Source organism: Shewanella psychropiezotolerans, from assembly GCF_007197555.1.
Lineage (GTDB): Bacteria > Pseudomonadota > Gammaproteobacteria > Enterobacterales > Shewanellaceae > Shewanella > Shewanella psychropiezotolerans.
Genome location: NZ_CP041614.1, coordinates 4952789 through 5183474, shown reverse-complemented (window position 1 = coordinate 5183474; position 230686 = coordinate 4952789). Strand labels below are relative to the sequence as shown.

General features: G+C 44.0%; 203 protein-coding genes, 12 pseudogenes and 1 riboswitch (1 of these 216 only partly in view). Of the genes and pseudogenes, 146 read left to right on the top strand and 69 right to left on the bottom strand.

The window, feature by feature from the left end; genetic code table 11:
- Positions 1-670, bottom strand: the 5' portion of a protein-coding gene (gene pepA, locus FM037_RS22710) for a leucyl aminopeptidase (RefSeq protein ID WP_144047877.1). Its footprint begins 839 nt before the window's first position; 670 of the gene's 1509 nt are visible here — the first part of the coding sequence; its start codon is at positions 668-670; its stop codon lies beyond the left edge, outside the window.
- Positions 671-892: 222 nt separating this feature from the next.
- Between pepA and lptF the strand changes: the two genes are divergently transcribed.
- From lptF to FM037_RS22680, 6 genes and pseudogenes are all read left to right on the top strand, one after another.
- On the top strand, positions 893-2005 hold the full coding sequence (gene lptF / locus FM037_RS22705; RefSeq protein ID WP_144047876.1) for an LPS export ABC transporter permease LptF: 1113 nt from the start codon (positions 893-895) through the stop codon (positions 2003-2005).
- On the top strand, positions 2002-3060 hold the full coding sequence (gene lptG, locus FM037_RS22700; protein WP_144047875.1) for an LPS export ABC transporter permease LptG: 1059 nt from the start codon (positions 2002-2004) through the stop codon (positions 3058-3060). Before lptF ends, lptG begins: the two co-directional genes overlap by 4 nt.
- A 443-nt stretch (positions 3061-3503) precedes the next feature.
- Positions 3504-3842, top strand: a complete 339-nt coding sequence (locus FM037_RS22695) for a P-II family nitrogen regulator (protein WP_041419646.1) — start codon at positions 3504-3506, stop codon at positions 3840-3842.
- A 12-nt stretch (positions 3843-3854) separates the two neighbouring features.
- A pseudogene (locus FM037_RS22690) lies at positions 3855-5104 on the top strand (ammonium transporter).
- 124 nt (positions 5105-5228) lie between these two features.
- On the top strand, positions 5229-5585 hold the full coding sequence (locus tag FM037_RS22685) for a hypothetical protein (protein WP_144047874.1): 357 nt from the start codon (positions 5229-5231) through the stop codon (positions 5583-5585).
- Positions 5586-5698: 113 nt separating this feature from the next.
- Positions 5699-6858, top strand: a pseudogene (locus tag FM037_RS22680) (tetratricopeptide repeat protein).
- 78 nt (positions 6859-6936) lie between these two features.
- Here FM037_RS22680 and FM037_RS22675 read toward each other — a convergent pair.
- Both FM037_RS22675 and FM037_RS22670 read right to left on the bottom strand, forming a co-directional pair.
- Positions 6937-8229: a DUF4785 domain-containing protein gene (locus FM037_RS22675; RefSeq protein WP_144047873.1), complete on the bottom strand. Its 1293-nt coding sequence runs from the start codon at positions 8227-8229 to the stop codon at positions 6937-6939.
- A 9-nt stretch (positions 8230-8238) separates the two neighbouring features.
- On the bottom strand, positions 8239-9111 hold the full coding sequence (locus tag FM037_RS22670; RefSeq protein WP_144047872.1) for a lipase family protein: 873 nt from the start codon (positions 9109-9111) through the stop codon (positions 8239-8241).
- A 627-nt stretch (positions 9112-9738) separates the two neighbouring features.
- Here FM037_RS22670 and aroG point away from each other — a divergent pair.
- A pseudogene (aroG, locus tag FM037_RS22665) lies at positions 9739-10793 on the top strand (3-deoxy-7-phosphoheptulonate synthase AroG).
- Positions 10794-10955: 162 nt separating this feature from the next.
- Here aroG and FM037_RS22660 read toward each other — a convergent pair.
- Positions 10956-11132, bottom strand: a complete 177-nt coding sequence (locus tag FM037_RS22660; protein ID WP_144047871.1) for a hypothetical protein — start codon at positions 11130-11132, stop codon at positions 10956-10958.
- 416 nt (positions 11133-11548) lie between these two features.
- Between FM037_RS22660 and FM037_RS22655 the strand changes: the two genes are divergently transcribed.
- Both FM037_RS22655 and FM037_RS22650 read left to right on the top strand, forming a co-directional pair.
- Entirely contained in the window at positions 11549-13318 is a 1770-nt protein-coding gene (locus FM037_RS22655) for an ABCB family ABC transporter ATP-binding protein/permease (RefSeq protein WP_144047870.1), read from the top strand.
- A 166-nt stretch (positions 13319-13484) separates the two neighbouring features.
- Complete coding sequence (locus tag FM037_RS22650; protein WP_144047869.1) at positions 13485-13748, top strand: hypothetical protein; 264 nt, start codon at positions 13485-13487, stop codon at positions 13746-13748.
- 51 nt (positions 13749-13799) lie between these two features.
- On the opposite strand, the gene FM037_RS22645 is transcribed toward FM037_RS22650, so the two are convergent.
- Together FM037_RS22645 and FM037_RS22640 are read right to left on the bottom strand one after the other, a co-directional pair.
- The gene (locus FM037_RS22645) at positions 13800-14003 is read right to left on the bottom strand and encodes a hypothetical protein (RefSeq protein ID WP_144047868.1); all 204 of its coding nucleotides are present in this window, start codon (positions 14001-14003) and stop codon (positions 13800-13802) included.
- A gap of 172 nt (positions 14004-14175) precedes the next feature.
- Positions 14176-14706: a SixA phosphatase family protein gene (locus tag FM037_RS22640; protein WP_144047867.1), complete on the bottom strand. Its 531-nt coding sequence runs from the start codon at positions 14704-14706 to the stop codon at positions 14176-14178.
- A 137-nt stretch (positions 14707-14843) separates the two neighbouring features.
- Between FM037_RS22640 and FM037_RS22635 the strand changes: the two genes are divergently transcribed.
- The 9 genes from FM037_RS22635 (at position 14844) to FM037_RS22595 (ending at position 24178) form a co-directional block, all read left to right on the top strand.
- Entirely contained in the window at positions 14844-15431 is a 588-nt protein-coding gene (locus tag FM037_RS22635) for a DUF5610 domain-containing protein (protein ID WP_144047866.1), read from the top strand.
- 129 nt (positions 15432-15560) lie between these two features.
- Positions 15561-16310 carry a ferredoxin--NADP reductase gene (locus tag FM037_RS22630; protein ID WP_144047865.1) on the top strand — a complete coding sequence of 250 codons (750 nt, stop codon included), beginning with the start codon at positions 15561-15563 and terminating at the stop codon, positions 16308-16310.
- Positions 16311-16359: 49 nt separating this feature from the next.
- Positions 16360-16956 (top strand): glutathione S-transferase, encoded by a 597-nt coding sequence (locus FM037_RS22625; protein ID WP_144047864.1) that lies wholly within the window; start codon positions 16360-16362, stop codon positions 16954-16956.
- A gap of 270 nt (positions 16957-17226) precedes the next feature.
- Entirely contained in the window at positions 17227-18234 is a 1008-nt protein-coding gene (locus tag FM037_RS22620) for an extracellular solute-binding protein (RefSeq protein WP_144047863.1), read from the top strand.
- A 497-nt stretch (positions 18235-18731) separates the two neighbouring features.
- Positions 18732-20363, top strand: coding sequence for an ABC transporter permease (locus tag FM037_RS22615; RefSeq protein WP_144047862.1), 1632 nt, complete (start codon positions 18732-18734; stop codon positions 20361-20363).
- A 42-nt stretch (positions 20364-20405) separates the two neighbouring features.
- Complete coding sequence (locus FM037_RS22610; protein ID WP_144047861.1) at positions 20406-21434, top strand: ABC transporter ATP-binding protein; 1029 nt, start codon at positions 20406-20408, stop codon at positions 21432-21434.
- 134 nt (positions 21435-21568) lie between these two features.
- Positions 21569-22507 (top strand): Dyp-type peroxidase, encoded by a 939-nt coding sequence (locus FM037_RS22605; RefSeq protein ID WP_144047860.1) that lies wholly within the window; start codon positions 21569-21571, stop codon positions 22505-22507.
- Between the two features lie 205 nt (positions 22508-22712).
- The gene (locus tag FM037_RS22600; protein ID WP_144047859.1) at positions 22713-23411 is read left to right on the top strand and encodes a glutathione S-transferase family protein; all 699 of its coding nucleotides are present in this window, start codon (positions 22713-22715) and stop codon (positions 23409-23411) included.
- Positions 23412-23518: 107 nt separating this feature from the next.
- On the top strand, positions 23519-24178 hold the full coding sequence (locus FM037_RS22595; RefSeq protein ID WP_144047858.1) for a glutathione S-transferase family protein: 660 nt from the start codon (positions 23519-23521) through the stop codon (positions 24176-24178).
- A gap of 94 nt (positions 24179-24272) precedes the next feature.
- Here the strand turns inward: FM037_RS22595 and FM037_RS22590 are convergent, their stop codons facing one another.
- Positions 24273-25601: an aspartate aminotransferase family protein gene (locus FM037_RS22590; RefSeq protein ID WP_144047857.1), complete on the bottom strand. Its 1329-nt coding sequence runs from the start codon at positions 25599-25601 to the stop codon at positions 24273-24275.
- A gap of 285 nt (positions 25602-25886) precedes the next feature.
- On the opposite strand from FM037_RS22590, the gene FM037_RS22585 reads away from it, so the two are divergent.
- On the top strand, positions 25887-26912 hold the full coding sequence (locus FM037_RS22585; protein ID WP_407695611.1) for a phospholipase A: 1026 nt from the start codon (positions 25887-25889) through the stop codon (positions 26910-26912).
- Positions 26913-27064: 152 nt separating this feature from the next.
- Positions 27065-27313, top strand: a complete 249-nt coding sequence (locus FM037_RS22580; RefSeq protein WP_144047855.1) for a hypothetical protein — start codon at positions 27065-27067, stop codon at positions 27311-27313.
- 102 nt (positions 27314-27415) lie between these two features.
- Here FM037_RS22580 and yghU read toward each other — a convergent pair whose 3' ends face one another.
- Together yghU and FM037_RS22570 are read right to left on the bottom strand one after the other, a co-directional pair.
- The gene (gene yghU / locus FM037_RS22575) at positions 27416-28273 is read right to left on the bottom strand and encodes a glutathione-dependent disulfide-bond oxidoreductase (RefSeq protein ID WP_144047854.1); all 858 of its coding nucleotides are present in this window, start codon (positions 28271-28273) and stop codon (positions 27416-27418) included.
- Positions 28274-28481: 208 nt separating this feature from the next.
- Positions 28482-30554, bottom strand: coding sequence for a M13 family metallopeptidase (locus FM037_RS22570; RefSeq protein ID WP_144047853.1), 2073 nt, complete (start codon positions 30552-30554; stop codon positions 28482-28484).
- A 321-nt stretch (positions 30555-30875) separates the two neighbouring features.
- On the opposite strand from FM037_RS22570, the gene FM037_RS22565 reads away from it, so the two are divergent.
- The 6 genes from FM037_RS22565 to FM037_RS22545 all read left to right on the top strand — a co-directional run bounded on the left by FM037_RS22565 (position 30876) and on the right by FM037_RS22545 (position 35823).
- The gene (locus FM037_RS22565) at positions 30876-31166 is read left to right on the top strand and encodes a putative quinol monooxygenase (RefSeq protein ID WP_144047852.1); all 291 of its coding nucleotides are present in this window, start codon (positions 30876-30878) and stop codon (positions 31164-31166) included.
- Between the two features lie 78 nt (positions 31167-31244).
- Entirely contained in the window at positions 31245-31901 is a 657-nt protein-coding gene (locus FM037_RS22560) for an NAD(P)H-dependent oxidoreductase (protein WP_144047851.1), read from the top strand.
- A 904-nt stretch (positions 31902-32805) separates the two neighbouring features.
- Positions 32806-32976: a hypothetical protein gene (locus FM037_RS28655; protein WP_185976887.1), complete on the top strand. Its 171-nt coding sequence runs from the start codon at positions 32806-32808 to the stop codon at positions 32974-32976.
- Between the two features lie 111 nt (positions 32977-33087).
- Positions 33088-33717: a LysE family translocator gene (locus FM037_RS22555; RefSeq protein ID WP_144047850.1), complete on the top strand. Its 630-nt coding sequence runs from the start codon at positions 33088-33090 to the stop codon at positions 33715-33717.
- Between the two features lie 496 nt (positions 33718-34213).
- Positions 34214-34717 (top strand): VF530 family protein, encoded by a 504-nt coding sequence (locus FM037_RS22550; protein ID WP_144047849.1) that lies wholly within the window; start codon positions 34214-34216, stop codon positions 34715-34717.
- 419 nt (positions 34718-35136) lie between these two features.
- Positions 35137-35823, top strand: a complete 687-nt coding sequence (locus FM037_RS22545; RefSeq protein WP_185976886.1) for an energy-coupling factor ABC transporter permease — start codon at positions 35137-35139, stop codon at positions 35821-35823.
- 48 nt (positions 35824-35871) lie between these two features.
- On the opposite strand, the gene FM037_RS22540 is transcribed toward FM037_RS22545, so the two are convergent.
- Positions 35872-36420: an acyloxyacyl hydrolase gene (locus FM037_RS22540; RefSeq protein ID WP_144047848.1), complete on the bottom strand. Its 549-nt coding sequence runs from the start codon at positions 36418-36420 to the stop codon at positions 35872-35874.
- A gap of 225 nt (positions 36421-36645) precedes the next feature.
- On the bottom strand, positions 36646-37305 hold the full coding sequence (locus tag FM037_RS22535) for a glutathione S-transferase family protein (protein WP_144047847.1): 660 nt from the start codon (positions 37303-37305) through the stop codon (positions 36646-36648).
- Positions 37306-37482: 177 nt separating this feature from the next.
- On the opposite strand from FM037_RS22535, the gene FM037_RS22530 reads away from it, so the two are divergent.
- From FM037_RS22530 to FM037_RS22495, 8 genes are all read left to right on the top strand, one after another.
- Positions 37483-38040 (top strand): hypothetical protein, encoded by a 558-nt coding sequence (locus FM037_RS22530; protein ID WP_144047846.1) that lies wholly within the window; start codon positions 37483-37485, stop codon positions 38038-38040.
- 328 nt (positions 38041-38368) lie between these two features.
- On the top strand, positions 38369-39985 hold the full coding sequence (locus FM037_RS22525) for an HD domain-containing phosphohydrolase (protein ID WP_144047845.1): 1617 nt from the start codon (positions 38369-38371) through the stop codon (positions 39983-39985).
- Positions 39986-40001: 16 nt separating this feature from the next.
- A complete protein-coding gene (locus tag FM037_RS22520; RefSeq protein ID WP_144047844.1) occupies positions 40002-41870 on the top strand; it encodes an adenylate/guanylate cyclase domain-containing protein in 1869 nt (622 codons plus the stop codon).
- Complete coding sequence (locus FM037_RS22515; protein ID WP_144047843.1) at positions 41870-42493, top strand: hypothetical protein; 624 nt, start codon at positions 41870-41872, stop codon at positions 42491-42493. The genes FM037_RS22520 and FM037_RS22515 overlap by 1 nt, the downstream gene beginning before the upstream one ends.
- Complete coding sequence (locus tag FM037_RS22510; protein WP_144047842.1) at positions 42490-43359, top strand: M48 family metalloprotease; 870 nt, start codon at positions 42490-42492, stop codon at positions 43357-43359. The genes FM037_RS22515 and FM037_RS22510 overlap by 4 nt, the downstream gene beginning before the upstream one ends.
- A gap of 250 nt (positions 43360-43609) precedes the next feature.
- The gene (locus FM037_RS22505; protein WP_144047841.1) at positions 43610-45094 is read left to right on the top strand and encodes a carbon starvation CstA family protein; all 1485 of its coding nucleotides are present in this window, start codon (positions 43610-43612) and stop codon (positions 45092-45094) included.
- Positions 45095-45260: 166 nt separating this feature from the next.
- Positions 45261-46274: a DUF2817 domain-containing protein gene (locus FM037_RS22500; RefSeq protein ID WP_144047840.1), complete on the top strand. Its 1014-nt coding sequence runs from the start codon at positions 45261-45263 to the stop codon at positions 46272-46274.
- Positions 46275-46322: 48 nt separating this feature from the next.
- Complete coding sequence (locus FM037_RS22495; protein WP_144047839.1) at positions 46323-47144, top strand: alpha/beta fold hydrolase; 822 nt, start codon at positions 46323-46325, stop codon at positions 47142-47144.
- A gap of 652 nt (positions 47145-47796) precedes the next feature.
- Here FM037_RS22495 and FM037_RS22475 read toward each other — a convergent pair.
- On the bottom strand, positions 47797-48075 hold the full coding sequence (locus FM037_RS22475) for a peptidylprolyl isomerase (protein ID WP_144047836.1): 279 nt from the start codon (positions 48073-48075) through the stop codon (positions 47797-47799).
- Positions 48076-48404: 329 nt separating this feature from the next.
- Between FM037_RS22475 and FM037_RS22470 the strand changes: the two genes are divergently transcribed.
- The 8 genes and pseudogenes from FM037_RS22470 to FM037_RS22435 all read left to right on the top strand — a co-directional run bounded on the left by FM037_RS22470 (position 48405) and on the right by FM037_RS22435 (position 58697).
- Positions 48405-48941 carry a sigma-70 family RNA polymerase sigma factor gene (locus FM037_RS22470; protein ID WP_144047835.1) on the top strand — a complete coding sequence of 179 codons (537 nt, stop codon included), beginning with the start codon at positions 48405-48407 and terminating at the stop codon, positions 48939-48941.
- 644 nt (positions 48942-49585) lie between these two features.
- Entirely contained in the window at positions 49586-49912 is a 327-nt protein-coding gene (locus FM037_RS22465; RefSeq protein WP_144049088.1) for an ArsR/SmtB family transcription factor, read from the top strand.
- Between the two features lie 305 nt (positions 49913-50217).
- Complete coding sequence (locus FM037_RS22460) at positions 50218-51351, top strand: permease (protein ID WP_144047834.1); 1134 nt, start codon at positions 50218-50220, stop codon at positions 51349-51351.
- A gap of 420 nt (positions 51352-51771) precedes the next feature.
- Positions 51772-55110 (top strand): nSTAND1 domain-containing NTPase, encoded by a 3339-nt coding sequence (locus tag FM037_RS22455; RefSeq protein ID WP_144047833.1) that lies wholly within the window; start codon positions 51772-51774, stop codon positions 55108-55110.
- On the top strand, positions 55107-55472 hold the full coding sequence (locus FM037_RS22450) for a DP-EP family protein (RefSeq protein WP_144047832.1): 366 nt from the start codon (positions 55107-55109) through the stop codon (positions 55470-55472). Before FM037_RS22455 ends, FM037_RS22450 begins: the two co-directional genes overlap by 4 nt.
- Before the next feature lie 382 nt (positions 55473-55854).
- Positions 55855-55953: pseudogene (locus FM037_RS22445) on the top strand (transposase); the annotation flags it as partial.
- A 132-nt stretch (positions 55954-56085) separates the two neighbouring features.
- Positions 56086-57053: pseudogene (locus FM037_RS22440) on the top strand (transposase).
- 402 nt (positions 57054-57455) lie between these two features.
- Positions 57456-58697, top strand: coding sequence for a sensor domain-containing diguanylate cyclase (locus FM037_RS22435; protein WP_144047831.1), 1242 nt, complete (start codon positions 57456-57458; stop codon positions 58695-58697).
- A 212-nt stretch (positions 58698-58909) separates the two neighbouring features.
- Here FM037_RS22435 and pyrC read toward each other — a convergent pair whose 3' ends face one another.
- The 3 genes from pyrC to FM037_RS22420 form a co-directional block, all read right to left on the bottom strand.
- A complete protein-coding gene (pyrC, locus tag FM037_RS22430; protein ID WP_144047830.1) occupies positions 58910-59944 on the bottom strand; it encodes a dihydroorotase in 1035 nt (344 codons plus the stop codon).
- Between the two features lie 174 nt (positions 59945-60118).
- Positions 60119-61699 (bottom strand): arylsulfatase, encoded by a 1581-nt coding sequence (locus tag FM037_RS22425; protein WP_144047829.1) that lies wholly within the window; start codon positions 61697-61699, stop codon positions 60119-60121.
- Between the two features lie 25 nt (positions 61700-61724).
- Positions 61725-63464 carry an N-acyl-D-amino-acid deacylase family protein gene (locus FM037_RS22420; RefSeq protein WP_144047828.1) on the bottom strand — a complete coding sequence of 580 codons (1740 nt, stop codon included), beginning with the start codon at positions 63462-63464 and terminating at the stop codon, positions 61725-61727.
- 163 nt (positions 63465-63627) lie between these two features.
- On the opposite strand from FM037_RS22420, the gene FM037_RS22415 reads away from it, so the two are divergent.
- Positions 63628-64641: an AraC family transcriptional regulator gene (locus tag FM037_RS22415; RefSeq protein WP_144047827.1), complete on the top strand. Its 1014-nt coding sequence runs from the start codon at positions 63628-63630 to the stop codon at positions 64639-64641.
- A 17-nt stretch (positions 64642-64658) separates the two neighbouring features.
- Here FM037_RS22415 and FM037_RS28650 read toward each other — a convergent pair whose 3' ends face one another.
- Positions 64659-64832 (bottom strand): hypothetical protein, encoded by a 174-nt coding sequence (locus FM037_RS28650; RefSeq protein WP_185976885.1) that lies wholly within the window; start codon positions 64830-64832, stop codon positions 64659-64661.
- Positions 64833-65040: 208 nt separating this feature from the next.
- Between FM037_RS28650 and FM037_RS22410 the strand changes: the two genes are divergently transcribed.
- The 24 genes from FM037_RS22410 (at position 65041) to FM037_RS22305 (ending at position 95746) form a co-directional block, all read left to right on the top strand.
- Positions 65041-65835 carry a CLCA_X family protein gene (locus FM037_RS22410; protein ID WP_144047826.1) on the top strand — a complete coding sequence of 265 codons (795 nt, stop codon included), beginning with the start codon at positions 65041-65043 and terminating at the stop codon, positions 65833-65835.
- 528 nt (positions 65836-66363) lie between these two features.
- Positions 66364-66948: a DUF4255 domain-containing protein gene (locus FM037_RS22405; RefSeq protein WP_144047825.1), complete on the top strand. Its 585-nt coding sequence runs from the start codon at positions 66364-66366 to the stop codon at positions 66946-66948.
- Positions 66949-66959: 11 nt separating this feature from the next.
- Positions 66960-67829: a hypothetical protein gene (locus FM037_RS22400; protein ID WP_144047824.1), complete on the top strand. Its 870-nt coding sequence runs from the start codon at positions 66960-66962 to the stop codon at positions 67827-67829.
- A gap of 17 nt (positions 67830-67846) precedes the next feature.
- Complete coding sequence (locus tag FM037_RS22395; protein WP_229380986.1) at positions 67847-68938, top strand: phage tail sheath family protein; 1092 nt, start codon at positions 67847-67849, stop codon at positions 68936-68938.
- Entirely contained in the window at positions 68935-69399 is a 465-nt protein-coding gene (locus FM037_RS29750; protein WP_229380985.1) for a phage tail sheath C-terminal domain-containing protein, read from the top strand. Before FM037_RS22395 ends, FM037_RS29750 begins: the two co-directional genes overlap by 4 nt.
- A gap of 48 nt (positions 69400-69447) precedes the next feature.
- Positions 69448-69921, top strand: a complete 474-nt coding sequence (locus tag FM037_RS22390) for a phage tail protein (protein ID WP_144047823.1) — start codon at positions 69448-69450, stop codon at positions 69919-69921.
- 78 nt (positions 69922-69999) lie between these two features.
- Positions 70000-70473 (top strand): phage tail protein, encoded by a 474-nt coding sequence (locus FM037_RS22385; protein ID WP_144047822.1) that lies wholly within the window; start codon positions 70000-70002, stop codon positions 70471-70473.
- Between the two features lie 3 nt (positions 70474-70476).
- Positions 70477-70647: a DUF5908 family protein gene (locus FM037_RS28645; protein WP_185976884.1), complete on the top strand. Its 171-nt coding sequence runs from the start codon at positions 70477-70479 to the stop codon at positions 70645-70647.
- 8 nt (positions 70648-70655) lie between these two features.
- Positions 70656-71297 carry a CIS tube protein gene (locus FM037_RS22380; protein WP_144047821.1) on the top strand — a complete coding sequence of 214 codons (642 nt, stop codon included), beginning with the start codon at positions 70656-70658 and terminating at the stop codon, positions 71295-71297.
- A gap of 24 nt (positions 71298-71321) precedes the next feature.
- Positions 71322-73112: a type VI secretion system tip protein VgrG gene (gene vgrG, locus FM037_RS22375; protein ID WP_144047820.1), complete on the top strand. Its 1791-nt coding sequence runs from the start codon at positions 71322-71324 to the stop codon at positions 73110-73112.
- Positions 73113-73122: 10 nt separating this feature from the next.
- Positions 73123-73422 carry a PAAR domain-containing protein gene (locus tag FM037_RS22370; RefSeq protein ID WP_077754478.1) on the top strand — a complete coding sequence of 100 codons (300 nt, stop codon included), beginning with the start codon at positions 73123-73125 and terminating at the stop codon, positions 73420-73422.
- Between the two features lie 16 nt (positions 73423-73438).
- Entirely contained in the window at positions 73439-73858 is a 420-nt protein-coding gene (locus tag FM037_RS22365; RefSeq protein ID WP_221937440.1) for a GPW/gp25 family protein, read from the top strand.
- Between the two features lie 17 nt (positions 73859-73875).
- Positions 73876-77985 (top strand): baseplate J/gp47 family protein, encoded by a 4110-nt coding sequence (locus FM037_RS22360; protein WP_144047819.1) that lies wholly within the window; start codon positions 73876-73878, stop codon positions 77983-77985.
- Positions 77978-78853 (top strand): hypothetical protein, encoded by an 876-nt coding sequence (locus FM037_RS22355; RefSeq protein WP_144047818.1) that lies wholly within the window; start codon positions 77978-77980, stop codon positions 78851-78853. Before FM037_RS22360 ends, FM037_RS22355 begins: the two co-directional genes overlap by 8 nt.
- Positions 78843-81350, top strand: a complete 2508-nt coding sequence (locus FM037_RS22350) for a hypothetical protein (RefSeq protein WP_144047817.1) — start codon at positions 78843-78845, stop codon at positions 81348-81350. The genes FM037_RS22355 and FM037_RS22350 overlap by 11 nt, the downstream gene beginning before the upstream one ends.
- A gap of 4 nt (positions 81351-81354) precedes the next feature.
- Positions 81355-86277 carry a contractile injection system tape measure protein gene (locus FM037_RS22345; protein ID WP_144047816.1) on the top strand — a complete coding sequence of 1641 codons (4923 nt, stop codon included), beginning with the start codon at positions 81355-81357 and terminating at the stop codon, positions 86275-86277.
- 65 nt (positions 86278-86342) lie between these two features.
- Positions 86343-87746 (top strand): ATP-binding protein, encoded by a 1404-nt coding sequence (locus tag FM037_RS22340; RefSeq protein ID WP_144047815.1) that lies wholly within the window; start codon positions 86343-86345, stop codon positions 87744-87746.
- Positions 87746-90394 carry a glycoside hydrolase family 18 protein gene (locus FM037_RS22335; RefSeq protein WP_144047814.1) on the top strand — a complete coding sequence of 883 codons (2649 nt, stop codon included), beginning with the start codon at positions 87746-87748 and terminating at the stop codon, positions 90392-90394. The genes FM037_RS22340 and FM037_RS22335 overlap by 1 nt, the downstream gene beginning before the upstream one ends.
- Positions 90395-90488: 94 nt before the next feature.
- Positions 90489-91076 (top strand): eCIS core domain-containing protein, encoded by a 588-nt coding sequence (locus FM037_RS22330; protein ID WP_229380984.1) that lies wholly within the window; start codon positions 90489-90491, stop codon positions 91074-91076.
- 163 nt (positions 91077-91239) lie between these two features.
- A complete protein-coding gene (locus FM037_RS28890) occupies positions 91240-93051 on the top strand; it encodes an eCIS core domain-containing protein (protein ID WP_221937439.1) in 1812 nt (603 codons plus the stop codon).
- A 273-nt stretch (positions 93052-93324) separates the two neighbouring features.
- Positions 93325-93627 (top strand): hypothetical protein, encoded by a 303-nt coding sequence (locus FM037_RS22320; protein WP_144047813.1) that lies wholly within the window; start codon positions 93325-93327, stop codon positions 93625-93627.
- Between the two features lie 293 nt (positions 93628-93920).
- Complete coding sequence (locus FM037_RS22315; protein WP_144047812.1) at positions 93921-94313, top strand: hypothetical protein; 393 nt, start codon at positions 93921-93923, stop codon at positions 94311-94313.
- Positions 94314-94712: 399 nt separating this feature from the next.
- Positions 94713-95321, top strand: a complete 609-nt coding sequence (locus FM037_RS22310; protein ID WP_144047811.1) for a hypothetical protein — start codon at positions 94713-94715, stop codon at positions 95319-95321.
- Entirely contained in the window at positions 95321-95746 is a 426-nt protein-coding gene (locus FM037_RS22305) for a hypothetical protein (protein WP_185976883.1), read from the top strand. The genes FM037_RS22310 and FM037_RS22305 overlap by 1 nt, the downstream gene beginning before the upstream one ends.
- 385 nt (positions 95747-96131) lie before the next feature.
- Here the strand turns inward: FM037_RS22305 and FM037_RS22300 are convergent, their stop codons facing one another.
- Together FM037_RS22300 and FM037_RS22295 are read right to left on the bottom strand one after the other, a co-directional pair.
- Positions 96132-98309 (bottom strand): cation:dicarboxylate symporter family transporter, encoded by a 2178-nt coding sequence (locus tag FM037_RS22300; RefSeq protein WP_152829577.1) that lies wholly within the window; start codon positions 98307-98309, stop codon positions 96132-96134.
- Positions 98310-98452: 143 nt separating this feature from the next.
- A complete protein-coding gene (locus tag FM037_RS22295; RefSeq protein ID WP_144047808.1) occupies positions 98453-99355 on the bottom strand; it encodes a LysR family transcriptional regulator in 903 nt (300 codons plus the stop codon).
- A 180-nt stretch (positions 99356-99535) separates the two neighbouring features.
- Here FM037_RS22295 and FM037_RS22290 point away from each other — a divergent pair, with 180 nt between their 5' ends.
- Entirely contained in the window at positions 99536-100816 is a 1281-nt protein-coding gene (locus FM037_RS22290) for a multidrug effflux MFS transporter (RefSeq protein ID WP_144047807.1), read from the top strand.
- A gap of 144 nt (positions 100817-100960) precedes the next feature.
- Positions 100961-101497, top strand: coding sequence for an NADPH-dependent FMN reductase (locus FM037_RS22285; RefSeq protein WP_144047806.1), 537 nt, complete (start codon positions 100961-100963; stop codon positions 101495-101497).
- A 47-nt stretch (positions 101498-101544) separates the two neighbouring features.
- Here FM037_RS22285 and FM037_RS22280 read toward each other — a convergent pair whose 3' ends face one another.
- The 9 genes from FM037_RS22280 to FM037_RS22240 all read right to left on the bottom strand — a co-directional run bounded on the left by FM037_RS22280 (position 101545) and on the right by FM037_RS22240 (position 111825).
- Entirely contained in the window at positions 101545-101919 is a 375-nt protein-coding gene (locus tag FM037_RS22280) for a cupin domain-containing protein (protein ID WP_144047805.1), read from the bottom strand.
- A gap of 111 nt (positions 101920-102030) precedes the next feature.
- Positions 102031-103641, bottom strand: coding sequence for an autoinducer-2 kinase (lsrK, locus tag FM037_RS22275; protein WP_144047804.1), 1611 nt, complete (start codon positions 103639-103641; stop codon positions 102031-102033).
- A gap of 102 nt (positions 103642-103743) precedes the next feature.
- Positions 103744-105495 carry a bifunctional aldolase/short-chain dehydrogenase gene (locus FM037_RS22270; RefSeq protein WP_144047803.1) on the bottom strand — a complete coding sequence of 584 codons (1752 nt, stop codon included), beginning with the start codon at positions 105493-105495 and terminating at the stop codon, positions 103744-103746.
- Positions 105496-105605: 110 nt separating this feature from the next.
- Complete coding sequence (locus FM037_RS22265; protein ID WP_229380983.1) at positions 105606-107036, bottom strand: GGDEF domain-containing protein; 1431 nt, start codon at positions 107034-107036, stop codon at positions 105606-105608.
- 397 nt (positions 107037-107433) lie between these two features.
- Positions 107434-107712, bottom strand: a complete 279-nt coding sequence (locus FM037_RS22260; protein WP_144047801.1) for a hypothetical protein — start codon at positions 107710-107712, stop codon at positions 107434-107436.
- 165 nt (positions 107713-107877) lie between these two features.
- Positions 107878-108132, bottom strand: coding sequence for a hypothetical protein (locus FM037_RS22255; RefSeq protein WP_144047800.1), 255 nt, complete (start codon positions 108130-108132; stop codon positions 107878-107880).
- A gap of 183 nt (positions 108133-108315) precedes the next feature.
- Entirely contained in the window at positions 108316-109140 is an 825-nt protein-coding gene (locus tag FM037_RS22250; protein WP_144047799.1) for an SAM-dependent methyltransferase, read from the bottom strand.
- A gap of 177 nt (positions 109141-109317) precedes the next feature.
- Positions 109318-109836: a GNAT family N-acetyltransferase gene (locus FM037_RS22245; protein ID WP_144047798.1), complete on the bottom strand. Its 519-nt coding sequence runs from the start codon at positions 109834-109836 to the stop codon at positions 109318-109320.
- 54 nt (positions 109837-109890) lie between these two features.
- Positions 109891-111825: a pepsin/retropepsin-like aspartic protease family protein gene (locus tag FM037_RS22240; protein WP_144047797.1), complete on the bottom strand. Its 1935-nt coding sequence runs from the start codon at positions 111823-111825 to the stop codon at positions 109891-109893.
- 279 nt (positions 111826-112104) lie between these two features.
- Between FM037_RS22240 and FM037_RS22235 the strand changes: the two genes are divergently transcribed.
- Positions 112105-113493, top strand: coding sequence for a metal-dependent hydrolase family protein (locus tag FM037_RS22235; RefSeq protein ID WP_144047796.1), 1389 nt, complete (start codon positions 112105-112107; stop codon positions 113491-113493).
- Between the two features lie 46 nt (positions 113494-113539).
- On the opposite strand, the gene azu is transcribed toward FM037_RS22235, so the two are convergent.
- Positions 113540-113953, bottom strand: coding sequence for an azurin (azu, locus tag FM037_RS22230; protein WP_407695674.1), 414 nt, complete (start codon positions 113951-113953; stop codon positions 113540-113542).
- Positions 113954-114566: 613 nt separating this feature from the next.
- Here azu and FM037_RS22225 point away from each other — a divergent pair.
- Positions 114567-114914, top strand: coding sequence for a DUF805 domain-containing protein (locus FM037_RS22225; protein WP_144047794.1), 348 nt, complete (start codon positions 114567-114569; stop codon positions 114912-114914).
- Positions 114915-115137: 223 nt separating this feature from the next.
- Here FM037_RS22225 and FM037_RS22220 read toward each other — a convergent pair whose 3' ends face one another.
- The gene (locus tag FM037_RS22220; RefSeq protein WP_144047793.1) at positions 115138-116406 is read right to left on the bottom strand and encodes a M56 family metallopeptidase; all 1269 of its coding nucleotides are present in this window, start codon (positions 116404-116406) and stop codon (positions 115138-115140) included.
- Complete coding sequence (locus tag FM037_RS22215) at positions 116399-116854, bottom strand: BlaI/MecI/CopY family transcriptional regulator (protein ID WP_144047792.1); 456 nt, start codon at positions 116852-116854, stop codon at positions 116399-116401. Before FM037_RS22215 ends, FM037_RS22220 begins: the two co-directional genes overlap by 8 nt.
- Positions 116855-117312: 458 nt before the next feature.
- Positions 117313-117530, top strand: a riboswitch (cobalamin riboswitch).
- Positions 117531-117642: 112 nt separating this feature from the next.
- On the opposite strand from FM037_RS22215, the gene FM037_RS22210 reads away from it, so the two are divergent.
- Positions 117643-119655, top strand: coding sequence for a TonB-dependent receptor (locus FM037_RS22210; protein WP_144047791.1), 2013 nt, complete (start codon positions 117643-117645; stop codon positions 119653-119655).
- Between the two features lie 204 nt (positions 119656-119859).
- Here FM037_RS22210 and plsY read toward each other — a convergent pair whose 3' ends face one another.
- Complete coding sequence (gene plsY / locus FM037_RS22205) at positions 119860-120474, bottom strand: glycerol-3-phosphate 1-O-acyltransferase PlsY (RefSeq protein WP_144047790.1); 615 nt, start codon at positions 120472-120474, stop codon at positions 119860-119862.
- A gap of 283 nt (positions 120475-120757) precedes the next feature.
- Here plsY and folB point away from each other — a divergent pair, with 283 nt between their 5' ends.
- From folB to FM037_RS22180, 5 genes are all read left to right on the top strand, one after another.
- Positions 120758-121111 (top strand): dihydroneopterin aldolase, encoded by a 354-nt coding sequence (gene folB, locus FM037_RS22200; RefSeq protein ID WP_144047789.1) that lies wholly within the window; start codon positions 120758-120760, stop codon positions 121109-121111.
- Complete coding sequence (folK, locus tag FM037_RS22195; RefSeq protein WP_144047788.1) at positions 121112-121642, top strand: 2-amino-4-hydroxy-6-hydroxymethyldihydropteridine diphosphokinase; 531 nt, start codon at positions 121112-121114, stop codon at positions 121640-121642.
- A 71-nt stretch (positions 121643-121713) separates the two neighbouring features.
- Entirely contained in the window at positions 121714-122514 is an 801-nt protein-coding gene (locus tag FM037_RS22190; RefSeq protein ID WP_144047787.1) for an undecaprenyl-diphosphate phosphatase, read from the top strand.
- A 62-nt stretch (positions 122515-122576) separates the two neighbouring features.
- Complete coding sequence (locus FM037_RS22185) at positions 122577-123515, top strand: putative RNA methyltransferase (protein ID WP_144047786.1); 939 nt, start codon at positions 122577-122579, stop codon at positions 123513-123515.
- A gap of 204 nt (positions 123516-123719) precedes the next feature.
- Positions 123720-124622 carry a L,D-transpeptidase family protein gene (locus FM037_RS22180; RefSeq protein ID WP_144047785.1) on the top strand — a complete coding sequence of 301 codons (903 nt, stop codon included), beginning with the start codon at positions 123720-123722 and terminating at the stop codon, positions 124620-124622.
- 280 nt (positions 124623-124902) lie between these two features.
- Here FM037_RS22180 and FM037_RS22175 read toward each other — a convergent pair whose 3' ends face one another.
- A complete protein-coding gene (locus FM037_RS22175) occupies positions 124903-125169 on the bottom strand; it encodes an Lpp/OprI family alanine-zipper lipoprotein (protein WP_112352032.1) in 267 nt (88 codons plus the stop codon).
- Positions 125170-125389: 220 nt separating this feature from the next.
- A complete protein-coding gene (locus FM037_RS22170) occupies positions 125390-126631 on the bottom strand; it encodes a multifunctional CCA addition/repair protein (RefSeq protein ID WP_144047784.1) in 1242 nt (413 codons plus the stop codon).
- Between the two features lie 210 nt (positions 126632-126841).
- Here FM037_RS22170 and FM037_RS22165 point away from each other — a divergent pair, with 210 nt between their 5' ends.
- Positions 126842-128470, top strand: a complete 1629-nt coding sequence (locus tag FM037_RS22165) for an ExeA family protein (RefSeq protein ID WP_144047783.1) — start codon at positions 126842-126844, stop codon at positions 128468-128470.
- Complete coding sequence (locus FM037_RS22160) at positions 128470-129450, top strand: general secretion pathway protein GspB (RefSeq protein WP_144047782.1); 981 nt, start codon at positions 128470-128472, stop codon at positions 129448-129450. The genes FM037_RS22165 and FM037_RS22160 overlap by 1 nt, the downstream gene beginning before the upstream one ends.
- Before the next feature lie 99 nt (positions 129451-129549).
- Here FM037_RS22160 and nhaD read toward each other — a convergent pair whose 3' ends face one another.
- Complete coding sequence (gene nhaD / locus FM037_RS22155; RefSeq protein ID WP_144047781.1) at positions 129550-130797, bottom strand: sodium:proton antiporter NhaD; 1248 nt, start codon at positions 130795-130797, stop codon at positions 129550-129552.
- 555 nt (positions 130798-131352) lie between these two features.
- Here nhaD and FM037_RS22150 point away from each other — a divergent pair.
- A complete protein-coding gene (locus FM037_RS22150) occupies positions 131353-131553 on the top strand; it encodes a hypothetical protein (protein WP_144047780.1) in 201 nt (66 codons plus the stop codon).
- 211 nt (positions 131554-131764) lie between these two features.
- Here FM037_RS22150 and hemL read toward each other — a convergent pair whose 3' ends face one another.
- From hemL to FM037_RS22115, 7 genes and pseudogenes are all read right to left on the bottom strand, one after another.
- Positions 131765-133051: a glutamate-1-semialdehyde 2,1-aminomutase gene (hemL, locus tag FM037_RS22145; protein ID WP_144047779.1), complete on the bottom strand. Its 1287-nt coding sequence runs from the start codon at positions 133049-133051 to the stop codon at positions 131765-131767.
- 98 nt (positions 133052-133149) lie between these two features.
- Positions 133150-133311, bottom strand: a pseudogene (locus FM037_RS30485) (aspartate carbamoyltransferase); the annotation flags it as partial.
- A 410-nt stretch (positions 133312-133721) separates the two neighbouring features.
- Positions 133722-134129, bottom strand: coding sequence for a c-type cytochrome (locus FM037_RS22135; protein ID WP_144047778.1), 408 nt, complete (start codon positions 134127-134129; stop codon positions 133722-133724).
- A 4-nt stretch (positions 134130-134133) separates the two neighbouring features.
- Positions 134134-134511 (bottom strand): cytochrome C, encoded by a 378-nt coding sequence (locus tag FM037_RS22130; RefSeq protein ID WP_144047777.1) that lies wholly within the window; start codon positions 134509-134511, stop codon positions 134134-134136.
- Positions 134511-135737, bottom strand: a complete 1227-nt coding sequence (locus tag FM037_RS22125; RefSeq protein WP_144047776.1) for a sulfite oxidase — start codon at positions 135735-135737, stop codon at positions 134511-134513. Before FM037_RS22125 ends, FM037_RS22130 begins: the two co-directional genes overlap by 1 nt.
- A gap of 2 nt (positions 135738-135739) precedes the next feature.
- Positions 135740-136078, bottom strand: a complete 339-nt coding sequence (locus FM037_RS28885) for a c-type cytochrome (protein ID WP_221937437.1) — start codon at positions 136076-136078, stop codon at positions 135740-135742.
- 299 nt (positions 136079-136377) lie between these two features.
- Positions 136378-137034, bottom strand: coding sequence for a DedA family protein (locus FM037_RS22115; protein ID WP_144047775.1), 657 nt, complete (start codon positions 137032-137034; stop codon positions 136378-136380).
- Between the two features lie 188 nt (positions 137035-137222).
- Between FM037_RS22115 and FM037_RS22110 the strand changes: the two genes are divergently transcribed.
- Complete coding sequence (locus tag FM037_RS22110) at positions 137223-137960, top strand: TerC family protein (protein WP_144047774.1); 738 nt, start codon at positions 137223-137225, stop codon at positions 137958-137960.
- A gap of 119 nt (positions 137961-138079) precedes the next feature.
- Here the strand turns inward: FM037_RS22110 and FM037_RS22105 are convergent, their stop codons facing one another.
- Positions 138080-138829 (bottom strand): substrate-binding periplasmic protein, encoded by a 750-nt coding sequence (locus tag FM037_RS22105; protein WP_152829675.1) that lies wholly within the window; start codon positions 138827-138829, stop codon positions 138080-138082.
- A gap of 292 nt (positions 138830-139121) precedes the next feature.
- Positions 139122-140830: pseudogene (locus FM037_RS22100) on the bottom strand (chloride channel protein).
- A gap of 99 nt (positions 140831-140929) precedes the next feature.
- Here FM037_RS22100 and FM037_RS22095 point away from each other — a divergent pair.
- Both FM037_RS22095 and erpA read left to right on the top strand, forming a co-directional pair.
- A complete protein-coding gene (locus FM037_RS22095; protein ID WP_144047772.1) occupies positions 140930-141691 on the top strand; it encodes a DUF6776 family protein in 762 nt (253 codons plus the stop codon).
- Between the two features lie 115 nt (positions 141692-141806).
- Positions 141807-142178: an iron-sulfur cluster insertion protein ErpA gene (gene erpA / locus FM037_RS22090; protein ID WP_144047771.1), complete on the top strand. Its 372-nt coding sequence runs from the start codon at positions 141807-141809 to the stop codon at positions 142176-142178.
- Between the two features lie 120 nt (positions 142179-142298).
- Here the strand turns inward: erpA and FM037_RS22085 are convergent, their stop codons facing one another.
- The 6 genes and pseudogenes from FM037_RS22085 to FM037_RS22060 form a co-directional block, all read right to left on the bottom strand.
- The gene (locus tag FM037_RS22085) at positions 142299-142757 is read right to left on the bottom strand and encodes a hypothetical protein (RefSeq protein ID WP_407695673.1); all 459 of its coding nucleotides are present in this window, start codon (positions 142755-142757) and stop codon (positions 142299-142301) included.
- A gap of 97 nt (positions 142758-142854) precedes the next feature.
- Positions 142855-143226: a DUF2750 domain-containing protein gene (locus FM037_RS22080; RefSeq protein ID WP_144047770.1), complete on the bottom strand. Its 372-nt coding sequence runs from the start codon at positions 143224-143226 to the stop codon at positions 142855-142857.
- A 172-nt stretch (positions 143227-143398) separates the two neighbouring features.
- The gene (aqpZ, locus tag FM037_RS22075) at positions 143399-144097 is read right to left on the bottom strand and encodes an aquaporin Z (protein WP_144047769.1); all 699 of its coding nucleotides are present in this window, start codon (positions 144095-144097) and stop codon (positions 143399-143401) included.
- 361 nt (positions 144098-144458) lie between these two features.
- Positions 144459-144982 (bottom strand): annotated as a pseudogene (locus FM037_RS22070) (alpha/beta hydrolase family protein); the annotation flags it as partial.
- Entirely contained in the window at positions 144969-146090 is a 1122-nt protein-coding gene (locus FM037_RS22065) for an anhydro-N-acetylmuramic acid kinase (RefSeq protein ID WP_144047768.1), read from the bottom strand. The gene FM037_RS22065 and the pseudogene FM037_RS22070, both read right to left, overlap by 14 nt.
- 87 nt (positions 146091-146177) lie before the next feature.
- The gene (locus FM037_RS22060; RefSeq protein WP_144047767.1) at positions 146178-147608 is read right to left on the bottom strand and encodes a peptidoglycan DD-metalloendopeptidase family protein; all 1431 of its coding nucleotides are present in this window, start codon (positions 147606-147608) and stop codon (positions 146178-146180) included.
- 136 nt (positions 147609-147744) lie between these two features.
- Here FM037_RS22060 and tyrS point away from each other — a divergent pair, with 136 nt between their 5' ends.
- Complete coding sequence (gene tyrS, locus FM037_RS22055; RefSeq protein ID WP_144047766.1) at positions 147745-148941, top strand: tyrosine--tRNA ligase; 1197 nt, start codon at positions 147745-147747, stop codon at positions 148939-148941.
- A 106-nt stretch (positions 148942-149047) separates the two neighbouring features.
- Here tyrS and FM037_RS22050 read toward each other — a convergent pair whose 3' ends face one another.
- From FM037_RS22050 to FM037_RS22040, 3 genes are all read right to left on the bottom strand, one after another.
- Positions 149048-150904, bottom strand: coding sequence for a pre-peptidase C-terminal domain-containing protein (locus tag FM037_RS22050; protein WP_144047765.1), 1857 nt, complete (start codon positions 150902-150904; stop codon positions 149048-149050).
- Complete coding sequence (locus FM037_RS22045) at positions 150901-151152, bottom strand: hypothetical protein (RefSeq protein ID WP_144047764.1); 252 nt, start codon at positions 151150-151152, stop codon at positions 150901-150903. Before FM037_RS22045 ends, FM037_RS22050 begins: the two co-directional genes overlap by 4 nt.
- Positions 151153-151460: 308 nt before the next feature.
- Entirely contained in the window at positions 151461-153095 is a 1635-nt protein-coding gene (locus FM037_RS22040) for a peptide MFS transporter (RefSeq protein WP_144047763.1), read from the bottom strand.
- A 604-nt stretch (positions 153096-153699) separates the two neighbouring features.
- Between FM037_RS22040 and sctI the strand changes: the two genes are divergently transcribed.
- From sctI to FM037_RS21880, 34 genes are all read left to right on the top strand, one after another.
- Complete coding sequence (sctI, locus tag FM037_RS22035) at positions 153700-153948, top strand: type III secretion system inner rod subunit SctI (RefSeq protein ID WP_077752805.1); 249 nt, start codon at positions 153700-153702, stop codon at positions 153946-153948.
- Positions 153948-154493 (top strand): type III secretion protein, encoded by a 546-nt coding sequence (locus FM037_RS22030; RefSeq protein ID WP_077752804.1) that lies wholly within the window; start codon positions 153948-153950, stop codon positions 154491-154493. Before sctI ends, FM037_RS22030 begins: the two co-directional genes overlap by 1 nt.
- The gene (locus tag FM037_RS22025) at positions 154480-154971 is read left to right on the top strand and encodes a regulator (RefSeq protein WP_077752803.1); all 492 of its coding nucleotides are present in this window, start codon (positions 154480-154482) and stop codon (positions 154969-154971) included. The genes FM037_RS22030 and FM037_RS22025 overlap by 14 nt, the downstream gene beginning before the upstream one ends.
- A gap of 30 nt (positions 154972-155001) precedes the next feature.
- Complete coding sequence (locus FM037_RS22020; RefSeq protein ID WP_077752802.1) at positions 155002-155487, top strand: tetratricopeptide repeat protein; 486 nt, start codon at positions 155002-155004, stop codon at positions 155485-155487.
- 90 nt (positions 155488-155577) lie between these two features.
- On the top strand, positions 155578-156648 hold the full coding sequence (locus FM037_RS22015) for a hypothetical protein (protein ID WP_229380982.1): 1071 nt from the start codon (positions 155578-155580) through the stop codon (positions 156646-156648).
- Between the two features lie 142 nt (positions 156649-156790).
- On the top strand, positions 156791-157963 hold the full coding sequence (locus FM037_RS22010; RefSeq protein WP_185976882.1) for a hypothetical protein: 1173 nt from the start codon (positions 156791-156793) through the stop codon (positions 157961-157963).
- A 154-nt stretch (positions 157964-158117) separates the two neighbouring features.
- Positions 158118-159155 carry a VspD gene (locus FM037_RS22005; RefSeq protein ID WP_322619495.1) on the top strand — a complete coding sequence of 346 codons (1038 nt, stop codon included), beginning with the start codon at positions 158118-158120 and terminating at the stop codon, positions 159153-159155.
- Positions 159156-159169: 14 nt separating this feature from the next.
- Complete coding sequence (locus FM037_RS22000; RefSeq protein WP_077752799.1) at positions 159170-159976, top strand: type III secretion system protein; 807 nt, start codon at positions 159170-159172, stop codon at positions 159974-159976.
- 93 nt (positions 159977-160069) lie between these two features.
- On the top strand, positions 160070-160570 hold the full coding sequence (locus tag FM037_RS21995; protein WP_229380981.1) for a hypothetical protein: 501 nt from the start codon (positions 160070-160072) through the stop codon (positions 160568-160570).
- The gene (locus tag FM037_RS21990) at positions 160557-160976 is read left to right on the top strand and encodes a hypothetical protein (RefSeq protein WP_144047761.1); all 420 of its coding nucleotides are present in this window, start codon (positions 160557-160559) and stop codon (positions 160974-160976) included. The genes FM037_RS21995 and FM037_RS21990 overlap by 14 nt, the downstream gene beginning before the upstream one ends.
- Before the next feature lie 7 nt (positions 160977-160983).
- Complete coding sequence (locus tag FM037_RS21985; RefSeq protein ID WP_144047760.1) at positions 160984-161553, top strand: hypothetical protein; 570 nt, start codon at positions 160984-160986, stop codon at positions 161551-161553.
- Positions 161554-161853 carry a hypothetical protein gene (locus FM037_RS21980; RefSeq protein ID WP_144047759.1) on the top strand — a complete coding sequence of 100 codons (300 nt, stop codon included), beginning with the start codon at positions 161554-161556 and terminating at the stop codon, positions 161851-161853.
- Position 161854: 1 nt separating this feature from the next.
- Positions 161855-162478 (top strand): hypothetical protein, encoded by a 624-nt coding sequence (locus FM037_RS29745; protein ID WP_229380980.1) that lies wholly within the window; start codon positions 161855-161857, stop codon positions 162476-162478.
- 41 nt (positions 162479-162519) lie between these two features.
- Positions 162520-163509 (top strand): hypothetical protein, encoded by a 990-nt coding sequence (locus FM037_RS29740; protein ID WP_229380979.1) that lies wholly within the window; start codon positions 162520-162522, stop codon positions 163507-163509.
- Complete coding sequence (locus tag FM037_RS29735) at positions 163506-164060, top strand: hypothetical protein (RefSeq protein ID WP_229380978.1); 555 nt, start codon at positions 163506-163508, stop codon at positions 164058-164060. Before FM037_RS29740 ends, FM037_RS29735 begins: the two co-directional genes overlap by 4 nt.
- Positions 164061-164194: 134 nt before the next feature.
- Positions 164195-164791: a hypothetical protein gene (locus tag FM037_RS21970; RefSeq protein ID WP_077755663.1), complete on the top strand. Its 597-nt coding sequence runs from the start codon at positions 164195-164197 to the stop codon at positions 164789-164791.
- Between the two features lie 118 nt (positions 164792-164909).
- Positions 164910-166670, top strand: coding sequence for an FHIPEP family type III secretion protein (locus tag FM037_RS21965; protein WP_324617092.1), 1761 nt, complete (start codon positions 164910-164912; stop codon positions 166668-166670).
- Positions 166671-166674: 4 nt separating this feature from the next.
- Positions 166675-167721 carry an EscU/YscU/HrcU family type III secretion system export apparatus switch protein gene (locus tag FM037_RS21960; RefSeq protein WP_077752792.1) on the top strand — a complete coding sequence of 349 codons (1047 nt, stop codon included), beginning with the start codon at positions 166675-166677 and terminating at the stop codon, positions 167719-167721.
- Positions 167705-168463, top strand: a complete 759-nt coding sequence (locus tag FM037_RS21955; protein ID WP_227992737.1) for an OmpA family protein — start codon at positions 167705-167707, stop codon at positions 168461-168463. Before FM037_RS21960 ends, FM037_RS21955 begins: the two co-directional genes overlap by 17 nt.
- Positions 168453-168848: a hypothetical protein gene (locus tag FM037_RS21950; RefSeq protein WP_227992735.1), complete on the top strand. Its 396-nt coding sequence runs from the start codon at positions 168453-168455 to the stop codon at positions 168846-168848. The genes FM037_RS21955 and FM037_RS21950 overlap by 11 nt, the downstream gene beginning before the upstream one ends.
- Positions 168835-169839, top strand: a complete 1005-nt coding sequence (locus FM037_RS21945; RefSeq protein ID WP_144047758.1) for a hypothetical protein — start codon at positions 168835-168837, stop codon at positions 169837-169839. Before FM037_RS21950 ends, FM037_RS21945 begins: the two co-directional genes overlap by 14 nt.
- Positions 169840-169853: 14 nt before the next feature.
- A complete protein-coding gene (locus FM037_RS21940) occupies positions 169854-170501 on the top strand; it encodes a hypothetical protein (RefSeq protein WP_144047757.1) in 648 nt (215 codons plus the stop codon).
- A 3-nt stretch (positions 170502-170504) separates the two neighbouring features.
- Entirely contained in the window at positions 170505-170717 is a 213-nt protein-coding gene (locus FM037_RS21935) for a FliM/FliN family flagellar motor switch protein (protein ID WP_077752789.1), read from the top strand.
- A gap of 294 nt (positions 170718-171011) precedes the next feature.
- Complete coding sequence (locus tag FM037_RS21930; protein WP_077752788.1) at positions 171012-171542, top strand: winged helix-turn-helix domain-containing protein; 531 nt, start codon at positions 171012-171014, stop codon at positions 171540-171542.
- 668 nt (positions 171543-172210) lie between these two features.
- Positions 172211-172486 (top strand): hypothetical protein, encoded by a 276-nt coding sequence (locus tag FM037_RS21925; protein ID WP_077752787.1) that lies wholly within the window; start codon positions 172211-172213, stop codon positions 172484-172486.
- 60 nt (positions 172487-172546) lie between these two features.
- A complete protein-coding gene (locus FM037_RS21920) occupies positions 172547-173242 on the top strand; it encodes an EscR/YscR/HrcR family type III secretion system export apparatus protein (RefSeq protein ID WP_077752786.1) in 696 nt (231 codons plus the stop codon).
- Position 173243: 1 nt separating this feature from the next.
- Positions 173244-173927, top strand: a complete 684-nt coding sequence (locus FM037_RS21915) for a type III secretion system apparatus protein VscT2 (protein WP_077752785.1) — start codon at positions 173244-173246, stop codon at positions 173925-173927.
- On the top strand, positions 173920-174210 hold the full coding sequence (locus FM037_RS21910; protein WP_077752784.1) for a hypothetical protein: 291 nt from the start codon (positions 173920-173922) through the stop codon (positions 174208-174210). Before FM037_RS21915 ends, FM037_RS21910 begins: the two co-directional genes overlap by 8 nt.
- Positions 174200-175666 carry a secretin N-terminal domain-containing protein gene (locus FM037_RS21905; RefSeq protein ID WP_144047756.1) on the top strand — a complete coding sequence of 489 codons (1467 nt, stop codon included), beginning with the start codon at positions 174200-174202 and terminating at the stop codon, positions 175664-175666. The genes FM037_RS21910 and FM037_RS21905 overlap by 11 nt, the downstream gene beginning before the upstream one ends.
- 2 nt (positions 175667-175668) lie before the next feature.
- Positions 175669-176931, top strand: a complete 1263-nt coding sequence (vscN2, locus tag FM037_RS21900) for a type III secretion system ATPase VscN2 (RefSeq protein WP_144047755.1) — start codon at positions 175669-175671, stop codon at positions 176929-176931.
- On the top strand, positions 176885-177283 hold the full coding sequence (locus FM037_RS21895; RefSeq protein WP_179948398.1) for a hypothetical protein: 399 nt from the start codon (positions 176885-176887) through the stop codon (positions 177281-177283). The genes vscN2 and FM037_RS21895 overlap by 47 nt, the downstream gene beginning before the upstream one ends.
- Complete coding sequence (locus FM037_RS21890; RefSeq protein WP_144047754.1) at positions 177273-178976, top strand: hypothetical protein; 1704 nt, start codon at positions 177273-177275, stop codon at positions 178974-178976. The genes FM037_RS21895 and FM037_RS21890 overlap by 11 nt, the downstream gene beginning before the upstream one ends.
- On the top strand, positions 178963-179196 hold the full coding sequence (locus FM037_RS21885; protein ID WP_077752778.1) for a flagellar biosynthetic protein FliQ: 234 nt from the start codon (positions 178963-178965) through the stop codon (positions 179194-179196). The genes FM037_RS21890 and FM037_RS21885 overlap by 14 nt, the downstream gene beginning before the upstream one ends.
- Before the next feature lie 49 nt (positions 179197-179245).
- The gene (locus FM037_RS21880; RefSeq protein ID WP_077752777.1) at positions 179246-179620 is read left to right on the top strand and encodes a hypothetical protein; all 375 of its coding nucleotides are present in this window, start codon (positions 179246-179248) and stop codon (positions 179618-179620) included.
- A gap of 574 nt (positions 179621-180194) precedes the next feature.
- Here FM037_RS21880 and FM037_RS21875 read toward each other — a convergent pair.
- From FM037_RS21875 to FM037_RS21860, 4 genes are all read right to left on the bottom strand, one after another.
- Entirely contained in the window at positions 180195-180848 is a 654-nt protein-coding gene (locus FM037_RS21875; protein WP_144047753.1) for a hypothetical protein, read from the bottom strand.
- Between the two features lie 32 nt (positions 180849-180880).
- Complete coding sequence (locus FM037_RS21870; protein WP_144047752.1) at positions 180881-181696, bottom strand: hypothetical protein; 816 nt, start codon at positions 181694-181696, stop codon at positions 180881-180883.
- Between the two features lie 1420 nt (positions 181697-183116).
- On the bottom strand, positions 183117-183605 hold the full coding sequence (locus tag FM037_RS21865; protein WP_144047751.1) for a hypothetical protein: 489 nt from the start codon (positions 183603-183605) through the stop codon (positions 183117-183119).
- Positions 183602-184336, bottom strand: a complete 735-nt coding sequence (locus FM037_RS21860; protein WP_185976881.1) for a winged helix-turn-helix domain-containing protein — start codon at positions 184334-184336, stop codon at positions 183602-183604. The genes FM037_RS21865 and FM037_RS21860 overlap by 4 nt, the downstream gene beginning before the upstream one ends.
- A gap of 1515 nt (positions 184337-185851) precedes the next feature.
- On the opposite strand from FM037_RS21860, the gene FM037_RS21855 reads away from it, so the two are divergent.
- From FM037_RS21855 to FM037_RS21825, 6 genes and pseudogenes are all read left to right on the top strand, one after another.
- Positions 185852-186775: a hypothetical protein gene (locus tag FM037_RS21855; RefSeq protein WP_144047749.1), complete on the top strand. Its 924-nt coding sequence runs from the start codon at positions 185852-185854 to the stop codon at positions 186773-186775.
- A 71-nt stretch (positions 186776-186846) separates the two neighbouring features.
- On the top strand, positions 186847-188001 hold the full coding sequence (locus FM037_RS21850; protein ID WP_077752772.1) for a hypothetical protein: 1155 nt from the start codon (positions 186847-186849) through the stop codon (positions 187999-188001).
- Between the two features lie 21 nt (positions 188002-188022).
- Positions 188023-188760 carry a hypothetical protein gene (locus tag FM037_RS21845; protein ID WP_144047748.1) on the top strand — a complete coding sequence of 246 codons (738 nt, stop codon included), beginning with the start codon at positions 188023-188025 and terminating at the stop codon, positions 188758-188760.
- Positions 188761-188789: 29 nt separating this feature from the next.
- Entirely contained in the window at positions 188790-189206 is a 417-nt protein-coding gene (locus FM037_RS21840; RefSeq protein ID WP_185976880.1) for a m7GpppX diphosphatase, read from the top strand.
- Between the two features lie 1443 nt (positions 189207-190649).
- A pseudogene (locus FM037_RS21830) lies at positions 190650-191201 on the top strand (isochorismatase family protein).
- Between the two features lie 164 nt (positions 191202-191365).
- Positions 191366-191656 (top strand): antibiotic biosynthesis monooxygenase family protein, encoded by a 291-nt coding sequence (locus FM037_RS21825; protein WP_221937436.1) that lies wholly within the window; start codon positions 191366-191368, stop codon positions 191654-191656.
- A 363-nt stretch (positions 191657-192019) separates the two neighbouring features.
- Here FM037_RS21825 and FM037_RS21820 read toward each other — a convergent pair whose 3' ends face one another.
- Positions 192020-193522, bottom strand: coding sequence for a hypothetical protein (locus tag FM037_RS21820; RefSeq protein WP_144047746.1), 1503 nt, complete (start codon positions 193520-193522; stop codon positions 192020-192022).
- 1737 nt (positions 193523-195259) lie between these two features.
- Here FM037_RS21820 and FM037_RS21815 point away from each other — a divergent pair.
- A complete protein-coding gene (locus tag FM037_RS21815) occupies positions 195260-195673 on the top strand; it encodes a hypothetical protein (RefSeq protein ID WP_077752769.1) in 414 nt (137 codons plus the stop codon).
- Between the two features lie 361 nt (positions 195674-196034).
- Here FM037_RS21815 and FM037_RS29725 read toward each other — a convergent pair.
- The 8 genes and pseudogenes from FM037_RS29725 to gltB all read right to left on the bottom strand — a co-directional run.
- Positions 196035-196226: pseudogene (locus FM037_RS29725) on the bottom strand (IS5/IS1182 family transposase); the annotation flags it as partial.
- 356 nt (positions 196227-196582) lie between these two features.
- Positions 196583-197065 carry a nuclear transport factor 2 family protein gene (locus tag FM037_RS21805; protein ID WP_144047745.1) on the bottom strand — a complete coding sequence of 161 codons (483 nt, stop codon included), beginning with the start codon at positions 197063-197065 and terminating at the stop codon, positions 196583-196585.
- 2 nt (positions 197066-197067) lie between these two features.
- Positions 197068-197697, bottom strand: coding sequence for a trimeric intracellular cation channel family protein (locus FM037_RS21800; RefSeq protein ID WP_144047744.1), 630 nt, complete (start codon positions 197695-197697; stop codon positions 197068-197070).
- Positions 197694-198071, bottom strand: a complete 378-nt coding sequence (locus FM037_RS21795) for a DUF2721 domain-containing protein (protein WP_144049080.1) — start codon at positions 198069-198071, stop codon at positions 197694-197696. Before FM037_RS21795 ends, FM037_RS21800 begins: the two co-directional genes overlap by 4 nt.
- A gap of 96 nt (positions 198072-198167) precedes the next feature.
- Entirely contained in the window at positions 198168-199151 is a 984-nt protein-coding gene (locus FM037_RS21790; protein WP_144047743.1) for a cobalamin biosynthesis protein CobD/CbiB, read from the bottom strand.
- 67 nt (positions 199152-199218) lie between these two features.
- On the bottom strand, positions 199219-199911 hold the full coding sequence (mtnN, locus tag FM037_RS21785) for a 5'-methylthioadenosine/S-adenosylhomocysteine nucleosidase (protein ID WP_144047742.1): 693 nt from the start codon (positions 199909-199911) through the stop codon (positions 199219-199221).
- A 249-nt stretch (positions 199912-200160) separates the two neighbouring features.
- A complete protein-coding gene (locus FM037_RS21780) occupies positions 200161-201567 on the bottom strand; it encodes an FAD-dependent oxidoreductase (protein ID WP_144047741.1) in 1407 nt (468 codons plus the stop codon).
- A gap of 91 nt (positions 201568-201658) precedes the next feature.
- Positions 201659-206105: pseudogene (gltB, locus tag FM037_RS21775) on the bottom strand (glutamate synthase large subunit).
- A gap of 528 nt (positions 206106-206633) precedes the next feature.
- On the opposite strand from gltB, the gene FM037_RS21770 reads away from it, so the two are divergent.
- Together FM037_RS21770 and FM037_RS21765 are read left to right on the top strand one after the other, a co-directional pair.
- The gene (locus FM037_RS21770; RefSeq protein WP_144047740.1) at positions 206634-207560 is read left to right on the top strand and encodes a TIGR01212 family radical SAM protein; all 927 of its coding nucleotides are present in this window, start codon (positions 206634-206636) and stop codon (positions 207558-207560) included.
- A 173-nt stretch (positions 207561-207733) separates the two neighbouring features.
- Positions 207734-208099, top strand: coding sequence for an Hpt domain-containing protein (locus tag FM037_RS21765; RefSeq protein WP_005502146.1), 366 nt, complete (start codon positions 207734-207736; stop codon positions 208097-208099).
- 141 nt (positions 208100-208240) lie between these two features.
- Here the strand turns inward: FM037_RS21765 and FM037_RS21760 are convergent, their stop codons facing one another.
- Positions 208241-208540 carry a GGDEF domain-containing protein gene (locus tag FM037_RS21760; RefSeq protein WP_267874900.1) on the bottom strand — a complete coding sequence of 100 codons (300 nt, stop codon included), beginning with the start codon at positions 208538-208540 and terminating at the stop codon, positions 208241-208243.
- A gap of 141 nt (positions 208541-208681) precedes the next feature.
- Between FM037_RS21760 and oxyR the strand changes: the two genes are divergently transcribed.
- Positions 208682-209593, top strand: a complete 912-nt coding sequence (gene oxyR, locus FM037_RS21755) for a hydrogen peroxide-inducible genes transcriptional activator OxyR (protein ID WP_144047738.1) — start codon at positions 208682-208684, stop codon at positions 209591-209593.
- Positions 209594-209644: 51 nt separating this feature from the next.
- Here the strand turns inward: oxyR and FM037_RS21750 are convergent, their stop codons facing one another.
- Positions 209645-210724 (bottom strand): adenylate/guanylate cyclase domain-containing protein, encoded by a 1080-nt coding sequence (locus FM037_RS21750; RefSeq protein ID WP_144047737.1) that lies wholly within the window; start codon positions 210722-210724, stop codon positions 209645-209647.
- Positions 210725-210846: 122 nt separating this feature from the next.
- Positions 210847-211521, bottom strand: a complete 675-nt coding sequence (gene mutH, locus FM037_RS21745) for a DNA mismatch repair endonuclease MutH (protein WP_144047736.1) — start codon at positions 211519-211521, stop codon at positions 210847-210849.
- 702 nt (positions 211522-212223) lie between these two features.
- Here mutH and rppH point away from each other — a divergent pair.
- From rppH to FM037_RS21700, 9 genes are all read left to right on the top strand, one after another.
- Positions 212224-212760, top strand: coding sequence for an RNA pyrophosphohydrolase (gene rppH, locus FM037_RS21740; protein ID WP_144047735.1), 537 nt, complete (start codon positions 212224-212226; stop codon positions 212758-212760).
- 76 nt (positions 212761-212836) lie between these two features.
- Complete coding sequence (gene ptsP, locus FM037_RS21735; RefSeq protein WP_144047734.1) at positions 212837-215062, top strand: phosphoenolpyruvate--protein phosphotransferase; 2226 nt, start codon at positions 212837-212839, stop codon at positions 215060-215062.
- On the top strand, positions 215062-215865 hold the full coding sequence (locus FM037_RS21730) for a sulfite exporter TauE/SafE family protein (RefSeq protein WP_144047733.1): 804 nt from the start codon (positions 215062-215064) through the stop codon (positions 215863-215865). Before ptsP ends, FM037_RS21730 begins: the two co-directional genes overlap by 1 nt.
- Before the next feature lie 108 nt (positions 215866-215973).
- Positions 215974-216825, top strand: coding sequence for a thymidylate synthase (locus FM037_RS21725; RefSeq protein WP_144047732.1), 852 nt, complete (start codon positions 215974-215976; stop codon positions 216823-216825).
- A gap of 324 nt (positions 216826-217149) precedes the next feature.
- Positions 217150-218331, top strand: coding sequence for a Na+/H+ antiporter NhaA (gene nhaA / locus FM037_RS21720; protein ID WP_144047731.1), 1182 nt, complete (start codon positions 217150-217152; stop codon positions 218329-218331).
- A 28-nt stretch (positions 218332-218359) separates the two neighbouring features.
- Complete coding sequence (locus FM037_RS21715) at positions 218360-218743, top strand: hypothetical protein (RefSeq protein ID WP_144047730.1); 384 nt, start codon at positions 218360-218362, stop codon at positions 218741-218743.
- 52 nt (positions 218744-218795) lie between these two features.
- Positions 218796-219707, top strand: a complete 912-nt coding sequence (nhaR, locus tag FM037_RS21710; RefSeq protein WP_144047729.1) for a transcriptional activator NhaR — start codon at positions 218796-218798, stop codon at positions 219705-219707.
- Between the two features lie 173 nt (positions 219708-219880).
- Positions 219881-220120, top strand: coding sequence for an FAD assembly factor SdhE (locus tag FM037_RS21705; RefSeq protein ID WP_144049078.1), 240 nt, complete (start codon positions 219881-219883; stop codon positions 220118-220120).
- On the top strand, positions 220101-220568 hold the full coding sequence (locus FM037_RS21700; protein WP_229380975.1) for a protein YgfX: 468 nt from the start codon (positions 220101-220103) through the stop codon (positions 220566-220568). Before FM037_RS21705 ends, FM037_RS21700 begins: the two co-directional genes overlap by 20 nt.
- On the opposite strand, the gene nadB is transcribed toward FM037_RS21700, so the two are convergent.
- On the bottom strand, positions 220565-222178 hold the full coding sequence (nadB, locus tag FM037_RS21695; protein WP_144047728.1) for an L-aspartate oxidase: 1614 nt from the start codon (positions 222176-222178) through the stop codon (positions 220565-220567). The two genes, FM037_RS21700 and nadB, sit on opposite strands and share 4 nt — an antisense overlap.
- A gap of 200 nt (positions 222179-222378) precedes the next feature.
- On the opposite strand from nadB, the gene rpoE reads away from it, so the two are divergent.
- The 9 genes and pseudogenes from rpoE to recO all read left to right on the top strand — a co-directional run bounded on the left by rpoE (position 222379) and on the right by recO (position 230659).
- Entirely contained in the window at positions 222379-222957 is a 579-nt protein-coding gene (gene rpoE / locus FM037_RS21690; protein WP_144047727.1) for an RNA polymerase sigma factor RpoE, read from the top strand.
- 50 nt (positions 222958-223007) lie between these two features.
- The gene (locus FM037_RS21685) at positions 223008-223619 is read left to right on the top strand and encodes a sigma-E factor negative regulatory protein (RefSeq protein WP_144047726.1); all 612 of its coding nucleotides are present in this window, start codon (positions 223008-223010) and stop codon (positions 223617-223619) included.
- A 31-nt stretch (positions 223620-223650) separates the two neighbouring features.
- Positions 223651-224582: pseudogene (locus FM037_RS21680) on the top strand (MucB/RseB C-terminal domain-containing protein).
- 52 nt (positions 224583-224634) lie between these two features.
- Complete coding sequence (locus FM037_RS21675) at positions 224635-225090, top strand: SoxR reducing system RseC family protein (protein WP_144047725.1); 456 nt, start codon at positions 224635-224637, stop codon at positions 225088-225090.
- A 166-nt stretch (positions 225091-225256) separates the two neighbouring features.
- Positions 225257-227047 carry a translation elongation factor 4 gene (lepA, locus tag FM037_RS21670; protein WP_144047724.1) on the top strand — a complete coding sequence of 597 codons (1791 nt, stop codon included), beginning with the start codon at positions 225257-225259 and terminating at the stop codon, positions 227045-227047.
- A gap of 156 nt (positions 227048-227203) precedes the next feature.
- Positions 227204-228121: a signal peptidase I gene (gene lepB, locus FM037_RS21665; protein WP_144047723.1), complete on the top strand. Its 918-nt coding sequence runs from the start codon at positions 227204-227206 to the stop codon at positions 228119-228121.
- Between the two features lies 1 nt (position 228122).
- Positions 228123-228800 (top strand): ribonuclease III, encoded by a 678-nt coding sequence (gene rnc, locus FM037_RS21660; protein ID WP_144047722.1) that lies wholly within the window; start codon positions 228123-228125, stop codon positions 228798-228800.
- Positions 228797-229804 carry a GTPase Era gene (era, locus tag FM037_RS21655; protein ID WP_144047721.1) on the top strand — a complete coding sequence of 336 codons (1008 nt, stop codon included), beginning with the start codon at positions 228797-228799 and terminating at the stop codon, positions 229802-229804. Before rnc ends, era begins: the two co-directional genes overlap by 4 nt.
- Positions 229805-229966: 162 nt before the next feature.
- Entirely contained in the window at positions 229967-230659 is a 693-nt protein-coding gene (gene recO / locus FM037_RS21650; protein WP_144047720.1) for a DNA repair protein RecO, read from the top strand.
- Positions 230660-230686 lie beyond the last annotated feature (27 nt).

Genomic DNA, 230686 nt, shown 5'->3' with positions numbered 1-230686 from the left:
CACCTAAGGTGGTCACAGTTAGCTCTTCACAGACTTCACCCATTTGGCGAGCTTGTGATGCTAGATAGGCTGGATTACAGATGTTAGGCGGCATGTTGGCAACATCACGACAAAGATGCATACCGGCTGACACGGCCATACCGTGTTCGATTGCGCGCTCACCCACGGCCAGTTCACGGCGTGTAGGTACATTGAAGACTAGCTTACGTAGCGGACGGCGAGTCTCACCCTTATTGGTCTTCAATACATCGAAGTTGTATAGGCTGTTCTGTGTAGTTTCAACGGCTTCACGAACTTTCCAGTAAGTATCACGGCCCTTCACGTGCAGTTCAGTTAGGAAGCAAACGGCTTCCATTGAACCAGTTTCGTTAAGCGTAGTGATGGTTTTGTTGATGATCTGCTTGTATTGACGCTCATCGAGCTCGCGTTCTTTACCACAGCCAACCAAAAGCACACGTTCACTGAGAACATTAGGCACATGATGTAAAAGAAGCATCTGCCCTGGCTTGCCTTCGAGATCCCCACGACGAAGTAAGTTGCTAATGTAGCCCTCACTAATTTTATCAAGCTGCTCAGCAATACCCGATAGGCGCCTTGGTTCATATACGCCAACCACTATACAGGCTGAACGCTGTTTTTCCGGACTACCGCTCTTAACGCTAAACTCCATGAGCTCTCCTAGATTCTTAAAGACAAATTTTATTATTTATTAGATAATGTCTGCTTGTGCCCCAAAACGGGCCTAAATTTGGTACATCAAAGTTTATTTTTTTAGGTGTTTTCATACCATATTTAGTTAATGGCTGGTTACAAAACTACCAAAAGTAGACAGTCTACATGAAAGTTAACCTGATACCAGCATAATTATAAGTTTAGGGACCGGATCCAGCCTGTGATTGTATTTAGATATTTGATTAGAGAAGTTTTCAAGGCACAAATAGCCGTTCTTACAGTACTTTTAGCTATTTTTATAAGCCAACATTTTGTTCGTGTACTCGCAGATGCATCTGACGGAGAATTTCCTGCTTCGTTAGTCATGACATTATTGGGTCTTAATTTACCTTATCTGGCAGTTTTGGTGATACCGCTGAGTTTATTTCTCGGTATTTTAATGGCTCATGGCCGAATGTATGCCGACAGTGAAATGGTTATTCTTCACGGCGTGGGAGTGAGTGAGTGGTACATCACTCGAGTGACCCTGTTGTTGGCCGTAGGCAATATGATTTTTACCGGTATGCTGTCGATTTATGTGACACCTTGGGCCGAAGAGAAGCAGAATCAGGTACTCGAGCATGCTCAGTCAGAAGCGGGGCTGGCAGCCATCACTCAGGGACGTTTTCAAACCAGTCCCAATGGCAGAGCCGTGCTTTTTGTCGAACGAATTGGTCGCAATAACGAGCTGAAAAAGGTGTTCGTAGCACAACTACCAGACCCAGATGATGAATCAGGTATCAGTAATATCGTCGTTGCCGAAGGTGGTAAGGTCATCGAGGATGAGACTGGTGGTCAGCGCTTGCAACTGAGTGACGGTGTGCAATACCAAGCGACGCCTAAGCAAGTGGATTTTCAGATCATCGAGTTCGGCAGCTACCAGATGCAGATCAAGGAGCAACCGGTCGATGAACGCCGTCGTAAGCTCTCCGCCATGCCTATTAAAGAGCTGATGGATATAGAGGGACCCGCGGCAACGGCTGAATTTCATTGGCGTCTGGCCATTCCTTTAGCTATCCCCTTAATGACCCTTATTGCCGTGCCTATGGCCAGGGTTAATGTGCGTCAGGGCAAGTTCGCCAAGATGTTCCCGGCAATTCTACTCTATCTGGGGTATTTTGGTCTGATGATTGCTGGGCGTAAAGCGCTGGAAGACGGCGTGATACCTGAGTATCTGGGGATGTGGTGGATACATGCATCCGCCCTCTTCATGGGGATACTGCTCTTAGGCAAAGAGCGTCCTTCCGGTGTTAAACTGAGCGGGATATTTAAGCGCAAGAGGGTCAGTGCGTGAAAATATTAGATTTATATATCGCCAGAACTTTAGTCAGCAGCTCGGCCCTGTGTCTGCTTATTCTCACCGGTCTGTCTGGCATTATAAAATGGGTGGATCAACTTCGTGTCGTAGGTCGTGGTAGCTATACCATGCTAGATGCAGGCATCTATGTGCTGTTTCTTATTCCTCGTGATATCGAGATGTTCTTCCCTATGGCGGTATTACTCGGTGCTTTGATCGGTATGGGTATGCTGGCGTCGGGGTCGGAACTCGTGGTGATGCAGTCTTCTGGCTTGTCTCGCTTTCAAATCACCCTGTCGGCAATGAAGACTGCCGTGCCACTCATGCTGATGATTATGGTGCTCGGTGAGTGGGGAGCGCCGGCGGCGGAAAGGCGCGCTAATGAACTGCAAGCATTCAAGGTATCCGGTGGCAGTCTGATCAAATCGAGTCGTGGGATCTGGGCAAAAGATGGTGATCTGTTCGTCAATATCGGCGAAGTGGAAAATATTAACAGCCTGCGCAATATTACCTTGTATGAGTTTGATAGCACCTTGACCTTAGTGAAGACAATACATGCCGAGCGCGGCGTATACTCAAATGATCACTGGCGTCTTATCGATGTCAGGCAAACAGATTTGACCAAGGACAAGGTGACACTGACCGACCTGACCCTGTATCGCTGGGATTCGACACTGACACCAGATAAGTTGAGTGTCGTCTCGGTCAAGCCCGAATCACTCTCTATTCAAGGTTTGATGGGCTACTTGGACTATCTTAAGTTGAACAATCAAGATTCTGGCCGTTATGAGTTGGCGTTGTGGCGTAAAGTTATGCAGCCCGTCACCGTTGCTGTGATGATGTTGGTGGCGCTCTCATTCGTGTTTGGTCCCTTGAGAACCGTGACCATGGGCGCTCGGGTGTTGTTGGGGGTTATTGCCGGTTTTACCTTCTATATCAGCAGTGAAATCTTCGGACCTCTGACTCTGGTCTATGGCTTGCCTGCCTTCCTCGGCGCCGTGATGCCGGCAGTGATATTCAGTAGCGTAGCGATTTATTTTATTAGAAAATAAATACCAGAATAGTCTTAAGCTATAAGTTGTTAGCCATAAGAGATGGCCCCCTAAAAACATGACACCTTATGTAAACGGTAAGGTGTCATTAAAAAAAACTGCGTAAAACCTCTATTTCAAAATCCACATTCTAAAATCAAAAACTCCCCTATGACATCCGTATCTTAGTCAGCTAATCAGCTAATTCTCTATTGCTCTATTGCCTTTGGGGCTCATTCAATTTAACTCCCGTTACAGGTTGGCTATAGCCATGACAAGCCCAAGTATTTGCGTGCGCTATATTTGTGCGAGGTCCGAATATTCGCACTCGTTTGGTGCATTTGTATTCGATGGTATTTGCCTGGATTTTATTAACTCATTAAAAGTTAATGGTTTGTTGACTTGGCCTGATGATTGAATAGTTAAAACTAGAAATAAATAACCAAAATACCTTGGAGGTCAGAATGAAACTGGTCAGCGCTATCATTAAACCGTTCAAATTGGACGATGTCCGCGAAGCAATTGCTGGTGTGGGTATAGAGGGGATGACAGTTACTGAAGTTAAAGGTTTCGGTCGTCAAAAAGGGCATACCGAGCTGTATCGAGGCGCCGAGTATCAGGTGGACTTCCTCCCTAAGGTTAAATTAGACATTGCGACCAAGGCCGAGAATCTTGAGTTGTTAATTGAATCGATTACCAATGCTGCCCGTACCGGCAAGATTGGAGATGGCAAAATTTTTGTCACCGACCTAGAACAGGTTATCCGTATCCGTACGGGCGAGACCGATAGCGAAGCATTATAAGGGAGAAGCGTGATGGAAGATTTAGCCAAATTAGGGGTGACAGTTTCTGAATTAAGGTTCGCTCTGGATACCTTTTATTTCTTGATTTCTGGTGCGTTAGTCATGTGGATGGCGGCCGGTTTTGCCATGCTGGAGGCCGGACTCGTACGCTCCAAAAACACCACAGAAATTCTCACCAAGAATGTGTGTCTGTATTCGATTGCCTGCGTGATGTATCTGATCGTGGGATATAACATCATGTATGTCGATAACGGTGAAGGTGGCTGGTTACCTTCTATCGGTACATTTATTGGCAGTCAAGCCGATGATGCAGATCATGCACTCGAGTCTGATTTCTTCTTTCAGGTGGTGTTTGTCGCTACCGCTATGTCCATCGTTTCCGGTGCGGTTGCCGAGCGCATGAAACTATGGGCTTTCTTAGCTTTCTCTGTCGTAATGACAGCCTTTATTTATCCAGTTGAGGGTTATTGGACCTGGGGCGGTGGCTTCCTGTCTGAGGCTGGATTTGTCGATTTCGCCGGCAGTGGTATCGTTCATATGGCTGGTGCGGCTGCAGCGATTGCCGGCGTTCTTTTGTTGGGTGCCCGTAAGGGGAAATATGGGCCAAATGGCCAAATCAACCCAATCCCGGGGTCAAACTTACCTATGGCGACTCTGGGTATGTTTATACTGTGGATGGGATGGTTTGGCTTTAACGGTGGCTCACAGTTACTGTTATCCGATACAGAAAACGCAACCGCGGTGGCTAAAATTTTCCTTAATACCAATTCTGCGGCGGCATTTGGCGCAGTGTCGGCACTCGTCGTCTGTAAGATGGTGTGGGGAAAGGCAGATCTGACCATGATACTCAATGGCGCATTAGCTGGACTCGTGGCTATTACTGCCGATCCCTTATCACCTTCAATTTCCTTTGCGGCCGTGATAGGCCTGATTGCCGGTGGTCTGGTCATTTTCTCCATTGTGGCGTTAGACAGGCTTAAGATTGATGATCCCGTGGGTGCTATTTCGGTTCACGGTGTGGCGGGTTTCTTCGGTCTGATGTTCGTGCCGCTGTCTAACGCCGATGCGACTGTCTTAGGTCAACTCTATGGGGCTGGCGTTATCTTTGCCTGGGTATTCTCAGCCTCTTTTGTAGTCTGGTATGTGCTTAAGTTGACCATGGGATCCGTGTTACCGAAGAGGACGAGTATAAGGGGATGGATGCAGCAGATTGTGGCATAGATGCCTACCCTGAGTTCGTGTCAGTCAAGAGTGCTCGTTAAAATAGGCAAGAGCTTATACTTGTAAGGCGCAGCTATTCACCAATCAAACAGGGCATTATGCCCTGTTTTTTTGTATCATGAAGAGAAGACCTATGTGCTTTAAACATGAACGGGGCAGCCAGAGATGAGATTTTTCAAGACGCTTGGTAAGACGAGTTTAGCTTTCTTCACCTTAGGCGTACTATGCTTGTCGGCGCTAAGCTATGCCGGACAAGTCGTGGTCCGCAAGTCCAGCGAGCCATTTGATGCCTTTGCCGTGAGAGATCAGGTTTTACGGGATCATCAATGGCAAGAAGCCCTCAGAATGCAGCAACAGATCCAGATCTTACAAGCCCTTCCCACAGGATGTATCTTACTGGCTAGACCCTACGCCTATTATTCCTGCCATGGCTTATTTTATCGGCCTTATCAGTATCAGAATCGGGATGTCTATATTCAGGTGGATGCGGTTGGCGATCAGGCTGACCCTGTTATCAAGTGATCTTGCTGCTAAAACAACGGACTTGTTAACTTTTTGTAACTTTTATTTTCTGCGTGTTTTTTCATCATGACGTAAGCTACACCAAGGATATCGAAACTTAAGGCTTGAGACCTATGGTGAAAATCCCGTCCGCAATTATTGTACTACTGCTCCTCCAGGCCTGCACTGCTAGCCCTGAGCCGAAACACATCAGTAATATCAGCCAATATTTCTATGATGAACACTTCGATATGGTCACTGGATTACCCCCGCCGAAAGCCTGTTACGCCTTCCCGACTCGGCGAAGAGTGAGGTGTACAGGCAATTTAGGCGGGCCACAACATTAAGTAATAACGACATCTTGCCCCATGAGTGGTTAGCCAATTATATCGATGCCGAAAATGGTGGGTTCGAGTATCGAGACTATAGGACGCGAACTGCGGCACAAACCTATGGCGATCGCGCCGGAAATTGCATGTCTCTGGTGTTACTCACGGCGGCATTAGCCGATGTTGTCGGAGTGGATGTAGAGTTCCAGGACATTGAAGTGCCACCAGTGTGGGACAAACAGGGCAATTTTTATCTGATCAACGGCCATGTTAATTTACGTTTAATCCCCAGAACCCGCTCTGATAGGATATTTGTGTCAAAAAGGGCGATACAGATAGATTTTCTGCCTGAGAGAGCGGTGAGGGCGTATAACAAGATAAGAGTGGATAAGCAGACCGTGCTTGCTATGTTTTATAATAATGTTGCGGCCGAGTCGTTGGTGCTTGGTGATTATGACAGAGCCTATGGCCTGTTAAAGTTAGGCCTGCAACAGCAAGGCGATTATGTCCCAGCCTTGAACACCTTAGCGGTACTTTATCGTTATAAAGGCTTAGAACAGCAAGCGGAAATCTTGTACAAACTGGCATTAAGTATCAGTGATCACAATATGAATGCCTTATATAATTATGCCATCTTATTGGGTTCCCAAGACAGGTTAGATGAGTGGGCAAAAATTCATAAAGTCCTCGAGTTAGATCGAATAGCCAATCCTTATTATTACTATGATATGGCGCAGCAAGCGTATTTCGAGAGAGAATATCAAGATGCATTACTCTGGTATAAGAGGGCGGTAGATAAGGCAGATTATCGTCACGAATTTTACTTTGGTCTGTCCCGGGCTTATTGGGCCACAGGGGATGAACGTCTGGCGAAGAAGAATATGGAGAAAGCCTTGAGCCTTACTCGAGATGAGAATAATAAGGTCAGGTATCAAGCTAAGTTACACGCGATGAGAAGCCACTAATGTCGGCGTCTATAAACAGAGAAAGCACTCTTTTGAGTGCTTTCTCTGTTTATAGAGCGAATGTGTTACCCACAGTCATTATTGTTCGAGTATCAGGGCCTCTTGCTGATAACTCAACCTGGCCATCTGTCCCTGATCTTTAAGCTCCAAGCCCATTAATTTGAAGGGAGTGCTCAACCCGGACTCCTGGATTAATAGCGGATCTAATTTCAGTAGCATTGCTGAATTATCTAAGGTAAGCCAGTTTGCCGACTCGGTTTTTAAAATCGTTTTATCTTGGCCTGAGGCATCGCTTCCTGTCAGGTAACCAGACAGGGCGAAGCGACCCTCCTCGGCGATATCTAAGCTAAAGGAGATGCTAATGGGGACACCTTCTCGCCAGCGAGTGTTCACTTGTTGCTGGATCTTGGCCGAAGGCACGAATTGTTTGAAGGCTGTTTTCACGGTTCTGATGACCTCGATGCCGTTAACAAGAGTCTGTGTGTCAATTTGAATCTCACTCAACCCTCGATTACTGCTCGGCATGGCTAAGGTGTCGGGTAGTTGTGCCTGCCACTGGCCATTATTAGACACAAGCTTGAGAGTCTGATAACTACCATCTGAGTGCTTTAAGCTCGCCGTGGGCTTGAGTGAGTGATCGCTATTAGTCAGTGAAACATTAAAATCCAGGCTCCGGGCTTGACTCGATACCCTGAATTTACTGGTGAGCATGAGTTGATAGGGTGAGTGTTTCTCTTTCACATTCACCAGATAACTGGACTTAGGGGCTAAGTGTTCAGATACCTTAAGTTGATATTTTCCTGGCTTAGCGCTGGAAGACATGGTCAGGGCGCTGGAATCATCTGTGAGACCGGCTGTTGCTAAGGCTTGGGGATCCGCCAGAGAATGAATATTGGATGAAGACTTACTGGCACCCGGTTTGTTATTCAGATTAATCAGTTGGATCCTATCGGGAGAGATGGCCTGGCTATGCATCAAGGAGCCTGAACTCGTGTCCGCTCTGGGTGAGATGCGAATAACGCTGGAGGCTTGACTGATGGATAGACTCACGCCACGATTTAACTCGGCGCCTGTGACTGTGGTCCAATATTCATCACTGCTGCTTGAATGTGAACTAGGTGGTGGGCTTATGCTCAATGTCTTAGATGGCACACTGATAAAGCTTAAGGATTCTCTGCTGCTGTTAATCGGTGGCAGTTGAGGCTCTGTGACGTCTGTGACACTAAAGTCTCCCTGTTGAGGCAAGGACAATGATGTCTGTGTGAAGCTCTGAGTTTGAGTATCGGGAGCCGATGTAGCGGTTTCATCCTGACAGGCTGTCAGAAGGGGCGTTATCGATAATGTCACCAGCATAAATGGGAAAATTTTCATGTTTGACTCCTATATATGGTTGCGGATCAAGCTGTCGAGATTGAAACAAGCTCGTCTGCTTTGTTGGTGACTCAAGGGTTCTCTTCCTGCCGTTTTTTGTTTATCGGTAAACCAAACAGTGCCGGCAGCACTCTGAGAACTGCACTCTAAGAATCCGTCGGAGCAATCATCTAACCAGTTCTGTGTGGTTTCGAGCGCGACTTGATATTGGTAGCCTGCACAGTAGCTGTCACCGTCCCAGATCGCCGAATCTACATCCGAGCCCACCACGACTTCAAATGGCTTCCCCAGACTCGGACGATTCTGAGTCCCGTTAAGCCAGGTGCTGTTGTAGTAGCTCATCCAACTGACTTGTTGTTGCTTGACCGCGTCACTGCCATAACCTAATAGCCAGCCTAAGGTTGTTTCAAAGACACTGCCTTGATTCACCGCATCTGCTAATGGAGTGCCGCCACTAGAGGGAGCCAGGGCTATGACTCGGCTGGTGGCATTGATAATGTCTATGTAGCGGCCATCCCAGGTGGGATTAGATAATATCCATCTGACAATATTGCCACCATTGGAATGGGTGACCATGAGTAGATCATCGATATTCTTATTCTGAATAAATGTGTGCAGCTGGTTCGCCAAACAACCGGCGGCGGCTTCATCCCACATGTATTGATCGAAATTACAGTTGATTACTTGATAGTTAGCGGGTTCGGGCATACCTTGTCTGACGGAGTCGATAAACTCCCGGGACCAATAATCATTTGCGGCATCGGTTTGATCACCAGTGCCATGGATAAACACTATGCCGCTGGCGCCATAGCTGAATGGACTGAATATTAATGGGCTGGATATAAACAGGCCCAAGAGTATTAGCTTGTAATAGTTTTTCATTGGGTTATCTCTTTTTAGTATGTTACTCAGGTATGAGGTCTTATGTCCGACCTCTTTGGTTAACCTAGTGGCTGATAATTGAACAATCAAGCAGAAGTGGCAGTACATTAGTACCAGTTAATATGACTGCTAAGGTATTTTGTTTTAAACGTTTTCTGGACGTTAGCTATTAAACAGCTTGGCTAGGTATATTTAACTGATAGGTGTTTGAAATTATTTCAATGAATAGCGAAATGGGTCTTAGCCGTAGTTATTGCCAAATTTGTCCAGATTGAGTAAACCTAAGGTTGAATTAGCCAGCTAATCTGATTTTCTAATTCAACACATTTCAACCTATAGCTTAGTTTTCACTAAGTTAGCTCAGAGATATGTTTGTTTGCCCTTGAATGATTCTTAAATACAATAAAAATCATGGGTTTATTTTAATTAACTCATTGTTTATGCCGGGTATCCTCTTCTTTAATTGAAATCGCGATCATTTTTTATCTTTATATAACAATCGGTTGGTTATTATTTCTTGTTCATGGCTATATCTTGTTGCATTACGGGACAATACTGGATAAATTGAACTTAGTAGCGCAATTGAGAGAAGTCTGTTTTAACGATAGCCGGAGTGAGTTTATTACCATGTATTACAAAAATGATGACGTTCGAATTAACAAGATCAAAGAATTACTGCCACCAATCGCAATATTTGAGCGATTTCCGGCGACTGAGAATGCATCGGCTACCGTTTTTAACGCACGCGAAAACATCCATCAGATCTTGAAGAAAAATGATGACCGTCTATTGGTTGTCATTGGTCCATGTTCAATCCATGATCCTCAAGCTGCGCTAGAGTATGGTGAGCGTTTAGTAAAGTTGCGTGAGCAATACAAAGATCAGTTAGAGATTGTTATGCGAGTCTATTTCGAAAAGCCCCGCACCACAGTGGGTTGGAAGGGACTGATTAACGATCCATATATGGACAATAGCTTCAGGCTAAACGATGGGCTGAGAACCGCGCGTAAATTATTGCTGGATCTCAACGATCTTGGCATACCTACGGCGGGTGAGTTTCTCGATATGATCACCCCCAATATGTTGCCGATCTTATGTGTTGGGGAGCGATTGGCGCGAGAACCACAGAGTCGCAAGTACATCGTGAATTGGCTTCGGGTCTGTCCTCTCCGGTAGGTTTTAAGAATGGTACCGATGGCACTATTAAGGTTGCCATTGACGCCATAGGTGCTGCGAGTGCGCCTCATCACTTCTTATCTGTGACTAAGTTCGGTCACTCGGCTATCGTCGAGACCAAAGGTAATTCGGACTGCCATATCATCCTACGGGGTGGTAAGGAACCAAATTACAGCAAGGAGCATGTGAGTACCATCAGTGGGCAACTTGAGAAGGCCGGGTTAGACATTAATATCATGATCGATTTCAGCCATGCCAATAGCTCCAAGCAGTTTAAGCGCCAAATGCTGGTAGGAGATGATGTGGCTGCTCAAGTCTCTAAAGGTAATCATGGGATATTTGGTGTCATGATCGAGAGTAACCTCATCGAAGGCCGTCAAGATTATATTGAAGGCCAACCTCTGTGTTATGGCCAGAGTATTACCGATGCCTGCATCGGCTGGGATGATACTGAGTCAATTTTAGAGACACTTAATCAGAGCATTATTGCCCGTCGCTCGGCTTGATCGCTTATTGTAACTAGAGATTAAGATAGAGACAAAAAAGGAGACCTAGGTCTCCTTTTTTGTCCATGGAAGTATTTATCCGTGATCGCAGGGATAGCGAAAGAGGGGATTTGTGTGTTCAGTAGGAAGTGAAAAATTTCATCTTAACCTAGAATGAATGGATTAACCTTGGTTATGATTGACCAGATATTCATTGGCTTTCGCTAAGCTTCCGAATGAAGCGATAAGATTATTTTGGCCTTTCTGTTGAATGTCTGAGTCTCCGGATTGGGTCATCATCCATATCCAGGTCTGGATGAGTGGCAACGGCGGATATTGAACTTTAGGTGAATCCAGCATGTTTGCTTCCTTTAAAATCGCGTATAAGGGCTGGTCGTTTCCCTTACTTGGTCTGCGTTAAAAAAGAGTATCAAATTATTTTATTGTATTTAACAATAAACGCTACGTTTTAACGATTTTGCAAAAATAATTGCTTTAAGTAGTTCCTTTGTACTATTGGAAATGACGATTTGTAAGCCTAAAGTGCCACTTGGTGGTGACGAGGTGTCTACCGATTAAAGGTTTAGTTGGCTGAATAACTCAGAAAATAGACGTTACACTAGGGAAGCACAGGTGATGTTTATATTTAAAAGTGAACAAACCCTAGCGGCTTATGCTTTAAACTATCATTTGTATGGTTAAACATAGGGTCTTTACTGGTCGGCGACTAGTCTTTGCCTCCTGGGATGCTCAACTTGTATTAGGATTGATAATAAATGCGACCCTCTCTTTATTTCGATGGACCCATAGATAAATTGAATATCCATGTGTTGAAGCTGATTTGGCCCTACCTGTTAGAGTTTAAACAAAGGGTGATTCTGGCCTTATTATGTTTGATTATCGCAAAAGTCGCCAGCGTCTCTCTCCCCTTCATATTAAAGTCTCTGGTGGACGGCTTAAGTGCTGCATCACCCGAGCAATTGCTTAGTGTGCCTATTGCCTTGGTCGTTGCCTATGGCGGACTCAGGTTACTTAATACCTTGATTTCAGAGGTCAGAGATACCTTGTTTGGCCGTGTGACCGAGCGGGCCATCAGAAGGCTGGGACTCAATGTTTTCGAACATCTCCACCGTCTCGACTTAGAATTTCATCTGGAGCGAAGAACCGGAGGTTTGTCCCGGGATATAGAAAGAGGTACCAGCGGCATCAACTTTCTGATGCGCTTTATGGTGTTTAATATCGTGCCTACGATATTAGAAATAGCCTTAGTCGTCGGCATCTTTTTTTATAATTATGGTATCGCCTTTGCGGCAATCACCTTAGGTTCTGTCTTGGCTTATGGACTGTTTTCTGTACTTGCAACTGAATGGCGTACCGAGTACGTGCGAGAAGCCGCTAAGGCGGATTCACACTCTAATACCCGTGCCATCGATAGCCTGCTGAATTATGAAACGGTTAAGTATTTTAATAATGAAGCCTATGAGGCGAGACGTTACGATGAAGCGTTAGAAGAGTGGGAGCATGCAAAACGGAAAAACCGTCTGTCACTGTTTGCCCTCAATGTGGGTCAAGCGCTGATTATTTCGGTGGCAATGACTATGATGTTGGCACTCGCCGCCTATAATGTGGTGCAAGGCGTGATGACCATAGGTGATTTCGTGTTGGTTAATGCCTTTATGATGCAACTTTTCATCCCGCTCAATTTCTTAGGGTTCGTGTATCGGGAAATTCGCGGCGCCTTAGCCAATATTGAGAGGATGTTCGGCCTGTTGAAACGGGTTCCTCTGATTCAGGATAAAGAAGGTGCCAAAGAGGTCTGTCTGGGAGCTGGAGAGTTGAAGTTCGAGTCTGTTAGCTTCAGCTATAATACTCGTCAAATTCTGAAAGATGTAAATTTTACCATTTTGCCCGGACAGAAAGTCGCTATCGTAGGGGATAGTGGGGCGGGTAAGTCTACTATCGTTAAACTGCTTTTTCGTTTCTATGATGTTGAAAAAGGCTGTATTAGCTTAGATGGCGTCAATATCAATAACTTGACTCAAGATGCACTTCGTCAGGCTATCGCCATAGTCCCACAAGATACAGTGTTGTTTAATGACTCTTTGCTAGAAAATATTCGCTACGGACGTCCCGATGCCAGCGATGAGGAGATTCAGCAGGTCATTAACATGGCGCATCTGTCTCATTTCATTGAGACCTTGCCCGAAGGCTGGAATACCCCAGTGGGAGAGAGGGGCTTGAAGTTATCAGGCGGGGAGAAACAGAGGGTCGCTATCGCCAGGGCTATTTTAAAGGGCTCGCCTCTTTTGGTGTTTGATGAAGCGACGTCTTCATTAGATAGCCAATCGGAACAGGCCATATTAAATGCACTGAAAGAGGTGGCTAAAGGGCATACCAGCTTAGTTATTGCCCATAGACTCTCTACCGTTGTCGATGCGGATCAAATCTTGGTGTTGAGCCAAGGACAATTTGTCGAAACGGGTAACCATGAGTCACTTTTAGCCAATGATGGTTTATATGCTAAGTTATGGAACATTCAAAACTGATGTTATACCTAGTGAATATAAATCTACAGACTGACGGAACAATGCTGTAGAATATTCAATATTAGTTAATATAAATGCATATGATTGGTTAATAGTTCAGCATTAGTTCAGGTTCAGTTTGTATAATTACCCTATAAACTGGAAAAAATACGGTGAGATGATAACTATGAAGAATATTCCTTTACAGGTAAACATTGAAGGTCAAGACAGTTTCGTTGATACCGATTGGTTAGCGATAATGGCGACGCTTAAGAAGCGTGGCCTGGAACAAGATGAGTTGTTGAGTCTCTACCTTGAGCTGACATCAGGAATGAGAGTCACGACTCGTGGTCTTAGTCTTGCTAAATTGAATCCTAGTATGGAGGTTCATGGCTTGATTAGAGAGACTAAATTTTCTGCCAATGATTATGCGGGAATGATGGTGGGCTAACTTACTCGATGCTTTTTATTGTCGATTCAGATAATTGGAGAGCGTGCCAGTTTAACCCGCTTTCCAGCCATCACAAGCAATATGAGGCAAGTTTTGGTTAGCTTTAGTTAATGGATCAAATAGACTCAGACTGATAATCTCTCCCTGACGAAAACATACAGACTCCCCTTCGATTACGGTCAGACGATCACAGTTATTGCAGTTCAGAGCACGTTTCTTGGTCGATGGTTTTTGGCTCTCATATTCTGAGTTCAACTTAGCTCTCCCTGTGGTTTTCTGTTGTCGGTCATTCTAGAAAGCAGAGATTCTGCAGTAAGAATCGATAAATATCCAGTGTAGATTATTATATTCATCGCGAAATAGAGCAATTATACTTATAGCTAACCCTCTATCGTTTTCTTCCCACTGAGTCCCTCTGATTTCGACGCTATTCTAGCCGTGTAAACTCAACTTCTCCTGAACTGTATATCTTAAGCTCATAGATATTCGAGTATTGATTCTCATCTAAGTCATCAATTTTGGGCCCGCCTAAAGCTGAAATTATCATAGGTATGGTGTTAGAGTGTCCGGCAATGAGCACATCGCCAGCTTGTGCCTCGATGGTGTTAACCGTCGCGATTATATGGGCCTCTAGTCCGGATTTCACATCAATCACTTTGATTGGAATACCTAAGGATTCACTTATGGGGAGTAAGGTTTCCTGAGTCCGTTTGAAGGGTGAGGCGAGTAATTGACTAAATCGGTAGTGTTTCAGTTTATTGACTAGTCGCTCAGCTCTTATTTTTCCAGCCTGGCTAAGGCTTGGGTCTTTATCTTCGCCGGCCGATTTTTCCGCATGCCTGATTAGCACTAAGGTTTTACGCACTTCTAATCGGTCTTGGTTATGGACCTCTGTGGCATTGGCGCTAAGGGATAGTGTCAGGCTGAGGGCCAAAATTACGTATATTAATCTCATCATGATGTTATTTATTGAAGGTTTGCAGTTACATTAGCGAAATGTATAACAATAAAACAGCAATAGGATGGATTAATGCTAAAGCTGGTCGGAAAATAGCCGATAATGGTTAGGTAGAGATATCATCTTGAGAGGCAGTTATGGAAATCAACACCCATGGGACAGAAGTGTCGCGAGTCGCCCGCGATAAATCTGACTCGACAGATAATCACGGTAAAAATGTATCAGATATTGCGCGTAAAGAAACGGCTTTTGCAACCAGTAAACACTTGATGAATACGGCGATTATTTCGGCGCAGCAAGAGGTGAATCTTAGTTCCAGTGATGAGCCTATGATATTACTGTATCGCGCGGCAATAGAAGCCATAAATGAAGAGCTAGCTCCTACCATGGGGGAAAATGCTCTGCAAACTGCCTACGCTAATGGTATCGATACTTCACCTGAAGCTACGGCAGAAAGAATCGTGAGTTTTGCGACTCAGTTCTTCAGCCTACATCAGGGACAAAATGCTAATATGGGATTCGATGAGCAGCTTGACTCTTTTATGGAGATCATTGGTGGCGCCATCGATAAGGGATTTGGTGAGGCCAGGGAGATCTTAAAGGGGCTGCAAGTGCTCGAAGGTGATATCGCCGATGGCGTAGATCAGACCTATTCATTAGTGCAAGAAGGGCTGCAGGAATTCAGAGACAGTTTTAACCAGCTTGATGAAACTGAAGACGCTTAAGCGATAATGTGTGAGCCCGGTCGTTTAACCCGATGATTCAATAGATCGCGATATTATCTTTAATTCATTAGATAAGCGTTAAGCTTTATGCTAAAGATCAATTAGTTGAATTTGTAGCTGGAGCTATGCATGTGGATTGAAGGTGAAGTCGTCGGACGCGTCGATTGGAATGATAAACTGTTTTCATTGAAGATAAGAGCCGATGTTCAGCCTTTTATCGCCGGTCAATTTATCAAACTTAGTCAGGTTATGGGTGATAAACGTGTGGGCAGGGCCTACTCAATTGTTAACTCGCCAGGCGGTGACATCATAGAGGTATTGGCTGTTTCGGTCGAAGACGGCCAACTTTCTCCTAATCTGCAGCAACTCAAGGTGGGTGATAAACTCGATGTCTCACCTAAAGCCTCTGGTTTTATGACCTTAGAGGAGATCCCCAACACCTCTTTTGAAGGCAAGCAGTTGTGGTTATTAGCAACGGGTACGGCTGTAGGCCCCTTTATCTCTATGCTGGAAACGGATGAGCCTTGGAATAGGTTTGAAACTGTGGTCTTAGTTTATGGAGTACGGTTAGCGGAAGATCTGGCTTACAAGGAGCAGCTGTTACAGCTTGAGCGACGCTATCCTAATCAATTCAAACTGGTATTTTCCGTTACACGGGAAGACTTGCCCGAAGCAATACAGACTCGTATCTCGATTGGGATTCAAAGCGGAGAGATACAGAAACTTGTCGGAGTCGAGATCACGGCACAGGATTCACAAGTCATGCTTTGCGGTAACCCGGATATGATATCTGATACCAATAAAATCTTGCTCGATATGGGCTTGGCCAAGAACCTGAGACGTGCGCCGGGCCAGATAACGGTAGAGAAATATTGGTGATAGACCCGCTTATTTTAGTGCATATCTAAACACAAGACATGGAAATCAAATGAAACTCTTCTATTCAGATGCTTCACCTTATTCTCGTTGCGTGAGGCTGGTTATTCGACACTTAAGCATTACTGGGATTGATGAGGTCATGACCAATCCATTGGATAATGGTGAAGACTTACTCGAAATCAACCCGTTGGGAAAGATCCCTTGCTTACAACTCAATGATGGATCGCCTCTGTTCGATAGTGAGGTCATTTTACGTTACTTAGACAGCGAGTTCGGTGAAGGCTTATTGTTCGGTATTCGAGAGCATAACTGGATAGGTGAGAGTCATTTTTCCTTGATTAAAGGCTTGTTAGATAGTGCCGTCGCCTTGAGACAAGAGCAGATGAGGGAAGAGGAGGGCAAACGCTCACCATTTTGGACTGGGCGCTTCGAACAAGCTCTGCTTCGAGGTCTGCGGCATATTGATCAGACTGGTTTAGCCATGAGTCCTGAGCTAACCATACAACAAGTTTGTCTGGCATGTTTATTAGAGTACTTGGATTTTAGACATGGGGAGCTGGAATGGAGAAAGGTGGCACCTGCTTTAGCCATCTGGTTATCAGATTTTGAGCGTCTTCCGGCAATGAAGGCGACTCGACCTAAGTAATACCAATCGGTACCAGTCTTCAGTTTCCATACTGGGTTTAAACCAGAACTCTCAGGGCTTATCTTACTTCCCTTACTAGCATTCATCTTGGATTAAGCTAATTTTAAGCTTATGGGGAACAGGTATAATAAGTTGATAAATATCTCATTTAAGAGACATTATCCCTTATATGACTTGCCGAAAGTGTCAGGATTCATTACCCTTACTGCGATTGATAATAATTATCATTATAGTATTTCACATCGGCGTGTTGTAGAGGGAGATTTTTAGATGAAAATAGCAAGAAGTATGGCCATTTTAGGCTTGGTTTGTTTCGCTTCGGCAGCTAATGCGGCTGAGACGTTGACGGTTTACTCATACCGTCAGGCATTTCTGGTTGAGCCTATCTTAGCTAACTTCACTAAAGAAACCGGTATCGACGTGGATGTGGTTTTCTCCAAGAAAGGGATAGCTGAGCGCATGATGCGTGAAGGCCGTTTATCTCCTGCCGACATCGTACTGACTTCTGATTTCTCTCGTTTGATGGAACTTGTCGACAAAGATCTGGTTATCCCAGTGGATAGCGAGCTGCTGAAGGCGAACATTCCTGCTAAGTATCGCTCCCGGGAAGATAATTGGTACGCCTTGACCATGAGAGTCCGTAACATTTACTCATCGAAAGATAGATTGGGTAAATTAGACATAGATTATGAAGATCTTGCCGATCCTAAGTACAAAGGCAAAATCTGTACCCGCAGTGGTAAGCATCCTTACAATATCTCGCTTGTGGCCTCTATGATTGCGCATCATGGTGAAGCAGAAGCTAAGACTTGGCTCGAGGGATGGAAGGCAAATCTGGCCCGTAAACCTCAAGGCAATGACCGTGCTCAAGTTAAAGCGGTAAAAGAGGGCATGTGTGATATCGCCATAGGCAATAGTTATTATCTAGGCAAGATGCTTCAGGACCCTAAGCAGGTGCCTTGGGCCGAAGCGGTAGAGATTAACTTCCCCAATCAAGATAATCGAGGTTCACATATCAATGTGTCCGGGATGGCGCTGGCTAAGTATTCTAAGCATAAAGATAATGCGATTAAATTGATGGAGTACCTATCGGGTACTGCCGCTCAGAAGAACTACGCCGAGATCAATATGGAGTACCCGGTGAAAGCCGATGTTAAGCCGTCTGACTTAGTGGCCTCATGGGGTGAGTTTAAGGCCGATGAGCTGCCTATATTTAAGCTTGCCGAGTACCACAATGCGGCAGTCAGATTATTGGATGAGGTTAAGTTCGATCTATAAAAAAATATGCTTGAATATGAAATAGCCTTCAATTGAAGGCTATTTTTGTTTGAGTCATGGCTAACATATTTAGTCAGTGATACTAATCGGTATTATAATTCTTCTCATTTAAGCTTAGATTTAGGTTGGTCGGGGATAATACCAACCCTATTTAATATGTGTCCTTTCAGCGGGAGTTCAAAGCGCTGTAGGCAAGGCGGATTTTGAAGCTAATAGTTATTCTCGGCAACAAGCTCCTGCGTTGCTCTACCTTCTGAATTCATTCAGTCGTATATCGAGAACATGTAACGCAGCATAAAGGGCTTTGCCCTTTGCTTTAAACATCGGCCGCACTACGTGAGCCTCTCAGGCGTTCCACTTCTGTGTTGCACTGATTTAAAAGGGAATAACCATTTCTACATCAATGCGCCTTGAATTGAAAAGCCTGAGTGGCTCTGAACTGAACAGATATTTAATGAGGTTGGTATAATACCCCGTCAAATAAAGTGGACCCATCAATGATTTTAGGTTTATCCAGAACTTGGTCTCTCGTCGGCTATCTCATCGCGGCGATAATCATACTGCCACTGCTGGCTATCATAGCTCAGGCCTTCGTTCCCGATGAGGATGTGTTTAGCCATCTTTTTAATACCGTGCTGCCTACTTATATCAGTAATACTATTTTACTTATGCTCGGTGTCTGTATCTGTGCATTGCTGATTGCGACGCCCGCCGCCTGGCTGGTGGCTAAGTGTCAATTCCCCGGGCGGAAAATGTTTCAGTGGGCACTGTTACTTCCCTTAGCTATGCCTGCTTATGTGGTGGCGTATGTCTATACGGATCTATTGGATTATGCCGGACCTGTGCAAAAGATGCTGCGTCTCTGGTTTGACTGGCAATCTCCGAGCGATTATTACTTCCCTGAGGTAAGAAGCTTAGGGGGCGCCTCAGTGGTGCTTGCCCTGGTGCTATTTCCCTATATTTATCTCCTCGCCAGAACGGCCTTTATGGAGCAATCATCTAGTCTGCAACATGCTTCAAGAGTCATGGGCTGTGGTCCCTGGCAGAGCTTTTGGCGCCTGAGTCTGCCTATGGCAAGGCCTGCCTTGGCGGTCGGTGCATCGTTGGTGGCGATGGAGACTGCGGCGGATTTTGCTACTGTGAGTTATTTCGCAGTGCCTACACTAACGACGGCAGTTTACGATACCTGGCTTGGCTATGGCAGCTTATCGGCTGCAGCCAAGCTGTCTGCTATCATGCTATTAGTGGTCTTTTCCATGATAGGCTTCGAGCGGTTTGCACGAAGAAAGCAGCAATTATTTCAGAAGCAATCTGGCCCCAATGAAAACTCTGTATCTAAGCTTAAGGGCGTAAATTCCGGCTTGGCCACAGCCTATTGTAGCCTCTTACTCTTGTTTTCATTCCTGCTGCCGTTTGTTATTTTGTTGCAATATGCCTGGGATTATTTCGATGAAAGTTGGAATGCAGCGTTTTGGCTGTATAGTTTCAACAGTCTTTATATCGCCGCGATTGTCAGTGTTATCGCGGTATTTATCGGCGTATTCTTGATATTCATTCGAAGAATTAGCCCTAGAGCCTCAGATATCTTGCCCTCTCGGCTCGCCTCGACTGGGTATGCACTTCCCGGGACCGTGTTGGCTATCGGTATTCTGGTGCCCTTCACCATGCTGGATTTTGCCGTCAATGATCTCTATGAATATTTTGGTCAAGCAGGACCTGGACTAGTCTTTACCGGTAGTGTATTTATTATTATCTTTGCCTTCTGCATTCGTTTTTCGGCCATCGCCATCGGCAGTGTTGAGAATAGTTATAAACGAATCTCACCTTCACTGGACATGGCGGCTATCACTATGGGGCTTAAGCCTAAAGCCTTGCTGTGGCGAGTACACATTCCATTACTGAGAAAGGGGATCTTCGCTGGGTTATTGCTGGTGTTTATCGAGTGTATGAAGGAGTTACCCGTGGCCTTATTATTACGTCCCGTGGGTTTCGAAAACTTAGCTACTTATGTATTTCAGTTCGTCTCCGACGAGCAACTCGAGCATGGTGCACTCGCCGCGATTGTGATTGTGCTGGTTGGCCTGGTGCCGCTTATTTATTTAAATCGCTCTTTAGAGCAAGAAAACTAACGATTAATCCTTTTGGGTTTTATTTGCCGGAGCAAGGAAAAAATGTCGACATTAAGTATTCGAGGCGTGCACAGTGACTATCAAGGTCAGCAGGTGTTGAAAGGGTTAGATTTAACCCTGGAAAAAGGGGAGATAGCTGCGCTTCTGGGTCCCAGTGGTTGTGGTAAGACGACCTTGCTTAGGGCTATCGCCGGGTTACAAGCCGTGAGCCAAGGTGAAATCAGCATTAATGGCGAAATCTTGACTGGACCTCATGTGTTTACCCCGAGTGAACAAAGAGGCGTTGGGATGATTTTCCAGGATTATGCACTCTTCCCGCATCTTAACGTTGCCGATAATATTCTGTTCGGGGTTAAAGATTTAGATAAGGCTGAAAGATTAGCCAGACTGGATGAGATGCTCGAACTCGTCAAGCTCGAAGGGCTTGCTAAGCGTTATCCCCATGAACTCTCAGGCGGCCAACAACAAAGAGTCTCGATCGCCAGAGCCTTGGCTTATGAGCCTGAGCTATTACTGCTAGATGAGCCTTTCTCTAATATCGATGCCAAGGTACGCGGTGAGATGATGTTAGAGATCCGCAATATTCTGAAACTGAGGAATGTCAGCGCCGTGTTTGTCACACATAGCAAAGACGAAGCCTTCGTGTTCGCCGACAAACTTGCTCTGTTCAAGGAGGGGTATATCGTCCAGTATGGCACGGCAGAGGAGCTATACACGGCGCCCAAGGATAGATATGTCGCGGACTTTTTAGGTAGTGGCAATTATATTCCCGCATCGGTTAAAGATGATTTTGTCGTCGATACACCTATTGGCTTACTCACCAGTACCACACGGCTATCGCATCCAGTAAGCTATCGAGGTGAGATCCTTATCAGGCCCCAGCAACTGGAAATCACCGCCGATGAGCAAGGCCTTGGAGTGATCATAGAGCGTCGCTTCCTGGGTAACATTTGTCATTATCAGGTTCAGGTGTCGCAACATTTCTATGAGGTGAAGAGTCAGCTCAGTCAGCTTATGCCCGGTCAGAAAGTACATCTTCAGGCCCAGGCTCACTCTTTAGTCGTATTCTGAAGATCCCAGATGCCTACTGTGTTAACTTAATTGTTTTCGTCAAAGTGATTAAATGTGCGTTAGTTAATGTCATTATTATCTAAAGTTATGGATAATAATGCCGAAATTGAAATAGTGCTGAAGGTAATTGAGAGATGGATAATCAGGTTATGCCTCGTGAACAGTTAGGTGTGTGTGCGGAAGGAAATTTGCACAGTATATATTTGATGTTTAATGCCAATGAGGGGGTAGAGACAGATCTGCGTCCTTGTATTGCTAATGTGGCTCAATATATTTATGAGTTGACCGATCAATATGCCGATAGTGCATTCAACGGTTTTCTGGCTGTGGGCGCCAACTATTGGGATAGTTTGTATCCTTCTGCCCGTCCGGCTCAACTCAAGCCGTTTCCTGCCATGAATGCCGATAATCGGGATGCACCGGCTCTCGAGTACGATCTCTTCGTTCATGTTCGCTGTGATCGTTTCGATATCTTGCATCTGGTGGCGAATGAAATCTCGCAGATGTTCGAAGGTTTAGTCGACTTGGTCGATGAAGAACGAGGCTTTCGTTTCATGGACAACCGAGATCTTACCGGTTTCGTCGATGGGACAGAAAACCCTAAGGGACGTAGTCGTCAGGAGGTCGCCCTGATCGGTGATGAAGATGCAGCTTTTAAATCGGGCAGTTATATTCATGTACAGAAGTTTGCTCATAACCTGAGTAAATGGAATCGTCTGCCACAGAAAAAGCAGGAAGATATTATCGGTAGAACCAAACAAGATAATATCGAATATGAATCAGCAGATAAGCCGCTCACCAGTCATATCAAGCGCGTCAATCTAAAAGACAGTGATGGTAAGTCAATGGAGATCCTCAGGCAAAGCATGCCTTATGGGTCGGTTAAAGAGCAAGGTTTGATGTTTATCTCAAACTGTCGTAACTCGAATAACTTTGAGAAGATGCTTGAGAGCATGGTTCACGGTGATGGCAATGGAAATCATGATCACCTTCTGCATTTCACTCAGGCGCTGACCGGCTCTTCATTCTTCGCACCATCATTGGATTTTATGCAAACTAAGGCTGGGATTTAACTGCCACCGATTTAGCTGAATCGAAAGAATTTTAATCGAAAAAATCCACTCTCAGTTTGAATGCCGCTAAGTTAAACTTAGTGGCATTTTTTATCCTTGTAAAAAGCTGCCAAGAAAAACGTTAAAATATTTCCATCCTTTTCGAATTACTCTCGTCTTATTCAATGTAGATACAATCCATTCTGTAAAGACGAGAGATAAAAATATGATCAAACTAATTAGCTTTAAAATTTGTCCTTTTGTTCAGCGTGTCACCGCTGCATTAGAAGCCAAGAAGATCCCATTCGAGATTGAATATATCAACCTCAAAGATAAGCCACAGTGGTTCTTAGACTTGGCACCAAATGGTCAGGTGCCTGTGATGATAACTGAGTCTGGCACCGCGTTGTTTGAGTCTGATGCAATCATTGGATATATCGAAGATGAGTATGGTCCTTTGGAGGAAGGGGTGAGCAATGAGCAGCGGGCTCAAGATAGAGCTTGGAGTTACTTAGGGTCTAAACACTATCTGGTTCAATGCGGCACCATGAGTAGCAAGGATAAAGAGATCTTTATCAAGCGTTCAGAAAAGTTGGTTGCGGCCTTTGCTAAGGTTGAGGCCCAGCTTTCCGGCAAGACTAAGTTCTTTAAGTCTGATGAGCTAAGTAATGTCGATATTGCCTGGGTGCCATTGTTGCATCGTGCTGCGATAGTTAAAAAATACACTAATTATGACTTTCTCTGTGGTTTGACCAAGTCTCAGGCTTGGCAACAGAATGTGTTATCTAGCCTAGCCATGGGAAATACAGTTTCGGAAGACTTTGAGCCGCTATTTAAGAATTTTTACCTCACTAATACCTACTTAGGTGAGGGACAAAATGTGCAGCAGGCTGGAATTTGTGGCTCTAGTGCTTGTTGCGGTTAACTAGCGCGAGCTGAGATTAGCTAGCTAGAGTCATCACATTCTCTACTTCCCTTTTATTCAATACTTCCCAGGTAACTTTGAGGGGATTCATCCCCTAGGATTTGATTATGATTAAAGTCATTAGTTTTAAGGTTTGCCCTTTTTTTCAGTACGTAACCGCAATGCTTGAAGCGACTAAGCTGCCTTATGAAGTTGAATATGCTGACTTTGACAATTGTTTGTTCGATATCTCTCCAAATGGCAAAGCGCCAGTGTTAATCACCGAGTCTGGAGAAGTCTTGTTTGATGCCGATGCGATAGTGAGTTATCTGGAGTCGCTTCATGGCGGGATTTATCAGGCCAAGACTAAAGAGGAAGCGGCCTTAATAGAAGCTTGGGCAAATTACGGGTCTAAAAACTACGTGCCACAGTGCAGCACCATGAGAAGTGAAACTCAATCTGAGTTCGAGACTCATCTTGCCGTATTTGAAAAAGCCATTGCGAATATGGAGCGGCAACTCGGTAAGCACTGCTACTTTATGGGCGAAGAGATAAGCCGCGTCGATATTGCCTGGTTACCTATCTTGTATCGTGCGAAATTAGTCGAGGAGAGGATTGATTTCGATTTCTTAGAGAACTACCCACTCGTTAAAAAGTGGCAAATGTCCCTGTTATCTCTGGATATTGTAAAGCATTCTGTCTCAGGTGATTTTGAGCAAGTGTTTAATGATTTCTATCTGTCGACTAGTTATCTGGCAAAGAGCAATAAAGCGAGTCTTACTAGTTAAAAGGGGCTGGTGGGATATTAGAGTAACAAAAGGTGCGGCCATATTTAACCATGGATCGCACCCTTGAGCTTGCTGTGGGTATTTAAGCTAAGCCTTACTTGCGATCGGCTATGGCCTTCGCCATGGCAGCATCGGCAATCTCTTCGAGCTTGGCCAGATCTATGTCCTTATGAGATTCACAGATAAACCAAGGCTCGCGGGAATCAGGCTCAAGCATGATGCCGCTTTTAATCAAGTTATGGGCAAACTCGGTATACAGCTCGCTGTCAGTCTTCTTCCAGTCACGATAGTTATGGGGTACCTGACTGCCGAAGTGAATGCCGAACATGGCATCTGGGCCGGCAAACTTATGCTCGATACCGTGTTTAGTAAATACTCGTGACAACACCTGTTGGATATCGGCGCCGGCTTTATTGATGGTCTCGTAGGCATCGGTTTCATTCAAAATCGTCAGCGTTGCTTTGGCGGCGCTTAGGGCGATCATGTTAGCGGTATAGGTGCCACCGTGAGTAACGCCATTTTTGCCGAAGCCAATCACGTCCATGACTTCCTTGCGACCACCGAAGGCGGCTACCGGATAGCCATTGCCCATGGCCTTAGCGTATGTGGTTAGATCGGCGTGAATGCCATAGAGTTCCTGTGCGCCACCTTTAGCCACGCGGAAACCCGTTTTAACTTCATCCATGATAAGCAAGGTGCCATTGGCATCACAGATATCACGCAATTTTTGCATGTATTCTTGGGTCGAGGCGATGCTGCCACAATTGCCTAGAATCGGCTCTATCACTATGGCCGCAATGTCATCGCCGACACGAGCAAAGACGTCATCAATGGCTGCAAAATCATTAAGAGGGACTGTTTCCAGGTGCTCGCGACTCGCTTCAGGAATACCGCCACCAAAAGCGGCAATCTTTGGCGCCGCTTGGGTTTCGCTGTCCCAATTATCGACATCAGATTTCCACATCATCTCGTCGTATAGACCATGAAAACCGCCTTCAACCACCACAATCTTATTGCGGCCAGTAAAACCGCGGGCGGTACGTACCGCACCAATCACAGCTTCGGTGCCTGAGTTGGCAAAACGCATCTTTTCAATGTTCGGACACATCAGCTTAATCAGCTCGACCACCTGAGAATCAAGATCGGTTGAGAAGCCTGAAATGGTGCCGCGCTCTGTGATGGCAGCAACCACTTCTTGATCGACTCTGCTATCGCGATAGCCCAAGATAATAGGCCCGTAAGCGAGGCGGAAATCGATAAACTCTTGGTCGTCTGCATCGGTAATGGTGCAGCCCAGGCTGCTCTTAACGAATACGGTGTTTTCTTCACCCCAGTAACGGTAGCTATCGGCCACACCCATGGGCATGTTGTTGTGGGCCTGCTTTAGCAGCGCATTGGTGACTGGCTTGTTGGGATTACTCATCTTGTCGGTCTTCATCTTAAAAGTCTGCCGCGTATGATACAGGGCGAGATAGAGCTTTGCTATATCGATAACGGGATCGGATTTAATTTAGCTGGTGTAAGGTTAAATCTTTGTTGATTTGTTGGAATATATTGCAACTTAATTTACTATGTACACTGTGGCAATAGCGTTTTTATTATCTCTTAACGCCTTATTTCTAGAATGAAATAAGGCGATTTTGAAGCCCTTTCCCAGTGGACAGCGCATTAATTCAGTGCAGTCATCAACAATGATATGGAATTTATTTTGGCACGTTTAAATTACAAGTCTTTAGGTATAGCTTCTCTATTACTAGGCACCATTAGTCAGGTTCAAGCCTCGCCAATGAGTGACTGTATCGCTAAACAGGTGGAAATCGGCACCGATGAAATGACGCTCGGTGAGATTAGGGGGATTTGTGAGGCACAAACATCTATAGCCCGTGATGACACCATTACTTTATTCGGTAAAGAAACTAAAGCTGGTGCACTCACTAAGCGAATTATTCAAGAAAGACAGAGTGAACAGTCAGAGTTTGTGCTCACGCCCCATAGAATGAATTACATCTTACCGGTTTACACCACTAACGAGATTAACCCTGTCGCATACAGCAGCGATCAACCCTTTAATGATGGGCTAAAGAATATTGAGTCAAAATTTCAATTGAGCCTTAAATTTCCTCTGACTTACAATTCTTTATTTGTAGAAGGGGATAGAATCTATGGTGCATTCACCATCGAGGCTTGGTGGCAGGTATATGCCGACGATATTTCCAGTCCATTCAGAGAAACTAATTACAATCCTGAGTTGTTCTATGTGATGCCGTTAGATTGGCACCCTTATGAGAGCAATACTGGTCTCATGCTTGGTATAGAGCACCAATCGAATGGCCGCTCGGTACCACTATCCCGTTCATGGAATCGGGTTTTCGCTGAATTGATTTTTGAGAAAGAGAATTGGGTCTGGTTCGTCAGACCTTGGTATCGCTTGCCTGAGGATGCTAAAACTGACCCGCTAGAACCCGGTGGCGATGATAATCCAGATATTGCCGATTATATGGGGCATGCTGAATACGGCATGGGTTACGATTTCGGCGATTATGAGTTGAGTGTAAAATTACGTCAGAATTTTTCAACCAGTAATGGTGCGGTGCAGGTTAATCTCACAACCCCATTGTATGGCAAGTTGAAAGGCTATGTGACCTTCTTCAACGGTTATGGTGATAGCCTGATTGATTATAATCACAGCCAAACTCGCTTTGGTTTAGGTATCGCACTTAATAATATGTTTTAAATTCTGGTTTGATAATTCTCTAAACTGTGAGTTTCAATCCTTTACTATGGTAAAATATGCCACATATTGAAGCCTAGCTGCACTGCTAGTAATCGTACACTAGCCGTTATATACAGAGTGCAGTTGCATACAGAATTAAGAGTATTAAACAGATGAATAACGAACTTGATGTCATCGATAACTTAGCAGAGCTAGAACGCTTTTTATTGTCGGTAGAAAAAGGTGGTATGGGGCTAGAAGGTGTTGCCGGTGTCGGTATGGCAACCAATAATGCCGATGGTCGCCACTTCGTCGCCGTATTCGATGACAATAACAAACTGCTTCATGCCCGCTGGATCACCCAAGAAGTCTTCGATACGGGCAAAGAGATGGTTCGTAACGGGGTAAAAGCCAAGCATTAAGCTCTGCTTAATACCATAGGAATCTTATACCAGTTCCATTAAGTCAGTGATCATTCAGCGTCATAAATTTAATGGAATTGGTATTATGTCGACAGCCAGATGTTAAGGCTGTTTCTTTAGCACCGCATCTATGTCTGATGCGCTATGACGTTCATGCAGCTGCTCCCACTCCTCGCCCCAAGTACGGTTGACGATTTTTCCGCGTTGTACCGCGCTGCGTTTGTCTATCTGTTTTGCCCAGCGTTGCAGGTGGGTGTAGCTCGCCACATCAAGAAACTCAGCGGCCTCATAGATTTTACCCAGTACTAAATTACCGTACCAAGACCAAATAGCTATATCTGCAATACTGTAGGTGTCACCGCCGATAAACTCATTGTTTGCCAGTTGCTTATCGAGTACGTCTAGTTGACGTTTGGTTTCCATCGCGAAGCGGTTGATGGGATATTCAAATTTTTCTGGGGCGTAGGCATAGAAATGGCCAAAACCACCACCGAGATAAGGTGCAGAGCCTTGTAGCCAGAAAAGCCAATTCATCACCTCGGTGCGTGCAGCGATATCTTTCGGTAAAAAATAACCAAACTTTTCGGCGAGGTACAACAAAATATTGCCAGATTCAAACACTCTTATTGACTCAGTTGTTGAGTTATCTGTGAGTGCCGGGATCTTAGAATTGGGATTGATATCGACAAAGCCTGAGGAGAACTGCTCGCCTTCACCGATATTAATCAGATAGGCATCGTACTCGGCTTCTGATACCCCTTTAGCGAGTAACTCTTCCAGCATTATGGTGACTTTTTGTCCGTTAGGCGTTGCCAATGAGTGCAGCTGTATTGGCTGTTTACCTACAGGCAATACTTGCTCATGTCTGGCACCTGAATCGGGACGATTGATGCTGGCCCATTGGCCGCCGTTTTCATTATCCATGGTCCAAACTTTCGCTGGCGTATATTCGTTAGTCATACTGTTTCCTATCTGTTTAACTATATGAGTATAGATATCGGGGCTATTTCTCTATTTAAAACCTCAAAACCATTAATTCGATATAACACTTTGTTGTTGGATTGTCTTATAAGGAATAAAAAATACCAGCCAGAGATCTGACTGGTATTTTTTTACTTGAGACTGATAACTTACCGCTTATGACTTAAAACGGTCTGGCTCGAAATCATTACCAGATACGCACACGATCTTCTTCTGCTAGATAAAGTGCATCACCCGGTTTTACGTCGAAGGCCTTGTACCAGGCATCATGGTTACGTGGTGCCTGGGCACGGTAACGACCCGGTGCGTGAGTGCCACCACGAAGTTGGTTGAGCATGCTTTGTTCAGTACGTTTTTCTTTCCATACCTGAGCCCAGGCAAGAAAGAAGCGTTGATCGCCGGTAATACCGTCTATCACAGGGGCTTCTTTGCCATTGAGGCTGAGCTTGTAGGCATGATAAGCCATGGCTAAACCGCCCACGTCACCTATATTTTCGCCTAGGCTGTTACGGCCATTGACGAAGTTATCCGGGATAGGCTCGTATTTGCTGTATTGAGCGGCGAGTTGATCGGCTTTGGCATCGAAGGCGGCGCGGTCTTCATCTGTCCACCAGTTACGCTGAATACCGTTAGCATCAGACTTTGAACCCTGATCATCGAAGCCGTGACCCATTTCGTGACCGATAACCGCGCCAATACCACCATAGTTGACGGCTGGATCGGCATTGGGATCGAAGAATGGAGGTTGCAAGATAGCCGCCGGAAACACTATCTCGTTAAACGAGCTGTTGTAGTAGGCGTTAACGCGCTGGGGTGTCATGCCCCAACGATTACGATCGGTTCTCTTAAGCTCTTTGGCAACACTTTGGGCGTTAAAGAACTGGCGTAAGTGATGAACGTTACCCACCAGGTCCTTGTCGGTCAGTGTCAGGCCATCGAACTCCTGCCACACATCCGGATAACCAATTTTAGGAGTGAAGGCAGCAAGCTTAGCGTGAGCATTGACCTTAGTTTCATCGCCCATCCAGTCCAGGCCATCGATACGTTGACCTAAGGCGGTACGTAAGTTTTCTACCAGCTCAGCCATTTGCTGCTTTGATGATTCTGGGAAGTAGCGAGCCACATAGACCTTACCTATGGCAAAGCCAAGTGACTGAGTGCCAGACATCTCTGCTACAGCGCGTTTCCAGCGAGGACGAGGCTCTTCTTGTCCTTTTAGGGTTTTACCGTAAAAGGCAAAGTTAGCTGCATTGATATCTTCAGATAAAAGTTCTGAATTATTACTGATGGTGTGGAAGGTCAGGTAGTCTTGCCATACCTTTAGTGACTCATGATTGACCAATTCAATCATGGCATTAACAGGCTCAGGTTGGGAGATATTGAGCTGAGGGACCTGATAGCCCTTTTCATCAAAGTAGATATCCCAATTAAAGCCTGGATATTGCTTGGCCAAGTCGGCGCGTTTGACCTGATTTAGGGTCAGATCGCGGTTACGACGTTTCTCTCTTGGCCATTGGCCTTGGGCTATCTTAGTCTCAAGAGCTAAGATAGCTTCGGCCTTTGCTTTACCGTCTGTTACGTCAGCAAAGGCTAGCATCTGAGCAATATGCTCAACATAGGCGCTGCGTATGTTGACGAAGCGCTCGCTATCTTCAAGGTAATAAGAGCGATCGGGTAGACCTAATCCACCGGCACCGATAGACATCTCATACTGGTTTGGATCTAAGCGGTTAAACCACATGCCTCCAGAAATCGGTGATGTTGCGCCGGTGAGCCAGGCATGACCAAAGACTTTAGTTAAGTCATCGGTAGACTCGATTTCTGCGATTTGATCTAAGGTGGCCTGGATTGGACTGAGCCCTAGTTTGTTGATGGTATCTGTATCCATATATGCCTGATAAAAATCGGCAATCAACTGCTCTTCATCGTTTAGGTTACTGCGGCTGACGATATCATCGATGATCTCTTTAACCTGCTTCTCACTGCGTTCGGCCAAGCCAGTAAATGCGCCGTAGCGGGTCTTATCGGCAGGCATGATGTAGTTGTCATACCAAGTGCCGCTGGCATACATAAAGAAGTCATCGCCGGGTTTTACCGTTTGGTTGCGGGCAGCTAAATCTACGCCGAAGCTACCTAGCTCGGCTTTGGCGGTGGTTGCAGTGCTGACTTGGGTTTTGGCTTCTTTGTTATTAACGTCTGATGTGCCACAGCCAGCTAAAAAAGTGCCGGCTAATGCGATAGCGATTAAGGATTTTTTCATTTTTTTATATTCTTCCTTGCAAGGAGAGTTGCTGTAAAAACCATCCCATATTCTAGAATTGACAGAAAATGTCAATGTGAGAATTGTTAGTAAAGTTTGGTTAACATAAAAAGTTTTTTGAAGGTGATGTGACGCATACTCAAGTACTTGAAAGGCTTGTTAGGCTAAGATGCTGTACTCTGGTTAAATGTGTAAAAACGACAGCTCATTAACAACAAATAATTGATAATGATTCAATGATTGCCCGGTTTATATCTTGGTAAGGTGAGCTTATTATTGCTTCCAACAAGTTAAACCTAAACTCAAACTCGAGGAAAGAATATGGCTCAGCTCACCATTGTGGCTAACATCATCGCCAAAGCAGAAAAAGTTGAATTAGTTAAAGCTGAATTATTGAAGCTTATTGATATCACTCGTGCAGAGGAGGGATGTATCGATTATGTCCTTCATCAAGATAACGAAAACCCAACGCATTTTACCTTTTATGAGAATTGGGCTTCACGAGAATTATGGCAAATGCATATGGGCAACCAGCATCTAGCCGATTACATGGCGGCAACTGAAGCTTGTGTCGATAAGTTTACTGTTAACGAAATGACAAAAATAGCCTAATTCTGCCCATCGATTTATAGCGGCCTTATTACCTTGAGTGAGCGTTTAAAAGGTTGCTCCAAAAATGTAGAGACAATTATGACGAACCCAATTATTGCTGATTTAGAAAGTCGTTACACGACTAAAAAATATGACTCTACTAAACGGGTCTCACCAGCTGATCTCGAAGTGATATATGAAGCGATGCGATTATCGGCATCTTCAATCAACTCACAGCCTTGGAAGTTTATCGTGATTGAAAGCGATGAAGCCAAGCAGCGCATGCATGATACTTTTGCCAATAAGTTTCAATTTAATCAGCCACACATCAAATCGGCTTCACATATTATCTTGTTTGCTCATAACCCAAGCTATACCCGTGAAGATTACGCTAAGGTTGTCGACAAAGGTATTGAGGATGGACGCACTAAGCCTCAGGACAGAGATCAAGCCTTCGGCGGTTTTGCTTTTGCCGAATTAAACACAGATGAAAATGGTAATAACGCCGCCTGGACTAAGTCCCAGACGTATCTGGCCTTAGGTAACACCTTACATGTGTTAGCACGTTTAGGCATAGACTCGACAAGCATGGAAGGTATCGATAGCGAGTTGGTTAGTGAAATATTTAAAGATGAACTTGGTGGCTATGTGAGTGAGGTGGCGCTGGCTATTGGCTATAAACACTCTCAAGAAGACTATAATGCAAGCATACCTAAGTCTCGCTTAGCCATGGAAGAGGTTATACAGGTTCTCTAGTTAAGCCAGCACTGCAAGTGGGATTCAATGATGAGCCCACTTACTATCTCTTTAAATAAATAGCCCTTGAAATAAATAGTCCCTGAAATATTAACCTGTAGGCTACTTATACCAAACCTATTAAATATGTGCTCTACCTTTTAAAAGGATAGATTGCGCTTGATAGCGTACATATTGTACGTATCTGTTCGTGTATTCCTATCCGAATGTACTCTCAGTGGTAACCGACTCTTTGGCTTCTAGACCCTCAGTGAGAGTGCTCCGCGAAAAGGGGGGAACATGGGTAACTAGGTAGCCGATTGAGGCCAATAAGAGTGTAATAAGTACTCTGCGTAATGTTATGTTCATGGGCATTATTTCATGTCTTGGAATTAGGTATCGTTCTGTACGACTCTCTTCACGAAATTTTTAATTAAAGGTATCGAATTTGAACAATCAGTGTTTAGAGCCTGCTTCGTTCGCTTATCTTTCTCTGACATAGTGGAGCAGTAAAAGTTCTCACCTTTCCCAAGTTGGACCTAGCTATTGAAGCAAGACCGAAAATCAACAGTGGCGAATATATCCTTAACTGATGGGGGCTTCTTGTCGCTGCAATGTGCTATGGCATCAGACTTTCTTGACCACTCGTGCTCTATTATCTAGGAGTTTTAGCTTGTTTTGGGTAAGCGTATGTAAGGGGGGGGAGTAGGAGTAAAAAACCAATAGCAGACTGCTAATGTGCGGATAAGAAAAGGTAGAAATATTTGGGAACATTGACGTATTAGCCTGTGTTGACCGTACTTAGAGATATGTCTGCTCTAGGTAAGAAACGAACTAAGTTCTGTTTTATTAAACCAAGCAGTTTATTCATTTGTCTCTGGCTTATGTTATCGAGCTTGTATTTATGGGCTGAAACAGCGTTTTAGTGGCGAGTTTTGGCGCCCATAATGCCGAGCAATATACCGTTATGGAGACGAATCAATTGGTTGAAGGCATTATCAAAGACATTGCCGGTGAGCTGGTCGATAAGCTTGATATCGAGGTTTTATATATTCAGACCCCAAGAAAGTTAATTTTCGCTATAAAGTACTTGTGACGTGGTTTTTCGAGCATTATAGTATGGCGTTTATTGAAGTCGGCTATGGTTATATTTCATGTATAGCTGGGTTTCGGAAAGTTAAAATGTTTTAAAATAAGGCGTAAACTGATGTCCCTAGAGAGTGCGATTACATTTTTTATCGCTATGTTTATTTTTGGCATTACCCCTGGTCCTGGCGTGTTTGCTATATTGGCTCGAGCTATGGTACAGGGCCCCAAAAAATGCATATCCCTTGCTGCCGGTATGGTCTCAAGCGATCTCATCTACCTTATTTTTGCCTGTTTCGGCCTTGCGACTATAGCCGAGAATTGGTCTGAAGTCTTTGTTGTTATTCGCTATCTCGGTGCAGCTTACTTAATCTATTTAGGCTATAAAATGTTTAAAGCTTTGCCACAGCTTAGCGACGAGGTTAGTAGCCAAGCAAAGGAGTTGAAAGAGAGTCGTTCAATGGCGAGTTTCGTGCAGGGCTTTTTAATTTCAACCTCTAATCCTAAAGTGATTCTGTTCTATATCTCTTTCTTGCCAACGTTCATCGATCTCACTGTGTTGAAGACTCAAGATATAGTGCTTGTTTCAGTGCTTTCATGTTCAGCCTTGATTAGTGGTCTGATGCTCATTGCATTTGGTGCGGCTAAATTGGCTAAAACCTTAAAGACACCACTTGCCCATAAGCGACTCAATCAAGGTGCCGGCAGCATCATGATCGCAGCGGGTTCATATCTGGCGATCAGCAAATAAAGTGCGAAGAATGTCCTAATGACAACAAAGTAATGGCAAGAAAGCCATTTATACCAGTTCCATTAAGTAAGTGATCATTCAGCGGGAATTAAAAACGCTGTAGGCAAGTAAGTGGATTGAAGCTAATAGTTATTCTCGGCAACAAGCTCCTGCGTTGCTCTACCTCCAGCATCCATGCAGTCGTATATCGAGAGCCACTTACGCAGCATAAAGTGTTTTTCCCTTTGCTTTAAACATCAGCCGTACTACGTGAGCTTCTCAGGACTTCCACTTCTGCGTTGCATTGCCTCAAAAGGGAATAACCATTTCCGCAACAATGCGCCTTGAATTTAAAGCCCTGAATTGATCATAAATTTAATGGAATTGGTATTAGTTATACGTGTTTGACTGAGTTTCTTGTTATTATTAGGCTATTGAATGGCTCTTGATATCAATATCGGCCGCTCTGAGTGAGTAGTTAGAGCCTAGACACCCAAATTGCGTAAGTTGGATACCCATGATTGAACAGCAACAGAACAACCCATTACATGGCTTAGGCTTAGAAACTATGCTCACCGAGTTGGTGGCGTTTTACGATTGGAAGATTTTATACGCCTCCCTGCGTTTAGAGTGTTTCAATATTAATCCTAATATGGCGGCATGCCTTAAGTTTCTTAAGAAGACTGAGTGGGCGAGGGAGCGGGTAGAGAGTTTCTATCTTTATCGCTTCAAGCGTATGCCAAAGGGAAGCTCTGCACAATTCGAGCTTAAGCCACGTGAGCGTGGTTTTGCCGATGGTATCGTGCCCCGTAAGCCTGAAGAGTTAACTATCGAGCTTATTGCCGAGATGCGAGCCAAAGCGACTGCTGATTATGAGGATATGAAGCGTAACGAGGGGCAAGGGCGTCCTCGCTATGGCAAGGATAAGCCAAAGGCTCAAGATGGTTACGCGCAAAATAGGCGGTCTAAAACGGATAGACCAGCACCTTCTCAAGACTCTTCTAATCCTTGGGGTAAGTAACCTAAGGTTAGTCATGATCGAAATGATGACTCACTAGAGTCATCGCTGCTGCTTGTTGGGTGAGGTGTTAGATCTATCTCAATTGGCAGCTTGAACTTGTTCAATCTGCGCCGCTTCAGGTTCGAGCATGATCTCTTCCTTGTTGAGCTTGTGCTCGCCGAAATACATCATCAAAAAAACCACTAAAAATGTTTCCATTAGTTACTCACACCTGCTCACTAAAGACAATATCCGGCTGAATAATAACAAAATGAGTTGAATATGAGCTGAATCGAGCGTTTAGCTTTCAAACATTGATTTAATATTTATAGGTATAAAAACTCAGATAGCATATATTTGCATTAGCTAGCAGTGAGTTAACTCTACGCCGCTAGATAATTGACTTCTTATACCTATAGGAATTAAGGATGGGCGTGTCAATGAAGGACTTTTTGATACAACGAATTAGCGAGATTGACTGGAGTTATAGCCAGGGGCAATTATTGTCGATAGCTGGGCTACTATTTTGGCTTTGGCTAATCTGGCCCACAGATGAATTCAAAGTCCTGGTAAAAGATAAACAGAAGCAAACCCAGGTATTGATCGCCGCAATTGCGCTTAATAGTTTATGGCTGATTAATGCCAGCCTAGTTCAAGGTATACATGTGCATTTTCTCGGGCTTGTGGTGCTGATGTTGATGTATGGCTGGCGTATGGCGACTGTGATTGCGATATTACCTGTGTTATTTTTTTCTACCTTCATATTTAAGCAACCGTTCGAATTTGGCATATATGGCCTGCTTGCTATCGCTTTGCCTCTGTTCTTATGTTTTACGGTTTATAGCCAGATATTTAAATATCTGCCCCATCACTTTCTGGTTTACATCTTCTGCGGCGCATTCATCAATGCTTTCTTGTCAATCGTGTTTCATATCATATCTTGGGCGACTTGGCTCTGGTTGACCACTGACTATGACTGGGCCTTTCTCAGTGATAACTACCTCTTACTGATCCCCTTGCTTGGTTTCCCTGAGGCTTTACTCAACGGTATGTCTGTCACCTTGCTGGTGGTCTATCGCCCGCAATGGCTCTATGACTACTCGGACAAGACCTATTTTAAAGACTAATGTTTCAATGACTAATAATTTATTAGCCACTGCTTCAATAACTGATGCTTACCAGAAGTAGCCATAGTTAAAGCCGATGGCGTTTAGACCATCGTTGGTATTGGAGAAGTTAGCATTGGAGTAATGGATAAAAGAAAAGCCAATTTGGTGATGTTTGAACAAGATGACGCCGACACCTAACTTGTCTTCGAATTGCCATTTAGAGCCCATGTCTCTGTCTGCATAAAATTGGCTGTTGATGTAAGTGACACCTATGCCAGCTTCCAAGAAAAGAGTGAGCTGGTCGAAATGGAGCTGGTATTTGAGTATGGGAGTGACCGAGCCACCGTTCTTATCTGAATAAAGAAAGTCTTGCCAGTGATGGTAGGCAAATTCCAGATTAAAGTCGATATTGTGTTTGGTTAAAAAGTTATCATCCATCTCAAAATTGTGGACATATGCGAGGCGATAAGCCGTGCCCGAGTGTGATTCTTGCCAGCCATCCCACCTAGGATTGATTTCACCTTGGGTATAGGTAATACCTGAGTCTGATAAGCTGTTAGCTGATAAAAGTACTAAGAAAATAAAAACACATAACGCGCGGAAGGTTTTATTCATAAATCAGTGACCTATGATGAATCAGTGGTTACTTATTTCATTTTTAAGCTTGATGAAACTGCTAGTTAAGATTAGCTCAGATTGGGCGTATTTGAAGGGAAGCGGTTTGGAATCTTGCTAATGGGGTTGATTGGCTACGGGCTAACCTTGGTTATTTATGCTTAACAATGAGGCCGATGTATGGCCTCATTCATCGTTTAGTTTATTTGTTTAAATAGGTATAAGTCAAAGCTCAACGCCCGCTTCGTCGGCATCGACAATATCAGTTTCTTTTAAGGCGTCGGCTATCCAGCGCTGCATTGTCGGGCACTCTGCAACATGGGCCATATATCGGCGTGAGGCGTCAGAGACTATGATGCCATAGGTACGAAAACGCATGACTACCGGGGCGAACATCATGTCGGCGATTGACCAGGTACCGAATAACCAGCCACCGGTATCGGCTGTATCATATTCATGCATCTGTTGTGACCAAATTTCATCGATACGTTTAAGGTCTTTTTTTGCCGCGTCACTAAGCTGAAGACAGCGTGTGGCACGGATATTCATCGGTAGCTCATTACGTAGGGCGTTAAAGCCAGAATGCATCTCATTGGCTATCGAACGAGCCTTGGCTTTTTGCTTAGGCTCACTGGGCCATGCCTCACCCGCCAGATAAGTATCATTGAGATATTCACAGATGGCTAATGAGTCCCAAACTGTGATATCGCCATCAACTAAGGTTGGCACTCTTAAAGTCGGTGATATCCCCTTTAGTTGTTGATAGAAGCTGGGAGTATCGAGTTTTAGCATGACTTCTTCGAAATCTACACCGGATTTAGCCGCCATCAACCAAGCTCGTAGTGACCAACTAGAGTAATTTTTATTGCCGATATAGAGTTGCATGCCATTTCCTTTTGGTATTTTATCTAGATTTCATACTATATGAGCTTGTGCTTATTTTGGCTATTTTTATGTCCATTGATTTAAAATTGAGCTAAGTAACGTCTTGCAAGTAATTGTTAATTAAGTCTTCTTGAAAGGGATGTTTAAAGCTGGCATTATTCAAAAAAAGGAATTTTTATGTCTACCAAAATAATAAAATCAGTGTTGGTTTTTAATGAGAATCAAAAAATAGCCCCTAGATTCTTGCTCACCTATGTCTTGATCTGGCTATTCTGGCACAACCAATTAATCACTACTTTCTTCACTAGCAACGGCGACTTTTTGGCAAGAGGCAATGCGGCGCTAGCCTCCGTTGCCGGTAATCATTATATTCTGGTGTTCTTTCTCACTTGCCTCTTCTTCGGAGTGAGGATTGGCTATCATTTTCTGAAGCAAAAAGCCGATGACTTGATGGAAGAGGGTAAATCGACAGAGACTTATGCCGGTAGCGATCAAGGCTTAGCTAAAACTGAAGATATAAAAAGACTGATGACCATGATCAGTGAACTTAAAACTAAGTTGGCGACTTCTAAAGAGAGAGAAGAGAAGGTGATAAAAGAGAAAAACGCAACAATAAGCAAGCTCTTAAGCCTTCAAGCCGAATTAGACGATATGCAAGCCGATAACACCATGCTAGAAAAGTCTAATGAAGCGCTAAAGGCGCAACTGGTTAATGCTGGTCATCTGGTTTTATAATCCGTAGCGGGTCATCTCATCTCCCTGCTGCTTGTGAGATTCAATTCTCTGTTTTGAGTGTAAGCTAAGCCTCTTTTCCTCTGGACTTTGAAGCTTAGCTCTTCACTTTATCATTCATTTTTCTATCCGTTTTTTTATTCATTTCCCCTGATTATTCCTACTTAACATATTGGCTAACAATAGAGTGCTCATTTCATTGGTTTCCAGGGCCCAGGAGTTTGACTGCGACTGGCTTTGCGACTATATGAGTAAGGTGGGGAATAAGAAAAGTGCGTTGATATAGGGTCAGGTTTTACTTCCGAGTCTCTTATTTTATGTGGTTTTCAACATGTCTGAACTTAGTAATAAACAAATTGAAGAAAGGTTACAACATCTTACGACTTTAAGTATCGCGCTCAACGACATCAAGAATATTAAGTTCTTGTTGGAGAGAATTTTACATACGGCGCGAACGATCACCAATGCCGATGGCGGTACCTTGTATCGTGTCAGTTCGGATAAAAAATTTCTTGAATTCGATATCCTTATTAATGCCTCTTTGGATCTGCACTTTGGCGGCAGTCGGGAGAAATCGGATAAGATGAGGTCGATTCCCCTGTCTCTCGACAATGGTGAACCGAATTTGGAGGCCGTTGTTGCCTATGCCGCCAATCGCAAAGAATCGGTTAATATTGAGCATGTTTATGATACGCCAATCTTTAACTTCTCTGGGATGCGCAGATTCGATGAAGTTTATGATTATCATTGCCAGTCTCTGTTGGCCGTCCCCATGCTGGATCATAATTCAGAATTGGTTGGTGTGCTGCAGTTGGTCAACTCGATGGCTGATCCCTCCGGCCAAATTCAAGCATTTTCAACAACGGATCAACTGTTTATTGAGGCGCTATCTTCTCAGGCCGCTATCGCTATTACCAATCAGGAACTCATCTTACAGCTAGAAGAGCTTCTCGAGTCTCTGGTGAATTTAATCAACATAGGCATAGATGAAAAATCCGCCAATACAGGCAGGCATTGTCAGCAAGTCCCTAAGTTAACCATGATGTTGGCCGATGCCGTACAAAACATGGAGGAGGGGCCGCTGAAAGATTTTTCCATGTCAGAAAATGAAAGGTACGAGCTCTGGTTAGCGGGAATGTTGCATGACTGCGGCAAGATCACCACCCCTGTGCATGTCATCGAAAAAGCGACCAAATTACAGACCATCTTCGATCGTATTGACTTGATCGATGCGCGTTTCGAAATTATGGGACGTGATGCCGAGATCCGCTATTTAAAGCGGCTTGCCCAAGACAGTATGTCATCACAACTCACTCAGGAGTTACACCATGAGCTGGAGTCTCTGAGAAGTGATCGCGATTTTTTAGCTCATGCCAACATAGGTTGTGAGCGTATGAAAGATGAAGATCTTGAGCGTGTCATGTCGATAGCCTGTGGGACTTGGGTCGATTATAAGGGGGGAACACAGGCTTTGCTGACAGAAGATGAGGTCGAAAACCTGCAGATCCGCGGCGGCACCCTGACGGGAGATGAGCGTAAAATTATCAATAACCATATTTCGGTCACCATACGCATGTTGGAAGCTCTGCCTTGGCCAACACACCTACAGGATATTCCAGAATATGCTGGCGGACATCATGAGCGCATGGACGGTAAAGGTTACCCTAGAGGCCTGCGCGGCGAGGACATGTCGGTACAGGCGAGAATCATGGCAATAGCCGATATCTTTGAAGCCTTAACGGCGAAGGACAGGCCCTATAAGACAGGGAAAACTTTATCTGAGTCCTTATTTATTCTCGGCAAGTTTAGCCTCAATGGCCATATAGACCCGGACTTGTTCCGTATTTTTGTGGATAAAAAAGTGTATCTGCAATATGCCAATGAATATATGGATGGTGTGCAGGTTGATGAGGTGGATGAATCTAAGATCCCTGGTTACTTAACTTAGGTAATAAGTGAGAGTGATGAAGCAGAGCGGTAACTTCCTCAATGTGTTCACAGTTTTTGTCTTGCTCTTGGTTTGTATCGAGATGAGCTGGTTGCAGACGCTACGCCCATTGGAGTTCGGACTCTCGGATTTTTTAGTCAAGATACATGCGAGGAGTACGCAGCCAGATCCCGATGTCGTGATAGTCAATATCGATGATGCCAGTCTGGCTCGTATGGAAGATAAGGTTGGCAGCTGGTTCTGGCCACGCTCTGTGCATGGTGAAATGATAGAGGGGATCAGTAAGCAAGGTCCTGAGGCCATAGTATTCGATCTCTCTTTCGTCGAACGGGATCTCTATCGAGTCGAAAGTGATGCCATGTTCAATCAGGCATTAGCGGGTAAGGAAAACATCTTCTTCCCCCTGATAAGGCTATCCTCTGAGCAAGATAAAAACGGCCCCAAATTGTCACAGATTGCCGATAAGCTTGGATTGATTAAAACTGAGTTTTCACTACCCAATGCGAGAGCCGCCCTCATGCCTCCTCTTGCGGTAGCCACTCAGTATTGGCGTCTGGGCACAGTTAACTTTCTCAACGACATCGATGGCGTGGGGCGCAAGTATGATGTTTATCAGAATCTTTACGGTTGGTTGATGCCTTCGCTTCCGGCAAAGGTGGTGAGTGCACTCGGCTATCAAGTACCTGAAGTTGAGCATATCGTTCTGTCATGGGGCGGCGCTAAGAATCCCTATCGACGATTTTCCTATGCCGATCTCTATGATGATTTTAACCGAGAGACACCGCTGCGAGATCCAACCGAGTTAGCGGGGAAAATTGTCATCATAGGCGCCGACGCCTCAGCGCTGCATGATATTCGGGTTACGCCCATAGATAGCCTGTATTCCGGCTTAGACATTCTCGCCACCGCCATAGATAACCTGAAAAATGGGCGCTATATGACTCTTCTTCCAATGTGGAGTTATCTGCTTATCTCTCTGGGCTCGATTGTCTCTGTGTATGTCTGCTTCTTGCTTAGAATCAATGCCATCTCAGTGGGGGTATCACTGCTGGGGGCGAGTGTATTGGGCTTACTCGTCAGCTATCTATTTTTGAGTCAGTTACTCTTGCTGCATTTGCTCACGCCGCTGGTGTTGGTGTGGTTGTATTACTTCTCTTTGGCGCTACGAGAGTATCTGATTGAGCGTCAATCAAGAATGAAGGCGATCAGGCTTTTCAGTCGCTTCGTTAATCCTTTGGTAGTGAAAGAACTGGTGTCCAGTGAGGGGCTGAGTCGTGAGGGAGAGAGTCGGGAGATCTCGGTACTTTTCTCCGATATTCGTGGCTTTACCAGCTTGTCTGAGAATCGTTCGCCCCAGGAGGTGGTGAGTCTATTGAACCGTTACTTTACCTTGCAAGTGGCGGTCGTTTTCAAACATGGAGGCTCATTGGACAAGTTCATCGGCGACTGCATCATGGCATTTTGGGGGGCACCGTTAGATGATCATCAACATGCGGTTAACGCCGTTAAAGCAGCCCTTGAAATGGCTGAGGTGCTACAGCAGTTTAAACAAGAGTTGGGTGAACAGGATGCCGATTTCGATGTTGGCATTGGCATACACTCAGGCCCGGCTGTTGTCGGCCTTATTGGCTCAGATCAACGTAAGGAATATACCGCCATTGGCGATACGGTTAATTTGGCCAGTAGGATCGAAGGATTGACCAAGGGGGTCTCTAGAATCTTGGTGTCGAGTGACACTAAGACACTTTGTGGCGAGCGTTTTGACTTCGAACCATTCGGCTTTTATAAAGTTAAAGGCCGGGCAAAAGATGTCGAGCTGTTTGCACCAACAGAGGCTGTAAATATTTCTGATTTGGAACGCCCTGTAAATAGGGAGAGAGTTTAATGAAACGATCTTTAATGAAGCAAAAACGAATATCATTCTGGCTGGTATTGCCCTTGATGGCGATGACCAGCGCCACCTTCAGTCAAAAGCTGGCTAGCCAAGAGATAACGAGTCGGGATAAAGCCAGCTTAGTGCGTGATACTGAGCTAAAAGCTAAACCTTTTAGCGATGCCGCCACGCTTAAGATGTTGGCCGAGGCACTCTCTGTCGATGTGCTGTCAAGGAAGTCCAGTTGGTTGGAAATTCAGGCCGAAGCACTCACTGGCTGGGTGAAGATGTTCAGTGTGCGTTATGACCTACAGTCGCTGCAGACATCGGACTCGTTTGCCGGTACCAAGCAGGTATTTAATCTAGTTACCACGGGAAGCAGTGGCAGCACTGTCACCACGGCCTCTCGTGGGCTCGACGAGAATAAGTTTTCCGAACCGAGTCCTAACCCCTACGCATTTAAGACCATGCAGTCTTTCGCTGTATCGGGAACGGATGCGCAATCTTTTGCCAGAGAGGAGAATCTCAATGAACAGCAGCGAGATTATGTGACGGCTTCAGTAGAAGGTTCAGCGAAAGATTTAGCTGTTAGCGCCGAGACCATTTCCGATAACCTTGTTGGAGGTAAGTCATGAGAACATCAAGGTTAACTTTCATATTGCTTATGGCTTCTGTCATTTGTAGTGCCTGCTCGACTCAGGGCTTAGTGATTAATAATATCGACATTGGTAAAAGTCTTTCCGCCATAGGTCATACCTCAGATGCATTGACCGAGCTTGATGAAACCGGCGAGATTATTTTGGGTCAAGAGATAGTGACTAACTTGCTAGGCGTGGCTCCCTTGTTGCCTGACCAAGAGGTACAGAGCTATGTCAATAAAGTCGGTCGCTGGGTGAGCATGCATTCGGAGCGGCCTAATTTACCCTGGAGCTTTGCCGTAATGGATGACATGAGTATCAATGCTTTCGCCGCTCCCGGTGGCTATGTGGTGATCACTAAAGGTTTGTTGCTTAGACTCAACAATGAGGCCGAATTAGCGGGTGTGCTCGGTCATGAGATATCTCATGTGCTGCGCCGACATCATCTGAATGCGTTGAAGAAAGCCAGTGGCATGAGCGCATTGACAGATATCACCAGTGTGGTGTTAACGGCCAAAGAGGAAGATACTCAGTCCCTTAAACTCGTTACCGCTGGCACCGAGATATATATTCGAGGCTTAGATAAGGAAGATGAGTTTGAATCCGATGCCATGGGCGTGGTATTGGCGGCGAGAGCCGGCTATGATCCTTATGGTTTACCCGCCGTGCTGCACTCGTTGCAGATGATAAATCCAGACGATGCAGGCATGGCCATGATGTTTAAGACCCACCCGTCACTGGATGACCGACTCTCTCGGTTAGATGGCGTTATGGCTAGGGGATTCGAGCAGTTCGACAAATCTCCGGCCGTAGAAAGCAGATTTAATCGTGCCCTTGCCAACATATCTTCGCTGACGCAATAAGGAAATGTAGGACGATAAGCTAGTATAAAGGCAGCAAGTAGATATAAATAATGTAAGCTAAAGGACTGAGGTTCATACCAATTAATGGGCCTCTCCAATTTTCTGTCCGAGTCCTCCAACCCCCGCTACATCAAGCTTTGAGCCTGATCAAGTTAGACCTTGGTATAACATATTGTTACTTGACCTGATGTCTCAACTGGCAGACACTCGTAACCGTAAATGTACCCTATAAAAGTATGGATGATAAAAAATGCTTATATTCATTATCTGCATTACCTTGTTGGTACTCGCTTATAAGTTCTACAGTCCGTTTGTAGAACGTCAGGCGGGAATCGACAAGAATGCGAAGACCCCACAAACTCGCTTTGCCGATGGAGTCGACTATGTCGAAGTTCATCCGGTGAAAGCCTTCTTAATTCAGTTTCTCAATATTGCCGGTGTCGGCCCGATTTTCGGCCCCATCTTAGGTGCCATTTATGGTCCAATTGCTCTGGTGTGGATCGTTTTAGGTAACATCATAGGCGGCGCGGTCCATGATTATTTCTCCGGTGTGCTCAGTATCAAAGAGGATGGTAAGAGTCTTCCCGAAATAGCCGGACGCTATTTCAATGTGTACGCTAAAGGCGTGATGCTTATCTTTACCGCCATGTTGCTGTTCTTCGTCGGCGTGGTGTTCATCATGAGCCCCGCGGGATTATTGAGTAACTTAGATTACTTCAAGGGGACTATTCTCGCGAACAACACCTTCTGGGTATTGGTTATTCTGGCCTATTATTTCCTGGCAACCATGCTGCCTATCGATAAGATCATCACTAAGCTTTACCCGATATTTGGTCTCTTGATGATAGTCATGACTGTGTCTATCGGTGTGGCGTTATTGATTAGTGCCCCTCAGCTACCTGAGGTGGGAGACATCTTCGCCTACTTCGATCATAGCCATTATAACAATGATCTCTTGGAACCTAATCCTGATGGATTGCCGGTTTGGCCGTTGCTATTTGTGACCATTACTTGTGGTGCTATCAGTGGTTTCCACTCGACTCAGGCGCCGATAATGGCCCGCTGTCTGACCAATGAAAAATATGTCCGTCCAGTCTACTATGGCGCCATGATGTGTGAAGGCATTGTTGCTTGTGTATGGGCGCTGGCGGGTATCGCAGCGTTTCCGGGCGGTTACGTGGAGCTTAAATCAATACTGGATCTAGGCGGTCCGGGAATGGTGGTTAACCAAGTAGCGACCACTTACCTTGGTGTTGCTGGTGGCATAATGGCTATTATCGCTGTGGCAGTTTTCCCGATCACTTCCGGGGATACGGCGTTTAGATCTCTGCGATTGACCATAATCGATGCCTTCAGAATCCCTCAAAACATTCGTAATCGTCTCTTGGTTGCCGTGCCTATTCTGGTCATTGCCTACTTTATGACTAAGATTGATTTCACGCTTATCTGGCGCTACTTTGCCTTCTCGAACATGCTGCTGTCGACCAGTGTGCTCTGGCTAGCCACTAAGTACCTATTCGACAGAGGCGCTTTCCATTGGATAGTGAGCCTGCCTGCGATTGGTGGAACCAGTGTGACCGTGTCTTACATTATGACCGCTGGCATAGGACTGGGCTTACCTCAGTCGTTCAGTCAGCCTGCGGGTATCGCCGTAGGCGCCGTATCTCTGATTGCACTCATCTTAGTGCACCAGAAGTGTAAGCCTGTAAAATCAGAGGCTGAGACCGGGTCTTGATTTAACGGTTTAATTTGAAGAACTAGGGCGGCACTGTGTGCCGCCCTTTTTGTACCTGGAGGCATGTATCCGTGATCGCAGGGATAGCGAAAGCGGGGATTTGTCATCCTCTTGTCTCATTCTATGGCTAGTCTGGTTTCATCATCTGTCACCACTTAACTGACTAATGGCAAAGTTTTCATTCGAACATGCTTTCGAGATAGATACCCTCAAACGCCTGGTGGCGCAACATCAAGATAGCTTTCGTCATCAATCTTTGGCCGATCTTAGCTATCGTGGTGAGCCCCTTGCCATTACGGCCATTGAACTGGGTCAGCAAGACAAACCTTGCCCTACAGTGCTATTTGTCGGCGGGGTACACGGCGTCGAGCGGATCGGCGCTCAGGTGGTGTTGGCTTTTCTCGCCAGTCTACTCAATCGTTTACCTTGGGATACTCACCTGCAAGCCTTGCTCAAAGAGATACGTTTAGCCTTTGTGCCTGTGGTTAATCCGGTGGGATTTCTGCGCGGCAGTCGCGGCAACGGCAATAACGTCGACTTGATGCGCAATGCTCCCATAGAGGCGAGTGGCAAGGTGACTTTTATGCTGGGTGGGCAAACCCTGTCCCAGAAGCTGCCCTGGTATCGAGGCTCGGGTGAGATGGAGGCGGAGACCTCAGCTTTGGTAAAGTATGTGAAGCACTTGCAGCTCGAGAGTACCAGCTTGCTCTGCCTCGATGCTCACTCGGGTTTTGGCCTGAATGATCATATCTGGTTTCCCTACGCCCATACCGCTAAGCCATTCGAAGGCATGGGGTATATCTATCATCTTAAGCGGCTATTTGAGACGGGTTATTCCCATCATGGTCACTATCGGCTCGCGCCTCAGAGTCATTTTTATCGCACCCATGGCGATATCTGGGACTATTTAGTGGTGAATAACAAAGGAACGGCTCCCTTTATTCCCCTAACATTAGAGATGGGCTCCTGGGCCTGGCTGCGAAAGAATCCCCGGCAGGTATTGAGCTTCTCGGGGTACTTCAATCCGCAGAAGCCCCACAGACACCAGAGGATATTGCGCCGTCATTTTATCTTGATGCAATTTCTTTTGGACTCGGCCTATGGGCAAGTATTGGAGCGGGTATCGCCAGCACAACTTGCGCTGCTGACCCACGATGCAGAACGTTTCTGGTTTAAGTAAAGCTGTTTGATGTAAACGGCTTATCAGATTTTTTTATAGGGGAGGTCCATGACATTCGTACTACTCAGGGGCTTGATGCGAGACCGCCGTCACTGGTATGGATTTGCTCAACGGCTCGCGGCGGCCGGAGTCCGGGTTATCACGCCAGACTTGCCAGGCAATGGTACCTTGGTTGAGATTAACAGTCCCTTGAGTATCTCAGCCTATGCCGACTATGTCTGGGCGCAGATTGATGAGGTGTTAAGCGAGGGGGCGACAAGGGAAGTGCTCGAGCCTGTCTGTCTGGTAGGGCTTTCTATGGGCGGTATGTTGGCGATGGAAATGGCAAAACATAAACCAAACCGAGTGCAACGAGTGGTGTTTATCAACAGTAGTGCCGCCAATCTATCGCCTTGGTACCGCCGTTTTCAGCTAAGCTCTTTGGTCAAATCAGTCTGGGGGACAGGCAGACGCTGGCTCAACGGAGAACTTCCAGGTGTCAGCTTACTCGAGGCGACAGTTATCCAGCTCACCAGTGAATGCAGGGGCGATGATATTAAGTTGATACAAGACTGGAGTCATTATCGACAACAAGGTCATACTTCTCTATTCAATGGCTTGAGGCAGTTAGTCGCATGTGCCTCGTTTGATGCCCCTGTTATTGACTCTCTCCCTGCGAATGCTCCTGTAAATAGTCTGGTAAATGGTCCTGAGAGTGTCCCTGTGAATGTAATAGTAGCCAATCGAGACAGGCTGGCTCACCCCAGTTGTGGTGAAGCTTTAGCCCATTTTTATCAGAGCAAAGCTATTTACCTGGATGATTGCGGTCATGATGCCAGCTTAGATAAGCCAGAGCCTTTATTGCGCTTGCTATTGGAGCTGGCGAGATAAAGGCAGAGCGCTACGCTTTGAGTTCGAGTTGCGAGAACGGGAACAAGTTCCCTTCGAGAACGCCAACACGTTGGCTGCGAGGAAAGAGCAAAGCTTGTTCTCGGAGGCCGCAGGCCGTACTCGTGGTGACAAAGTCACTGACTCGCAGACCTAAGGTCGTTCTCGCAGTCGCGCAGCGACCTTCTCTCTTTTAAGTTCGGTATAAAACTTTAATCACATGCCAGCCCCATCTCTTCATTAAGAGGGTTTTGACTAATTGAGGCGTTATAAGCTCACCGGTAAAACAGGCCTTAACGAATGGCAGGTATAAATCCATCTGACCTTTATCTGTTTACCTAGTTTCATTAAGTTCGGTATAAAACCTTAATCACATGCCAGCTCCATCTCTTCATTAAGAGGGTTTTGACTAATTGAGGCGTTATAAGCTCACCGGTAAAACAGGCCTTAACGAATGGCAGGTATAAATCCATCTGACCTTTATCTGTTTACCTAGTTTCATTAAGTTCGGTATAAAACCTTAATCACATGCCAGCTCCATCTCTTCATTAAGAGGGTTTTGACTAATTGAGGCGTTATAAGCTCACCGGTAAAACAGGCCTTAACGAATGGCAGGTATAAATCCATCTGACCTTTATCTGTTTACCTAGTTTCATTAAGTTCGGTATAAAACCTTAATCACATGCCAGCCGAACTTGGTTTTGACTAATTGAGGCGTTAAAATCTCACCGGTAAAACAGGCCTTATCGAATGGCGGCACCATCTGACCTTTCTTGAATTCGCCTAAACTACCGCCTTTCTTGCCCGATGGACAAGACGAGTGTTTCTTGGCTAACACATCGAATTTAACGCCTTTTTTCAATTGCTTGATAATGTCTTCGGCTTGCTCTTTATGTTTGACTAATATGTGCAGTGCAGCAGCGGTTCTTGCCATCTCGTTCTCAACTTTGTCATTACATTAACGTTATAATGCTGATTATACTGAGTCTGGCAGCAAGAACCCACGTTTTCGTGACGACATGGGTATTTTCAAGCAGCTATGTTCAAGAAGGTATGCTCAAGATAGTAGGCTCAATTCGTAAACGGGTTAACTTTAAGAAGGTTAGTGATGATTAGTGTTTTTTTAGGGCTTTTATAAAAAACTTTTTATAAAAGATTTGCATCCTTTTCAATTATCGTTCGTCTAACTTAAAATTGTCGTTAGTTTAAACTAAGAGTCTCGTTCGTCTAAGCACTGAGCCTCAGTTGTCGTTAGGAGTTTTTATGCAGCAAGTTGCGGCGAAAGCATTTTCGCAATACCAGAGTGAGTTACTGGCATTTATCGGCCGGAAAGTCAGTCATAAAGAGGATGCGCAAGATATTCTTAGTGCGGTTTTCGTTAAATTATTGCAGCAGAACGATGCGCCAGACTCCCCCATTGCATGGCTCTATCAAGTCACTAAAAATACCATCATAGATTATTACCGAACCCGCCGTCCTAATGATGAATTGCCTCAAGATCTTGTTGCTGATTCAAAGGAAGAAAGTGCATTTTCAGAAATGAGTGTCTGTATGAAACCTATGGTGATGGCGTTAGATGAGAGGTATCGAGATGTGCTCCTGCTCAGCGATATTGAAGGAATGAAGCAAAAGGCCGTAGCCGAACGACTTAATTTGAGTCTGTCTGCAGTCAAATCCCGTGTTTTAAGAGGGAGGGAGCTCTTGGCTACTAGCTTAGTTAGCTGTTGTGCTCCAGTGGTCAACGCCAAAGGGAAAGTTGATGACTTTCTTCCGCCTAAAAATCGCTGCGGTAAGTGCTAGTCTCAGTGCTAGTAGCATGATGGGCAGTATCTAAGTTTTATAATTTTCTCTTAAATAGTTAAAATTTCTTGCATCCTTTTTTTAGGGTATTCGTCTTTTCAGGTATATGAGTCATAAAAGGTGCCTTTTGCACCGACTATTTTACCCGGAGAATGTATGAGCGATAAAACTCAACCTTGTTGTATCTCGGCGAATGAAACTGAAAATACTTGCTGTAGCACTTCTGATGCTCAGTGTTGTGCTGATAGTCAGTGTGATGGCACTTGTACCTGTACCTGCACTAGTAACAGTAACTGTAACTGTAAGCCAGATGAGGCCTGTGGTGACGGAAAGTGCAACTGTACCAGTAAGTCCGATGAGTGCAAATGTACCTGCGTATGTGAAAGTTGTGATTCGGATGACTGCACCTGCCATTGTACTAGCCACAAAGATGACGCTTGCTGTAAGGATGACTCTTCCAAGGCGACTTGTTGCTAGTAGCGAAGGCTAGCCGTTAAATTCAATAAAGCCCGCTTTGAAATAAGTGGGCTTTTTCATATCAGTCACTATTAGCGCTAGTCTTGTTTTGTAATTGATATTTCTGCTAAAATCGAAATATTGTAGTTTGATTTAAATTCGGTTAGGTTTGGGAGAGTAGAAACATGATGGATATCGAAGTCGTTGCCAAGGCACTTAAAGAGTTAGGCCATACAACGCGCTTAACCATTTTTAAGCGTGTGGTGCGTGCCGGATTTCAAGGCGTAGCAGTAGGTAGCTTGCAGGAACAGCTGCAGATCCCTGGCTCAACACTCTCCCATCATATTTCCAGTTTGGTTTCTGCAGGCTTACTGTCACAAAGGCGGGAAGGGCGAACGTTATTCTGTGTTGCTGAATTCACTAAGCTCGAAGGCGTTATCGGTTTTTTGCAGGATGAATGTTGCATCGAAGAAGAGTGTGCGCCTCAGCTTTCGACTCAAGAGCCGTCTACCTAAAAGCTGTCTACTCAAAAGTAACTGGCCAAAAAACAGCCTAGTCAACAAGCGTCGATTCAAAAGCCATAAGCATCATATTTTTTGGTTCAGCGTTAGTGCTTGATTAGCGCTAGGTTTCACTTCTAAAATCCGGTATTCATAAATTTATTTCGAATATTCTAGAAATATAGTTGACATGGTTTTCTATAAGTATATTATTTCTATATTCTTCGAAATGTTTTTTTCAAAGCAGATGCTGAACATGAGTGTCGATAACTTCGAAAATTTCAAAACGATTTCATATTTTAAGTATTGTGGAAATTATTATGAGTCCTGAAATTTTAGCCATGGCCCGAGAGGCCGCAAACATGTTCGCCTTCTTGGCAACCGAACTAATTATCCTGTTTCTGGTGATCAGTTACTTGGTTGGTGTACTGCAGGAGTTTATTACCCCTGAGAAGATCCAATCGATATTGAGTTCACGTAACGGTAAAGGCTACGTGATTGCCGCACTCTTGGGCGCTATCACACCATTCTGCTCATGCTCGACCATCCCGTTTTTGAAGGGGCTGCTTAGAGCCAGAGCGGGTTTTGGCCCCATGATGGTGTTCCTCTTCTCGAGCCCACTGTTAAACCCGATTATTATCGGCCTGTTTGTAGTGACCTTCGGCATTAAAGTGGCTGTGTTCTACTTTACTGTGGCGCTAGTGGTTGCTGTTACGGCAGGTTTTGTGTTGGAAAAATTAGGTTTTGAACGTTATGTGCGACCCGAAGCCTATGAAGCGGCAGAAGCATCAAGCTGTGGCACATCCTGCGGCGACTCTAAAAACAGTGCTGCCGAGAAACAGTCTGCTGTTGAGCCTGTGAAAGCTTGCGGAGTAGCAGCTCAATCGGCTCCTGTATTAGCCATGGAAGCCAGTGGTTGCGGAGCGGCTACAATAAGTGAGGCGGCAAGTGTGGTCTCTTCATGTGGCACGAGTTCATCATGTGGAACTGAAAGTGCTAATGCCGGAAATACAGAAAGTGCAGGACAAATAGCAAAAGCAGAGAGTCGTTGGATGCGGATCTGGCGCTCGACCTGGAAGGACTTTAAGCAGGTACTGCCTTACTTGCTACTGGGTATCACACTAGGTTCTTTCATCTATGGTTTTATCCCGACTGAACTGATTGCTAAGTATGCGGGTGAGGACATGTGGTACGCGATTCCTGTCGCTGCGATTATCGGTATTCCGCTCTATATTCGCGCCGAAGCTGTGATCCCTTTAAGCGCCGCATTGGTGCAGAAAGGCATGGCTCTAGGCTCTGTGATGGCATTGATTATCGGTAGTGCTGGCGCGAGTTTGACCGAAGTGATTCTGCTTAAGTCGATATTCAAGAACGAGATGATTGCCGCCTTTCTGGCTGTGATATTGGGCATGGCGATTGGCGCAGGTTACCTCTACAGCTTTATCTTTGCTTAAGTTGCTTGTTGCGGCAATAGGGCTTAGAAAGAGCCCCTAGCCACAAGCCCTAGTCACAAGCATTCGTGGTAACAATTAATACAAAGTCTTAGACCTGCTTTAACGGGTCTAAGACTTTCTCTCTTTTCTTAAACTTGATGTGATTGCCTAGTACCGCCTCAAGAGCTATGCAATCGACACAATCTTTATATCCGCTTAATTTTTGATTCTTAAAACAATACACACCTAAAGTCGTAGTAAAAAAGTAGCATTTTTCTCCCGTCCTGATAAGTTATGCACTAATGTAAATTTTTTGTTATTTTGATTCTGACTGCCGAGAGCCGACACTGAATACTGCTGTTCTGCTATAACAGTGTGAACAAGCGAACAAGGCTCACAGAAATAAGTTAGCTTATGTTCTCTTGATTGGAAGAAAGAAGAATGAGTTTTAGCACATTTTACTTTGGTGACTGGCAGGTTGAGCCCGGCTCCAACTCCCTGCGCTTAGGTAGCCAAGTTAAACAACTTGAGCCTAAGGCGATGGATGTGCTGTCACTCTTATGTGAACGTGATGGTGATGTGGTCAGCACCGAAGAGATAGTCAGCCATTGTTGGCCCGATATGTTTATGGGTGACAATCCCTTACATAAGGTCATCAATCAACTGCGCCGCGCCCTGGGCGATAGCGCTACCTCACCCCAATATATCGAAACCATTCGTAAGCGTGGCTATCGCACCTTAGCCAAGATAAGTTTCCCTAAAGGTCACTCAGAAGCGGCGCAGTCGCAACAATGGCAGTCTGGTTCGCCATTTCCGGGTTTACAAGCTTATAGCGCCGACCATGCCGATGTGTTCTTCGGTCGCAGTGAGCAAGTTTCAACCTTGCTTAACCGTATCACCCTGCAAGTTAAATATGGCCGCGCCTTCTGTTTGATATTAGGCCCCAGTGGCAGTGGTAAAACCTCCTTAATCAATGCCGGCGTGATGCCTAACTTGATGTCCTCCAAGGGATACAATGGCATTGAGGTGATCTCGTATAGTGATATCGACTTGGCCGATGTGGTCGATAATCCGCCATTAGTGGATCTGGCTAGCGCCATGCTGGATTGGGAGTATCAGGATAAACCTGTATTCGATGGTTACAGTGCTGAACAACTGGCAAATACGCTCACTGAAGCCCCAGAAAAGGCGATTCAGTGCTGCAAGTCGGCGTTAAAAGGTCATAAGTCTCAGCATGCATTTTTTGCCCTGTTTATTGACCGGTTAGAAGTTTTACTGTCCTCGCCTCAGTTTAGCGATGAGCAGAGACAAGAATTTTTCGATGTTATCGAGTTCCTGGCACAGTCCGGTCATATTCTTATTTTATCTGCTTGCCGTAACGATTTTTACCCAGACCTAGTGCAATACCCTAACCTGATGTCAGGTAAGTCCCGGGGGGCACATTTCGATTTGTCTCCACCTACTCGCCAGGAACTACTGCAGATGATCCGCTTGCCTGCCGTAGCGGCAAATTTAACCTGGCAGCTAGACGGTGAAACCGCAGTGCCGCTCGATGAGATGCTCTGCGCCGATGCCGCGTCCAACCCCGATGCCTTGCCTATGCTGCAATATACCTTGCAGGCACTTTATCTAAACAGAGATGACACAGACCAGTTGTTAGTCTCAGAGTATCAAAATTTAGGCGGACTAGAGGGAGCTATCGGTAAAAATGCCGAAGAGGTACTCACTAGCCTGACAGATGCAGAAACAGCGGCGGTGCCTAAGATTTTGTCACTGTTAGTCACGCTTAAAGAGGATGATAAATCCATTACCAGCCGCACGGCGCGCTGGTCACAGCTTAGCTCTTCCCAGCAAAGCTCACAGCTAGGCGCCTCCCAGCGAAACAAAAAGCTAGAGAGTGAAGCTGAAACAAATTTGGTTAAAGCCATGGTGGATAACCGTCTATTTGTCTCCCACCTGCAAAATGATGAAGCCTGTTTCAGTATCGCCCACGAAGCTCTGCTCAGGCGCTGGCCCAGAGCGACAAAATGGATAGAAGCACACAGCGAAAGCTTAGGCATTAAGAGTCGCTTACTCAATCAGGCCCGTCGCTGGTTAACCGAGTCGAAAACCCAGGCTTACCTGCTCTCAGAAGGCAAACCGCTACAGGAAGCTCAGCTTCTCTCTCAAAACCCACTGTTTACTTTGGAACCCGCAGAGCAAGCCTTGATTGCGGCATCGGTAAAGCGCGTCAATGTCCGTCGTTGGCGTCGCCGGCTGACTTCGGGAGTACTTGTCGCCCTCACCATGTTATCTGTGTTGATGAGCTTTCGCAGTATCGAGGCTGAGCAGCGCGCATTAGAGAAGCGCTTAGCCGCAGAGAACCTGCTGGGGTTTATGGTAGGGGATTTTGCTGACAAGCTGCGCGGCATCGGCCGTATGGATCTGCTCGATGGCATCAGTAATAAGGCGCTGGAGTATTTTAGCGACGAATCGAATACCCATGATGCCAGTAATTACAGTTTCGAAGCCCGTTTTCAACACGCCCAAACATTAGAAGCCATCGGTGAAGTAGCCTATTCTCGCGGCAAGCTAGAAGAAGCTAACGCAGGTTTGCTGGCGGCTAAAACTAAACTCGAAACCTTGTTAACGGAACAGCCAGAGAACCTCGAGTTACTAAAAACCGCAGGAGCGAATGCCTTTTGGCTAGGTCAACTTGATTATGACAGGGGGGATTGGGCCGCGGTACGGCCTTGGTATAAACTGTATCTGAGTTACAGCCAAACTATGTATCAGTTGGCACCGACAGATCCTGAAGCTTTGATTGAACTGTCCTATGCAACAAACTCCATTGGTTCATTGTCAATGAAATTGCATCAATTTAATGAAGCCGAAGGCTATTTCAATGAATCTTTGCAGCTTAAGTTGCTTGCGGCTAATTCTTCACCGAAAGACATGATGCTATTGGCAGATATTGCCGATACCCATTCATGGCTAGCTAGTGCTGCTTTATCCCAAGGACATATTAACCTTAGTATTGAAAGGCATAAAGCTATTCAGGCTGATATAGAAAATCTAGATGAAGCACTGCAAGCCAATGCGAATTTAGCTGAGAACTTGGCGTTGAGTTATCACAGTATATCGAGTCAATATAAGTATAAAGGTCAAATGCAACTAGCCACGGATAGTGCCTTAAAAGCTCACCAACTGTTTACAGCATTAATTACTACAGATACTAATAATCAGATTTGGCATCAACATTTGTTCTTCTTAAAGCTACACCTTTTACAAATGGCATCAATAGAGGAAGTAGAATTCAGCATAACAACTGAACAAATTATTTCAGAGCTTTCAACATCTTCAAAAATGTTTACTGATGATCAGTATTCGAGAATACTCCGCGCTAAATACAAACGAATACTAGCTGAGTATTATTTTGACCGTCAACAGATATCACAAGGAAAACGTTACTTACAACAAGCCAAACAACTAAACAATGAGCTAATAACCCAAGACATAAATAACAGTGAAATAGAATGGTTGCAGGCGATGACATATTTAGCAGAAGCCAAACTGTATCAGCTAATGGGCGACACAAGACAAATGGCGAGCAGTTGCAGACTAGCTAGTCGGCAACTAAGTCAATTCCAGAAGTTAGATAAAGATCCCAAATTTATCGCTCCCTACGCTGATAGTTTACGCTGTCAAGGTAAATTAATTTCTAATGCCCAGCTAACAGCCTTATTAACCGAGCAAGGTATTGTTCAACAACTTTCAATAACAAAGGATGTGAAAAAATGACAAATAAAAAATTAACTGTTGATGTTACGGTTAGTGGTACACCAACTAATCCAGTGTTTCATTTTAATCCTGAAACGGTCACAGTTACCGCGTCAGATAGTAAAATTTACTACTTGTTGAATAGAGAACAAAGCTTAGGATTAGTCCTTGCCGGTGTGGTGTTTCCCTATAACGATCAAAGCCCGGGCAGTATTGTTAGCGATATAACGTCTTTTAAAGTAAAAGATGCTGGTTATCAGTTATCGGTAAAAGATTCTAATAAAAATGAAGGTGACATAGGTATGTGTTTGTTACTTACCAATAGTGATGGCGAAGTATTTAAAAGCCAAGACCCACAAGTTAAAAATAGACCTACATCATAAAGTTTTATTAAAGTATAAATAAGCTCTTCCTTCAGGGAAGAGCTTATTCTGACCCTGTATCAGATTCTTTGCATTAAGCTCTTCTAATTTCACTTTTCGTAGTCGTTACTGTTGCAGTTTTAAGCTGTTATGGTGGTTTGAATTATTTGTAAATTATATGTTTAGCTTGTTGACGCGCTACGGCGTTAACCTTTAGGTTATGGCAAAAGGAATTAATCAATCACTTAAAAAGGAACTACTGTGAAATCCTCCGCAAAACTTTCGTATGCGTTTTTAGCCAGCCTGCTACTCATCAGTGAATAAATAGAGCCACCCATTCGAAATGGCTAAACATTTGCTCTCCTACTAAGCTTTAGTTATTGGTTAAAGTAGGAGGACTGTTATGCCTCGTCCAAGAAGAACTCAAGTCAGTATTGAAGACACATCCTGGTATCACTGCTGCTCGCGTGTTTGTCGGCGCGCCATGTTGATGGGCGATGATTGAATAAATAGAGCCACCCATTCGAAATGGCTAAACATTTGCTCTCCGAATAAATAGAGCCACCCATTCGAAATGGCTAAACATTTGCTCTCCTACTAAGCTTTAGTTATTGGTTAAAGTAGGAGGACTGTTATGCCTCGTCCAAGAAGAACTCAAGTCAGTATTGAAGACACATCCTGGTATCACTGCTGCTCGCGTGTTTGTCGGCGCGCCATGTTGATGGGCGATGATAAGTTTACTGGAAAAAACTATGATCACAGGCGTGATTGGGTTGAATCACAACTGCTGACATTAGCCAGTGTGTTTGCAATCGATGTAGCAGCCTATGCAGTGATGTCTAATCACCTGCACCTTGTTCTTAGTGTTGATATTTATGAGTCTAATAACTGGACAGACAGAGACGTCGTTGAGCATTGGCATCAAATATTCAATGGGACAGAAATTACTCAAAAGTTTGCTAAAGGTGAAGTGGTTGAAAGTTTTGAAATTAATAGCTTAAAGCATTCAATAGCCCTATATCGCAGTCGTTTAAGTGATATATCTTGGTTTATGCGCTGCCTCAATGAGCCTATCGCACGAATGGCTAACAAAGAAGATAAGTGTACTGGGAGGGACGCTTTAAAAGTCAGGCTTTGCTTGATGAAACCGCTGTTTTAGCCTGTATGGCCTATGTTGATCTTAATCCTATTCGAGCCAAAATGGCTAAAACGCCGGAAGACTCAGACTACACCAGTCTTAAATTGCGTGTAAAAGCTGCTTTAAAGGGCAAGCAACCTGACAAACTGCTGCCTTTTATTGGAAATGAGCGTCTAAACCAGCCTAAAGGCGTTTACTTTTTACTCAAAGACTATCTTGAATTAGTCGATGAAACTGGCAGGATAATTCGTGATGATAAACGAGGTGCTATTTCTGAAAATACTTCTAAGGTCTTAACTAGGCTAAATATTTCTAGTGATAACTGGATAAAAATCACTACTGACTTTGGGAAACTATTTCATGGTCCAGTGGGTGCACTGCAAGAGCTCACCAGCTATTGTGACCACCTTGAAAAACGGCGACGACATTTCTCACATTGTTGTCAGTACCTTCAGGTAAGCTGATAGTTAATCTTTTGATATCATCAAACCGAGCAACCAACTCCTTGGCTATCTAGTCCTGCCTAAAATTCATCATTTCCATGTAGAACGAGCATTAATCTGCATTTTAGCTATAAGAATGTATCGAAAATCTGGCTCTGAATTTATTCATCAATCGAACGACGAAAATTATTAACTAACTAGATTAATTGTTGATTTATTATGGGTGGCTCTATTAAGGGAGGCGCTTGTATCTTCCTGGGGACGGCTAAAAAAAGCTCTTGGGGATGTGGTGAACTTTGTTGTAAAACAACGCATTAAAGTAGAAGGTTACCGAAAGGTTCTAAACACATTAATTAGGTAGAGTATTCAGCAGTTAGACGCATTTGAAGCGTCAGGTTAGTAAATTCTGTTAAGGATACTCTAATGTTAACACTCCCTCCCAAGCCCTATGAAGACAATAGGCAAGTATCGTGTGCGGAGAAAGGCTTATCTCCGGCTGATGAGTTTCACGCGATGATGAGAAAGGCTAGGTTAAATACTCAAAGGGAAAATGCCGAGATGGCTCAGCAATTGACTATGCCTCTGGATGAGTTTTCATTGGCTGCGATGCGAACTGCTGTTAAGGCTTCGGCGCCAGAATCTGCACTTATGCCAGAACCAGAACCTGCATCTACACCAACACCTATAGCTACACAAATAGCAGCGACACCTTTCAGTATTCCAGACGATGATATTTTATTTGATGATTGTTATCGCAGCGTACTCAATTTATTAGTTCAGCAGTTGATGGAAGCCGTGTTGGTGGTTGATGCCAGTGGCACAATTCAGATGATTAACGCTAAGGCTATTGAACTGCTATCTGGTGGAAAGCTGGGGGCGAGTGATAGGCTTGGGGAGCCTGAGAACATTATTGGTAAAACCTGGCAAGAGTATTTAAGAGAACCGCAAAAGACACGCTATCAGCAGATGTTGGAAGAGCAACTTGTCAGCCAGTGTCAGCTTGAACACGCGCCTATTGAAGCATCGCTGATATTAGCGGAAGGTGGTAGTTTGGATGTGGAGTTCTCAATCAGTTATTTATCATTGAGTTCGCCGATTTTTGCCATAGTGATACGAGACCTGACCAAGCATAAATCCGAATACCAACAGCTCTATCAATGGGCATCGACAGATTGCCTGACCAAACTGGCGAACCGAAGAGTATTCGATGCTTCCTTGCGATCTCAGTGGCAAGCTTGCACAACATCAGCCAAACCTATCAGCGTGGTGATCATAGATATCGATCATTTCAAGCTGTTCAACGACAAGTATGGCCATATTCAGGGGGATCACTGCCTGCAGAGGATAGCTAATGTGATTGCTCACTCACTGCCATCGGATGAATGTGTCGCAGCAAGATATGGCGGCGAGGAGTTTGCGCTAATTCTTCCAGGTTTTGATGCCAAGCAAGCTCAGTCGATGGCCGAGTATATTCAGTTAGAAATCAATAGCCTTAAATATACTGACTTAGGCCTAGATGATAGTGTCACAGTGAGTGTGAGTCAGGGAATCGCAGCTGAAGTCGATGGTCAGTTCAGAACAGGCACAGCCCTGTTATGCGCAGCAGACACAGCACTTTACCGCGCCAAAGCCGATGGCAGGAATAGAATTAACTTAAGTTGTTGAAGGAAGGTTGGGGGGTTAGAAGGTACGAGGCTCGAGTTATTTCTGTCATTCCGGCGTGCTTGTTGGCCGGAATCCAGCTTCTTTCTGTCATTCCGGCATACTTGTTGGCTGGAATCACGAGAAGTAAGGAAGGCTACGAGCTTTAACTCGCTGCTCGTAGCTTTTTTAGCCCTATCTTGAACTCGCAACTTTTTAGCTAGCTCAGGACTGCTTTATCCCTTCACTTTCCAATTCACTTCTTCGCCAGCGAAGAAAGGCACGATTGGATTGCCATTTGGTAGGATTATCTCGCTCGGTACCGTCCAGGTCTCTTTTACCAGTGTTACTGTGCTGGTGTTTCTCGGTAGACCGTAGAAGTCCGGGCCGTGAGTACTGGCAAAACCTTCAAGTTTGTCAATAACGCCTAGGTCATCAAATACCTGAGCGTAAAGCTCGAGTGCACTCCAGGCGCTGTAACAACCGGCGCAACCACAAGCCGATTCTTTGCGATGCTTCTCGTGTGGCGCAGAATCTGTGCCTAAGAAAAATTTGCTAGAACCAGTAGCCACTGCTGCGCGCAATGCTTGTTGATGAATGTTGCGCTTAAGCACAGGCAGACAGAAGTTATGTGGGCGTATGCCGCCGACTAACAGGTCGTTACGGTTTAGCAGTAAGTGCTGTGGCGTGATGGTTGCGGCTACATAGTCAGAGGCGCTTGCAACAAACTCGGCGGCTTCTTTAGTGGTGATATGCTCGAACACCACTTTAAGGCTTGGGAAAGCATCGACGATGCGAGTCAGGTTACGCTCGATAAATATCGCTTCACGGTCGAAGATATCGATATGTGATTCGGTTACTTCACCGTGAACCAGCAGCAACATGCCAATTTCAGCCATTTTTTCGAAGATAGGGAAGAGGCTATCGAGTGCCTTTACCGCAGCATCTGAGTTAGTGGTCGCGCCTGCTGGGTACAGCTTAGCCGCCACAACGCCAGCCGCTTTTGCATCTATGATGTCTTGCTTAGTGGTGTCGTTAGTCAGGAAAAGTGTCATCAGAGGTTCGAAGCTTGAACCTTGTGGACGCGCCGCCAAAATGCGCTCACGGTAGGCATTGACCATCTTGGCATCTGTTACCGGTGGTAGCAGGTTTGGCATGACGATAGCACGTTGGAAAAGTCTGGCGGTAGCCGGGACAGTTTCTTGCAACATATCACCATCACGGAAGTGAAGGTGCCAATCATCGGGAGTAAGTAGGGTGATCTGCGTCATTATGGGGTTCCTAAGCGTTACGACAAGCATTTACTAGCTTTTTTCTGCGCAATATTATGCCATATTTTGACCGTTATTTACAGTTGAGATGCGCTCGACTTGAAACAAACAGTGGCGCAATCGGGCGACTGCGGACCACTGCTTGTTTTCGCTTAGGCTTATGAGCTTGCTTAACTACTGCTTCCCTTGCTTGGATACCTTGAGGATGTCTTCCATGTCGATATCTACGGTAAAGCTGCCGACGACCTGACGAGGTGGAAAATCTTTGAAGCTGGCCATCATCTGTTTCACCTTTATTTGTGCCGGTATCACCAGAAAGGCGCGCTTGTACCACCAGTTATCATAACCAAAGCCCTGGTCGCCTTTCTCATAGGGATCGACCGCCAAGTCGAACAATTTAGGCACCCGCAGCGTCGTTTGTGCCTGGGTCCACACCGCTATGCCCTTGTTCTCCTGTATTTTGAAATGAAACTTCCAACGACCGTCGCGCATCGCCAGCAACTCGCCGTCATCAGACCAATAGAAGAATGAATTACGGGCACTCTTATCTGATTGTTTCGTCAGATAATCCACCTGATTATAACCATCCAGATGGTTGCGATAACTCTTGCCATTACTGGATTTATATCCGGTTAATAGCTCTTTTTTGATCTTATTGTTACCCGCGATACTGACTAATGTGGGAAACCAGTCAGCCGACGAGATGATGCCGTTGAACTTAGAGCCAGGCTTTATATGGTCAGGCCATTTTATCAGCGCGGGTACCCGGAATCCGCCTTCCCATGCAGTGGCTTTCTCGCCGCGAAAAGGGCTGGTGGCCGCGTCGGGCCAGGTGGCATTCATCGGGCCATTATCTGTGGTGTAGATGACGATAGTATTGTCATCGATATCCAGCTGCTTAAGCTTATCCAGTAGGTTTCCTATGTGATTATCATGTTCCACCATGCCGTCGGCATAATCGCCTAATCCTGTGACGCCGGAATGCTCCTTACTCACATGGGTATAGTTGTGCATGCGGGTGGTGTTGTACCAGAGGAAGAAGGGTTTGTCTTCGGCGACTTTTCGCGTCATAAAATCATTGGCAGCGTCTAAGGTTTCATCGTCTATGGTCTCCATGCGCTTACTGGTCAAGGCGCCAGTGTCTTCGACGCGTGCCCCTTGTTTAGATGACAGCAGCCCAGAGCTCTCATGGCTGGTATCGGCGGTGGACTTGATGACACCTCTGGGACCGAAGCGCTGTTTAAAAGCCGCACTCTTGGGGTAATCCGGATTCTCGGGCTCCTCCTCGGCGTTAAGATGATAGAGGTTGCCGAGAAACTCATCGAAGCCATGCTCTGTTGGCAACATGGTATCTCTGTCTCCCAGATGGTTCTTACCAAATTGGCCGGTGGCATAGCCGAGATCTTTCAGGGCCTGAGCCATGGTGATGTCTTGGGGCTGAATGCCTTGTGGAGCGCCGGGAAGACCGACCTTACTCAGGCCGGTTCGTACCGGCATCTGCCCTGTGATAAACACCGAGCGCCCGGCGGTGCAGGACTGCTCGGCATAGTAAGAGGTCAGTAGGGCGCCCTCATTGGCTATGCTGTCGATATTTGGTGTCTGGTAGCCCAGCATGCCGTTGTTGTAGGCGGAGATATTGCCATAGCCGATATCGTCACCGAAGATAACGACTATGTTGGGCTGCTCGGCCGCGAACACGAGTCCGCAGTTGAGCAGGGCTAGGCTAGCTAAGAGTCTGTTGATTATTTTTATCATTATTATGTCCATTTAAAGTCGATTGCTAATGGGCCGGTATATAGGTGCCGTAGCCCATTTTCTTGCCTAGTTCTGGGACTATTTCGTCATTCTCGAAGGCAAGCTTGCCGTTGATAAATACCTGCTCAACTAGACCTGGATTGCGGTTGACCAGACGTTGCAGATCGAAGTTTTCCATCTCAGCCCAGCTGACTTGCTCGAGGTTTTGCTTAAACTCTTCAGGGTTGATGATGACGACATCGGCGCGATCCCCTTGCTGGATCCTGCCCGCATCTATGCTGAACCACTCAGCCTGATCCCCTGTCATACGCCAGACGGCTTTCTCCATCGTCATCATGGCATCGCCTTCGTCTATGGACTCGCTCACGAGCTTGAGCATGCGAAGTGGCAAGTTATAGAAGGCCATATTACGAATATGCGCCCCGGCATCGCTGAAGGTGATAAGGGATTTTTTATCTTTGACCATCTTCTTCAGCACGTGCTTTCTGTGGTTGGCGACTGTGGTGTACCAGCGCAGGTCGGTGCCGTATTGCACCACCAGATCCAGGAAGAGATCCACCACATGTATGCTTCTGTGCTTAGCCACTTCGGCGAAGTTTTTACCTACGATGGACTCGTCGGGGCAGGCGAGGATAATGGCATCACCGAAGTCTCTCTGCCACACTCTTGGGCTGAGTTTCTCACCATAAAACTTTCTGAAATCACGGCGATATGTCTCATCTTGCAGCAGCTTGTTACGCTCTATCTTATCTTTCAGATCCAGCGCTAGCTCGCCGGCACCGAACTCCTCGAAAAACACTACATCTATGCCGTCGGCATACACGGTGAACGGGGTGGGTAGAACCTGCCAGCGAAAATCGCCGTTGAAGAAGTTGGTGACGCGGGCGGCCAGGTTAGTGATCTTGCTCAGATAGACGCTGCCCTTGAGATCCATGCGGCTGATTAAGGTGGTCTTGAGGCGCTTTTGGAAGATACCCACACACTCACGCATGTACTGATTTATTTGCAAGATGGCGGCGGCATTAGGTGCGCCTTGATGCACTCGGTCGTACTTGCGCACTAATTTGTTGAGGCGGGAGACCTCTTTCCATTTCGAATAGGTGCTGGGCAGGCTCTTGGACCACTCGCGGTTGCCATCTAGCTTGTCCCACTTTAAGCACATGGTGGATAGACCGAGAAAACCTATCTCTAAAGATTCCTGCAGCAGGCTTTCCATCTTTATCATCTCGGCTTCGGTGGGGACGACGCGAATATCTGTGGAGCGGCTCAAGCCCATCACGCCTACGCGCATGTCGCTGTGGCCCAGCATGCTGACGACGTTCGGTCCCAGGGGATGGGTCTTGATGTATTCGACCCATTGCTTAGGTGTATTCCAGGTCTTGTGCTTCTTGAGAATTGGCAGGACCTTCTCACGGGGCACGGTTTCGACTCGGGTGAATATATCGGAGGCGTCTTCATATTCGCTGCAGATCATGCTCAATGAGCAGCTACCCACCAAGACTGTGGTCACGCCGTGACGAACCGACTCCGAGAGGCTGGGGCTGACGATCAGCTCGGCATCATAATGGGTGTGGGTATCGATGAAACCTGGCATAACCCATTTTTCACGGGCATCTATGATGTGCTCACAACCTGTCTCGTCTATTGGCGAGCTAGAGACTAGGGCTATCTTGCCTTGTTTGATTGCGATATTTTGAATAGAAGATGATGCGCCGGTTCCATCAAAATATCGGCCACCCTTGATAATCGTATCGTATGCTGACATGCGTAACTCCGATGTTATTAATTATTGTTATCGAATCGATTCAATTAGGTTAAGGCTTGTCTAAATTTCATTCTTGTCATTTGGTGACAAATTAGTCACTATTTAACCACCGACATTTTGAGCCGATCCTTTGAGTAGATACTTTGAATAGAGAAAGCCAGTTATGAAACAACACTATCTGATCCGCAGTGGCTCCTTGTCCGGCTTCGATGCTCTGGTTTCTGAGCTGGGAGGCGACAGCTCAGACCTCTTGTCTCGGTGTGGCTTAACTAGAGATGATTTTAGCAATCCAGATACTCTGATCGCCTTCGCTGGCATGATCAACTTACTCGAGCTAGCCGCCGAGCAACTCGACTGTAAGGATTTCGGTTTGAGGTTGGCCGCTATGCAGGGCGTCGAAGTGTTAGGCCCTGTGGGCATGCTGATGCTGAGCAGTCAAACGGTAAGGGAGGCATTGGCCAATGCTCAAAGATACATGGCGGTGCACAGCCATGGTGAATATTGGATGGTCAGGGAGATTAATCAGACCGCACTGATAGAGCGCTATCAGGTCTTTCAAGACATAAGCCATGCTAAGCAATATAAGGAGTTGTCCTTCGGTGTCTGCTTACGCCTGATTAAGGCGCTTATCGGCAGCCAGACTAAGGTTGAGCGATTGGAGTTTGCTCACGCGCCTATCTCAGACAATGCGGTTTACCGGAAATACTTCGAGTGCCAGGTGGTTTTTAATCAGGAAAATGATCGGCTAATCTTAGATAGCGCCTATCTATCGCAAGATATCCAACTTATCTCTCAAGAGGATAAACATCTGATTGAGATGTATCTCAAGTCACTTATCGATCAGTTTGGCGATGATATCGAGAGAAAAGTCAAAACTTTGATATTACAGACCATGGGGATAAGAGAGTCTAATATCGAGGATATCGCCTTGCTGTTAAACATGAATAAGCGCACCCTGCAGAGAAGGTTAAAGGATAGGGGACTGACATTTAAGCAGGTGCTTATTGATGTGCGCATTAGCACCGCATGTTGGCATCTTGAGTCCAGTAATATCGACATCACCTTGTTGTCTGAGGTGCTTGGTTTTGCTGATGTCAGTGCGTTTTCTAAGTCGTTTAGAAATACCATGAAAAGCTCGCCGTTGCAGTGGCGCAAGGCGAGTAATGGGAAGCTTTAATGATTCAGAGCTAAAAGCTAAGAGTCGGCTCTAGCCTTACCGACGAGTCCGGAACAGAAACTGACAAAGTGTTTATCGGCGAGTTTTCCCAGGTTGACCATGATGACTAATCCAATGGTCATTGCCATAAACATCGTACCCATCATAGGCCAGTGAATAGTCCCAGATAGTGCTACGATTACTGTGCTCATTACAAGTATTGCCGCCCACAAAATTACCAGTCTCATCGCTGTATCTACCTTAATTATCAGTGTCTTAAAATTCATGGGTAGAATAGCTTACAGGGGCTGAACGTTTACTGAACGCCGTACCTGAAAAGAATGCAGCACTCATATCAATTGATATGAGGTTTAAACTAATAAGGTATAATGTGGCTAATTGCAGCGAGTGGAATAGTGAGTGCTAAAGGGTAAAACATACAAGCGAGTCGGCCCTGATTATCGTTTCGACGAACAGGTGAGCTTTCACGATATCAAAGAGACCTTTGGCCTGAATCATATACGTATAGGCAGCTGGGTCGAGGAAGAGGAGAAGCACAAGGCGGCTAACCTTATCTTCGACTCCTTAGCCGATTTAGCTTTTATATTGAAACTGCCTCCGATTGCTATCGGGCTCAGGCAAACACTTAACCTTGCCTTCGGCAGCGGTGGTCAGCAGGGCGTCCAGGCTCATTATATGCCAGCGGGTCGTGAACTGGCTCTGGCTAAAAATGCAGGAGCAGGGGCGTTAGCCCATGAGTTTTGGCATGCATATGATCATTACATCGCCTCTAAAGCATTTAAGATCCCTTCCAACAACAGAGGTGCTCGTGGTGCCTCTTTCGCCAGCAGTTGTTGGTTGGCCGATGTCACATCGATAAAGCATCCGTTAAATCAACGACTCGAGCGGGTATTTGCGACGACTTTTTTGAGCCATGACGGCCTGGACAGTCATGAGTATATCGACCGAGCAGTAGCGTTAGATAACCAATATGGGCGACTGTATTTATCTACCCCCACCGAGTTGATGGCGCGGGCATTTGAAGCCTGTATCGAGTCCTATCCGGAGATCAGTAACCCTTATTTAGTCTATGAGACCTTGAAGTCGCAACTTGCAACGGCTGGTGGCTATCCAGATCTTGAGCATCGACAGCAGATCTTCAATGCGTTAATCGCCTATTTTGAACCGTTGGGAATAGCATTGACGAAAAAATAAAAATGTTGTTAGTGTTGGAAAATTCTTAGATTCGAGGCTTGAACATTAATGTCCGTATCATACTTAAGTTGGTTTGCTTCAATCACTTCAGACTCCTCCTAAAGACTCATATCATGTTCCCTTTATAAAGTTTCATATCTCATTGTAAAAAATATTAAATAAAAACCCTATGCGTTCGACATCGGTAAGGGGGGCGATGATTTTTGTCGTTATTAGTTCCTAATGTAACGGGTATCACCACATTTTTTACGCTGTTAATACTTACAGCAGGAGGGTGTGTAAGTCTTAAGGTTATATTGAGTGGTAATAAAGTCTACAAATTAATGATGGGAAGGTGATGGAAAAATGATTTTGTCGATAAACTTATAGACTATGTTGTTTTTAAACGTGTTTGTGCTAGTTTTTTATTCTGCGTTTGCCACTTATCGTAGCTTTATAATTACTGTGTGTATTTATTTTTTGTGGCGAAAGTATTTATTGAAATTAGAACTTGTGGTTGTGTTTATGCTATAGGGTTAGGGGAGTGAAATGATACTTTCTGTCATGAATCATATATCTTTAAAGTTAAATCAGTTTCTTAAAAATAAGTTTGAGTTAGTCGAAGATGTAGTCGTTGTGTCTAATCTTGTTGACCATGACGGTGCAATATCTGCCAATGTAAATAACCGTGTGGTTATTTTCTTGACCAATATCGAGCGTGAAACGGCCGCAAAAACTCACTATATGTCGTCAGGTGTAGGCAGTGACTTTACGCAGCATCAACCAGTACATCTCAATTTATACTTGATGGTTTGTGCCAATTTTAGTGGCGCTAATTACAATGAATCGTTGAAATTCATCTCGAGTGTTGTCGGCTACTTTCAACAACAGCCTGTGTTTAATCATCAAAATTCGCCTGACCTTGATAGAAACATAGATAAAATCGTTCTCGATATCGAAAATGTTAAAAATCATGACTTAAGTAACATGTGGGGGATGTTTGGGGCTAAATATTTACCTTCAATTCTGTATAAAGTCAGAATGATAACGATTGATAATAAGGCGGTCATTTCCAGAGTATCTAAGACGTCATCGGTAAACGTATCTGTAAAATCAGAGAGTGAGCCACTGTGACTGGGTTTCGAGTGCTGTTTTCCGTGGTCATACATCATGATTTTTTTGAGTCAGGATTCTGTAATGACATTAATGTAGAGCCAAGCCGAGCCACTCTTGCTCAAGCTAAAAATAGTGGCATCATATTTAAACCATGTTTAGGTGGTTTATTGGTGTTATGTGATTCAGAAAAGATTCCCATACTACTACTTTATATTGAAGATGAAGGTTTAATATTTGATTTTTATATAACGAGTAGCACTCCTTATTTGAGTACTTACTCTTCTATCCCCTTATTGAAAGATAAAGGGTTATTGTGGCTGAAACATGATCCGAACCAAGGTGATAATGTGGTTAATGGTATTGATAAATATCAGCTGCATAGCTCGGACTGGATATCCGATGCTGATTATTATTCAAAGGATAAAATTACTGCTTATTTTGAACTTGAAGCACTAGGCTTTTCTTCTCAAGCATTTATGTTCATCTCTATAAAACTTAATGAACAGGAGTTAAATTCACTCACTGCTGACGATGTTGACTCTTCAGGTTTTGTTGTTTTCTTTGCTGCTATAAATAATAAAAGCTCTTTTTGGGAGTATAGATTACATGGCAATAATATAAAAAATAGCTTAGAGATTAGTGACCGGGATAAAGGCATAGAATTTAACTTTATCAGCAATGAACTGTTGAGTGATGGCCGTAATATTACTGTGTTTAGAAGTAATGCAGAAATAAAATTAAAAGAATTTAGTGAATGTTATTTCCAACTTATCGATAAGCGAACCAATGGGCACCGAGTATTAATCAAGCGGTTACCAGTGGCTCATTTTAACCATGGGTACCAAGAGGTTGTAGACACTAAGTTGACGCAAGTCTCTGAAATTTTTGTCAATTTTTAACTTTAAAGGAATAGATTATGGGCGTGATGAAAACACCTGGTGTGTATATTGTTGAGAAAAATGCATTTCCAAACTCGGTGGTTGAGGTTGCCACTGCTGTGCCAGCCTTCATCGGTTATACCGAAAAGGCGGAAAATGGTGGGAAAAGCTTACTAAACAAGCCGTGGAGAATCACTTCTATGGCCGAATTTCGCAGTTATTATGGCGATGCACCGATACCAGAATTCGAGATCGCAGAAAAAGCAGAAGATTCAACCGAAGACGCGGCATTTATTATCGGTGGAAAAGAGTATACCGCGGATCAATCTAACACTAAATATTTGCTCTATTTCAGCATGATGTTGTTTTTTCAAAATGGTGGTGGACCTTGTTATATCGTCTCTGTTGGTAAGTACAATAATGATGTTGAGGCCGCTAAACTATCGGCTGGTATAACTCCTTTAATTAAGGAGCAGGAACCCACTATGGTGGTGATTCCTGAGGCGATGTTGTTAGCTGAAGATGACTGCATAAGTGTTCAGCAAGCCGCTTTAGCCCACTGCGGCGGAGTCATGAGAAATCGTGTCACTATCTTAGATGTATGGAATGGCTTTAAAGATAGACAAGATCCAGATGGTGATTGTATCGATAACTTCCGCTCTAAATTAGGCATCAACTACCTTGATTATTCAGCCGCTTACTACCCTTGGTTAAATACCACTATCGTTCAGGATAGTGACCTCAGCTATGCAAATATTTCAAACATTGATGTACTGACAGAGCTGTTAAAACAAGAAGTTGCTACAGGTTTTACCGACCTTGATGGATTGAGTGATGATGATCTTGCCACGCCAGGTAATAAATTAAGAGCGGCAAAGAGAGATCAGATGCTAGCAGAGGTCGATACCATTGCTAGCGTTGATGGAGATGCACAAAAGAATCTGCTGCATAAAACGCTGATATCAATGAGCCTGATGTATGGCAACATTCTGTTAGATATCAAAGGTAAATTGAACCTGCTTCCTCCCTCATCTGCGATGGCGGGGATATACACCATGGTCGATAACGCACGTGGTGTATGGAAAGCCCCTGCTAATGTCAGTCTCAACGCGGTGATTTCCCCGCAGTGAACATTTCCCACGATGAGCAAGAAGACCTCAACGTTACCACCCAAGGCAAATCTATCAATGCGATACGCACATTTACTGGTGAAGGCACCTTAGTTTGGGGCGCCAGAACCTTAGATGGAAATAGCCTAGATTGGCGCTATGTCAGTGTGAGAAGAACGCTAATCATGCTGGAAGAGTCGATTCGTCTCGCTTCTAAAGCGTATGTATTTGAGCCCAATACGGCCAACACATGGGTCACCATGGATAGCATGATCACTAACTTTCTAACTGGCATTTGGAAGCGAGGAGGCTTGGCTGGTGCATCTCCTGCCGACGCGTTCAATGTCAGTGTTGGATTAGGAAGTACCATGACGAGTGAAGATATTTTAGAGGGGATACTCAGAATCACTGTGTTAGTGGCCGTGACTCGCCCTGCTGAATTTATTGAAATCACCTTCCAGCAACAGATGCAGAAGTCATAATCGCCGTAAATAGCTTCCAATTAAAGATGAAAGGTTAAGGAGAACGCAATGTCAGATGACGGTTCAAAACAGTCGGCCAATGTATGGCCAATGTCCAAGTTTTATTTTGAAGTTAAGTGGGCAGGTGGAGCAGGTGAAGGGATGGTTTCATCTTTTCAAGAGGTATCCGGGCTAGATGTTGAAGCCCAGGTGATTGAGTATCGTGCTGGTGATAATAAGGTTTTTTCAACCATCAAGATGCCGGGAATAGTCAAGTCAAGCAATGTCACTCTCAAGAAGGGGGTTTTTGCTAAAGATAATAAATTCTATGACTGGTACGCAAAGATCAAGATGAACACAGTTGCACGTACGGCTGTAACTATCAGTCTATTAGATGAAACAGGTTCTCCGACTATGGTCTGGACCCTTTCAAATGCTTGGCCAACAAAGATCACAGGTACAGACCTTAAGTCAGATGGTAATGAAGTTGCTGTTGAAACCATCGAGCTTGCTCATGAAGGGCTAGCAATAGCGAATAAGTAAGCATGATTGAACCAGCACCCGATCAATAAATCGATATGGAGTGCTGGTCGTTTTGAAAATAGGTAATGAGAGAAGGCTATGTCTGATGGCTCAAAGCAAGACAGTGCCATTTGGCCTGTACCTGCGTTCTACTTTAAGGTCGCATTTCACGGTGCTAAAAATGGCTCTGATACCTCATTTCAGGAGATTGGCGGTATAGGCTCTCAAATTGAGACTGAGGATTATGTAGAAGGGGGCGAAAATCGCTTTGTTTATCACCTACCCAAATCGGTAAAGCACAGTAACTTAACGCTGAAGCGAGGTCTGACTAAGCTGGACTCCTTCTTGATTAAGTGGTGTAAAACATTTTTTGATGGTGATTTTAAGCAAGCTCTCGAACCTAAGGATCTATCGGTTCATCTCTTAGGAGAAAAGGGCACTGTGATCCGTAGTTGGAACTTCTTTCAAGCCTACCCAGTAAATTGGAAGGTTGACAGTTTTCATTCGACTAAGAATGAGGTGGCAATTGAAGAGATTGAGTTGTGTTATCAGTATTCAAATAGGGTGATGTAATTTATGTCAGTAGAAGTTAAGCAGCTAGTGATTAAGTCACATGTGGTCAGCAGCGATAAAAGTGACCAGCTGGAGCTGGTTGATGAATCTGATTTACGTCAGCAGAAAGAACAATTGCTAAAAAGTTGTTTGGGGATGATCAAACGTAATCGTAGTGAAACTCGCGAGCGTTAGGGAGAACCATGGCTAAAAAACTCACTATTGAGACCGAAGATGGATCGACCAAGTTTGAGGTGATGTTGAATCCTTCAAACTTTAATCATAATTACACCATTAAGTATGATGATAATAAAAACAAGGCGTTAGGCACTTCTGCTAGTGAAACAAAGTTTGCTGGATATGATGTTGAGTCTATTGATTTTACAACGATTATTGACGGCACAGGGGTAATTAAAACCACAAAGGCTATCGATGTCAGTAAGCAGGTCAGTGGTCTTAAGAAAATTGTCTATGACTACATAGGCAATAAGCATGAACCCAACGTGGTGAATGTTATCTGGGGCACCCTTTATTTCGTGTGTCGCCTAACCAGTTTTAAAGTGGAATATGTACTTTTTAAGCCGGATGGAACACCGCTAAGAGCAAAGGTAAGCCTGGCATTTTCAGGTTTTATGACCAATAAAGAGGAGGCATTACAGTCAAAACGCTCCTCTCCGGATTTGACTCATGTGATTGAATTTAAATCGGGTGACACTCTGCCTTTGCTATGTCAGCAAGTCTATGAAGATGGCTCCTATTATATGCAAGTTGCAAGGTTCAACAATTTAGACAGCTTTAGGGTCATCAAGCCTGGGACTAAATTATTATTTCCTCCATTAAATTAACTGTAATCGACGGGGCATAGGTATATGGCAGCATCTCCTTTAAGCAACAGCGATGGCGTGATCAAATACAGTATTACCGCTGACGGAACAGCGTTAAAAGATAGCGTTAATGTGTTGATGATAGAGGTGATATCTGAAGTGAACCGAGTTCCTTCGGCACGTATTATCGTTAGCGATGGAGATATGCCAGGCAAAGATTTTCCACTGAGTACTGAGTCTTGTTTTAAACCTGGAACCAGCATTGAAATAAAGGCGGGATATGCCAGCAGTGAAACCCTGATCTTTAGTGGCTTAGTGATTGGAATGGGTATCTCTATTGGCATGAATAATGACTCGTCATTGGTGATCGAGTGCAAAGATAAGTGTGTGGCCATGACCATTGCACGCACCAGCGAAAATTACACGAGCAAAACCGATAGTCAGATCATCGAAGAGATTATCGGTAACTACTCTGGGCTTGAGAAGTCAGTCAGTGCTACATCATCACAATATAATGAACTTGTGCAATTTAATTGTACCGACTGGGACTTTGTACTCTCAAGGGCGGAAGCCAATGGTTATGTCATCTGTGTCGATGCTGGAAAGCTGACCATCGGTGAGCCCCAAGTGACAGGGACTGGTGAGTTAACGGTAACTTATGGAGAAGATCTTATTGATTTTTCGGCCGATCTCGATGCTAGATATCAGCTCAGTTCAGTTAGCGGTGTGTGCTGGGATCCCGCCACACAAAAGGTCCAGCAGGAGAAGGTTGAGGCACAAACTTTAAATAAGCAGGGGGATCTATCCAGTAGCGATCTCGCAGCCACTCTTTCTATTGATAATTTCCGTCTACAAACCTCTAACACTTTAGATTCTGCATCCTTAAAAGCTTGGGCCAAAGGTCAGCAGATAAAGTCAGCACTTGCACGCATTCAGGGAACAATGAAGTTTCAAGGCAGTGCAACAGCCAAAATCGGCAGTTTGATTGAGATTGCGGGAGTGGGGAGTCGTTTTAACGGCCTGGTCTACGTTAGCCGCGTTCACCATGAATTGGTTGATGGACAGTGGTTAACAGACATTGAATTCGGTATGTCGCCACATTGGTCTAGTGAGCATCGGGACATATCAGCACCGCCCGCAAGTGGATTATTACCGGCTGTTGAAGGACTTCAGATTGGTGTGGTAATGAAATTAGACGGTGATCCAAGTGGTCAAAATCGAATACAGGTGCAAGTGCCAGTATTGCAAGCATCTACAGAAGGCGTGTGGGCGCGGCTCGCAACCTTTTATGCATCTGAAGATATTGGTAATTTTTTCATCCCGGAAATTGGTGATGAAGTGGTGCTGGGTTATTTCAACAATAATCCCAGTGAACCTGTGATATTAGGCAGCTTATATAGCAGCAAGCGAAAGCCTGCTTACGATCTGACTGCTGAAAACAACATTAAGGCTATCATCACCAAGAGTAAGCTGAAAATTGAGTTTAATGAAGAAGATAAGGTGATCACTATCATCACACCAGGTGAGAATAAGGTGGTGATCAGTGATAAAGACAAGTCAATCGTCCTAGAAGATCAGAACAGTAATAAGCTTGAGCTGAATAGCAGCGGTATCACGTTAGACAGCCCTAAAGATATCAACATAACTGCTAAGGGCAAGATGACATTAAGCGCGGTAGGAGAGATGAGCTTAAGTTCAAATGCAGATTTAAAACTGGCGGGTTTAAACATTAACCAAACCGCTCAAGTTGGGTTTGTGGCAAAGGGGAGTGCGTCTGCAGAGTTGTCTGCTTCTGGGCAGACCACAATCAAAGGCGCCATGGTGATGATTAATTAAGGAGTCATAGATGCCACCTGCAGCAAGGATCACTGATATGCATGTTTGCCCTATGGTGACACCTGGACTGCCGCCGATCCCTCATGTCGGTGGTCCGGTTATTGGGCCGGGCGTCCCAACGGTATTGATACAAAAACTGCCCGCAAGTGTAGTTGGTGATAGCTGTGTGTGTGTGGGTCCGCCAGACACAGTGGCAAAAGGGTCGGCAACTGTGATGATCAGTGGCAAACCTGCTGCCAGAATGGGAGATACCACAGTGCATGGAGGCAGTATTGTTCTGGGGGCATTGACGGTAATGATTGGTGGATAGCGAGCAAGGGAGAGTAATGATGAGCATAGAACGATCATTTTTAGGCACTGGATGGTGCTTTCCACCTCAGTTTATGGCAGCAGAAAGATCGGTTGAGATGGTTTCTGCTGAAGAAGATATTGAACAAAGCATACACATCATTTTGTCTACCTCACCGGGAGAGCGAGTGATGGACCCTTTGTTTGGCTGTGGTATCAAAAAAATGGTTTTCGAGGAAATTAATCAGGCCACAATCGCTAAGCTAATGCACTTAATAAGCCGTTCACTGCTTTATTTTGAGCCCAGAATTAATGTCGAGCTGATTGAAATAGGTACTGACAATGCTATGGAAGGGCGCCTTGATATCGACTTGAATTTCACTGTGATCACGACTAATGCAAGGCGTAATATGGTGTATCCATTCTATATTTTGGAGGGAACCTTAGTTGATCTGTAAATCTGCTAGGATGCAATGTGGCAAAAATCATCTTCTTCAGTGTCGTTTGGTCACTCATTATGGAGAATGAAATGACGCGGTTATTGCTTGAAAGCAAACAGGCATTACGCTTGCCTGATGCTCTGGTTGCCGGGCATTTTAATGTTGACGAAATGTCGTTTGAAACCCTGTTAGTGTTTGCTAAACAACTGGCTTCTCAGTTGCATTTTTATGATCACCAAAATAATAAAGCGGGCACATGGGAACCCATGTTTTGTGCCAGTGAGTTGGCAATGATGGCCATGTTGAAAAACATGGATTGTGATCGAATATCTATAGAGTTTGAAGAGGATTTAAAACAGGACCCACAAGCCGCTGTCATCACGATTCTAACCTCGCTTTCAAACATTAATCTCTGGTACCAGCAGTTAAAGCTGTCAGACAGTGAAGCCGCTTTTGAGTTTTGCCTCAAGATATCTTCAGCAGTAGATAAGAAATTACAGCCATGTTTACAGCAGTTGCAAGGGGTTGTAGCGTTTTTAACGCCAGAACAACAACAGATGGCAGAGCAAAAGATAAGACTGTTTGATCCCATATGGGGAGACATTGTTTCTCAATGGCAGCCAAATAGTGCTCGGATGGACACCAACCAGCTGCTCCCGCTGTTACAACAAAACTTTTCTAACGTCATTAATGTGGTTCGGTATCTACAGATGGGGATCGGAGTCTATACCTTAGCGCTAGAGAATCGTTCGGATCATGATCCATCGATGGGTTTGTTTATGGCGTTTTTGAAGATATATCGTCATAGCCAACAAAAGTTAAATCGTTTTACGATGCGACATTTGGATCTCTATTATCGAAAGATATTAAAATTTGAGCCAGCCCCGAGTTCGCCCGAATCAGCATATTTACTGTTTACTCCGACAAAAGGGCTTAGACGGGCAGTACAGATCAGAAAGGGGACAGAGTTTAGCTACGGTAAAGACAGTAATCAGCAAGATGTTATTTTCCACTTAGATGATGACCTCTCGCTTAGCGATGCTCAAGTTAAGTCTGTATTCAACCTTTATCTACATCGTGACCCACTTATTTCTCCTGAAAGCGAGTTGCACTATGTGACTCAGGTGACTCAAAACCAACTCAAGCTTGAAGATAACGCGAATTGTGACTTTACGACTTTTGGTGCTAATGGGCGATTTGGTGGCAAGAGTGCATCGCTAGCCGCGTTAGGTTTTGCCGTCTCAGCGCCGGTGTTAAATTTACGGGAGGGGCATAGAGAGTTAAGTTTAACTATAGCATTGGCAGAACCTCATCCCATTCCATCTCACGCGCTTTACCTGTTAAATACCGCCGACTCAGATGCTGAAAAACGAGATTGCATCTTGGCTATTTTTACCCATTTACTCGAGGCTGAGCCCAGTTTATACGACGGTGAAAACACGGCTGACAACTTGCTTATAAACCTATCAGAAGGACAGCAAGTGGAGATGTTTCTCTGTGCCGAGGAACAACAGAGTTTAATCCATAAAAACTACTTATTATCACTGCTTGTCGAGGCCCCAAATGAAGCACTTTTTTACCGACTATTAGGGCGATTATTTAGTCGGCATACCCTTAATAGAATAGGGCGACATCAACGAAATGCTTGGTTGAGTAAAGCTGATATTCAACAGATAAGCATTAAATCACAAGAGTTTACTGAAACCTCAGGGCTTAAAAGGTTATTACGCTTGTTGAGTCAAGATCAGCTACGCACTTTTTATGAACTGTATGAGAAGATGTTTGATATTAAGCTTTCTACTGAAGAGGGGTGGTTGCAGTCTAAAAACTATCGCATTCAACCTCTGAGTAAAAAGGTGGATGGTGATGAACATGGTGCATATGGTTTTCAATTTATTATTACCTTAACACCAGACTTACCCCCTATAACCCCAATTAACGCTGAGGTTCACGGCAATCAATGGCATTGTGATGAGGGGATGATTCAGTTCGGCATTAAGCCACTGGCAACCTTCTTTCCCTATTCTATTTTTCGCGGTCTTATCTTAAGCGCTATCGACATCGATGTTGATGTAAAAGGGATCACTGACCTGGTGGCCTATAACAATCATGGGAGGGTAGATCCTGCGAAAACATTTGTTCCCTTTGGTGCACAGCCATCACGATATAGCTATCTGGTTTTAGGCAGTGAAGAGATGGCACAAAAGCAAATTGTTGAGTTGGAGATCAATCTTAACTGGAGTGACTTACCTTCTGAACTCGATGGTTTTAAAACTTACTATGCTGGTTATGATTTCCCATTTTGTAATGATACGTTTAAAGGGGAATTAGAGGTCTTAAGAGATGGTAGCTGGCTGAAAGTTAATCCGCAGCAATCGATCACACTTTTTGATGAAAACACCGAAACCAATAGGTTAAAAAGTTTTAAAGTGATTAGATCGGATGTTGCTAATGCGTTTAAACCCGTTGGAGCGAATCTTAAAAAGCAAGCATTCGACTATAATCTTAAAAGTAGAAATGGCTTTATTAAGCTTCAGCTTTCTGAGCCCGATATTGCTTTCGGGCATCAACAATATTCAACCTTGTTGACTAATATTCTCGTTGCCAATGCCCATAGTAAAAAGCCCAAACCATTACCAAACCTGCCCTATACTCCCTCGTTGAGTCGCTTATCTGTTAATTATCGTGCTAATACTGTGATACATCTTCATCCGCAAAATCAGAAAAAGAATCTTCCTCAGCATAGTGTGACCCATATTCACCCCTTTGGCTTCCAGCAAATCTACCCCATCACTAAACATAAGGATCTTGAACTTAAGTACTTGTTTCCTCGATATGCTTTTGACGGCAATTTGTTTATTGGTATTGAGTCATTAACACTGACTGGAATATTGACTCTATTCTTTCATTTCGATGAAAAGGCCAGCCTTAATTCAAGTGATGAGGAAAGCGATGTTCAGTGGTTTTATCTGATTAATAACAATTGGTTACCTTTCTCAAAACGACAAATACTGTCTGACACGACATTTGGCTTAACGACTTCAGGGATCATGACATTTGTTTTGCCTGAAGGGATAAATGTTGAAAACAGTGTGATGCCCAAAGGTTTGTTTTGGCTAAGAGCAAGCGCAAACCAGTCACTGTCTAGCTATGGACGTTGTTTATCGATAACAACACATGCGGGTAAAGCAACACGACAGCTTTCAGGGGAGCTGCAGAGCATTGCTCAGCAAGGCCTTGCTAAATGGAAAACGCTGCATCCGGTGGCAGGACTCGAGAAGGTGACACAAGCTAGGACTCATTTTGATGGTAAGGATCAAGAGAACGATCGTGAGTTTAAGCAGCGAGTCAGCGAACGTCTTAGGCATAAGAATCGGGCGGTGACTTGCTGGGATTATGAGCATTTAATTCTGCAAGAGTTTGCTGAAATTGATCGAGTTAAATGCATTTCAAACTGCATTTTTAACAAACAGGGTAAGCAGCCCGGACATGTTTTAATAATCGTCCGGCCCAAGGTCATTGGCTGTCAGCACCAGTTATGTGATGACTTTAATATCAGTCAAAACCTGCTTAACCGGGTACAGACATTTATCTCATTACATGCGTCCCAATTTGTCAAAATAGATGTCAGGGAGCCAGTATACGAGAGTGTGCAAGTACGCTGCGCAGTTAAGTTTGTACCGGGTATGCATACAGGCCAGATGATCACACAGTTAAACAAAGATATTTGTGATTTTCTCTGCCCTTGGGGTGAGTCGGCCAATAATAGTGGCTTTGGTTGGCAGCTAATAACCCAAGATATTGACTCTTATATACGCCAGCTTAGTTATATTAAATTTGTCACTGAGGTGTCAGCTTTACACATTATCAAGCGGACACAGCAGTCACTGCCCTATTTTCAGCTGACCGATAGCGTAACAGCAGATGCTATTGAAGACCGAGACAGTAATACAGATATAGCCCCTAGCTCGCCTTGGTGCCTGCTGATGCCTTATGGCCACCAAGTCATCGAGTTGATAAGTGAAGAGATCGATCATAAAGCCAAACAAACAGGGATTAATGAATTAGAAGTGGGGGGAAACTTCATTATCGGTGGTGAAGAGGGCACTGAACAGTGTGTAGAAGGAACTCAACAAGATGGCTAAACGTAACAGGAGCACCCTTAAAAACTACTTCAGAAAAGGTGCGCTACCTCAAACTGAGCATTTCTCAGACTTGATTGATTCATGTTTAAACACCTTAGAAGAGGGGTTTGATAAATCGGTTAATGAAGGTTTTAAAATCTCATCATTAGAGGAGAATGCCAACCTTTTAAGCTTTTACCGTGACAGTGAACCAGAGCAAGTGTTGTGGAGTATTAAATTCGATCAGGAGATAGATAGTTTACTGTTTAAAGCCCCTGAGAAACAGATGCTAGCGAGTGGACAAGTCTCGAGTAAGCCAGTTCCTAGTACACTTTGCATATCACCCCATAGCCGGCTTGGTATCAATCAAGATAAACCTATGCATGCTTTAGATGTCAACGGCATGATTAACGCATCTGGCAGACTTGGCAATGCGTTTGAGGAACAAGATGGGCCGGGGACAGTAAAGGCTGATGGACAATGGCACAATATTACTCCGACATTAGAGGGAGTACAGGCTTTTGAAGTGATGGCTGGTGTGGGGATTAAACGTACTGGCCGCTATGCCATGTTACGGGCTATTGCGATGAACACCTGCAACCCCTCTCGATTATGGTTCGATCTATTTAATTGGTTTACCTTTAAAAAGCCGATTAAGTGCCAACATGCCTACTACTCATCTTCGGCGGATAAGCTGGCAATACGTTGGGTTAATGCACCACAAAGTGAAGAGGGCAGTTCGGCCTATCGCCCTTATTATCTGCAGATGAAGTCAAACACAGATTACGGGGAAGGGGTGAATATATGTTTTCACATCACCAAGCTGTGGGCTGACGAATATATGCAAGATAGCCATGAAGCCCAAACTGAGGTGAGCCATGAGCAGTAGTGCAAGTATTCCTAGGCATGTCGCCAACAAAGATCCCTTAAGTTTTTATAGCTTGAGACATGAAGCGATCGAGTATGCACAAGAGTATTCAGGAGAGATCTGGACTGATTATAACGCACATGATCCTGGAGTGACGATTCTTGAACAGCTCTGTTATGGACTAACAGAACTCAATTATCAAACCGATTTTTCTGCTGAAGACCTGTTGGCTCAAGTCGATGGTTCGCTCAATTATAAGCAGTTAGCGTTAGCGTTACCCGAACAGGTGTTACCCGCTAGAGCATGCACTATTGAAGATTATCAGCAGTTGCTTTTAGATTCGATTGATGAGGTTGATAGGGTGTGGATTAGCCCCGTTAGCTCAGGTTACATAGGCCTTTACAATATCGAACTACAGCTGACACCTTTGATGCAGCAGAAATGTCTGTCTCGTCCCTCTTTGGCCAATAAAATCATTGATAAAGCCTCACATATTTATAGTAAAAATAGAAACTTGGCGGAAGATGTTGCCAAGATAGAGATCGTCAATGACAAGGGCTATCAGCTCATCGCTGATATTCACTTGGTGGATCATTGCGATGCAGAGTATGTATTGGCGCAGATCTATTCAGTTTGCCATCGCTGGGTCATGGGTGAACTTAAGATTGAAAGTTATGAAGAACAACTCAATGCGGGTCGAAGTCTTGAGCAGATCTTAACCGGACCCATTGCATTACATGGTCGATATCGGCTCGATACTCTTGATGGAAATCAGGCACAAAGGACATTAGCATCACTCTACTCAGAATTGAGGAGTATCGAAGAGATTGAGGTTATAGATCAGCTTGCATTAGTCGATGTTGGGGATAGTGCGCCAGCGGAGCAGTCGATAGCACAGGTGATAAGAGACAAAACCTGGTTACAGATGCCTGGTGTTGAAGAAGAGCTGCGAGTGAATTTAAAGCGGCACCATCAATCGATCAATGTGCACTTTGAAACGTTTACAACGCATCTTGAGCATAGCCAGTTTAAGCAATATTCGATGCGTCATACTCGTCAAGAAATTAGCAGCCTATATCAAGTGACGCGTGGACATTTTCGTCAAACACAAGACTATCAATCCATCCAGCAACATTTCCCTAGTAGTTACAATTTGAGCGCCAATGGTATTGGCGCGTTTTCCGCTATAAAAGATAAAGCCAATGCGAATCAGCTACGTGGCTATCTGTTGGTGTTTGAGCAGTTGATGGCAAACTTTTCAAAGAATATTGGCAGTATTAAGTCGCTGTTTTCTATTGATCAAAGTTGCAATTCCAGCTATCAGTTTTACACCTTGGACTCACATGAATTTCATGGCATTGAATATATTTATCCAGCGAAAGAACAACAAAAATTTGATGCTATTTTGGCTGAGTTTGACCATTTTCACGATAGAAAGGGACGGGTACTGGATTATCTACTTGCCCTTTATGGTGAAGAGTTAGATCAATCTATTTTGAGACAGTTTAATTTTTATGACAGCCCTAATGCCTTAGAAGCGCAGGTTTTAGAGAGCAAGTATCACTATCTCAATGATGTGGTGGCAATGGGACGTGATAGAGGTGGGGCATTTGATTACCGCTGCTATCGTACATTTGACAGTAATATCGGTGGTTTTCAACATAGATTAAGCTACCACTTAGGTATGCCAATCAATCGATGGCCCTACACAAGCCTAGTGAAGCGCGAGCCATTAGAAATTGTCAGTGATAGTGAGTTTGAACGGGTAAATTATCCATTACACAATCAGGTCATTCTCAATGATGCGATGGAGAAGCAACTGCTGTCGATTCCTCTAATTAAGACTGAAGAGGCGGTCGATAGACACAAAGTCTCCAAGATGGCGTTGCAATTGCAACCTTTGCAGCAAGGCGTGATCGGCGAATCTTTTTTTAAAAAAGGCGTCGATATTAACAACTATAAATTGATAAAAAGAGATCGCACGTCTGTCTACGATCTCTATCTAACGGAGCAAAAACGTAGAGACTTAACCGCAGAGCAACTGCAAGATTCGGTTCAACCTATCTTTATTGGCACAAGTAGTAATACCAACAAGGTGAACCGCTTGGCTAATATCCTGTGCGAGCATTTGGCCTACCTGAATCGGAGCTGCGAGGGCGTCTATGTGGTTGAGCACCTATTATTGCGACCAATGACAATGAGTGCGGCAGATAAGTGTGAATCACAAGAAGATTCTATTTCATGTCAAATCTCGATTATCTTCCCAGGCTTTACTGCGCGTTGTGCCGATCTTGGTTATCGCCAACGAGCACTGAATGTTGTGCAACAACAATGTCCTGCCCATATCTATGCTGAGTGTTTTTGGCTTGATTTTGGTCAGCTTTGTGAGTTTGAGCAGTATTATATGCTGTGGTTAGAGTTAAGGCGAGACGCCTATCAGCCAACTGACGAGTGTCAGCGTAGTGCCGAGGCGTTATTGAATTTACTGCAGGCTTATCGTGACAATGGATCGGAATGATGCCATGGATAACACTCAAATAGCTATGTCACATCTCGCCAAGAAGCACCGAATCGAAACTGCGGTGCTGGATCTGTCTTTTGATGAACAATCGATGGCCGATGGATTTCAGCAGCAAGCACATACTTATGTACTACATACTTTGCTTCCCGCCATAGATCGTGTGTTTGAGCAACATCAACAAGGTTGGGAGATCTGTATCGATAGGTTGGAGATTGATCTTGGCGAGCTTGATGGCCGTGATTATCTTAGCCAACTTGAAACCAAGTTAGTTGCCGCATTGTCAGAAAAAATGATGGAGCTCAATAGCAGCAGTTCTGGTTTGGCAGTGGTCACGTCGAGTGAGCAGCCAGACGGCATCATTAAGGAGATTAGTTTTCGTAAGTTGAGCTCAGAAGAGAGCGATTGGCAGCAATTATGCTATTTTTTGAATCGTGGTCAACTACCTTGGAGTAGTCCGTTTGCGACGGGGAAACTCACATCACAGGGGTGGCAAGATTGGCTAGTGGTTACATTATTTAAAAATATTAAGCCGCTCACGACTCTGTTGAATCGTTCTCCCTATTTAGACAGCTTACTCAGTCGCTTGGTTTTGCAATTATCGATTGAAAAGAGTATCGAGTTGATTTTAAAGCTTGCTCAACCATCGCGAATAAAACAGGTACGTTATCTATTCAAATTAATGTTCAACTATGGCGATGATGCCGCAAGTTCTGCATTAGAAAAACGACTTTATGCTAACGGAGCCTTATTAAATTCGGCAACGAATAATGAGAAGTTATTTTTTATTCGCGCATTGTTTAAAGCACTATTGACGGGAAGTACCAGGCAGTCTGCGGATGCTGTAGAGCCCATCAATGAATGGTTTCCAGCATTAGTGGATATTGGTCAACGCTATCTTTCTGATGAGCTTAAACCTGAGTTTTCTGCACAATTTAACGATACTAATTATCAAAAACAGCAGGACAAGAGCAGTCGAACCTTGCTCGTTTCTGCACTTCTTATCAAGGCTATTCTCAGTGGCGATATTGATCAACTTCAATCAGTATGGCACTTAGCGGTAGGGGAATACCGCACAGAATTTCTCAAACTAGTTATACATCTAGGTCAACAGGCCGAGGTTCGATATCGTTTATCGAAAGCCTTAAGTGAGTCGATGTGGCAGCAGCTATTGGAGTTAATTGAGCCTACAGAAAGCGACTTTATCCGCAGGATCTCTTTATTGTTCAAGCCAGTTAAAGAGCGTGCTGTGGATATGTCATCAGCATCTGTTAAAACACTGAGCGACAGTCAGAGTAAGCAGCAATTTTGGTTGTTTACGTTAACCTACTTGCTGGTTGAGCGAGGTAGTCAGTTTAATCGTAAATCCTACCTGCAGAGCATGCTCCGTCAAAATGCATCTCATCACAATATCAGCCAGATGCAACTGCATCAATTATTGCTTCAAACTCTTGAGTCACTTCCAATGGAGTCTGCGCTTAAGCGCAATATGCATGTTCTGTTGAGTCAATTACAGGGTGAGTTGGCAGATCATAATCTTGATGAAAAGCTAAAAGTTGCAAGTCATGAGGTTAAGCTTACTGCGGAACAAATCGCACTTGAAGATATCGCGACCGCTTTGAATTTAGGGCGTTACGATCGGCTTAAGTTGCATTGGAGCCATTATGTGTCTGCTTATCCTGATGCGCTGATCACCAGTTTGTATCTCTACGGCCATCAACCCATCTGTGTGACTGCAATCGTGACTCATTTTACCCTTACCATGCTCAGAGACACGCTTGGACTGCTGGCACCTAAAGAACGGCAATTTATCCAGCCTCTAATAGAGCAAACTCCCTTGCAGTTAAAAAAAGTAGAGATGGCTAAGCCAATAGAGCAACGGGAATTAACTAAGCAACTTTGGGAATTCACCTTTAGTTACTTACTGGTTGAAAGGGGCTCCAACTTTAATAATTTAAGTTATTTGGGCTATATCACTCACAAAATAGCTGCGCATAACAACCTAGACCATCAAGAGTTTGTTCATCATCTTGCCAGTGCTTTTTACTCGTTAGAAGCGCCTTCCGAGATGCAAAAGCAGCTGCTACTGTTATTAGCTGAATTATTACTGGAACCTGTAATAAACCTAAAACAAACAGAGTCCTCTTCATCGTCTGTAGAGCTTGCTCAAGCGCCGGTTAACATCACAGACAAAACCCGTCAGCAGTATCGTCAGTTTATACTGGCCCTAACCGCTGGGGACGCAACTCGCATAGAACAGGTCATTAAAGATTTAGATAATAGTGATCGCGCATTCGTGATCCGTGTCTTGCATTACTTTTTGAAACCAGCTAATCGTTATACGTCACCTCAAGGCTTAATGACTCGCGCGCAAGATGCAATCGATCGCTACCTGTTAGCATTGCCTAGGTCAATACTAACTGCACTGCTGCAGTTGTTATACCCGACGAGCCAGCAATGGCTTGGTTCTTTGGTTAACTCCCACTCTATTTTGTGTGTTGGGCTGCCTTCGCTCAATACATTCAAGGCATTCGATGGGAATGGGGGCATCCCATCTTTACAACCGCTTATAAGCTCAATGTCACTGCGACGAGTGATGACATTCTCAAAACAACTGCAACGACATATTTGGCGTGAGATCTGGCAATCGATAGGACACTCAATAAAAGAAGAAGCCGCTTCAGGAACTGAAATTTCTGAGCTTTCTGAGCAACTCATTATGCGGGTTTTCTCCCGTGTAGCAGAATTTAGAAACTGTACGCTAACTGCATTGTTGCAGGCCATTGAGCTGGAGCATCAGATTAATGGCGTTGGCGGATATCTCTCTGAACTCGTGACACGGCAACTCAAATTAATCTTAAAGGACAATGACTCAAGAGCGGGTATTCAGCAGCGATATAAACAAGCGAGTAGCAATATTGAAATCGACAGTTATCTCGATGTTGATGCGCTAAGCGCTGAATCTCAGCTACAGCAGTTGGAGCATTATCAAAGGATCTCTACGGGTTTAACGCTTGTCAGCCAGCATATTTTCTTTGCTGTTAATCACGCTAAACAGATGCCAGAACATGAGCTGAAAGTGAAACTTCAGCAAGTTATATATTGGCTGGCGGAGTTATTTCAACAGGAGCCCGTCGCAGCATTGAGTTGGTTAAAACGGGTGATGTTCGGCTCATTTCAGTGGCAGCATATTTGGCGTGCTTTGGCTGATATTCACCTTGACGAGTTATTCGATAGCTTGAGACAAATCCTGCCTGTGACGAGCGTGAATATGCTCCTTTCTGAACTGCGGCAGCACATTGGTCTCTCAGTTGGCTTTAATCAAATTTATCGTTTCAGTTACACGTTAACCCAGCAATCTGAGCGGTCACATCATCTGCCTGTGGCACTCGCTAATGATGTTTTACTGGTGAATGACGTTCCCTGTTATTCGAGTCGAAATACCAAAGAGCGGGTAGGGCTTGCATCTAATACCAAGCATGTGGCCAAGAGTGTCATACCCCAGCCGACAGCAGATAAAGTGGCTGCTATTTCTAATCAGACCGGGACTAAACGGGCCGTGTCTAATCAGGCCGAGAGAGGTCCGGCTAGAATGAAGCCGTCAGTAATAGCCTCTCACCAATCACCCCCTAAACTCGTTAACCTCGAGGCAGGTAAATCCGTGATAGCTGAACAAGCTATAGAGGTTTTGAGCACTGAATTTGAGTCGCTATTGGTAAAGTTATCGCAAGCCAATTCGCACCATATCTCTGCAATTTTGTTATCTCGTTTTTATCCTTGCCTGAAAGCCTTGATGACCTCAGATGCGGCAACTTTGAAAATTCTACTGCTTAACTACCTCTCTTCAAACGAGGTGGCTAAGCTGGTGTTCAAGCATCGTCCCGCTACTGAGTGTCATGAGCTGCTGATCCTACTGTTTTCAACGCGATATCTCTCATTGCAGAAGATTATCGACCTATTGGCCCTAGTCAGCGGCAGCATTAGAGCAGCGACCCTTGACCCGCTACCTCAGTGCTTGTTTATTATTGATTATTTACTGCATCATCGTCAGGTTAATTTTAGTGATGTTGTGACTGCCTACCTCACCATGCTGTATGACAGTAGGGCTTCTGTTTCGGTCATTTTTAGTGCTAACAATCGGTTTAGTTCAAGAGAACTGTTTTTTACGCAGATTGTTAGAGAGCTTAAAGCTGCATCCAGTACCAATTTAGCTCCCGCTCAGATAAAGCAATGCATCAAGATAATTGAATTTCAGAATACTAAAAAAAGCTCTGTCTCAAAGCCAAACCAGCGAGTGGTAACCAATAAAAATCAAAGTAAACCTTTATCCGATAAGACGCAAAAACAGCTCACCTTAGTAGAATTAGAGCGCCTTATCTATGGATTATCAGCACAAAACACAGCAGAAGATTTAGAGACCGAAGGCGATGAAATTCATATTGCGAATGCGGGTGTAGTGCTTGCTTCGCCATACATATCTAGACTTTTTAGCATGTTAGCTTATACCGAGTCGGGTCAGTTTATTGATGAACAAGCACAAGAGCGTGGCGCACAGTTATTGCAGTATATGGTCACAGGCCAGAGTGAAGCCGGGGAGTATCAGTTGACGCTTAACAAGCTGCTGTGTGGCATAAAAACAGCGAAACCACTTCGTTATAGCATTGAGCTGTCAGATCAAGAGAAAGAGACCGCAGATGGTTTACTGGTCGGGATCATCGATAACTGGAAAACACTAGGTCAAACGACACCAGAGGGATTAAGAGAGACATTTTTACAGCGAGATGGCGTGCTTTATCGAGAGAAAGAGGCGTGGAAATTACAGATCCAAACTAATGCGTTTGACATGTTACTTGATAGCTTGCCATGGAGTTTTTCGGTGATCAAGTTTCCCTGGATGGAACGAGTGTTACATGTTGAATGGCGATGAGTTCATTGCTAAAACCTGAGTGTAATGAAAAGGATGAAAGGATGAAAGGATGAAAGGATGAAAGGATGAAAGGATTACAGGTTGTGACGACCAGTGAAGTTGAAGATCAAGCCTTAAGCACCTCGAGTCACATCGAGGCCAATGCGGCGACTTTACAGCGAGAACTGGATTGGTTTTCTCAGGTGCTGGATTTAAGAGTTAAACTCTATTTTCAGCAAGAGAGTGAGCTAACGAGTATTGAGCAAGTATTGATCCCAGAACTTTGTTTTGATCATTCTCACTATGCGCTATGGGTTAAGAAACATCTAACAACAATGGAAGAGCGTCTGGTGCTGGTTATGGCAATGATCCCCCATATCAAGCCGCAGCTGTTCGATACGTTTTTTATCCGTAACAGTAATTTTGATCGTGCTTATACCGAGTTTGGCGGCAAGCAGGGGCAAACCCACAGCGGTTTTCTCCCTACCTGTGAGACCGCCGCATTTGTAGTTTCTGGCGAGGATTTGACTAGTCGGTTCAACATAGCTGCCCTGTTCGAAGTACCACATCCATTTCTAACTCAAAATGTGCTCAGCCTTAACACCCCTAGCGAAGGGGAGCCATTCTTTAGTAGTGCTTTCTCAATACAGGTCGAGTATCTAAACCTGTTCACCACAGGGGTGACGGAGAAACTCGATTACTCCAATCAGTTTCCAGCCAAATTGATCACCAGTGAGCTAGATTGGAGCGATCTGGTATTAGCGCATGAAGTCATGTCGGAGATAGACAAGATCAGAACTTGGATTAAACATTCAGCTCAGATCTTAGATGAGTGGGGGTTATCTAAATCATTAAAGCCTGGCTATCGTAGTTTGTTTTATGGACCTCCAGGTACAGGTAAAACACTGACGGCAACCTTGATAGGCGCCGAATTGGGCTTGGATGTATATCGTATCGATCTCTCTTCTATGGTCTCTAAATATATTGGGGAAACAGAGAAAAATTTGGCAAACTTGTTTGATCAAGCATGCAATAAGCGTTGGATCCTATTCTTTGATGAAGCGGACGCCCTGTTTGGATCGAGAACTCAGTCGGGAGGCGCCAATGAGCGTCATGCTAATCAAGAGATAGCATATTTGCTGCAACGTATTGAAGATTTTCCCGGCATTGTGATTCTGGCAACTAACCTGAGAGCGAATATTGATGATGCCTTTTCAAGGCGTTTTCAATCACTGATTTATTTTCCTATGCCAGATGCTGAACAACGTTATCAGCTATGGCTCAATATGTTTAATGGACACTATCCTGAGGGGGAGACCGATTCATTACGTGATATAGCAGAAAAGCATGAACTTGCAGGAGGTGCGATAGCCAATGTGATCCGTTATGCAGCGATTTCGGCAGTTCAGTCTGGCTATGAAAAAATCGATCACCACGATCTTTGCATAGGTATTGCCAAGGAGTTACGCAAAGAGGGAAGGACAATTTGATGAATATTGGTCGCTTTCTTTATAGGCTTAATGGATTACGCTTGCTCCCTCTAGTCATGATTTCACTGCTGTTCTGTGGGCTGAGTCAGGCTTCACCGTCGAGTCAATTATGTCAGTCGCAGATAGATAAAACGAAACATGACCCTATATTAAAAAGCAGAATATTCGGCGATCTGGTGCAGAGTAACTTAGCGGTTATCTATAAAGATAATGCCCCCTACCAAGCTGATTTTAAGAGCCCAGGCGAACTACTCTCTGACGGTAAAGTCGGGCGAATAACCGATAAGTGGCTTGGATATTTCTGTGATGAGTTTAATCAAGCCAGCAAGGAGAGTAGTAACAGTGACTTTGTCGCTAACATGCTAAGTTCGTTAGTGACTGTGGCGCAGCTCACCGATAATTACTCGTTATGGCGGCAAGCGTTAGCCAGTGATGAGTTTCAGTTATGGCTCTCACAGCAGATCAAACTCAAACTTATCAGTGAGCCGACCTGTTCTGGCTTGCCAGCTTGCTACGGTACACCGATTCAGTTGCACAGCATTTTCGATAAATATTATCTACAGGAGCAGGAACAAGTTGTAGCCGATCCTAGTTACTACACTCCACCGGTAAAGATTGAGGACAATTATTATCTATTGGATAGTAATGATATTGAAACCTTAACCTCTTGGAGTGAGCAGGGGGGCCTATTACAGGCCGCGACCACAAAAACCTTTAAGACTGACAGTGATATAGGTGCAGTACTTACTCCTATCTTAACGAGTTTAATTGGCGATCTAGGTAGTGACACTATGGAGAGTGAATTAGCTCTGTTAGTCACCGTTACTCCAGCCCAGTATAAAGTGACTAAAACAAAAGATAGTGCAACAGACACTAAGTCTACAGATACTAAGTCTGTAGAAAACCAAGTTGAAACTAAAGCTGCAGATAAAAGTTCTGCTGAGTCGTCGGTGCAGCCTGCTAGCGTTACAACTAAGCAGCTTGTGAAACCTGCTAGCTATGCCGTGAACAGTGAAGCCATTACCCAGCTTTATCAGCGCTACTCAATTGTTAGCCTTTCGTCTGATCAGCTTAAGTTACTGACGCCGCTGGCTGATCAAAGCTTTGCCAACCTTTATCTGTTTCAAGTTGCGTTAAAGGATCTTTTACTAGCAAATTCAGCCAGTACACAGCTCAAAAGCCAAGGGCTTAGCGACCTCTATCAAGTCGCTAAAAAGCAGGGGAAGGTGCCAACTGAGGTCAACAACCCACTGCAATGGAATGCTACACCTGGCTGTGGTTGTGCAGACAATATCGCATTAGAGGGGCTCAATACCCGTTTCTATTACGGGTTCTATCAATACTGGCAAGAAAATGAGCTGACTATCGATTACAGCAAGTTGACACGCCTAGCCTACTTTTCGGCATCGATTCAGGGTAACAAGGTGACGACTCCGCCAAATTGGCAAGCCGATAAGCCCAATTCGCAGTTTATTGTGAATGCTCATAACCATAGAGTGAAGGTTGATCTGGTGTTCTCAAATGGTCAATTACAGTCATCAGGGGAGGAGGTATCGATACTTTTTAATGATGATCTTATCGACCAGATTGTCACGACGGTGAAAACTCCGTTAAGGGGTTATGCCATTAATAAGTTTAAACCCATCATGAGTTTAGGGACAAGTCCCAAAAGAACCATGGCTGACGGTGTAACCTTGAACCTAGACCTGAGGTCACTTAAAACCGTGGCCGATTTTGAGATGTTTATCCGCTTTATTAAAAAGTTAAAGCAGCAGTTATATCTATCTGAAAAGACAGATATGGCAGGGATTGAAGATCCTTACTATCTCAACATATTGGTGCCAGCCTACGACCTCATCGATAACAGTTCTAGCTTTTACACGATTGATAATCTTAATCGTATTGAGCCTTATATCAATCTGTTTATCATGAATTTCGACTCCTTAGCCATAAGTGAGCAGCAATCTATTAATGAGCAAGCTATTGATAATAAAGGGGTAAGCGAGCTAGTGGCAGAGTCTGGTTCAGTTAATAGCAATGAGCAGGTTTCAAGCTCGACAACCTATAAAGTCAGCTTGTTGAAAGAGCTAAGAACTCAGTTAGGTGATAAGCAATACTCTGATATAGCAGGAAAAATATTCAATAAAACGATCCCGTTGATTAATGTTGACGATAAGTTTCAGGAGCTAGAGCAAGTTTTAAATTACAGTAAATGGAGCTATTTAGGCGCTGCATTTTGGTCTTACCCACTCTCATCTGAGGTGTCTGAATTGATCAACAGCACTTACTTTGTCTCTGAAGAGGTTGAGTTCTCAGCGCTGGTTCCTGCGGTAACGCTTGCCACAAAAGTGTGTAACACCCTTTGTCCATTACGATGGCAATTGCGAGTGGTTATTTATTGTCTTATCGGATTAGTGCTTATTTACGCGGTAGCGTCTATCTGGGCATTTAGGTTAAGACAACTGTTTAGTCGCTGGTACTTCCTATTATTTATGTTAGCCAGTGCAATGTTCATCATGTTGGTGTTTAGCTGTGATCCCTATTGGAAGGAGCAGCAGCAGCTGTTTATTTTTATTTTTGTATTAATCGTCTTCGCGGCAAATGTTATTAGGCAGAGAGAGAAAAATAATCGTAGCAACTTGCCATAGTTATATTAAGTGTATTGAGTCATAGGTAAGGCCGTCTTAATGCAATAGGTAGCTAGATTACCTGTAAACCGAATGATTAAGAGAGGGAGTTTTGATGTCAGTAAAGCAAGAGATAGAGCAGGAGCAAACTGCACAAGCTAAAAAAGTGTCCCATCAGCAAGTTGATAATAATCGGACTTTACAAGCAAAAACTCGGCTGACTATGCAGGATAACCGCGACACTAGTCATCAAATAAAGCAGCTGAAAGCCGCGCTTGATGAGGAGGAGTTATCCCAACATAAATCGGTAACAGCCTCCCATCCTATCAATGCAAATCGTAATGCCAGCAGCCCTGTAAAAAATGCAGAGACGACGCTGCAAGCCAAGAATAATACTGGCTTACCCGATAATCTTAAATCGGGCATGGAAAACTTATCTGGCATGAGCCTCAATCATGTGAAAGTGCACTACAACTCGCCCCAACCTGCTGCGGTGCAAGCTCATGCTTTTGCCCAAGGCAGTGATATCCATGTTGGCAGTGGTCAAGAGAAACATCTGCCCCATGAACTCGGACACGTGGTGCAGCAGGCACAGGGACGGGTGAAACCGACGACGTCGGTAGCAGGTATGCCAGTGAATGACAGCAGCAGTCTGGAGAATGAAGCCACTGTGATGGGGGATAGAGCACTTCGTGGTGGATAAGAGGTAAGAATAAGGTGATGACCTAAATGTAGGTACATAAATTTGTAGGAGTTATTAGGCAATGGAATGAAAGCCTATTAGGGCAGGACGCCCTGTATGTAGAAAACGCAGGAGCAGTTTTCTTGTAACAATCGGTAAAACCAATTTAAAAAAGGTTTGAGATATGTATGAACAAATAGAGAAACCAAAAGAGAATAAAAGTAGGGCGGTTGCTAATTCGGTTGCTCAAAAGAAAAGTAATGTGAAGAAAGGTTTTAGGTTTGTGGATAATCGACCAGAGTTTATTGCTCAAAGAAAAGTACAGGGAATGGTACAAAATCATATTGAACAACTAGAATCCCTTATTCAAAGAAATAATACTGGTCTCCCCGATAATTTAAAATCTGGCATGGAAAGCTTATCAGGCATGAGTTTAGATCATGTCAAAGTTCATCGGAATTCTTCTAAACCGGCAGCAGTGCAAGCTCATGCGTACGCCCAAGGCAGCGATATTCATTTAGCCAGTGGACAAGAAAAACATTTACCTCACGAATTAGGTCACGTGGTACAACAAGCCCAAGGTAGGGTTAAGCCGACCACGACTGTTGGAGGCATGTCAGTGAATGATAATGCCGGACTGGAGAGTGAGGCGACCGTTATGGGAAACAAAGCGCTACAAATGAAAACAGATTCAAGCGCTATCAAGCAAAGGCAAGTAACCCATTCAGATAATAGCGAGGTCTCAAACCAAACGTTAATACAGCGTGCCGAAGTTAAAACATTTGGCGGCACATACAAAACAAATGGATACGATTTAACATTTCATGCCCCCAGAGAAGGGGGAGATAAGGGTGTTGGCTGCTCAATGAATCTTGAATTTAAAGCAAATGATGCGGTTGACTGTGCCCAAATTGGCCTAACACAAACCACAACCCCCACCGTTAAAAAAGGGGGCAATAGTCATGAAACGTATGCCGCAGCAAGAGGGGTGGCTAGGGCAACAGAAGATAATGTTGAAGGCGACTTAGTAGATACTGCCCGCTACCTAGACAGAACCGATAAAAATGTTCACCCTGTGTTTGGTGCGCAAAATCCATTAAATGCCCCAGACTTAATTCCAGAATCTTTTCACAGTGACCCCGATGATAAACTGGGCGCTCATACGCTTAATGAAATAGGGGCCGTCACGAGTGATGAGGCGGCCGCCTTGCTTGATACTCCGGGTAGGGATTGGAGGCAAGATTGGACTGTTATACAGTCGTTTGAAACAAGCGCGCTATGCTTAAGCGGCCCCATGAAAGGCGATTACCTTGGCAGTGTAGAATGGGGTTATAAATATGGGCCACAAGATCAAGGGGCGGTTATACCCTTAACAAAAATAAGTGACGCAATGCCAAGCGAAAAATTTTTAGAGGCTGTTGTTAATTGGAATAACACCAAAATCCCGCAGCAGTATGGGGCCGATAAAGATACCGTGCCGCTCCCTGAAAATGAACGCTTGAGAACCAATGACGCACTCTCATTGCCGCACCGTAAACATATGTTAGATGAGATCAGTACGCTGTCTCAACATTCCGTGCTTAACCTTTTACAAGGGGCTGACTTTTCTAAGCATTCAAAACAATTATTGTTAAATAGACTGTACAGCCTCATGTCGGTTAGTTCATTGGTGTTTACTCAAAGCTGGTTAGCGGCTTACGAACAAAGGGGAAACATTAGAGGCCTATTAGAAACATTACGTGATGAATACGCCAAAAAAGAAGCATGGAACTCGGCTACTTGGTCGCTAGATGATTCTGTGCGCGAGGCTATTGGGAAAGAGACTCCCGCCATAGCAACAGCCAACGACTTGACTCAATTATTGCTACCAAGTGCTGTGAATAGTTTGGTGTTCTTTTGTCTCAACCCTAGTTTTAATGGCGCAACACAGATTAATGACAATGTTCATTTTGATGTGCCATCTTGTTTTCTTAATGCTACTGCATTAGGTCTTTAAATACTTAATACCTTGTTCGCTTATTCTTGATGGAGGCACCACCCTTAAGGGTCTGACCCTTTTGTAGAGCATCACCGGTAGGTTGAAGTCTTTAAAACAAGCCTTTGTAACGCGGGTGGAGGAAAAATTATCTAAAAAATAAAGCCATCAAGTTGCACTTAGAAAGCCCATAACAAAACCTAAAAGCCATTGAAAAAGCTTTTAGCCCAATTGTTATAGGCAATGAAGAAAGCCTATAACATCGAATAAAAACAATTTAGAAAGGGTTTAGATATGTATGAACAAGTAGAAAAGCCAAAAGGAAATAAAAGTAAAGCAGCTGCTAATTCTGTGGCTCAGAAGAAAGGTAGTGTGAAACAGGGTTTTGGGTTTGTGGATAATCGCCCTGGAATAATTGAAGCAAGTGAAAAAATGACTACCAATCCTGATAATCTGAACAGTACAACTCACACACAGATGAACCAACCACCTGCTGACATAAAACAATTGAAACGCAAAGTAGACGGGGAACTGTCGTTTATACTAATAATCTTAGATACGCTCAAAAATATAACTCGAAAGGTATTCTATTTGTAAACAACGAATTAAACCCAACCCCGCCAGCACCCGCTGATCTGTTTATGCAGGACAACGACAAAACTCTTAACGTAACTTTAAATGGGACACCACATACGTTCAACGGGTACAAGTCTAAAATTTCCTTAGATACAACAACTGGGGAACATCAACATAAGAATGACTGCCTAGAATTAGCAAACACCTTAAGCTCTAACAAACCCAGAAACAAACCGCAGGAGGTAAACTACCACTACCAACCAGACACGGCTTACGACGAACTAACTGCGAGGCCCAAACATAAGAAAGCGAATATGTCAGTAGGTGATTCGTACCATGTCGTGAAAAGACCAATAAAAGAAGGTGACACTAGGCCGAACAAGAAGGATGAGCCTGTCTGTGCCTATCACGCTGCCACTGTCGTGGCCACAGACGGGGGCGACAGAATAACTTGTGAGGCCAATGCGGGGGACGACACGCAGAAGGTGCCTGCGTTCTACATATACGGTAGCTGGAACAAAATCGACACCTTAACCGAACACGCACAACCAGGTGCACTCGATACCATCAACCTGAACAACGCGTCGGCAAAAAAGAAATACAAGGACGATGAAACTTTCGGAACTAGTGATTTCAGGGAGGCTTACTACGAGTATTACAGAAATAGTAAAGGTGATGCACCTACCCTGAATAAGCATAAACAATAAATACGGTCGGACTAACAGTGAACCAGGTTTAACACCAACGAAGAGGGCATTATATGTGGGATAAATGACCCTTTCAAAATCATTCTACGCCGGAACCATTGTAGTGTTTTTAATGCGATATGCAGCTAAGCTCAAACGGAAAAAAATTTGAAAAAAACAAAAAATTACAGCGTAGGTAGAAACTACGCTGAGCGTTGTTGCTGAAAAAAAGAACCAGAACCTATAACAAAACCTAAAAATCATTAAAACGTCTTTTAGCCCAATTGTTATAAGGTCATAGCTTCCTAAATGACCTGTCATAAACTACATCCCTGTAGCGATCGGTAATTGCTCCTGCATTACTCTAATAAGCTACATCCTTGTAGCGATCGGTAAAACTAACTTAAAAGGATTTGAGATATGTATGAAAAGATAGAAAGCCCGAAAGAGAATAAAAGTCGGTCGGTTGCTAAATCAGTTGCTCAGAAGAAACATAACGGGAAGCAAAAATTTGGGTTTATGGATAATCGACCTGAAGGTAAACAAGCTGCTCAATTGCAGGGAATGATAAGCGATCATCAACACAATCAAATAAAAAGTGTGAGTATTGGAGGTGATGTTACGCAGCGTTTGGCTATGAAATATGGTAATAGTGCGCCGATCCCTCAAGATGCGCAAAAAATTGCCGATGGTCAAAACGGAACAAGAGGAGAGGATATTGCTGTACAAACTATTCCGGGGGCGGTGCCTGAAAATGTGTACGATGCAATGGGGGACAATGAGAAGGTGTATATCGTAGCCCATGGTCGTGCCCCATTGGGTAGTGAACCCGCTATATTACAAGACGGGAATGGGGGGACTCTGTCTGGCTCTCATGTTGCTAGTATTATTAATAACCTCAAGACTGGTTTATCCGGTAAGAATAAGACGATTGGTACGGTAAAAATAGAAGCTTGTATGTCATCATTAAGTCGTAAGACAGAAAGAGGATTTTGGGGGAAACCTTTGTTACAGCTAAGCCTTCTTTGATGACAGATATAAAGACGAGTTTAGCTAGTACCTATAATGTGGATGGTATAACGGTTCAAGGAAATCTAGGGTTTTCCACTGGAAATGAATTTGAAGACGGTGGCGTAAAGAATTTATCGCCCAAAAATACAGAAGTTGGACTACTTGCTGCGGTTCTAGAAACTTTATACGCTGTTTCAGCAAAGGATTGGAATACAGATCCTAATAAGGCATTGAAAAAGGACGGGATCAACATTGTGAAAAAGTATGGTACCGCATTGGCCGCTTTTGATCGCGATTCTCAGGTTAGTCAGCTCATTTCTACCAGTACTGCTGTTTTGGTTAATTCATACTTAAATGCAAATACGAAATCAAATACCTTAAATGGGGATGTCATTAATGTAGTGAGCTTATTAAATGGTTATGTTCGTAAAGATCCTGATTAAGTTTTTTGTAAGAGAAAAACTCTAATTCTAGCCCATAACAAAACCTAAGAATCATTTAAACGATTTTTAGGTCCCTGTAGCAGTTGCTACAAGGTAATTGCTCCTGCATTACTCTAATAAGCTACTTCCCTGTAGTTATCAGAAATGAATAACGCGATAACAAGCATTGAAATAGTAAATGATTTTCAGCTCTGAAGGTCGTGAGTTAATAGTCACTTACTCGCTGGTGATTACGGAGGTTAGTCTAGTGCTGAGCTTGTCAGAGAACTTGCTCACCCTAAGACGCCGCTAACTAGCCTTAAATTTAAGACCCAGTATCGAACCTATACGAGCGACCTCGATACCGCATCGGAGCAATCTGGCACTACTATGTCGCAACCTAATATCAATCCACCCAGTGCAGCACATCTCTGATGATAGACCAGCGAGGTTTAACTTCTGTAGCGCCTTGGCCCAGCATCCAATAGTTGTAAATCCTGTCTTGATGACCATCGACCTTACGCAGTTTCTGCCAGTTATTAACGTAATTCAGTAGCGATTGGTTACTCTGAGCCACCGCATAAGCCACCGGATACCGTGAGGTGGTTTCAGGAATAGCGATACCGTAACCCGGGAAGAACAAGGTCCAGGCGGAGCCAGCCTGAGCACTGATCACTACGGCGTCATATTTGGGCTTTTTTTGTCTAAAGAAGTTCTTATAACCAGAGATTTTTACGAAGGTGAGATTCGGATACCTCTTCTTCGCCTCTTCGATAATGTCGCCATGTTCGACATAGGCTATGGTGATATTTTTCATCTCTAAAATGTCTTCATTGCTCTTAAACTTGTTCACCATATGATCGCGTGTGGCGATGGCTAAGTTTAGTTCGAGTACCGGCTCGGCATAACTTAGCTTGTCCATTTGCGCGATATCCATGGCGAGTCCCGACATGGCGATATCGAAGAAACCTGCTTTTAACGATTCTGCTAACTTGTCTTTTTTGAAGGGGATAAACTCAATTTCAACACTTAAGTCTTCGGCAAGTTTTGACGCCATAGCGCTGTCGAAGCCCACTAACTGACCGGCATTATTGTAGTAGCTGAAGGGCACGTTACTGGGGATGTAACCGACCTTGAGTGCTCCTCTGGCCCGAATTGCCTCTAGGTTCGCTATCGGAGAAGTTGGCGTCTTGCCGAGTTCCGGGAACTGTCTTTTTACCTTAGTCGGCACCTTATCGGCGACCTGCATGTTGGCGATGACACCGCTGGTGATCTCCGGGCTATGAATAAACATGCCCATGCCGATGCGCAAGCTTACTATGGTTAGTAGGATACCAATACCTATGCCTACACCCATCTTGATAAGCCTAGGGGGGCTGAGTTTGAGGCATTTGTGGAACAGGGCTGCGGTTAAAATGGTCAGCACAAATAGATTCATTACCGCGGCAATGGAGTTAAATTTTCCGGTAATAAAGCCTGACATCACGAACAGCTGGAACAGATCTGATGGCAGATGTACCAGATCTAACATGAAAGGAATAGCCACATAGACACTGCCAAACAGAGATAACAGGCCACTGATAGACAGAGATGGAATAGCACTTAAATCTACCGGCGTACCATTAAACCAGCCTGCGAAGAATACAAACAGAATCACCGTTAACTTACCTATGTTAGGGAAGGTAAAGGCGATAGGCACTAAAATCTCAATCAAGGTGGCACCATCTTCGGTGAGCTTGTCATGCTGCTTCATGATCTGCTTACATTCTTCGATAATCACAGGGATCACGATGAAGATATTACCGGTAGCGAAAGCGGTGATCAGGCTGGCCTTACTGATACTCAAGGCTTGATGAAAGGTAATCGGCGTCAGTGAGGCGACAATCCAGGGCAAGATCCAGAAGGTCAGTAAGAGACAGAGTACGAAGTAGCTGATGAGATAGACCTGCATACTGGCAAACTCATCCACTCCCATGGTGCCTGCCGCTGAGGCCGACATGGCAAAAATACCGATAGGTAATATCTTTATCAGGCCGCGGGTGATGCGAGAGAAAATCTCGCTGGTGGTGTGCATAAAGGTTAATATTTGCTGCTTATGCTCTCCCTCCATACCGATAAGGGCTAAGCCCATGGCGATACTGAATACCACCATGGCGGGGACATAGCCCGCTGCCATAGATTCGAATGGGTTAGAGGGAATATACAGCTTGAAATAGTCTATGGCTGCGGCGGGCTCTATGCTGCTGATGCTAAAGAACGAAGCCGACTCAACAAAGGGAAATGACAGCGGCATCATGGCTATTACCGCCAGTGCCAGCAGCCAGAGCAGTAGCATTATCATGCCGGCCCGGCTAAATATGAGTGTCGCCGTGCTCTTTTGTAGCTTGCCAATACCACCGATTAAGGAGACTAAAATATAGGGCAAAACCGTCATCTGCATCAGCAAGATAACCGCATTACCTATGGTGCTGAGCCAGCCTACTGATTCACCGAAAAAAAGCCCCACACCGAAGCCAAGGAACATAGCGATCAACATCTGAGTTGAGCTAGTCATAGAAACTATTTTTTTAACCACGAATGACATCCATATACAAAACTGCCAGATAAGCTCGTTGATTTCAATTTGTTGAAAATTTGAGCGTAACAGAATGAAAAGTTAACATTAACACAGAGAATTAGCTCAATATTCTAACATGTGTTCGATTGAAGTTTCTTGTAAATGAGTGACTACTTTTGCGAGAGTTGCTCGACAGTTAAATCGATAAATGCCCTCACTTTAGGTGAAAGATGTTTACGACTCGGATACACCACAAACACATCAATTTCAGGGGCGGGGAGGTCTTCAAACAGGATCTCAAGTTTTCCTGACTTTATTTCTTCTTCCATATAGAACATAGGTAATCGGCAGATCCCCAGGTCATCTAAAACCAGGGCTAACTCCATTTCGGCGCTGTTACAGACTAATTTTTGCCTAACCTCTACGGAATAAGCTTTGCCCTCTTTATCATTAAATTGCCATTTGTTCGGTGATTTATGATTGCTATAACAGAAGCAGTTATGACGGCTTAATTCTTGTGGGTGGTGGGGGCGACCATGTTTAGATAGATATCCAGGGCTGGCGACAATATAACCTTTACAGCTAAATATCTTACGGCAGATGAGGCTTGATTCCTCAAGCTGCAACGAGGCACGTATGGCAAGATCGTAACCTTCTGCGACTACGTCAACTTTACGATCATTGAGGTCAAGATCTAAGGAGACATTGGGATAGAGGCGCATATATTCAGCTAAGATGGGCTGCAGGTAGTTATTGCCAAATCCGACCGGGGTGCTAAGTCTTAGGATGCCTTTAGGTGCAAGCTCGTGCAGAGTCAGCATGTTCACCGCTTGTTCTGCATCGGCGACTAACTGCTGACACTCTTGATAGTAAGCCTTTCCTTCTGGTGTCAGACCTATGGAGCGCGTGGTGCGATTGAGTAAACGCACGCCAAGCCGCTCTTCGAGCTTATTAACTTCCTTACTGATATAAGACGTTGAGTGTCCCATCAGCTCGGCTGCCGCCGAAAAACCACCAGTTTTCACTACCTGAGTGAATACCATGACACCATCAAAAAGCTTATTCATAGTCATATGGAAATAGTCTTTATCAATTAAGGTTATTAATCCCGAATAACTATCAATATACACTTATCACTATTGAATGTAACAAGCTTTGCAATTAAGGCTTGTGACAAACCATTGTGATTCGTGTCTGAGGCTAGGTTTGGAACTTTTGAGTTCTGCTAAGCAAATAGGCAATAAGGAGATGCTATGCAGCACAACGTCAAACTCTATATTCTAGTCACAGGTCTGCTATTTGGGTTATCTCCCTTAGCAATCGATATGTATCTGCCAGCATTACCTTCGATGGCTAGCTCACTGTCGGTTTCTATCAACGATATGGAGATGTCGGTGGCGGTATTTCTGCTAGCCTTTGCATTGGCTCAACCTGTGTTTGGTTTGCTCGCCGACCGTTTCAATAAATTGAACTTGTTGCTGTCGGGTTTAGTGATATTTACTCTTTCAAGTTTGGCTGTGCCTATGGTTGAAACTGCTGATGGGCTTTATCTGGCCCGCATGTTTCAGGCGATTGGCGGAGCAAGCTCAGTGGTATGTTTTGCTATGATCCAGCAAAAATTCGATATTCAAAAAGGCTCGCAGATTATCACTTATGTGATGGCGACTGTGGTTATCGCACCGTTAGTCGCACCTATGATAGGCGGCCAAATACTTAAGCATGGCAGCTGGGAAGAGATCTTTTATGTCCTCGCCGGTGTGGGAGTTTTCGCCTTTGTGTTGAGCTTATTTACCCACAGCGAAAAGCTTGAAGCTGTGAATAGCAAAGCACAGAATGGCAAAGCACAGAGCAAGAGTGCGGAAAACGAAGAGGCTGAACAAGTAGCAAGTTCATCATTCGCTGACTTTATTGCCATATTTAAACAGCCATTGCCGATTGCCTTTATCTTTCTTGGTGGTTTTGGTTTTGCGGCGCTGTTCTCGTTCGTCGCCGGATCTGCCTTCGTTTATATTGATTTCTTTAAGGTTAGTGCTGAAAATTACAGCTATTTATTAGGTTTAAATGCCCTGGCTATGATATCTGGCAGCCTGTTAAGTGCTAAGGTATTCGCTAAGATCACACCCAACAAGAAAGCCATTATTGCCGGTTTGTTTCTAGGACCATTGAGTTTCCTATTCTTTGTATTAGCGCAGATGCAAGCCCCGTTAACAGCAATCGTTATCAGCGTATTTATGTTCAACATCTTGCTCGGAATGATTTCGGCTAATGCGATTTCAGCGGCTATGTCATTTTATCCGACTCAAGGTGGGGCAATTTCGGGAGTGTTTGGACTCTGTCAGTTTGCCTTAGGTGCGGTTTTTAGCGGTGGGATCAGCTTGTCCCATGCGCACTCCCCGGCAGTATTACTGTCTTTTATGGGGCTAGCCTGCGCTGGTGCAGCCATGTGCAGCACATATTTATATACGCGTTCTTGTAGCGAAGATTCAGAATTATCGACCCAAACCAATGCCACAGAGCCTTGCAGGTCACTATAGCCCCGTTCGGCTTGTGAAGAAAGTCAGCCCTGAGCGGTTCTAAAAACAGCCTTAAGCGGTTTTACTAAATCAAGACAGCCTTGAGCGGCTCTAAAAAGCAGCTCTGAGCGTTTTTACTAAATTAAAAGTTGAAGAGGAATTATTATGAAAATATTAGCATTCGCAGCCAGCAACAGCTCTAAATCCATCAACAAGCAACTCGCTACTTACGCCGCCTCACTAGTGGAAGGTGCTGACGTTGAGATACTCGATATCAATGATTATGAGATGCCTATTTTTAGCCAAGACAGGGAAGAGGAACTAGGTCAGCCTGAGCTGGCGCAGAAGTTCTTTGCCAAACTTGGCGAAGCCGATGGCATCATCATCTCATTTGCCGAGCATAACGGCTCATACACCGCAGCTTATAAGAACCTGTTCGATTGGACGTCACGCATAGATATGAAGGTGTTTCAGAACAAGCCTATGGTATTGCTAGCGACTTCTCCTGGACCTGGTGGCGCTAAATCCGTATTAACAGCCGCCGCAGGCTCTGCACCCTATTTTGCTGCCGATGTGAAGGCGAGTCTTTCTATCCCTAGCTTCTTCGACAATTTCGACATGGAAAAGGGCGAGCTTAAAAATGATGAGCTCAAGCAGGAGCTAAAAGAAGCAGTATTTAAGTTACATCAAGCGAGTGCCTAGTGCCTAGATTCTAGGCCCTAGAACTTAGGGCCATTTTTATTCTTCATTCACTCTTCCTTTAAGAAGGGCTGGCCTGGTTGCCAGTCGATGTAGACGCTGTCTTTCTCGGCGCTATAGGGTGCTTTGACGAAGACAGATTTAAAGTCTTTATCACTCTCATTTCTGAACAGGTGAGACTCACCAGGCTCACAGCGCAGATAGTCGCCTTGTTTGATTAGCACACGTTCACCATCCACATAAACGGCACATTCACCCTCGAGTACAAAGAATGACTCTTCCTGAGTCTTATGCTTATGGCAAGGATGAGCTTCACCTGGGGTTATCACCACAATGCCGAAGTGAACTCTCGGGCCATTGGTCAGGTATTTAGGCCCATACTCGCCGAAGCGATAGTCATGCTCTGATTCATTGGTTAAGTACATAGCGGTTCCTAATGTTGTTAGTTCTTGGCTACGAGCCCGTATGTAGGAGCTGCTTTAGCTGCGATGTTTTGTTTGTTTCATCTCTCCCGGCTAAAGCCAGTCCTACAAGTTTTATAATCCTGGTGCTTGCCACATTGAGTTTGTCAGGCCTTTATCGACCAGTTTTAATTGCTGTTCATACACCTGAATCCACTTCTCTTTTAACGCTTGATACTTCACATAGTTGTCCATGTTGGGCTGGTATTCTTTTTCCCAGCTTACAATCGAGTCGGCGGCCTGTTTGATGCTGGCATAAATGCCCACACCGACCCCAGCGGCCATGGCGCAGCCCAGAGATGTGGCTTCCTTAACTTTAGGTATTTTGACTTTCTTGCCGGTGACATCGGCGAGGATCTGCGGCCATAGAAAGCCTTTACTGGCACCGCCTGCAAACACTATCACCTGTTCTGCTTCGCTTGGCTTGCTAGCAGCGGCTGAGCCTGCTGTATCGGTATTGGGTTTACTAAACACCTGGATACTTTGGAGGTTAATGGCCGAGACAATGCAGGCATTCTCCTGCAAGCTACGAAATAGACAAGCGGGGTTGCTTTTGCCTGCATCCAGTGACAAATTGATAAACGAAGGGGCGGCGTGATACCAGTGATCGTAATGCATTGCATCGGAGAATATCGGCAAGATATCATAGCTGCCCACAGGCACTTGCTGGGCCAGCTCTTCCATATAGGCATAGACATTTATGCCACGCTCTTGAGCTAGTTGTTTCTCTAAATGACAGAAGGCATCCACAAACCAGTGCATCACTAGGCCGCTAAAAAACGTGATCCCCTCGGCTTGAGAGAGTCCGGTGATCACATGGGGATTGACCCTAATGGACATATCTTCTGGTGGCGGCATCTTGGCGTCTATGTTCACCACCTGCTGCCAGAAACTGCCGCCCAGCACCGCTATATCGCCTAGGTTGACGACTCCGAGACCGGCAGCGCCAAGCTGGACATCCCCGCCCCCCATCACCACAGCTGTGCCTGTATTCAGGCCTGATTCACTGGCGGCTTGTGCGGTGACTTCACCTATCTTGGTGCCAGTCTCAACCACCGGGGGAAATATCTCGGGGTTAAGGCCGACTTCCTTGGCCATCTCTGGCACCCAGTTACGTGTGGCCAGGGAGAATATCCCGGTTGTGCCCGCATTGGATGGGTCGGTTGCGATTACGCCGCTTAGTTTTGCTAAGACCCAGTCGCTGAGCATGGCAACCGAGTGTACTTGGTCATACAGCTCGGGATGATGTTCCTTTAGCCATAGCAAACGGGGTAGGGCGCCGAGGGCGAAGGTTTGCCCGGACTGTTGATAATCACGGTATTCGATATCCGGTGAGGATTCTTTCAGTGCCATCACTTGCTTAGAGGCTCTGGCATCGACATTGGCGACGGCCCAAATCTCCTGGCCATCTTTATCAAATACCACTATGCCTTCACGCATACTCGTCGCGGAAATGGCGATGATCTGCTGGGAGGAGATATTGGCGTTTTGGATGGCTTGCTTGATACAGCGACACAGCAATGGCCAGTCATTATCGAAATCGAAGCCCATGGAGTTATCCACCCCTGGTTCGGCTAAGTGCTGCCACTCCTCTTGCCCCACGGAAATTTGGCGTCCATGCAAATCAAACAGCACGGCACGGCCGCTGCCCGTTCCCGCATCTATGGCTAACAGATAGTTTTCCATGTTCATTTCCTTATGCTGCGTTTGAACTTTTATGTAGGAGCTGCTTTAGCTGCGAATCCTGGTTTGTTCCATCCCTCCCGGCTAAAGCCAGTCCTACAAGGGTTAAACCGTCACGCCCTCTTCGTGGGGCACATATTCATTCGACAACATCATGGTTATCGCGCTGAGCAGGTTGAATACGCCGGCTTGCAGGTGCTCGCCATTGGTTTTTTGTACTAATATTTTTGAGCCATTCAGTGAGGCTAACGTCGGGCTTGCGGAGCAGTTCAGGTGTAGCACCTTGATGATGTTATTGCTCATGACAGGTAGGGAACCTTGGTTAACGCACAATACCCTTGGGCTAATGCCATGCTCTAAAAAGGCTTCACAGGCTTTGAGTAACATTAGGTTAGATAGGTCATCCCCAAGGCAGATAACTATGTCTAAGCCGCCAAAATCTATGATGGCGGTTTCGGCCGCTTCCTGGCACTTATCTAAGGTATCAAATTCAAGGTGTTCACCAAGCTCTACTATGTTAGCGCCCAGCGCTTCCATATGGGCCACAACCGCTTGACCAACTTGTGTGGCGGCGGTGGTTACCATGGCAACCTTGCCCAACAAAGGTTTGTCATTTGAGCTCGCGCCTTTTTTCAGCTTGGCCTGTTCAAGCTCCCAGTATTCCACTGCGAAGATATCTGCCGGGCTCAGAGCCTGATAACCACCAAGGGCTTCGGCGGTTAATATCGCATCGAAGGTATGGCTGGTGATATCTTCGACGACCAAGGCCTGGTTGACTGTCTTGCCGAAAGAAATGGCGGCTTTACCCTGCCAGATAGCATAGTTAGGTGCGTAGTTAAGCATGGTTTGACCGCTCTGATAGCGGTCAAAATATTCAATATAGTCTTGGGCATAATCGCTGAGGTCGGCTTCGAAATCGTCATGTAAAATAGCGGGAATACGTTTAGTGCGAATGACATGGTCCGGCGTAAGCGGACCGCGGCTGGCGATGCTTTTAAGTTCTGGGTGTGAGGCAATATGACATGAGCCTTTGCTGCTATTTAGCAGAGCCAGATGCGCTGCGCCTTTTTGCGCCGACACTAACTTGCGGATCTTGGCGAGCTCAACCAGATCAATATTGATGTTCTCATCAGGATACTCAAGGCTCTTTTCATCCGCATCTTCCCGCTCTTCGGCATTGATGCACAGATTCGCTTCGATAAAATTTTCAGCTTCCGTCACCAGTTTAATGGTGGTCTCGTAAGCCGTCTTGGCATCGTCGCTAAAGGTAAACAGGCCGTGGTTTATTAGCACTAACCCTTCTATCGACTGCCAGTCGATGTCCTGAGTCATCTCATAAACCAGTTTAGCCAGCGCAAAGCCTGGCATCACATAGGGGATCACTAAGACCCGCTTGCCATACAACTGCTCTATAAAGGCTTCACCGCTTGAAGTGTTAGTCAGAGTCACTACTGCGTCGGTGTGGGTATGGTCCACAAAGGCGAAAGGGATAATGGCGTGCAGTATGGCTTCAACCGAGGGATTAGGCGCATTGGGATCTATCATGGCGGCGCGCTGATACTTAACCATGTCGCTGTCGGTCAGCTCGGAAAGCTGCGCCATCTTCAATAACACGTCCATCTTTACCGGAGCGAAACCCGCCGCTTCTATGGTCTCTAAATCCCAGCCGCTGCCTTTTACAAAGAGGATTTCTTCGGTCTCACCGAATAGGTTTTCGATTTGAGTCTTTACTGAGGTGTTGCCGCCGCCGTGTAGCACTAATGATGGCTCTTGGCCTAACAGACGTGAGGTATAGACTCTCAATTCGAGAGGGGTAACGAATTGACTGGCTGTTTGGGCATGCCACAAGCTTTGCATAGAAATTCCTTTTATTTTTAGGGAAGTTTCCAGAACCTAGAATCTAGAGACTACACGCTAAATAACTAGTTTAAAACTTAGCACTTATAGCTTGAAACTTCTCTAAGTCTTTAGCTCCCCGTGAACAAAGGCAGGTCAGCTTGAGCGCCGTCTGAATTAGCAGCTGTATTTTCGTCAGAGTCAGCATCTTTGTCTGGCACCGAATAAACTGTGATCCGGTTACGGCCATTATGTTTCGATTCATACATAGCTTCGTCGGCATCGGCGATGAGCTTCTCTAATGCATGTCCCGAACGTAGGGTATCGGTCACGCCAAAGCTGGCGCTAATAGTAAAGTCGAATCCTGAATCTGCTGAATCGATTCGCTCGATTACTTTGCGATATTCTTCGGCAAGCTTAGTCGCGGTCAGTAGATCGCAACTTGGTAGTACCACACAAAACTCTTCACCGCCGAGACGGGCAAAGATATCATTTTTACGTCCTTGGGCCTGACATACCTCGGCGACCCTCTTCAATACCCAATCACCACAGGCATGACCATAGCTATCGTTAATATTCTTGAACTTATCTAAATCAAACAGAATGCAGCTCAGGTACATATCGGTATTGGCACAGTACTTAAGGGCGCTCTGTGCGACTTGTGTAAAGTGACCTCGGTTTAAAATACCTGTTAGCGCATCATATTCGGCCAACTGTTTCAGGCGTTTCTGTGTCATCCAGGACTTATAGGCCCAGAACACCAGCAAGGTGATAATCGCAATCAACATGGCGATAAACAGTCGGTTGTTTTCCGCTTTGATCGCAGATAGCTTCTGCTCAATGGTTAGCAAGTTGTTCTGTTTGTCTAACAGTTCAATCCGGCTCTTATGTTCTGTGGTCTGATGCTCAGCAAGCTGGAAGGCTAAGTGCTTAGTTTTGATATTATCCAGATAAGCCCGGTCGGCTTCGGCAAATTTCTTATGATACTCAAGCGCCAGCTTATGATCGCCACGGGATTCGGCGATCTGGTAGAGAACTTTGTAAGATGAAACTTGAGGCTTAGAGTTAGCGATATTTCGAGTTTGCTGAATGGTTCTGTGCGCGTAATCTTCTGCTATTACACTCGATTGTATTTGAAAGTAAGATTCGGCTAATAGTGAGTAGTAGAGTGCAATAATAGGCGCGTAACGACTTTCCTCAATGGCTTGTAAGTTCTCTTCGAGTGCTAAAATCGCTTTCTGAGGATTACTATTCTTAAGATGAAGTTTGGCTAAATAGCTATAGATAGCGCTCTCCATCACCACCTCATTACTCTGCTGGCAAGCCTCAATCCCCTCAAGGATCTGCGGATCATTTTCTTCCAGCAAGCCGAGCTCGAATTGAGATTCCAAGCCCAGTTGTTTAGCAAAACAGAAGTTACGACCGACCAGTGAAAGTTTCGCTAATCTTCGAGCATAGCCTAATCCAAGTTCAAATTGGCCCAGTTGATTATAAAATATAGCTGCAACAGCATAAGCTCTTTGTTGTAATTTATCATCAATAACTAATGGGAGTTTATTCAATGCGTTAGATAAATAATGAAGACCATCTGGCCAGTTTTTTGAAATTGCATATGTATTTACTATAGATAAACTAGCCTTTAATTTTAATGTTTCGTTCGCTTCAGAGGTAACTAACTTTTTATAAATTTCAAGAGCTTTTTGAAATTTACCTTTAAAGGATAAACTGTAGCCAGTTAAGTAATCAAGGTTGAATGTTTGCTTGCTTGAAAGATTTGCTCTATGAGTTTCAAGCTCCTCAATTAAAAAGATAAATTGAGCTGGATTGCTACTTCTTACTGCATCAGCTTGAGTAAATAAGTCTTGCACATCACTAGTTTGTGCAGCCCAAGCAAAACTGACAAAAAAGTATGTAAAGAGGCAAAATAACTTACCTCTTTTTATCAACTTGTACATTGTTCTATGCATTTACCACAGACTTTAATTCAGACTCATCCTCTTTAGGTGACTCTTTTTCAGTAGAGTCTTTTTCTGGCTCATCTTCTGCGGGAAAGAAAACACAAAATATGTCAGGACATACATCAAGCTCTTTCTTTAATTTTATTAGATCAGACTTTAGAAGAGGCTCTTTAATATTAGCTTCTAAATTACTAGTATTTATTGTATGAAGTTGCATTTCCCTTGACTGAAGGTTCGCATCTTTCCCCATACGTTCTAGCAGTTGAATAATGTTCGACATCTTTTCTTTCCTCAAAGTTATGCTTTTTTGTTGTTTTTAAATAATTTTAAGTTCGAGCTGCAAGATCTTATGTAGGAGCCGCTTTAGCTGCGATGGCTTGTTCGTTCCTACTCTCCCGGCTAAAGCCGGTCCTACAATTCAGTGCCCTTTAAATGCTCAAGGCTGTTAAGCTACTATGCTCAATGGGCTGCTTTCGATATCTGTGCTGTCTTCGTCATCTTCTTCATGGGCAACCATCGCACAAACAACATCTGGACAAACATCGAGTTGGCGTTTGAGGCTGATATCATCTCTGTTAAGTAGCGACTGTTTAAGCTCATGGGTAAGTGCAGATTCTTGAATCGCTTGTTCAAAGCTCTGCTCTGTTTGAAGCTCTGAATCTTGTCCCATACGTTCTAGTAGTTGAATAATGTTCGACATCTTCTGTTTCCTCAAAGTTATGCTTTTTTGTTGTTTTTAAATGATTTTTAGTTCTAACATCAAGCTGCAAGATCTTATGTAGGAGCCGCTTTAGCTGCGATGGGCTGTTTGTCTCATCTCTCCCGGCTAAAGCCGGTCCTACAATTTGATGTGCTGAAACTCATACTGAAATCAGCACACCTGTTATGCTGAACTTGTTTCAGCATCCAGCTTTTGGCTTTCAGCTTCAATCTCCCTTTCAATCTCTGCCAATCTATCCAATACGGCTTGGTTGGGCTGCATCTTCTGGCTTGGTGGAATGACCAAGGTGGTATGCATGTAGATGTCAGCATCGGCAAGTTCGGCTAGGGTGAGTGTTTGCTTACGTATAGTGTCTATGGGCAGTACTGCTGCTTCATATAAGATCACTTGATGCTCTAGGGGATACTCAGTTGAAAGAAGCTCTATCAATACTTGGCGATGAGCAGCGCCTGTTGCAAATTTGGCCATGCTCTTATCGCCTGCCAAGCCTATCTGCCATAGCACTAAATAACAGGAAGGGTCGAAGCGGCGCTTATAAAACATAAATTGGCTGGCTTCAAATTGCTGACAACCGAATTTTCCGGGATCGATAGCTAGATCGGCGATCAAACAATCTTCTGCCGAGATCCCCGGTATCATGACGGCATCGAAGCCTTCGGCTTTGGCAAGTTCTATGGATTTATGCGGTGCGTGGGCGAAAACCCCTGGATGACCATAAAATGCACCTACCACTTTCTTGCCTGCGCGAACTTCGGTTAAGATGGCGTCGACCATCTCACGGTAGGTGATATGACGTGACTTACCTTCTTTGTAATACACTTGAAGGGAGCGCACATCGCTGTGCATCTCTTGCAGCCATAGTTCGACTATACCGTTGGATACACCGGAGAAGACCACATCGGCTTGCTCGATATAGCTCTTAGCGAGCGGGCAGATATGTGCCCCTAATGTCATCCCTATACCTACACAAGCTAAACTACCTGGCATCTTGAATCCTTTCTTTTATTTTTATTGGACATTGTCTGGCTTATTTATGAACTTAAGAAAAAGTAAATTGAGTTTTAAATGGGCCGGAGCGATTATTCACGAAGATAACAGTTATTGAATTGTTTTGGAATTGTAAATGGTTGGTAATCTCTTTATTTATCAATCTACTCGGCTTTCCTAAGAGATTTCTGACTTCAGAATTTCTTCTGTTAAATAGCATGAACTGCTGCCAGTTGCGTTAGTTTCTTCTGGAATAAACCCCATTTTCTTAGTTACACGTTCAGTTGCATAGTTTTTATTAGAATAATTAGCATAAACACGTTGGTAGTTCAGGTTTGAAAATCCATAGGCTAAAAGCCCGGTTACGGCCTCTTCAGGGATCTGTTTACCGTGTGATATCCGCAGTAGCATAATGCCCACATCAGCATAAAGTGGACTTTGCTTTTGCTGCATTAGGCCTTGAATACCAAGCGCTTCACCAGTCTGCTTATTGCAAATAACCCAAGTGATAAATGGTGACTGTTCTACTCGATTTTTTCTTAAAGCAATATGAAAGCTCTTTTCGGCGTTTTCATACGTCATAGCCTTGCCGATACGTCTCATCATTTTTTCATCTGAATAGATCTGGCAATATAGGGACTTATCTTGTTCATCGAGAAGTCGCATTGATAAGCGCTCAGTTTCAAACTTGTGCATTTTTATTCCCTTTCTTTTTTGTTCTTCTATCTTGTTCGTAACTCGCAACAGCTTCTACTTTCGCTTGGCAAAGCGGATCACGCCAGTCTCATGGGCGGAGCGGTCGAAGATGAGGTAGTAATCATTCATCAGAGGTAAACCTAACAGAGATTGGTTGGGCCAACCGGGGAGCTGCGAGAGGATCTTAAAGCAGGCCTTGCCTTCGCTTGGGGTGTTTATCTGCCAGTAGTGCTCGGGCTTGATGGTGATGTGGACCTTTAATAATGAGCCGCCGCAGGCGCTCTCTTTACTCGTGCCGCTCAAGGCTGTTCTATTAGAGCCGCTCAAGGCTGGCTCTTTATTAGAATCGCTCAGTTCTTTATTCGTGCTGCTCAGGGCTGACTCTTTCGAAGAGGCTGTTACATCAGTGTGGTGCGATTCACCGAGGAAGCTGAGAGTGAGTGTGGGCCATTCGCTGAGGTTGAGCTTACTCTGATCTATGCCCTGATATTGATGGGCTATCTCTTTAAATGGCGCGATTAACTCGGCAAACTTGGGGTTGATAGCGGTGAAGCTTTCGATCATGGCCTTGTAGAGATATTTGGTAAACACGATACCCGATACGCCCGTATCGACAATGGCATTGCTGCGGCCACGCATCTCCTTGTTTAGGCCGATGGCGGAGAGGAGCGCAAGCTCTTTATTACGCTCAGGGCTGTGCTCATTGTTTCCGTTGTCTGCGCCTTCAGCTAGCTCAGGGCTGTCTTCATTTAAAGAACGCTCAAGGCTGTTCTCTTGTTCCTGTTCAAGCTCGTCGGTGAGTTGGCTGTCTATCTCGGGTTGGTCGCCGACCTGGATGGAGATCAGGTTAACGTTGTAATACTTGTCTTCTACTACTGAGATGGTTTTAAACTCACCTTCGTATAACTCGGTGTGTTCTTCGCCTCCTCCTAAGATTAACCAACCTTGATTGAGTGGGTCTTGGGCCAGCTGCTTGAACTTGTTTTTGTGCCCTGTTTTATTCTCCTGATTGTCATTGTTAGCACTCGTTGGCTCTTCAAGAGTAGAGCTGGCGACATGAACACTGGAGCGGCGACTATAGAAGGCAAACTTGTTAGCGGTGAGTCCATGCTGAGTTAGATTGGTAAAGTAGGGCACGACATCTTGGGTCGGCTGCTGCTTGAGGAATTTCTTGAATTTGCGAAGATCATGGCTGGTAAAGTGCTCTTTACAAGAACCGCTCAGGGTTTCATTATTAGAGCCGCTCAAGGCTGATTCTTTACACGTGCCGCTCAGGGCTGTTTCATCAGAACCGCTCAGGGCTGTTTGGACATTTGGTTGATAGTCGGTTTCGCAGATGCTTATTTCATCATCGAAGGGCCAAGGATAGGTGAGGGCCGGGGTGATATTGTACTGCTCAAAATAGCCCTTGAGGTCGTAACTCTTGTTCAGTTGATGGTAAGCCAATCCTAGAATACCGTCGGCATCGAGGAAGGTGCCTTCCTGTGCGATCGAGGAGACAATTGCAATGGGGCAGCTGTCGAGCACGATAGGCTGGTTTGATGAGGTTAGTGATTCTAGTTGATAGCCATTACTTAAATCGTAGTCGATGGCATCTTCACGAATACCCACTCGGGTATGTATGACAGGGCCGTCCCAACCGCCTGCGCCATAGAGTACCTCTTGAGCAAAGCTGGTGGCGATCAGGGCAGAATCATCTTCCTCCACATAGTCACTGCTACTGACCACTAAGGTGCTGCTGCCAGTATCGAGAATGAGGTTCACGGGCTCTTTATTCGCGCCGATGCGTAGCTGAGCACAGTAGCCCCCCATGGCGTATACATTAGTTATCGGCACTTTGAGGGTACGCGGCTGAACCGGTTCTTGCTTGGTTTGAGTGCCTTGCTCGATTTTAGCGTCTTGTTCGATTTTAGCATTAGCCATTGAACTTGACGTGTCGGCTTTTGGGTTTGTGGAATTGTCAGTCTCTGTAGATAAACTAGCGCTCATTGGGCTTCCTTGCTTCTTGTTATTATTATTTTTTGAGGCGAGTTAAGGCTCGCCTCTCATTATTTTTATAGCATAAGTCGCTCATTGGCAATGGCTTTTTATGCCAGTGTGACGGTTAAAATCAATAAAGCCTCGCAGCTAAAGCTGCTCCTACATAAAATCTAGATGCTCGTTCGCTTTATCCACTTGTAGTTAGCGATAATTTTTGGCAGTTTAATCACACTAAAAAATAATAATTATTCTAATACAGCGAAAGCGATTCATATTAGGGAGAGGTCGATGACGAATAAAAACAATATCAAGCTAACGGCTAACACAGTAAAAACAGCTAAAAGTGTCAGTTCCATTCAGGCGCTATTTCGGACCACAGGGCTTGCTATCGCTATTGCATCGTCTTTGGTGACTACTCCATTATTAGCCGCATCTTTTACTGTGATCCATGCGGGGGAGCTACTTAGTATCCCTGGTAAAAAACCGTTAATCGAGCAGACATTAGTGATTGATGAGGGCGGCAAGATAAGTCAGGTGAAGAGCGGTTATCTGGACCCTAAGTCTTTTGGTACTGACGTTGACTATATCGATCTTAAAAACCGCTTCGTGATGCCAGGCTTGATGGATATGCATGTGCATCTTCAAGGTGAACTTGGGCCTAAGAATGACACTGAAAATTTGCGTATGTCAGATGCCGATGTGGCGATACGCAGTGCTCACTTTGCCAAGTTAACGCTTTTAGCGGGGTTTACCACAGTGCGGGACTTAGGGGCTAAACCAGAGCAAATTTATGCCCTGCGTGATGGCATAGCTAAAGGTTGGGTGGATGGTCCGCGTATTATCGCATCGGGCGGGGTATCGGTTACCGGTGGTCATGGTGATGTAGACGGCATGAGCCCGGATTTACTGGATAAGTTCACCTCTAAGACCATTTGTGATGGTCCCTATGATTGCCGCAGGGCGACTCGCCGGGCGATTAAGTTTGGTGCCGATGTGATTAAAATCACCTCTACCGGCGGCGTGTTGTCGGATACTAATACGGGCACGGGTCAGCAGATGGCCGACGATGAGCTAAAAGAGATTGTCGATACCGCTCATGGGCTGGGCCGTAAGGTCGCCAGTCACGCTCATGCTACCGAAGGGATTAACGCGGCACTACGTGCCGGAGTCGACAGTATCGAACATGGCAGTTACGCCGATAAAGAAAGCATCAAGCTATTAAAGAAAAATGGTGCTTATCTAGTGCCGACCTTGCTTGCTGGCGATACCGTAGTGCAGATGGCCAAAACCTCTGACTTTATGTCTGATGCGATTAAGGCTAAAGCCAGACGTGTCGGCGTGGATATGACAGATAACTTCAAGGCCGTGTATAAAGCCGGGGTTAAGATAGCTTATGGTACCGACAGCGGTGTGTCTCAACATGGTACTAATGCCCGTGAAGCAGTATTAATGCATCAGGCGGGTATGAGTAATGCCGATATTTTAAAATCAGCCACGGTCAACGGCGCGGATTTGATTGGAATGTCAGACAAGTTAGGCACATTGGAAGTGGGTAAGTACGCCGATATTATCGCGACAGAGATTAGCCCGCTGAAAGAGATTGAAGCCTTATTAGATGTGGATTTTGTGATGAAAGGCGGCAAGGTTTATAAGAATAAATATGCGACGAGTTCCTAGGTTCTAGAATCAATAATCTAGATCCTAGGAACTATAATCTAGGGCCTTATTTGATAATAAAGCTGCCCTGCATGATTGCCCAGTGGCCGGGGAATGAGCAGAAGAATTTGTAGGCTTCAGAAGCACTCATACCTTCGGTGCTGAAGGTGATGCTGGTTGAACTACCGCCGCCAACTACATCTGTATGAGCGATAACACGAGTGTCGCCGTCTTTAACATAGTTTTTATCTACGCCAGCACCCATGCCGTCGTTGGCTACCGCTTGCATATCTGCAGCCTTGGTTAGCACCCAGTTGTGGCCCATGGCAGCTTTTGGTAACTGACCTGAATGAGTCAGTGTCAGTGTGACCTCTTTACAGCTTGCCGGAACGCTTAGCTCTTTAGTGTCGAATTGCATCGCGTCGTTAGCGCTGATGGTTAATTCACATTCATTGGCATGGGCCATAGCACTAGACGACATACCGAATAGTGTACTGAAACCGAGTAGACCCACTGCGCTTATCGTCTTAAGACGATGTATTGAGATTTTCATTTGAAATCCTTTTTGATTATTAGTGTATTTAACACCGGGCTATCTTAATGAAAATTAATGTTAATGAGAATTGTTATTGGTTTTGTATTATGGGTCATTAGTGACATCACAGTCATGTTTTTTAATCTGGATAAGGCTAATTTCATATATATTAATGACTTGTATGGTTATTTTGTGAGAGGGTTAGTTTTAGGAATTTACAATTGCATGGAGAAAATATGAAACGAATTACTCTTCAATCACCACTAAACTCCCTTTTATCACTGTTTTCCCGTAGCTAAATATTCGGCAGCTCCCTCGTGAATTTCAGCGTATCGGTCGTTGATAGTTCACACATAAGTATGTTGAGCAACGACTCGTCGATAGAGTGGATGCTGATTATTTACACGTTTCATAAAGAGCTGGAAGAACATAGAAAACAGATAGCAGACGAATAGAGGGTAAATTTGTGCTTGGTGGCATCTTTTTAATAAAAAATGTCTTATGGTTGTTAGTGTTTTAAACACTAAATGTAAAGATGGATTCAAATACAAGGAAAGATATGGAATATTTTATTGGTGCATTAAAGAAATATGCAGACTTTACAGGTCGAGATCGTCGTAAATCATTTTGGATGTATATGCTGTTTTATTTCATTTTCTATGCCATCGCGGCGGTTATAGATGTCACGTTAGGCACTATGATATTTTCAACTGTGTTGGCATTAGGTTTGTTGATACCGACGATAGCCATATCAACTCGTCGCCTACATGATACCGGACGTTCTGGCTGGTGGCAGCTCATCGGTTTAATACCACTTATTGGTGCTATCGTTTTGTTGGTCTTCTATGTGCAAGACAGCATAGGCGAAAATGAATACGGTGCGAATCCAAAGGCTGTAGAAGCTTAAAAAATTGTTAATGCATGGGGGCTTAGGCCTCCTTGTTCAACTTATCGCTTCTCGCTCAAGGCTATTTACCTCTTATAACTTACGCTTTAAAACTTCTCCTTTCTCGTCGGTTTTCTCCAGATACAGAAAAAGAGCTGCGCGGCCCCTTTCCAAAATCTTACCCATCAGCCTAAGCAGAATGGCCTCGAGTAAGTTGATTTGTTGCTCTTAATAACGGCTCTTATTAATTTGCGGTGACTTTAATACGCTCAACATTTGCTGCTGGTTCATCGATAACAAAATCCAGCTGAACTTTAGAACCTTTAGCCCCTTTCTTAGACTTTTTATATACCCACTGTTTTAAGGCTTTTACTGCCGACTTGTCGAATACACCTTTGGGAGATGACTTAATCACTTTAACGTTAGACACCATGCCTGACTTGCTGATATCGAACTTGAGCTGAACATAACCATTTTGATTCGCTTCAGCAGCTTCTTTTGGGTATTTAGGCTCGACACGGGTCAGTGGATGAATACTATGTGCTTGGCTCTTAGCTAGCTTGGTCGATTCTTTCGACGAGGTTTGATGATCCCCTGCCTGAACTTGTTGATTGAGTATCAAGCTTGCTAATCCTAAGCCTAGTGTCATTGCTATTATGGTTAAAGTGCTCTTTCCATGTTGTTTTTTCATTTGCATGATCCTTTCCTTTAAGATGTTTTTATTTCCATAGTGGGTATGCAGCATGCCCATTTGAGCGTGCTGAGAGTAAGCCAATAACGCATGGCTATAGGCAATTTTTTCATCGGTATTCATCAATGAGGTGATTTGAGCATCACAGGCGAGTTCTTGATCGTCACGAAAACGGCGGTAGGCTAGCCAGCAAAGCGGATTGAACCAGAAGATGGCGAGCAGACCATAGGCCAGTAGGTTAATGATGATGTCTCCGCGTTCATGGTGAAACAGTTCGTGTTCCAATACGGCTTTTTGCTGCTTTACTGTCAGTTTATGAAAGTCTGATGGCACTATGATCGTCGGCTTAATCACGCCTGTTAACATGGGAGAAGTGATCTCTGGACTCTGTAATATGGGTAAAGCGTCGGTCAACATCAGCGCGTTGATGTTAAGTTCGCCGCTCTGGGGGTGAGCATAAGGTGTACTCTTGCTCAACAATTTATTTAAATAGCGTCGTTGCAGTAGTAACAGTGCCGTCATCACGGCAATACCAGACAACCATAAACCTGCGACTAAAGGGGCCGGGATTAGGCTTTCACTTTTTTTAACGGCGAGTGACGCCAGCACTCTGTAATGCTCAAAACTTGCTAGCTTAGATTCTGCCAGCAAGTTAGGCAGAAATTGCAGTACCACAGAGCCTAATAACATTAGTGGGATAGCCAGCCATAAACTGTACATGTGGTGAGCCCCTAGCTGTTTAAGCAGTGGCTTATGAAAAAGTAGGATGAAGGCGCAGACTAAGCTTATGAGTATGCTTTGTTGTGTGAGCCAGTTAATCATGATTAGGCTCCTTTGTTTTAGTATCGGTTGTTTGACAGTCGCTGCTTAACTCACCCTTGTTCAAGCTGTCTTTTTTCGAGTCCTCTTCTTGCCAGTTGTCGATCAGCGTTTTCAATTCTGCAACATCTTCTGCGCTGAGTTTATTTTCTTTGGCAAAGCCTGCAACGAGGGGGGCGATACGACCCGAGAACATTCTCTCTACGAAAGACTGACTCTCTTTAATTTGATATTCACTCTGATTGATTAGGGGCGAGTAGAGATAGCCTCGGCCCTTTTTTTGAAACCCGATCGCCTGTTTTTTTACTAAGCGGTTTAATAGGGTTTTGACTGTTTTTTCGTGCCATTCATTAGAATCTGCCAATTTTTTCACCACTTCATTTGAGCTTATCGGTGACGACTCCCATAGGATATTGAGTACGGCAAGTTCTGAATTACTGATCTCTTTCATCGGCTGATCCCATTGTCAAAGTGTGAACTGATTACTTTCTGTTAAATGCATGTTATGGATTACAGCTGTAATCGACAAGTTTAAGATTACACTTGTAATCCAATTTGGCAAGTCATTTTGTTTGATAATTGATATAAATGTTGTGAATTTGTTTTATGTGGGTGTTAGTTAGATTTCTTTTGATTGCCAATCAGACGCTTGCATTCTTTTTGAACAAATCGTTTTATTAAAAATTTGCCGGAGCAACAGCCAAAGAGAATAAAATTAGACTTTTAGGTAAGCAGAATGTCATTCAAAAGTTAGACATTTATACGTATAGACGTCTATAATGCGGCGGTTCGTCACTCGGTGCTAAACAGGGTACTAATACTTGGTACAAAACTGAGTGCGTTCTTGGAACGAATTAACAATATTTTAGTCAATCTTTTGTGGTGCCTAAACCTATTTAACGTGTTGAAACATAGCGGCTTGCTATGAATTTCGACAATTAAGGTGAAGGATAATCGGGAAGTCAGTGAGAATCTGACACTGCCCCCGCAACGGTAAAAGGTAAGAGTCAGGTGCGCTTATTTGTGAAGAAATGGCAGCGTAAAAAGCCTGAACTCGCGCAGTGTTGCTTTTTAAAGTGTCATCGCAGAGCCTAAGTCCGGAGACCGGCCCATTAGATGATTTTGAGATTTCGGCGGGCAGATCTCAAGATGCGGCTTTCGGTCAACAGCATAAAGCTGAACGGCCTAATTATGTCGTGACATCTTTGCCCCGTTTTCCTTTTAGGAGTTAAAGGTAAAATGGGTACACTCTCATATAAAAAGTCATATAATGAGCCAAACAAACTTTCAACAATAGCCATTCTAATCAGCAGTGTATTGACTCTGTCTGTTGTCTCATCGAGCGCTATGGCGGCCGAAGCTGCTAATACTGGTGAAAGCCAGGCAAACAGTGTCGATGAAGTGATCACTGTGATTGGCCGTAGCGAAAACACCCCTCTGAATATCGCGGCCAACGTGAATATTATCGATTCTGCTCAGATAGAGATGAGCGGCGCGACCACGCTAACCCAAGTGTTACGTGGTCAGAGCGGCATTCAAATTTCAGATTCAAACTCAGGCGCGGTTTTTTCGATGCGTGGCTTCTCTGCTGGCCAAGCTGCGAACAATACACTGATCTTAGTCGATGGTCGCCGTCTTAATAATATCGATATTGCGGCGCCTAGCATCAATGCGATCCCACTCAATCAAATTGAGCGCGTCGAGATCTTATCTGGCAGCGCTGGTGTGCTTTACGGCGATCAGGCGGTTGGTGGTGTGATTAACATCATTACTAGGGCTCCGACGGGAACAGGTGGAAGTATTCAGCTGTCTGGCGGCAGTTTCAACACGTATGAAGGCAAGGCCGATGTGTCTGGTGCGATTAACGATACCTGGCGCTACTATGCGGCTGCGAGTTATAACCAAGGTGATAACTATCGTGATCATAACGCCAATAAGACATCATCTGTTTTAGGTCGCCTGCAATATCAAACTGAATCGGATAACTTTTTCATCGAGACCAGTTACTACGATAACGATCGTGAAATGGCGGGATCATTAACTCTGGATCAGATTGAAGACGATCCGACTCAAGCAAATCCATTCAATCCAGATGACTATCAACATGAGATGACAACGGCTATCCGCAGTGGTTACCAACATCAATTAAACGATGCCTGGTCTCTGGGCGCCGATATCAACTATACCGACAGTAAAGTTAAGAGTATTAGCTGGGGAAAGCCTGGCACCAACAAGCGCTCATTTCTTGAATTTACGCCTAAAGCTGTTGCTCATATTGCCACCGAAAAGGGCGACTTGAGTATCGTCACCGGTATCGATTTGAGTCGAGGTGAGTCAGAATTTAGCAGTGGTCGTAGTAACGTTCAAAAGGTTGCCAGTGCCTATGTTCAAGCCAGTGTTCCATTAACCACTAGTCTTAGCTATGTCGTGGGTGGCCGTTACTCTGAAGCGAAGGATGATCTTGTTGATGGTTCTGTGTACCCAGAAGGAATAGAATTAGATCAAGATGCCCATGCCTTCGAGTTAGGTCTGAATTATCGTCCAACCTCGTCTCATAGATTCTATCTACGCGCCGATGATAACTTCCGTTTCGCTAAGGTCGATGAGCAAGCTTATACCTCTCCTGGCGTGATAGGTCTTAACCCGCAGACGGGCCGTTCATACGAAGCGGGTTGGGACTGGACACCTAAGTCGCACACATTACGTTTGAGTGCTTATCGCTTAGATCTTGAAGATGAGATCGTATTTGACTCGAGTGCTGAGACCCCTATTGGTGGTGGTTTTCCTGGTGCTAACGTCAACGCCGATGCGTCACGGCGTTACGGTGTGAGTGCCGATTGGGATTGGCAGCTGACCGATAAGGTACAATTGGGCGCCGAGTATAACTATATCGACGCTGAATTTACCGAAGGTCTCAATGAAGGTAAGCAACTTTCCTGGGTTGCAGAGCACACGGGTCGTGGTTACTTCAGTATCGATGCCAATCAAAACTGGCAGGTATTTACCGAAGTGGTTTATACCGGTGAGCGTTTTATGGAAGGCGATAATAGTAATGCTGGTGATAAGTTAGATGCATACTGGCTGACTAACCTGGCGGTTAACTACACCAAGGATGCCTGGCTTGCCAGCTTTCGCGTCGATAACTTGTTCGATGAACAGTATGTCAGCTCAGGTTATTACAGCAGCTGGGGCAACGGTTATTATGCCGGTACAGGCCGCGCACTACGCCTAACTGGGAGTTATAGATTCTAAAGTTGGTGTTCGTTTCTAGGAGCGACTTCCTAGTATCAAAGCTCTAGCATCAAGAGTCTGAAATAATCAGCAACGGACCATTGTGCGTTGCTGATTACTTGCCCCTCATTCTTCGTATTGGACTGGCCCTGAACTCTAGACTCGGGGAAGTCCAAGACTTTAAACCCCGAGTCCACTTTATCGGGGTCATATCGAACTTAGGCTTTATTCCTTCGACTTATCTCTTTTCTTTCGGGACACCTTAGATTCTTCACCTTTTAATAGTCTGCGAATATTGTCTTTGTGTCTGATGACTATCAATGCCGAGAGCATAGAAACCGGGATGATAAACCTGTCATCCAGATACCAAGTATAGGCGGGGGCGAGCAAGGCTGTGATAATCGCGGCGAGTGAGGAGTATCGGCTGATTAATACCATGACAATCCAGGTGCCTATCAGAGAGAGTGCTAAGTCATGACCAATGGGAGCCATAGCGCCGAATGCCGTCGCGACTCCTTTTCCACCTTTAAATTTAAAGAAGATAGGGAAAATATGGCCAACACAGGCGGCAATAGCAATCAGGCCTAGAGAGACCGGTTCGACCCCTATGCGGAAGGCGAGATAGGCGGGCAGGGCACCTTTTAACATGTCAAAGAATAATACCATAGCCGCGGAGCTGGCCCCACCTATGCGCAGGACATTGGTCGCCCCAGGATTGCCTGAGCCTTGTGTTCTTGGGTCGGGAAGCCCACGCATTTGACAAACGAGCACGGCGCTGGAAATTGAGCCAGCCAAGTAGGCGGTCAATATCATTACCAGAGTGAGTACTGTTATGGTCAAATTGGTTTCCTTATCCGTCTTAAGGTATCATCGCGCCACAATATTTATCAGTGCTAAGCCATAATCACAACTTTCTATTTTATCTGCTTTGCCTGAGAGGTAAAATCCTTTTACAGGGCCTTATCCTACTTGGGATTTGTACCGTTAGAAAGAGGCATTTAGCAAATTAATAGATAAGATTGGCATTATATCTTTTTTATCCGTTAACGCTTATCAGACCTCTTAGGCCGAGCGGCTTAATGCGCCCTCATCGATGAGGAGCGAGTCTGGTTTTGGAGAGAGCATGGACAGAGTATTAATACGACAGTTAAAAATAGAAACTGTTATCGGGATCTATGAGTGGGAAAAGAAGATTCATCAGAACTTGTTGATCGATCTGGATATGGCTTGGGATAACAAGCCCGCCGCGGATACCGATGATTATCAGTATGCCTTGTGTTATGAAACGGTATCGAAGCGATTAACGGCCTTGATAACCGAAAAGCCAATTGAACTCATCGAAACAGTAGCTGAGATGATCGCGACCTGTTTAATGGATGAATTTGATGTGCCTTGGGTAAAAGTGACTGTAATGAAACCTGGAGCCGTGCCAAGTGTTGCAGCTGTCGGTGTCGAGATTGAGCGAGGTTATTGTTAGATGTTATCTCGTGTTTATATCAGCCTGGGCAGTAATATTGAGCCTGAGCGCTACCTTAAGTCAGGGTTAAGTGACCTAAGCTATCACTTTGGCAAACTCTTACTCTCCTCGGTGTATGAAAGTGAAGCGGTTGGCTTTAAAGGCTGTAACTTTTTAAATATGGTCGTTGGCGTCGATACTGATTTGAGTATAGGTGAACTAGTATCGCTGTTTAAGAAGATCGAGCAAGACAATGGCCGTCTGGTGGGGGCTAAAAAGTTTGCCCCCAGAACATTGGATCTGGATCTTCTGCTCTATGGCGACAAGGTCACGCTCGATCCTGTTGAACTGCCAAGGGCTGAAATCTTAACCAATGCCTTCGTTCTCTGGCCTATGGCTGAGCTTGCCCCTGATTTGACCCATCCTTCGGTGAATATTAGTTATCAAACCTTGTGGGATGAATACGATAAAAATCAGCAAAGACTTTGGCCTATCCCATTTGTCTGGGCTCCGGCTTTGGCGGATGAAGCCTCAACTCTTAATTCACTCTAAGTACAAATCTTGGCTCTCACCTAAGTACACATTTAAGTACTAAGTGTAGATTCATTTAACAGGAAACATGCATGGACACATTTCAGGTCATAGTATTAGCCTTAATTCAGGGCTTGACCGAATTTTTACCTATCTCAAGCTCGGCCCACCTTATCTTACCTGCACAACTTCTTGGCTGGGAAGATCAAGGTTTGTCCTTCGATGTCGCCGTCAATACGGGGTCATTGTGCGCCGTAATCATCTATTTCAGGCGTGAGTTGTGGTCCATGTTTATTGCCTGGGGCGGCAGCATGTTCAAGGGTAAGCACAATGATGAGAGTAAGCTGGCCTGGTGGATCATACTCGCGACCATACCGGCGGTCATAGTCGGCTTCGCCGCTAAAGATTTTATTTCCACTCATTTGCGAAATATCGAGGTGGTGGCGACGACCACTATCGTATTTGGACTCCTGCTGTGGTGGGCCGATAGAATGACCAACAAGGGGCTGACTGAGTTTCAAGTGGGTTGGAAGAAGGCGTTGATAATAGGTGTGGCTCAGGCCATGGCGCTGATCCCTGGCACATCCCGCTCCGGTGCGACTATTACGGCGGCTTTGATGCTGGGTCTTGGGCGTGAGGCCGCGGCGCGATTTTCATTCCTGATGTCGGTACCTATCAGTTTAGGGGCGGCAATTCTGGTGACTAAAGATCTGATATCCAGTGGTGAGGCGATAGATTATCAGGCCTTAACTCTGGGCATTATCGTTTCTTTCCTCGCCGCTTATGCCTGTATTCATGTATTTTTAAAGCTGGTCAGCCGAATTGGAATGACCCCCTTTGTCGTCTATCGTCTGGCGCTGGGCGCACTCTTGTGCGTATTTATATTCGCCTAATTATTACAAGCTGTGACTTGCTGGGCTACAGGAACTCACATCTTCATTGTTAAAGAGACATTATGAAAAGTATTTATCTATGCCCTGTGTGTAATCAGCCGCTGCTGATCCATCTGGAATCCCAAGGTTTACACTGTAGCAATAAGCATCATTTCGATAAAAGTGATAAAGGATACTGGATATTTAGCCTGGCTAAAAAGCCTAAGCTAGACTCTAGGCAGGTGATGCGGGGTAAGCGTTTCTTACTCGAGTCCGGTGTATTCTCTCCTCTCGTCGAGACGATAACAGAGATGCTTAAACCTGAACTCGTGCATATGGCGTCTGAAGGGGAAATTCAGCATCTGGATTATGATTGTGGCGAAGGCTACTACCTCAGGGCGATAAAGTCGGCCCTCTGTGAGTCCTTGCAGCAAGCCAGATTAACTCTAGTGCAGCATGGGATCAATGAAGCCGAGAATGCACTCTTTTCGGCGGCGAAGATCGACGCCGAGTCTGACTCTCATACTGCTACTGGCTCTGATCCTGCCAGTGACTCGGGTAAGGATTTAAATAGTGACTCTAGTAGTGATACTGAACCAGAAGAAAAAAGTACCTTGATTGTTAGTAGCCTAAGAGCACTTCCTTTCGCAGATGCTAGCTTCGATTTAGTGACGTTAGTTGATAAGCAACTCAAGGGAAAAGAACCGCTACGGGTCCTCAAACAAGCTGGTTATCTATTGCAGGTCTCTCCTGCCCCAAGGCACCTATGGCAGTTGAAGGGGTATATCTACCCAGATATGAAAGAGAAGGCGGTGCAATCGGGTCAAGTAAGTGGGCTTGAATTATTAGAGACTCAGAGAGTAACATTCAAGCTAGATGCTGACGGTGAGCAAGCCTTGACGTTACTGGAAATGACGCCTTATGCGTGGCGGGCCAATGATAAAGTGCGTAAGAAGATCGCCTTAGGTAACTTCGAAGGATTAGAGATCGATTTTATTGTTAGCCTGTCGAAGAAAATATAACGTTAGCGCCGCAAATTAACCTCGGTTGAATGGTTTTGTTTTATCCCAGTTTTGTTACCGATAGGGCTAGGATTTAGTGGCAGTAGAGGTTAATATTTAAGCTGGATGTTAGTGTTTGAGTTATCTGCTGGTCCTTATATTGATGGGTGTTAGCAGTCGTCACATTCGATTTGATAGTAGAGAAAAAAGGAAATAGAGATACCTATGATGAGAATATTGCTGTTGTTCATCTTAAGTGTAATTCCAGGCATTAGTATGGCCAACGTGTATGACCTGCCAGAAAAGGGCAGTCGTCTCATCGGTGAGCTTCAGGAGCATGTGGTACAGAAGGGGGATTTTTTCCAGACGATTTCCAAACAGTACAACGTCGGCATTCTGGAGCTGATGGAGTCAAATCCAGGCGTGGACCCATTTTTACCTACACCGGGTACTAAGCTCATCATCCCAACTCAGATGTTGTTACCGGATGTACCAAGAAAAGGTATCGTGCTCAACCTACCGGAATTGAGACTCTACTACTTTCCTAAAAATGGTAAACAAGTCCACGTATTTCCTGTTGGGATAGGTCGCATAGGTCGTGAAACTCCTGAGATGGTCACTAAGATTAAGGCCAGAATTCCTAATCCAAGTTGGACGCCTCCGGCCAGTATTCGTAAGGACCATCTGGAACGCGGCGAAGTTCTACCAGCCATAGTACAAGCTGGGCCGGATAACCCATTGGGTAATTATGCCATGCAGCTGTCTTATGGTGATGGCAGTTACCTGATCCACGGGACAAACAAAGATTTTGGTATCGGCATGCGCGTCAGCTCAGGTTGCGTGCGTCTCAACCCAGATGATATCGAGTGGCTATTTAATCAGACCAAGTATGGCGATCCTGTCCGGGTGATTAATCAGACAGTCAAGATTTCTACCGAGCCCGATGGTCGCCATATCATAGAAGTACATTCTGCCCTGTCTAAATCTGAGTTAGATATGCAACAAGAGAAAGTCGTGACTATGAACGCTAACATCGTCAAGTTCATCAGCCAGGACGATATAGACAGTTTCAAGGCTAACGATGCGTTACTGACTCAGAATGGTTTACCTGTGAATATAACGCTCTAGAGAAGGCACTAGGAGCTAGTGACTAGGAAAGCGAATTAGCTAGAACATGAGCAGAACCGTGTGAAGAGGGCGTCCCCAGTGGGCGTTTTTTTGTGGGCGGAAATTGTAGAAGCTTGAAGAATGAAATGTTTGAGTTCTAAGTTAAGAGTGACTGGAATGCACTTTATCTTACTGATTTCAGTTTAATGGTGCTTACAGCTATTTGAACTTGTTTGGGGGAGATTTAGTTTGGAAGGGGAGAACATATCGGCAACACATATGTGTTGCCGATACAGACAAATTACTTCTTGTAAGAAGAAGCAACGTTGTCGATGCGATCGTTAGCGCGCTTAGCTTCAGCTTGTGCATCCATAGCAGCCGCTTTTGCATCTTTAACGTCTGCAGAAAGAGCACCTTGCTCAGACTTCAGAGAGCTAACTTCAGAAGACAGTTGATCAACCTTGTTACCTAGGTTAGAAATGCTTTCTTCTAGAGCAGTAGTGTTTGCACAGCCACCTAGTAGGGCAGTCATTGCTACACCAGCAATCATCAGTACTTTTTTGTTCATTGGGAAATCCCTTTAAATAGGTTTGATAGATATGGAACAGCCGTAACATACAACTGCAACCAGTAGATTATGTCATAGCTGATGTATATTGCTACGATTTTTCACCCTAAGGCCTGAATACCTTAACTAATTTACTGCTAAATGCAAGTTGAGCGCCTAAATAGTGAGCGCTTCGTGTCGCATTTTAACAATTTAGAGACAAAGTCGTCTTCACTAAAGGCTATTGTGCAGCATTTTTATTAAAGTTATTTTTCACTTCTGAGACAATTTCGATACGCTTTATTTGTAATTGCTGTTTTATCTCTGCCCCTTTAAAACCAGCGTCAATAATAGGTTTTACCGCAACAGAATTCGCAGTTTCGAAGGCGTGCTTAAAGTAGCTGGCTTGGGGGTAAGCTTCATTTTCTAACCCGAGTCTCCCCTTAGCATCAGCTTCACAGGCTAGGGCTATCTGCTCGAGACGTTGAGGTTTACGCCACAGATCGGCCTTATCGAAGAGTTTAATCAGTGTCTCGGGGCGTAACTGGTCAATATTGTGAATATTTTGATGAAGGTCGCTGACTAGCAGTGCTAAATCCCGGTAGTCGTTGGGGGCCTTTATTCGCGCGCATAGAGCCTTGATTGGCGCTAAGCCTTTCTGTCCGTGGCCATGGTGCTTAGGTAAGTGTTCCTTGGGGCTCAGAGCTTTACCTAAATCATGCACCAGGGCGGCAAATCGCACTGAATTATCTTTCGTGAGCTTAGCGGCTTGCTCGAGCACCATGAGGGTATGTATGCCTGTATCTATCTCAGGGTGCCACTTTGCAGGTTGAGGCACACCGAACAGGGCATGTATCTCGGGAAAGAGGATCTTAAGAGCGCCACATTGCTCGAGTACATGGATAAATATATGTGGATTGTCAGTACTCAGGGCCTTGTCTAGTTCCTGAAATACTCTTTCTGCGGTTAGGGCTTCTAATTCACCGCTTTGACTTATGTTGGCCATCATAGTGAGGGTTTCATCGGCAATGACGAAACCTTGGGCATGAAATCTTGCGGCGAACCTGGCGACTCTGAGTACTCTTAAAGGATCTTCGATGAAGGCATCGGAGACATGTCTTAGTACCTTGTTGTTTAGGTCGTCTACACCGCCATAGGGATCATAGAGTTTACCATCATCATCTTGGGCTATAGCATTGACGGTGAGATCCCGTCGGAGTAGATCTTGCTCTAGGGTCACATCTGGGCTGGCGTGACAGGTGAAGCCTCCGTAGCCTGAGCCCGTTTTTCTCTCAGTTCTGGCTAAGGCGTATTCTTGCTGAGTCTCCGGGTGTAAAAACACCGGAAAATCCTTGCCTACACGATGAAAGCCTTTGGCTAACATCTGCTCTTGTGTTGCACCTACTACCAGATAATCTCTATCTTTGACCGGTAGCTTGAGTAAGCTATCGCGGACAGCGCCGCCAACGAGGTAAATTTTCACAATTTAAATCACAGTTTTCATGTATGGACCAGATGAGACAGATCTTAACATGTATTAGTCTATTTGATTCAGTGCCGCTTCGACGCTTAATTTTATGATCTTTTATCGCTTTTTGTTCAGCATTTTTTGACAAGGTGAACGGTTAGCTTTAGTTTGAACTGTTTTTTGTATTTTATAACCGATAAGTACAGGTTAAGGATTGATTTCAGTATGTACAAGGCGTTTTTTGGCTTAAGCGATAACCCTTTCTCTATCGCACCTAATCCCCATTATCTATTCCTTAGTGATAGACACCGTGAGGCTTTGGCTCATTTGACCTATGGGTTGGGTGAAACCGGTGGCTTTGTATTATTAACCGGTGAAGTGGGTACAGGTAAGACGACAGTATCGCGCTGCCTGCTTAATCAACTCCCTGAAAATACCGATACCGCATTTATTCTAAACCCATCACTGACAGAGCAGGAGCTATTGGCCACCCTCTGTGATGAGCTCAGTATCGTGTATGACAAAGACCCTAGTTTAAAGCAGCTCACGGATCTTCTGAGTCAGTTCTTGCTGGGTAATCATGAGAAAGGCAGAAATACAGTCCTGATCATAGATGAGGCTCAGCATCTCAGGGCGGAAGTGCTAGAGCAGTTACGTCTGTTGACCAATCTGGAAACAGATACCAAGAAACTCTTGCAGGTTATTTTAATCGGTCAACCTGAGTTACAACAGTTACTGAGAAGGCAAGAGCTTCGTCAGCTGGCTCAGAGAATTACCGCCCGCTATCATCTACTTCCGCTTACGCTCGAGGAGGTGGGCCTTTATGTGCAGCATAGACTTAAGGTGGCAGGGCGTCATGAGCCCTTATTTAATCCAAGGTCGATCAAGGCGCTACATAAATACAGTGGCGGGATCCCAAGATTGATTAACTTGCTTTGTGAGCGTGCATTAATGGCGAGCTATGCCCAGTCTAAGGTGCCTATCGATCAGAAAATGGTGAGTTCGGCAGCAACTGAAGTGTTCGGCCAGGATATCAAACAGCGAAGTTATCTCTTGCCGATAGCTGTAGGGTCGGTACTGGCGCTTAGTTGTGTTTTAGGGGTTATGTTATGGGGGAACCTTTTGCCTGGTAACTCAGCATCAAATTCAGTTGTAAATTCAGTAGTAACTTCAGCGGGCAGCAGTCTAGTTCCACAATCTTCGCAGCAGGAAAATAAGGACCGGGTTTCCAGTTCTAATCAAAGGGTACTCAATGGCGCTATTGCACAAAGTAGAGACATAGATACTGCCTATGCCAGCATCTTAGGCCTCTGGGACCGAGTGCCATATATCGGCCTGTCTGCCTGCCAATCGGCTGAGCAGCAGGGCCTTTCCTGTTTCCAGCAGCAGGGGAATTGGAACTCATTAATTCGGCTTAACTTCCCTGCTGTTGTTTATCTCATTGATAGTCAACAACAGGCTTTCTATGGCACTGTGGTTTCACGTCATGGTGAACAGCTGTTATTACAACTGAATGAACAGCAACTTTGGGTCGACAGAGACTGGTTTACGCGTCATTTTAGCGGTACGTTTGAGATCTTGTGGCAAGCACCAATTAGCCAGCCAAGAGAGATAGGACAAGGCTCAAACTCAGAGCAAATCCAATGGCTTGAAAACAGTTTAGCCAAAATTGATCATACGGCACCAAGATTAGTCGATGGTTTCGATGCGAAATTAGAAGATAAGTTGATGCGCTTCCAACGTGAGCATGGCCTTAGAGCAGATGCCATTGCCGGGAGTCAGACATTAGTTCAGCTTAACCTCTATCTTAGCGCCGAAGGACCCAGGTTAGTCGAAGCGAGAAGGAGCTACTAATGTCCATTCTACTTGATGCGGTGACACGCGCTAAAAGCCAAGAGCTGGATGTTCGTATAGATCCCGTATTAACGCCTAGGGCTCAGTATGATAATTTCTCTGGTAACAGCCTGAGAAATTTAACCGTCCTCTTTGGGGGATTGATTGTCATACTCCTGATCATCATAGCCTGGTTAGGCCAGATCTATCTTGTCGGTGATTCCAGTCAAGTATCTGAGCCTAAATTGGCACAGCCACTTCTGCAAGAGCCTAAAGAAATGCCAGCCACATCTTCTCAACTAGTTTCATTAGAAAATGAGCAGAGTGTTAGACTTGCAGGAAAGGTGGCCTTGCCAGTAGCGACCGAGCGACCCAGAGCTGAGGGTTATCTTGATAATAGGTCGCAGCAAACGCACTCGGCAGAGCCTAGTGGATATGTTGATAATAGGCTTAAGTCACAGGCATCACAATATGTTGAGCCAGCTTCAACTTCAACTTCAACTAATAGTCTAGCTGGTGAGCCGATCATGCTGGGGGCTAATGCTAATCAGAAGGGCCAAGATATGCTTGCGGCTCTGAAGTTCGAAGTCAATCAAGCCGCATCTGAGGTTGGATTGGAAACGGGTTCTGCTACGCCGAAAAACTATCAAGATGAAAATAATTTATTGGCCGCCTTTGAGGCTGCGCTAAAAGCGGTTGAAGTAAAAAATTCTCTTGCGGCGCCCATGACTTCGCGTGAACTCGATCCTATACCAGCTACAAAATCCGATACCCTGCCAAAGTATGGTCAGCTACCAGCCGGACTCCAGTTGCAGGTGCCGGAATTTAATATCAACGCCCATGTATATTCCACCAATTCTGATAATCGTTGGCTCAATGTCGATGGGGCTGAGTTGCAGGAAGGCGATAAGATAGGCGGTAAGTTAGAGATCGTTGAAATTAGACCCAGTGACGTGGTGTTATCGATACAAGGCACAAAGTTTAAGGTACCGGCGATATAGAATCTAGGGACTAGGAACCAAGTCGATGTGATTCAGATAATTAAGATAAAAAGAGGGCGCCAATCGGCGCCCTCTTTTTATCTTGTCAGCTAAGCTAGCTTAGCCGAAAAATTTATATGATAGAAATAAGGTTAACGCGTAACCCACGCTATAGCACAATAGCAGCGCAGGTACGTACCTGAGGTAGCTGACGAAGGTGAGTTCTTTAACCTTACTCATGGCTATGATGCCTGCAGCCGAGCCTATGACGAGCAGTGAGCCACCCACACCTACCGAGTATGTTAATCCCAGCCATTCAGGGGTGTTGAGTACCGGTTCGGCTTTTAACAGCGCGGCGGTTAGCGGCACGTTATCGAGTAACGCAGAGCCTATGCCTGTGACAAAATTCGAAATGTTTGGATCAAACTGAGCGTAGACCTGAGTGAGTAGATCTAAGGTACCAATCTCCTTAAGCATGCCAACTAACAGCAAGATACCCAGGAAAAATAGCAAGGTATCATACTCAACTTGCCTGATATATTCGAGGATCTGTAGCTCCTCTTTATTGGTGCGCGAGGTGTGACCGACAAGGAACATGATAGATAAACCGGTTAAGAAGGTCAGCACCGGCGGTACGCCAAACAGGACATTCAGTGCCATGGTCGCCACTATGGTGGAGAAGAATATCATGGCAATAATTACATCGACTCTTTGATAACTCCTGGTTATCGGTGTGGTGCTGACATAGCCTTCAGCCTTGAGGGAAAACAGAAGGGCTAACAGCATCACACTGACCGATGCTGGTATAAAGAGCATCATGAGTTCAGACATTTGTACGTGGCCACCGAGAAAGATCATCAAGGTAGTGACATCACCTGTGATCAAGGAAACTCCTCCCGAGTTGACGGCGAAGATAATTAACACCGCCATGCGTCGGCGCATCTGACTATCGAGCTTAAAGGTCGTTAATAACCCCAGTGAGACCAGAGTCGCGGTGACATTGTCACAGATAGCGGACAGTACCAGAGAGAAGAAAGCGACTTGTATCATGAGTAAACGAACGGATACTCGTTGGGGGAAAATCTTCTGTACCAGTATCTGAATCATGCCTTTCGCGTTGAGATAAGCCACGAATGTCATGGTGGACATGAGGAACAGCCAGAGGCTTGCTATCTCGAGTAGGTTTTCGTTTAGTTCTGCTTCGACGAGTTTCTCATGGCTAGGATCTCCGGCAGAAATAAATAGTACAACCCATGAGATACACCCGAAGAATAGGGTTGTCTTGGTTTTATTGAGGTGAGTGACCTCTTCGAAAATGATACTTAATAGGGCTAAAACAGCGAGGGATATCAGGAATATGTTGAGCATACATCAGTTCCTACAGAAGATTTATTGTTGCCTGGTGTGGGCAAGCAATATCCAGAATTAAGGTTTAATTAAGCTTCGTGTGTTGATCGGGCGGATTAAGCCACACAGATGTTAATAACACAAGTGTTAACTGGGTCTGTTTTCCAGTGTTTTTGTGCTGCAGATCATCTTGCTTACTGGATTAAAGCTTGAATAGGGCTAGTTAAGCCGAAATTTGACCTTGGTTTTTAATTTATTAAATCCTGTTCATCTGATGCGAACATTTGAGAAAGGTCAGCAAGTTGAGAAAAGTGTGAAATATATTTTTCATCATTAGATTGTGTTTGTAACCAAGAAAAAGCGTTGGATGCAATGGCTTATGGTTATGGATTTAATATCCAACGGAGTTAATTGAAAAATTAGTACGCTCGTCATTTTTATGGCGAGGTCAAATAATTGACTGCGCAATAAGTAAACAGTATATTGTGCTCATTATAGCGACTAGGTCTAGCATTTTAGGCTTTAATTCCTGAATGCAGATAAAATCTAGAGCTGAAGTGTTTTGTTGGGGGGCGTATGAAGTTTCTATTTCGAGCCGTGTTGTTGTTAGGCTCCTTATTTTGGTTTGTGATTTGTGCTAAACAGCTAGTTAGTTTAGGCATTGTGAGCAACCCTTCTATTGCCATGGATAATAGCCTGCTGCTTATTCAAGGCGTTATCGCTCTGCTTATCCTGCGCTCGACGTGGGGCTCAAAGAGAAACCGAGATGGTTTTTAGTCTTAAATATTCACTATTGCCTTAGTATCCCGTTAGGGAGTCGACTTAGCCATCTTAGCAAATACACGATCGGCAGCTGTTAGTGTCGCCACTATCTCTTTCTCACTGTGTGTTATAGATAGGGGAAGCTGGCTTTTGGCAACAAAGAGCAGGCAATATAAAAGGATGCTCAGCATCCTTTTATGTTTATGTTTGCTGTTAGTTAGCTAGTTTACTTAGCCATCTTAGCAAATACACGATCGGCAGCTGCTAGTGTTGCTACTATCTCTTTCTCGCTATGAGCCATCGACAGGAAGCCTGCTTCATAAGCACTTGGTGCTAAGTAAACACCTTCATCTAACATGCCGTGATAGAAGATAGGGAACTTGTCTGCATCACACTTAGTGACTTGAGCGAATGTTGTGACCTTCTCTTCTTCGGTAAAGAATAAACCGAACATGCCACCCACATAGTTGATGGACATAGGGATGCCGTGCTTGTTCGCCGCAGCTTTGAAGCCCTCTGCGATGCGCTTAGTTTTAGCGGCGAGCTCTTCGTAGACGCCGTCTTCACAGAGTGCGTCCAATTGAGCAAGGCCTGCCGACATGGCAATGGGGTTACCCGATAGTGTGCCCGCCTGATATACCGGACCCGTAGGTGCGATAAACTGCATCACGTCTTTACGCCCACCGAATGCGCCAACTGGCATACCGCCACCGATCACTTTACCAAGAGTCGTGAGATCTGGTGTAATGCCGTAGTGGCCTTGAGCGCCGCCCTTAGATACACGGAAACCTGTCATTACCTCATCGATAACAAGTAAGGCGCCGTACTGATCACAGATAGTACGCAGGCCTTCTAAGAAGCCTTTTACTGGCGGGATACAGTTCATGTTGCCAGCAACAGGCTCGAGAATGATACAAGAGATATCTTCTGGATATTGCTCGAACAGTGCCTTGACAGAATCAAGCTCATTATAGCTAGCTGTCAGTGTGTGCTTAGCGAAATCTTCTGGGATCCCAGGAGAGCTTGGCTGACCCAGAGTCAGAGCACCAGATCCGGCTTTAACCAGTAAGCAGTCGGCGTGGCCGTGGTAGCAGCCTTCGAACTTAAGGATCTTGTCACGATTAGTGAATCCACGAGCCAGACGAATTGCACTCATGGTGGCTTCAGTGCCTGAGCTCACCATGCGTATCTGCTCGATGGAAGGCACCATCTCGATGACCTTCTCCGCCATTTTGACTTCAAGCTCAGTCGGGGCACCGAAAGATAGGCCATTTTCAACCGCATCTAAAACGGCTTGACGGATCTTAGGGTGGTTATGACCTAAGATCATCGGGCCCCAAGAACCGACATAATCGATATATGCCTTACCGTCGGCATCATAAATATAGGCGCCATCGGCTTTCTCGATGAAGAGTGGCGAGCCACCTACGCCATTGAAAGCACGTACTGGCGAGTTAACGCCACCGGGAATAGTTTTTTTAGCCTGTTCAAATAGCGTTTCGGAACGGGTCATTATCAATCCTTAAAGTCAGTCGCCAGATTAAAAATCGGCTTTTCGTGAATACCAATTTACTGGACACTCATATTTTCCAGCTGCGAATCAACGCCGAGTGTCCGATAGAGTATATCAGCCCGGTCTAAATTGCCCTCAAGTTGATCTGTTATTGTGATCTTATGCTCGGCATTTTCAATGATCACTGATCACATAGTCAAGCATAGAGGGCTCTTTGGGGAGACAAGTGTGAAGCTGACATTTTTATACATGCACAGAAGTGCGTTGCTGTCTTAATGCGTAAGAGATCATGTGGGAAGCAACATCGAATACCTGTTGAACGGCGTCCAAATCGAGCTGGTTTACCGAGAAAATGTGAGATTCTTGAAACTGAGTCATCAGCCTTTATTTCCAATTTCTGGGGGAGGTTCGACAAGTGTAGACCGAGTCGAGAGCCCTAAAGTTATCTAGGGTGGCTCAGGCGGCACTATACCAGAAACCCCATGTCAGTTAAATATCGTTAGATGGTTTACTGGCAAGTTTGGAGGTAAGTATGAAGAGTGCTCTAAAAGGATTAGGCTAAAGAAAAAGGCTGCCCAGCTAGGGCTGGACAGCAAAAAGACTTACGGCGGCTTGTGGATAGGTACCGTTAATCTCACTTCTTTCTTTGAGCTAATTTACTTTAAGCGTATTACTTTATATTTAGTGGGGCTTGTTGCGAATAATAATAAGCCACATCTTTCATCTCTGTTTCAGACAGCAACCCTGCTTGAGCCTGCATCAAAGGGTTATTACGAACCCCACGCTTAAATTCCATAAGTTGTTTAAACAAATAAGCGGATTTTTGTCCCTTTAAGCTTGGATATGTAGGCATCATTTTTAGCATGGTTTCACCATGACAGGCGATACAGCGCTGGTTCGCTAGCGCTTCTCCCTTGCTGAAGTCTGCTTCATGCTCAAGCACTTTGGTATCAAGCTTAAGCTCTGACACGGCTAAAGTGGCATTGAATGCATCATTGTTTTGGTGCGTCTTAGCTAAAGTCACACCGGTTGAAAGTAGACCAGCTAATAGCAATATTGAATTTTTCATCATTGTCATAGCATTAGCGCTCCTGCTTAGATGGCATCGGAGGCATCAGGTCTTCTTCCAAAGGTTTACGCCTGAAGGTGCGCATATCGATAGCTTTCTCGTCATAATAGGTGGAGAGGTAATCCAATACAGGCTCCCAGGTATCATTGAGATCCCATAAACCTTGGGTATCTATCATCCATTGAATGGTATCCCGCCACACCTCTCGGTTTCCCGGGTTTTGAGGAATAATAAGACTGGTGTGACAGGCATTGCACTGAGCTTTTACTATTTCCCAACCTGGTGCCATGACTAAGCCTGTCACCTCATCGACCGGATATTTTTCGGCTGCAGTGACCGGGAACATCATCCCCGTTATCACTATGCTGGCTGCTATGAGTCGTTTTTTCATTATACGACCCTTATAGCGACTCTATGGCAGCCATTAAATAGATAGCCCTTAGGGTTCCATTGAGGTTGCACCATGGGCTGAGTGTCACCCTTAGTGTCGGTAGCACGGGCCCAGATCTCGTAATAACCAGTCTGTGGCAGTTTTAGGTTTATTTTCCACTGCTGCCAAGCCATAGGATTCACAGGCTTAGTCAGTGAAGCGGTTTGCCAAGTCGTGCCATAATCATAACTGACCTCGACATTGGACACATCACGGGTACCGGCCCAGGCGTGACCACTGACTTCCAATGATTTGCCTAAGCTCAGTTCGCCACCGGTTTGTGGTGCCGTGATAAGGGATTTTACTATCATCTCTTCGATGATTTTATAGTCTTTATTATCGACTTTCTCGCCAGGTGCTACAGGATTCTTTGGTACTTGGTAGGCTGGAGCCCCCATTTTTTTACCGTCGTGAACACGGTCGCGAACTCCCATGCCTATTGCACACTTTTGTGATACCGAGCCAGGTCGTCCACCGAAGACTATTCGCAGCGGATAGCCGTGCATAAATGGAATATCTGCACCATTCATGCCCCAAGCTATCATGGCATTTTCATTCATTGCCGCTTCAATAGGAACACCGCGGGAAATCGCAGCACCTTTGCCACTGATATGCTTATCCGCGCCATAATGCGCAGTGTAGACAGCATTACTCTTAACGCCACAATCGGCCAGTACATCTTTGACTAGCACACCGGTCCATTCGGCGCAGAAAACTGCCGTATTGCTCCACTGATTACCTTTTGCATTGGGATAGAAGTTTTCACGGCTATTACCACCACACTCTAGGACCAGCTGCTGAGTATGGGTCTTAAATTTCTTCTTTAGCTCGGCTATGGTATAGGTCTTAGGTGTCTCAATTGATTCACCGTCTACGGTAAACTCCCAAGTATCAGGATCTATGCTGTTAAAGTCTGGCATCAGTCCATTCCAGCGGATAAAGGCAATATCTGCTGGAGTCTTGGCTGGGGCAAGCAGATGCTCTGGTGGGAAGGCATTCAGTGGACTGCTGTTAAGGACTTTAAAATGCTTTGGAAGATCATCGACATTTTTCCAGGTAACGGCAGAAACGTCGAGGGGAGCCATTCCAGCTGGGCGGTTTTGAGCAAATGCCCAGTTAAGTGGCAGCATTGCGGTGACAGAAGTCGCGACTGCGCCTTTTAAAAATTTACGTCTATCGATAGTCATTATTATTTTTCCTCACCCTTGCTGAAATAGCTTGCCATGGATTCCATCTGCTCAGTTGAAAGCAGTTTTGCCACCTTGCTCATCGTTTTGTCTTGGCGCTGGCCACTTTTAAATTGTTGTAATTGCTGCACCATGTATTGCTGGTTTTGCCATTTGAGGTTCGGGATTGAACTAAACTCGTTGCTGCCATCGCTGCCATGACATGCCTGACACATAGACAGAAGCCTAGCGTCTTTATCGGCAAAGGCTGTTGGACTGACTAAGGCTAAGGTGAGTGGTATGGCTATTAAGAGTCTGACATTGCTCAATATCTTTCGTTTGTTACCGATGTTTACACCCATAATTTTCCTTAAATGAAAGTTGGGGGCACAGTTTTTCACTTTCACTTACAGTAAAAGTTTAAACTTACTTGATTGAGATCAAGGTTTTTAAATAAACTTTGTTGTAAGCCTGTGTAGTGAGTTGGGAAGTTACTGCTAAAAGTAAGAAATGGCATGTAAAAAGTTATAAAAAACCATGAAAAACAAGTTAAACCAATGTGTTAGTTTGTTTTGTTTGTTTAGGGGCTGGAGGAGGGATAAGCTAATTTAGACACTGTTATCGGTGAGCCAGAGGCGCGGAGGCCTCCGGGGCTGGCAAGTTATACGTGTTTCGTTCTTTTCAGAAAATACTTGGTTAACAAGCCAGTTATAGCAACTCCCAGGGTGAGCACTGGCGCTACAATCAGACCCATGGTGATCATTTTTGATATGTTTTGGGGTAATAGCGACATTGAGTAGCCGAGACCCAGTAGTAAACCGCTCCAAACGCAGGCACTCAACCAGGTATAGTATTGAAAGTGGGCTGATTTTTTTATGCGTAACCCCATCATCAAGGGTAAAAGCGAACGTACTACGGGAATAAAGCGAGCGCTGAATAATGCCAGTAGTCCGTGGCGAGTCAGAAGTTTATCCGCGGTTTGTAGCTGTTCACTGGGTACTGCGTCGATCCAGCCTTGTATCTTAGGCAACTTATGCAGCCATCGTCCTTGCATAAAGGCCATGGAACTACCAGTGGCTGCGGCGATAATCAGCAATAGCCAAGTTAAAGGTAAGCTGATTATGCCTGCTGCAGCCAAGCTGCCGGATAATATCACCACACTGTCACAGGGCAGGGGAGCGGCTGGTAAAAAGGCGCTCTCTAGCCAGATCAACATGACTATGCACAGGTAGATCATGGCGGCACTGTCCGGGTTCTGCAGTACGGTGAAGTCCTGATGCCATAAAGCAATGAGCACATGGGTAAAAGAGTCCAGCATGTATGGGTGTTCCTCAAAAATAGCGTAGAGGAGCCAATTCTCACTCCTAAAATTGACTATACCTTAGCTATTCTCCGGGCTTGTGGAATTATTACATTCATAAAGAAAGTTACATCTGGCGTTAATTTCTAATTCATAAACACACTCATACACTGGTGATACTAGGCTTGTTTACTTAGGTGTCTTATATGGAACTCTTGTTAGATCCCAATGTTTGGCTGGCTCTGTTGACGCTGACTTCCATGGAGATCGTCCTCGGTATCGATAATGTTATTTTTATCTCCATCTTGGTCGCTCGTCTGCCCGAGCATCAGAGAGAGCAAGGGCGGGTGCTGGGCCTAGGGCTGGCGATGCTCACCCGCATATTATTGCTGCTTAGCATCGCTTGGGTGATGAAGTTAACCCAGCCTTTTTTTACCGTGATGGGGTATTCGGTCTCGGGCAGGGACATGATCTTACTCTTTGGGGGATTGTTTCTGATCTATAAGAGCACCTCGGAGATCCATGCCTGTTTTGAGGGGCAAGCCGAAGCAGACCCAGAACCTAAGGTCAGTAGTTTCCTGTTTGTCTTGATTCAGATTGCTATTCTTGATCTGGTGTTTTCACTGGACTCGGTGATCACCGCCGTCGGCATGGCCGATGATGTGGAAGTGATGATATTGGCGATCGTACTTGCCGTAGGTGTGATGATGTTTGCGGCCAAAGGCGTTGGGGATTTTGTGGAGCGACATCCTACGGTCAAGATGTTGGCGTTAACTTTTCTAACCTTGATTGGTTTCACCTTGCTGGCCGAAGGGCTCGGTTTGCATATTCCCAAGGGATATATCTATTTCGCCATGGGTTTCTCCGTTATCGTCGAGCTACTCAACTTAAGAGTCAAATCGAAACGACAGGAGAAGTCCCTGTTAAAACTGAAGAGCATGTAAAAAGTGATAGTTAACAGATGATTGTTTTTTTGTTTGTAAGCCAGGTTTAGGTGGTAAATTTGAGAGGGAAATATAATAAAACCATGTGAGCCGAGTACTTGTCGAAGGGTACACAGATTCTACTGAGCATTGCCTAAATATTTCTGGCGTAATTTGGTTAGTTCGCCTCTGTTCATTATCTGTTTAAAATGAGACTTTAACTTGAGGGCTGATATTTTTTCTAAACTCTTATTTGAGATCTGTACCCAAGGCGTTCTTTCCGATACTAGGAAAGGCTCGCCGAAAAGATTTTCATCTCGATTAAGCTGCAGGGCTGCACTAAGAATAGGATCCATCGGGCCTATTACTGCTTCCACATGTCCTGCTATCAACATTTTTACGGCCTGAACAAAATCAGATGTCTTAAAACGAATAATATCCGGGTCCTTGTCTATGTCGTCACTAAATTTAGCCCCTCTTAAATAGGCGATCTTTTTGCCTTTCAGACTATCGAATGAAGTAAAATTTGTGCCTTTGAGGCCAATCACGACATTTTTTAAACTGGGTAGTGGTGCTATGTAAGTAACAAACTCATCAAGTTCTTTGTATTTGAACATGATGGTCATATCTGTTTGTCCGGATTTAAGCTCAAGCATTATTCTGGCATAGGGATAAATTTCATTGTGAGGCAGATAGCCTGATTCTTCAGCCAGCAGGTTGGCAATATCGTAATAGATCCCGCTGGAGAGATATGCAGATGAAGCTGTATTGATTTGGGTTTTAATGCCATAGGGTAAAATGTCGATTGTACGTATTTCTATGATTGGCGAAGAGGGAGGGACTGGCTCTCCATGGGCTGGAGTGAGTGTGAAGCTGGCAAAGAAAAGCAAACTGCAGAGGGATATCCACCTAATGCAGCCGTGAGTAAAGCCTTGGGGGGATTTCTATCTGCTTGTTTCAAGTCATGCTATCTCAGGTTTATTTACTCTTATTATGAGTCATTTTTTGGGAAGTAATTGAGTTAAACTGTTCAATGATTAATTCATTACAACAATAATCCCTAGTTGAAGCTTTAAAGTTAAGTCAGATTGTAAAAGATGACGAATGAATTATTTTCTGCTTGAAGTCTTTTTCTGATGCTTATCTTGTTAGCTTACGTGAGTAGTCGTGGCTAGATGCTCATTATACTTGCCCTGAACTTATCTCTTTTTGAAGCGCGGCCCAGCTTATTACGCCGATGACATTGTCTTTGTTATCTTGATAGATGTAGACCTCACCGCGGCGTTCACCAGATAGAATTTGGTAGGCTTCGTTGAGAGTCGCTGTATCCGGGAGTCCCTGTATAGGGTGACGGGTCAATGTGCTGACGTCATCAGTCGCTTGCAGTTCAAGTTGTAACATCTGAATATCACCCAAGTTATCTCTCACAAGCACAGAGCGCCCCTCTGCTCGTTTTAATACTTCTAGCAATAACTCCTCGTTATCCTTGACGATAACTAAGCGTCTATCCATCAAGGCTCGAACGCCGGTTTTCATCAGTCCTTGCTTGACTGGTGATACCTTGTAATCAAGGCCCATGATCTCAAGTTGTTTATAAAGCAAGGATTTAGAGTTAAATCCTTGATGAGCGACCAGGAATGCCGGGATACTGACAAACATGGCTGGCAAGATCATCGAGGCGTTGTTGGTTAATTCGAGCAGTGCAATCAGTGCCGCCAAAGGAGCGCCGAGGCAGACTCCCATCATGGCCGTCATGCCTATTATGGTATAGAGGCCGATATAGGGGGCTATAGAAGGGAAAGCCGCGGCACTTATGATAGCCAGGATAGAACCGAGCAGAGCACCTATACCAAATAGCGGGCCTATTATGCCACCAGGAATACCTAGGCCGAGAGCGGCGATGGTGGCAATGATTTTACCTATAAGTAGTGCAATGAGAAAGAGCAATCCTGGGTGTTCACTGATAGCCCTCTCGATGGCTAGATCGCCACTGCCTAAGGCTTCCGGTAAGAATACACCGACTAGAGTGGTGACGATACCCGCCAAGAGCAGACGATAAATCAAGGGCCAGTTTTGTCCCTTGGCGGTGACTTTTAACAGTGAGTAGTTAAACAGGGCAGCAACACAACCTATGATCACTCCCGAGATGGCTAGGATAGGGTATTGGGACAGTGGAATGCGAACGACTCCAATTTGTTCATATTCATGAATATTACCGAAAACCAGCTGGCTCGATACCGCGCCGCAGATGGCCGATATTATGATTGGAAAGAAGTAATGTAGCTTATATTCCCGTAATATGACCTCGAATACGAAAAATACACCGGCCAGAGGCGCGTTGAAGGTTGCGGCTATACCTGCGGCAATCCCCCTGAACACATGATACGGACACTGTTGTCGGGTAGGTTAAACTTTCTGGCCAGGAAACTGGCACTGACAGCCCCCAGATGTATGGCTGGACCTTCCCGGCCGACGGAGAAGTTAGTGGCAAGAGCGAATAGCGCCTGAAAAAATTGACCTGGGGCCGATTGCAGAGGGACCTTACCATAGTGAAGCTTCACTCTGTGAAGAACATAGGCGATACCCATGCGTCTATAGCGTTTTGACCCCATTCGAGCCACTAGCCAGATTAAAAGTGCGCCCAATATGGGCAAAAGCACTCGCCAGTCGTCCACTATCTCAGTAAAATCGAGTTCGCTGGTTTGGGTATAGTTATTCAACCAGAGTAGAAGTAGTCGAAACAGAATGATCACGCCAGAGGCGATTAAGGCAAATAACAGGGATAACATACACAGTTGCAGACTGAGCTTAGCCTGAGATAGTTTGTCTTGCAGATTTGTTCTCAGGTATATCTGGCATCGCGTGTAGCTGTTTTTAATTCTGTTTTTAATTCTGTTTTGCACCGGATCCTTCCTGAGTTTCCATTGCCTACCATCATTTTGGAGGTGAGATTATTTTATACACTAGTTATATAAAGAGGTTGTTATTGAATGGCAAATTATCAGCGTTGGCTCGATCGTATTCAAGTGTTAGAGCGAAAAGTTCGACCATCGAGTGTTTATTTATTGCTACTGGTATTGCTTGCCTTTGTCTTGGGGGCGCTCAGTTATAATTTATGGTCTGACCATAACCGACCCGTGCTAGAGAATAACACAGAACAGTTAGGTAAATTGACTAAGCAGCTGAATATTCAGGCTCAAAGCTTAGCGGCTAGGAATCTGGAACTGGCTTTATCTAGAGAAACTAACGCTAAGATGCAGGACTTGTTTGCAGAGCAACATGGTAAAGAGAAAGACTTGCTTAGGGAGCTGGCATTCTATCGCAGTATCATGGCACCAGAGAGTATTGCCGATGGCGTAGCCATTCACGGATTAGAGTTTCCCCCTAATCTGCTGCCGAACCAATATCGACTCAAGCTCATCCTAACTCAGCTGCAGAAGCGTAAGCAGTCTCTGAAGGGGAGAGCCGAATTTTCATTTGTGGGGGTTCAGGATGGAAAAGTTGCCAAACTTAGCCTGGCTACACTCACTGGTGACAAGAGTTTGAGTTTTAGGTTTCGATATTTTCAGGTGTTGGAGACTGAGGTCACTTTACCAGAGGGTTTTAAATTGTCCAGAATCATAGCTAAGGTCATAGTCCCGTCGAGTCGTTGGACTAAAGGATCCCAAGCTGAAATGGAGTTTTCTGCCCTTGACCTGATGCCTGAGAATAATCATGCTGTGACAGATAAAATCGTGAAACCAGTTCAATGAACGACTGAGCCAGTGTTATTATCAAATCACAGTAAAAAAATACGGCGGGGTATTACTTGAACAAATTGGTCAGGTATTAGATAATCCCGCACAGTAATTAGATCTAGAGGTACTCATGACTGAACAAACTGCCGAGCAAGCGACTGAAGCTGATGATGCTTTGCCTATCCGATTTACCGATGCGGCTGCCTCAAAGGTAAAAACGCTTCTGGATGAAGAAGAAAATGATGCATTGAAGCTACGTGTCTACGTTACGGGTGGTGGATGTTCTGGTTTTCAGTACGGCTTCACCTTCGATGAGAAGGTTAACGAAGGTGATTTCACCGTCGAGAAGCAGGGAGTCCAGTTAGTCGTCGATCCTATGAGCTTACAGTATCTGGTTGGTGGTGAAGTCGATTACACCTCAGGCCTTGAAGGTTCACGCTTCTTCGTGAAGAACCCTAATGCGACGACAACCTGTGGTTGTGGAGCTAGCTTCTCAGTATAAGCACTTAGCTATATAGAGAGAAAATGATTTTAAAAAAGCCAGTTGCATTGCAACTGGCTTTTTGTTTTCTTTAGAACCTAGAACCTAGAACCTAGAACCTAGAACCTAGAACCTAGAACCTTAACTCATGATGTTCATGCTTATCTTGGTATTGAAATAGGCTTTTACCTTAGGGGTAAAAGCTACCCAGACTTGAACGATAGCAAGCACAATGATGATGCCGAAGATGACGAAGTCGGGTACTTTTGCTTGTAGTTCACCTAGCTTAAAAGTCGAAGGATTTCCGACAAGTAAATTTTCTGGATCATACAGGTAGACAGGCAACATACTGACGAGAGCAAGTTGGAGTACCGTATAACCTTGCAGGAAGTACATAGCCGTTCGCTGGCGCCCAAGTATGGCAATCACCATGATTATGGTTAGTATGCAAAACAGTTCGCCTTGTTTTGCTATGAGACCGCTAATTGAGGCGATCGCAAAGAAAGCGCATAGGGCGGCAAGCCTTTTCGGTAGAGGCTGTTTCACTACAGGTTTAGCAGCTGAATTAGCCTGGGTTTGGAGAGCTTCATTGTTCTCAATTTCACGATTTGTGGCTTCATTTAAGTCGTCGCAATTATCGATTGAAGGATCTGAGGTCTTATTTTTCAAGCTGAATCTCCTGTTAGCAAGGTCTAAATTAGTGACGCTGCTTTGGCGTTAGACGCTGCTCTAACTCATAGGGAGGAATAACGACACCTAGGTCTTCTTGCACCGGGTATACAGCAACCAACAGATCATCATCCTGCATGCCCGGAACCCAACGTTCCAACCATTCAGATACCGGGATTGCGAGTGGAATACAGCTTTCCCAATCATCGACAGCCCAAGATTTAGCCGCCTCTTCGCTAGGCCACAGAGGAATACAATCTTCCTCTTCTGTAGTTAGCATTACGCAGCCGTCATCATCTTGAAGAGTCCATAGTGTCTTTTCAGATTTTACTTGCTCAACAAAGTAGTCGTAGCGAGCTTCTGGAGTCATCTGGCTTGCATCTTTGGCACTTTTACTCATGGTATCTCTCATTTTTTGGGTTTACGCAACGTGGTAGCACGCGTTTATCGGGCGATCATATCATTTCGAAGGGAGGATATAGAGTAGATTTTTATCTGTGGGAGAAAAGAATGGCAAATGAAAAAGTGCACCGACTTGAACGAGTCGAGTACGGCGCACCGATAAATTGTAGTTAGCTTTCTTTTGCGTTGAAAAACTTATAGATAAAGCCAGCTATGATCGCGCCTGCGATAGGGGCAACCCAGAACAACCAAAGTTGAGATATCGCCCAATCACCAACAAATAGCGCGGGTCCTGTACTACGGGCCGGGTTCACTGAGGTGTTTGTGACAGGAATACTGATCAAGTGGATGAGGGTTAACCCAAGTCCTATGGCTATTGGGGCGAAGCCTTGTGGGGCTCTGGCATCGGTTGCTCCTAAGATGATCAATAGGAAGAAGAGGGTCATGACCACTTCTGTTACTAAGGCTGAAGTCATGGTGTAACCACCCGGTGAGTGCTCACCGTAGCCATTCGATGCGAAGCCATCGGCTAAGCTAAAGTCGGCATTTCCGGATGCGATTAGGAATAAAATCCCCGCACCAGCGATACCACCTGCAACTTGAGCGATAATGTAGGGGGCTAAATCTTTTGCCGGGAAGCGTCCGCCAGCCCATAGACCGAACGAAACCGCAGGATTCAGATGGCAACCGGATATATGACCTATGGCGAATGCCATGGTTAGCACAGTGAGACCGAAGGCGAAAGAGACACCTAATAGCCCTATGCCAACATCGGGGAAGCCAGCAGCTATAACTGCGCTACCACAACCACCGAGTACCAGCCAAAGAGTACCGATAAATTCGGCCGCCATTTTTTGAGACATGTTCATTAACAGTTCCTTGTGTTTTACCGCTCATATTCTTTGTTAGCTAAAGCCTTTTAGCCAAGTTATACGCACCTTTAGCCAAAAGATCGGCTAACAAGAGTAGAGCAAAATGAGTTCGACTCTACTCTACGCCTTGATAAATCAATGAGACAGTGAAATTTTTTGTGTTTACAACTTATGTAGCATCAAACGTCTCACATTAAAGCTTAAATGAATTAAAATCACAGTTTCCTTAATGTTTTACTCTGGGCTTCCGGTATGGGATCATATTGATACCCAGTACTTTGGGGAGTTAAAAACTGTTCAACTAAGCAGACAACGCTTTTTCACGCTGTCCGCTTAAGGTTTCTCTGGGGGGCATAGATCAATGAAAGCTAACCGCTATGTCCGGTGCACTGGGCTTATGGCTCACATGTTTATCCAGCCATTGCTCCTGCTCCCACAGCATGTGTAAGATAGACTCTTTTGCCTTATAACTGTGGCTCTCATAGGGGAAGGTCACTAGTCCCCTAAGCCCCTAATCGCTTTAAATAGCCTGGCGGATTGCATTGGGTAAGTACCTGAGTTGGAGTCCATCTCTCCATGCATGATAAGTAGAGGCTCATCAATTTTATCGGCATGGGTAAACGGAGATATCTGCTGATACAGGCTTAGTGCTTCCCAGAAGTTTCTTTTTTCATATTGGAAGCCAAACGGTGTTAAACTGCGGTTATAGGCGCCGCTCCTAGCTATACCAGCGGCGAAAAGATCTGAATGGGCTAGCAGATTCGCCACCATAAATGCACCATAGGAATGACCGCCTATTGCTATTCGCTCTCTATCGGCGATACCCATATCGACTAAAGTGTCTATGGCCGCGGCCGCGGGATTAGTTTTACGCTGCCGGAAATAGAGAGCCTAACACGGCTTCTCGACTCGCGCCGGTTACCGCGGGTAAGTTACCCGGCAATCTAAGATGATGACGCATGGCTAGCCAGGCGAAGGCAATACCCTCGACCCACTGTGGATCTATACCCAGCTCAGATGTGGTGCTCAATTTATACTTAGGCAATAGCTTAGTCAGACGCCGCATCATCTCACCGTTAAACGCGCCGCCACCGCAGACAAATAGCTCTCCACTGTCAGATAATGCCAAGGTGTCATTGGCTATGCTATGGCAGGTTACATCGAGCAGAGTCGACTGGATATCTGCTTCATTAAGGTAACCAAACGCCGCAGTCTGCTGCTCAAGCCAGGCTTGGTTGAACAGCTCGCGTCCAGTGCTTTTGGGGAAGCCCTGAGAGAAGTATGAGTGAGACAGCAGATGCTTGAGCAGCTTCTCATCAGTGGTTCCACTGGCAGCCCAGGCACCGTCCTTGTCGTAGGCTTGTTGTAACGCCTGTTGGCACCAGGCATCTATCAAGGTATTTCCCGGTCCGGTATCGAAGCCTATGACCTGACGGTCAGTAGAAGATTTGTTTGAGGGAAGGAAAGTGATGTTGGAGATGCCGCCTATGTTGAGAATGATCCTCGGCGTGTCTGTAGTAGCAAATATCTCTTGATGAAAGGCTGGCACTAAGGGAGCCCCTTGCCCACCTAAGGCGATGTCTTTACGCCTGAAATCGGCGATAACATCGATACCGGTAGATATCGCTATGGTGTTGGGATCGCCGATTTGCAGGGTGAATCCCATATCGAGATTGGGCATATGTCTGACGGTTTGGCCATGACTGCCAATGGCGATCACTCGTTCTTTTGCAATACCAGCCTTGGCGAGTAGGGCGTTGACGGCCACACCGAATAACTGTCCAACGCTACGATCGAGTTGTCCTAGCAGATTTATTTCGTCATTGCCGGGGAGGCAGAGGCGCTGTAAACCATTTAAGGTATGTTTTGGAATGGCTTCACTATGCTTTGCTACAAGTCTTGGCTGTTGCTTGCTAAAGTCGACCAAGACTGCATCGACACCATCCATGCTGGTACCCGACATCAAGCCAATATAGAAGTCTCTGCTCATTGTTATATTTCCATTTTTTGAACAAGAAACCGGAAGTATCAGTCATTTCCGGGGCTAGGCTAAGGGGGCTTTGTAAACGCGTTAAGCTTATTGTGTTGAGGCTAGCTGGATCTGCTTGTCCTGTTGAAGTTTAGCCATGATCTGCTTACTTAGAGCCAAAAATTTAGACTTTTCTGACTTGGCGATGGGCAATGATTTCGGAAGCTTGACCGTTCTAGGGTTTCTGTGTGAGCCATTGACGATAAATTCATAGTGCAAATGCGCACCTGTGACACGTCCCGTAGAACCAAGGGTGCCGATGATCTGTCCCTGTTTAACCGTCTCTCCTTGTCTTACCTTACGCTTCTTAAGGTGCAAATATTTAGTGGTATAGGTGTCGTTATGTTTGATAAAGACGTAGTTACCATTGTATTGGTTGTAGGCTGACTTAATGACTCGTCCCTTACCCGCGGCTTTAATGGGGGTTCCTACCGCGGCCACATAATCAACTCCTCTATGGGCTCTGACTTGACCTGTGACCGGATGTAAGCGCCTAGGGTTGAAGCTTGAACTCACATATTTGAAATCGACAGGGGAGCGCAGGAAGGCCTTGCGCATACTACGCCCATCTTCCGAGTAATAGTTGCCATCCGTGTAGCGAACTGCGGTGTAGCGATCGCCCTGATTACTAAATTCTGCGGCCAAGATATTACCATTCCTGAGAAATTCACCATCGGCATATTCCTCTTCGAAGATGATGGCAAAGTTATCTCCCCGTCTGATGTCCAGGGCAAAATCGATATCCCAACCGAAAATTGTCGCTAGCTGCATGATCTGGTTTGGGGTTAGCCCTGCGTTCACGCCGGCATTCCAGAAGTTATTGTTAATGGTCGCGCTGGAAAATTTATTGCGACTCTCAACTTTCTTCTTCGATATATGTTCAAAATAGCCCTTGTCATCTCTATCTATGATGAGAGTTGATATGGGGTTGATATGGTAACTCAGCTGTAAAAGTTCACCGGCATCATCTTTCACTATGATGATCTCTTCACCCGGCATGATCCTCAGTAAGTTTTTCTTAGCTTTTGGCAGTTGGGTTATCTCATAGACATCCCGCGAGCTTAATCCGGCGCGATTAAATAGGGCCGCTAAGGTATCACCACTCTCTACTCTGAAATTCTTAACGTGTTTCTTTTGGGCCTGTTGACTGTTTAATTCGTCGATGGAGCTCTCAGGTTGAGGCGAGCCGGTGGTATTTGAGTCTGCAAGATGTTGCTGAAGGTTTGATGGTGGCGTTGGTGTGCGAAAAGACAAAGGTGTCTTAAGTTGGACTAACTTATCTGCACTGACATTTGAGCTGACATTAGCATCGCCATTGCCCAGCTCAATCGTGCCGGAAAGCCGCGAGTTGGCATCCTTAGATTCATCGGTATCACCAGAAGGTAAAATAACTATGATTAAGGTCACTAACACTAAGAGACACAAGAGTATTTGATGCACTTTTGGCAGTAATTTTAACAGTGTTATAACCTTTCCCATCGAACATTTCCTGTTGAGCTCAGTCGCAATTTTTTTGCTTATAGTGATCCCCTTAGTGTACACACTTTCAATTGTGCTGGCTAACAAGTAACATGGCTCTTTATTTTTGAATGAGCTCCCAGGAGTAGTTGGCGAGATGGCTGATTTAGACCAAGCATTTGCAGAGATTAAACGCGGTACCGATGAGATATTACTCGAGGCGGATCTGCTGGAAAAATTAAAAGAGGGACGTCCCTTACGTATTAAGCTTGGAGCCGATCCAACCGCGCCGGATATTCATCTTGGTCACACAGTGATCTTAAATAAGATGCGTACTTTTCAGGAGTTAGGTCACGAAGTGATCTTCTTGATCGGTGATTTCACCGGCATGGTAGGCGATCCCAGTGGTAAGAACAGCACTCGTCCTCCACTGACTCGCGAGCAAGTACTCGCTAACGCAGAAACCTATAAGCAGCAAGTCTATAAGATTTTAGACCCAGCTAAGACGCGCATCGAGTTTAACTCGACCTGGTTAGAGCCATTGGGCGCGGCAGGTATGATCCGTCTCGCTTCTAAGCAAACGGTTGCTCGTATGATGGAGCGTGATGACTTTAAGAAGCGTTATGCTTCGGGTCAGTCGATAGCCATTCATGAGTTTATGTATCCTCTGCTACAGGGTTATGACTCGGTAGCCTTGGAAGCCGACGTCGAACTGGGCGGTACCGATCAGAAGTTTAACTTGTTGATGGGACGCGAATTACAGAAATCTGAGGGGCAAAAGCCTCAGACCGTTATCATGATGCCACTTCTTGAAGGCCTAGATGGCGTAAAGAAGATGTCCAAGTCTGCTCATAACTATATCGGTGTGAGCGAGCCTGCTGGTGAGATGTTTGGTAAGATCATGTCTATTTCTGATGTGCTTATGTGGCGTTACTTCGAGCTGTTGTCGTTCCGTCCTCTTGGCGAGATTGAACAGTTCAAGGCCGATATCGAAGCTGGGGCAAATCCTCGTGATATCAAGATAGCCTTAGCGAAAGAGATCATCGCACGTTTCCATGATGAAGCCGCTGCCGAAGCTGCTCATCAGGAGTTCATCAATCGTTTTCAGAAGGGGGCTATCCCGGATGATATCGAAGAGATTGAGCTGAGTGTGGGTGAAGGTATCGCCATCGCCAACTTGCTCAAGGAGTTAGGCTTCGTCAAGTCAACCTCGGACGCCATACGTATGATCAAGCAGGGCGCGGCCAAGATAGACGGCGTAAAGATTGAAGACACACGCCTGCAGTTAACTGCCGGTACGAGCGGTGTCTTCCAGGTGGGTAAACGTAAGTTCGCCAAGGTAACCTTAGTTTAGTGTCTTAATAACTGACGGCTTATCTTTAGTTAACGCCATATAATTAAAAAGGTTTCCGGCTTAGTCGGAAACCTTTTTTCGATCTTGGCTACTGACTATTCCAGATTTAGTTAATATCTAAGCTGACTCCGGAAAAGCTCTGGTAGGCTCGTAAGCCGATATGTAGCTGCTCACCTTGGCTGACGGTGAGTGAGCAGGATTCGTCATTGGCCGATTGATATGGACGACAGTCATAGTCGGTCTGTGATGGTGCCGCCCCTTTCTTGACATAGAGATCAGCATCACCGGTACCGCCTGTAGAGTTGATCACTAGCTGGGTCACACCTTGAGGGACAGTGTAACTAAAACGCAGCCAGTTTTCCTTGTCAGCACTGAGGTTTGTACGGGGGAAATCATCGGGAATATTCGCCTTAATAGTGGCTAGCAGTTCCACATCGGAAAAATCACTGAAGGCAATCAATTTTACATAGACCTTGCCCGGAGTTCCCATCAAAATTCGACATTGTTCATTATTGCCGCCGATATAGGGACGGCAATCATAATCATTTCTGCCCGGCTCTGCCCCTGACTTCACATAGAGATCAGCATCACCTGTACCGCCAGTGATACTAATCAGGATCTCCCGGTTATTCTCACCTGTGCTGATGAAGTAGCTTAGTTCCTCATCTTTTTTTGCCGTTAGGTTTGAGACGGGAGTATCCGAATATAATTCATTACCTGTGCCACTATCAGTGACGGTTAGCTGCTGACTCCTGGTGTGGTTAAGGCCTTGGTCGTCGGTGACTGTGAGTGTTAGGGTATAGCTGCCTGTAGCGGCATAATGGTGCTGAACCGATACTCCGTTCAGTAGAGTCCCGTCGCCCATGTCCCAAGAGTAGTCGACGATGGCATCATTATCGTCGCTGGAGCCTAGACCATCCAGGTTGCAACTTAAACCGCTGCAAGTGGCGTCAATTTGTGCCACGGGAGGCTGATTCTGAGTCGGTCCGGCATCACCATCGGGTACCACATCTCCGAAGTGAGCCGACACCTGAGGCCATATCTTGTCAATACGTACACCCTGATTCTCACAGCCGCCGAAGTGGTGTAATGCGATGACTTTGTTGGAGCTACGGGCGATGACGGGGGAACCCGACGAGCCACCGGTAGTGTCACAGAAATAACCAGTATCGGAACCCGCTGCCCGGCCATTGGTGCTGGCCAAATCTATCTGGCATAGGCCGCCTGCATTTTGATCACTTTCTATAGCCAGCTCTTTTGGGTTTCCGGCACCGTGTTGGGCGATGTAGATAGTCTCTCCGAGACTAGGAGTCCTAGGTTCAAGGCCAAAGTTGCCAAATTGGGTAATATCGGCAAAGTTATTAACCGTAAATAGGGAATAATCCAGATCATAGTCGGTCTGGAGTAGCTCCCGTCCCGTGACCTTGATGGTGGTGACATTACTCGATCCGCCACAGTTACTGCGCTGATAGTTAAACCATATCTCGGTATTTTCTAGCTTTCCTTGGGTTGAGAGACAATGGTTGTTGGTAAACATATGATTGTCGTTACCTACACGCCAGCCGGTACACAGTCCACTGCCGGCCATTAATAGTCTGGCAACTGGTCGACTGCGTTCATACTCTACCGAGTGAGTAGACTGCCAACAGGCCACGTCACGACGTTCATTGACGCCACAACTGGACTGAGGAGTGATGACATTGATGAGAGATCCGGATTGGTTCTGACCTTCATAAGTTTCACTATGACCGGCATTGAAGCTGTCAATTTTGATACCGTGATGTGACTCCCATATCTGGTCCGCTGGCATGACTAAGGTGATGATGGCGGTATCACCAAATACCGACATGGCTGAGAATTGATTGAGGCCATTCTCTCCTTTATTTCTGTCGAAGGTAGCGCTTTTATGTGCCAGTCCATCGTAGCGATAGCTTTCCTGCCCATCTGGGGTACTCACTGTCACATAGGCCCCGTTGGCAGGCTGAAGAAACTGAAATGAACCTTGATAAAGGCCGCACCGCTTCGTTTGATACGGATCTCGTTAGGGGGATTTTCTGTTGTGAGTGAATTTATGTTGGGGCTGAGTGAAATGTTTTTTGTGACTGTATCTGCAATGGTAATCGGGGTTAGCTTGGTTTGTTGTGATTTGGCGTCGACTTGAGTTGTGACACATAGACTTGCGGCGAGTACGACTAATATATATTTAAACATGAATATATTTCCTTATATTTCATATTAATAGGCTACCTTTTGAAAACTCCTATTGTCGGAGTCAGGATAGCCAGACTAAAACGTCCCCTGTATTGTGTTGGTCGTAGAAAATTCTAGTACACAGATCTAAACTTGTAAGCCCCCACTTAAGTATTGAATTGGGTCATTGTAGAGTGATATCCATGGCGTAATAATAACTTATTGAATATTAAGTTATTATTCTTATGTTACTCGATTGGTGAAATAAAACTTTCACATAAGCGGGATCACAGCGACTGTTTTGGGAGACGGTGGAGCTTGTGTGCTGATTAGCGAACCCCATGCATGTATTTCTTCAAAATAGGAGAGATGAGCAGCATAAATATCCCGAAGCCTATACCTGTCCACATCAAGAATTCGAACAGCTGAGTGTAAGTGCTGGCGGCCTGACTTATGTCCATACTGTTGGGATCAGATGTGTCTATGGCGGCCAGTTGCCCCAAGCGCATGGCGACGGTTTCAGACAGGGCAGTCGCCAGAAACCAGACTCCCATGGACAGGCCTACTACTCGATGAATGGCCAGTTTAGTCACGGCTGACAGGCCGACCGGTGACAGGCAGAGCTCGCCCGTGGTGTGGAGCAGGTAAGCTAGCACCAGCCACCAAAGACTTATTTGTCCGGCTTCGTTAGGATAGGAGGCACCTATGACCAGGGCGCCGAAGCCCAGACCTGCCTGAATGATCCCCAGGCCAAACTTTACCGGGATATTAGGGTTTAACTTGTGTTTATCCAGCCAGACCCATAATGCGGCGAATGGCAGTGCCAGTAGCATGATAAAGCCAGCATTGAGGGAGCCAAATTGCCCGGCGGCTATCTCTATTCCCCCTAGGTTTCTGTCTACCACGCGATCGGCGAACAAAGTCATGGAGCCAGCAGCCTGTTCAAACAAGGCCCAAAATACAATGGTGGAGCCGATCAGCACCATTAATACAATCATCTGGTGCATCTCCTCCTTGGTGCCTTTTAAGACGGCATAGCCAATTAGGCCGGCGCCTGAAATAAGTAATAGTACCTGCTGTGCGGCGAAGACCACGGGCTCATGTTGGATTATCAACCAGAACATAGACAAGCTGAGCAATGCGGCCAGATAGATGAGGTGCTCCCGGCTGAAGACCCATATAACCTTTTCGCTAAGCAGGCTTGGATCATCAGGCTCTGCAAGGCCCCTTAGGTATTTCTGTCCCTTAAGGAAGGTAAACAGACCTATCAACATACCGACTCCAGCGGCACCGAAGCCGTAACCCCAGCCGAAGGTTTCTCCCAGATAGACGCAGATGATAGTCGCGGCGAAGGCGCCGATATTGATCCCCATGTAGAAGATGGTGAAGCCAGATTCTCGACGGGGATCATCCTTATCATAGAGCTGGCCGACGATAGTTGAGATATTTGGCTTGAGGAAGCCGACGCCGACGACGATCAATGCCAGAGCCAGGTAAAAGACATTGAGGGCTGCTAGATCCCGTATCTGGATAGTTTCGGATAGCACTGTGCCTGCGAGTATGACGCTACCATCATTGAGGGTAATATCGGCTATAAGTTGGCTACCCGCAGTGTACTGCAACGCTTGGTGTCCCTCTACTGCCATTAGGAAGTGTCCCATGCAAAGGAGAATACCACCAAATATGACCGCCTTGCGCATGCCTAAGTATCTATCGGCCAACAGGCCACCTATGACAGGCAGTGAATAGACCAGACCTGCGTAAGAGCCTAACACTTCGAGTCCTGCACCGTCGGAGAATAGATGATATTTAGTCAGATAAAGCAGCAGTAGATACTTCATGCCGTAGAAGGAGAATCGCTCCCACATCTCGGTAGCGAAGCAGACATATAGCCCCTTAGGGTGGCCTAAGAAATCATCATTGAATCCCTGTTCTTCGGTTGGCGAATTTTGAGCTGGGTTCATGAACTTACCTCACAAGCTTTGATATTTGCTTGGTATAAATACTAGTACATAGAGGGGATTAGTATTTTTAACTGAAGTGAAGTAAGTGAAGTAAGTGAAGTAAGTGAAGTAGGGATGACATTGTATTATCTGCTCACCCCGATTGACGCTTGTATAATCCACAATCAAGGTATTCAAATCGATTAGACCTGAACCGCTCAGCATGGCTTGAATAAATTGCAGTTGAGTGAATTGAACATCGAAAGTAAGGGGATACCGCTGCGCCAACCAGAAGTAAACATGCAATACCTGAATTAACGAGGAAAAGTACTTGTTTTAGTGAGCGCTATTATAGAAATTAATGTAAAACTGGCGCGCGAATATGCAGGTTGATTTCGATAATCTGAAATAACAAAATCTCCAAAAAGTCTGAAATAATGTTAAGTGAAATCAATTGTCTACCCTCGGAATTAAATTGCAATGTCACATTAAGTTATTGAAATTAACTTTTAACTTTTCATTTCGTAAGTTTTCACAATGATTCAAGTTTATCCATTTGCTTGCCGATGTTGACTGTCCTAATATCGCCACGGAACTTTTAATAGCTTAGAGAACAGCTTAAGTAATGGCAGATCTTAACGTGCAAGCAATTCAGCCCTCAGTGCTTGAAGATACCTACAACAACATAGGTGAGGGGTTTCAAGAAATCATGGATGATTTACAGAAGATAAATGAAGGTGGAAACACTATTTCTTTACAAGACACTCTGGCCTTACAGCAATCTGTATTTCATTACAGCATGTACCAAGAGACAGTCACAAAAATAGCCTCTAAGTCTGCTACGGCAATTAATGATGTTATGAAGGCGCAGTAATGAAGAGACTGTTCTGGATAGTGCTTTTTATGCTTTGTGGATGTAATGATCAAGGTAATTTAGAGGTGGCAAGTTTCGAATCTGCTGATTTTGCCAATAAGGTTATTGTTTTACTTGGTCGATATCAGGTTTCCGCAACATTATCTGTTACTAAAGAGCATTATCTTGTCTCTGTCAGTAAAGAGAACTTAGTAAAGGCGAGGCAGGTACTAACCAAATTTAATTTTTATTTTGAACGAGAAGATCTAAATGATCTTTTAGAGTCTAAATTTGCCAGTTTAAGTAAGTTAGAAATGGTAAAGGGGAACTTACTTGAAAGTCGAGTCATATACAATAAGTTGAGTGTTATTCCCAACGTATTGCGTACGAGTGTGGTTGTTACTGGGGATAAAACTAAGCGAGTGTCAGTACTTATTTTGAGCTTCGATGAAATTGAACCGAGAAATAAATTGAATATTGAGCGTTTTTTGAATGGACTGGTTTCAGACTTAGATACATTAACTGTAAGTTATTTTTTTCAGAATATCGGAAATGAAGAAATATAAAAAGTTGTACCAAACCTATCTACATTATTTGTTGGTAAAACGTCGACTCAGTGAAGATGAATATCGAGTTCTTACATCTTTGACTGAGAGAGAGGTGAAAATTTGGTTTACACCAAGACGGTCTGATATTTCTAATGCTGCGAGTATTTTAGGCAATATTGTTATGTATCAAACATTAAAATATTACGCCAGTGATAGGTCTTGGCTATTGAGCAAGAAGAGTCTTGAACAGAGGCTATATCTTTGGTCTAACACTCTGGGAATTGGTCTGGATTCTAATCGTACTAGATCTATATGTTTAGAACAGTTAGGACTTATGTTACTGGCGGAACACAATCCACGTCACGCCATTATCTGGTCTATGAGACTCGGTGTGTCACTGCCTGACTCTGCGCTGGTTGTGCGATTTCCTGCCCGGTTGGGGGGATTAATTTCGCAAGTGACCAAGGGTGCCAATATAAATCTTAACGTGGGGTAACATTTTCGACTTAACTTGGATTGAGGAAACATGAAAAAAAAAGCTATAAAACCCGGTGAGGCTTGTGAGGATTTTTTTGAACTGCTTAAGGGTACTGTGATCGAGCAAGATATTGCGATGATGCGTAAGTCAAAGAAAATCACAATAACTCAAATAAAATCAATTTATGAATTAGGTGTGAGCTTCTACAATAACTTCCAATTTAAGGAAGCTGAAATTATATTCTCTGCCTATATTGGCTTGAATCCATATGATCATCGAGGGCCAGGTAGTCTGGCGGCGATTCTTTTAGAGAAAGGCCAGTTTAAAAAAGCATTGGAAATATTGAATATACTGAAAACATTTCCAACTAATGATTTGGATGAGACCATTCTTAATATTTCACTTTGTCATTATAAATTGAAAGAATATACACAGGCAAGTGTCACATTAATAATCGTCAAAGAAAATAATTTAAACGGTTTTTATTTGGACCGGTATGACTACCTTAAAAAACAGTTACATCCATATTTATAATAAGTGGAATGCAACTCAACAAGTTAAAAGTTTGTTTCAGTACTGTGGCTGTTATTAGAATGGTATTTACTTTAATTAGAGGTTCAACAAATGATACCAGTTCACTCATGGTCATTAGCAGGTGTAGATAATGTGGAAAAGGGGAGTTCAAATCAATTAGAGGTTGGAAAGGCTAAATTTGAGGAGAGTAATAAGCTTATTGAATTAGCCACTAAAGAAGAGGTCAATTTAGCTCAGATTCTTCCATTTACTCCAAATGATACGGAACCAACTCAGGTGCTTGCCGCTATTGCTACACATCAAAAGCAGTTAGTAGCAGCCATGGTCAGCCAAAACTCTGAGAGTGCAATAGCATTAGCTTTGGCTGGAAGTATCGAAGCTTATGGTAAACAACTTGAAGTGATACAGGGATGGACAAATGGTGGTGTTGCTATGTTTGAGTCTGCATTGTGGCTGATGCTGGCAGATCTCGAAGAAGGGGGAATACAGCCTGAAGAGCTAGAGGATGTATTCCAGATCGCTTTACTAGAGGTCATGATAAATCCCGAGAAATATGGTCTTACGGATTGGTATGAAAAGAATAAGGAAGATATTAGCCATATTTTGGAGAGTACGGGAAGTGGCAGTCATGGCTTACATGAAGCCAATTATGATACTCCAAAGGAGTTAGCCGATGTTACTCGTAAATTATATGAGGGTATCTTGTCGAACGGCAATATTCCGGAAGGGTCATTACTCGATCAAGCCATGGATGGTCTAGAAGCGGCTGGTGGTGCTAATGAACTGTGTGGACAAATTGAAAATAATTACTATCAAGATTATGGATGGTGGGATAGTGGTGCCAGTGATTTTAGCCCTATGCTGCGCCTCTTTATTCTGAGTGAATCTCTGAGTCAACATTCGACTATGACTCAGGAAGAGGTTGAACTTATTCTGAATGGATCCGTTGCCGATATAGATAATTACATCAATAAAACCTTTGGCCCGGGCTCATTGGGACCGTTGACAACATTATCGTGGTTTTGTGATTCAACCAATTGGCAGTTACAGGAGGGGTATAACTATCCTGGGGGGCATACAAGTCAAGTGGATTGGAAGGGAGATGGCATTAATATTAATGATCTTGTTAGCCTTTATACCAACTTCCCCAACGAGCACTGACTGATGAAGAATTAAAAGAAGTAAATCGAATAGGCGATCAGGTGAAGATGCTTCAGCAGACCCTTAAATATTGGATTCAAATCTGTCGTGATGAACAAATGGCCATCGCTAGAAATATATAATTATTTGAAGGAGTGTTGCTATGAGTATGTCTGGAGTTTCGATAGCTCAGCCCCTGTGGCAAGTCCAGTCTGGTTTAGACAAATCAGACATAAAGTCAGCGGAGCAAATTGCCACAAATAAAGCGGGTTTGATGCTCGCTAAGGCAGATAAACCTCTTGCCACGTTTGAAGCCGAGCCAGTAGATGTTAGCACCTTGCTTATGGTTGCGGCGCAACAAAAGCAAGTGGTAATGGCTATGGTTAGCCAAAATGCTGAGAGTGCAATAGCGTTAGCTTTGGCTGGAAGTATCGAAGCCTATGGTAAGCAATTAGAGGTTATTCAAGGTTGGACTAATGGTGGCTTGCCTATGTTCGAGAGCGCTATGCGGGTGATGTTTGATGGTTTCATTAAAGATGGAGTCAGTGGTAGTGAACTAGAGGACTTATTTCAATTAGCAATCATGGATTACATCTCACACTCCTCGGAATACGCAGATCTACCTCCTGGTATGGAAGCTAAGATGATGCATTATTTGGAAAGCACAGGATCTGGCTCACATGGGTATCATGAAGGTTGGGACGGAACTCAGTTTGCAAATGAGACAGCTGACATTTTCAATTTTATGTTAGCGAGTGCACCAGATGGGAGCCTATGTCATGACATTTTAACTTATATGAAAGTTGAACAAGGGGCACCAGCGTCCCTGGAACAGCAATATAGGAATAATTTCGATAAGCAAGGTGGTTTTGTTGGTGATGCTAATTATCCAAACAGTGCAGGCCTATCTCCTATGTTACGTATGGCATTGATGGCCGCGTATTTGGACCAGTATCCAGACGTTACACAAGATACCATCGAGATGTTTTTAACGGCGTCAGTGGGTGAATTAGATGCCTACATCATCAATAATACTCCGGGTACTGACTATACAGATGCGATGGACTTTTTATTTAAAAATGATGGTGAAGCGGATAATGAAGGTTGGCGTGAAGTCACTCAAAATGGTCACACTGTGATTGATTGGTTTGGTACCGGGTTGGATGCAGCTTACTTTAAAAATATGTATACCGATTTTCCACCACGTGAACTGACTGACGATGACATAAAGGAAGTTAATCGTATTGGCGATCAGGTAAAGATGATTCAGCAAACTCTTAAGTACTGGATTCAAATCAGTCGTGATGAACAGATGGCCATAGCCCGCAACATCTAAATAGCCCCAGATTTAAGATCTCGGGACAAAATAGAAGGGCATGGTAACGCTGGGGGCCATGCCGCTCGCGTCGCGAGAGTTATGGTGTATCAATAATATGAGTGCACCAATTCCCAGTATTATCACATGAAAGGAAATTAAGATGAGTACATTCATGAGTGCCATTACTGTGCCAAGCATTGTCAGCACAGCCGAAGACCCGAGCCTGAGCGTTCTGCGTCAAAGTAATGAAGCCCAAGCTGAACAACAGCCCAAGCCGAATCAACCGCTACCTGGTAGTGCGGTAGGAGTGTCCAACAGTCAGCTCTGGCGTATGGTGCAAGAGAGTATGAAATTGGCGGCAAGCGCATTTTCAGGTACAGGAAAAGAGAACTCTGAAGCTAAAAAAACGCTGATTGAACTCCAAAAAAACACACAAATTGATTCGCTTAATGAACGAATGGCGCAAATCGAAGAGCAGAAACAAGCCCAAAAAAGTCAGGGGATTTGGGGCAAGATTGCCATGGCATTTGGCTTTCTTGCTGCGATAGTAATGGCACCGTTTAACCCTGTGATGGCTGCAGTGATGATAGGCGTTATGATTGCTGCGATTGTGCTCCCTAAAATCGTCGATAAGATTCTGCAAGCTGCCGGTGTTTCAGAAGAAATTCGAGGATATGTGTCTATGGGGTTGGAGATTGCCATCGGCATTATCGGTATGGTGGTCAGTTTTAATCCAGGGAACTTCCTGGCAAGTGCCAGTAAAGCTGCGGCAAGTGGTGCTGCTAAAGTGGCTAATTTGGTTGATAAAGCTGTTGATGCCCTTAATACATTCAAATCATTTACCACATTATCGACCAAAATTCAAAATACGGTCAATAAGATCATGAAGTTCATTGAGCCATTACTCGATAAACTAAAATCCTTTGCTGTCGGTGGCGAAAAGCTGACAGCTCAAATCGGTCAGGCAAGCTCAGTTGGCTCAAATTTGACTTCTGTTGTGAGTAGTGGCTACGGGATTAAGTCTGCAGATATCACCAAAGATCTTGAAATTGCGCAAGCGGAACAAGAAGAGTTAGCTACTCGAATCCAACAAATATTGATGATGCTTAGTCAAGCGTTGCGGGCAGTGAGTCATGCTTTTGAATCACTATTTAAAGTTAATAGTGATCAGCGTGAATTTAACGACAAGATTATATCAATCAATATGTAAGAGGAAGTAAATTTATGAACTCAATTTCAATAAATGCACAGTCATCTCAATCGATAATGACTGAAGAGACTGCCTCATTTTCTCAGTCTAATCCAGCAGATAAGAAAACATGGAACTCCTATGATAGTTCATTGACGGAGGTCAATAAAGGTACTGTATCAATGAGTGATTTGCTTGCGCTCTTGTCGCAAATTATCGCGTCGTCTAGGGAGGTTCGTGCTCAAGTCATGAAAAACCGTATTGGTGAAGCCGTTGCCACATCGGCTCTTGCTACTATGCTAGCACAGGATAAATCTAATGATGCCAAGTTGCGTTTTGGTATTTCCTTAGCGTCATCTGTGGTTAATATGGCGATGACCACGGGAGCTACCGTGCGTATTGGACAAACTAAGACTCTGACAGATAAACATTTATCTAAAATGTCGGGTAATGGGGCGGCAGATACTGGAGGGGTTAAGTTATTAAAAGTGACTGATCTAGAATCAGGCAAAATCACTAACCTTGATAAGTCTCCAAAAGTGTCTGATTTAACGTCGAAAGAACTCAATAAATACACTGCAAGTCTCCAGCAGCAGCGTACCGCTAAATATAACTCTGTCACTCAGATGGGTGGAATGGCCGATGGTATGGTTGGCAATGCTAATGAGATTCAAAATGCTGAACAGGTGAAAGGGCAAGAAGAGTTGCAAGCCAGCAAAGACTTGAAAGAGAAGTTCGATGCACAGCTTGATCAATACATTCAAGATCTGACTGCTGAAGGTGTGAAGTTGAATGAGATCCTTGATGCTGTGGCAAGAGCTAGTCTGGTAACTAACCGATAAAACTAAGGGCAGAGCGAGCTTATCTCGCTCTGATTGACGATGCTGCGACCTATATCCTTGGCTATACCACAACGTACAGAAAGAGTGTCGGAGGTGACGCGGGGTCAGCAAACTCGTGAGGATTTTAAGCCTCGTCGTGTCAAAGAGGTAAGTCAACCGGATAAGCGAGCCAAAAAGTATCCTCGTCTGTTTCGTGTTGAACGTAAGCCTTTAACTTTTCAGCAGCAAGGTCAATTTGCTAAACAGCTAAACAGCTATCAACTCAAGGCATTGCGTAATTGGCAAGGTTTTTCTGACAGCTTACTCGACATAGAGTCATTGAATGATGCTCAACGTTGGATCCTGAACGCGGCCAGAGTTTGTGAGCATCTATACCCTAGGGCATTGCGAAAATTACTTAAAAAACACATTGATGAGTTTCAGTTGACAGAGGATATGAATGTCGATAGTCAGACAGTGCAACAGCTTCTTGCTTACGAGCATAATCTGGATGGCTTGTTGTCAATTTTGGTGTTATGCCGTCGTTACGATAAGCGAAAGTCAGCTAAACGAAAGTCAGATGAACAAGAGTTAGATAACAATGGCCACAAATAACCGATCGAGTCGCATTGCTCATTGTCATTTGCAGGGGCAATCACTGGATCCTTATCAATTATTGAAAGCAAAATCGGAACGCCTTAGCTGGAACCGATTGTCTGATGTAGAAATTTATGTCGACAAGCAAGCCGTCATTGATTGGTTTTCTATGTTACGAGATTATTCTGAGGCAACGGTTAAGGCGATCGTGGTGGAAGGCATATTGGATAGCCAATTTCATAAAATCACCTTTATTTTGACGCTAGTACAAAGTGCTGATTTCGAAGCTGTGACTTCGAAAGATGCTTATCAACAGCTCTATGATTTTGTTTGTCAGACGCCAGCCGGGGTACAGGATTGGATTGATGATGTAGATTTTCAGATGAGTAGAGATGTATTAGCACTTTTATCTAGAAATCGATGAGGGAACCATGAATAAACAGAGCATTATCTTTATTCCAAGATATGAGATTAGCGAGGAAATGAAGCTGATTATCAATGGATTGGCCGGGCAGTATTTTAATAATCAGGTTATTTCTATCGAAATGGGGGCTGTGCAATACAGGTCAAGTCGGCAGCAAGATTTCATCCAGTTAAGTTTAAGTCATTTGGGGGTTGAAGCTGAAGTTTATGTTCCCTTGGCTGAAGCTGAAAGATTGTTAGGTTTGAAAATAAAGCACCTTGATCATGATTACCTTTCATATGTGATAACTCAAGCGTTGGGTCAGTATGGCGTTGAGTTAAAGCAGCACCTTGATATGAACAAACAGGATCAACCTTTGTTGATAGCCTGCCAGATCCTTATGGGAGGGATTAGTGTAGCGGCCTTTTTGAAAATGGAGACATTAGAAATTGATTTCGATAGTTTACAGGCTCGTTCAACTTTATTGCCGCAAACCTTGGCATTGACATCGACTATTACCCCCTTCGAAACCATGCTTAGCCTTGATGAAATAAGAGGCTTGAGTGCAGATGAACTTGTTTTGGTTTTTCCAAAGTAGATGAAGCCCATATCATTAGATGGTGTTGAACGATTTCTGCAACGGCTTGAACAAAACGAAAAGGTTATTTTCAGAGACTACCCGGATCATCTGTTACTTCCTATTGTGCCTTTTTTTCAGCTAGTCCACCTCGGCAATTTAGAAACGGTAATAGAGATGATTTTACAGTTTGAAATTATGACAAAAGGCATGTTTATTCGCGTCGATGGATTTCTCACGTTCACTATTGTAGAGCAAGACTATTTAGAAGATGAAGTTAGGCACTTCGCCATTAATTTATTTGAAAATATGAGGTTTTAATATGGTATCTACTCCTGGATTAACTCGAAGTGTCTCCCTCCCCAGCCAATCGAGTTTAGGTAATGAAACTCCCCGAGGCAAGCTGACTCGGTCAGCTTCTTTGTTGGAGGCAACTACTCCAATATTAGGAGCTGTAGAACCACAATCTCCGGATGGGATAACCTCTGTTCCGACTATCTTAGGAACAGGAGGAACTGAATCAAGACAGAGTAAAAAAAGCAGTAAAAAATCCAATAGAGTAAGCAACGATAAGAAGGCAAAGGTTCACTTAGCGTCTATTGCCGGAGCGGTTACTCTTGGTGCCGTATTAGCCCCTTTTACTGGTGGGCTTAGCTTATTACCTACAGTATTTGTAATCATGTATGGCAATGCATCAGCGATAACTATGTATGGAGGCTCTGAGTTTGTTGTAGGGGATAAAGAAAAGAAAAAATCAGAGTCAGAGTCACCTAAACATGAAGATAAGCCAGTTTTGCCACCCAAACATTTATTTAATGCACCTGCGCCGACTGAACCAACACATGAATCGGAAGATGTGACTGATGTGACTGATGTAGGGGGAGAGGAAATACATTTAATCATTGTTTTAATACCAACAATTATAACAGTTGGTATATCTTTCTAGACGATCAAGGTGGCGGACTCGCGAACTCTGAAACAGAGGACATGGTGAATACTCCAGCTGAGTCGAGGGCTGATGAAGGGACGCAAACAACCAATGTTTCATTGATTGATCGTGCGAGTAACTCTTTTACCGATATAAATCAGGTGAAGGTTGATAAGACGTTGCCACATGTCAGTGAAAAGCGATTGGAGGATCTGAGGTTAAAGCATCAAAACTCTTCCGATCCTAACTTAGCCGGTTTGTCTCATTTTCTTCGTGAAGGAGGGGGGACCGCTGATGTACAAATGGTGGATATCGTTGGAAGAGATGGTGTCACTGCTTATGCTTTGATCTCGACAGAGAGGCAAGCTGCCAAGGGTGTGACTGATACTGTAGCAACAGGTGTTCCGACAGAGACCCAAGCAGCTAAAGTTTATACTGGAAAAAAATGGAAAGTGCCGATACCTGTATCTGTTAGCCTGACTAATGGCGCACAAGCGGGCAGTAATTACAGTCCCGGGCCAAGATATAACCTTGACAGTACTCACAAGAGAAAAGTCAGCAATACGGAGCAGGCCATCGGTAATCAGGTTGAGACTGATACAGTAGTAACAGGTGTTCCGACAGAGACCCAAGCAATTAAAGTTTATACTGGGAAAAAATGGAAAGTGCCGATACCTGCATCTGTTAGCCTGACTAATGGTGCACAAACAGGCAGTAATTACAGTCCCGGGCCAAGATATAACCTTGACAGTACTCACAAGAGAAAAGGCAGCAATACGGAGCAGGCCATCGGCAGTCAGATTGAGACTGATACTGTAGCAACAGTTGCTCCGACTGAGACTCAAGCTGCCAAGATTCAGACTGACATAAAACGGGGTGGGCCGATACCTGCTCCCGTTAGCCTGACTAATGGGGCACAAATGGGGAGTAATTACAGTCAAGGGCTAAGATATAATATTGGCAGTATGACTACGCATATGGGCGGACAAACTAATGTCGGCAATAGGGGGCGACTAGACAGGTACAGACTGGTGAGCAGAGGAAGGTGACGCCAGACAATACTACTAAAAATGACATAACATCTGATAGTGGGCTCGCTGAAGGGAAGAATAAAGTCGACTTGGATAAAATAGGGTCTAGGTTTATAGGGAAGAATGGTGGGCATATTCAGTATAAAGTACCTAAGTTCCTAGATCGTCCCGAAGCAGGAACATTTATGGGCTCATGGCGACCTATACCAGAATGGCTTAGAGGAGAAACAGATTCGTTTGAATTTAAGGAGTGGCGGAAAAACGATCTTAACGCGTATCTGCAAAGTTTGAATACGAAGGTGCTATTGAGCCAAGGGGCGGTGAGCATGCGTGGTCAGAATTACTTGGTTGGTCCAATGAATAATGTCAGGGAGAGGGTAAAGGAACGTCTCCAGATTATACCTAAACATCGCCTGCCAAATTATAAGGAAATGGCAGGATTGGATTTCAAAACTAATAGTCATTTAAACAAACTAGCAAGGGATAATGGAAGTTTAATAATGTACGTCCCTCCAGTAAAAATAGATAACTTGGTTTCACTATCTTTTTCTTCATCATCCAGTCAGTAAGCCATTCAGTAAAAGATTCATAAATCATTGAAAAAAGACTAAATCATAAGAGTTCAGGTTTAGTCTTTTTTTTTCTTTTGTTGTGCCGTTTCAAGATTGAGTATGATTATTTCGAAACCAGAATGAGGTATGCCTTGTACATAGAAATTAATTCAGACCAGAGAACTATCCCACAGATTCTATTTAAGAAAGAGCGGCATTCAAATGTGATAAAGAAGTCTGATGTCCTCATTTACACCGAGGCTAAATCCTTGCTTTCGGCTTTGGAAGAGAGGGTTGAGCAATATCAACAGCTAGTTGAAGAACAAGTTGTGCATCTTATTGAAGAGAAGGAGCAAGCGCTCAACCTTCATGTGGCTGATTTGCATAATGAGATGGAAGATAAATTAATGGTCAATCAGGCTCTTTGGTTTGAAAAGGCAAATCAACAGCTCACTGAACTTGTTGCAGCGCAATACCATAGCTTAAATACGTTAAAAGATGAGTTGAAAAGTACGATAGCTACTAAGGTCAAATCACGCCTACCCTCACTTAGCTTAAATGAGGCAGTGATAGGTCATCTTATCGATTTACTCCATAAAGCAATAGATGACGAAGATAACACTTTGTCTGTTGAGCAAGTGTTTGAAAATGGGGGAGTCGTGCTAACGATTGAAAGTGAGGATAACCTGGTCAGCATAGATACTCTATCTATCGTCGAAGAGCTAGGTCGTAGTTTGGACAGCATATGATTAAGTATTTTCGTCGTAATCTGTTCATGTTTAATCCTAGCAGTATCATCATCGCACTTATGCTGCCAACGATTATTCTATTCACTCTACCAGGGGGCTAATTGATATTTTTATATTAATGAGCTTTACTAGCTCGGTGTTGCTTTTAGTTATCATGTTAGAGAATGATCAGCCCCTTAAGGTGACATTCTTGCCAACGGTAGTCTTGCTGTTGACGACGTTCCGATTATTACTTTCTATTGCTACAACGCGAAATATCATTGCTAACGAGGATGTTGGTGACGTCATTGAGACTGTGGGTGAGTTCGTGATGGGTGGCAATCTTATTTCAGGCTTGTTGATCTTCATTATCATCACTATTGTTCAGTTTTTAGTTGTGACAAAAGGTGGTGAAAGGGTAGCGGAAGTGGGCGCTCGATTTTCTCTTGACGCCTTGCCTGGCAAGCAAATGAGTATAGATGGCGATCTGAAAAGCGGTTTGATAACAGGTGATCAGGCACAGAAAATGCGTGCAGACCTCAATACCGAGAATAAACTTTTTGGTTCACTCGATGGGGCGATGAAGTTTGTAAAAGGCGACTCTATAGCCGGTATTTTAATTAGTTTAGTAAATCTTTTTGGCGGTATTTATGTTGGGGTCAATCAGTTTGATCTCACTTTATCTGAGAGTATTAATCGTTTTTCCGTACTGACAATAGGCGATGGTTTGGTATCACAAATACCAAGTTTACTGCTTTCAATCGCTTGTGGCGTTTACTTAACACGCATCAAAGGAGAGGAGGATTCTGGCTCATTTATGGGACAGATGGCAAAGCAGGTTAGCAGCTTTTGGAAAAGCCTCTTGGTTATTGGTTTTTTTATATTCGTACTCGGTTTAGCCCGTCCTAGCCTATTGTTTGTGTGCGTGATTCTGTTTCTTATGTGTGCACTGATAGCATGTCTACTTTGGCGAATACACGGCCAGCCAAAGAAAGTGACGAGTACAGTGGCTGCAGGAAGTGGCCTTTATGAGTCCTTGAAAATGGTGTTACGAGAGCCTCAGCATCAAACCTTAGTTGATACTAGTCTTCATCGTATTGAGCAAACACTTTGGGGCCAAGCGTTAGGGACGCCTTCAATAATCATAGAGAGGGATCTGGAGTGTGACATTGAAGTGTATATCTCAGGTATTTGCATCTACTCCTTTTCTCAGGAAAGCTCTTTAGAATTGATCGAAGTACTAGGAGACGAAGTCTTTATTAGTGATGCGTCGACTCAAAGTATTGCCACAATAGTGGAATACTTTTTAAATAAGTGCCTTATTGAAAAGTATAACCTCCAATACACCAGCAATATTATTGACGGACTTGCGAGCCAAAGTGAAGTAATGAAGAACGAGATAGATGCTGCGCTCGGTTTGAATCGTGTACATGATGTCATTAAAGAGATGATACGTGCCAGAGAGTTTTATCTTGATAGAGTGACATTCTTTGAGGCTCTGATCTATTGGTCTCGAATAGATAACGAACCTAAAAACTGGCTGAATCGCATCAGGAACCAAGCTCGCTACGAGATCACATCACGATTGATGAACTGCGATGGACAAATTTATGTTGCACTGCTCACCCCTGAATTAACGGAGTGTATCGAAACTTTTGTGATGGGGGAAAATGAGGATTTGGATCGTTTGATTGAGTTGCAATCTTCATTGCGTAAGGAAATTATACGTATGACGACTCAGTACGGCTGTAAGCCAACTCTAGTGGTGAATGATACTGAAATTAATTCTGTTAAATCATTCTTTCAGCAAGTGGTGTCGACGATTTCTGTTTGTAGCCATGGTGATATAGCTGAACCGAGCTGTGTCGTTAGCTCTGAGCCACTGCAGGTTGTGATGTAATACTATGTCAAATGAATCTACTGAACCTAAAAAGTATCCACCGACAGAGAAGAAGCTCAAAGATTTAATGAAAAAGGGTCAGTTTCCTAAAACTGAATTGGCCGAGCCTACGATGGAATTAGTGGTATTTACAGTGGTATTTATCGGTGCAATTTATCTGGTGTTTCAATCGGCCAATGATTGGTTAGAGGTGATGTTATATGCCGATATATCAACTGGTTTTGGGATTCTTTATTCGGTTATTGCTTGGGGGATCTTCATCTTGTTTATGGTTAAGCTCATTATGGCGGCTATCAGTTGGGTCTTGATTAATAAAACTGTATTCAGTACTGAGTCTTTGGGCCTTAAAATGGAAAAAATAAGCCCAGTGACGGGGGCTAAAAATATTTTTGGGATTGAGGCTATATCCCGCTCTTTGCGTAAGGTCCTCGAACTAATCTTTTTATTGTTTCTCTTGAAGTATGTATCGGATGTCGGGGGGAGCGAGTTAAATACCTTGGCGCAAGTCAATAACACCTCCTATTTCATTTACAACTTAATGTTATATATCGGGCTGGTTTCAATGCTTTTTTTTGTGTACGGAGTCAGTCTTGGATGTATAGATTTGATGGTTGAGCGTTATCACTTTAACCGCAAAAATAGAATGACATTTACGGAAATGAAAAATGAGATGAAAGAAACCGAAGGTTCACCGGAAATGAAGTCGGAGCGAAAGCGGCAAATGCGTGAGGTCATGGACACTCCTATAACAAAAGGACGTAGTCCAACCTTTGCGATTGCGAATCCGACGCATATTTTGGTGCCAATTTGTTATGACCGTTTGATAGATAAAGTCCCTGTGGTGTTACAGATTAGTACGGAATCACTTGCACTGGAAGAGCGACGAAGATTGGAGGGGCTTAATATTCCGATTTTGGAGCATAAGGGACTTGCAAGGGCGTTTTATAAGAGCATGCGAACAGGAGAAGACTTTATACCTAAAGCATTTTATCGTGATATCGCATTTATTCTATTGGAATTGAATAGGCATAAAGATGCAAAGACTGTTTAAAGCAGGGCTGATTGTAGGAGTGTTTATGGGACTAGTTTCTTGTGCTCAGGATGTCCGAGAGGACTCAATAGTTTGGGATCATGAATGGAAGCAGGATATATATAATTTACTTTTCACCAATATCGATGATATTGACCATGTGCGTTATTGGGTGAAAAGGGAGCCTGAATATGTTGATGGTTCGCCACATCAGAATGCGTGTATTGAAGTAGCTGTACCGGCTATATCAAGTAAGTACTATCTTGCGAATATTAACACCTACGCTTTTAACGAAGTAAAAAGTTGCCAAGGTGACTATTGGCTCCACTCAAATTTAGTCAGTGCGACGACAGAAAAGGCATTTTCCGCAGAGCTGTGGAAATCAGATTCTGGAGTCTTGATCCACCACACTAATCAGGATCATGTACGTTTGGTGTTTCAGAGTTTATTTTTGGTCAATGAATCTGTGCTCACACCAGAAGGAAAGAATATCTTAATTCGCATGATTGAGGAGCTACGGGGTCAGCCAGTGGAAAGCCTACGGGTTTATGGTGTTGCTGATTCGTCAGGCTCTTATTCCAGTAATCGTCGTTTGGCTAATGCACGAGCCAATAGCGTTAAATACTATTTACAAACGGAAGGTATGGGAGATACCCCCATTATGTTACGAGGCAGTGTTGAAAATGGATTGCCAACAGCTACTCAGCGGATATCGCAGCGCCGATTTATTATTGAGATAAAGTTTAATTACGATGAAAAATAAAAAATTTACTCTGTTGATGATGGAGTTTACTCAGTTAGTACAAGGTTCGTCGCTATTGTTAGATGAAAACCATGCGCTCCTTTGTGATTTCGATGAGATGAGTTGTCGTATTGAGGATGGTGTTCGCGTGGGACTCAATGACTCCATTTTAATCATGATCTCGATGGGAGGGGGGCCATTTCAATCGGAAGTAGCGCTAAGAATAAATGCTGATTTTTCACTTAGTTCTGATGGTTATATTGCCCAGTTTCAGTCAGAAGAATATTTCTTTGTTCGTGGTATACCTCTGCCGGAACACCCGCAGGCGTTATTAAAAACTTTAAGTAACACTCTGGATATTGCGAAAACATTGAAACAAGAGCTGAGCTTACATGTGGCTAATTGAGTTTGTTGATGGGCATTTACATGGAGTTACCTTGCCTATAGAACCCAAATTAGTGATTACCGGAGCTAGTGAAAGTGATAAGCCTGACACGCTTTGTATTCCAGAGACAGTCCCTGCCAATACGCATTGGGAGCTTTCAAATGACGGAACTGACATTGTAATAAAAGGGGTTAAAAAGGGAGATAAATCGAAGAAACTTAGGCAGGGGCATGTCTATCGCCTACGAGGTGTTGCTTTTTTTGTCTACCTCGAAGGCAATCGTGCTCCTAAATTGATGAGCTATAGTGCTAAAAAATATCGTGCAGTCATTCTATTTACCTTAATACTTAATATTGGTTTAGGCGTAGGGATGTTTATAGCATTTAAAGTTAATCAACAAACTCAGATTGCGGAATACTTTACCCAGCTTAATGGCAGTTATATTAAAAATGGCAAAATTAAAGTATTAGACTCATCTGTACTTAATCTTTTGCCTCAGGCTTGGCAGGTCAATGCTGAAGTTGTGGATAAGACGAATTTTCAAGCTCTCACCCAATTGGTGGTGGAAGTCGTGTCAAGTTACTCAAAAAAAACTGTTCCGATAAAGGTGATAGAAAAATCTGGACGTGATCAAATTCAAGTTGAAACATTTGAATCTGATAACAGAGTCATGGCCGTTTTTGGTGAGAATGGATTGTCGTTTATTAAGCTTGATAATACCTGGTTTGTTAATAATAGGGCCAAAGCGGTGTTTTTACTAAAAGAGAACGGCCTGAAGGACGTCATCGCGCATATTGCAGCGCGAAACGATAGTTCCCAAGTGATAGACAGTGCCAATTTCCCATATTCGATTTTCTACTCGTCGGGAGCTGGACGTTATTTGTATGACGATAAATATCGATATTGGGTTGGAAGTAGCGTGCCAGGTCTAGGATTGATTCAATCTATTTCACGTGATAAAGCCATTTTTAAAGACGGTGATAAACTCCGAGTTTTTTTTATTCAACCATAACAGGAACAATTCTAATGTCAGAAATTCAAGTAACACCAATGCCTGCTTTTATGCCCATACAGGGAGCAGAGACAAAGATGCTAGATCAAGCGTTAAGCCAAAGTCCTATCGCAGCCAAAGCTATAAAATCACAGGGTACAGATACAACTTCATTATATTTGTTTTCATCAGGAAGCAGGGACCCTCTTGCGCTGATTGATAGTATCTTATCCAAATATATTACCGATCAAACAAAACTTGCTGAGACTAAGGCTGATGCTATTTCTAAAAAATCTGAGGCAATTGCAGAAATTAACAGACTTTGGGGGTTGATAATGAGTGACAGACTGCCAAACACTAAGCCTGGCGATAACAAAATAACTTCATTGAATGGAGGCAAGGCCAGTGATTATTTATTGGAAATAGATGTAATAATTAAGCAGCAGCTTGGTAATAGCGAAGGCATTAAAGAGATTGTTGGTTCTGGTGGTATGAGCCAGAATGTTACTTATGATCAGCTTCAATCAATGAATGCGACCATGACAGCTTATTGCGACACGATCCAGGTGGATTTGGATACAGAACAACAAGAGTTTAAAAACGTGATGACTGAAATCACCTCGGCCCAAGAAGAGATCCGTGATGTTCGTCGTTCTATTATCTCGATTTCTCAAGGAGGGTAATTGATGCGTATTGCGATAGATGTTGTTATTGCTAACTGCACTATGACCTTGGATGAGCTTAATCGACTGCAACATAGTCAACTTAAACCTGTCAACGATTTCGTTCAATCTGAAGTTTTACTTAAAAGCGGTAATGAGTTGATTGCTACCGGGATTCTAGTCAAAGTGGATGAGCAGTTTTATGTTTCCATCGATCAAGTTAATACACTTGAATAGTGAATGCGCAGATATGATTGTTGTTAACTTGTGTTTTTGGTGGTCATGTGAATCATTTGTACGCTTGGCGTGGTTTGTAGTTTCTACCATTTGATATTTTAGATTATTTTTACGACTTTAATATTACTTTGACTGAAAAATATTCTTTTTTAGATTATTTTTATGACTTTAATATTGCTTTGACTGAAAAATATTCTTTTTTAGATTGTTTTTACGACTTTAATATTACTTTTACTGAAAAAAACTTCATTATTCGGTTTGAGGAATATAAGTAATAACTTTAGGGAATAAGATATGACAAGAAATTACGCATTAGGAAACCAGATGATTTTCGATGTGCTTAAAAGGCAAATTAGTGCGGGTAAACAAATCATTAACATCGGTGGGCGAGAGGCAGCAATACTTAAATTGCTATGCGACAAAGAAAACCGAGTGATCAGTAAAGATGAAATCAATGACAAGGTGTGGGGTAAAGTGTTTGTCAATGAAACTTCCTTAACTAAAGCGATTTCAAACTTGCGTCGATCACTTGCTCAGTTCGACAGTTTGGCTTGTGAGATCAAAACGATCCCTAAAGAAGGCTATATGTTAATACTTGATGAAGGGCTTACCGGTATTTCTATAGCGGAAGAGCCTCTTGTGCTTGAAGTAAAAAATGTGATGAAGAGTAACAAGTTACATTTCAATACTCCCATGCAAGCACCACCTTCTATACACACCGTTGGAATACAGCGTACTGAACTCATGGTTATGATTTTATTGTGCTTTTTCTCTGCTTTGTTCGCAGCCATGTTAACTACTGGAGTTACTATGATTTTACGTTAAAAATCTTATCTAGTTAATCATATCTGAGTTTTTCTATCTGTGACCTACATCCAATTTAGAAGATGTATTAGATTATTTCACTTTACGAATTTAGCCGCTCACGCAAGATTTAGCGTCACTTATCAAGGCGTATAAGTTCTGTTACTTATTGAACATTGGCCGCAAAAAATAGAGGGGATGGACCCCCTCAGACATTATGCAGATAAAGAATATATTGGTTACCACGAAGTAATACCTTCAGTGTTAATTATGGATCTTCGTTCGACGCCTGTTAGTGTCGATTCCATTTCTCTCTTTTATCTATTACCACTTCCTTTGGCATGCTGTTACAGCTCTCTTACTTAGGTATTTTCTTTTAAAAGGCCTGGTATGGCGTGGTTTTAAGATTTTATTTGGCTTTGTGGTTGGGATATTAGTGTATTGGTCTGATGATAAATATTATTAAATGTAGCTGTATTGTTTTTAACCTCTTTTTATTTATTTATCATCATTCTGATTAGATTTCGATGCTGTTACGCAACCTTTGCAACATAGTGTAAACACTATCAGGGTAATTGTAACCCTTTGTATCTTATCGTATTTTATCATAATTTTTCACTGGTTCTCTGTAAGCCATCTCATTATATTTGTGGCTCTAAATGTCTATAAATACAAGAAAGGAGCTTTAAATGTCTGAATTATCTACAGGTTACATTAGTGGGGTTTTTGGTGGATTAGTCAATAATGCGGATGACGCTGTCAGCACCTTTATCACAGACCACACTGGTTCAACGGATGCTGATGGTAATTTCATCCCAAATAAAGATGGTACTCTTATTTTAAGTGCATCAGATTCTCTCTCATTACAACAGTTAATGGCGGATCAAAGTATTACTGCTCAAACGTCAACGTCGACTTTAAAATCGATTAAAGACTCAATTTCTGCGGCAGCTCGAAATATATAATTTTTGTTAAGGAGGTTTTAATTAATCTCCTTATGAAGCTGTTTATAGAGAGTGTCATTGATGTTGCAACTATTGAACCCGGATAACGCATTTTCAGGAGCTAATTTAATACTGCTCTTGACTCTGGTCTTGTTATCAACGGTCTTTTTCATCTGTTTTTCCGGCTATGTTAAGTACAATATTGTACTTAACATAATTAAAAATGCGGTAGGTACGCAACAAATTCCACCCACAATAGTTGTTAATTTGCTGGCTGCCTTAATGGCACTTAATAGTATTTGGCCGGATATAAAACCGGGGTTAGAGCGAATAAAACCCTATTTCAGCGAGACGGTGGAAACATCTGGTGTACTAGGCGATATGCAGATGCCGCCTATGTTGCTAGAAAGAAAATCAGAAAATATCACGATGTATTATTTGATCAGTAATGTGTTTGAATTCTTCCCTGAATTATTGGCTCGGGCGGAACGTAAAACTGATGAATTAACTAGCATTATGGATATACCGATTAATTTTGACTCTGATAATGATACGTTAAAATTTTTTCTAGGTAATCTGATCTTAGATTTATATCAAGGGTTTGAGTTTGGTCTTAAGTTGTACATGATATTTGTCAGTATAGATTTTTTAATCGCCGTGATTCTGAGTGGTGTTGGTATGACCATGTTATCGCCGACTGTAATATCTACACCTGTAAAACTCGCTGTGTTTTATTTCTCTGATAGTTGGACTATTTTATTTAAGGCACTGCAGTGATATGGACTCGCTTCTTTTCCCTAATTGGCTGCTATTTGCAGGATTGTTTTTATTCTTAAAAATTTATAATCCAACACGTCTATATTTGGATAATTCAACATCACTTGCCATCGCTATTGCTCTTGCAATTGGACTTGAACTCAGTGATTTAGGTGAAGTACCCACACTCATATGGGTATTAAGCGTCATTATCTTTGCTATGTTTTCATCGGTGCCTTATTGGCTCAGCGGTATGGTTGGTAGTGTCATACAGCAGCTTTTGTTGCTTAACGAACAATCTGTGCAGGATAAACGTTTTACCGATGAATCAGAAGCCTTATCTAAGATTAGCTCTTTGGTTTTTTTAATGTATGCCGTGGATTCAGGCGTTGTGTTTAGACCGCTACTATCGGTGATTCTGGAGAATGTAGACCAAGTCAGTAATGTGGGTTTTGACACCTTGTATTTTTACATCACGGACAGTTTAGTAATGATGGCTATCGTCACGGGGAAATACATTATTTTAATGCTGTGCATTACGATCTGTTGTGGATATGTGGATCTTTTCTTTAAAAAGGCTTCTTTATCCGTTAGCACAACAGCGGATATTAAAGCCATGGCTGTGATCATTATTCTCAATTTATGGTTTTTACAAGATCAATTCTATGTGTTCACACAACTAATGAAAAAGGCAGGATATGAATAACGTTAATTTTACCAATTCAGTGTTTAGTAGCCAGCAGGTCAATTTATCTTCTGAAAAAGAGGTTACAGACTTTGAGTTCGAACTTAAAACTGCTGCGAGCAAAGTACAATTGAATAGAAATATGACCGATAACTCAATTCAGATTCACGATTCCAAAGCTACTACTGATGTCACGGAGGATGAGATAGTAGAAATGATTGTAGAGCAAACCATCATCAATGAAAGCATAAGACAGATGAAGGCAAATCAAGAGCGTATGGAGGACATTCTTGATGAAGCCTAGCATCTGGTTATTATTGTTTTTGTGTACCACTTTTACATGTCAGGCAAAGGTATTTATTAAACAATCTGATATCGATCTGAGAGGCGCATTGGGGGCTATTGCAAAAGATATGCAAGTTAAATTGGTCGATGAGCTCGAGGACAAGGCTGCCAAACAAGCTATCACCCAAACGTTGTCCGGCGAAGGCTTGGATTTGTTAGCTCAATTGTCAGAGGTCTACGACTTTGACTGGTATGTTTATGGCGGTTCTCTTACTGTGCACACTGGGCAAGCGTACATAAATTATGCATTTCAACCACGCAACATCTCATCTGCCAGTCTTATTAAAGAATTAAAAAGTACTTTTAGAACTGACGATACGACGAAAATTAAATTAGTTTCACGTGGTAACTCAATTTTATTTTCTGGTACCCGACAATTCGTCAATGATGCAGTTAGCTATTCGAATATGATCGACAAAAATGAATTTTTAGAAAATGGAAATAATTTGGAGTTGGCGAGAATCGAGTTTCATTATTTATCTGTTATCGATCGTGACATTAGCACCTATGATGGCAATGTGACCTTTCCGGGGGCTCAATCTTTAATATCGTCTGCAATAGAAAGAATTGGTCAGTTTGAAAATATTAGCGACGGTGAAATGGTGAAGCGTGCCTATAAGCTTAAGCTCAGTCAAAGTGATAAGCAGCAGCTTGAGGAGGATGAGTTAACCTCCAAAGTTCAATCGTTGCCAGGGAGTAATGCGCTGCTTATACGCGGTACTCCAGAAGAGGTTAAGTTAGCAAAACATATCGCCACTTTGATCGATATTAAACGTAAACAATTACTTTTTTCTCTTCATGTTTATGATGTTTCTGTAGAGCGTACTGAAGCATTAGGTGTTAATAGTTCCTGGCTTAACGGCAGTCGTGGAATTTACGATATCGTTGTTCCTCCATTTACTGATACGGTAGATTTTGTCAAAAACTTCCAAGCCTTGTATACCAATAATATGGCGAGGGGCGTGTATGAGACCAACTTACTGGTGTTAGAAAATCAGCAAGGCCACTTTGGGAAAAAAGAAACCGCGACGATTGTACTTATTTCTGATAAACAGGTTTCAACTCAGACTATTGAAGCTGAAAATGGCTTATATGTGACGGGACGTCTTCTACCATCGGGTAAAGTACAAGCAAAATTTAGCTATATAGAAGAGTCTCTTGATGGTGACGATACCGATGACGCCGGTACGACTCAGGCCCCGAAGGTTAACTCACAATCTTTGGCATCAGAAGTTTATATTGATCCTAACCAGACAGTTATTCTCGGTGGATTTGATAATACAGTGACTGAGATTACAGAAAGTGGTGTGCCTATTCTATCGAGTATTCCATGGTTAGGAGAATTGTTTAAGAGTAAGAAAGAAATTAAGCGTAAATACAAGCGCTATATCTCTGTGTCTTTTAAGGTTATTTAGGCATGCTCAAGAATTTTTTTAAGGTTAAAGAATCTTATCAAGATACGGTAATTTGTCATGTCAACGTGAATACCTTTGTGGGACAGGAATGTTTTATTAGTTCTGTCACTAATGAGCGTATTCGTGGTGAGGTGATGAAAATAACTGGTTTAAGAGTGGAAATAAAGCTCTTACAACCAGGTGCCATTCAGCGAGGCAGTAAAGTCGAAATTACATCCAAACGATTCTGCTTTCCACTGAATGAGACTGCCATCGTAGGAAAAGTGATCAATTGCTATGGAGAGTCACTATATGGTGATGACTACCTTAGTTTGGATGGTGATTACCTTGATTTGCCCATCATTGAGAAGCCGATTCCTCTAAATATTCGTGCACCAATTGACACTGTATTTCCTACTAAACTCAAAATAATTGACGGATTATTCACTATTGGTGTAGGTCAACGCCTAGGGTTGTTTGCTCCTGCGGGAGCAGGGAAAACCACTACCGTGTCTATTATGGCTAATAACATGGATGCGGATGTAGTGATTTTTGCCATGATTGGAGAGCGCGCTCGAGAAGTGGTTGAGTTTCTTGAGGGGGAAATAGGTCCTGAAGTTATTCAAAAATCTATCACTATTGTTTCCACTTCCGAGGCGAACCCGCTCGAGAAGGTGAGGTCAGGTCTGGTGGCGGTATCAATTGCCAGGCATTTTATGGATCAAGGGAAAAAAGTAGTCCTTTATTTCGACTCATTGACTCGTTTTGCCCGTGCCCAAGCCATGTTAGATGGCACCCCTATTCATGGCGGTATTCCTATCGGCGTTTCTTTGGCGCTATCACGCCTTGTTGAAAATTGTGGAAACTCTATCAATGGTTCCGTGACGGGGATTTTCACTGTCTTGATTGAAAAAGAGATAGATGAGGATCCAATTGCACATGAAGTTAAATCACTAATAGATGGTCACCTAGTGTATGCAACGACTATAGCATCTACTGGACGATATCCAGCTATCGATGTACTCAAAAGTAAAAGTCGACTTCAAAGTAAAGTTCAAGATTATCAATATGTTAGAATGTCGGAAAAGTTTAAGGATATGGTTTATCGTTATTTTAACGTAGAACTTTTAATTCGAGTTGGAGAGTATGAGAAAGGCAATGATCTCGCAACCGATGAAGCGATAGAGCTGTATCCGCGTATTATGGAATTTCTGAAACAAGGGTACGATGGGGTTGAATATGAAGAAACCCTCCAAAAGATGGCTGGAATTTCATCAACTTATTGAAATAATTGATATTAGAATCGGAAAGAAACAACGTGAATTAGTAAAATTAAAAAATAGGTTTCAAGGACTAATCGATTCAATTGATGAAAAGTGGGAGTTGATAACCCATGAACAGCAAAGGTTAAAAAGTCTAGTGGTTAAGGATGAATTTAACGGCCTATCTCGACTATTTCAACGCAGAGAGAGTGTGAAATCATGTATAGAATCCTTGTTCTTCGATGTGTCCGTTGCTCGGCAAAATGCAGATGAACTGGAACTTGAGATTGAACAAGTTGTAGTCGAAAAACGAAGGCTGGAAAAGAGAAAAGACGCATTAGGCGAGATTCAAGAGCAGCTAAGAGATGAAGAATAAGATGATAAAATTTGAAAAGCCAGCTTCCATTACTAAGAAATACAGTGCTAGTAATAATGAAAGTGAGTTTGAACAGCTGTTGAACATGCCCGAACGCAAGCCTTCTTCTCATAATGCATCTTCAACGTACGAAGGTATAAAAAAGGCTACTGAAAATGATGAAGCGGACCATAAGGAGGGCTGTGAATATCTTGTTTCGATTACAATCTATTCTCCCCCTCTTCAGCATGAATTATTAAACAGTATATCTGGTATTAAAAATAAACCTGCATCAATTGCTTTAGTTGAACAGAGTGTTGATGGGCCTGCGCTTAATGCTAAGCAGCCATCAGCTTTGTTAGATAATGGTCGGATAAAACAGAATGCTGACAGCCCTGTTTCAGTCGATGCCAAAATGAATCACCTTGCTTCAATAGCGAGTAAATCGCTCTCTTCATTGATGGGGAGGCCTGAATTAAGTCTTAAGGTGCCACCAATCTCATTGGATAGTGTTTGCGATCGGCAAGCTGCTATTTCAAGTGACGTAAAAATGAATCAACTTGCTGCAATAGCGGGCAATTCGCGCTCGTCTGTGATGATGCCAGGGTCGGATATCAAAGTGCAATCGACTTCAGTGAATAATGTTCACGATCGGCAAGCTGCTATCTCAGGTGACGTAAAAATGAATCAACTTGCTGCAATAGCGGGTAATTCGCACTCGTATGTGATGATGCCTGGGCCGAGTACCAAAGTGCAATCGACTTCAGTGAATAATGTTTGCGATCGGCAAGCTGCTGTTTCAGATGATGTAAAAATGAATCATCTTGCTGCAATAGCGGGTAATTCGCACTCGTCTGTGATGATGCCTGGGGCGGGTATCAAAGTGCAATCGACTTCGGTGAATAATGTTCACGATCGGCAAGCTGCTATTTCAGGTGACGTAAAAATGAATCAACTTGCTGCAATAGCGGGTAATTCGCACTCGTCTGTGATGACGTCAGAGCCGAGTGCCAAAGTGCCACAGACTTCATTGAATAATGTTCATGATCAGCAAGCTGCTGCTTCAGGTAATGTAAAAATGAATCATCTTGTTGCAATAGCGGGTAATTCGCGCTCGTCTGTGATGACGCTAGAGCCGAGTGCCAAAGTACCACCAGCTTCAGAGAATATGTTGAGTTCCAGTGTTTCACAACTGCAAGGAGCAGAAATAAAGAGTGGTATTTCTAGTAAATCAGAAAATTTAGTTTCGACGAACATGAATCAATCGAGTGCCGACCAATTGGTTAATTTTCAGAAAAAGGTAGTTTATGCTTCACCTGTATCTGAAATGACATCATCGTCTGTTTCGATAGGGACTGATGTTTTATCCGAGGGAAAAACGTTAATTCCTGCTTCTTCGACTTCAAAAGGGGAAGCTCCATTAATGACAAGTATTGTTGGTTTCGGAGAAGCGACCCCTGCATCAGGAATTAAAATGGAACGCTTGGGGTTAGAAGGAGTTAAGCTCACTCGGATTGCCACGATTAATGTGTCAACGGTTGTTCAGCCGGTATTGTCCTCTCAGATGTTCCATTACCAATTAGCTCCTGAGTTTTTTACTCAGTATGCAGAGGTGAATACTTACCGTGTTTATTTTCGTAATAAGTACTTCTTTTTCCAATTTGTCGGTCATGAAGTGACTGATTTTCTCGAGGAGCATTATGACCGTCATTGACGTTACTGCGGCGTGTTTAGAGATAGTCAAGGACGCTATTATTATTTTTTCTCTGAGCTTTGTTGTCACGGGAGTTATTGTCGGTCTACTGCAAACAGTATTCAGTGTTCAAGATCCTGGCTTACCTATGGCAGCTAAATTAGTGGTCTTTATTGTATTACTTACACAAGTCGGTGGAGGGATATATGACCAATTCCACTTATTATTTTGGCAACTTTAACGACCAGACGTTTACTCACAATTGTTGTATTTTTAAAATGGATACCATCATGAAAAAGCTTAGAGAAATTGTTTATAAAACACTCGTGGATAATTTTAATATATCACCCAGCTTACTGTCGCGTATAGAGGGGGATGAACCTATTGCTATTGAATTAAAAGGAGGAGAAGAGATTTTTGTATACCTTCAAAAAGGGGCGCTGCAAACATTTATTGAAATTCCATTGTGTGATCAACGTATGCTCAGAAATAAATCACCTAAAATAATAGAAAGCCTTATGTCTGACGATGAGGTTTTTTTTAGTATAAAAAAGGAGAAGTTGATATTTTTGACGGAGTTTTCGGCTGATGTAACCGATGTGGAGCGAAAACTTGCTGATAAACTTATACTGTTCAATAATATGGTTTCCTATATAAAAAGTTAACAAACGACTAAATGTTAATAGAGTCTGACTACATAATTGGGCTCTTGTTATTCTCACGATGTGGGAGGATAAATAATTAATTATCGAATTTTTAAATATCTATAAAATCACATCTTCACTATTGTTGTTCCCCATTTTTATTCTAAGTATATTATGCGATAACTAAAGTTAATCCAATTTAAATAAATAGGTTCGCTAGTGTTCCTATGAATATCATAATCATATTTTGATATTCATAGCCTGAATGTGATCAGGATATTTCACCATTTATCTCGTGATTATGATGTTCATAGCTGCAACCATAAATTAGTTGAACTCATAATATCCAAGGTGGCGGGCCGACCAACCAACGGTATCATCAACTCAGTTGTTATTTCCTGGTAGCATTAAACTGTTCATAAAAGCGTTAAAAATTTAAATCATGCTGGCAACCTGCTGCTTACAAGAGATTATGAACCCTTTTTTGAGCGCTTACATTAGGAAAAGTCAAGATTCTAATCTTATTCTTTACTCTACGTAGCGCTCGTACAAATTTTTAATATGGCTAAATCCGCAATAAGCTCTATGTTAAATGTTATCTTAGTGCTAATTGGGCCTTAAGTTTTTCGATTGTGGTTTGTTGTTCTTTGATTATCGTTTGGTTTCCAGTGTAAGTAAAATCTCCAAACTGGTTGTGCATGTGTTTGATGATGAATGTATTGATGCTTGTTTGCAGTGCATTTGCGCAGTTAATGTGAGCTTTAAAGCTCTTTTCCAAGGCTAATACAGCATTATTATCCATGCTTTTTGTCATGTGTTCGACAAATGGCAAAGCGTTAAATGATTTAAGAAGCGATGATCGGTACTGATCGCCGATGATCTCGACTTTTAGTTCTGGAGTTATACCATTATTTGCTATTTTACTGGCTTTCGTCATTATTTCTAAAGGGCTATTTTTATCGCCAGAATCAGAAGTTAATGTGGTTCTTGGTGATTGAAGTTGTAATCTTTTTATTGCATCCGTGAACGATAGAGGCTGGGTTGTGGTTGCTGATGTTTGAGTACTGTTGCCACTCCATTTTATTTCTTCTGCTGCATTGGTTGGTATATATTTAGAGTTTGCCTCTAGTGGAATGAACAACACAGGATAACGTTTTATCTCATTAACAAACGCTTGAATATGTTCCTGTCCTTTGTCTGATATATTGGATCGTGTGTTTTTAGCGGCTTTGGGCCAGTCGATTGTCATACCCGCGACAACTCCCTTACTAAGCTGGTTTGCTAAGGCACTTTGTTGCTCCCGGGGAGTGAAAAAAACTCCTGATGCAAGGTTTCTGACAAGATAAGCTCAGGCTTGAAAGATAAGGCGGTATTTTCTTGCTTAATCTTGTGTGTTTGTGGTGTTAGTAGCTTAGCAGAGGAATCTTGGGCTACTGACTGTTTTGATTGACTGCTTTGTTTTAGCTTGCCATCGAAAGGCGCTGACTGTGAAGTTTTAGGCTGCGGTGTTTGTTTTGTTTCAACTTTCTTCAGGGCCTTGTGATTTATAATCTCTTGCAGTAAGTTCTCTCTGCTTGATGTCGACTGTTTTTCTGTTGGGAGCGGTATAATCACCTGTGCTTTACTTGGCATTGGTGGCATTGGTGGCATTGGTGGGGGAGGTGGAGTTAATGTCTGTTTACTTGACTGCTCTTGTGTTTGTTTTATTTCAATCTTCTTAAGAGGCATGGGCTTTATAGTCTCTGCCGGTAGGTTTTCTCTGCTTGATGTCGCTTGCTTTTCTGTTGGGAGCTGTGCTGTCACCAGTGCTTTGCTTAGCGGTGGTGGATTTAGTGTCAGTTTACTTAACCGCTGTTGTGTTTGCTTTGTTATTTGTGATTTATTTTGAGGTGGAGTGTTGAAAAACTCGAATTTTTTAACAAAGTCAAAAGACTTGCTTGTGATTTTACGAACAGTGAAATTAGTGTTTGGCTTTATTATTGCCGATGAAGCAATGGCTTGTTGGGTTAACGGGCTAATGGGACGCATACTTTTGTTCCTTGTAAAAATATTATTGCGACTATAAATAAAACCCTTCCAAGGGTCACGAGAATTCATTGGAAATAATTTCACTGAATGTGATGTTTAATATATATTTTTTATGAAAATAAATTGCTATGTGGGTATTTTTTTTGAGGGAACAAGGGTGGGTTAGCAATCTTAAAGCTAATAATCACAAAGTTTCATATTATTTCCTTGGCGTAAGTTTATATGCGTATGATTGTTTTTAATGTTTTCTTTTTTGGTTCGAAAAGATGTCTTGATATTTATCAAGTCATATAATTAAGAAACTTTTGATTGGAGGGTTTTCCCGGATGTTTCGTAAGTTATCATGTGATGTTCAATCTTTGGTGGGTTGATAATGAGGCTATCTAAATTAAAATTTATTTCCCAATATTAAGCATTGGTAATTATTGAAAAGTCATAGAACTTATCCGTAAATACAATAGTCAAGCCGAGCTTTGGCTGCAAAACCAGTTGAGGTGTTGAATACTTCAGCTACTAAGCTACTAGAGCTTACGCAGCAAGGAAAAGACAAGGTGCGACTAAGGTAATCAGAGATACCTTTAAAGCGTATAAGCAACGAAAAAATGCTCAAGTCGAGTATTTAATTGGTTTTAAAACGTGGATAAATTCAAAGGCATGCCGAAGCTACTATTTATAATAAAGAAGGCCAGTTCTTGGTCGAATTCCTGATAACTTTTAAAAGGAGAGAAGGGCTTATTTAAACAACTTGTACACAAGGATAGAGAATGTGTTGAACTAGTATATTCATGAATTAGATATCGAGATTAACCAAGGACGTTACAATGAGCTTGTTGAGCGCACTTCGAAAGACTATGACTCCATTTGTAAGGCGTAATGTTAATCCGACAACGATAATAGCTAGAATGGGGGAAGGAAGTTGCTTCTCTTATTCAAGAGGGGGAATTAGCTAGAATTTCAGTATTTAATACCTTGATAAGTGAGCTAAAGTTTTGCATAAACACGGTTTTTTGTACACGCTATTAAACCAGTAACCTAACGTTTGATGATGGGATAGTCAGACATATTGATGGCAATAATCTTATTGGTCCAAACTATATTGAGATGAAAGTTAGGATTGTATGTCCCCCATACTATTCGATCAAATACCTCTTAAGAGGTATTTTTGAAGGTCGGTATATAGGCATGTTTAGTCTGTGTCATGATAATTATGTTTAAAAATATTTCATCAAACTCAAAGTGGCTGAATTTGTAAGCCAGATAAGAAGGGCTTACATGATGATGTTTACAGCAATACTAAGACTATACGCCTTATTTAATCAATAAAAATTACCGGGAGTAAGGCCAGCATTATACTGAAGTGATTATTTTCAATTTAGGTTCGGTATTGCACCAAGGTAATTATTTTAATTTTAGTGTCGTATTTTTATTTGAGTTATTACTTTAAATTTATGTTGGTATTATATATTAAGTAATATCTTTAAATAGTTTCTCATTCATAGAACCCTTCTTCACTAATAATCCAAACTAATCCATCTCTATCATGATCTAGGTAGTAATTTCCTTGATTAGTGGTAAATAATTCTAATCTACTACGACTTTGTGTAAAAGCATAGTCAGATAAAAAGTACTCATTTTTAAGGAATACACTGGGAGGAATAGTTCCTTGAGGGGCTCTCTGACAAGTAAAATCTTCTAATGATATCGAATTTGAAAAATGTCTTCTTAACCCTTTTAAGCCAAACTTGAAGCTGTAAAAGTTTGAACCATTCGGATAAAGTTCAACTCCTCTAATTTGTATATGGTCTACTCGAACCACTATCTTTCCCTGTTCATGTATTTTAACCCCTTTTTTATTCAGGTGAAAAAGGTGGTAACCTCCTTCATATAATATTGTCTCAGAGATAAACATTTTACTGACGAAAAAACCACAAAGTGTAGAAATTAATGCACCTACTAGGAAAAGGATATAAAATCTCAACTGTTCAGCTCCTCTATATATAGATTGATAGCTTGAGTAAAAGCGGGGGTTAAACCTATAGTTCTATTAATGCCTATGCTTATAGGTGCTTTCTCAATATCATCAAATATAAAGGTGTAATAAGTTTTACCTGCTGAAATGTATACATCTGGAGTAGATCCTGCTATCAATTCAAGGTTTTTAGGTATTTCCAATTGCTCGCTTGAAAAACCATTTAAAAAGTTTATGTTGATATTTCCAGTTTTAGAAGTGACAGTGAGAGTATTCTGAACTCTTGTCTTCTTTAGATTGTTTAGAAAGTATTCACTTTCGAATACAGGTCTCTCTAAGGCTATACCAAAAAAGAAACAAGCAATTAAAATTACCACTGCAATAGGATTCTTCCATTGTCGAGAGTGACTAGTGAGTTTGGATTCTGAATATAGGATAACTTCTGCAGGGATTATATAGCCTATTTTGGCAATGGTTTTTAAAACAGTTTGTTTTTTCCCGTCATCTCCGAGAGCTAATCGGATATTAAAAATTGATTGCGTTAGGCTTGCTTCTGTTACTACTCTCCCTTTCCAGGCATGGGATATCAGCTCTTCTCGTGAGATCACTTCACCATGTTTTTTCAGAAGTAAGTCTAATACTTGCCAGTCCCCACTGCCTAGCTTTGTCTTATGTTCTCCCATTAAAATTGCTTGCTCATCGAAAAGTACTGTGCGGCCATTTACCGTACTAATTTTCAAAAATATTCCTCCAAACATTTACCAAGTGCTAATCACCAATGGCCTTAAGGCATTAATTTAAGCATCTATGGCAATAGAACACAACACAATACAACATTCAGCCTGCTAGCCGTCAGACACCCTTTTGTTGTGCTTTTGTTGGTGATTTAACAAAATACAAACCTTCCTTATTATTTAGCCAAAACACTTAACTGACACGTAGAGGAGGCTGGACTGTGCTAGTCCTGCTATGGTTCAGTCTAAAAACATTATTAATTTGCTTTGATTATTCATTTTCAATGCGAATGGTTAATATTTGAACCGTTGAGAACCCTTCATCAATACTCAGGGATATGCTGTCTAGAGTGTTTTTTTCAGTTTCTAGTTAATTTAAAAGAAAGTAAATAAGTTATGAGTTACATATATGATTTCTGTCCCAAGGCAAGCTCACTAAGAGCTGAATTTAATGAAGCATTAAGCTTATTTCCATATGACCATGTGGAAGTCGTTAATATTAAATCACGCTTATTGAATGCGGAGAGAAACGCTAATAAGTGTGATCTAGTTAAGTTGAGGGAGTATAGAGCAACTTTTTGTTGCGCTGGGAGGCTTTAAATGTGCTGAATGATTTACTTATCAGGTGACCACTAATAATGAGGAGTGTTCATAAATTAAGTTATTTCTTCATATGCTACAGTCCAGAGGAAGCTTAAAATAAAAGCATAGTGATGAGGTTTTCCTGGCAAAATTGATGTTGGCGAGTGAAATAATCTGAAATATTGTCTGAACCCTCGCTAATTTTCCTTGAGTCGACTGTCGTTTAGCATGTTGTTGGCATGTTCGGAGCTAGCTGATGCATTTCTGTGTCACCTTATCTTGTCGATAATTTGGATAATATCGAGTTGTTACGGAGAGACGATGACTCTACTAAAGACACGCAATACAATGCTTCTTCTCATCAGATTGCTCCCTTTAACCATTTCTGGACTGGAATACGCTAGAGTTTCCATGGTGATAAGGATGTGAAGCTCGGTTTCGATTGAGTCCTATAATCATAAACAGCATATATTCAGGTAATCAAAGGCGAATGCTGACAGTATTAATGCCGCGGCATTACGCCACGGTTCATTGCTTTATCAAAAATGCCAAAGTTACTTTTTCATGGTGAGTCTTACTTAAGTCAGAATCATTAATTGAACAATATTATCAACTGCTTGCTAATAGTAAATCCACAGCCTTTAATGTTTATGTCGGCTCCATCTGCTGATCGAACAAGGGGAACGGGTAATCGCTAGACCAAGCTTTCGTTGAGATCTATGTAGCTTAATAATAACGAAGGTACCAGTGATAGCCTGCTTATACCAAATAATCTCACCAACAACTAATTATTATTAAACCTAAAACCGAGTTATTTAAAAGCGATTAAAACATTAACTCGGAAATCAACAGGACATTTCATGAAAATTCTGGTGAAAATGAGGGTGTATTGAGGCACTAATAATGAAGAGTCAAATTATTTAAGAGGTTTAAATCGATATGTTTTCAGCTGCGAATAATAAAGTTTTTCAATTGTTGGTTCCAACACCAGTGACACAATTAGCTTCCGAGTTACAGCAAACTAACCATGTGCTTCAGGTCAAATCGGTTATCAATGTAGATCTAAATACAAAAGAACTTACTGGACTTGACTCATCACGACGATCACCTACGTGTGTTAACGATAGATTGCAATCCCATCACGGCGTGGCTAAGTTCCGCCAAGTGGCTGAATTTGTAACTGGGTTAATGCCTAAAAAGAGTAATGGAGAAGTGGCTGCTCACCCGAAATATTGGCTGGAAATTAAAGATTCGGACCATCGTGATCGAGTTTCGTTGAACGGCTTTGATTTGAAGTCCGGTGCATTAGGCGCATGGCAGGCGGACGGTAACACCAAGTTTGGGCTATTCCAGTGGATTGAGTTGAATCCAGATGTTGAAATAGACATTCTTGAAGGTGGAGTAAAACACCCGCTGAGTCAGAAACTTGATTATATTAACTATTTGGATTCCAATCAGTCACTTAACTACCGTATTGATATTTCACAGGGAGAATGGAAGCAAGGAGGTACCTTGTTAGATACAACACAGTTTCAAGGAAAGGAAGGGATGAGCGGCCACGCTGCTATTGTCATCCACCGTGACGGAAATATCTTTGTTCACCCGTACGAAAAAGGAAAATGGCAACACACCTCCACGACAGATGGCAAGCCGGTTTTATCGGCGGGCATGATTAAAATTAAGCTGGGCAAAGCTAAATCCTTTCACCTAGATTCAGGGCACTATATGCCTCAGCTCCCGCAACTTGAACATTTTCTAGAACGAACTGTGGCGAAAGGAGTGGATATTAGCCAGCTCGAGATACACGCTAAACATATCGCTAGGGACAAAATCGATGGATTAATTCGTCAATACACTCGATAGCTATCCCACTTATCGGGGGAAAGTCGTTCTAAGTCAAATAAATCCAGTAAAATTTTTAAAGGTTAAATTATATGAACTCCATACAAACATTACAGTGTTCAACTTCTACCATGACGGTCGGTGCTATCCCAGACCTAAATCAAAGCATTAATGTGAGTAAAGTGCGTAATATTCACACCGATTTGGAGAAAAGCAGACATTCTCAGTTCCGTCGGACATTGGATTCTTATGGGATTGATGACAATCGAAATACACTGAGTCATTTAAATCGAGAAAAATACAATGTGTTTGTTAAGAAAGATAAATCAGGCACTGCAGATTTAAGTCATGGTGCCTATATCTCTAAAAAAGGAGAAGATATCTATGGCAGTTTTAAATGGTTGAACCCTAAAGGTCTCACTAAATATCAAACTGAAAAAGTCGCTGTCGTTACTTTTCGCAATCAAGCTGAATTAACCCAGCTTAGCCGTACCTATTCAGAAAAGCCATTACCGGACTTTCTTATCCAGATCCTTAATGGAGAGGAATGCCGAGATACAGTTCTTTATAGTAAGAAACCTCAACTAGCTAAGTTTATTCCACCAGTTAACCAAGCGCAGCATGGGTATCTTATTCGCCCCAACTCCCCGTATAGCAGTGATGCCTTGTTGGAAACCTATATCGATTCTCCCGAAAAGCTCAAAGACAGTAAAGAGGGGATCATCCTGTGTACCTACGCGATTCATCCTGGTATACAGTCGGACTTTTTGGGTGGTCAACACAATCAACCGGATCTGGAGCGGCTTGAAGTGAACCTGCCAACACCACAAAAAGCAATTGATGAAAAAACAAAAATGGATTCTCTAACCAGTATTCTGAGCTTGAAACTAGCACATTTGCCACAGTTGGAAAAGTTGAGGGAGGGGACATTGCAACATCTTCAGGACGTTTATCATACAAATGAAAATGACAATATACGAATGTTCTTTCACTTTCCGGTTGCAGAAAAAACCGCCACCCTCCACCTACATACTTGGGTTAACAAAGGCGATCACCCGTTGAATGAGCCAAGGTCTTTCGATTTAGACACCATAATTGAACATCTTCAACAGGGCAAAGATATCAATGAATTGGTACTCAATCGAAACGAGGGATCATTCTTTTTACCCACCTCGGATTCCATTAAGGATATCGTTGGCATTCCTTTTAAAGGGGTTGTTCATAACTCGCTAACTCTTCCACTTTAAACTACTGATGGGAAATATGTTATGAATACCATTCAAACGTTACAGCGCGCATCTTCGACCATGACGGTCGGTGCTACCCCCAACCTCAATCAAAGCATTGATGTGTGTAAAGTGCGTAATATTCACACTGACTTGGAGAAAAACGGCCATTCTCAGCTCCGTCGGACATTAGATGCTTATGGGATTGATGACAATCGAAATACGCTGAGTCATTTAAATCAAGACAAATACAATGTGTTTGTAAAGAAAGATAAATCAGGCACACTTGAGTTAAGTCATGGTGCTTATATATCTAAAGTAGGCGTAGATGAATATGGGGCTTTTCGCTGGTTAAACCCAAGAGGCTTGAAAAAATATCAGACTAACGATCTGGCTCAGGTGACTCTGTCAATGGAAAACCTAAAGCAACTTCAAGCGACCTATAAAGATGAAAATACCACTGAGTTTTTGGTTAATCTGTTACGTGGAGATAGCGCCGAATCTCTCGATAATGTGTATACCTCTCTGTATAAGAAGCAACCGGATGTATTCCACTACTCTGGGTCATTGAACCAAGGTAATGGATTCCTCATTTACCCTAATATCCCCTACATGTCAGAGACCTATACCAATGGACACCACAAAGATTTGGCCGATAGACGAGAAGGCGTCCAGCTGACTGCTTGGGCTGTTCATCCTGCACTCCCACTGAGTTTAATTCAAGAAATAACCGATGATCATCCAATAGGAAAACCGTCAGTAACCCAGGGGAAGAGCTAAATCAAAGGAAAGCTGAGTCCAAATGGACTGTGAAATCCCTGACATCCATACTTGATTTGGAGCCAAAAGATCTAAAGATGTTGGAAAAACTAAAGTCTGATATTATTGGGCACTTGTCTGACACTTATGGTGTTTCAGCTGAAAAAGACAATGTTGATCTATTTTTTCACTTTCCGGTTGCTCCCTCAACCGCTACCTTGCATCTACATATTTGGGTCAATAAAGGTGACCATCCACTGAATGAGTCTAGAGCATTTGGACTTAATGAGGTTATTGAGCACCTGAGGAACGACGAAAATATAAACAGTCTTATACTTTCCAGAAATGAAGGTCTGTTTACGTTACCCAAAAAAGACGCATTGCACCTCATTAAAGGAATGCCAGGCAGCTATGCACCGACTATTGAGGTCCGTGAAAAATTCAGTCTCCCGATAACAGGGCGCTAAACGAAGTTGGCTGTGAAGGCATTGATGCAGACCGAGCCTGTGGTTGAAGTAATCACATCATGGTTTGAAATACTCTTAATCTGCCATGTCCTGTAATACGTTGATGATTTTTATAAAGGTCAGCCGCTAACTGTTGCTGGCTTTTTCATTATGCACTGGGTGAAGGGGCATTTCACAACTTTAAATACAGACGCATCTCATTACTCTCACGATAGGTTCAGTAGCGAGTTTATCATGATAAGTATGAGCATTAATAATTAAAGAGTTAACGTGGAGTGTTTGAAATCATGTTGTCTATATTCAAGAATTCGCTGTCACTTTCTATCCATCTTCTATTAATGCTATCTACAAATAGACTAAAATTATCAATATCACCTTATTCAATTATATTTTATAAAATGATAAACAGCTAGCTTTCTCCGCTAGGATGAACAATAGGTCAACAATAAACAACTCATCTAACAGGCTGTTTACGAAGTTGGGATTTAATATGTTTAAGTGAAAAGGTCTATCTGTAGTCAAGAGATTGCAGTCTACTGAACATAGGTTTAATACTGCAGATATTAAATGAGTAATATGTTTATCTGAGTTCGTCGAGTATCACCTCATTTGGAGTATAGGAGAGCCCCATTAAACTTGATAGATAAGTTAAAACTGCATTACTGGCATAAGGCTAATAATTCCATTCACTACTAAAATTTAGGGGTTACATACCCATTAAGTATGCAATATATATTGTACTTTTCTTGGCATAACACACAAGGTTAACCGTGCCATATTTAAACGTTTCTGGTAGGGCTAATAACGTGACCAAACAAATCTAGCTTTAAATTAATTTGATATTATCAAGTGATTTTTTAGGTTGCTCACGTCATCATAGCCAATGTTAGTGCGGCTTTCTCAACACGCTGTGTGGTTGATTCTAATAATCTACATGCTTTTTGTACCCTAATCTTTTTAATATAGTGTATAGGTTTCAAGGTTGTGGTATTGGTAAATTGACGGAGAAACGTTCGCTCATGCCTGCTAAAGCTGCTAGCATCGACACATTCAGGGACTGATTATAATTGGCTTGTATGTGTCGTCACTGCTCGATTCTCTAGTAAACTTACTTTAGGAAGTTCAAATGTACCTGTATAGGTAGAGATTAATATTGAGCCCATCCGATGGGAATTATTGAGAAACTGTAATGATTCCGGTTGAGGCGAAAGGTAATAACAACCATCAAAGTTGGGAAGAATAATGTCACTTTGACTAACACAAGCTAACTGACTATCAGGCTGAACAATTGTAACAACAAAGCGCTTCTCAAGCTGACTATCGATGATTATTTTATAGTAAAAAGTTCTTTTAATTTTAAAATTACACTCTTTAGCACATTAGGGGAGTCATTAATTTGTATCTTGTATCGTTACTTCAACGAAACACTGAAACAATACAAGAATGATTATTATAGTTAATATAGCCTTGTTATTAATTGACTTTCAAAATGATGATTATTCTACATACCAAGATGCTCAGTGGGCTTTATCAGGTACAGAAGCCGCAGCATGGAAAGCTGCCACTTTACTAACTGCATTTCGTCAACAAGGATTGCCCGTTATTCATGTGCGTCATGAGTTCGTTTTAAATGATGCTCCTTTTTTCCTATTAGGATCTGAAGTGGAAAAATCTCATTATAGCGTTGCCCCAATAAATGGGGAACTGTAAGGTTGAAGCTGCAAATAAACAGTTTTCGTAGTACTGAATTACACTTTTTTTTTGAAGGCACTTAATGTTGAAAAACTGGTTATAGTTGGTGTCATGAGCCATATGTGCATTGATGCGGTGACTCAGGCTGTTATGGATTTGGGTTATTACCATGTTGAGGATGATGCTTGCTCCACGCTAGAGCTTGAATTTAATGGGGTGACAGTACCTGTTAATCATGCGTTTATGACCGCCTCACAATTTGGTTGTTGTAATGTGGGTAGTACTGAAAATCACTCGGCTTAGTTGGTTAGATATATTTTACCACGTGATTTTTTAAACTTGAGAGAGGTTATTTTTCTGAGTTTAGTCACTTCCATTATTCGTAGAACACTTGGGAATAGTTTAAAAGTAACTAGTTATTAACGATTAATGATCTTTATCTCCTATTAATATGTGGAAAACACACAATGACTAAAATGACAATATTTGAAATTCAATCAAAGGAAGGAATGTCTGAAAAGCTTGTTTCTTTTTTTAAAAGTATTCTACCAGGAACAAGAGATTTTCCTGGTAATAAAGGCACTGAATTTTCACGTTTATCTGACAATAAGTTCATCATTGTTACTTACTGGCAGCATGAAAGTGATTTAGGCCATTATCTTAATTGGAGGGAAAATACAGGTGAATTCTCCCTCCTGCTCAGCTTCCTTATTCAGGCTCCTAATATTGTAACCTATGAAGTACTTGAAGATATTTAACCTAAGTTGATGTATTGATGAACACACATCTTAGTTCACTCCTTTTCCTCAGCCAAATTTTCAGTGGAATCTGATGGTTCTCATTCTAGTAAGTATTTATTGCCAGTAAATAAAATCACTTCCAGACTGCCATAGCTTAAATTACGTTATGGCTGTTCAACGCGAAGGTATAGCTAATAAGGGTAGGCTGCGGCTATCCTTATTAGCATAGATAATAACTAATTTATTTGGGTAAAGTCGACCCAGAAACTTAAGCCTTCGATTTAGTAGAACGATACACTTATGGTTCCTCCATTGAGAGACCGATAACTAACGTGAGCATCATGTAGAGGTCCAAGTAGGAACCTCGAATAGTTTTCTTTATTATTTATTGTAAAAGGTAGTATTACCGAAATCTGATAAATCGAATGACAAAGATTTATGTTGCTGTTTTAATTCGTTAATAGTTCCAGTATGTACTTGCTTGTAAGATGAAATATTCTGTTCTGTTATAGGAGGAAGGTACTTTCTAGCATGAGACTGAACACGGTCATAAAGTTCAGTTTTATTGCGTTCGGTTCTGTTTGATGGAACAAATGGCTTTCCACTGCTCATCGCTTCTCCGATCGGTAATACTTCGTTGAAAGTATGATATCCACCATAATTCATGAATGCTGCTGCTCCCAAAGTTAATGGCATGACTTCTTTAGGGTTACTATACAGAGAGTTACCGGAAAGTACCGTTGCAGCAAGCAAAATATCACATGTTCCCCCAGATTGAGCGCCAGCAAAAGGGAGACCTTGTTGTGTACTCTCAAGTGCATATACCCCATAAGGTTGCCAGCGGTTAACACCTGTACCGTGATTGAGCTCGTGGGCTTTGATGCCTTGTTCAATTCCTAGATCTTTGTAGCCTTGAGGAATAGACTTTATTTCGTCTTCTGACATCATATAAGGTCGATTCAGATCCTGAATAGGAGCATTTTCACGAGGAATTCCATTGATGTTTTTATTGTCATTCAGAGCCGCAGACAATTTTTTTTGTTCTAATGAGTTCTTATCATGAACTCGTTGAACGACCTGACCAAAGCCCAAACCATATTTTGCGGCATCTTCATATTTACCTTCTACTGGTTTTAGTTGACCTTTTTCGTCTTCTACCATGGGCATGCGCTCTGAACGTGCACGGGTAAGAGGATCATCAAACGCTTTTGTACGTGTTTTTTGAGTAAATTCTTTATACAGAGGAGCAACATCTGAACACACTCCCCTCAGTACTGAATTAAGAGCCTTGATATTTTTATCGCGATTTGCACTAAAATCCGCAGCGTTTTTCGCTTTATTTTCTATTGGATCGCTGGATTTTGTTGGCCGGTTACCTTCTGGCGGGGTCATTAGCTGCCAAACTGTTGTGCCAAAGACACTCAGTGATTTTATTTTTGTTAGCATTCCTGAGTGATTTAACTCACCAATTGGTGTTTTTAACTCTTTAGTTAGCCATTCAATCAATGGTTTATCTGAAGTTTTTGACTGACGTCCAATCTGGTCTGAGTCACTACTCATCTGGCCAAACTGCTTATGGAATAACTCTTTAATTGTCATCTCTTTATTATTAAAGACGACTTTATGTTGGTCTCCTTTTTTATCAATGTTTTCAATAGTTTTTTCCAGTGTTTTTGCATACTTGTCAATAACTAAGCCTGCAGAACCTGGTTTATTTAAAATATTCATACTAGTGCCGGCTTCGAACATTCGGGCACTTGTTAAAGCTTGTTGTTTCGCTTCATCGATGGATATGCCTTTAGCTGAGCTGATGGTTTTGGACTCATCTGCTTGTGAGATAGAAATACTATCCAACTGATTGTCACTTTTATAAATAGTAAGCATATAGATTATTCCTTTTAACTGTTATATCTGTTTTTGGTTGGAAGTTATTATAAGTAAGAGAAAACTATTTAATTAAATGAATACTTTGTACTTTTTTTGAATTTATATTCTGATCCAATCAATCTGAGTAACTTGATTATGGATGGTGAAATCAATAATCGAGAAATATCCCACTTCCAACAATCAGCGTCACGAGACTAATCCTGAAAAAAACTGCCAAACTTAGCCATTCCGTTATTCTCTTCGTTGGACTCAAGCCCTAAAACCTGGTTATTCGGTTAAGGAATGCGGGAGAGCTAGTTTGATGGATAACACATTGGTTAATATGTAGTAATTAGATACTCTACTAGAGTATTTTTAGTCTACTGCCAATTATATAGCAGAGCTTGAATAATGAACAATCGAGCTTCTCAAGTCATGAGTATTCTGATGAATCATTTAACCCTTGTGTCAACTGACTTTTAGGTTAGTTGTTCATTATGACTCTATCTCTTATTCTAGTGGGGAGGAAAGGTATTAAGCATGCATTTTTAGGTTACTCATTTGCAATCATTACAGTGTTTTATCCAGAGTGCAGAACAGTTTTAGCGTGCTTGAGTCTATGAAAAGTCGCATCTTGCTTCAATTGATTAAACCGTTTCTAAACCCATTCACAGTAACTCTGAAAAGTCATGCCTGTTTTCAAACTCTGCTCTCCGAAGGGGGGGCCAGTAAATTTCACCACATACCGCTCAAGCCTCTCAAAGGAGATTTGTTGTAAATAGTGTCATCTTGGATATCATAAGGTATATAGATTAATTACTTCCTTCCTTTAATAGTTTCTCAGTCAAAACATTGAAATTAGTTTTAATAACTAGCATCTCTGTTTTATAGTTCAGCAGCACTCATTATTTTTTGTATATGTAAGTTATTATAATGTAGTAGGTTTTCAACCTTGACCCGTTAAATTTCCGTTTCCAAATCTAATGCGGGTTATATTCCATCATCTTTGTTCTGGTCGGGTGGCTTGTTTAGTGTATAAGTTAAACTGTGGCGTACATAAAAAACTGCTAAGTATGTATTATTAAGTGAACTCATAGGGTCGCGGATAGTTAACCTTTACTGGCTGTCGAATGAGTTGAATGCATCATCATACCAATTATGAGTCTGAACTATCTATCTGAGAAAGCCACATTGAAGTGAATGTTGAAATTAGGTATACGACAGTAAAAATATTTTTATACATGGGATAGGTATATTGATATGTTCCTCCCGTAAACACATGAAATAAATATAAGAATAAATCATGTTAATTCAAAAGGGTCATATATATGTTGATTGCGTGCTTAAATAAAACTTTATCTTTTATTATTCAAGTTTTGACTAGTGGTTTCACCTAGCTGTGAGCTAATCGGGGCAGGGTAGACTTCTAGAATTCAAACTCCTTTCATACCCAACTTTACAGGAGTTTTCAGCATTAATCACGTGACGTCGTAATGCTAAGTGCGTGATAATATAAGCTTAAAACAGAATGAATGCAGAACGGAGCCATTTAAATACAGAGATCCTTCCTAAAATAAGGGGAGTTCGAGAATATATTTCTAATAGTTTTAGGTAACAAGCATTCTATTTACTATTCTCTTAAACAAGCCGTTTTTAACAGGCTGATAGCGTTATTTATTGCTCGTTCTGTATGTAATTGGGGGAAGTCATAATTTCCCCTGTTTATAATGTAACTTAACCTTAGGTTTTAACTATATGAATTTTAATATAAGAAGTATTCTTAATCAGAGAAAAGATGAAAGCCATGTTACAAATAAACAAATTAACAAGTTGAATAAATCAATTAAATCTGTAAGGCAAGTCCCTAAATATATGTCTGGCGATCAACTTATTCAGACTTTTAAAAATTTTACAAAATTACAGGGAGAGATAAAAAATCTAAAAAATAAAGATGTAAACATGTCTGAATCCAAGTGCATCAAGTTGAAGGAACTATCTGAAAAAATGGGTGAAATATTTCAAGAAGTAGAAATCAGGAATTCTGATAAATGCCTGGGGAAACCAATAAAACAAACTAACTATTTAATCCTAGAAGATAAATTTAAGGCTAGATATTGGTCTGCCTCACACAAAGCAAACTCCACTAAAATTAAGACTGACAAAGGATAAGAATAATCCCCTTTTTTAATAGTGGTGCGAAGTTTTACCTTGGAATTAATGATTTAAGATATCTCCATATTCCATATTCCGGATCACACAAGTGTTAACTAGTAGAGAGTCTGATTGGCTCTCTCTTTTTTTCGTCATCATTCTCATGTCGTTAATTTCAACCATATGGAGCCAACCTGCATGGTCTGGTATGTAATAAAGTTCATGTTTAAAGAGTATTGCCGAGCTTCTCAAGGGGACAGTCTTTGTACTGAGTACTATTTAAGGACGTTGTTGCTCAACCCCTCACTATAGATGCAGCAACACCAAGGATGTGAGCTAACTAGGTAGTCTGTTTCTTAACTGGCATTCCTAGTCTTATGACTTTGTTTATTGCCTTTACACCTGCTACGACTTCATGCGTATTCGCATCTACTACGAGGTGTAACTTACGCCAGATATGACGCTTTTCTTTACCATGCTTCCTAGTTTTCCATTCCCCATGTGCCACTGAGTCACGACTCGGTGAGCGATATTTGATATTTACGGTCTTGTTCCGTTTGCTTATGCAGCTCTAGCTTAGTGAGGTTAGTGGTATATCCTTAAGTTTCTATTTAGTGTCCGTGATGATGACCTTATCCATTATTGTCATCTCATTGCTATAAACAACTTCTTTATCCCGGAGTGGCTTTCTATTATGAACCTTTTGTACTTCGTCCCAGACTGGTTTCCTTAAAATGCATTAAATCCCCCTAACAAGGCCACCTGAACCGGGGGAGTCCGGTAAATGTCGATCTGAAACACGTTCACTGATGGGATGAAAGGGGATCTCAATGATGGGGAATACGGATGAAGGGAAAGAAAAACCAAACTGTGCAGAACAGAACTTAATAGGGCTAAAGCTAAGACTAAGGCATATGGCCGTTTAATCTATTGAACCGCTAGTTGATCGGCCATAGTTTGATAATCCATCAGATCTTGGTGTTCCTCGACCCTGTGATTATCCATATCGAGTTTAATTGTCGTGACCCCTGGGATTGCCAAGTCAATAATCTTACCGGGTTTACCAAACTGAGCACCAGGTCCCTTATAGTGGTAGCTGCCTATCATCACAACCAAGGAGCCTGAGTTAAACATATGTTCGATATTAAAGCCGTATTCGAGTACGCCCTGATGGGCACGTCTCAGAAAGCTAATGATGTGCCTACGGCCTGTATAGGTCTTGCTTGCGGTTCTGTCTTTGAAGACGCTATCTCTGTCATAGAAGGCATTTAATGCCTTGTAATCGTGATCTGTGACGGCCTGAATATACTTCACCGCTAACTGCTGTTCGAGTGGCATCTCTCCGGTGTTGGCCACCGAAGGTAAGCAGATAAAAGCAAAAACAAGGCAAAGAGAGCGTGAGATCATCATAATTAATTCTTTAAGTTTTTCTTCAAATCGAATGCGGGCAGAGACAGGTGCCATTTAATGGCAGCGAGTCTGATGCAAAGCGCCACAGTCATGGAGACTAGCATCGCATGCATATTCTCCACACCTAAGTGGATGCTGACGCTGTAACATATCCCACCTAAGATAGATGCGGTAGCATAGATCTCGGTTCTCAATATCATGGGGACCTGACGGCATAATAAGTCTCGAATCATGCCTCCTCCCACGCCAGTTATCAAGCCCATGACTACGGCTATCATGCCACCTAGCTCGAGACTCAGTGCTTTCTCTGCGCCAATAACGGTAAACAGAGCCAATCCCAGAGCATCGGCTATGGGCAACGTATGTTGGGGGACCTTCTTAGGTCTTCGCACTAGAATCAAGGTCAATAGCACAGTGATCAAGATGACGACGATATAATTGGGATCACGGATCCAAAATACCGGAGTCGTTCCCAGAAGGGCATCCCGAATGCTACCGCCACCGACGGCGGTTACCGAAGCGAGTACTATGACTCCGAAAGGGTCCATGCGGTGTCGCCCCGCGGCTAGCGCCCCCGAAAGGGCAAAAACGGCGGTGCCACAGAGATCGAAGAAGTAGATCCACTCAATCATTCGTCCATCTCTTTCAGGTGAAGGTTGAGGGCATCGACAGAGATGCGGATCTCAATCACTGAGAGCAGCAGTGAATAAAGTAGTAAGAGTAAACTAGAGCCGAAGATAAAAGAGCCGGTTTTATTGAGTCCAACATAGATGAAGATCATGCAGAGCACACACAGGGCGAAACTCATGACTCCGGCCTCTTGCATGCGCCTGATGATACTGATGCGCCGACGTAAGTTTCTTAACTGCTCACTATGAACTGGCTTGCCGTCACTGCTCAGGCTTCTGATCAGGGCCGCTAGGGCAAAGAATCGATTGGTGTAGGCCAGCAGCAACAAGGAAATTGCCGGGAATAGCAAAGCGGGAGTCGTTAAAGATACATGAATATTGTCGAACAAATCTTATAGCCTATGTCGAAGTGTGTTGAGCCGATAATGAGAATGATACCTATGGAGAAGCATATGTCTAGACTGAAGAGCCCCCTAAGTCTGTAAATAGCGTAGTGCCGCCCAGATGAGTGGGATCAGGATAAGAAAACTGAGCCAAAGTGTATAGCCTGTGCTGGCTAGTTTTATCGCTGCTGAGATAGCCTGGCTATCAGGCTTAGGGCCATAAATCAGCTTGGTGACTTCGACGCGGTGATTGTTAAATTTCATCGGCCCACCCAGCTCAACTTTGAGTACGGATGCGGCTATTGCACAGGTGTTAATGCCGTTATAGAGGGGGCCTTTATTAGATAAGGGCTTAAAAAGCAAAAGTATGCTTTTAGGACCACCTTGAATCGCCAGTGTGAAATTCCACAGCCAGCTAGGGACGATAAATAAGGCGGCGCTCAGCAGGTTAATCGGTTGACCAAAATGCTTAAATTTAGGGTTAATCGCCGGCCAGCATAGTTCAAGTTTCTTTATCATTCGAGTGGCGAGTACCAGAGGTGCACCACCGAGACTAAAAAATAAAATCGTTGAAACTGTGCCGTAAACCGGTGTTGTGACCAATTTTTCTATGGTCGCCTTGCTTATGCCAACACTGCTTAATTGTTTTGTATCCCGATATAACCACAGAGAGAGCAGCTGTCTGGCGAGGGGTTTATCTTCTCTACTCAATGCTTGCCTCACCTCGCCAGCGACCTGTTTAAAATTATCATCATTTAAGCAGAGATATAGAATGATAAATTCGAAAAACCAGGGGAAAGCGGCGAGTTGTAACAAGAAGTAGATGATGGCCCAGAAAGGCAATATCAATAGTATCGCCGCCATAGAACCAGCTATGATTTGTTGAGAGGGTGACCGGTTACTGTGGGCCACTTTTTTGGCCAACTCTTTAGCAAGCAAGCCGAACCAGACTATGGGCTGAAACTCTCTAGGCAGTGACGCTAGGCGGGAGAGTAATAAGCTGACAAGAAGGATCATGGTTCCTTGATAAAACACACTGTCGTTGAGCAGCTGCTGGGCAAACTCTGGAACCATGATAATGACCTTGCTAGATTTTTGTAATGACTAAACTCTAAAAAACATTAGTAATAAACAGTAGTATTTATAAGTGTTTAAGTAAAGCCATCACCATTAAAGCTGACTGGTGGCCGGCTTTAACTAAATAAGCGTCAAAATCTACCGGAGAGTCATTATTGGCATTATCTGACAGTGAGCGAATGACGACAAAAGGCACCTTAAACTGGTGGCAGACTTGAGCTATAGCAGCACCTTCCATTTCGCAAGCTGCCATGGTCGGAAAATGGCTGAGCATGGTCTTAGTACGCTCAGGATCGCAGATGAAGCTGTCACCAGTACAGATTAAACCTTGGATGGCTTTTACATCGTCAAGACTGGCAACCGCCTTGTTAGCGGCGATTATTAATTTCTCATCGGCAACAAAAGCGGCGGGTTGGCTGGCCATCTGGCCTATCTCATAGCCAAATGCGGTGACATCGACATCATGGTGTCTGACTTCTGTGGAGATAACAATATCACCGATAGCCAGTTCATCGACGAAACCACCGGCTGAGCCAGTATTGATCACGGCATCGGGAGCATATTTTTCGATAAGTAAGGTTGTGGCAATACTGGCGGCGACTTTTCCTATGCCGGAGCGGGTGACTATCACCTCGGTACCATCTAGTGTACCTGCGATGAACTCGATGCCCGCGATCGTCTGTGATTCTGTAGACGACATAGCAGCGATAAGATGAACAACTTCTGGCTCCATAGCGCCGATAATACCGATTTTCATTGAGTAACCTTAAATATGTGTTAAGCAAAATTTGATGGAGGCTAACTAATACCGATTTTCATTGAGTAACCGTAAATGTATTAAGCCGAATTTGATGGCGCCAATATAACATAACTTGTTAACCGGAATTACTTTTTGATGGGCAAAAAAAAGCACATCAATCGATGTGCAAATCACAAGTAAAGCGTTTCTGATCCCTATCGGCATAAAACCAATAAGGATCAGATCATTGACCTATATTGTTTGTCATCACTCAAAGGTATTGAGAATACCCAGTGCCGCATCTCGCCCTTCGGCGATCGCTGTCACGACTAAGTCTGAACCGCGCACCATATCACCGCCGGCGAACACCTTAGGGTTCGTCGTTTGGAATGGATTATCGGCAGCTTTCGGTGCCACTACGCGTCCCCACTGGTCAAGGTCAACATTATGATCTTTGAGCCAGCTAGCAGGACTGGGTTGGAAACCAAAGGCGATGATGATGGCATCGGCTTCGAGTAAGGCTTCACTGCCCTCCATCACCTTGGCGCGGCGGCGTCCACTGGCATCGGCTGCACCCATCTGGGTTTCAGCGCAGGTGATGCCGATCACTTGTCCATCTTGGGTTTCGATAGATACAGGCTGTCTGTTGAAGAGGAAGTTGACGCCTTCCTCTTTAGCATTTTGCACCTCGCGGCGAGAACCCGGCATGTTGGCTTCATCACGGCGATAGGCACAAGTGACCTCTTTGGCCCCCTGACGAATAGCGGTGCGGACACAATCCATGGCGGTGTCGCCACCGCCTAGTACCACGACCCTCTTGCCTTCGAGGCTCAGGTAAGGTGACTCGGTATCTTGGGTACCCATGATGTGATGGGTATTGCCGATCAGGTAAGGCAGCGCCTGATGAACGCCTTGGGCATCTTCACCGGGCAAACCCGCCTTCATGGCTGTGTAGGTTCCCATACCTATAAATATGGCGTCATAGTCATTGATTAAGTCGTCGAATGGCAGGTCCTTGCCTATGGTTACACCCAGTTTGAATTCGATCCCCATGCCTTGCATTACTGTGCGGCGAGTCGCCATCACAGCTTTATCCAGCTTAAATGCCGGGATACCATAGGTGAGCAGGCCGCCAATCTCAGGGTTCTTGTCGAATACTACAGCTTGAACACCGTTACGGGCGAGAATGTCGGCGCAGCCAAGTCCTGCCGGTCCGGCTCCGACAATGGCGACTCGCTCTTTTCTGGCCACGACTTTACTCAAGTCGGGGCGCCAGCCCTGTCCGATTGCGGTATCTGTGATGTACTTTTCTACGTTGCCGATAGTCACGGCGCCAAACTCTTCGTTGAGCGTACAGGCGCCCTCACATAATCTGTCCTGTGGGCAGACTCGACCACAAATCTCAGGCAAGGTATTAGTCTCATGCACCAGATCTGCCGCTTCCATTATGCGTCCCTCTTTAGCCAGTTTCAGCCAGTTTGGGATATAGTTGTGCAGCGGACATTTCCATTCACAATAAGGGTTACCACAATCGAGACAACGGTCCGATTGCTCTTTTACCTGGCTCTGAGCGAACGGCTGATAAATCTCAATAAATTGAGTGGCACGCTTCTTTACAGGGTGCTTTACCGGATCGATACGATCGACTTCGATAAATTGAAAATCATTGCTCATAGCGTTATTTCCCCCGCTGTACCTTCAACGTCTAATTCTGTTTTCTCATGCATAATCACGATAAATTTAAAGTTATTGTTCATCTTGTTATTTACCCCGCGATCACTTTTAGTTCAGGTTGTTGCTGCTCGAGTCTCAATAGATCCGAGACAAGGACATTCTTAGGTTTGACTAACACGAAGCAGTCGAGCCAATTTTCGAAATCATTCAACAGCATTTTCGCGTGTTCACTGCCCGTTTCTGCCAGGTGTTCTTCAATTAGCCCCTTCAGATGCTGCTGATGTATGGGTGAGTCGAGTTTTTGAGTATCGACCGACTCGGTATTCACTCTTCGGTTAAAACGGCCAAAACGGTCGAATACATAGGCGAAACCACCAGTCATTCCGGCGCCAAAGTTAACCCCTGTTTTACCCAATACCAGGACAATTCCGCCAGTCATATATTCACAACCGTTATCGCCCAGACCTTCAACGACTGCAAGTGCTCCTGAGTTTCTGACCGCGAAACGTTCCCCTGCAATTCCAGACGCAAATAACTTGCCGCCAGAAGCGCCATAGAGACAAGTGTTACCTATGATAGATGAGCGCTCGCTCTGGAAGTTGCTACCCAGAGGGGGATGTATGGTGATCTTACCGCCTGACATGCCTTTACCGACATAGTCGTTGGCATCACCACAGATAGTTAACTCTATGCCCGGGCTGTTCCAAACACCGAAGCTCTGACCCGCGCTGCCATGAAACTGCAGGTTAATGGGGGATTTTGTTCCCTCTTTACCCACAGTAGTGGCCACGAATCCCGACAATGCAGCACCAACGGAGCGGTCGATATTGCCAATCTCGAAGCGAGCGGATATTGACTCGCCTTGCTCAACGGCGTCTTTGCATTTGGCTAAGATCTCTTGGTTTAGCTTACCGATATCTGAGGTCGGGTTGAGCTCTTTCCAGGTAACAGCGCTGCCCTCAGGGACCTCAGGTGTGTACAAGATGGCGCTTAAGTCGAGACCATTTTGCTTAGGAGTGTCACCGCTCAGTGCATATAACCAGTCGCTACGACCCACGAGTTGTTCAAACTCGGTGACGCCTAAGGCCGCCATCTCTTCGCGAATTTCTCTGGCAACGAACTCAAAATAGGTCATCACACGCTCGGGAAGGCCATGATAATGCTCGTTTCTGAGTTGCTTATTCTGGGTTGCTATGCCTGTTGCACAATTGTTGAGGTGACAAATACGCAGGTATTTACATCCCAGGGCTATCATAGGCACAGTACCGAAACCGAAGCTTTCCGCTCCTAATAAGGCTGCCTTGATGACGTCTCTGCCCGACTTTAAGCCCCCATCGACCTGAAGGCGGATCTTATGACGCAAGCCGTTCTTCACCAGAGACTGATGCACTTCGGCAAGTCCTAGTTCCCACGGGCTGCCCGCATATTTAACTGAGGTTATTGGGCTGGCACCGGTACCGCCATCGTAACCTGAGATGGTGATCATATCGGCGTAAGCCTTGGCCACGCCAGTGGCTATGGTGCCAACACCAGGCTCTGAAACCAACTTAACCGAGATCAGCGCCGTAGGATTAATCTGTTTAAGATCGAAAATTAGCTGGGCTAAGTCTTCAATCGAGTAAATATCATGATGCGGTGGTGGCGATATTAATGTCACTCCGGGTTTGGCATTACGCAGACCCGCGATCTCAACACTCACCTTATCACCGGGTAGCTGACCGCCTTCACCGGGTTTTGCCCCTTGGGCTACCTTGATCTGTAACACTTCGGCATTAACCAAATAATGGGCGGTGACACCGAAGCGCCCCGACGCTATTTGCTTGATCTTGGAGTTACCTTCGGTGTTGAAGCGGCGTGGATCTTCTCCGCCTTCACCCGAGTTAGAACGACCGCCGAGTCGATTCATCGCTACGGCGAGCGCTTCGTGTGCCTCAGGGCTGAGTGCGCCAATGCTCATGGCCGCACTGTCAAATCTTGTATATAAGTTAGTGGCCGACTCGACACTGTCTAATGCCACCGCTGGCAGCTCTCCCTTAACTTCGATGAGATCTCTCAGTGTCGCTACCGGACGCTTGTCTACTAGCTCAGTGAAGCGCTTATAAGTGGGGTAATCTTTGTCTTTCAAGCAAGCCTGAAGCGTGTTGACTACATCCGGGTTGAAGCTGTGATACTCGCCCCTTCGACATACTTCAATAATCCACCTTGGCTGAGTGGTTGGTGTGCCTGGAAAGCAACTTTATGAAGCTTGACCTGATCTTGCTCAAGTAGGTCAAAGCTGGCCCTTCGATACGGCTAATCACCCCATTGAAACAGAGGTTAACAACATCGCTTGCCAGGCCTATGGCCTCAAATTGTTGACTACAACGGTATGAAGCCACTGTGCTGATGCCCATTTTCGACATGATCTTTCTCAGACCTTTATCGATACCCTGGCGGAAATTGAGCATCAATCTACGTGTGTCGGCAATATCGCTCTTCTTCGCTAGTGCGCAGATAGATTCATAGGCCAGATAGGGGTAGATGGCTGTGGCACCGAATCCGAGCAGCACGGCAAAATGATGCGGGTCTCTCGTCGTCGCTGTTTCAACCACGATATTGGTGTCACAACGTAGACTCTTGTTGACGAGTACATACTGTATGGCTCCTACGGCCATGGCAGCTGGAATAACCTGTTTAGACTTGTCGGTGGCTCTGTCGGATAAGATGAGTAGAGTGGTCCCTGTTCTGGCCAGTCTCTCGGATTCGTCACAGACTCGAGTGATGGCTTTCTCTAATCCTTCACTCAAGTCATAGTTTAGATCTATGGTGTTGGCACGATAATACATAGAGTCCAAGGCCATGAGCTGATTGAAATCACTGTAAAGTAAAACTGGTGAGTTAAACATGACACGATAGGCATGCCCCGTGGTCTCATTAAATAAGTTCTGCTCCCTGCCGACGCATGTGGTGAGAGACATCACGTGCTTTTCTCTCAATGGATCGATCGGAGGGTTAGTAACTTGGGCGAATTTTTGTCTGAAATAGTCGTATATAGTACGAGATTTCTTCGACAGCACGGCCATTGGCGTATCGTCACCCATAGAACCCGTGGCCTCTTCTCCTTTCTGTGCGAGTACCCAGATGACATCTTGCAACTCTTCCCGAGAATAGCCAAATTGCTTGTGGTATTGCAGCAGTTGATCATCGCTAAACTCACTCACTCCCTGTGCCTCATTGGGCAAATCTTCGGCAGGCGTTAGGGTCCGACTGTTTTTAGCCATCCATTCTTTGTATGGGTGGCGACGTTTAAGGTCGTTATCTATCTCGAATGAAGAATACAGCTGACCATTAAGTGTATCTAGCACCAGTAGCTCGCCAGGGCCGACTCGACCTTTTTCGACGACTTCGTCTGGAGCGTAGTCCCATATTCCGACCTCGGAGGCCAGAGTGAGTATTCTATCTTTGGTTATCACATAGCGTGATGGACGCAGGCCATTGCGATCGACCGCACAGGCCACATGTCTGCCGTTTGTCATCACTATCCCTGCTGGACCATCCCAAGGCTCCATATGCATGGAATTGAAGTCGTAGAAGGCTTTGAGCTCTTCATCCATTTCAGGGTTACTTTGCCATGCTGGTGGGATCAACAGGCGCATGGCTCTATATAGGTCCATACCGCCAGCGAGTAACATTTCGAGCATGTTATCCAGGGAAGATGAGTCTGATCCCGTTTCATTGACGAAAGGGGCCGCTTGCTGAAGATCAGGTAAGAGAGGCGCATTGAACTTGTAGGCACGTGCACGTGCCCATTGACGGTTACAGGTTATGGTATTGATTTCACCGTTATGGGCCAGGTATCTAAAAGGCTGAGCCAACGGCCATTTAGGTGAAGTATTAGTGGAAAATCTCTGGTGGAATAGACAGATAGAGCTTTGGAGGCGGATATCGGCTAAGTCGAGATAAAATTCGGGTAGATCCGCGGGCATCATCAAGCCTTTATAGACGATAACTTGACCGGAGAGGCTGGCAACATAAAATTCATCATCGTGAGTCAGTTGCTGCTCTAGGCGGCGTCTGGCCATATAAAGACGACGTTCTAAATCCTTCTCCCGCCAACCAATGGGAGAGTTAATCAATGCCTGGTAAATTTGTGGCTGACTCGTCTTACCGATAGGCCCTAACACCTCAGGGTTGACGGGGACTTTTCTCCAACCGGCAACACTTAAGGTTTCTTTTTCTAGCTCGCGCTCAAGAAGCTGTTGGGCTTGCTGGGCTAATTTGTCATCTTGATTGAGGAAGAACATGCCTACCGCAAATTTACGGCTCAGATGCCAATCATTTTCTGCGGCAACGGCTTCAAAAAACTTAACGGGCATTTGCATGAGTAACCCACAGCCATCACCAGTACGACCGTCAGATGCAACACCACCACGGTGTTTCATGCGATCCAACCCCTGGATTGCTGTTCTTACTATTCGGTGGCTGGGTTCACCGTCCATTTGGGCTATTAGGCCAAAACCACAATTGTCTCGCTCAAAACTGGGGTGATATAAGCTCATACACGACTCCATAAACTATAACTAAAATACTACTCGGGGAAATTCTTGTTATATATATGCACCCGAACCATTCAAATTAACCCTTGATAGTGCAAAGGTCAAACCAAATTATTGCATAAAATATGGTTGTTAACGCCTGTTAGATACAGGTTTAATAATGCGTTTACGTTTACGTTAACTGTTAAAGTTGCTGTATAACGTTATGAATAAAAAGAATTTTAGCTTTGTGTTGAATGTTAATTTACTAAGTGGTAACAAACTGAAGTTCACATATTATTTTATTAAAAGTGATTTTTTTTGCATCTGCAATGAATTATTCTTGAATCTTACGTGTGATTATTTATGCATGGCTAGTGATTTAAGTAACACTGTTTAGCCTGGTTTTGATCTGGATCTCATTAATCTGAGCCGAATTGAACGCCTGAGAGTAAAACTTTCGACTGTCAAGAGTTTGATATAACGCGATGTTTGCGATGGGAGGATGGATTAAAATATTGTGATTGTTTTCCTAGATAATTAGAGTAAAGAGTGGGACTGGATCATTACGTCAATACCTTTGGTGTTGCTTGCAAGAAGCAATATGGTGAAAAGCTTAAAAAATTAACCATAGATGCGAAATTTACTTGCCCTAATCGGGATGGCACCTTAGGCAAAGGCGGATGTACCTATTGTAATGTGGCTTCTTTTAGCTTTGAACATGGCACTGAGCTCTCCATACAGGAGCAACTCAAGCTAGGCCGTGAAAGGGCTAGGGGGAAAGCTTCGAAATATATCGCTTACTTTCAAGCTTATACCAGTACATATGATGAGTATCGAGTCCTGAAAGCTAAGTATGATGAAGCCATCAGGGATCCCGATATTGTGGGGCTTTGCGTAGGTACTCGACCAGATTGCGTGTCTGATGAAGTCATAGATTTACTCCTGGGTTATCAAAACCAAGGAATAGAGGTCTGGCTCGAACTCGGTTTGCAGTCGGCGAATGATAAGACCCTTAAGCGGATCAACAGAGGGCACACATATAATGACTACCGCGATACCGTACTAAGAGCCAGGGCAAAAGGGCTTAAAGTTTGCACCCACCTTATTCTTGGGCTACCCGGTGAAAGTCATCAAGACTACTTATCTTCTCTCGAAGCAGTGCTCAGTGCCGGCGTCGATGGCCTTAAATTACACCCTCTACATATTGTCGAAGGCAGTACTATGGCCAAAGCATGGCGAAATGATCGCATGTCACTGCTAACCATGGAAAAATATGCCTATAGTGTCGGAGAATTGATCCGGTATACACCCAAAAATATTATATTTCACCGTGTTACTGCTTACGCTAAGAAACCCATGTTATTAGCCCCTGACTGGTGTGCATTTCGTTGGGATGGCTTGGTCGCGATTGTGAATGATTTGAAAGCCAAGGGAGAGCAAGGGAGTTATTTGAATTTTAAGATAAACTCGTTCTAGAGCCAAAGATATTGCAGTTAAATAACAGATTCAATTAATAAACAGTTAATGAATGGTTAAAAAGTATCAGTTTTTACTGACATATCACTCAATTAGTTGCACCAGCAATTATAGCGGGTATTATGTGGTAAATAGTCTTTAATATAGTCAAAATTTTTGAGAGGTGCCTGAAGATGGCAACAGCTGAAATAGAATCAATTTTGGATCTTAATACACTAGAACAATACTGTAGCGCTATCGGTGCAGGTACCTTATTGAAAAGTGTCGTGTTATTTGAGCAACTAATGCCAGAGTATGTGGGCAACCTGGTTAATGCCAAAGAAGCGCAAGATAAAGATACATTATGCTCTGAAGCTCATAAATTTAAAGGGGCTGCGGGTTCTGTCGGTCTAAAGCGAATACAGCAATTTGCTCAGTTACTCCAGCACGGCGAAGAGGCTGCCTGGGCTACTGAACATGATGTCTGGTTACAAGCCATCGTCGATCATGCTAGCCAAGATTTGGCCGAGCTTAAGCAATACTTAGAATCTAAAGCTTAATTATTAAATAAGAATTCCTACCTCTTGCTAAAGCATGGGGTAAAGAAAGCCCCGATGACCCAAGATACAGCTTGGGTCATCGGGGCTTTTTATTTGTTCAGTTCAAACTACACAAGGCTCTTGATGAGTTATTGAGTGTATTCAGGCTTGCTCTTTAACGATGCAAGGCTTCAATGTTGCGAGTTCAAATCTATCACGACCTAAGCTTTTAGCTTGATACAGGGCTTTATCCGCTAAGCTCAATAGCTTCGTTTCTTCAAAATCTGTCTGGTGCGAAACGCAGGCTACACCTTGGCTTATGGTGACACCTATATTGCCCCTGGGCGTTAGAATGGGCTTGCTGCTTATGGCTATGCTGAGCTGATGGGCAACATGTGCCGCTCCCTGTATATGGGTATTAGGCATTAAGATAACGAACTCTTCACCACCATATCGACAGATGGCATCACATATTGGCCAATTTTTAATGGGTTAAGTAGATTTTGTTCACATATTAGAGGTGAAGCTTAGTCGCTTTACTTGGCCTATGTGGTAAAGTTAAATTGAATTTTTGGATAAATATTGTTGTTGGTAATCGATTTTATGAAACATTTACCCAGTTTGAAAAACCTATTCTATTTGGTTAATTTGCATCAAGAACAGAATTTCAATAGAGCTGCGAAGGTGTGTCATGTCAGCCAATCAACGCTTTCGAGTGGTATTCAAAATTTAGAAGAACAACTCGGTCATCAGTTGATTGAGCGTGATCATAAGTCATTTATCTTCACAGCCATTGGAGAGGAAGTCGTTCAGCGTTCGAGGAAATTACTGACCGATGTGGACGATCTGGTAGAACTTGTGAAACACCAGGGCGAGCCTATGACCGGAGATATCCGACTCGGGTGTATTCCAACCATAGCGCCCTTCTTGTTGAGTAAGGTGGTTAAGCATTGCCAGAGTACCTATGCTGATTTAACGTTATTCTTGAAAGAGGATACCACAGAGCGTTTATTGGATGCCTTGGGAAAGGGCGAGTTAGACCTGTTACTGCTGGCTCTACCTGTGGATACCAGTGGTTTTCATAGTATGAAGGTGGGGATAGATCCGTTTAAGCTTGTTGTTCACGAGGAGCTGACGGATGTCATACATGAACCCCTGGATTATGAATCTCTGCCCGATCAAAGCATTTTTTTGCTACAGGCTGAGCACTGTATTACCGGTCATGCCGTGAGCGCCTGTGAGCTTGCTAATAGTGCTAAGGTCAATCCGTTCGCCGCAACGAGTCTGCATACCTTAGTGCAGATGGTGAACAGTAAGCTTGGAACGACTTTTCTGCCTCAGATGGCAATCGATGCCGGGATATTAAATGATACTGAATTGAGAGTGATGCAGCCTCCGGGTGAAGCCCCATACAGAGAGATTGGTCTGGTTTGGCGTCAGACATCGAGTCGAATATTAACCTTTAGAACCTTGGGCTTGGCGATTCAAAATATATTAGAACAGAAAGATAACTAAACTATATCGCCATCTGGCAGGATTGCTTGATGGCGCTACTCTTGTTTATCCTTAAGCTTTATCGGATTTAGGTACGACGCTGAATACTTCTGTCGAGTGCTGTTTACCTTTGAGTTTGATGGGTCCTAAGCTGTTAATCTCATATTGGCTGGAATCCATATCTACTCGGGACGCGAGAGAGCCCGATATCAACATTCTTTGCCCTAAAGGATTACATTGATCTTGTAGTCTGGCCAGAGTATTTAATACATCACTGAAGAAACTTATCTCTTGCTTCTGTACGCCAACCACAGCAGCCACAACCTGACCACAATGAGCCGCAGCCTTAAATTTAGGCACGAATCCATATTGCTCTTCAAAATATTGTCGTTGCCATTTAAGCTGCTGGCTGAATTCATAGTAGATATTAAAGCTACGGTCTTTCTGAACTCCGTATTCTAAGGGCCAATGGATCAGGACTGCATCGCCCATATATCGGTAAATCTCGGCTTCATTGTTAACTACTGTGTCAGAAAGTAAGCTAAAGCTATCTTGAATCAAGCGGCTAAAACGATAGTCACCTAAAGACTCGGCATGAGTCGTTGAGGCAACCATGTCTAAATAAAGAAATAATCTCTGTTCATATCTGGGTTTATGGTATTTACCCAGGCCAATATTAAGCAATACTCTGGGGCCGACCAGAAGTGCCATCTGTTCGATAAAGGCTAAACTGACTCTGACGACAACGAGATAGACGATTAACGCTTGGAACGATGGGCTGTAAAGAATATGTGCAGTCAACATCTGCCTCAATGTCGACATATGGTTTTCTATGGCCCACATGTTCAAAAATTGGGTCATATAAGCAAGTGTCGTCGCACCAAGCAGCAGGAACAGGCCTTTAAAAATAACAGAGAATATGTATGGCAGTCTGTTGATTGCACTGAAGTCGGCAATCAGGTTCGACATCCAATGTAGGCTACCGAATATGATCCCCATATAAATAGCGAGTGTGGCGAGATCTGCAGTTCCTATCGCCCATTGAGGAAGGTCCGGAGCTTGGGCATACCTGAAAAACACAAAGGCCGCCATGGCTATTCCCCAGGCGGAAATCGCAAAAATAAGTTTTTTTGCTTGTATACGTGCTCTCACGGTATTTGAATGTTCCTAACGTAGGTCTATTGGTTCAGGAGGCGCTAGTCTATAGAAAATGACCCTATGATTTCCAGTAGTATTTGTGATCTTGGTCAAATGAAGATGATATCGGTTGATATTCAGTTAAAAAAACGCGAAAGGATCGATTGTGTGAAGGGAATTTTAAGATAAAAGCCTCTAGGGTTGGTCAATCTCTTTGACCCGTCTTTACCGATACTCTGGGTTACTGAGCGACTATTTGCTCCCTTTGGCCTAAGTTGTAGTACTTCGCCATGTCTGGCGGTGAGCTGTTGTACCTGTCCCATGGCAATGAACTCCATTATCTCTTCCCAATCTTGCTTCAGCAGGGTGAGTTCATCTGGTGTTGGAGACCATAAAATGGGAGTACCTATCTGTCTTTGGGCTACCGGAATGTTACGGCTTCCTTGTACGGGAACCCAGAGCACTGTCTGCAACTTATGATAGACAATACTTTTTTCCCAAGTCAGGCCTTGTATACCGACCAAGGGGGCAACAGTCACATAAGTGGTCTCTATCGGTTTACCCTTGTCATCGATGGGGATCGTTTTTAACTCTACACCTAGATGCAGAAAATCCTGCTCCGGTCTTGAACCTGCAAGTGCCCCGAGTTCATATTCGATCAGCTGACCCACCCAGCCCTTATCTCTTTTAAGATCGGTTGGAGTCGTGAATCCGTGAGAATCGGCAACTTGGCCTAGAGTCAGGCCAGCCATGCTGTTGGCTCGTTGCATCAGTTCTTCTATAGTTTGGGGGGAAGGAGGCGTTGTTTTCATTTAAAGGATTTTACCTAAGATATTAGATAATACCAGTTAGTTTAAATATCTGGTCATTAAATGTACCACTTGGGAGGTGTTAATAACTATTGTTCACCACCTTCACTTAAGTCACTAAAAAAAATGATATATTTCCCCGTGTTGACCGACGTAGTCAATCAATTTGAAGATTACATTATTCTTGCCCCTACTTTTCCAACATACTTATCCACAGATTCATTGGATAACTCAATTTTTTAGTCAACCAAGTCGGAGAATACTGCTTGCCAAACAATAAATTCATCTATTTTTCTCCATAATGAGCCGACTTTTACCATGGCCTGTGAATAAACTAATAAAATGTTCCTATGAGTTATTCAAAAACCTACTATGGTTAAAAAATAGACCGTTAAGGGGCTTGTATAGAGTTGGTTAGATTTTTTTGTGTTTAAGTGATTGATAGTTTTGTTTAAATTGCCTTTTGGTTAAATGGTAATACACATTTCAACCTGCTTTTTTTTTGACTGTTTAAGGCCTATATATAAGTTAAGAACAGAGATATCCACAGAATTTGTGGATATCATTGCTATTGGTTATCGGTTTCTGTTGATAAAAGTGGTTATTTAGCTTTTTTATCCAAAGTTAATCTGCTACATGTCATTTGCCGCAGCCTCGGCTTTGTGAAACAATCGTGAGATTGAAATTGTAAAATACGGAGTCCATGTGATTGATAGTGACGGCTTTCGCGCAAATGTGGGCATCATTATCTGTAATCGCTTTGGGCAGGTAATGTGGGCCAGAAGGTTTGGCCAACATTCCTGGCAATTTCCTCAAGGGGGAGTTGATGAAGGTGAAACTCCTGAAGAGGCGATGTATAGAGAGCTTTATGAAGAAGTGGGGTTAAAACCTGAACATGTTCAGATTTTAACGTCGACTCGCTCCTGGTTGCGTTACAGATTACCTAAACGTTTGATTCGACAAGATAGCAAACCTGTCTGCATTGGGCAGAAACAAAAGTGGTTTTTACTCCAGTTGAAAAGTGGTGAGAGTGCAATCAATCTCAATGCTTGTGGTCACCCCGAGTTCGATGACTGGCGTTGGGTGAGTTACTGGTACCCCGTTAGGCAAGTCGTGTCCTTTAAGCGGGATGTATATAGAAAAGCGATGAAGGAATTTGCGCCGACGGCACTGCCGTTTCAATCGCGAGAATCTCATTACGGTAATAATCACAGTAATAAAAGAAGAAACAGGCGGCGTTAACGCTTGTATAAACAATCTGGCCTTAAGCCTTAAATAGAATAGAAAATAATTGAGTTGTGTAATAGGGAGTGACTAATTGCTTAAGATGCTAAGAGATATCACACAAGCGGTGGCAGCGGCGCAAGATCTCCACTCAGCTTTAGATATGCTCGTTTCTCGTACTAAAACCGCGATGACAACTCAGTGCTGTTCTATATATCTGTTAGAGGATGAGCAACTGGTGCTCTCTGCAACAGATGGCTTATTGCAAAGTGCTGTAGGCCAAGTGAAAATGTCACTCTCAGAAGGTTTGGTTGGCCTGGTTGCCGAGCGAGAAGAGCCGATTAATCTAGCCGATGCACAGCAGCATCCTAGATTTAAGCAGTTTGAAGAAGCCGAGGAGGCAAGCTTTCGGGCATTCCTCGCAGCCCCTATCATCTATCAGAAACGAATTTTAGGTGTTTTGGTGGTTCAGCAAGCCGATACCCGTCTGTTCAGTGAGGGGGAAGAAGCGTTCTTAATGACATTGGCGGCTCAGCTCGCTATGGCGATAAGAAACCTGCGAAAGAAAGCCGAAGCACCAGACCTATTGCACTTTACGGGAACTTCTGCAGCAAACGGCATTGCTATAGCACATGCTTTGGTCATAGGCGGTCAGATAGAATTAGCCCAGCCTGAAGTAAAAGTGACCGACAGCAAGGCTGAAGTGGTTCGTTTGAACATTGCCATAGAAGCGTGTAAAGACACGCTTTCATCCTTGTCTCAGCGCTTCGAGCAAGAAGAAGATCATGAAGTTGTCTCTATATTTTCGGCTTTGCAGTTACTGCTCGATAACGCCAGTCTGGGTGGCGAATATATCAAGGAGGTAGGAGAGGGCTGGAGCGCCGTTTCCGCTGTGAGTCGGGTCTCTTTGCGTTATATAGAAGAGTTTACCCAAATGAAAGATCTCTATCTTAAGGAGCGAGCCGGAGATATTCGTGATCTTGGTCTACGGGTACTACGTCTGCTTATTGAGCCTGAAAGAATGGGTTTCGAGCCCGATGTGCCGGTGATATTAGTCACTAAAGAAGCCGATGCGACCATGTTAGCCGAGTTCCCGCGTCACAAGTTGGTCGGCATAGTGACAGAGCAGGGCGGTGTTAATTCCCATGCCGCGATTTTAGCTCGTGCATTAGGGGTCCCTGCCATCATAGGCGTAGAAGGGGTACTCACCGCAGGTATCGATAAGAAGTTATTGATCATCAATGCTAACCGAGGACAACTACTGGTTTCACCGGCCCCCGCTCTTATCGCCGAATACAGAAATCTGATCTCGGCTGAAAAAGCTTTACAGAACAGATATGCTCAAGAATTAAACCTGCCAGCTGAAACCATAGATGGTAAACGAATACATCTCTATCTAAATGCGGGTCTACTGAGCAGCTTAGAGTCTGAGATTGCAGAAGGATCTGACGGCGTCGGTTTATACAGAACCGAAATTCCGTTTATGTTGCACCAAAGGTTTCCCAGTGAATCCGAGCAGGTGAAAGTATATCGTCAGGTGCTTGAAATCGCATGCGGTAAGCCTGTCGTGATGAGGACACTCGATGTTGGCGGAGATAAGCCGTTAGCCTATTTTCCTATCAATGAGGAAAACCCATTTTTGGGCTGGCGGGGAATAAGATTATCTTTGGATCATCCCGAGCTTTTCTTAGTACAACTCAGAGCCATGATTCAAGCGGGAGCCGATAGTGACCAGTTACATATTCTCTTGCCCATGGTCAGTAGTTTAGATGAAATAGATCAGGCTATCACTTATCTGGAACAGGCGTACTTTGAGTTAAAAAGTGATCTGGGCAAAGATATTTTTAGACCTAAAATCGGCATCATGATTGAAGTTCCTGCCTTATTGTATCAACTGGCTGAAGTGGCCAGAAGGGTTGATTTTGTCTCTGTTGGCTCTAACGACCTGACTCAATATATGTTGGCTGTAGATAGAAATAACCCTAGGGTGAGCACTCTCTATGATTGTTATCACCCGGGGATCCTCAGGGCTCTGAAGCGGGCCAGATTCGATTGTTGGCAGTACCATCTTCCTGTGAGTGTTTGCGGTGAACTGGCGGGTGAGCCTATCGGAGTCATACTGCTGGTGGCTATGGGTTATGATCAGCTGAGTATGAATCAGGGCAGCCTGGCTCGGATTAACTATCTGCTGCGCCGTGTGTCTCATTCCGATCTGAGCGAGTTACTCGAGATGGCTTTGACGCTGAGTAGTGGTCAAGAGGTGAGGGAGTTGGTGAGAGAGTACTTTGAGTCCAGAGAGCTTGGCGCCATCCTTAACTAATGGATAGTCTATTGTTGCTTTTCTTAAGCTGTCTGCTTCTTGGTGGTGTGATAGGTTTCATGGCGGGTTTGTTAGGCATAGGTGGTGGCATAGTTGCCGTTCCTGTACTCCTGTATCTGTTGCCATCGGTTGGTTTCGATGGGGCCGTTCTTCCCCATGTTGCCATCGCGACCTCCTTAGCCGCCATTATCTTAACCTCCATGTCTTCGGCTCTCGCTCATCACAAGCAAGGTAATATTCCCTGGCCTCTGCTTAAGTCTGTATTGCCTGGACTCATTTTGGGCTCCTTAAGCGCAGGCTTTATTTCAAGTTACCTTAGCGCCAATCTATTGCAGACAAGTTTCGCCGTGTTTGTGATCTGTATGGCTGCTCAGATGATTTTTCCCTATCGAGTGAGCCTTGTTGACAAACAGATGCCTTCGATGCCGATATTATTTGCTGTATCGGCCGTTATTGCTATTATCGCGGCATTGATGGGGATCGGCGGTGGGGTTTTACTTATCCCCTTCCTGAGTTGGTGTGGATTACAGATGAGAAATGCCATAGGCTTCTCCTCCGCATCCGGGGTGTTTATCGCGCTCTTTGGCAGTGTCAGTTACGTACTTTCGGGCTGGAACGTGTCGGGTTTGCCGGAGTGGACCTTAGGTTATGTGTATCTGCCAGCCCTATTAGGTATCGTGATGATATCAGTCTTGATCGCTCCCTTAGGTGTGAAAGCGGCGAGCATCTGGCCGACTAAGATATTGAGGAGGATTTTTGCGCTCCTGCTAGTCGTGGTCGGATTGAAGCTAGCAATAGTTTGAGTTTAGCTTAGATATCACCGAGTAATACTCACAAGTCGTGGGGTGTTTTATCGGGGTGTTTAGTACCGATAATAAATTTTTTAGTGTGCCAGATTAAGGTCAATCGCAATGAAACAATATTTAGAACTTTGTAATCGGATCATCGATGAAGGCACCTGGATCGAAAATGAACGTACCGGTAAAAGGTGTCTCACTGTCATCAATGCCGATCTTGTTTATAACGTAGAGAAGAATGAGTTCCCTTTAATTACTACCCGTAAAAGTTTTTGGAAAGCGGCGATCGCCGAGATGCTGGGGTATATTCGTGGCTTTGATAATGCTGCCGACTTTCGTAAACTGGGTGCTAAGACCTGGGATGCTAATGCCAATGAGAACTTGGCCTGGTTGAATAATCCTCATCGTAAAGGAGAGGATGACATGGGTCGTGTATATGGCGTTCAGGGAAGGGCGTGGAGTAAACCTGATGGTGGCAGCATAGATCAGCTGAAGAAAATTGTCGATAACCTCAAGAAAGGGGTCGATGATCGCGGAGAGATCCTCAGTTTCTATAATCCTGGTGAATTTCATATGGGTTGTTTACGCCCGTGTATGCACACCCATAATTTTTCCCTGTTAGGGGACACATTATATCTCAATAGTTTTCAGCGTTCTTGTGATGTGCCTCTGGGATTGAATTTTAATCAGGTTCAGGTGTTCACTCTTCTGGTATTAATTGCGCAAATTACCGGTAAAAAACCGGGCCAGGCTTACCATAAAATTGTCAATGCTCACATTTATGAAGATCAATTGGATCTGATGCGCGATGTACAGTTGAAAAGAGAGCCCTTCGGGCCAGCTTCCTTGTCTATCAATCCAGACATCAAATCCCTCGAAGATCTTGAGACCTGGGTGACCATGGATGACTTCGAAGTATCAAATTATCAACACCATGATGCCATCAAGTACCCTTTCTCAGTGTAATAGGCCGCTTGGCTTAATTTAGTCTTAATTCACTGAATTTTCAGAGTTAACGAGTGTAGATTCATCCTCTGTTCTGTACTCGTTATACGTTTTCTATGCATAAATCCTCAGCATATTCTTGCGCTGATGCAGATGTCATTAGCATCACTACATTGTTTCTCTTGTGTATTTTTTAACGCCGATTAATTGCACTCTTGATAACTAGTCATTCACTGGTTACACTCGAAAGCTCGGAATTTCCGATGTATATAGCAGATGGAAGCGAATATTCAATGTAAATGTATTCGGCTACACTCAAGTCATTAAGTTTTATTGGAGCGTATTATGGAAAAGGCGATAAAGAATTTTTTAAGCCAAGAATCGGCGGGTGGGATCCTGCTCATGGTAGCGGTTTTGCTGGCCATGCTGATGGCAAACTCGCCTCTGTCTGGTATATATCAAGGTTTTTTAGATACCGAGATGCAGATCAGAGTCGGTAGCCTGGATATTGATAAGACGCTGATACATTGGATTAATGATGGCTTGATGGCGATCTTCTTCATGTTGATTGGCTTAGAAGTCAAACGCGAGTTGCTCGAAGGGGCCCTCTCGAGCAGGGCGCAGGCATCTCTGCCAACGTTCGCCGCTATTGGTGGTATGGCCTTTCCAGCCGGTGTTTATCTGCTATTTAACTATGGCGACCCTATCACTCAAGCCGGTTGGGCGATTCCTGCCGCGACAGATATCGCTTTTGCATTGGGGATCATGGCGCTATTAGGCAGCCGAGTCCCTGTGGCGTTGAAAGTTTTCCTACTCGCGTTAGCGATTATCGATGACCTGGGTGTTGTGGTGATTATTGCACTCTTCTATAGCACTGACTTGTCTATGGTGAGTTTGGTGGTTGCTGCTATCGCGATATTAGGTTTAATCGGTTTAAATCAACGAGGGGTCACAGCTTTAGGCCCATATGGAGTCCTGGGTATGATCCTCTGGATAGCCGTACTAAAGTCAGGTGTACACGCGACACTGGCGGGTGTGATCATCGCTTTCTGTATCCCGCTCAGGGCGAAAGATGGCAGCTCTCCATCCGAGAGTCTGGAGCATAGCCTACACCCTTGGAGTACCTTCATCATCTTGCCAATCTTTGCCTTCGCCAATGCGGGTGTAAATTTAGGTGGGATGAGTTTAGATGCGCTATTTTCTCCGGTGCCAGTAGGTATTGCCTTAGGCCTGCTGTTAGGTAAGCCTCTGGGTGTCCTGTTTTTCAGCTATATTGCGGTAAAGCTTAAATGGGCTGTTCTTCCTGAAGGTATGGGCTGGAGACATATTGCCCCAGTTGCCGTGATGTGTGGTATCGGTTTTACCATGTCTATGTTTATCTCATCTCTGGCATTTGTAGGAGAGGGGGCCGCTTATGGTGATTTTGCCAGGTTGGGCATCTTAGTCGGGTCACTGCTGTCTGCTGTCATAGGTTATTTCTGGTTAGATAAAGTGTTACCCAAAACAGCAGCGAATAACGCTAAATAATAAGATAATTGGTTATGGAGAACACATTATGAGAGTCATCTTTCTAGCATCTGTACTTAGTCTAGGTTTCGCAGCTACAGCTCAGGCCGAGCAATTACAGGCCTGTAACCAGGATATCGCGAGTGTTACATGTCAGCACTATCTCGAAGGCGTCGTCGATGGCGCCATGATGTATAAGCCTAATGCAACCGGGGCGCGTCTTGAAACTGATAGCTACGAGTCCAGGGCACTCAAATATAGAAGCGGTAAACGCTTTCAAGAGGCTAACCGTACTTATTGTGAGAGCCGTATTCCGGATAGACATGTGTTAGTCAATGGACTAGCAGAAGCCTTCTCCGCCGGAACGATTCAGAATGTCGAGTCACTGAAGACCGTGATGTATAGCCTGATGGATTGTCAGAGACTCAAGTAAGTATATTTGGAGTAATCACTATTAACGGGTCCGACTTCGGGTTAGATGATATATGTCACATCTGAACTATAACCATCTCTACTATTTTTGGATGGTACATAAAAAGGGTTCGGTAGCTAAGGCTGCCGAGGCTTTGTGCCTCGCGCCGCAAACTGTGACGGGGCAGATAAGGGTTCTGGAAACACGTTTTAAGGGGAGTCTATTTAAACGAGTCGGTCGCTCCCTCGAGCCTACCGAGCTTGGAGAATTGGTATTTCGTTATGCCGATAAGATGTTTAGTCTTAGCTATGAGATGCTGGATCTACTCAACTACCAAAAAGATGAGAATATTCTGTTTGAGGTGGGCATTGCAGATGCCTTATCTAAAGCCTTGGCGAGTAGAGTCTTACTCTCTGTTGTACCCAGTGATGGCTCCATGCATCTGGCCTGCTTCGAGGCGACACACGAAAGCCTGATGACACGCTTAAGAGAGCATAAGCTGGATATGATCTTATCTGATTGTGCAGGTGAGTCGCTTAAATATCCTGAGATCTTATCTAAGAAATTAGGCGAGTGTGGCATAGCTTTCTTCTCCGCTGAGAAGTATGACAAGCCGTTTCCCGAGTGTTTAGAGCAAGGTAAGTTACTCATTCCTGGGAAGCGAACTTCCCTCGGCCAACAACTGCACCACTGGTTCGATGAAAATGGACTCAACGTCAATATTCTTGGCGAGTTCGATGACGCGGCCATGATGAAGGCCTTCGGATATTTCAAGCAGGGGATCTTCGTGGCTCCTTCTATCTACAAACAAGATATCTTGTCCCATGATATGCATCTGTTAGGTGAAACCACCGACATCAAAGAGGTATATCATGTGATGTTTGCCGAGCGTATGATCCAACATCCGGCGGTGAAACGCCTGTTAGAAACGGATTTCACCGATCTGTTTGAAGGCCGGGACGCCCAAGTTCAGCACTTGTTATAGCATGAGGTTGAACTTTAGCAAACTGGTTCTATCTGATTTATGGGATATCGATGTGGGATAGACGCACCTATTTTATATCCGAGTGGCAGCGGGTGATTTCATCGACTCAAGCCACAACTAAGGTTACACTAGCCCCATAACGAGATCTAGGAGCAAGATGCGTGTCTGAACCAATGAAAATATCGAGAGTGAGATGGGCATGCCGACGGGGGATGCTTGAATTGGACGTTATTTTCCAACCTTTTGTCGAGCGCTATTACGAGCAGTTATCGGTTAAAAACAAAGGGATTTTTGTCAGACTTCTCGAAGGCGAAGACCCTGAGTTATTTGCCTGGTTTATGGGTCATGAACAGTGTCCCGATCCTGAGTTGGCCGAAATGGTCGTACTTGTCCGTGGCAGACCAGCGGCTTAGCTTCAGACTAGCTTCATCCTTCGACCAGCGTCTCGCGTTGGTCGTCCTGGCGAGTGTTTGCTTATGCTCATTTCTCGCCTGGCCTTCTTTAGATAATCTTATCTACCTGATCATTAAATACTGCGCAGCCGGCTTTACTCTAGTGTTTTTTTCTTATCAGTTCTGGCTATTAACATATTGGCACTGTCGATTTAGCTTGAGTCGTGACGGCGAAGGTCAGATAGCTTTTTCGTGCAGGAATCATCTCGCTGCTGTGGATGAAATCGCGACGGAAAAATTCACCTTAGTCATGAGTCCCATCGTCACACCATTAGTGATCTTTTTTTATGTCCACACCCAAGATATGAATGTTGGGCACAGGCGTTTAGTGATCATTTGGGCGGATATGTTAGACGACACAAGTTATCGGCACTTGTGTCGTCTGCTTCTCACGGATCGCAGAAGCTAGCTATCAGGCTGAATTATGGTTGGAATTGGATTATCAGATTGCTCTGGATGATCTATGTTGTAGTGAAGACCGACGCTCTCTTTTCTCTCCATGGCGCAGCGTATGATAAGCTCAGCGACTTGCACTAAGTTTCTCAGTTCCAATAGATTATTACTCACTCTGAAGTTGCTGTAATATTCCTGGATCTCTTGCTGCAGCATGGCGCAGCGACGGCGGGCTCTCTCTAAGCGTTTGTCTGAGCGAACGATGCCGACGTAATCCCACATGAATAGACGCAGTTCATGCCAGTTATGGGCGATGACAACTTCCTCATCCGAGTTCGATACCTTACTTTCATCCCATGCAGGCAATGTTCCCGGCATAGGTATATTATGCAGTTGCCCTTCAATATCTTCACCGGCGGCCCTGGCGAAGACTAAGCATTCGAGCAAGGAGTTACTGGCTAGACGGTTGGCACCATGCAGGCCCGTGTATGCGACTTCGCCGATGGCATATAAGCCGTTAAGGTCGGTTTGTCCGCGAAGGTCTGTCATCACGCCGCCACAGGTATAGTGGGCGGCAGGTACGACCGGGATCGGGTCTGTGGTGATATCGATACCAAATTCCAAGCAACGCTTATGGATCGTTGGAAAGTGCTTAATGACAAAATCTGCCGGCTTATGGGTGATATCTAAATACACACAATCTGATCCTAGCCTCTTCATCTCAAAGTCTATGGCTCGTGCGACTATGTCTCTTGGTGCTAGCTCGGCACGTTCGTCAAAATCTGGCATAAAACGTGTGCCATCTGGGCGTCTAAGATAGGCGCCCTCACCTCGTAGTGCCTCTGTAAGTAGAAAGTTTCTGGCATCGGCATGATAAAGACAAGTAGGGTGAAACTGGTTGAATTCCATGTTGGCAATTCTGCAACCAGCGCGCCAGGCCATGGCAATACCGTCACCCGAAGCTATGTCAGGGTTTGAGGTATATTGATAAACTTTAGAGCTTCCACCAGTTGCCAGGGCGACAAATCTAGCCTTGATGGTCTCAACTTGCTCGACATCTCTATTCCAAACATAAGCCCCTAAGACTCGGTTCCCCGATAAGTTTAATTTGCGAGAAGTGATGAGATCGATGGCGTTGTAACGTTCTAATACCTGGATATTGGGATGGGACTTGGCCCTGTCCTGTAGCGTGACCTGGACCTCTTTTCCCGTGGCGTCGGCCGCATGCAGTATACGTCTGTGACTGTGTCCGCCTTCACGAGTTAAGTGATAGGGGGCATTAGCCGTATCACCGTCACTGGTTTCTTCCTTATCGAAAGCCACACCGCATTCGATTAACCACTCCATTGCGCCCTTGGCGTTTTCGGCGGTAAATTTAACGACGGCTTCATCGCAAAGCCCGGCGCCGGCGACCAAAGTATCGGCCACATGGGACTCTATGGTGTCATCTTTATCGAAGACTGACGCTATGCCACCTTGGGCATAGTAGGTCGAACCTTCACTCAGTGGACCTTTTGAGAGTAAGATAACTTTCGATTTTTCAGCAAGATGCAGTGCTAATGTTAAACCTGCAGCGCCGCTGCCGATAACCAAAACGTCAGATTGGTGTTCAACTACTTGTTTCATCAGGTATCATGGTAAGTTCTGTGAGGTTTAGCTATGGTAAACCAAGCGGGCTTTTTTGGAAAGATTGTTAGTTAACTGAAAATAAATTCATTTCGATGTTATTTTTTTAGAACTTTTTCGAAGTTCGTTAGTCTACATATGTGCATATGATTCGAGCGACTGAGAAATCAGCATTTTAGATTTAGGAGTAGTCGGCTCGAATGAGTGGACAAATAAGTGATCAACAACTAGTTGAGCGTGTTCAGCAGGGTGATAAAAATGCATTTAATCTCTTGGTACTCAAGTATCAGAACAAGGTAATGAACCTGATTGCACGTTATGTGCGAAATCAGGCCGACGTTGCCGATGTTGCTCAGGAAGCATTTATTAAAGCTTATCGAGCATTACCAAACTTTCGAGGCGAAAGTGCTTTTTATACCTGGTTGTACCGAATTGCGGTAAATACCGCCAAGAACCATCTGGTTGCTCAGGGGCGACGCGCTCCTGCAAATGATGTCGATGCAGAGGAAGCCGAATATTACGATGGTAGTGATGCGTTAAAGGAGTTTGCTTCTCCTGAACGTCTATTAATGGCCGATGATATTCAAAAAGTGGTTTTCGATGCGCTAGACTCATTACCAGAAGAATTAAAAATGGCTATCTCATTACGAGAGCTCGATGGTATGAGCTACGAGGAGATAGCGAATGTTATGGATTGCCCCGTAGGCACAGTAAGGTCTCGCATCTTCAGAGCCCGGGAAGCGATCGATAAAAAACTTCAGCCTTTGCTGGAAGAATAGTAGCCTTTTACTAATACAAGTATTCATGTGAGTACTAATACAGGTGATAAATGGATAAATTAGGTCAGGAATGGGTATCCGCTGCCGTCGATGGAGAAACCGACGAGCATGCATTGGCTGAATTGTCAGCCGATGAGGGTTCGCATCAGCAGTGGCGTGATTATCATATGATAGGCGACGCTATGCGTGGTGAGCTGCCTAAGTCAATTAACTTAGATCTCAGTGCCAGTATTGCAGATGCTATCGATAAAGAGCCAACAATTATAGCTCCGGTGCAGCGCGTCGATAGCAAAAAGCCAGAACTTGCCATAGGCGGATTCGCGAATGTGCTCCCTATGTTTAAGCAGTTTGGCCAATATGCCATCGCAGCCAGTGTCGCCTTAGTGGCAGTCGTCGGAGTACAAAATTACAGTCAACAGAGCGCCATAGATATATCGCCGTTACCTGTGCTTAATACTCGTCCACTGGTTGGTAGCGTGACTCCTGTGAGCCTACAAACAGGACCGGTACAAGCGAGCCAAAGCTTCTCTAACGTCCAGGTGATGGAGCAACGTCAACGCATCAATGCCTATATTCAAGATCATATGTTGCAACAAAGATTGAATAATGGCACTAAAATAGATGACAATGGCAAACTTGATTCGAACTCTGCGGATCAATAGTTTTCTAAGCTATATACGTTAAGGAGTTAGCTTGCGTCTTATTTTGTTGGCCCTGTTAGTTTTTAATTTCCCTGTGTATGCACAGGAAGATATGTCCGCTAAGGCTTGGCTCGAAAATATGAGTCAAGCCTTACGGGAACAAGAATTCAAGATGTCTCTGATCCAGCTACAAGCGGATCACATTCGTCCTTTAGTCTATATTCATGGCAAGATTGAAGATCAAGAAGTCGCCTTTCTAGAACACCTCAACGGCCCACCCAAAAATGCGGTAAGAGTTGGTAATACAGTGACTTTTATCGAGCATGATCAACCTGCCTATAGCGTAAGTGCTAGTCGCATTCAGGGGATACTACCACCGGCATTTGCAGCAGATATCTCTAAACTGGAATCTGGTTACCAATTCGTCTTGGGGGGCGTAGTCGTTTAGCGGGCCGCCCTGGCCAGTTGGTGCGCATCATTCCTAACGATGATTTTCGCTACGGTTATCAAGTCTGGTTGGATATGGAGTCTTACCTTCCTCTGCGCTATGACATGTTGACTCAAGATAAGCAGTTACTCGAGCAGATTTTAGTGGTCGAATTATTAGTATTAGATGAAGCTCCTGCTATCTTAACCGAAGCTTATAAACAGGAGTGGCCTGCAGTAGCCTCCCAGTCTAAACGTGATGCCGGTGATAACTGGACATTTAACTGGTTACCTGAGGGTTTTGAAATTTTGGTTAAAGACAGCCATAGACTCATGGGCAGTCATGAGGCGGTAGAGTATATTGCGCTCAGTGATGGTATGGCTAACATCTCTGTTTATGTCGCTCGCGCCGGGGACACTAAGATGCCCGAAGAGCTAGTGACTAGAAACGGCCTATCATTGGCGACGGAAGTCGTCGGTAATTTCGAAGTCGTGGCGGTTGGTAAGGTCCCGACAGAAACCTTAACTCGCGTCGCTAAGAGCATCAGTATTCAATAATGATGCGCCAACGGCATGGATACTTGTTTTATTTTTCTAAGGGTATTCTTCTATGATGGAAGAGATGGCGAAAGTCATACAGTGTGACGATAAAGGCTGGGTAACCGTAGAGGTTCAAGTTAAAAATGCCTGTAGCCATTGTGATAACAGTGACTCTTGTGGTACCTCAGCCGTGGCGTCTGCCTTCTCCCCTAAGGTGCAAGTATTCTCTATCCCGTCTGACAATCAATATGAACCGGGGCAACTTCTCAGGTTAGGTTTGCCCGAGAGTGTGATTCTTAAGGCGGCGGCCCTCATCTACTTGCTTCCCTTGCTTGGACTCTTTCTGGGTGCAGGCCTAGCGACGCTTATCTTGTCTCAATTTGAGGTGGAAGTCAGTGATCTGCAAGTGATTCCAGTTGCACTTATGGGCGCCTTCCTAGCTTGGCTATATGCCAGAAGAGCGGCAAAGAAGATGGAGCATACCAGTCAACCTGTCATCCTTGCCCATTTGGGCCATACACTATAATACCAATACCAATTGGTATTATATACTCATGGGTATTCGGTTTACTCCCCCTGTTTTTCACTGTCTTGATGACGATGAAGAGCGGTTTAGATTGGTATTGGGGAGCCGATCGGGTACAATTCCGCACTTTTAGATAATTCCAACTTTGAGTCAGTCATTTCGCATCATGAAGCACATTAGAAACTTTTCGATTATTGCCCATATTGATCATGGCAAATCAACACTCTCAGACCGCTTAATTCAGTTTTGTGGTGGTCTTTCAGATCGTGAGATGGCGTCCCAAGTATTGGACTCGATGGATATTGAGCGCGAGCGTGGTATTACCATCAAGGCTCAGAGTGTTACGCTAAATTATACGGCCAAAGACGGTGAGACCTATCAGTTAAACTTCATCGATACGCCGGGTCACGTGGATTTCTCCTATGAAGTCTCCCGTTCTCTGGCGGCCTGTGAAGGTGCTTTGCTGGTTGTTGATGCCGGACAAGGTGTAGAGGCTCAGACTCTGGCGAACTGTTACACGGCGCTCGAGATGGATATGGAGGTCGTACCTGTTCTGAACAAGATCGATCTGCCTCAAGCCGATCCTGAGCGTGTTGCTGAAGAGATCGAAGACATAGTCGGCATCGAAGCGGCCGATGCGGTGCGCTGTTCGGCAAAGACAGGTATAGGTATCGAGGACGTACTCGAAGTCATCGTAGCGCAAGTTCCTCCTCCTGAAGGAAATGAGGAGGGGCCATTGCAGGCCTTGATCATAGATTCCTGGTTCGATAGCTATTTGGGTGTCGTCTCCCTGGTTCGAGTCAAGCATGGTGTGCTCAAGAAGGGTGACAAATTTAAGGTCATGTCTACTGGCGTGAATCACACTGCTGATAGAGTGGGTATCTTTACTCCTAAGCAGACCGATACCAAAGAAATTAGAACCGGTGAAGTGGGCTACGTTATCGCAGGTATTAAGGAGATCCACGGCGCGCCCGTAGGTGATACTTTAACTCATGCTAAAAATGGCGCTACCGAGCCATTAAGCGGTTTTAAGAAGGTTAAACCTCAGGTTTATGCCGGTGTATTCCCTATCTCTACCGACGATTACGAGAGTTTCCGTGATGCGCTAAACAAGCTTAGCCTCAACGATGCATCCTTGTTCTTCGAGCCTGAGACCTCATCGGCTCTGGGTTTCGGTTTCCGTATCGGTTTCCTAGGCCTGCTACACATGGAGATCATTCAGGAACGTCTGGAGCGTGAGTATAATCTGGATCTGATCACCACGGCGCCAACCGTTGTGTATGAAATCATCAAGACAGATGGTGAGACCATTTATGTTGATAATCCATCTGATCTGCCGGCAATCAATAATATTACCGAGATGCGAGAGCCCATCGTCGAGACGAATATCTTGGTACCGAAAGAGTATCTGGGTAACGTCATCACCTTGTGTGTCGAGAAGCGTGGTATGCAGACTAATATGGTCTATCACGGCAATCAGGTCGCGATCACCTATGACATGCCGATGGCTGAAGTGGTGATGGACTTCTTCGATCGCCTTAAATCCACCAGTCGTGGTTATGCGTCTCTGGAGTATAACTTTACTCGCTTCGAGCCTGCCGACATGGTACGTCTCGACATCCTCATCAATGGTGACAGAGTCGATGCCTTGGCAATGATCATCCATAAGGGGCTCATTCGTCATAAAGGTCTGGCCCTGGTGAATAAGATGAAAGAGCTTATTCCCAGACAGATGTTCGATATCGCCGTTCAGGCCGCAGTGGGGACTCAAGTCATTGCACGCTCTTCGATTAAGGCCATGCGTAAAGATGTGACCGCCAAGTGTTATGGCGGCGATGTCTCGCGTAAGAAGAAGCTACTGCAGAAGCAGAAAGAGGGTAAGAAGCGCATGAAGCAGGTGGGCAATGTGGAAGTACCGCAGGAAGCCTTCCTGGCAGTGCTTAAGCTCAACGACTAAATCGTTAAGAATTGTTAATAGTGAGCAATATCTAGCGCCGCAGTTTGCGGCGCTTTCGTTACTCACGTATAACTGACCTATGCATCACAGTCGACTATTCTGATTAGACTCGCAGTGATAATAGTATTTTTGTTTGCAAGCAGGAGTTCATAAAGTATGGCAGCTTATTTTTCCCTCATTTTGGTATTGGTGACCTTGTGTAGTGGTCTGGTGTGGATGGCTGATGCTCTGTTACTCGCGCCTAAGCGTCGAGAGAGACTCGCTATGGCCCAGGCCGTTGACGCGGATATCAGTGAGGAAAATGCTGAAAAAATCACCCGTGAGTCGGCGTTTGTCGAAACGTCTCGTTCTATCTTCCCGGTGATCGCATTCGTACTCATTTTACGTTCATTTATCTATGAGCCTTTTCAGATCCCATCGGGGTCCATGATGCCTACCTTGCTGGTTGGTGATTTCATCCTGGTGGAAAAGTTTAGCTATGGTTTGAAAGACCCTGTTTGGCGCAGTCAGTTAGTCGAAACAGGTAAGCCTGAGCGTGGTGATGTTGCCGTGTTTAAGTATCCCGAAAATCCACGCATCGATTACATCAAGCGTGTTGTTGGTTTGCCTGGTGACAGGATTGTCTACCGTAACAAGCAAGTCTATATTCAGCCAGCGTGTGCTGATGGCGAGATAACTTGCCCTGAGCTTAAGCAAGTGGCTCGCGCCGGGGTTAACCAAGGTGAATTTTCACAAAATGGTGTACCACTGAGTCGTTACACCGAGAAGCTAGGTGAAGTGAGCCATGACATCTTGATCAACCCTCAGCGCCCGGATCCTATCGGCTATTATTACCGTGAAGGTAAGTTACCTGTGGGTGAGTTTATTGTGCCCGAAGGTCATTACTTCATGATGGGCGACAACCGAGATAACAGTACCGACAGCCGCTTCTGGGGCTTCGTTCCCGAAGAGAATCTGGTCGGAAAAGCCGTTGCCATCTGGATAAGCTTCGAGTTTGACAGAACTAAGGCCGACTTCTTACCGGCATGGATCCCAACAGGTGTCCGTTTCAATCGCGTAGGTGGAATTACTTAAGATGGAACCGATTAAAAATATCCCGCGTCTGTGTCGGACGTTAGGCTATCAATTTAACCAGCAAGCGCATTTGGATCAGGCTCTGACCCATAGAAGTGCTTCTAGCAAGCATAATGAACGCCTGGAATTTCTGGGTGATTCGATCTTGTCTATTATTATATCAGATGCCTTATATCACCAATTTCCTAAGGTGACCGAAGGTGACCTTAGTCGCATGCGGGCCACCTTAGTGTGCGGTAAGATGCTGGCGGAAATTGGTTTCGAGTTCAAACTTGGGGACTATCTCAAGTTAGGCCCGGGTGAATTGAAAAGCGGTGGCTTCAGACGCGAGTCGATCATTGCCGATGGGGTAGAGGCCATCATAGGCGCTATCTACCTGGATGCCGATTTGGAGACCTGCCGTGCTCGAGTCCTGAGCTGGTATGAGTCTCGTTTGGCAATCATAGAGCCTATCAATCAGAAAGATCCAAAGACCTTGTTACAAGAGTTGTTACAAGGTTTTAAGAAGCCTCTGCCTGTTTATAAAGTGACAGACATCAAAGGTGAGGCCCATGCACAGACCTTTACGGTCGAGTGTTATGTAGAAGAGTTGAAGAAATCCCTTGTTGGGGTTGCGAGTTCCCGAAGAAAAGCTGAGCAGATTGCCGCTGCACAGGTTTTGGAGTTAATTAAAAAATGAGTAAGAAGAAAGCGCCTGCAGCCAATGAAGCGGCTTCAAGTAACGAGCCTAATTTAGACGACCTGTTAGCACAGATGAATAACCCTTCATCTGCAGCAAAATACGATGTCACCTATTGTGGCATGGTCGCCATCGTTGGCCGCCCGAATGTCGGTAAATCGACTCTGCTGAATAAGCTACTGGGTCAGAAGATCAGTATCACCTCGAAGAAGCCGCAGACTACACGCCATCGCATCATGGGGATCCATACTGTAGACGAGCGCCAAGTCGTGTTTATCGACACGCCGGGTCTGCATATGGAAGAGAAGCGCGCCATCAACCGTTTGATGAACCGCGCCGCAGCGAGCTCATTAGCCGAAGTCAGTTTGGTTGTCTTCGTTGTCGATGGCATGACCTGGACCGAAGATGATGACTTGGTTTTGCGTAAGCTACAGAGCCGTGATGACGGTCGTAAAACGGTACTTGCGGTAAACAAGGTCGATAACATCAAGAACAAAGAGGAGTTATTCCCTTATCTTGAGGCGTTATCGAAGAAGTTTCCTTTCGATGAGATCTTACCTATCTCGGCGACTAAGGGCACCAACGTACAGCGTATCTTAGACATGTCTATCGAGTCTCTACCCGAATCGGCGCATTTTTTCCCGGAAGACTATGTCACCGACAGATCACAGAAGTTTATGGCGTCAGAAATTGTCCGCGAAAAGCTGATGCGTTTCTTGGGTGATGAGCTGCCATACGACTGTACCGTTGAGATCGAGCAGTTTAAGATGATGGAAAACGGTGTCTATCAGATCAATGCCCTTGTGCTGGTTGAGCGTGAGACCCAGAAGCGCATGGTCATAGGCAACAAGGGCGATCGTATCAAGAAGATCAGCTCCGCCGCGCGTGTGGATATGGAAGTCATGTTCGATAACAAGGTCTTCCTCGAGATGTGGGTTAAGGTTAAGTCAGGTTGGGCCGATGATGAGCGTGCACTTCGCAGCTTAGGCTATGGCGAAGATTAATAAATTTGACCCATTCACTTGGCGAAGCTGCCAGCTTTATTGCAGCAGCTTCGTTGTATTTTATCTATAAATGATAAGTTGAGCTCTGAATCATGATCACAGTTAAACGAGTGTCGTTTATGTTGGAATGCTAGTGATGAGTAACAGCTTAGGTATAGATTAATGGAGCGCGGCTACGTGCTCCATACGCGTCCCTTCAAAGACTCCAGTGTGTTAGTCAATATGCTGGTCGATGGTCATGGACGAGTCGACTGCGTCGCTCGCCTAGGCAGCGGCAAGACCTCCATTAAAAGCATACTGCAACCTTTTCAACCTCTGATTTTTCAACTATCCGGCCGCACATCGCTGAGAAATATGAACAGTGTAGAGGCGGGGAGTCCGGCCATTCCTCTCTCGGGCGACGTCAGTTTTGCCGGTTTTTATCTCAATGAATTATTGGTCCGCTGCATCGCCGTCGATCATGGCGCCGAGTCGCTGTTTTTTACCTACCACAAGACCTTAATGTCCATGGCGGCAGGTTTCTGTGAGAGCCAGTTACGATATTTTGAATTAAGTCTGCTCAAAGAGTTAGGGCTTATGCCGACGCTCAGAACCGACCTTTCCCAAGATCCCATAGAGCCTGATTACTATTATCGTTTATTGCCTGACGAAGGCTTCGTCAATGCCTTAGGTCCCAAGACATCCCACTACAGCGGCGAGATGTTACTGGCATTGGATGAACATAGATTAGAGGCTTCACATCTAAGACAAGCCAAATACCTGATGCGTTTGATGTTGGCAGCTTGTTTGGGTGATAAGCCACTTAAGTCCAGGGCACTATTTAGATATAAAATGACATCCCCGCTGACTAAGTAGTTTGAGCGACTTAAATCAAAGCCACTA

Bases quoted from the DNA above. Each gene is read 5' to 3' on its own strand.
- FM037_RS22695 (WP_041419646.1), top strand. From the start codon at position 3,504: ATGAAACTGGTCAGCGCTATCATTAAACCGTTCAAATTGGACGATGTC.
- FM037_RS22685 (WP_144047874.1), top strand. From the start codon at position 5,229: ATGAGATTTTTCAAGACGCTTGGTAAGACGAGTTTAGCTTTCTTCACC.
- FM037_RS22675 (WP_144047873.1), bottom strand. From the start codon at position 8,229: ATGAAAATTTTCCCATTTATGCTGGTGACATTATCGATAACGCCCCTT.
- FM037_RS22670 (WP_144047872.1), bottom strand. From the start codon at position 9,111: ATGAAAAACTATTACAAGCTAATACTCTTGGGCCTGTTTATATCCAGC.
- FM037_RS22660 (WP_144047871.1), bottom strand. From the start codon at position 11,132: ATGCTGGATTCACCTAAAGTTCAATATCCGCCGTTGCCACTCATCCAG.
- FM037_RS22655 (WP_144047870.1), top strand. From the start codon at position 11,549: ATGCGACCCTCTCTTTATTTCGATGGACCCATAGATAAATTGAATATC.
- FM037_RS22650 (WP_144047869.1), top strand. From the start codon at position 13,485: ATGAAGAATATTCCTTTACAGGTAAACATTGAAGGTCAAGACAGTTTC.
- FM037_RS22640 (WP_144047867.1), bottom strand. From the start codon at position 14,706: ATGATGAGATTAATATACGTAATTTTGGCCCTCAGCCTGACACTATCC.
- FM037_RS22635 (WP_144047866.1), top strand. From the start codon at position 14,844: ATGGAAATCAACACCCATGGGACAGAAGTGTCGCGAGTCGCCCGCGAT.
- FM037_RS22630 (WP_144047865.1), top strand. From the start codon at position 15,561: ATGTGGATTGAAGGTGAAGTCGTCGGACGCGTCGATTGGAATGATAAA.
- FM037_RS22625 (WP_144047864.1), top strand. From the start codon at position 16,360: ATGAAACTCTTCTATTCAGATGCTTCACCTTATTCTCGTTGCGTGAGG.
- FM037_RS22620 (WP_144047863.1), top strand. From the start codon at position 17,227: ATGAAAATAGCAAGAAGTATGGCCATTTTAGGCTTGGTTTGTTTCGCT.
- FM037_RS22615 (WP_144047862.1), top strand. From the start codon at position 18,732: ATGATTTTAGGTTTATCCAGAACTTGGTCTCTCGTCGGCTATCTCATC.
- FM037_RS22610 (WP_144047861.1), top strand. From the start codon at position 20,406: ATGTCGACATTAAGTATTCGAGGCGTGCACAGTGACTATCAAGGTCAG.
- FM037_RS22605 (WP_144047860.1), top strand. From the start codon at position 21,569: ATGGATAATCAGGTTATGCCTCGTGAACAGTTAGGTGTGTGTGCGGAA.
- FM037_RS22600 (WP_144047859.1), top strand. From the start codon at position 22,713: ATGATCAAACTAATTAGCTTTAAAATTTGTCCTTTTGTTCAGCGTGTC.
- FM037_RS22595 (WP_144047858.1), top strand. From the start codon at position 23,519: ATGATTAAAGTCATTAGTTTTAAGGTTTGCCCTTTTTTTCAGTACGTA.
- FM037_RS22590 (WP_144047857.1), bottom strand. From the start codon at position 25,601: ATGAGTAATCCCAACAAGCCAGTCACCAATGCGCTGCTAAAGCAGGCC.
- FM037_RS22580 (WP_144047855.1), top strand. From the start codon at position 27,065: ATGAATAACGAACTTGATGTCATCGATAACTTAGCAGAGCTAGAACGC.
- yghU (WP_144047854.1), bottom strand. From the start codon at position 28,273: ATGACTAACGAATATACGCCAGCGAAAGTTTGGACCATGGATAATGAA.
- FM037_RS22570 (WP_144047853.1), bottom strand. From the start codon at position 30,554: ATGAAAAAATCCTTAATCGCTATCGCATTAGCCGGCACTTTTTTAGCT.
- FM037_RS22565 (WP_144047852.1), top strand. From the start codon at position 30,876: ATGGCTCAGCTCACCATTGTGGCTAACATCATCGCCAAAGCAGAAAAA.
- FM037_RS22560 (WP_144047851.1), top strand. From the start codon at position 31,245: ATGACGAACCCAATTATTGCTGATTTAGAAAGTCGTTACACGACTAAA.
- FM037_RS22555 (WP_144047850.1), top strand. From the start codon at position 33,088: ATGTCCCTAGAGAGTGCGATTACATTTTTTATCGCTATGTTTATTTTT.
- FM037_RS22550 (WP_144047849.1), top strand. From the start codon at position 34,214: ATGATTGAACAGCAACAGAACAACCCATTACATGGCTTAGGCTTAGAA.
- FM037_RS22545 (WP_185976886.1), top strand. From the start codon at position 35,137: ATGAAGGACTTTTTGATACAACGAATTAGCGAGATTGACTGGAGTTAT.
- FM037_RS22540 (WP_144047848.1), bottom strand. From the start codon at position 36,420: ATGAATAAAACCTTCCGCGCGTTATGTGTTTTTATTTTCTTAGTACTT.
- FM037_RS22535 (WP_144047847.1), bottom strand. From the start codon at position 37,305: ATGCAACTCTATATCGGCAATAAAAATTACTCTAGTTGGTCACTACGA.
- FM037_RS22530 (WP_144047846.1), top strand. From the start codon at position 37,483: ATGTCTACCAAAATAATAAAATCAGTGTTGGTTTTTAATGAGAATCAA.
- FM037_RS22525 (WP_144047845.1), top strand. From the start codon at position 38,369: ATGTCTGAACTTAGTAATAAACAAATTGAAGAAAGGTTACAACATCTT.
- FM037_RS22520 (WP_144047844.1), top strand. From the start codon at position 40,002: ATGAAGCAGAGCGGTAACTTCCTCAATGTGTTCACAGTTTTTGTCTTG.
- FM037_RS22515 (WP_144047843.1), top strand. From the start codon at position 41,870: ATGAAACGATCTTTAATGAAGCAAAAACGAATATCATTCTGGCTGGTA.
- FM037_RS22510 (WP_144047842.1), top strand. From the start codon at position 42,490: ATGAGAACATCAAGGTTAACTTTCATATTGCTTATGGCTTCTGTCATT.
- FM037_RS22505 (WP_144047841.1), top strand. From the start codon at position 43,610: ATGCTTATATTCATTATCTGCATTACCTTGTTGGTACTCGCTTATAAG.
- FM037_RS22500 (WP_144047840.1), top strand. From the start codon at position 45,261: ATGGCAAAGTTTTCATTCGAACATGCTTTCGAGATAGATACCCTCAAA.
- FM037_RS22495 (WP_144047839.1), top strand. From the start codon at position 46,323: ATGACATTCGTACTACTCAGGGGCTTGATGCGAGACCGCCGTCACTGG.
- FM037_RS22475 (WP_144047836.1), bottom strand. From the start codon at position 48,075: ATGGCAAGAACCGCTGCTGCACTGCACATATTAGTCAAACATAAAGAG.
- FM037_RS22470 (WP_144047835.1), top strand. From the start codon at position 48,405: ATGCAGCAAGTTGCGGCGAAAGCATTTTCGCAATACCAGAGTGAGTTA.
- FM037_RS22465 (WP_144049088.1), top strand. From the start codon at position 49,586: ATGGATATCGAAGTCGTTGCCAAGGCACTTAAAGAGTTAGGCCATACA.
- FM037_RS22460 (WP_144047834.1), top strand. From the start codon at position 50,218: ATGAGTCCTGAAATTTTAGCCATGGCCCGAGAGGCCGCAAACATGTTC.
- FM037_RS22455 (WP_144047833.1), top strand. From the start codon at position 51,772: ATGAGTTTTAGCACATTTTACTTTGGTGACTGGCAGGTTGAGCCCGGC.
- FM037_RS22450 (WP_144047832.1), top strand. From the start codon at position 55,107: ATGACAAATAAAAAATTAACTGTTGATGTTACGGTTAGTGGTACACCA.
- FM037_RS22435 (WP_144047831.1), top strand. From the start codon at position 57,456: ATGTTAACACTCCCTCCCAAGCCCTATGAAGACAATAGGCAAGTATCG.
- pyrC (WP_144047830.1), bottom strand. From the start codon at position 59,944: ATGACGCAGATCACCCTACTTACTCCCGATGATTGGCACCTTCACTTC.
- FM037_RS22425 (WP_144047829.1), bottom strand. From the start codon at position 61,699: ATGATAAAAATAATCAACAGACTCTTAGCTAGCCTAGCCCTGCTCAAC.
- FM037_RS22420 (WP_144047828.1), bottom strand. From the start codon at position 63,464: ATGTCAGCATACGATACGATTATCAAGGGTGGCCGATATTTTGATGGA.
- FM037_RS22415 (WP_144047827.1), top strand. From the start codon at position 63,628: ATGAAACAACACTATCTGATCCGCAGTGGCTCCTTGTCCGGCTTCGAT.
- FM037_RS28650 (WP_185976885.1), bottom strand. From the start codon at position 64,832: ATGAGCACAGTAATCGTAGCACTATCTGGGACTATTCACTGGCCTATG.
- FM037_RS22405 (WP_144047825.1), top strand. From the start codon at position 66,364: ATGATACTTTCTGTCATGAATCATATATCTTTAAAGTTAAATCAGTTT.
- FM037_RS22395 (WP_229380986.1), top strand. From the start codon at position 67,847: ATGGGCGTGATGAAAACACCTGGTGTGTATATTGTTGAGAAAAATGCA.
- FM037_RS22390 (WP_144047823.1), top strand. From the start codon at position 69,448: ATGTCAGATGACGGTTCAAAACAGTCGGCCAATGTATGGCCAATGTCC.
- FM037_RS22385 (WP_144047822.1), top strand. From the start codon at position 70,000: ATGTCTGATGGCTCAAAGCAAGACAGTGCCATTTGGCCTGTACCTGCG.
- FM037_RS28645 (WP_185976884.1), top strand. From the start codon at position 70,477: ATGTCAGTAGAAGTTAAGCAGCTAGTGATTAAGTCACATGTGGTCAGC.
- FM037_RS22380 (WP_144047821.1), top strand. From the start codon at position 70,656: ATGGCTAAAAAACTCACTATTGAGACCGAAGATGGATCGACCAAGTTT.
- vgrG (WP_144047820.1), top strand. From the start codon at position 71,322: ATGGCAGCATCTCCTTTAAGCAACAGCGATGGCGTGATCAAATACAGT.
- FM037_RS22370 (WP_077754478.1), top strand. From the start codon at position 73,123: ATGCCACCTGCAGCAAGGATCACTGATATGCATGTTTGCCCTATGGTG.
- FM037_RS22365 (WP_221937440.1), top strand. From the start codon at position 73,439: ATGATGAGCATAGAACGATCATTTTTAGGCACTGGATGGTGCTTTCCA.
- FM037_RS22355 (WP_144047818.1), top strand. From the start codon at position 77,978: ATGGCTAAACGTAACAGGAGCACCCTTAAAAACTACTTCAGAAAAGGT.
- FM037_RS22350 (WP_144047817.1), top strand. From the start codon at position 78,843: ATGAGCAGTAGTGCAAGTATTCCTAGGCATGTCGCCAACAAAGATCCC.
- FM037_RS22345 (WP_144047816.1), top strand. From the start codon at position 81,355: ATGGATAACACTCAAATAGCTATGTCACATCTCGCCAAGAAGCACCGA.
- FM037_RS22340 (WP_144047815.1), top strand. From the start codon at position 86,343: ATGAAAGGATTACAGGTTGTGACGACCAGTGAAGTTGAAGATCAAGCC.
- FM037_RS22335 (WP_144047814.1), top strand. From the start codon at position 87,746: ATGAATATTGGTCGCTTTCTTTATAGGCTTAATGGATTACGCTTGCTC.
- FM037_RS22330 (WP_229380984.1), top strand. From the start codon at position 90,489: ATGTCAGTAAAGCAAGAGATAGAGCAGGAGCAAACTGCACAAGCTAAA.
- FM037_RS28890 (WP_221937439.1), top strand. From the start codon at position 91,240: ATGTATGAACAAATAGAGAAACCAAAAGAGAATAAAAGTAGGGCGGTT.
- FM037_RS22320 (WP_144047813.1), top strand. From the start codon at position 93,325: ATGTATGAACAAGTAGAAAAGCCAAAAGGAAATAAAAGTAAAGCAGCT.
- FM037_RS22315 (WP_144047812.1), top strand. From the start codon at position 93,921: ATGTCAGTAGGTGATTCGTACCATGTCGTGAAAAGACCAATAAAAGAA.
- FM037_RS22310 (WP_144047811.1), top strand. From the start codon at position 94,713: ATGTATGAAAAGATAGAAAGCCCGAAAGAGAATAAAAGTCGGTCGGTT.
- FM037_RS22305 (WP_185976883.1), top strand. From the start codon at position 95,321: ATGACAGATATAAAGACGAGTTTAGCTAGTACCTATAATGTGGATGGT.
- FM037_RS22300 (WP_152829577.1), bottom strand. From the start codon at position 98,309: ATGTCATTCGTGGTTAAAAAAATAGTTTCTATGACTAGCTCAACTCAG.
- FM037_RS22295 (WP_144047808.1), bottom strand. From the start codon at position 99,355: ATGACTATGAATAAGCTTTTTGATGGTGTCATGGTATTCACTCAGGTA.
- FM037_RS22290 (WP_144047807.1), top strand. From the start codon at position 99,536: ATGCAGCACAACGTCAAACTCTATATTCTAGTCACAGGTCTGCTATTT.
- FM037_RS22285 (WP_144047806.1), top strand. From the start codon at position 100,961: ATGAAAATATTAGCATTCGCAGCCAGCAACAGCTCTAAATCCATCAAC.
- FM037_RS22280 (WP_144047805.1), bottom strand. From the start codon at position 101,919: ATGTACTTAACCAATGAATCAGAGCATGACTATCGCTTCGGCGAGTAT.
- lsrK (WP_144047804.1), bottom strand. From the start codon at position 103,641: ATGGAAAACTATCTGTTAGCCATAGATGCGGGAACGGGCAGCGGCCGT.
- FM037_RS22270 (WP_144047803.1), bottom strand. From the start codon at position 105,495: ATGCAAAGCTTGTGGCATGCCCAAACAGCCAGTCAATTCGTTACCCCT.
- FM037_RS22260 (WP_144047801.1), bottom strand. From the start codon at position 107,712: ATGTCGAACATTATTCAACTGCTAGAACGTATGGGGAAAGATGCGAAC.
- FM037_RS22255 (WP_144047800.1), bottom strand. From the start codon at position 108,132: ATGTCGAACATTATTCAACTACTAGAACGTATGGGACAAGATTCAGAG.
- FM037_RS22250 (WP_144047799.1), bottom strand. From the start codon at position 109,140: ATGCCAGGTAGTTTAGCTTGTGTAGGTATAGGGATGACATTAGGGGCA.
- FM037_RS22245 (WP_144047798.1), bottom strand. From the start codon at position 109,836: ATGCACAAGTTTGAAACTGAGCGCTTATCAATGCGACTTCTCGATGAA.
- FM037_RS22240 (WP_144047797.1), bottom strand. From the start codon at position 111,825: ATGAGCGCTAGTTTATCTACAGAGACTGACAATTCCACAAACCCAAAA.
- FM037_RS22235 (WP_144047796.1), top strand. From the start codon at position 112,105: ATGACGAATAAAAACAATATCAAGCTAACGGCTAACACAGTAAAAACA.
- azu (WP_407695674.1), bottom strand. From the start codon at position 113,953: ATGTCGTCTAGTGCTATGGCCCATGCCAATGAATGTGAATTAACCATC.
- FM037_RS22225 (WP_144047794.1), top strand. From the start codon at position 114,567: ATGGAATATTTTATTGGTGCATTAAAGAAATATGCAGACTTTACAGGT.
- FM037_RS22220 (WP_144047793.1), bottom strand. From the start codon at position 116,406: ATGATTAACTGGCTCACACAACAAAGCATACTCATAAGCTTAGTCTGC.
- FM037_RS22215 (WP_144047792.1), bottom strand. From the start codon at position 116,854: ATGAAAGAGATCAGTAATTCAGAACTTGCCGTACTCAATATCCTATGG.
- FM037_RS22210 (WP_144047791.1), top strand. From the start codon at position 117,643: ATGGGTACACTCTCATATAAAAAGTCATATAATGAGCCAAACAAACTT.
- folB (WP_144047789.1), top strand. From the start codon at position 120,758: ATGGACAGAGTATTAATACGACAGTTAAAAATAGAAACTGTTATCGGG.
- folK (WP_144047788.1), top strand. From the start codon at position 121,112: ATGTTATCTCGTGTTTATATCAGCCTGGGCAGTAATATTGAGCCTGAG.
- FM037_RS22190 (WP_144047787.1), top strand. From the start codon at position 121,714: ATGGACACATTTCAGGTCATAGTATTAGCCTTAATTCAGGGCTTGACC.
- FM037_RS22185 (WP_144047786.1), top strand. From the start codon at position 122,577: ATGAAAAGTATTTATCTATGCCCTGTGTGTAATCAGCCGCTGCTGATC.
- FM037_RS22180 (WP_144047785.1), top strand. From the start codon at position 123,720: ATGATGAGAATATTGCTGTTGTTCATCTTAAGTGTAATTCCAGGCATT.
- FM037_RS22175 (WP_112352032.1), bottom strand. From the start codon at position 125,169: ATGAACAAAAAAGTACTGATGATTGCTGGTGTAGCAATGACTGCCCTA.
- FM037_RS22165 (WP_144047783.1), top strand. From the start codon at position 126,842: ATGTACAAGGCGTTTTTTGGCTTAAGCGATAACCCTTTCTCTATCGCA.
- FM037_RS22160 (WP_144047782.1), top strand. From the start codon at position 128,470: ATGTCCATTCTACTTGATGCGGTGACACGCGCTAAAAGCCAAGAGCTG.
- nhaD (WP_144047781.1), bottom strand. From the start codon at position 130,797: ATGCTCAACATATTCCTGATATCCCTCGCTGTTTTAGCCCTATTAAGT.
- FM037_RS22150 (WP_144047780.1), top strand. From the start codon at position 131,353: ATGAAGTTTCTATTTCGAGCCGTGTTGTTGTTAGGCTCCTTATTTTGG.
- hemL (WP_144047779.1), bottom strand. From the start codon at position 133,051: ATGACCCGTTCCGAAACGCTATTTGAACAGGCTAAAAAAACTATTCCC.
- FM037_RS22135 (WP_144047778.1), bottom strand. From the start codon at position 134,129: ATGACAATGATGAAAAATTCAATATTGCTATTAGCTGGTCTACTTTCA.
- FM037_RS22130 (WP_144047777.1), bottom strand. From the start codon at position 134,511: ATGAAAAAACGACTCATAGCAGCCAGCATAGTGATAACGGGGATGATG.
- FM037_RS22125 (WP_144047776.1), bottom strand. From the start codon at position 135,737: ATGACTATCGATAGACGTAAATTTTTAAAAGGCGCAGTCGCGACTTCT.
- FM037_RS28885 (WP_221937437.1), bottom strand. From the start codon at position 136,078: ATGGGTGTAAACATCGGTAACAAACGAAAGATATTGAGCAATGTCAGA.
- FM037_RS22115 (WP_144047775.1), bottom strand. From the start codon at position 137,034: ATGCTGGACTCTTTTACCCATGTGCTCATTGCTTTATGGCATCAGGAC.
- FM037_RS22110 (WP_144047774.1), top strand. From the start codon at position 137,223: ATGGAACTCTTGTTAGATCCCAATGTTTGGCTGGCTCTGTTGACGCTG.
- FM037_RS22095 (WP_144047772.1), top strand. From the start codon at position 140,930: ATGGCAAATTATCAGCGTTGGCTCGATCGTATTCAAGTGTTAGAGCGA.
- erpA (WP_144047771.1), top strand. From the start codon at position 141,807: ATGACTGAACAAACTGCCGAGCAAGCGACTGAAGCTGATGATGCTTTG.
- FM037_RS22080 (WP_144047770.1), bottom strand. From the start codon at position 143,226: ATGAGTAAAAGTGCCAAAGATGCAAGCCAGATGACTCCAGAAGCTCGC.
- aqpZ (WP_144047769.1), bottom strand. From the start codon at position 144,097: ATGAACATGTCTCAAAAAATGGCGGCCGAATTTATCGGTACTCTTTGG.
- FM037_RS22065 (WP_144047768.1), bottom strand. From the start codon at position 146,090: ATGAGCAGAGACTTCTATATTGGCTTGATGTCGGGTACCAGCATGGAT.
- FM037_RS22060 (WP_144047767.1), bottom strand. From the start codon at position 147,608: ATGGGAAAGGTTATAACACTGTTAAAATTACTGCCAAAAGTGCATCAA.
- tyrS (WP_144047766.1), top strand. From the start codon at position 147,745: ATGGCTGATTTAGACCAAGCATTTGCAGAGATTAAACGCGGTACCGAT.
- FM037_RS22045 (WP_144047764.1), bottom strand. From the start codon at position 151,152: ATGTTTAAATATATATTAGTCGTACTCGCCGCAAGTCTATGTGTCACA.
- FM037_RS22040 (WP_144047763.1), bottom strand. From the start codon at position 153,095: ATGAACCCAGCTCAAAATTCGCCAACCGAAGAACAGGGATTCAATGAT.
- sctI (WP_077752805.1), top strand. From the start codon at position 153,700: ATGGCAGATCTTAACGTGCAAGCAATTCAGCCCTCAGTGCTTGAAGAT.
- FM037_RS22030 (WP_077752804.1), top strand. From the start codon at position 153,948: ATGAAGAGACTGTTCTGGATAGTGCTTTTTATGCTTTGTGGATGTAAT.
- FM037_RS22025 (WP_077752803.1), top strand. From the start codon at position 154,480: ATGAAGAAATATAAAAAGTTGTACCAAACCTATCTACATTATTTGTTG.
- FM037_RS22020 (WP_077752802.1), top strand. From the start codon at position 155,002: ATGAAAAAAAAAGCTATAAAACCCGGTGAGGCTTGTGAGGATTTTTTT.
- FM037_RS22015 (WP_229380982.1), top strand. From the start codon at position 155,578: ATGATACCAGTTCACTCATGGTCATTAGCAGGTGTAGATAATGTGGAA.
- FM037_RS22010 (WP_185976882.1), top strand. From the start codon at position 156,791: ATGAGTATGTCTGGAGTTTCGATAGCTCAGCCCCTGTGGCAAGTCCAG.
- FM037_RS22005 (WP_322619495.1), top strand. From the start codon at position 158,118: ATGAGTGCCATTACTGTGCCAAGCATTGTCAGCACAGCCGAAGACCCG.
- FM037_RS22000 (WP_077752799.1), top strand. From the start codon at position 159,170: ATGAACTCAATTTCAATAAATGCACAGTCATCTCAATCGATAATGACT.
- FM037_RS21990 (WP_144047761.1), top strand. From the start codon at position 160,557: ATGGCCACAAATAACCGATCGAGTCGCATTGCTCATTGTCATTTGCAG.
- FM037_RS21985 (WP_144047760.1), top strand. From the start codon at position 160,984: ATGAATAAACAGAGCATTATCTTTATTCCAAGATATGAGATTAGCGAG.
- FM037_RS21980 (WP_144047759.1), top strand. From the start codon at position 161,554: ATGAAGCCCATATCATTAGATGGTGTTGAACGATTTCTGCAACGGCTT.
- FM037_RS29745 (WP_229380980.1), top strand. From the start codon at position 161,855: ATGGTATCTACTCCTGGATTAACTCGAAGTGTCTCCCTCCCCAGCCAA.
- FM037_RS29740 (WP_229380979.1), top strand. From the start codon at position 162,520: ATGGTGAATACTCCAGCTGAGTCGAGGGCTGATGAAGGGACGCAAACA.
- FM037_RS21965 (WP_324617092.1), top strand. From the start codon at position 164,910: ATGAGCTTTACTAGCTCGGTGTTGCTTTTAGTTATCATGTTAGAGAAT.
- FM037_RS21960 (WP_077752792.1), top strand. From the start codon at position 166,675: ATGTCAAATGAATCTACTGAACCTAAAAAGTATCCACCGACAGAGAAG.
- FM037_RS21955 (WP_227992737.1), top strand. From the start codon at position 167,705: ATGCAAAGACTGTTTAAAGCAGGGCTGATTGTAGGAGTGTTTATGGGA.
- FM037_RS21950 (WP_227992735.1), top strand. From the start codon at position 168,453: ATGAAAAATAAAAAATTTACTCTGTTGATGATGGAGTTTACTCAGTTA.
- FM037_RS21945 (WP_144047758.1), top strand. From the start codon at position 168,835: ATGTGGCTAATTGAGTTTGTTGATGGGCATTTACATGGAGTTACCTTG.
- FM037_RS21940 (WP_144047757.1), top strand. From the start codon at position 169,854: ATGTCAGAAATTCAAGTAACACCAATGCCTGCTTTTATGCCCATACAG.
- FM037_RS21935 (WP_077752789.1), top strand. From the start codon at position 170,505: ATGCGTATTGCGATAGATGTTGTTATTGCTAACTGCACTATGACCTTG.
- FM037_RS21930 (WP_077752788.1), top strand. From the start codon at position 171,012: ATGACAAGAAATTACGCATTAGGAAACCAGATGATTTTCGATGTGCTT.
- FM037_RS21925 (WP_077752787.1), top strand. From the start codon at position 172,211: ATGTCTGAATTATCTACAGGTTACATTAGTGGGGTTTTTGGTGGATTA.
- FM037_RS21920 (WP_077752786.1), top strand. From the start codon at position 172,547: ATGTTGCAACTATTGAACCCGGATAACGCATTTTCAGGAGCTAATTTA.
- FM037_RS21915 (WP_077752785.1), top strand. From the start codon at position 173,244: ATGGACTCGCTTCTTTTCCCTAATTGGCTGCTATTTGCAGGATTGTTT.
- FM037_RS21910 (WP_077752784.1), top strand. From the start codon at position 173,920: ATGAATAACGTTAATTTTACCAATTCAGTGTTTAGTAGCCAGCAGGTC.
- FM037_RS21905 (WP_144047756.1), top strand. From the start codon at position 174,200: ATGAAGCCTAGCATCTGGTTATTATTGTTTTTGTGTACCACTTTTACA.
- vscN2 (WP_144047755.1), top strand. From the start codon at position 175,669: ATGCTCAAGAATTTTTTTAAGGTTAAAGAATCTTATCAAGATACGGTA.
- FM037_RS21895 (WP_179948398.1), top strand. From the start codon at position 176,885: ATGAAGAAACCCTCCAAAAGATGGCTGGAATTTCATCAACTTATTGAA.
- FM037_RS21890 (WP_144047754.1), top strand. From the start codon at position 177,273: ATGAAGAATAAGATGATAAAATTTGAAAAGCCAGCTTCCATTACTAAG.
- FM037_RS21885 (WP_077752778.1), top strand. From the start codon at position 178,963: ATGACCGTCATTGACGTTACTGCGGCGTGTTTAGAGATAGTCAAGGAC.
- FM037_RS21880 (WP_077752777.1), top strand. From the start codon at position 179,246: ATGAAAAAGCTTAGAGAAATTGTTTATAAAACACTCGTGGATAATTTT.
- FM037_RS21875 (WP_144047753.1), bottom strand. From the start codon at position 180,848: ATGACAATCGACTGGCCCAAAGCCGCTAAAAACACACGATCCAATATA.
- FM037_RS21870 (WP_144047752.1), bottom strand. From the start codon at position 181,696: ATGAATTCTCGTGACCCTTGGAAGGGTTTTATTTATAGTCGCAATAAT.
- FM037_RS21855 (WP_144047749.1), top strand. From the start codon at position 185,852: ATGTTTTCAGCTGCGAATAATAAAGTTTTTCAATTGTTGGTTCCAACA.
- FM037_RS21850 (WP_077752772.1), top strand. From the start codon at position 186,847: ATGAACTCCATACAAACATTACAGTGTTCAACTTCTACCATGACGGTC.
- FM037_RS21845 (WP_144047748.1), top strand. From the start codon at position 188,023: ATGAATACCATTCAAACGTTACAGCGCGCATCTTCGACCATGACGGTC.
- FM037_RS21825 (WP_221937436.1), top strand. From the start codon at position 191,366: ATGACTAAAATGACAATATTTGAAATTCAATCAAAGGAAGGAATGTCT.
- FM037_RS21820 (WP_144047746.1), bottom strand. From the start codon at position 193,522: ATGCTTACTATTTATAAAAGTGACAATCAGTTGGATAGTATTTCTATC.
- FM037_RS21815 (WP_077752769.1), top strand. From the start codon at position 195,260: ATGAATTTTAATATAAGAAGTATTCTTAATCAGAGAAAAGATGAAAGC.
- FM037_RS21805 (WP_144047745.1), bottom strand. From the start codon at position 197,065: ATGATGATCTCACGCTCTCTTTGCCTTGTTTTTGCTTTTATCTGCTTA.
- FM037_RS21800 (WP_144047744.1), bottom strand. From the start codon at position 197,697: ATGATTGAGTGGATCTACTTCTTCGATCTCTGTGGCACCGCCGTTTTT.
- FM037_RS21790 (WP_144047743.1), bottom strand. From the start codon at position 199,151: ATGGTTCCAGAGTTTGCCCAGCAGCTGCTCAACGACAGTGTGTTTTAT.
- mtnN (WP_144047742.1), bottom strand. From the start codon at position 199,911: ATGAAAATCGGTATTATCGGCGCTATGGAGCCAGAAGTTGTTCATCTT.
- FM037_RS21780 (WP_144047741.1), bottom strand. From the start codon at position 201,567: ATGAGCAATGATTTTCAATTTATCGAAGTCGATCGTATCGATCCGGTA.
- FM037_RS21765 (WP_005502146.1), top strand. From the start codon at position 207,734: ATGGCAACAGCTGAAATAGAATCAATTTTGGATCTTAATACACTAGAA.
- oxyR (WP_144047738.1), top strand. From the start codon at position 208,682: ATGAAACATTTACCCAGTTTGAAAAACCTATTCTATTTGGTTAATTTG.
- mutH (WP_144047736.1), bottom strand. From the start codon at position 211,521: ATGAAAACAACGCCTCCTTCCCCCCAAACTATAGAAGAACTGATGCAA.
- FM037_RS21730 (WP_144047733.1), top strand. From the start codon at position 215,062: ATGGATAGTCTATTGTTGCTTTTCTTAAGCTGTCTGCTTCTTGGTGGT.
- FM037_RS21725 (WP_144047732.1), top strand. From the start codon at position 215,974: ATGAAACAATATTTAGAACTTTGTAATCGGATCATCGATGAAGGCACC.
- nhaA (WP_144047731.1), top strand. From the start codon at position 217,150: ATGGAAAAGGCGATAAAGAATTTTTTAAGCCAAGAATCGGCGGGTGGG.
- FM037_RS21715 (WP_144047730.1), top strand. From the start codon at position 218,360: ATGAGAGTCATCTTTCTAGCATCTGTACTTAGTCTAGGTTTCGCAGCT.
- nhaR (WP_144047729.1), top strand. From the start codon at position 218,796: ATGTCACATCTGAACTATAACCATCTCTACTATTTTTGGATGGTACAT.
- FM037_RS21705 (WP_144049078.1), top strand. From the start codon at position 219,881: ATGAAAATATCGAGAGTGAGATGGGCATGCCGACGGGGGATGCTTGAA.
- nadB (WP_144047728.1), bottom strand. From the start codon at position 222,178: ATGAAACAAGTAGTTGAACACCAATCTGACGTTTTGGTTATCGGCAGC.
- rpoE (WP_144047727.1), top strand. From the start codon at position 222,379: ATGAGTGGACAAATAAGTGATCAACAACTAGTTGAGCGTGTTCAGCAG.
- FM037_RS21685 (WP_144047726.1), top strand. From the start codon at position 223,008: ATGGATAAATTAGGTCAGGAATGGGTATCCGCTGCCGTCGATGGAGAA.
- FM037_RS21675 (WP_144047725.1), top strand. From the start codon at position 224,635: ATGATGGAAGAGATGGCGAAAGTCATACAGTGTGACGATAAAGGCTGG.
- lepA (WP_144047724.1), top strand. From the start codon at position 225,257: ATGAAGCACATTAGAAACTTTTCGATTATTGCCCATATTGATCATGGC.
- lepB (WP_144047723.1), top strand. From the start codon at position 227,204: ATGGCAGCTTATTTTTCCCTCATTTTGGTATTGGTGACCTTGTGTAGT.
- rnc (WP_144047722.1), top strand. From the start codon at position 228,123: ATGGAACCGATTAAAAATATCCCGCGTCTGTGTCGGACGTTAGGCTAT.
- era (WP_144047721.1), top strand. From the start codon at position 228,797: ATGAGTAAGAAGAAAGCGCCTGCAGCCAATGAAGCGGCTTCAAGTAAC.
- recO (WP_144047720.1), top strand. From the start codon at position 229,967: ATGGAGCGCGGCTACGTGCTCCATACGCGTCCCTTCAAAGACTCCAGT.